Genomic DNA, 223,878 nt, shown 5'->3' with positions numbered 1-223,878 from the left:
CCCTGAGCGGCGAACAGCAGGTTCGGCACCGACAGGAGCGCGGCGACCGCGGTCTTCCCGAGGTCGTCGGCGATGAGCGGCGGCATGAGCGCGAGGGCGGCGAGCGTCGTCACGAGTCCGACCGTGACGGCCGCGGGGAGGATGCGGCGGACGCGGCGCGCCCAGAAGGCCGCGAGGTCGATCCTGCCTCGGCGGTCGAGTTCCCGGATCAGGTGCCCCGTGATGAGGAACCCCGAGATCACGAAGAAGACGTCCACTCCGATGTAGCCGCCGGAGACCCCCAGGTGGGCGTGCTCGAGGAGGACGAGCAGCACGGCGACCGCGCGCAAGCCTTGGATGTCTCGGCGGAACCCGCCGGTGGCGGCTGTCCTCGGTGTGGTGTGCATCGGTCTCCTCGTCGTCGTGAACATAATACTACAATGTGATATGTTTTAGCGACGGGCATGCAGCGATGTCCTCGACCTGGGAGACGACGTGGAACCGACCGACCTGATCAAGACCCTCCGCAAGGCATGGGCGTTCGTGCTCTTCGGCATGCTCCTCGGCGGGAGCGCCGGGTTCGGGGCCGCGTCCATCGCCACACCCGAGTACAAGGCGACGACGAAGCTCTTCGTCGCCGTGCAGACGGCGGGAGCCACGTCGGCCACCGACGTCTCCCAGGGCAGCGCGGCGGCGCAGCAGAAGGTGCGCTCCTACGCCGACATCGTCACGACGGGCAGCATCCTCGACCCGGTCATCGACGAACTCCACCTGCGCACCACCACGTCGGCACTGGCACGCCGGGTGCAGGCATCGATCAACTCCAACACCGTGGTCGTGGCGATCGAGGTGACCGCCGAGTCCGGGCAGCAGGCCGCGGCGATCGCGAACGCCATCGGTCGGAGCTTCGTCCGGGTCGTCGAGTCGCTCGAGAAGCCGACCGCGGACACCGCCAGCCTCGTGCGTGCCGCGACCGTGCAGGAAGCCATCGCGCCGACCGCTCCGTCCTCGCCGAACACCACGCTGAACATCGCCGTCGGCCTCGCCCTGGGGGCGTTCCTCGGGTTCGGGGCCGCCCTGCTCCGCAGCGTCCTCGACACCCGGATCCACACCGCCCGCGAGGTCGCAGACGTCACGCCGACCCCGGTCCTCGCGACGCTCGGGTACGACCCCGACGTGAAGAAGCAGCCGCTCATCGTCTCCGGCGATCCGCGCAACCCGCTCGCCGAGGCGTACCGCACGCTGCGCAGCAACCTGCAGTTCGTCAACCTGGCGTCCGGCAACGGCAGCTTCGTCGTCACGTCCGCGATGCCGAGCGAGGGCAAGACCACCTCGACCGCGAACCTGGCCATCGCGCTCGCTGAGACCGGGGCGCGCGTCGCACTCGTCGACGCCGATCTCCGCCGCCCGCGGGTCGCGGACATCATGGGCCTCGAGAACGCCGCCGGACTGACCGACCTCCTGATCGGTCGGGCCGAGATGGACGACGTCGTGCACCGGTGGGGCCGGTTGCAGCTCGACGTGCTGCCGGCTGGTCAGGTCCCCCCGAACCCGAGCGAGCTCCTGGGTTCGGCGGCGATGCGCACGCTCCTCGACCTCCTCAGCGAGCAGTACGACTACGTCCTGCTCGATGCGCCGCCGCTCCTGCCGGTGACCGACGCCGCCGTCCTCGCGACGATGGCGGCAGGGGCCGTGGTGGTCACCGCCGCGAAGCGCAGCCGGACGACGCAGCTCCGAGTCGCGCTCGAGCGGCTCGACCGCGTCGGCGCGTCGGTCCTCGGCATCGTCGTGAACATGGCGCCGTTCCGCTCACGGGGCGGGTACGGCGGCGTCTACGAAGGCTCGTACGGCTCGTACTACGGGCGGGTGGAACCCGTCGAGCTCAGCACGACCACGACCACGACCACGACCACGACCAAGCGCGGGCGACGCCTCCGCGACACCGGTACGAGGTCGGACGACCTCGCTCCCGCCTCCGGCAAGGAGGACCCCCGCTGACGTCGGAGGGGCCACGCACGAGCCGCACGGGACGACCGACGACGTCGGCGCCCCGTGCGGCTTCGTCTCGCCCGGCTCAGGCGATCGTGCGGAACGTGGACGACCGCTCCAGTCCGGTCCGCTCGGACCACGCGGCTGCGTCGCCGATCCGGTCCGCCGTCTGCCACTGCAACCGGGTCTCCTGCGTCAGTTCGATGACGTTGCGGTCGGACCGGAGCCGTTCCGGGATCGCCCGGTTCGCGTAGAGGTAGCTGTCCGAGGCACCGCTGAAGGTGTTCCCCTCGATGCGCACCTCGATCACCGCGGAGTCGCCGTAGAAGAGCAGGTGGCTCCCCTTGCCCGCGCGATCGGGCCGGATGGTCCGACTCCAGCTCGAGCCCGCCGCCGAACTCCGGTTGCCCCGGAAGGTGCAGGCCGTTCCCGGAGCACCGGAGCGCGCACCGGTCGACCAGTACTCGAACCCCTGCATGTTGCGGTCGAGGTCGTTGCCCTCGAACACCACGTTCCGCCACCCGACGTCGCCGAGCTGCACGGGGCCCTGGATCGTCGTCGCGGTGTCCCAGCAATCGGTGATCGTGGTGGACTGCACGAGGACGTCCTCGGCACCGGACCAGACCTGGACGCCGTTGCCGAAGCGCGAGACGCCGTCGCTGGCGAAGCCCCCGCCCGCCTCACCCACCGTGCAGTCCCGGAGCTCGAAGCCACGCGTAGGGACGGCGGACGAGGTCTGCACCGCATTGCGACCGGTCCCGCGGAGGACGAGATCGGTGACGACGACGCCGGACCGTCCTTCGAGGATCGGCTCGGCGACCGCCAGCCAGACCCTCCTCCCACCGCGACTCGGGTTCTCCGGGTTCCGGACGGTGACCGTGGCACCCGAGGAGACGAACTGCCACGCAGCGTGCAGGCTGGAGACCGAGCCCTTGCGGTCGCCGTGGATCGTGCCGTCGACCTTGATGAAGCCGACCTCCGTCGACCAGGCGCTCACGTGGCCGTGGTGCGTCCGGCCGTGGGCAGCGCCTCTGATGTCGACCGCCCACAGGTCGTCGCCGACCCGGACCCAGCACGCTTCACTCTGGACGTACTTGTAGGCGGTGACCTCCGGCGACTCGGGCTCGTCACCCCAGGATCCGATGGTCAGTCCCCCGACGGCGCCCGGGCGGAGGACCCCGAAGTGTCGACGACCGCGGCGGAGCAGGAGGGTGTCCCCCGTCCCGATCTCCCCCGCCGCGAGTGCGGCGTTCGCCCGGGCCGTCGACGCCCAGCTCCGCCACGAGGGCGTTCCCGCCGCCGCGTCATCGCCGCCCTTCGGGTCGACGTAGAAGGTCCTGGGGGTCGCGGCACGGGCGCTCCTGGCGCCCCACAGCGGCCCACCGGCGAGCGCGGCAGTGAGGCCGATCGCGACGCCGCCGACCAGTACGGCGCGTCGTGTCGGCCCGTCGGAGGGTTCGGAGCCGTGCTTCCGCGTGCGGTCGACGGCAGTGTTCTGGGGCATGCGTCCTCGTTCCTGCCCCGCGGCGACTCCGCGGAGGTGTGAGGAACGCTAGGACTCGTGAGCGACGAGAAGGGAATCCCGTGGATGTCGTATGCAGTCAGGCACCACGGGCTCGTCGACGCACGACCACGGCGCGGAGGACGTGGAGGTCCGCGCTGCGCAGTCCGTAGAAGGACCACGGGCGGATCCCGTGCTTCTGCCAGACCTGGAGGACGTTGGCCGAGCTCGAGATCCAACACCCGACGAGCGTGCCCAACGCTGCGCCGACGGCGCCGAGATCCGGCACGAGCAGCACGAGCAGGGCCGTGTTCACGACCGCCGCGCCGGCCAGGGAGAGGCTCCGCCGACCGGGCGCGCCCCGCGCACTCAGCGTCACACCGGCGAGCGCACCCTGCCCGCCGACGGCGGTGGCCGCCAACAGGACGAGGCACGCGGGGAGCGCCGCGGCGAACGCCGTACCGAAGACGACCGGCAACCACCACCAGGCGGTCGCTGCGAGCACGGCACACAGCACCAGCGTCGTCGCGGACGACAGCCGGGAAGCGGTCAGCATGCGACCGTCGTCCGCGTCGGCGGCGTCCGCCGCGAAGGAGACGTCCCGCACGGCGTTGCTGATCACGAGCGGGATCTCCGCCACGGTCACCGCGACGACGTACAGTCCGAGTTCGGCGGCCCCGGACAGCGGACTCATCAGCGCCTGGTCGAGCCGCGTCAGGAGCACGCCCGAGACGGACCCGAACCAGACGCGGGACCCGAAGGCCACGAGGGTGCGGGTCCGGGGCGGGTCCTGGGTCTGCGCGGAGCCGGCGGCACCGGACGTCCGACGGAGCACCCGGAGGTACGCGAGCGCGCCGATGCACGGCGAGACGGCGAGGATGACGACGGCTCCGCGGACGTCGAGGAGGCCCGTCCCGGCGCAGACGCCCAGGGCGGCGAGCCGGAAGGCGGCGGTCAGCGCACGCTCGACGGCGACCGCCCGCCATCGGTGCAGCCCCGCCGCGGTCGCCTGCAGGACCGAGACGAGGAGCGTCGGGACCACCGCGAGCGCGGCGAGGGCGATCAGGGCGGCCAGAGGACCGTCGTCGGCCGCGAAGTACGGAGCGGACAGCACGACGGCAGCAGCGGACAGTGCACCGGTCACCAGCGCGAGGAGCGCACCGCGACGGGTGGTGCTCGGCGCGAGGACGGGGTACCTGGCGACGGCCCAGGTCACCGCCGCGGGGATCCCGAAGGCACCGAGTGCGGTCGCGAGGAGCAGCGGGGCGAGCACCGCGGCGGTCTCGCCCCGGCCGTCGACCCCGAGCGAGTGCGCCAGGATCGGTGCGGTCGCGATCGACGCCAACGGCGCGAACCCGTTCCCGACGAGCGCGATCAGGATGTTCGTCCCGCGCCGGCCGCCGCTCATGCAAGGACCCCGTGCGCGGACGGCCGGGTGCCCGGTGACGGCTCGGGACGCCCTGCGGCGGGCCGGGGCGCTCCGGCGAGCGCGAGCAAGAGGAACACGACGAGGCCGATCGGGGTGTTCGTACTGAGCGAGTTGAAGCCGAGGATGGACACGAGCACCAGCACGGCGCCGAGCCGCGCCCCGGCGACCGTCGTCTCGCGGCTCGTCCGCACGAGGATCCCGACGAGGGCGCCGAAGAACAGCATCGTGGCGACGACGCCGAAGTCGATCGAGAACATCACGACCGGGTTCTCGAACGTCGTCGAGATGAGGGCGTTGCGGGTGACCTGTTCGCTGGCTCCGAACCCACGCCCGAACACGATCGTCTCGGACCAGACGTCGGCGGCGAGCCGCAGGGACTGCAGTCGCGCCGAGCTCGACCCTCCGTCGTCCGCGAAGCGCTCGTTCACCAGATCGGCGGCGGACGACTGCAGGAACCAGGCCGTGGCGGTGGTGAGGAGGATGACCACGGTGGCCTTGGTCATCGCGTGGACCCTCGAGCGCAGGAGGACCACGACGGCGGCGACCCCCGCCACGACGAGCGCGAGACGTGAACCGGTGAGGGCGATCGCGAAGAGCAGCGTCAGGACGACGGACACGCGGACCCACGCTGAGCGGAGGTCGCAGGCGAGCGGCACCGCTGCCGACAGCCAGAGCGACGCCACGAGCGGGTGGTCGAACGTGCCGGTCATGCGGTCCGGCTCGACGCTCCACCACCGGGATGACTCGACCTCGGACTGCCACGGTTGCGTGACGATCCCGGCCCAGACGGCGATCAGGATCAGCGCCGCGCCGACGCAGACCGCGACGAAGGTCCGCGCGACCGTGCCAGGCCGGAGGAGCCCCTCGGCGGTCGCCGTCGACACCACGACGAAGACGGCCACCGGCGCGACGATCTGCATGACGAGGGTCCCCAGGTCGCCCGCTCGGCCGGTCGACCACGACGTGACGACCGCGACCACGAGGAACGTCACCAGCGCGGCGGTGACGAGCGGCCTGGCCGCCAGGACCGTGCCGACTGCGCGGGGGTTCCGGAGCGCACAGACCAGCACCATGGCGAGGGCGATCGTGACCGCCGGGTGCCAGGTGGTGCCGAGCACCAGCTGTGCCGCGCCGAACGGCAGCCCGGCTGCGACGGCGAGGACGACGGCGAGCCCCACCGCAGGGCGACGGGCGGTGACGACGGCCAGCACGACCGACGCGAGCACTTGGGAGAGGAAGAGCACGGATCACCTCCACGACGACGCTTCCATCCTAAATGCTGATATGTGTTATTGCAATACGTCTCGTTCGTCCGGCCAGGCGCCCGCGACCACGAGCCGCTCGTCCTCGGCGGACCAGAGCGCTCCCCGGACACGGTCGTTCCGACCGGCGTCGACGTTCTGCTCGAGGAGCGCCGGACTCCGCCGCACGCCACGGAGCGGGACGATCACGGGCCGCGCTGCCGGCGGAACCGGGAGGACGGACACCTGCGCCCGGAGCGAGCAGTGGTGCAGCCAGGTGTCCGACGATCCCGGAGCGACAGCGGTGAAACCCGCACCGGCCCGACGCAGCACCTCGAGGAAGTGGGGCGGGTAGAGGATCCCCTTGACTCCCACCGCGTAGTTCCGCGGAGTGTCGAGGTCGTCTACGGCGCGTCCCCAGCGCACGTAGGGCAGGACGACACCGTCCTCGACGGTGATGCGGTTCACCCGGTGGGCCACGATGGCATCGGGGCGGACGCGATGCGCGTCGATGAGTGCGGCGAGCCAGTGCCGCGCGTACAGGACGTCGTCGTCCGCGGTGACCATGGGCCGGTCGTGCGCGTCGACCGAGTGCACGTACGGGTGGTACTTCTTGTGCGGGCCGAGATCGTCACACACTCGGATCTCGAGGCCGCGCCGCCGCAGCCGACGCAGGGGTGCCGGCGGGTGCGCGACGAGCTCCGGGTCGTCGAGCCAGAGGACGATGCGAGCAGGACGGACGTCGCCGTGCCCGATCGACGCGATCGCGAGGTGGACGGAGCTGACCCGTGCCCCGAAGCTCGTGAGGGACACGACCGGCCCGTCGGTCGAGACGATCGAGGAGCGACCGAACCGGGCGCGTCCGGCGGTGATCGCCATGCGGAGCCGGGCGGACAGGAACGCGACGGGGTCGCGCGGAAGAGGACGCATGGCACCATGGTAGGGCGTTGCGCACCGATGTACCAGTCGTCTGCACTTCATATACCGCATCGGCATGCGCGCCTGCAGTAGTGTCGACCCGTGCGATGGAGTCGAGTGGGCTGGCCTGCGATCGGGTACGTCTCCCTCGAGGACGTCGAGGGCTACCCCGAGCACCTCGCGCGACTGGTGACCGACGCCCCGCCCTCCGTGGCCGCGCTCGCGTCCGTCACCTGGAACGAAGCGCGCATCCACACCTGGCGGGTCGAGGAGTCGGGACGTCGCGCCGGCGCCGGGGTCGACTCCACCCCGACGCACACCGTGCACGCGGTCGTCGTCATCCGGAACGACGAGGTGCTGGACACCCCGGACGGGCTGTGGCGCCGCTGGAACCACGCGCGGGTGACGCTCCGGTTCGACCGCGCCGTGCTCGAGCCGGAGGACACCGCACCGCTCGACCTGCTCGCCGGTGACGTGCACGTCTCCCGCGGCGAGCTCGCGCACGTGGACGCCGACGTCTGGGAGCTGCGCCTGCTGCTCTCCCCCACCGGCGAGCTCGCGGTGCACTTCCGCGACGTGGTGATCGAGGTCCGCCCCGTCGACGAGGACGAGTGGACCGGGCTCGAGGCGCGTCCGGTGCACGGCTGGCACGGCCCGGTGCCGGACGGCTGGGTGGAGTGGGCGACTCCGGCGGTGCGCGCCGCTGCGCACGGGGACGTCGGTGGGCTGTCGCTCGAACTCGACGGGTTCGGCGTGGACCCCGCTGGCATCGACGAGCTCGACCCGCGCTGGGGCTTCGCCCCGCTGCACGCGGCCGCCTGGTTCGACCGGCTGGGCACCATCGAGGCGCTGCTCGAACGGGGTGCGGACGTCAGCGTGCAGGACGCCGAGGGCCGCACGGCGCTGGACCTCGCTCGCGAGCGCGGATCACGGCGGGTCGAGGACGCGCTCATCGCGTGGTTCGACGGCACCGCGGTGACCGACACGACGGAGACCACCGGGGCCTGACGGCCCGGTGGTCGGTGGTGACCGCCCGCAGACGCGACCGCCCGGTGGTCGGTGGTGACCGCCCTGGAGGCGCGACCCGCCTGGACGGGTGCGTCGCGCCTCCAGGGCGGTCGGGTCGGGGACGCTGCCGCTCAGTCCTGACCGGTCTGCAGCGCGTTCGCCGTCGCGACCCCGCCGTACCAGCGCGCCGACGGCTTCGGCGTGCGCTCGAACGTCACCGGGTCCCACGACACGAGACCGAAGGTCGGCCGGAAGCCGGAGGCCCACTCGTAGTTGTCGAGGAGGGACCAGTGCTGGTAGCCGAGGACCTCGATGCCGTCCTCGATGCAGCGGTGGATCCCCTCGAGGGCGCCCTCGGTGTAGGCACGGCGGCGGGTGTCGTCCGCGGTGGCGATGCCGTTCTCGGTGATCATGAGGGGCACGTGGCGGGACAGCTCCCACGCGCTGCGGAGCCCGTCGGCCGAGGCCTCGGGGTAGAACTCCCACCCGGTCAGGGTCGTCTCGACGTCGTCGCGGACGGGCAGCGGACCGTCCGGCCCGATGAACGTCCGCGTGTACGCCTGCACGCCGAGGAAGTCGTCGCCCGCGGCCTGCTCGAGGTACCAGTCGTCGCGCGGGTACCCGTACTCACGGAGCATCGTGTCGGACCCGGGCCGCCCGTCCGAGACGAACGCCTGGGTCGCGATCGTCCAGCCGGACTTGATGCCGTCGACCTGCGAGAGCACCTCGCGGGACCGCTTGTGCGAGGCGAGCAGGGCGTCGGCGACGCCGAGGTCCGGGTTCGGCAGGCCGTACGCGACCAGGTTCGACGCGTCCTCGCCGCCCGCGAGCATCGCCGCGATGTTCGGCTCGTTGATCGTGCACACGTAGCGGACGCCGTCCTGCACGACGGGGAGCGCGGCCTCGGTGTACCGGGCGAAGAGGTCGGCGGCGTCGGGCGCGCGCCAGAACCCGTCGCGCTCGAACCAGCGCGGCACGGTGAAGTGCATGAGCGTGACGATCGGCTCGATGCCGAACTCGTGGCAGGCGTCGACCATGCGGCGGTAGTGGTCGACCTCGGCGCGGCTCACGAACCCGCGCTCCGGCTCGATGCGCGCCCACTCGATGCTGAACCGGTACGAGTTCAGGCCGAGTTCGGCGGCGATCCGGATGTCCTCGCGGTACCGGTGGTAACTGTCCGCCGCATCGCCCGAGGGTTCGACGATCGTGGTGTCCGGCTCGTGCTCGTGCACCCACCAGTTGCTGTTGACGTTGTTGCCCTCGATCTGGTGGGCGGCCGTGGCGGCGCCCCAGAGGAAGCCGTCGGGGAACTGCAGCGTGGAGATGATGATGCCTTTCGGTGCTGAGGTCAGTGGGCGAACAGGAACCGGTCGAACACGGCGACCGTCCCGAGCGGGTTCTCGACCTGGGGGCCGTGGTAGCTCGCCGGGATCACCTCGTAGGAGGCCCCGGTGCGCTCGGCCATCGCCCGCTGCCACGGGATCGGCCAAGCCCCGTCCCACTCCCCGTGCGCGACGAGGACCGGCAGGCCGGTGGCGCGCAGTTCGTCCGAGGCGTCGGTGTGGTCCTCGAGGATGTGCCCGCCGGCGACGACGCTGAGCGGGCTCGTCGCGTCGAACCGGTCGCGCACCATCCGGACGTCATCGGGGAGCTCGTCGTCGGGGCGACCGGCCCAGAGCGGGTTCGTCGCGTCGAACAGCACGCGGTTGTTCCCGCCGGTGTCGTGCATGATCGTCAGCTCGGTGACCTTGCGGTACGGCCAGCCGTACGGGCCGGAGCAGAACTGCACGACGTCGCGGAACGACGACGGGGAGGCGATCGCGGCCGCGCGGACGATGACCCCGCCGAGCGAGTGCCCGATGAGGTGGACGGGCGCGCCGTCGTCGAGCAGGGCGGCGACCCGGACGACGTCGGCCGCTTCTTCGTGCAGGGAGTAGTCGCGGGGCTCCGTGGGCGCTGCGGAGTCGGCCTGACCGCGCCGACTGATCGCCACCGCGGTCCAGCCGGCGTCGCGGAGCACCGGCAGGAAGGTCCGCCAGTCCTCCTTCGAGCCGGTGTACCCGGGGACGATCAGGACGGTCCCCTTCGAGGGACCCTCCGGGACGACGCGGTAGGCGGTGAGCCGACCGACGGGCAGGTCGATCCCGACGACGTCGACGCCCTCGGGGGTCGGCAGGTGCCCGAAGGCCGGGACCGTCGGGAAGTCGTGGAGCGTGGTCACAGTCGTCCTTCCGCCAGGGCACGACGCGGGTTCGGGACGGCGTCGAGCAGGGCGATCGTGTACGGGTCCTGCGGGTGCTGCAGGACCTCGGCGGTGTTCCCCCGCTCGACCACGGCGCCCTCGTGCAGCACCATGATGTCGTCGGTGATGAGGCGTGCGCTCAGCAGGTCGTGCGTGATGTAGAGGAGCGAGACGCCCCACTGCTCACGCAGGTCCTCGAGCAGTGCGAGCACGCCGGCACGGAGCGTCACGTCGAGCATCGACACCGGCTCGTCGGCGATGATCACCTGCGGGTCCGACGCGAGCGCCCTGGCGATGACGACACGCTGCCGCTGCCCGCCGGACAGCTGGTGCGGGAGCTTCTGCGCGAACTGCTCCACCGGGGTCAGCCCCACGGTCTCGAGCAGTTCGAGCACCCGGCGTCGTGCGTCCCGGCCGCGGAGCCCGGTGTAGTTCACGACCGGACGGGTCAGCGTGTACTCGACCGTGTGCAGCGGGTTGAGCGCCGCGTACGGGTCCTGGAACACCATCTGCACCTCGGACCGCAGGTCGCGGAGTCCGCGGCGGCCGAGGCGCGCGACGTCGAGGTCACCGAAGCGGACCGTGCCCGAGGTCGGCTTCTCGACGCCGGTGAGCATCTTCGCGATGGTCGACTTGCCCGACCCGGACTGGCCGACGAGGGCGAGCGACTGCCCGGGCTCGAGCGTGAACGACACGTCGCGCACCGCACGGACCGGGTCCTCACCGCGGCGCGGCGGGGCGTACGTCTTCACCAGGTCGGACACCACGATCGGGTTCTTCGCCGCCGAACGCTCACGGGAGCCGACGGTGCTGAACGACGAGGTGGTCTCCTGGCGCTTCTCCCCCGACTCGGCGCGGAGCGAGCGGTCCGGGAAGCCGGGCAGCGACACGATCGAGGCGCGCGGGTCGGCGTAGTGCGACAGCAGCATCTTCGTGTACTCGTCCTGCGGGTCGCGCAGGATCTCCTTCGAGCCGCCGTCCTCGACGATGCGGCCCTCGTGCATGACGAGGACGCGTTCGGTCGCCTCGAGGACGATGCCGAGGTCGTGGCTGATCAGGATCGCCGTGAAGCCCTCGGTGCGCTGCAGCTCGATGATGGTGTCCATCACGGCGTGCTGCACGAGGACGTCGAGCGCCGTCGTCGGCTCGTCGAACACCATGAGGCGCGGCTCGAGCGAGAGTGCCAGGGCGATCGACACACGCTGCCGCATCCCGCCGGAGAGCTCCCCCGGGTAGCGCGCCAGCATCGAGACGGGCAGCTTCACCTTCTCGATGAGCTCCTTCATCCGGGCGTCCCACCGTTCGCGCGGCACGTGGCCGTGCGCCTTGAAGACGTCGATGAAGTGGTTGCGGATCGTGCGGACCGGGTTGAGCGCGTTCATGCCCGACTGCAGCACCATCGCGAAGCCGCCCTGGCGCTGCTGGCGGAGCTGCTCGTCGTCGAGGTCACGGATGTCGTGCCCGCCGAAGACGATGCTGCCGCCGTTGGTGCGCGCCGGCGGCTTCTGCAGCCGGGTCAGCGCGTAGCCGAGGGTCGACTTGCCCGAGCCGGACTCGCCGACCAGGCCGACGAACTCGCCCTTCCGGAGCCGGAACGAGACGTGGTCGACCGCCTGGACGGCCTCCTGGCCGGCGGACTCGTAGACGACCGACAGGTCGCGCACGTCGAGCAGGACGTCACCACCGTCGGACTGGAGGCGCGTGGCGGCGCCGTCCCGCGCCTCCAGGCCGTCTGCTGCCTGCGATCGCGAGCCGCTCATGCGGTTGCCTCCTTCTTGCGGCGCGCGCCCTCGCGCAGCCGTGGGTTGGACACGGCGTCGACGCCGAAGTTGATGAGGGTGAGGCTCATCGCGAGGAGTGCGATGCAGAGACCCGGGGCGAAGAGCAGGATCCACTGGCCGGTCAGCAGGGCGTTGGAGTTCTGCGCCCAGTAGAGGATCGTGCCCCAGCTGACGATCGACGAGTCGCCGAGTCCGAGGAACTCGAGGCCCGCCTCGGCGAGGATCGCGCTCGTGGCCGCACCGAAGAACGAGCCCACGATGAGCGAGGTCATGTTCGGCAGGATCTCGCGGAAGACGATGCGGGTCGCACCCTCACCGGAGAACTGGGCCGCCGTGACGAAGTCGCGACCGCGGAGGGACTGCGTCTGGCTCCGCAGGACGCGCGCCCCCCACGCCCAGCCGGTGACGACGATCACCGCGATGATCACCGCGATGCCGCCGTTCTGCAGGTACGCCGCGATCACGATCATGAGCGGGAGGCCCGGGATCACGAGGAAGAGGTTCACGATGAACCCGATGACCTCGGCGATCCAGCCGCGGACGTAGCCCCAGCTGAGGCCGATCGCGACCGCGACCAGCGTCGAGAGGAGGCCCGCCACGGCACCCACGAGCACGGAGATCCGGGCGCCGTAGATGATCTGGGAGAGGACGTCCTCGCCGGCGGCGGTGGTGCCCATCCAGTGCGCACCGGTGGCGTCGGCGGACCGGGCGAAGCCGTTCTGCGACGCACCGTAGGGGGCGAGGAGCGGGGCGAAGATCGCGACCAGGACGAACACGGCGAGGATGATGATGCCGATCCGGGCCTTCGTGTTCGACCAGACGACGCCGAACTGGCGGCCTGCGGCTCGCCACCTGGACGGGGCGGCCTGGTCTTCCGTGTCGTGGGTCCGTACTGCGACGGTTGCGTTGTTCGTCATCGACGCGTCCTCGGGTCCAGGACGCCGTAGAGGACGTCCACGATGAAGTTGGCGATGAGCACCGACACGGTGATCATCAGGAAGAGTGCCTGCATGAGCGGGTAGTCCTGGCCGATGACGGCGTTGAACAGCAGGTAGCCGATGCCCGGGTAGCCGAACACCTGCTCGACGAGCACCGACCCGCCGACCACGCCGCCGAGCGCCAGCCCGAAGCCGGTCAGGTTCGGCAGGATCGCGTTGCGGGCCGCGTACCGGATCGCGACCGTGCGACCGCGGAGACCGTTCGCCTCGGCGAAGGTCACGTAGTCGTCACCGAGGGTGTTGATCATCGCGTTGCGCATGCCGATGATCCAGCCGCCGAGGCTCGTCACCAGGATCGTGACCGCCGGCAGGACCGCGTGCTGCAGGGCGTCGCCGATGAACGCTCCGGAGAGGCCCGGTGTCGTCGTCGCCGAGTAGGCACCCGTGGTCGGGAACCAGTGCAGCACGTAGCCGAGGAAGAACAGCAGCAGGAGCGCCGTCCAGAAGTACGGGAACGTCGACATGAACGACCCCGACAGGGTGGGCAGCGAGTCCAGCCAGGTGCCGCGCTTCCACGCCGCCCCGACACCGATCAGGGTGCCGAGCACGAACGCGAGGATTGTCACGACCCCGACGAGGATGAGCGTGTACGGCAGCGCCCGGGCGACGAGGTCACCGACCGGCTGCGGGTAGAACGTGTAGCTCGTGCCGAAGTCGAGCGTGACGACCTGGTGCAGGTAGCTGACGTACTGGTCCCACAGGTTGCCGGTCGGGACGCCGAGTTGGGCCTCGATGGCCTTCTTCGTGGCGTCGGTGACCGGGCCGTTCTGGCTGAGCTTCGCCAGGGCTGCGTCCGTCGGGCTGCCCGGCATGAGGCGCGGGAGCACGAAGTTCAGCGTGACCGCGGCCCAGAGGGTGAGGACGAAGAGGACGAGTTTCTGGAGGATGTACTTCACTTCTGGTCCTCCTGCTGCTTCGCGTCCTTCTGCTCCTGCAGGATCTTCTGGCCGGCGGCGCTGTCACGCAGTCGCAGCTTGGAGAAGATGAGCAGCGGAGCCGAGTCGTAGTTCTGCGGTGCCATGTACGGGTCCTCCGCGCTCGGCCAGCCGACGAACTTGCTGGTGTTGAAGAGGCCCCAGAGTCCGCCGTAGTACATCCCGATCACCGGCAGGTCGTTGTACACGATCTCCTGCAACTGGTCGAGGATCTCCTGCTGCTTCGCGGTGTCCGTCGTCGCCTTGTACCCGTCGAGCAGCTTCTGGGTGTCGGCGTTCTTGTAGCGCTCGTAGTTGTTCACCGTCGACTTGCCGACCGGCTGGTAGAAGTCGCTCGACAGCAGGGAGTTGAACGCCTGGTACACGTCGCCGTTGCCCATGCCACCCATCGCCATGTCGAACGTGCCGTTGTTGATCGCCTGCTGGTAGCCGGCGGGCTGCGGGGCGCTGATGGTGACCTTCACGCCGATCGCGGTGAGGTCACGACGGACCTCCTGCGCGGCGCGGAGCCAGTCGGAGTAGCCGTTCGCGGTCGTGATCGTGATGGAGAGCTGCTTGCCGTCCTTGACGATCTTCCCGTCCTGCACCGTGTAGCCGGACTTCTCGAAGGAGGCGATCGCCGCCTTCGTGTCCTGCGTCACGACGCCGCTGTTCGGGATGTCCTCGTTCACGTACTGCTGCTGGTTCGGCAGGATCAGCCCGGTCTGCGCTGCGGCCGTGAGGTTGCCCTCGGTCGCGGTCTCGGCGATGTCGTCGCGGTCGAGTGCGAGCGAGATCCCCCGGCGCACGTTGACGTCGTTGTAGGGCGCCTTCGTCAGGTTCGGGATGAGCCCGATCACACCGCCCGGCGGGAACCAGTACGTGTTCGTCTTCGACGCGGCACCCCAGGTGCCCTTCACGTCGGAGATGAACGAGTACGCCCAGTCGTAGCCGCGCGTGACGGTGTCGAGCTGCGTGTTCGTCGCCGGGAGGATGAGGTGCTTGATGGCGATCTTGTCGGCCTGCCAGTACCGCTTGTTCTTGTCCATCGAGTACTGCTGGTCGGTGTAGTTGCCGAGGACGAACGGACCGGTGCCGACGGGGTTCGGGTCCCGCCAGGTCGTCGGGTCCTTCACCTTGCCCCAGTGCTGCTCGCCGAGGATGTACGTCTGCCCGATGATCGTCAGGCTCGGCACGTCCTCCGACTTCAGGTGGAAGACCACGTGCTGGCCCCGCTGCTCGATCGTGTCGATGTGCTGCCAGGCGCCCTTGACGTCCATCGCGGGGAACTTCTTCAGCAGGTCGAACGTGAAGACCACGTCCTTCGCGCTGAACGCGTCACCGTTGGACCACTCGACGCCGCTGCGGATCGTCATGTCGATCGTCTTCGCGTCCGGCTGCGACCACGAGCTCGCGAGCCACGGGTTGCGCTTGCCGTCGAGGGGGTTCACCTCGATGAGCGGCTCGTACATCCACTTCGACGCCGTGCGGGCGTTCGCGATGTACGGGTTGAAGTTGCGGTCGAACAGCGGGTTGCCGTGGTCCGCGTTGATGAGCATCGTGTCCTCGCCGATGCTCGGGTCCGGCTGGGAGCGGACCTGGATGCTGCAGCCGGTGGCCGCGAGGGCCATGACCGCGACGCCGGCGATGGCCGCGATGAGGCGGCCTCGGCGGCGGGCGCGCGGGGCGCGCGGGCTGCCCGGTGTGCGCGGCTCGTGTTGCCCGCGCGTGCGCTGTGGGGGAAGCGTCATTGCTCGGTCGACCTCCGTGTCGAGTGGGTACGCACACAATGTATGCGCTTACATCGCGTTCCGCAACCGAGGCGTTGTTTCCCGGGGCGATGCGGAACCGGAGTACTGGCGGCACGTCCGCGCCGAGTGGCGACGACGTGCCGCTCACGTTCGCCGAGAGGTCACGACCTGTCGCCCACCGCCGCCGAGCGTGACGAATTGGGCCCGCTCGGCGAGGGCGGGCCAGCGCCACGTCCGCGCCGAGTGGTCACAACAGCACGCCGGCTACAGGGTGGGCGGGCAGCTCTCGCGCAGCAGCACCTCGACGGGCAACCGGGTGGCGCGGGGCGGCCCCTCGAGTCGTTCGAGCCGGTCCACGATCGCCCGGACCGCAGCCCGGCCGAGCTCGCCCATCGGCTGGTGCACGGTGGTGAGCGGCGGCACCGAGAACCGCCCGGCGTCGATGCCGTCGAAGCCGGTGACCACCAGGTCTTCCGGCACCCGGACACCCCGGGCCACGGCCGCGTCGAGCACCCCGAGCGCGGACTGGTCGTTCGAGCAGACGATCGCTCGCGGCACCTCGGCGGCGTCGAGCAGCTGCGCCGCGAGCTCCCGCGCGCGGACACGGCCGAAGTCACCGTGCACGACGCGGATCGACGAGGCCGGGACGCCGTGGTCGTCGAGCGCCTGCCGGAAGCCCGCCGACCGCTCCATGTCGTCCGGGGAGTCGATCGGGCCGGCGAGGTAGGCGAGGGACCGGATACCGAGACGCCCGATGACGTGCGAGCCGAGCGTCCGCATGCCCGCGGCGTTGTCGACGCTGACGGAGTCGAAGCCGTGCGAGCGCCGATCGTCGGCCAGCACGACGACCGGGATGCGCCGGGCAACGTGCTCGAGCAGGTCGTCGGGGACGGTCTGGGCGAGCACCGCGAGCCCGTCCACCCGGCCGGCGACGTCGTTCACGATCACGTCGCGCGAAGACCCCCGTCCGGCGGCGACCATGAGCGCCAGGCCGCGCTGCCACGCCTCGGTCTCGGCGCCGCGGAGGACCTCGTCGAAGTACAGGTTCGACGAGAACGGCTGGGTCACGTGCTGCCGGTCGTCGACGATCCGGACGCCGCCGTCGGTCACGAGGTCGGGGCGTTCGTCGGGCACGACGTCGAACCCGGGCAGCAGCAGCCCGACCACGCCGGTGCGCTTGCCGGCGAGGGCCCGCGCGTTGCCGGACGGGACGTACCCGAGCGTCCGGATCGCCGCCTGGACGCGGTCGCGCGTGCCCTCGCGGACGGCGTCTGGCGTCCGGAGCACGCGGGACACGGTGGCGATGGAGACGCCTGCGGCAGAGGCCACGTCGTAGACCGTGGGAGGTGCCGTGCGCTGCTCGGCCAAGCCGTGCCTCCCGTCGGACGTCCGTTGCTCGCGTGCCGCGAGCCGGCGGCCGCACCATCCTAGGCACGGAGCGAGCAGGGACTTCTCCACGGGTGCCGGAAACCCCTTGCGTTCTGCGGACAATGAGCGCCACACTGTCTCAACCTCAGTACGTCCCGTGAGGAAGCGCATTGGCGGGCCGGGTGCCCGCACCTGACAACGATGCCCACACACAGGGGAAGGACGACCACATGTCACAGTCGACTCGTTCCGGCAGCAAGTTGGCTCAGCGGCTCACCACCGATGAGCAAGAGGTCAAGGACGCACTGCTCGACCACTCGGACGGCAGCACGGCGTGGATCTTCGATCAGCTCGACGCGGCTGAGGACCGCGCGGCGAGACCGTAGGTCGCGTCCGGCTCACCACTCCCGGCCCGGAGGCGCGGTGCGGGTCCGTCCGTACCGCGCCTCGACGGCTGGTCGCGTTCCAGAGCCGTCGTCGCACATCGGCGCCGTCGACGCACATCGGCGCCGTCGGCACGCAAGCGCGCGTCAGCGCTCGGTGCTGCCGACGATCGCCATGCCCGCTCCGCGGAGCCGACGCCGCTCCTGCGCGATCCACGCGAGCAGCCGGTCGTTGGTCCCGGCGACGTGCGCCGCGAGCAGGTCGGCCGCCCCGTCGGCGTCGCCCGCGCGGACGGCGTCGATGATGGCGCTGTGCTCGTCCCACGCAGCGTCGCGGGCTTCGGGCGTTCGCACCTCGATCCAGCGTGTCCGCTCCAGGCGGGTGAGTGCATCGGCGATCGCGTCGGTGATGAACCGGTTGCCACCGAGCGCGGCAAGGTCGAGGTGGAACGTCGACCCCATCCGGATGCCGGCCTGCCGGTCGGGCGTCGGTCGCAGCGCGTCGAGGTGCGCACGGACCGCGTCGAGCTGCTCCTCGGACGCACGGGCGACGGCGAGCCGGGCGGCGGCGGGTTCGAGCACGCCGCGGAGCTCGGCGAGCGACGCGATCTCGTCGAGGTCGATCGGGGTGACCGTCCACGAGCGGCCCTCGTGCAGGATCAGCCCTTCGCGCTCGAGCCGCGACAGGGCGGCTCGGACGGGAGTCCGCGACGCGTGGAACCGCGCCTCGAGACCGCGCTCCGAGATGCGCTCCCCGGGGGCGATCTCGAGCGTCAGGATCGCGGAGCGGAGGTTGTCGTAGAGCTGGCTCGTCTGCGACACCGGCGCTGCATCGGTCGTCTCGGTCACGGCCATCAAGCCTAGTAGCGCGGGACACGGGATGGTATACCGTTTTGGTATACCAACCAGTTCCGCGATGAAACGGTGCCCGTGACCGCCACTGCCCCAGCTCCGACGATCCCCACGCGCGCCTGGACGATGCTCGCGCTCGGCGTCGCCGCGCAAGCCGCGGGCACCCTCGTGGTGTCCGCCCCGGCGCTGCTCATCCCGTACCTGCACGCGCAGGGGACCTCACTCACCCTCGCCGGGCTGCTCGCCGCCGCGCCGACGTTCGGCATGGTCCTGACGCTCATCGCCTGGGGCGCGGTCACCGACCGCTTCGGCGAGCGCGTCGTCATCGCCGGCGGGCTCGTGCTCACCACGCTCGCGGTCGTCGCCGCTTGGGCTGCGGCCGGGAACCCGGTCCTGCTCGGGCTGGCGTTCCTCGCCGCGGGGATGACCAGTGCCTCGACCAACGCGGCGAGCGGCCGGGTCGTCGTCGGGTGGTTCCCGAAGGAGCGGCGGGGGCTGGCGATGGGCATCCGGCAGATGTCCCAGCCGCTCGGGGTGACGCTCGCCGCGGTCACGGTCCCACAGCTCGCCGAGGTCTCCGGCATCCGTGCAGCCCTCGTGCTGCCGGTCGTGCTGTGCGCCGTGCTCGCCGTGCTGTGCGCGATCGGCATCGTCAACCCGCCCCGTCCGGCTCGCGCGGAGGCTCCGGTCGAGCACGTCGCGAACCCGTACCGGTCGACCGGGTTCCTGTGGCGCATCCACGCGGTGTCGATCCTGCTCGTGGTGCCGCAGTTCACGCTCTCGACGTACGGGTTGGTCTGGCTGGTGGGCCTCGGTTGGTCGACGCCCGCGGCCGGCCTGCTCGTCGGGGCGTCGCAGTTCGTCGGGGCGATCGGCCGGATCCTCGTCGGCGCGTGGAGCGACCGTGCCGGTTCGCGGGTGGGACCGCTGCGCATCGTGGCCCTCAGCGCCGCGGTGGTGATGGGGCTGCTCGCGCTCGTGGACGCGACGCACCTCGCCGCCGCCGCGGTCTTCCTCGTCGTCGCGACGAGCGTCACCGTCGCGGACAACGGCCTGGCGTACACCTCGGTGGCCGAGGCAGCGGGTCCGTTCTGGTCGGGGCGGGCGCTCGGGGCCCAGAACACCGGGCAGTTCATCGCGGCGAGCGCCGTCGGGCCCGGTGTCGGCGCGTTGGTCAGTGCCGTCGGTTTCGCGGCGTCGTTCGGGGTCGTCGCGGTCCTGCCCCTGCTGGCGCTCCCGCTCGTGCCGCGGCGGGACCGCTCGCACGACTGACACGGCGACCGGCGACCGGCGACCAGCGACCGGCGCGGACGGGAGGCGCGTGGCGGTGTCGCCACGTGCCTCCCGTCCGTCAGCGGGTCACCGCACCCAAGCCGGTCACCGCACTCAGGCGGGCACCGCCGGTCCCACCGGCCACCGGAGGAGCGCCGACGCGGCCGCACCGCTCGGCAGCGACGCCGCGTTCACGAGCACCAACTCGGCGTCCGTCAGGATGATCGCCCGGACGAGCGCACACACCGCCGGGACCTGTGCCAGCACCCCGGCGCCGGCCGCCTGCTCGGGCGCGGTCGCCACCCACGGCGCTGCGTCGAGCGCGTAGAGCTTCCGGTCACCGAGCGCGCCGGCGTCGAGCGCGACCACCGCCGCCTGCGCCTGCTGCAGCGCGCTGACGACCGGGCCGATGCCGCTCACGCTCTCGTTGTCCCCGCGCCCCTCGTGCGTGCGGAGCAGGTCCTGCACGTCGTGCCGTCGCGAGGCGAGGACCCGGGCGAGCGCGAGGTTCACGTGCTGCACGAGCGCCTTCTCGGACGCGTCGTCGGCGCGCGGGTCGACGGGCACCTCGGTGACGAGGGCGCGGGTCGACGCGGAGAGCTCGCCCCGGAGGAGTTCGCGCGCTCGGATGTCCCCGGCGACGACGATGAGCCGGGGGGACGTGGCCTTGACGGTCTCCTCGATCGCCGCGGCGACCTCACCCGCGGTCTGCTTCCAGATCTCCTCGGTGTGCTGCTGCCAGTGCGACTGCTTCCACCCGTCGCCGGACTTGGTCTTGTGCAGCGTGTCGGTGCGGCCCTGGATGCGCTGCTCGTCCTCGGGTGCACCGGACGGCGCGTGGCCGAGTCGGTAGCCGCGGAACCCGCCACCGGCACGCCCCACCTGGACGACGAGGAACGGCAGGTCGAACGGGCGGTGTGCCAGCAGCGGGAGCAGGTCGGGGACCGCTCCGGTCCCGATGGACTCCGCGCCGCGGAGGCGCCCGGGCAGGACCTCGCTCAGGACCAGCTCGTCGTCGCGGACGAGCACGTACCGGGCCACCGGCGCCGGGACGCCGGGCTGCTCGACGAGCGCTTCCTCGATGATCTCGACCGCGCGGGCGGAGCCACCCTGCTCCGTGAGGGCGTCGGACACGGTGCGACGCTGGAGGGCAGCGATGCGGCGGGGGTCCTCGCGGTTCCCCGAGGCGTCGACGTAGGCCCAGGTCCAGGTGCCGGGCGACTGCAGCGCCTCGACGAGCCCGGACGCCAGCGCGGTCTTCTCACGCGTCGTCTGCGCCATGGTCCACCACCTTCCCCTCGGAGACCTGGTCGGTCTCGGTCGTGTACACCGGCGTGCCGGCGCCGGCGGCGTCGTCCTCGGCGACGGTGTTCGTCGTGTCGTCCTGCAGCTCGCCCTCGAGTTCGCCGTCGTACCCGGACGCATGCAGCGTCTCCGCGTCGTCGGTGTCGTCGGGGACCGCCTCGGACTGTCGGAACTCCTCGACGTGGCTGTTGCTGCCGTGCCCCTGGACGATGCTCTGCGCCTCGTGCGCGAGCTGCTCGTCGAGTTCGGGCTTGTGGGTGGTGTTCCCGCGATCGGTCATCGCTTCTCCTCCCGTTCGTGCCGGAGGTGGCGCTGGTCGCCGTTCCGGCTGCCGTCGGACAGCCGGTGCGGCTGCCGCGCGACAACCGTCGTCGGCTGTCGTGCGACCCACCGTCCGCGCATTCGGCTGGAGCGGTTCCAAGGTCGCAGCGAACGCCCAGCGATGGCGCCCCAGCTGGGCACTACCACCACGAAAGTGCAAGCACACTCGGTTTTGTGGTTGGCTGAACCGCAACCCCGATCGACGACGAACCGAGGTGCTGGCAATGACGCCGACGACTCCACGACGACCATTCACACGACGACAGCTGTTCGGCTTCGGTATCGGAGCGGCGGCCACCGGCCTCCTCGCCGGGTGCGCGGTGCCGGGCTCGACGAACGTGAACAAGGCAGCGGTCATCCCCGCCGCCGCGAGCGGACAGAAGGTCACGCTCACCTACTGGGCGTGGCTCAAGGACCTGCAGAAGGTCTGCGACGTCTGGAACGCGTCCCACCCGGACATCCAGGTCAACGCCAACTGGATCCCCGGCGGCAACAGCGGCGGGTACCAGAAGATGTACTCGGCGCTCGCGGCCGGCGGTGGCCCGGACATCGGCCAGGTCGAGCTCCGGCAGATCCCCGAGTTCATGCTCGCGAACGGCCTGGTCGACCTCGCCCGGTACGGCGCGAAGGACCACCAGGCGAAGTACGACGACGCGGCGTGGGCCCAGGTGTCGTTCGTGGACGGGGTCTTCGGCATCCCGCAGGACACCGGCCCGATGGGCTTCTACTACCAGACGGCGCTCCTCGAGCAGGCCGGCGGCGAACCCCCGAAGACGTGGGACGAGTGGCGCGACCTGGCCGAGAAGGTCCGGAAGACCGGCCCGCAGAACTACCTCGAGGTGTTCCCGGTCGCCGATGCGTCCCCCTTCGCGGCGTACGCGCAGCAGGCCGGGGCGCGGTGGTTCAAGGTCGACGGCGACGAGTGGGTCGTCGACATGACCGACGACAAGACCCTGATGGTCGCGGAGTTCTTCGACGGCGTCATCGACGACAAGCTCGTCGACACCAGTGCCGGCGCCTACTCCCCCGGCTGGTACGCCTCGGCCGCGAGCGGCAAGATCGCCGCGGTCACGAGCGCGAGCTGGGGCGACGCCCTCATCGAGTCCGTGCAGGGCGGCGAGGGCAAGTGGAAGGTCGCCCCGATGCAGACCTGGGGCGACTCCGGCTTCGGGTCGAGCGCGATCGGCGGCTCGACGGCCGCCGTCCTGGCGAACTCGCAGCACCCGAAGGAGGCGCTCGAGTTCATCACCTGGATGACCACCTCGAAGGCGGGCATCGACGCGATGATCAAGCACTGCGGCATCGGCTGGTCGCCCGCGAAGGACTACATCGGCAAGCAGCGTGAACAGCCGTCGAAGTGGTTCTCCGGGCAGAACTACAACGAGGAGGTGTTCGTCCCCGCCGCGAAGGAGCAGAACGTCGACTGGTCGTGGTCGCCCGTGACGCAGTCCGCGTTCACGTCCCTGCAGAACCAGTTCCGCCGCAAGCTCACAAGCGGCCTGAAGCTCACCGACGCGGTGGAGCTCGCACAGCGGGAGATCGTCCAGTCCTTCAAGGACAAGGGACTGAGCGTGAGGACGGCACGATGACCACGACGCAGCCGAAGAACGGCTTCCGCACGAGCACGAAGGCCACGAGCGCGCAGAAGCGCGCTCCGTGGATCCTCCTCGCACCCTTCCTCGCCCTGTTCCTGCTGACGTTCGTCATCCCGATCATCAGCGCGCTGTTCCAGTCGTTCACCACGGTCGACCGTCAGGGTCTGTTCGGCGAGGACGGCGTCACCGGCCGCTTCGCCGGCTTCGACAACTACGTCACCGCGCTGAACGACACCGGCTTCGTCGCGTCGATCGGCCGCATGCTCCTGTTCGGCGTCGTCCAGGTCCCGGTGATGATCATCGCCTGCACGATCCTGGCGCTGCTGCTCGAGTCGGCGAGCGCCCGCTGGCCGGGCTTCTTCCGCGCGGTCTACTTCATGCCGTACGGCGTCCCCGGCGTCATCGCCACGATCCTGTGGTCGTTCCTGTACGTGCCCGGCCTGTCACCGATCGTGTCCCTGCTGCAGTCGATCGGGTTGCAGCCGGACTTCCTCGGAGCGAACAGCGTGCTCTGGTCCATCGCGAACATCGTCACGTGGACGTACACCGGCTACAACATGCTCATCATCGTGGCGCAGCTGAAGTCCATCCCCGGCGAGGTGTACGAGGCCGCGAAGGTGGACGGTGCGAACGCGTTCCAGGTCGCGTGGCGGATCCAGATCCCGCTCATCGCGCCGGCCCTGGTGCTCACGACGGTGTTCTCGATCATCGGCACGCTGCAGCTCTTCGCGGAGCCGCAGATCCTGTCGACGGTCGCCCCGGCGATCGACACCGAGTACACGCCGAACTACGCCGCCTACACGAACGCGTTCGCGTTCAACGAGTACGGCGTCGCGAGTGCGCAGGCGGTCATCATCGCGTTGGCCGCCTTCATCCTGTCGTTCGCGTTCCTCGCGCTGACGAACCGGCCACCGAAGGACGAGCGCGATCGACGGAAGCGGAACCGGCAGGACGGCCTGGAGGCGCGGCGTGCGCTCCAGACGCGCGCATCCGCCCGACCGGTGGTCACCACCCAAGCCGACACGGGCCTCCAGGCCGGTCGCGTCGCGACCACGGAAGGGACTGGACGATGACCAGCGAAGCCATCGAAGCGCCGGCCACGGCGAAGACCGCCGTCCCCGTCGACACCACCTCGATCAGCGCGCACCAGCGCCGCAGGCTCGACCGCTCGGGGAAGTCCCAGATCGTCGTGACCGGGATCCTGGTCGTCGTCGCGCTGTACTTCCTCGTCCCGCTGTACTGGGTCGTCATCGCCGCCACGAAGACCACCGGAGCGCTGTTCTCGACGAACGGCTTCTGGTTCGGTGGCGACTTCGCCCTGTTCAGCAACATCCAGCAGGTGTTCACGTACGACGGCGGGATCTTCGTCCGCTGGATCGCGAACAGCATCCTGTACTCGGGCGTCGGCGCGGTCCTGGCGACCTACTTCGCCGCGGCCGGCGGCTACGCGCTCGCGAAGTACGAGTTCCGGGGGCGCCAGCTCGTGTTCGGCTCGATCCTCGGCGGCGTGCTCGTGCCGGGGACCGCGACGGCACTGCCGCTGTTCCTGCTGTTCTCGACGCTCGGCCTGACCGACACGTACTGGAGCGTGCTCATCCCGAGCCTCGTCTCACCGTTCGGCCTGTTCCTCTGCCGGGTGTACGCGGCGGCCTCGGTCGAGACGACGCTCCTCGAGCAGGCACGCATCGACGGCGCCGGGGAACTGCGGATCTTCCACACGATCGTGCTCCGGCAGATGACGCCGGCGCTCGTGACGGTGTTCCTGTTCCAGGTCGTCGGCATCTGGAACAACTTCTTCCTGCCGCTCATCATGCTGGCAGACCAGAAGCTGTACCCGATCACACTGGGACTCAACAACTGGCGGTCCCAGGTGGACCGACTGCCGGAGTTCTACCAGCTCACCACCGGCGGGGTGCTCGTCTCGGTCATCCCGCTCGTCATCGCCATCATCGTCCTGCAGCGCTTCTGGCGCGGGGGCCTCACGGAAGGATCGGTCAAGGGTTGACCAACGCCGCCATCGACGACCTGCACACCACCACGCCGGGTTCGGCGTCCCGACTGGCACCTCGTGCCTGGTTGCACACGGACGCTCCCGCCCTGTCACTGAACGGGGAGTGGGACTTCCGGTGGTCGCCGGTGGCGGACGCCCCGCCGTTCGACGACGCCGACGGGTGGGGGTCGCTGCCGGTGCCGGCGCACTGGGTCCTGCACGGACACGGGGCGCCGAGCTACACGAACCTGCAGTACCCCTTCCCGATCGATCCGCCGCACCCGCCGGAGGAGAACCCGACCGGCGACTACCGACGGACCTTCACGCTGCCGTCGTCGTTCGACGCCGCGGCCCGGGTGCTGCTCCGGTTCGACGGCGTCGAGTCGCACTTCCGGGTGTGGCTGAACGACGCGCTCGTCGGGTGGAGTACCGGGTCGCGCCTGGCGACCGAGTTCGACGTGACCGGACTGCTGCGCCCCGGGACGAACGAGGTCCGGGTCCGGGTGCACCAGTGGTCGGCGGCCTCGTACCTGGAGGACCAGGACCAGTGGTGGCTGCCCGGCATCTTCCGTGACGTGACCCTGCTCGCCCGGCCGACGGCGCCGATCGACGACGTGTTCGTCCGCGCCGGGTGGACCGCGGTGCTCGGGGACGCCGCCACTGCCGGGACGGCCGCGTCGGGTCGGCCGGCCACCGGCACGGGGACGATCACGTTCCCGACGCTCGACGCCGTGTTCCCGGTGCGGTTCGCCGTGCCGTCGCTCGGCGTCGACGTGGTGTGGGCCGAAGCCGACGACGTGCAGCCGATCGAGGTCGACGGGGTCGAGCCGTGGAGCGCCGAGCTGCCGAGGCTGTACGACGCGACGCTCGTCTCGGGGACGGACGCCGGTGGCAGCTCGGGCGGGGAAGCCGTGTCGCTCCGGCTCGGATTCCGCACCGTGGCGATCGAGGGTGACCGGTTCCTGGTCAACGGCGAACGCGTGGTCTTCCACGGCGTGAACCGGCACGAGACCCACCCGGAACGCGGACGCGTCTTCGACGAGGAGCACGCCCGCGCCGACATGGCGCTCATGAAGCGGCACAACGTCAACGCGATCCGGACGTCGCACTACCCGCCGCACCCGCGGGTGCTCGACCTCGCCGACGAACTCGGCTTCTGGGTGATCCTCGAGTGCGACCTCGAGACGCACGGGTTCGTCTTCACCGACTGGGTCGGCAACCCCTCCGACGACCCCGCCTGGCGGGACGCCTACCTCGACCGCATCGCCCGGACGCTCGAGCGGGACAAGAACCACGCGTCCATCGTGATGTGGTCGCTCGGCAACGAGTCCGGCACCGGGCGGAACCTCGCGGCGATGTCGCAGTGGGTGCACGACCGCGACGCCGAACGCCCCGTGCACTACGAGGGCGACTACACGGGCGAGTACACCGACGTCTACTCGCGGATGTACCCGTCGCTGCAGGAGACCGAGTCCATCGGCGGCGGCCCCGCCACACCCCTGCTCGGCTGCGGCCCGGCGGCAGCGGCGCGGCAGCGGTCGAAGCCGTTCATCCACTGCGAGTACGTGCACGCGATGGGGAACGGCCCGGGACAGATCGCCGAGTACGAGGCGCTCGTCGACCGGTACCCCCGCCTGCACGGCGGCTTCGTGTGGGAGTGGCGCGACCACGGTCTCCTCGCCCACACGGCGACGGGTGAGCCGTACTACGCGTACGGCGGTGACTTCCACGAGGTCGTGCACGACGGCAACTTCGTGATGGACGGGCTCGTGCTGCCCGACGACACCCCGACCCCGGGGCTGGCCGAGTTCGCGGCCGTCGTCGCGCCCGTGCGCCTGTCCGCGTCGGTCGCGGGCGGGCGCGGCACCGTGCTCGTCGAGAACCGCTACCACTCCGCCTCGACCGCGGGGCTCCGGTTCCGGTGGACCCTGACGCGGAACGGCGTCGTCGAGCACGAGGGCCGCTTCGCCCCGGGCGTCGTCGCCGCACGGCAGTCGGCGACCGTGCCGGTCCCACCCGAGGTCCTCGACGCCGCCACCGCCGAACTCGCCCCGGGTGACGAACTGTGGTTCGACGTCGTCGCGGAGCTCGCCGGACCGACGGCCTGGGCGGACACCGGCCACGTCGTCGCACGCGGCCAGACGCTCGTCGCGAGCCGACCGGCCGAGGCCCCGCGCGCCTCCGGTACCGGGTGGGACGGCGACCGGCTCGGCGACGGGACGTTCAGTGCCCGCGGCGACCTGGTGTCGTGGAAGGGCCACGAGGTCGCCGGGCCCCGGCTCGAGCTCTGGCGCGGCCCCACCGACAACGACCGCGGTGCCTCGCAGGGCGGCTATGAGACGGCCGACCCGGTGCTCACGCAGGGCGTCGGCGACCCGGACGCTCCCTCGTCCGCCTCGAAGTGGACGGCCCGCGGGCTCGACCGGCTCACCCACCGGCTCGTCTCCGTGGCACGGACCGACCACGGGCTCGAGCAGCACGTCCGCGTCGCGGCGGCGAACAGCGGGTGGGGCGTCGACGTCACCCACCGCTGGACCCTGACGGCCGACGGGCTGGTGCTGCAGACCGACGCCGTGCCGTTCGGCGACTGGGACGTCACGTGGCCGCGGATCGGCGTACGGTTCGACCTGCCGCCCGGACTCGCCGACCAGGAGGCGACGTGGTTCGGCACCGGACCGCACGAGTCGTACGCGGACTCGTCGCACGCCGCTCGCGTCGGTCGGTTCACCGCGCCGGTTCGGTCGCTCGGTGCCGCCTACTCGATGCCGCAGGAGACCGGGCACCGACCGGCGCTGCGTTCGCTGTCCGTCGGGCCGTTCACGGTCACGACCGTGGGGTCGCACCGTGCCGGGTTCACCCTGTCGCCGTGGACCGCGCAGCAGATCGGCCGTGCGGGGCACCCGTACGAGCTGCCGGCGTCGGAGCACCTGTACCTGTACCTCGACGCGGCGCAGCACGGGCTGGGGTCGCGGGCGTGCGGGCTCGACGTGCTGCCGGAGCACCAGCTGTGGCCGCAGGCGTTCAGTTGGAGCGTGCTGCTGGCGTAGGGCCTGCGGCTCGGACAACCAAAGTCACCTCGAACCGCGTCGACGCGTGGTTCGAGGTGACTTTGGTTGTGCGGAGCGCGTGCGCGCCCGGGATCTACTCGGAGAGCGCGGGGATCGCGGCCGGGTCGCTCGCGTTGAGGAAGTCCGTCAGGCGCTCGGGCTCGCCCGCCTCGTCGATCGCGGACGCTGCACGGCGCAGCGCGAACAGTGCCCGGAGCACGCCACGGTTCGGCTCGTGCGACCACGGCACCGGACCGGCACCGCGCCACCCGGCCTTCCGCAGTGCGTCGAGGCCACGGTGGTACCCGACCCGCGCGTAGGCGTAGGACTCGAGGGTCGCGCCGCGCAGCCAGGCTTCGTCGGCGAGCAGCGCCCACGCCAGGCTCGACGACGGGTGCGACACGACGACACTCGCGATCGGGGCGTCGGCGGCGAGCGCGGCGGTCACCTCCGGTTCGGCGGGGAGCAGGGTCTCGGGGTTCGCGGTCGGGTTCGGCAGCAGGTTCTCCGGCATGCCCCCAGCCTGTCACCTCTTGCGCTCGGGCGGGGCCAGCCCTAGCGTGGGAGACCACCCCGTCGTCATCGCGGGGCCCCGGTGCGGGACGACCGACCGGCGGCACGGATGGCGGCCACGGGGCATCCCCGACGGAAGCGGACGAATTGCTGTCGATCACCGGTTCAGCTCAGCCCTCGCGCTGACACCGTGATCGTCGCGCCCCGTCGGGCGCACCCGGTGTCGAGCGCGCAGCTTCGATCACCGGGGAGGCACCTCCATGCCCATCAGTCCGTCCGTCGTCCTGCACGACGTCAGCTTCACCTGGCCCGACGGCACCGTCGCGCTCAGTCACCTCACCACCGCCTTCGGCCGGGGCCGCACCGGCCTGGTCGGGAGGAACGGGGCCGGCAAGTCCACGCTCGTCCGGCTGGTCACCGGTCAGCTCCACCCCACGTCGGGGACCGTCACGACGTCGGGTCCCGTCGACCACCTGCCCCAGCGCCTGCAGACGGCGGCGGACGACCGGGTCGCCGACCTGCTCGGCATCCGACCGACGCTCACGGCGCTCCGAGCCGTGCTCGGCGGCGACGCCGCACCGGAGCACTTCGAGGCGGTCGGCGACGACTGGGACCTCGAGGAGCGCGCCGCCGCCGCGCTCGACGGCATCGGGATCGGCCCGGCGCTCGGGAGCGCTGCCGGGCGCGCCGGGAGTGCCGACGCTGCCGTCGACGTGCTCGAGCGTCCGGCGTCGACGCTCTCCGGCGGTCAGGTCGTCCTCGCCGCGGTGGCCGGCATCCGGCTGCGCGGGCTGCCGATCGCGTTCCTCGACGAACCGACGAACAACCTCGACCGTCGTGCCCGTCAGCTGCTGCTCGACATGGTGGACGACTGGCGCGGCACCCTCGTCGTCGTCAGCCACGACCGGGAGCTGCTGGAGCACGTCGACGAGACGTGCGAGCTCCGCGACGGCGGCATGACCGTGTTCGGCGGGACCTTCAGCGCATTCGAGGAGCACGTCGCCGTGCAGCAGGCGGCCGTCGAGCGCGAGGTCCGCGTCGCCGAGCAGCGGCACCGCGCCGAGAAACGGCAGCGGATCGAGGCGGAGACGAAGATCGCGCGTCGGGCGAAGGCGGGCGAGAAGGCCGGCCGGTCGATGCCGAAGATCCTGGCGAACGAGCAGCGGAAGAAGGCGCAGGAGACCGCCGGTCGGCTCCGGGTGGCGCACGGCTCGGCCGAGCAGGAGGCCCTGGCGACCGCACGCGAGGCCGAGCTCCGGCTCCGCGTCGACGAGTCCATCCACGTCACGTTGCCCGACCCGGAGGTCCCGGCGTCACGCCAGATCGCGACGATCACCGTGCGGGGACGGAACACCGTCGTGCAGGGGCCGGAGCGGATCGCGGTCGCCGGGGACAACGGTGTCGGCAAGACCACGCTGCTCGAACAGCTCGTCGGGGTCCCCGGCGCCCGGGAGCACCCGCTGCCGGACACGGGGGCCGCCGCGCACGTCGACCGGATCGGCTACCTGCCGCAGCGGAAGGACTCGCTCGACGACGGCCGGACCGTGCTCGAGAACGTCGGTCGCGACGCACCCCACGTGCCGGTGGCCGAGGTGCGGAACCGGCTCGCCCGCTTCCTCGTCCGCGGGGACACCGTCGACCGGCCGGCCGGGGCGCTGTCCGGCGGGGAGCGGTTCCGGGTGGCACTGGCGAGCCTCGTGCTGGCCGACCCGCCACCCCAGCTGCTGGTGCTCGACGAGCCGACGAACGACCTCGACCTGACGAGCGTCGACCAGCTCGTCGACGCCCTGCGGGCCTACCGGGGCGCCCTGGTCGTGGTGAGCCACGACGAGACGTTCCTCGACCGGCTCGACCTCACCACGAGGATCGAGCTCGGGTAGCGGGCGCCGGCCCCGTCAGCGCCGCTTCGTCGGCCGGATCGCGAGCGACTCGATCGTGCCCCGCTCCGGCAGGTCGACGACGGTGCGGACGGCGGCGGCGACGTCCTCCGGGGCGAGGTAGTACGCGGTGTCGTAGTCCTCGCCGAGCTTCTCGGTGAGGGCGCGCTGCATGTCCGAGTCCGTCCGGCCCGGGTGCACGCTCGACACCCGGACGCCGTTCGCCCGCTCCTCCTCGCGGAGGGCGTCGGCGAAGGCCCGCAGCGCGAACTTCGACGCCGCGTACACGCCACCGCCCGGACCGGAGTGGAAGCCGGAGCCGCTGTTGATCGGCACGACGGTGCCGCGGGCCGCCCGCAGTGCGGGGAGCGCCAGGCGGGTGAGCTCGGCGACGGCGAAGAGGTTCGTGGCGAAGACCTGCTCCCACACGGTGCGCGGGGTGTCCGCGACGGTGGTGCCCTGTTCGACGCCGGCGGAGTGCACGAGCACGTCGAGCCGCTCCGGCAGCGCCGGGACCTCGCCGGCGCCGAGGTCACCGACGAACGGGGCCGCGCTCGGCAGCGCGGCGACGAGTTCGTCGACCGCTCCGGCGGACCGGCCACCGACGAGCACGTGGTGCGTCCGGCCGAGGTCGAGCGCGATCGCCCGGCCGATCCCACGGGTCGCGCCCGTCACGAGTGCGGTCGGACGGACGGGAGGCGCGGTGTCGGTCATGCCCACCAGCCTACGGATGCGTCGGGGCGGGACCGCACCGTGCCTCCAGGCGGTCAGCGTCCCGCGGACAGCAGCCGGCGTCGACGACGCGCCGTCCACACGACGACGGCCAGCGCAGCCAGCAGCAGGACCAGCGCGACGATCCCCCACGGCGATCCCGCGACCGCCTGGACGCCCGCCCAGAACAGTGCGATGCCGACCGTGGCGTAGACGAACGCCCACGCGGCGCACCCGGGCACCATGGCCGCGGTGTACCGCCACCACGGAACGCGAGCGACGCCGGCAGACGCGTTCATGACCGTCTGGAGGCCCACCGTCAGGAAGCTCACCGTGACGACCGGCAGCCCCCAGCGGTCGAGCAACGCCGATCCGCGCCGCACCGCCGCCGAGTCGAGCCAGCGTCCCCACCGGGAGCGGGATGCTCCGGCGACCGCCGCGCGCGCCAGCCAGTACGTGGCCTGCGCACGGCAGAACACGACGACGAACAGCGCGAGGACGAGCCACCAGAACGGGAGCCCCTCGAGGAAGGACGGCACGGGGCGAACCGTAGCGGCACGCCCCGGGAAACCGCCGTCAGCGCCGCTCGGCGTCCTCGCGGATCCTGATGCCGTCGAGGACGTCCTGCGCGCGCTTCTCGTCCTGCTTCTCGATCTGCCGGGTGTCGCGCTCCGGCAGCTGGATGTCGTCCTCGGCGCGGATGCCGGCCTGCAGCTCGCGGCCACGTTCGATCTCGGCGTCGAACTCGGCACCGAAGAGCAGCGCGTTGTTCGTGATCCAGATCCACAGCAGGAAGACGATCACGCCACCGAGGGAGCCGTAGGTGGCGTTGTAGTTCGAGAAGTTCCCGACGTAGAAGCCGAACCCGACGCTCGCGATGATCCAGATGAGGAGCGCGAGGATCGAGCCGCCGCTGACCCAGGTGAACTTCGGCTGGCGCACGTTCGGCGACCAGTAGTAGAGCACCGCCACCACGATGATCGCGATGACGAGCAGGATCGGCCACTGCACGATGGACAGCACCGTCACCGCGACGTCGCCGAGGCCGATGACGTCGCCGAAGCTCCGCGCCAACGGACCGCTGACGAGCACGAGCAGGCCGAGCACGAGCAGGATCACCGTGAAGAGGGTCACGCCGAGCATCGTCGGGCGGAGCTTCCAGATCGGACGACCCTCGCGGACGTTGTAGATCCGGTTCATCGCACGGCCGAAGGCCCCGACGTACCCGGAGGCCGACCAGATCGCGCCGACGACACCGACGATGAACGTCACGGGTGCGGCCGGCGACCGGACGAGGCCCTCGACGGGACTGCGGATGAGGTCCACGACCTGCTGGGACCCGACGTTGCCGACGACCCGGAGCAGGGTGTCGATCGTCGTGTTCGGGTCCGAGACCAGACCGAGGATCGACACCACGGCCAGCAGGCCCGGGAAGAGCGCCAGCACCGAGTAGTACGTCAGGCTCGCGGCGAGGTCGGTGCACTGGTCGCTGGAGAACTCGCGGAGCGTCTTCTTGAGCGTGTAGACGACCGTGGGCTTCTTGAGGTCGGTCGGGCTGTCCGGCTTCCGCGCATCGTCGGGAGCCGGCTTGTCCTGGTTCGTCGTCATGGGTCTACCCCCTCGCCTTCACGGCCTGCTTCGACCGCTTCACCGCTTGCTTCCGGTTCTTGTCGGCGCGCCGCTGCACCGCGGCGATACCGGCCTGCTGCTTCACCCGGGCCTTGTGCGCCGGGTCACGATCGAGTGCCTCCTCCGCAGCCTTCCTCCCGGCCTTCCGAGCCTTGCGGCCCTTGCGGCCGGGCTGCGCCTGTTCCTCCGCCGACGGACCGTTGCCGCGCGCACCGAACGGCAGGAGCGCGGTGAATGCCGAGGACGCAGCGGACGGCGTCGGATCGGCCAGGTGTCCGGCCGGACTGTTGCGGATCGCGAACCCGGTCACGATCGCCGCCACACCGGCGGCCGCGGTGATGCCCATCGCCACCAGCGGTGTCGGGTCGCGGTGCCAGCGCTGCTTCGCCTTCGCGACGGCGAGACGTGTCCGCGCGGGGACGTCGGCCCGACGACGGATCTCGGTCACCGTGTCGGTGATGTGCTCGCGCGTCCGCACGTTGGCGAGTTCGAGCTCGGGAAGACTGTCCTTGGCCATTCACCATTTCCTACACGTCGACCCCGGAGCGGCGCCCAGTGTGACCGGCCTACCGTGCGCGTCATGCTCTTCCGAGACGTCGCCGAGGGGATCCACCGCCTCGAGATCGCACACACCAACACGTACCTCGTCGAGACCGGCGACCAGCTGCTCGTGGTCGACGCGGGACTGCCCGCCGCGTGGCCGCACCTGCAGCTCGCCGTCCGCGACCTCGGGTACTCGCCCGACCGGGTCGAGGGGCTCCTCCTCACCCACGGGCACTTCGACCACGTCGGCACCGCCGCGCGGATGCACCGCGACTGGGGGACGCCCGTCTTCGTGCACCCGGGCGACCGGTACCTCGCCGCGCACCCGTACTCGTACCGCCCCCAGACGAACCGGTTCGGGTTCGTGGCGCTGCACCCGGGCGGGCTCCGACCACTCGGCGAGATGCTGCTCGCCGGTGCCGTGACGGTCGACGGCATCGCGGACACGGAGCCGCTCGAGTCTCGGGCGGACGTGCCGGGGACGCCGTGGATCATCGAGACGCCCGGGCACACCGACGGACACGTGGCGCTGCACTTCGCCGACCGTGACGCGGTGATCGCCGGCGACGCACTGGTCACGTTCGACCCGTACACCGGCGGGATCGGGCCGCGGATCGTGGCGCCGGCGGCCACCTCGGACGTGGACACCGCGGTCGCGTCGCTCGACCGGCTCGTGGACACCGAGGCGAAGCACGTGCTGCCCGGTCACGGGCCCGGCTGGTCGCTCGGCGTGCGTGCGGCGGTCGCGCAGGCGCGGCGCGCCGCCGGCGCCGCCTGACGCGCGCCGGCGCGCGCCGGCGCTCGGCCCGCCGCGAGTCTCGCGGTCAGCGACACTTCTCGGGTGCGTGGACGCAAGGAGTGTCGCTCAGCCCGAGACTCGGCCTCCGGCGCGCGGCGCGGCGGGGCCAACCCGGCGCGACCAGACCGACGGCCTGGAGGCGCGCGTCGGGACCGCCACGCGCCTCCAGGCCGTCAGACGGTCACCGTCAGGACGGGACGACCACGTCCTCGGGCAGTCCGGAGGCCGCGGAGCGGGCCGCCGCCTCCATGAGTGCGAGGCTCCGCAGGTTGTCGCGGCCGCTCGTCGCCGGAGCCGGACCACCCGTGACCGAGCGCGCGAAGGCCTGCAGCCCGCCCTGGCGGTCGGTGTGCTCCATCGCGGGCAGCTCGACCGGCACGGCGTCGTCGTCCTGGGTGCGGCGCACGGTCACCCGGTCGCCCTCCACCGCGTTCGGCTCGCCGTCACGGCTCGTGAACCAGAGTTCGCCGTCCTCGCCCTCGATGCTCCACTCGCCGGCCCACGCGGTACGCGGACCACGACTGAGCCAGCTGCCGCGGTAGCTGACCACGAGCCCGCCGTCGAGTTCGATGATCATCGACGCGACCGCTTCGTCCTGGTACTTGCTGTACGACGGGAAGGACGCCTTCGCGTAGACGCGCACTGCCTCGCGACCGGTGACCATCCGGATGAGGTCGAAGTGGTGGATGGCCATGTCGTTGATCATCGCGTGCGGGAACGCGTAGTGCGGGTACTCCCCGACCGGCTGGTCGTTGTCCCACTGGCGGAAGTCGATGTTGATGGCCGAGAGCTCGCCGACGGTGTCCTTCGCGAGGAGGTCCTGCACGACCCGGGGCGCCGGGTACCAGCGGTAGTTCTGGCTGACCTGCAGCACGAGGCCGAGCTCCTCGGCCCGGCGCACTGCGGTGACGGCCTCGTCCGTGGTGTTCGCGAACGGCTTCTCGACGAGGACGTGCTTGCCGGCCTCGAGCGCCTCGAGGGCGAGCGGCACGTGCGTGACGGCCGGGGCGGTGATGACGACTGCGTCCGCCTCGACCCCGGCGAGCGCCTCGGTGAGGGACGCGAACGCGGCGGAGGCGGGCAGCCCGAGGTCCTGCTGCACGGCGGCGAGGGTCGCGGGCACCGGGTCGACGATCCCGACCACCTCCACTTCGGTGACCTGCGGGATGGCGGTGCGGGCCCAGTTGCCGCCCCACCCTCCGAGACCGACGTGGATGATCCGGACGCTCATGCGTGCACTCCTTCGTGGCTGGTGACGCACCACGGACGCCGCGGTGCGTCCGTCCAGTCTGTCAGGGCTGCGATCAGTGCGTGAACGCGTACGCGATGAGTGCCATCGTCACGATGAACCCGGCGAGGTAGTTGATCCAGAGGAACCGCTTCCACCCCGCGTTCGCCGACTCGGCGTCGGCGTCGGTGACGTTCCACCACGGCAGCACGTTGCAGGCGTACGGGATCACGACGACCGCGGCGATCGGTCCCGGGAACGCCGAGAACAGCAGCGCGACACCGGCCACCAGGTACGCCACGAACGCCAGGCGCACGGTCGCCCGCGCACCGATCACGGTCGCCACGGAGCCGATGCCGCCCGCGCGGTCGGCCAGCACGTCCTGCACCGCGCCGAACGCGTGCGACGCCACACCCCACAGGAAGAACGCGATGCAGACCGCGACGAGCTGCCCGGTCCAGTGCGGTCCGGCGAGCGCCAGGCCGTAGACCGCCGGGGACACGAAGTGCGTCGACGAGGTGAGCGAGTCGAGGAACGGCTTCTCCTTGAAGCGCAGCCCCGGTGCCGAGTAGGCGAGGACCGCGAACACGCTGATCGCGAGGACGAGCCACGACCACGGGCCGTTGCCGCTCGCCGCCCCGAGGAGCACCAGCGCGACCAGGAACGGCACGTTCGTGACGACGACCGCCCACAGCGTCGTGCGGTGCACGCTCTTGTCGAGCAGTGCCCCCTCGACCCCGCCCTTCCGCGGGTTCCGCAGGTCGGACTCGTAGTCGAAGACGTCGTTGATGCCGTACATCGCCAGGTTGTAGGGCACCAGGAAGTACACGACGCCGACGATGAACGCGGCGAGCGAGAACCCGCCGCCGCCCTCGACGCCGACGCCGCTGCCGAGCAGGTAGGCGGCGCCGAACGGGTAGGCGGTGTTCACCCAGCTGATCGGCCGCGACGACACGAACAGTGCCCGCATGGTCGACGGCCGGGAGGCGGTGCTGGCGTTCATCGCGTGGGTTCTTCTTCCTGGGACGGTCGGGTCTCGGGCGGCGGTCCGGTTCCGGACGTCTGCCCGGTCGTGCGGTCGAACAGGACCCAGAGGCTCGGCAGCAGCACGATCGCGGCCATCGCGTACGCCAGGTCCTCGACCGGGATCGCCCCGATCTTCGCACCACTGATGAGCGCCGGGTCGTACGCCACGATGCGCAGCGTGACGATCACGTTGTCGAACACGATCGTCATGACGAGCAGCACGACCCCGGCGACCAGCCCCGTGACCAGCGCGGTCCGCCGCCCCGTCGAGGCCGGCCGTCCCGCTGCCCGCGCTCGACGTGCGGCCACGACCCCGGCGACGACCGCCACCACGGCGACCACGGCGAAGAACGGCAGCGCGAGGAGCGCGTACGCACCCGACCCGGTCACGAGCGGCTCCGTTCGGCGTCCCGGAGTCGACGGGCGACGACCGGCCCGACGAACCCGGTGAGGTTCATCGTCGTGTAGCAGAGCAGCAGCAGGAAGAAGAGCTCCTCGAGCGGGACGTCGGGCGCGAGCAGCACCCCGGTCAGCAGACGCTGCGGACCGATGAAGAAGATGCCGGCCGCGACGCCGAGCGCGTCCCACACCAGGAAGAACGCGACCCCGACGAACATCACGGCCGCAGCACGCCACGGCGCCCGCCAGAAGAACAGCCGGAACCGAGCGTCGAGCACGGTCATGCCGACGAGCGACACGACGAGCCCGGCGAGGTACAGCCCGGGCATCAGACCGTCGCTGCCCGCTCCTGCGGAACGGTCCGCTCGGCTCCGAGCGGCGTCGGCAGGGGCTCGGTGCTGGTGTCGCCGTGGATGCGCTTGATGAGGACCTCGGCGCTGATGAGGCACATCGGCAACCCGATGCCCGGGATCGTCGAGGCGCCGGCGTAGTACAGGCCCTCGACCTTCCGGGACGCGTTCTTCTCACGGAAGAACGCGCTCTGCTTGAGGGTGTGCGCCGGGCCGAGCATCGAGCCGTTCCAGGCGTTGTAGTCGTCGGCGAAGTCGCGCGGCCCGATCGTCCGGCGGACCCGGATGCGGTCGCGCAGGTCCGGGACCCCGGCGCGTTCGGCGACGACGTCGATCGCGCGGTCCGCGATCCGCTCGACCTCGTAGTCGCCGGCGCCGTCGATGCCGCCCTTCCCGATCGACAGGTCCGCGGGGAGCGGCACCAGGATGAAGAGGTTGCTCGACCCGGGCGGAGCGACCGTCGAGTCGGTCTCGGACGGGGCGCAGACGTAGATCGACGCGGGGTCCGGGACGTGCCGGTCGGCGCCGAAGATCGCGCCGAAGTTCGCCTTCCAGTCCTCGGTGAACACGAGGGTGTGGTGGAGGAGGCCGGGCGTCGGCCCGTCGATGCCGAGGTACACGAGGACGGCGCTCGGCCCCGGGTCGCGCTTCTGCCAGTGCGCCGCCGGGTACGTGCGGTGCTCCTTGTCGAGCAGCTGGAGCTCGGTGTGCCGGAGGTCGGCCGCGCTCACCACGAGGTCGGCGGGGGCGGTGTGCTGCACGCCCCGACGGTCGCGGTGGACGACACCGGTGACGTGTCCGTCCTCGACGACGATCCGCTCGACCTTCGCACCGGCGATGATCGAGGCGCCCTCGCGTCGGGCGACCCGCTCGACCGCGGAGATGACCTCGGTGATGCCGCCCTTCGGGTAGAGCACCCCGTCGGCCAGGTCGAGGTGGCTCATCAGGTGGTACATGCTCGGCGCGGCGTACGGGCTCGTGCCGAGGAACACCGCGGGGTAGCCGAGGACCTGCCAGAGCCGACGGTCCTTCACGGCGGACTCGGCGAACGTCGACAGGGGCTCGATGAGCAGGCGGGCGAGCTTCGGCAGGCGGCGGAGGACGTCCGGGGCGGCCAGCTTCCGGAGGTCCTGGAACGACGTGTAGAGGAACCGGCGGATCGCCATCGCGTAGGTGTCCTCGGCCGAGGCGAGGTACTTCCGGATCTTCGCGCCCGCACCCGGCTCGACCGACTCGAACAGGGCGATGTTCGCCTCGCGGTCGGCACGGAGGTCGATGGGCTCGTCGTGGCCCTCGCTGTAGACGCGGTACCCGGGGTCGAGCTTCACCAGGTCGAGCTCGGCGTCGGCCGAGGTGCCGAGCAGCTGGAAGAAGTGGTCGAAGACCTCGGGCATGAGGTACCACGACGGACCCGTGTCGAACCGGAAGCCGTCCTGCTCCCACGAACCGGCACGGCCGCCGAGCGCCTTCCGCTGCTCGAGCACCGTCACCGAGAAGCCGTCGCGGGCCAGCAGGGCGGCGGACGCGAGCCCGCTGATGCCACCCCCGATGACGACTGCGCGCCGGGCGGGCACCTTCCGCTTGGAAGCCGCCTTCTTCGGACTGGAGGCGCGGGGCGGGGTCATGACGTGCCTCCAGGGCGGTTCGTGGCGCCACGTGACCGCAGAGGTGCGCGTCGGGTGAGCACCTGCGCGGCGAGCCGCGCCTTCACGGGGTTCGGCACGCGGACGCGCGTCGTGATGAGGAGGTTCGCCGGCGTCGCCGCGATCCGGTCGTTCAGCTCCTGGAAGAGCGCGTGCGCCAGCGCGACCGCGTTGCGGGCGTCCGCCGGCAGGAGCGGGACCGTACGCGCCGCCCGGTCGAGGTCGGACTGGACGTCGGCGACGAGCCGGTCCTTCGTGGCCTCGTCGAACGTGCGGACCTCGACGCCCGGGAAGTACGACCGCCCCAGGACCTCGAAGTCGGCGTGCAGGTCGCGCAGGAAGTTCACCTTCTGGAACGCCGCACCGAGGGCCCGGGCGCCGTCGACGAGCACGGCGTCGTCGAACGTCGGCCGACCGGCGCGGTACACGAACGCGCGGAGGCACATCAGCCCCACGACCTCGGCCGAGCCGTACACGTAGGTGGCGAACGAGGCGTCGTCGTGCTCGGTGCGCTCGAGGTCCATCCGCATCGAGGCGAAGAACGGCCTCGTGAGCTCGGGACCGAAGCCGGTGACCCGGGCAGTGCGGGCGAACGCGTGCACGACGGGGTTCACCGAGAAGCCGAGCGCGATGGCCCGTTCGGTGTCGGTCTCGAGCTCGTCGAGCACCGTGCGCGCCAGGTCGTGGTCGAGCCCGGCCTCGGTCGCGGGACCGTCGACGACCTCGTCGGCGACGCGGACGAGGGCGTACACGTTCCGGATGTGCTCGCGCGTGTCCTTGGCGAGCAGACGGCTGGCGAGTCCGAACGACGTCGAGTACCGGTCGATGACGACCCCGGAGGCTGCCTCGGCCGTCGCGTCGTAGAGGGCCAGACGCGGAGTGGTGCTGTGACTCACCGTGCGCGCTCCACGAGTTCGGTCACGAGGCCCTCCAGGCGGTCGGCGAGGTCGTACGGCAGTCCGGCGAGTTCGGCACGGGCGAGGGCGGCGTGCTCGGCGACGCGGGACTCCGCCGCCGCGCGGGCACCGCAGGACACCAGGGTCGCACGGACCTCGTCCGCGCGCTCCTCGGTCAGGTCGGGATCGCCGAGGTACGGCTCGAGCTGGGGCCAGCAGTCGGTCGTCGCCGCGTGGGCGATGAGCATCGTGCGCTTGCCCTCGCGGAGGTCGCCGAGGACGCTCTTGCCCGTCATCGTCTCGTCGCCGAACACCCCGAGCAGGTCGTCCACGATCTGGTACGCGATGCCGATCTCGCGGCCGAAGGCGCCGAGCGCGGTGACCGTCTCCTCGCTCGCGCCGGCGAGCACCGCACCGGACTGCAGCGGCGCCTCGAACGAGTACACGCTCGTCTTCGCACGCTCCATCGCGAGGACCTCGTCGACGGTCGGCATCACCCCGAGCGCGAGATCGACGTCGGTCATCTCACCCGCGGCGCTCGCGAACACGGCTTCGTCCAGCAGTTCGAGCAGCCGGGCGCGTCGGTCCCCGGTGACGCCCGACGCCTCGATGAAGCGCGGGGCTGCGGCGAGCGCGAGGTCCCCGGCGATCACCGCGGCGCTCATGCCGCGGTGCTCGGCGGTCGGCAGCGGCAGGCCGCCCGTCGTGCCGGTGTCACGGAACGACCCGGCGACGTTCGGCTGCCCCCGGCGGGACCAGTCGCGGTCGATGACGTCGTCGTGCACGACCAGCGCGGTGTGCAGCAGTTCGTAGGCGGCGGCGACGTTCGCGGCGGCGTGCGCGTCGTCGCCGCGCAACCCGCTGTACGCGGTGAGGACCATGCGCGGACGGAAGCGCTTCCCGCCCATGCTCGCCTTGCGGAGCACTCGCCAGAGTTCTTCCGATGGTCGTCCGTACCGCTCGGCGCGGGCCGACGACACAGCGAAGAAGCGCTCGAGGCAGTCGTCGACGAGCGCGAGGTCGATGTGCGCCACGGTGGCCGCTTCCTCGCTCATTGGCCTAACCTATCGGTGCAGATGAGCACTTTCCCTGAAACCGTGGTGCTTCTGGCCGAGGATCGTACCCCGATCGGCACGGCCGACAAGTTCACGGTGCACACAGACCACACGCCCCTCCACCTGGCGTTCTCCTGCCATGTGCGGAACACCGACGGCGAGGTCCTCGTGACCCGCCGAGCGCTGTCGAAGAAGACGTGGCCGGGGGTGTGGACGAACACGTTCTGCGGGCACCCCGGGCCGGACGAGTCGTTCGAGGACGCCATCGCCCGCCGAGCTTCGCGCGAACTCGGGATCGCCGTGCGCGACGTCGAACTCGTGCTGCCGGACTTCCGGTACCGGGCGGTCGACGCCTCGGGCATCGTCGAGAACGAGGTCTGCCCGGTGTACCGCGCGGTCACCGACGACGTCCCGGCACCCGCGGACGACGAGGTCGCCGAGTACGCCTGGGTCTCCGAGGAGTCGCTGTTCGCCTCGGTCGACGGTGCGCCGTTCGCCTGGAGCCCCTGGCTCGGCTGGCAGCTCACCGAGCTGTCGTCGGCCGGGCTGCACCTGACGCGCTGATCCCGCTCGATCGGGCAGCCCGTTTCCAGGGCCGGCCGTCGACAATGGTGGGCATGACCACCACGGAGCGCGACGTCGCGCGCAGCACCTCCGCCGCGGACGCCGTGCTCGAAGCGCTCCGTGACGACCCGGTGATCGCCAGCGTCAAGGACGCCTCGGCCCTCGGGCAGGTACTCGCCTCCGACCGGGGCGTGGTGTTCGTCCTGTACGGCAGCGTCCTCGACATCGTGGAGATCGTCGACCGCGCGAAGGCCGCTGGCAAGACGGTCTTCGTGGACGTCGACCTGCTCGACGGGTTCGCCGCGCGCGAGGTCGTGGTGACCTGGCTCGCGGAGCACACCCGCGCAGACGGGGTGCTGTCGACGAAGTCGAACCTGGTGCGGGCGGCGAAGCGCGCGGGCCTCGTGGCGGTGCAGCGTTTCTTCCTCGTCGACTCGTTCTCGTACCACCAGCTCCCCCGCGTCGTCGAGCAGGCGAAGCCCGACGCGATCGAGATCCTGCCCGGGTGCATGCCGCGCGTGATCACCTGGCTCCGCGACGACATCGACGTGCCGATCATCGCCGGTGGCCTGGTGTGCGACAAGGCCGATGTGGTGGCGGCCCTCGGCGCGGGTGCGGTCGCGGTGGCGTCGTCCGACCGCGACGTCTGGGGCATGTGAACGCACCGATCCGAGCCGAGGCATCGAGCGCGACGAGGCTGAACGCCCGCTCACTTGGCGCGCTCCGACGACCGGAGTAGGGTCGGTCGTCGGCCACGGAGGTGGCCCAGCGCGCCACGGACCGTGGCCGCGACGGACCAGAAGGGCAGGTGAGGCGCGATGTCGGGTGACCATCCTCGATCGGGCCGGCCGCCCCTGACGGTCGTCGCCGTGCCCGTTCGCTGAACCACGCCCTGCCCCGGGTCCGCCCGGAGTGCATCGCGCCTGCCTGCTCCCGAGAGGAGCACCGCATGGCACTGATCGACAACGGGATCTACGTCCGAGGACGTCGGGTCGAGTCGCCGTCGACCCTGTCGCCCGACACGCGGGGAGACCTCGCGTGGATCGGGCTGCTCCGACCCGATCCATCGGAGCTGCAGGCCGTCGCGACCGAGTTCGACCTGCACGAGCAGGCCGTCGAGGACGCTCGGAAGGGCCACCAGCGCGCCAAGCTCGAGCGGTACGGCGACACCCTCTTCCTCGTGCTCCGGCCCGCGTGGTTCGACGCCCGGAACGAGTCCGTCACGTTCGGCGAGGTCCACCTGTTCGTCGGCGACCGCTTCGTCGTGAGCGTCCGGCACGCCGAGCGCCCCGACCTCGCGGCGCTCCGCACGCGGGTCGAGGCCGATCCGGAGTTCCTCGCGAAGGGCTCCGAGGCCGTCACCGCCGCGGTGCTCGACGAGGTCGTGGACGGCTACGCCCCGGTGGTCGAGATCCTGCAGGACCAGATCGACGCGATCGAGGACCAGCTGTTCGCCGGGCAGGTCGACCCGGGCGTCTCGAAGCGGATCTACCAGCTGCTCAGCGAGGTGCTCGGGTTCCAGCGGGCGACGAAGCCGGTGCCCGCGATGGTGAAGGGCCTGCTCCGCGGCTCGGACAAGTACGGCGTCGACGACGAGGTGCAGCACCGGCTCCGGAACGTCCTCGACCACGCGCTCCGGGTCACCGAGCGGGTGGACTCGTTCCGGGCGCTGCTCGAGAACGCCCTGACCCTGCACGCGACCCTGGTATCGCAGGAGCAGAACGAGGCGATGCGGCGGATGACGAGCGCGAGCCTCGCCCAGGGCGAGGAGAGCCGACAGCTCGCCCGTGCGGCCCACCGCCAGGGCGAGGAGGTGAAGAAGATCTCGTCGTGGGCGGCGATCCTCTTCGCACCCGGGCTCATCGCCGGCGTCTACGGGATGAACTTCGACCACATGCCGGAGCTGCACTGGCGGTACGGCTACCCCGTCGCGATCGTCGGGATGCTCGTCCTGATGGGCGTCCTCTGGGCGGTCTTCCGCAAGCGCAACTGGCTGTAGACGCCGTCGCGTCGACGGCCTGGAGGCGCGGTGTCCGCTGGCACCGTGCCTCCGGGCCGTCGTCCGCTCGCGTCAACCGACGATCGCCGCGGTCTGTCGGTACAGGTCATCGGTGTGCGCGGTGACGTCGGCGTGCACCGCGCGCAGCGCGTCGTAGACGGCCGCCGTCGACGGGTCCGGCGCGAAGCGGTCCCGCTCCACGACCATCGCCTCCGCCGCCGCTGCGAACGACGGGTGCACCCCGGTCGCGACTGCGGCGCAGACCGCCGCCCCGCGTGCGGCCGCGCTGTCCCCGACGATCCGGATCGTCGGCAGCTGGAAGACGTCGGCCATCACGCGCATCATCAGGTCGGAGGACGACCCACCGCCGGAGACGACGACCCGCTCGTACGGTGTGCCGAGCTCGGCGGCCATCGCGTCGACGCGCTCCCGCATCGTCATCGCGATGCCCTCGAGGATGGACCGGTAGACGTGCGCCCGGCCGTGCCGCCGGTCGAACCCGAGGATCGAGCCCTTCCGGAAGCCCGCGTCCGCGGGAGCGAGCCAGTCGAGCACGGTCAGCAGGCCGTCGGAGCCCGCCGGGACGGACTCGGCCTCGCGGTTGAGCCGTTCCTCGACGCGCTCCCCCGTTGCCTCGGCGGCAGCGGCCGCGTCCGGTCCGAGCAGGTCGCGGAACCAGCTGACCGTCCACATGCCCCGGCGGATGCCTCCGGACTCGTAGAGGTAGCGCCCCGGCTCTGATCCGAAGTTCGTCCAGAAGTCGGTCGCACCGGAGATGTCGCGGTCCCCGACGGACATGCCCGCGATGTAGGTGCCGAGGGAGACGAGGAGCGTCGTCGGGTCGAGCAGCCCGCAGCCGAGCGCTTCCACCGCCTTGTCGTTCGCCGTGGCGATCACCGGCAGGCCGACCGGGAGGCCCGTGGCGGCGGCCGCAGCGGCCGTCACGCTGCCGAGCTGGTCTCCGGGGTCGACGAGCTCGAAGAGCTGCTGTCGCTGCATGCCGGTGGCGGCATACGACGCCGCATCGGTGCTCCACCGCCACGTCTCGGTGTCGATGGGCCACGCGCCCTGGTAGTTCGCCGCCGTGTCCCGGAACGTGCCGGTGAGCCGGTGCGTGACGTACCCGGAGGACGTGGTGACGTACGCGACGTCGTCGCGCTCGGGCACGAACGGGCCATCCACGCGGGCGTCCATCCAGCTCATCACCGGCTGTGCAAGCGACCCGTCGGCCCGCAGCACCGCCCGGCAGAAGCGGATGGTGCAGAGCCCGACGCCGACGATCTCGGAGGGGTCACCGGGGAACTCCGCCATCGCGATCCGGCAGGCGGCCGCGATCGAGTCCCAGAGGTCGTCGTCCGGGTGCTCGACGACACCAGGTGCCGGCGTGTGGTTCGGCCGCAGCGGGACGCGCCCCTCGGCGACGACCCCGCCCCGCTCGTCGAAGACGGTGACCTTCGACGACTGCGAACCGTTGTCGATGCCGACGAGGTACCTGGTCATGCGCGGAAGGTCGTTTCCGGGTGCTCGGCGGCCGGCTGGATCGCGCCCGCGGCCGGGAAGACCGTGCCCTTGTTCATGATGCCCTTCGGGTCGAACTGCGCCTTGAGCCCCTGCATGATCGCGAACGCGGAACCGTGTTCCTCTTCCACCCACGGGGTGCGGTACTTGCCGACGCCGTGATGGTGGACCATCGAGCCGCCGTGGCGCAGCGCCTCTTCGACGATGATCGCGTTGAGGGGGATGTGGTACTTCTCGATCTCCTCCTCCGGGGAGCAGTCGATCCGGTAGTCGTACACGAAGTACATGTTCGTGCCGGTCTGGTAGCTGTGCGACGAGTGGCCGCCGAGCATCGTGAGGTCGCCGGCGTGCGGGTACTCGTTCCGGATGCGTTCGATGACCGCGTCGTACACGTCGCCGACGGCGGACCAGTCGGCCGAGATCTCGGTCGTGTAGCCGAGCTGGCGGTCGGTGAGCATGACGGCCTTCTCGGCGTCGATCTTGTCCTGACCCCAGTTGAGGCCCGCGAACCACTCCTCGATGCGCGCCGGGTCGACCTTCTCGTGCGGGTGCTGGTCGAGGACGCGCTGGATCTCCTCACTGGTGGCCTGGACGATGCCGGCGGGGCCCTCGGCCACGAAGACGACGACGCACTTGTCCTTCGAGAAGTGCGAGAAGTGCTGGTTCGCGTCCTCCGGCGAGTACAGGCGGACGACCGAGGGGTGGAAGCCGTTCGTGATGACCTCGCGGAGGATCGCGATGCCGGTGCGCATGTCGTCGACGAGCGCGCCGTGGAACTCGTTGTTCTCCGGCTGGTACCGGAAGACCTTGACCGTGACCTCGGTGATGACGCAGAGCGCACCCTCGTTGCCGATGACGACGTGGCGGATGTCCGGTCCGGCCGATCGGCGCGGGACGGCCTTGATGCGACGGACCGCGCCGCCGGGGAACACGGCCTCGAGCCCGACGACCATGTCCTCGATCGCGCCGTAGAGCGTCGAGAACTGGCCGATCGAGCGCGTCGCGACGAGGCCGCCGTACTGCGCGAGCGGCTTCGACTGCGGCGAGTGCCCCGTGGTGAGGCCCTGCAGGCGGAGCTCGTCCTCGAGGCGCTGGAGCGGCACGCCGGCCTGCACCGTGACCTGCATGTTCTCGGGGTCGATGCGCAGGACGGCGTCCATCCGCGAGCAGTCGAGGACGATCGTGTCGACGACGCTCGTCTCGAGGCCACCCTCGGTGCCCGTGCGACCGGTGCGGGGGACGATGTTCACGAGGGTGTCGTTCGCGAACGCGAGGATCGCGGCGACGTCCTCGGTGGACTCGGCGTTGACGATGGCGACGGGTGTCGGAGCGTCGTAGATGCCGTGCACCGACTGGTACTTCTTGAAGCGGTCGACCGAGGCGTCCTTGAGCTGCTGCTCGTCCGTGTCGATCTGGTCGGGGCGGACGATGGCGGCGAGACGCGTGAGGATCTCGGCCCGGTCGAGTGTGGCGATCGAGTCGATCATGGTGGTGAGCCTTTCGTTGGTGTGTTCCGTTGGGCTGGTCGGGAGGGCGGCGTCAGCGCACGAGGTACCCGCCGTCGACCGTCAGCGTGTGGCCGTTGACGTAGTCGGACGCACGTGAAGCGAGGAAGACGGTCGCGCCCATCAGGTCGGCGACGTCGCCCCAGCGGCCGGCGGGGATGTGGTCGAGGACGCGCTGGTTCGTTTCCGGGTCCGCCCGGGTCTGCTCGGTGATCTTCGTCGCGAAGTACCCGGGGGCGATCGCGTTCACCTGCACGTTGTGCCGCGCGAGCTCGTCGCAGTACGCCTTCGTGAACCCGACGATGCCGTGCTTCGTGGCCGCGTACGCCGGGGACCACTGGCCGCCGAGGAACGCGAACAGCGACGCGATGTTGATGATCTTGCCGGAGCCCTGCCGGGCGAAGTGCTTCGCGACCACGTGCCCGAGGGCGAACGGCGCGGTGAGGTTCACGGCGATCATCGGGTCCCACCGGGCACGGTCGAAGGACTCGACCTCGTCGAGCAGGCAGATGCCCGCGGAGTTCACGAGCACGTCGACACCGCCGAGCCGATCGACGCAGGTGTCGACGATCTGCGCCGGGGCGTCGTCGGCGGTGAGGTCGATCTGCAGGAACTCGTACCGGCGGCCCTCGGCCTCGATGAGTGCACGCGTCGTGCCGTCGTCGTCGACGACGCTCGGGACGAAGACGTCGGCACCGGCCTTCGCGAGGGCGAGCGAGAACGCCTGTCCGAGGCCCGAGTTGCCGCCGGTCACGATGACCCGCTTGCCGGCGAGCGAGAACAGGTCCATCGAGAAGTCGCGGATGTCCATGGGGTGGGGTCCTTTCGTGGGGGTGCTGGCGGTCCGCCGGGTCACGCGGCGACGGCGACGTCGGGCACGCTGCGGCGGGCGAGCTCGCGAGCGCGGACGCGCATGGTGAGGGTGGTGAGGAGGACGCCGAGGACGGCTGCGCCGATCAGCACGGCGAACAGCGTCGTGTAGCCGCCGCCCTGGGACGCGACGCCGTTGGACGGGTCGCCGACCCACCAGGCGCCGAGGGCGGGGAGGAAGGCGTCCGGCAGGTAGGCGATGCCCGAGGCCAGGCCGATCACGCCGCCGCGCTGGGCGAGCGGGACCTCGACCTCGCCGACCTGCGCCCAGTAGACGCCGCGCGAGGTGAACAGCGCGAGGCACATCACGATCATGAGCACCACGGCGATCCAGACGAGCGCGGGGTCGTGCGGCAGGACGAGGAACCCGAACGCGCTGACCGCCGCGACGACGAAGGCCCAGCGGAGGAACGCCGGGGACGACTTGGTCCAGCGGTCGACGAGCAGACCGCCGACCGGCCCGCCGACGATCTGGAACACGTAGGTCCGGACGACACCGATCGCCCCGAGCAGGACGACGGGCACCGCGAACCCGTCTTGGAGCAGCGGCGTGAGGTACCCGAGCAGCGTGTAGAAGCAGTACATCAGCATGATCGAGGAGCCGATCAGCCAGGTGTACTTGTTGCGGGCGGCGGCGCCGAGCTCCCGGAGCGTGACCGTCTGCCGACCGACCTGGCCGACTGCATCGCGGTCGGCGCGGACCACGAGGAGCACGAGCACCGCGAACACGAGGCAGAGCACGCCGTAGATCCGCATCACCCAGAGCACCCCGTCGGCGTCGGCGATCGCGGCCGCGACGATCCCGGCACCGATGAACCCGATGACCGTCGAGGTGATGCCACGGACGCCCTCGAGCCAGCCGAAGAGCCTGCCTTGCTCGTCGGCCGAACCGAGCATCGAGACGAGCTTGACGAGCGAGGACCAGTAGAGCCCCATCCCGAGCACGGCCATCAGGACGTGGGCGACGACGATGCCGGTCTCCCCCGGCACGGTCGCGAGCCAGAGGTCGACCACGCCCATGCCCGCGAGGGCGACGACGATGAGGGCCTTCGGCGAGAAGCGGTCGGCGAACCACCCGCCGCAGAAGTACATGACCACGGCGACGGCACCGAAGACCGAGGTGATCTCGCCGTAGCGCTGGACGGAGATGCCGAGCGCGTGGGCCGTGTCCGCGAGGAACACGAACCGGATGTACGCGACCTGGAAGATCACGCCGCCGGTCATGGACAGGACGATGAAGCTCGTCAGTCTGCGGGACTTGGTCAAGACCACTCCTTCGTGGTGGGTGGGTGCTGGGGTGCGTGGGGTGCTGGGGTGCGTGGGGTGCTGGGGGCGTCCGGGCACAAAAAAACAGCGACACCCCAGCGCTGGTGCGCTGCGGGTGCCGCTGTTCTCTGAGGTCTGGAGCGACTGCCGTCCCTCGGGTGGGACGGCCGATCTGCAGTTGTGCGCTCCGGTGGTGATATGCCGGATACGACGTCAACGCTAACCCATGGACCTTCGAACCACAACTCAGCTGGCGTGGATGCTCAGGGCGTGCATAATGATCTGGCTCGGTATGTGAACGTGCACATCGCGGTGCCACGACACCGAGCAGGAAACGAGTAGCAATGGCGTCGACGCGGACACAGCAACCGCGGTCGCCGAGCATCCGCGACGTGGCGCGGATCGCAGGCGTGTCGCACCAGACCGTGTCACGAGTGCTCAACAACTCGGACGCGATCCGGGCGGAGACCCGTGACAAGGTCCTCGCCGCGATGGAGCAGCTGCAGTACCGACCCAACCGGGCGGCGCGGGCGCTGGTCACCAGTCGCACCCGCACCATCGGCGTGCTCACCGCGCAGCGCTCGCACTACGGGCCGGCGGTGACGATGCAGGCCATCGAGGACGCCGCCGTCAGCCGGGGCTACTCGGTGACGACGGCGAACATCGCGGAGCCCACGGACACCGCGGTGCGCGACGGCCTCGGACACCTGCTCGACCAGGACGTCGAGGGCATCGTGGTCATCGCGCCCCAGCAGCGGGTGTTCGACCTCATCGAGGAACTCGGCATCCGGACCCCCTACGTGACGATGCGCTCGAGCGTCGGTGAGGACCCGACGGCGCTCTGGGTCGACCAGATGGAGGGCGCCCGGCTGGCGACCGCGCACCTGCTCGACCTCGGGCACGAGTACGTCCGGCACATCGCGGGGCCGCAGGACTGGATCGAGGCGGACGCCCGGATGCAGGGCTTCCTCCGCGAGATGTCCGACCGGGACATGCCCGTGGTGCCGCCGATCCTGGGTGACTGGAGCGCCGACTTCGGCTACCACGCCGGCCGCGAACTGCTGCGTTGGCGGGACTGCACCGCGGTGTTCTGCTCGAACGACGCGATGGCGCTCGGTGTGATGCACGCCGCGCGCTCGTACGGGCTGGACGTGCCGGGCGACCTGTCCGTGGTCGGGTACGACGACATCCCCGAGGCGAAGCACTTCTGGCCGCCCCTCACGACGGTGCAGGTCGACTTCGCCGAACTCGGTCGACGCTGCGTGGACCTGCTCCTGCCCGGCGACGACGAACTGCTCCGGCCGATCGACATCGTGCCCCAGCTCGTCGTGCGCGGCTCGACGAGCGCGCCCCGCAAGCGCTGACGCGACCACAGGGCGGCCTGGAGGCGCGTGGCGGGTCCGCCACGTGCCTCCAGGCCGATGTGGACGCACGCTCGACGACCGCTGCCGCACTCGCGCACCCGGGTGCGGAACACCGCACGATCACCCCAACGCGGGGGACGCGCGGCCCCTGGTTCCGCCACATCACGCGGGCCGTTACGAAAACGCGACCAATCCGAATTGACAGCCGCGCCGATCCCGTGCGTAGTATTACCTCCGTTCCGCCGATGTGAACGGTCACATGACCGTCACGAGCTCGTCAGAAACGACAGCGCGGCAGGACACCGGACACGACAACGAGGTCCACACAGACTCCCTGTGCCCTTTCGTTGCCGCAGCAGAACCACCCGAAGAAACTGCCGCATCGCAGCGGCAGAAGGAGATGCACCGTGGCGTCAACCCCGATCGACACCGGACTCGAGACCCGGTCGATCACCGCACCCGAGACGATCCTCGAGATGCGTTCGATCACCAAGGAGTTCCCTGGTGTGAAGGCGCTCTCCGACGTCTCGCTCAGCGTCCGAGCCGGCGAGATCCACGCGATCTGCGGCGAGAACGGCGCCGGCAAGTCGACCCTGATGAAGGTCCTGTCGGGCGTCTACCCCTACGGCACCTACGAGGGCGAGATCGTCTTCGAGGGCGACGAGGTCCGCTTCAAGGACATCAAGCAGTCCGAGCAGGCCGGCATCGTCATCATCCACCAGGAGCTCGCGCTCATCCCGGAGCTCTCGATCACCGAGAACCTGTTCCTCGGCAACGAGCCCGGCAAGTTCGGCGTCATCGACTGGACCGCCGCGCAGCTGCGCGCCCAGGACCTGCTCGCCCGCGTCGGCCTCAGCGACGACCCGGACACGCAGATCAAGAGCATCGGCGTCGGCAAGCAGCAGCTCGTCGAGATCGCCAAGGCCCTGCACAAGGACGTCAAGCTCCTCATCCTCGACGAGCCGACCGCCGCGCTCAACGAGAACGACTCGCAGCACCTGCTCGACCTCATCGTCGGGCTGAAGGCCAAGGGCATCTCGAGCATCATCATCAGCCACAAGCTGAACGAGATCGAGCAGATCGCCGACGAGATCACGATCATCCGCGACGGCAAGACCATCGAGACGCTGAACGTCAAGGGCGACGGCGTCAACGAGGACCGCATCATCCGCGGCATGGTCGGCCGGTCGCTCGAGTCCCGCTTCCCGGACCGCACCCCGAAGATCGGCGAGACCTTCTTCGAGGTCCGCGACTGGACCGTGCAGCACCCGCTCGACGCGTCGCGCCTGGTCTGCAAGGGCTCGAACTTCCACGTGAAGCGCGGCGAGATCGTCGGCTTCGCGGGCCTGATGGGCGCCGGCCGCACCGAGCTGGCGATGAGCCTGTTCGGACGCTCGTACGGCACCTGGCTCGGCGGTCAGATCATCAAGGACGGCCACGAGATCAAGGTCACCAACGTCCAGCAGGCGATCGAGAACGGCATGGGCTACGTCTCCGAGGACCGCAAGGCCCTGGGGCTGAACCTGCTCGACACGGTCAAGCGCTCCACGGTCTCGGCCGACCTGCAGAAGATCTCGAAGGCCGGTGTCGTCGACTCCCTGGAGGAGTACGACGTCGCCGAGAAGTACCGGAAGCTGCTCCGCACCAAGGTGCCGACGGTCGAGGAGAACGTCGGGAAGCTCTCCGGCGGGAACCAGCAGAAGGTCGTCCTGTCCAAGTGGATGTTCACCGACCCGGACATCCTCATCCTCGACGAACCGACCCGCGGCATCGACGTGGGCGCGAAGTTCGAGATCTACGGCATCATCCAGCAGCTCGCAGCACAGGGGAAGGGCATCATCCTCATCTCCTCCGAGCTCCCCGAACTCCTCGGCCTCTCCGACCGGATCTACACGATCTTCGAGGGCCAGATCACGGCTGACGTCCCCGCGGACCAGGCCGATCCAGAAACGCTCATGCGCAGCATGACCTCCGCGCGGAAGGGCGCTCCCGTCTCATGAAGAACCTGAAACTGCTCTTCGGCAAGGGCAACTCCATCGGCCAGTACGGCATGATCATCGCGTTGATCGCGATCCTGATCATCTTCTCGATCGCCACGAACGGGCTCATCCTCGAGCCCACGAACATCATCAACGTGTTCCTGCAGTACTCCTACATCCTCATCCTCGCGCTGGGGATGGTGATGGTGATCATCGCCGGCCACATCGACCTGTCGGTCGGTTCGGTCGCGGCGTTCACGGGCATCATCGTGGCGCAGTCCATGTCGCAGTGGAACTTCCCGGCCTGGCTCGCCATCATCCTCGGCCTCGCCGTGGGTGCCGCGGTCGGCGCGTGGCAGGGCTTCTGGGTCGCGTTCGTGAAGGTCCCGGCCTTCATCGTGACGCTCGCCGGTCAGCTGATCTTCCGCGGTGCGAACCAGATCATCGGCAACTCGACGTCCGTGCCCGTCCCCGACGACTACACGACGATCGGCGCGGGCTTCCTGCCCGACTTCGGTCCGGACTTCGGGTTCTCCAACGGCACGCTGATCCTCGGCATCGTCACCTGCCTCGTGCTGATCTTCATGGAGGCCCGTGGCCGCCAGCGTCGCAAGAAGATGCAGGCCGAGCTCCTCCCGCTCTGGGTCTCGATCGTCCGCACCGGCGTCCTCGTCCTGGTGACCCTCGTCGCCACCTACCTGTTCGCCGCCGGCCCGGTCGGCACGTCGATCCCGATCGTCGCGATCATCCTCGGCGTCCTGACCATCGTCTACGGCTTCATCACCAAGAACACGATCTTCGGCCGCCAGGTCTACGCCGTCGGTGGCAACGCGAACGCCGCGATCCTGTCCGGCGTCAGCGCCCGCAAGGTCAACTTCTTCGTCATGATGAACATGTCGGTCCTCGCCGCGATCGCCGGCATGGTGTTCGTCGGCTACTCGGGTGCTTCGGGCCCGGCTGACGGCACCGGCTGGGAGCTCGACGCGATCGCCGCCGTGTTCGTCGGTGGCGCCGCGGTCGCCGGTGGCATCGGCACCATCTCCGGTTCCATCATCGGTGGTCTCGTGATGGCGCTCCTCTCGAACGGTCTGTCGCTGATCGGCCTCGAGTCGAACCGCGTACAGATCATCCGCGGTCTGGTCCTGCTCGTGGCCGTCGCCTTCGACGTCTACTCCAAGTCGCAGGGTCGTCCTTCGCTCATCGGCGGCATGATGCGGCAGTTCCAGCGGAAGGACACGGAACAGAACACCGTGGCCTCGCAGCAGCCGCGGTCCATCGAGGACCAGCCGGAGAAGGTCAACACCCAGTAAAGACGTGGCGGTCGGCCGCTCCGGTGGCCGACCGCACGAACCCCTCACCACAGCAATCCCTCCTCAACGAAGAGAAAGCAATCTCATGCGCAAGAAGCTCATCGCCGGCATCGGCCTGGCACTCGTCGCGGGCCTCGCCCTCAGCGGCTGCTCGGCTCGCGGCACCGACTCGGGCTCCGACTCGGGCATCAAGAAGGGCGACCTCATCGGTGTCGCCCTCCCGGCGAAGACCTCGCAGAACTGGGTGCTCGCGGGCGCCGCGTTCAAGAAGTCGATCGAGGACGCCGGCTTCAAGGCCGACATCCAGTACGCGAACGCCGGCAACCCGGTCCCCGACCAGCAGGGTCAGATCCAGTCGATGGTGACCAAGGGCGCGAAGGCGATCATCGTCGGTGCGGCCGACGGCTCGCAGCTCGGCACGCAGGTCTCCGCGGCGAAGAAGTCCGGCGCGACGGTCATCGCCTGGGACCGCAACATCCTGAACACCAAGAACGTCGACTACTACGTCGCCTTCAACAACTTCAAGGTCGGTCAGCTGCAGGCGCAGGCTCTCCTCGACGGCATGAAGGCCAAGAAGTCGAGCGGCCCGTACAACGTCGAGCTCTTCGCCGGTTCGCCGGACGACGCCAACGCCTCCGTGTTCTTCAACGGTGCGATGGACGTCCTCCAGCCGAAGATCGACGACGGCACGATCAAGGTCGTCTCGGGTCAGACCTCGTTCTCGAAGGTCACCACGCAGGGCTGGCTCGCGCAGAACGCCCAGTCGCGCATGACCGACATCCTGACGAAGTCGTACACGAGCACCGAGCTCGACGGCGTCCTGTCGCCGAACGACACGCTCGCCCGTGCGATCCTCACCGCGACGAAGGCGGCCGGCAAGCCGAACCCCATCGTCACCGGTCAGGACTCCGAGACCGCGTCGATCCCGCTCATCATGAACGGCACGCAGTACTCGACGATCTACAAGAACACGACGGAAGAGGCCCAGGCGGCCATCGACCTGGTGTCCGACCTCGCTGACGGCAAGACGCCGAAGACGACCAAGGACAAGAACAACGACAACGGTGCCAAGGTGGTCCCGGCGGTCGAGCTGACCCCGATCCTCGTCACCAAGGAGAACGCGGTCGAGGCCTACAAGGGCAACGACACCCTCGAGGCGCTCGCCAAGAAGGGCTGATCTCCTCAGCACACACGGACGGCCCCGTCTCGCTTCGGCGAGGCGGGGCCGTCCTGCGTCGGGCGGGCGACGTGCGGTGCACGCACGGGGCGTCGGACTGGCGACGTGCGGTGCACGCACGGGGCGTCGGACTGGAGGCCCGTGGCGGCGCCGCCACGGGCCTCCAGTCCGACGGCGGTCACGACGAGCAGTGCGCGGCGCGCAAGCGGCGGACCGCGTCGCACAGCGACGGCACGTCCACCCTGGCCGTCCCGAAGACCACTGCCGGCGTCGTGTCGAAGTACCGACGGGTGAGCCGCTCCCCCAGCAGCGACACCCGCGACCACGGGATGCCCGGTTCGGTCGAGGTGACCGAACTCGGGAGCATCCGGACCGCCTCACCGATCTCGACGAGACGCATCCGGACCGCGTCGTACACGAGCTCCTCCGGCAACGACCCGTCGTCGACGTACCGGCGGATCACCGCACACGCCGTGAGGACGTCGTCGAGGCGGTCCCCGACCTGCCGGCTCACAGCGGCACCGCGTCCTGCACCGCGTCGTTTCCCATGCCCGCCGCGTCCACGACGTCGACGCGCACGCCGAGGAGCTGCTCCGCGCCGTCCTGGATCCGCATCAGCGCGAAGATGCCGAGCCCGGGATCGAGGTCCACCATCAGGTCGACGTCGCTCGACGGACCGTCCTCCCCGCGGGCCACGCTGCCGAACAGCCGGGGGTTCCGGCCGCCGAAGCGCTCGACGATCGCGGTGAGTTCCCGACGGACGGCCGACACCCGGTCGCGGAGCGGTGGTGGGTCCTCCACCGGGCAGAGGTCGATCGTCGTCGTGAACCCGGCGGCGAGCAGGAGCCGCTGCAAGGCGGCGAGCGACGGTTCGCGGCGGCCGTTCTCGTACGTGCTGATGACGCTCTGGGTGACTCCGGCTCGGACCGCGAGCTGTACCTGGGTCAGCTCCGCGCGGAGCCGGGCGTCGCGGATGAGCGCGGCGGCGGACACCGGTGTCGCCTGCCGGGTGAGGACTGCGGTCATGCTGCAACGATACACAGAATGCAGAATTTCGCGCGTCCCCACGCTCCGGCGACAACCGGCCGCGACCCGTCGGAGCGGCGGCCGCTCGTCTCAGGAGCGCCCGGAGACGTCCGTCCGCAGGAAGTTCTGCGCCGAGCGTGAGGCCGTCGGGCCGCGCTGCCCCTGGTAGCGCGACTGGTACTCGGCCGACCCGTAGGGCTTCTCGGCGGGGCTCGACAGCTGGAAGAAGCAGAGCTGCCCGATCTTCATGCCCGGCCAGAGCTTGATCGGCAGGGTCGCGACGTTCGAGAGCTCGAGCGTGACGTGCCCGGAGAAGCCCGGGTCGATGAAGCCCGCCGTCGAGTGGGTCAGCAGGCCGAGGCGCCCGAGCGAGCTCTTGCCCTCGAGTCGCGCCGCGATGTCGTCGGGGAGCGTCACGACCTCGTACGTCGAGCCCAGGACGAACTCCCCCGGGTGCAGCACGAACGCCTCGTCCGGGTCGGTCTCCACCAGACGGGTGAGGTCGGGCTGGTCGACCGCGGGGTCGATGTGCGGGTACTTGTGGTTGTCGAACAGCCGGAAGAACTTGTCGAGCCGGACGTCGATGCTCGAGGGCTGGACGAGCGAGGCGTCGTACGGGTCGAGGCCGATCCGGCCCTCGGCGAGCTGGGCGGTGATGTCGCGGTCGGAGAGCAGCACGGTGGAAGCCTAGCGGCAGCGGGTCCACGTCGATAAGCTGCTCGGCTGCCCTGCACCGTGCGGGACGGCGGAGGGACCGACCGTGTACCACGTCACCGAACTCGACGTCCCCGCCACGATGACCGACGACCCCGCCCGGGTCGCCGCCTTCCGCGAGTGGGTAGCGGTGCAGAACGCCGCCGAGGTGTCCGTGACGGGTCTGCCGGAGATCCTCTGGACGCCCGAGGAACAGCTCCCCTATCTCCTCGACCCGGAGGCGCCGAGCCGGCTCGTCGCCGTCCACTCGTCGGACGGCACCGTCGTCGCAGCGGGGGTGTACGACACGAAGCAGGCGCCCGGCACGCCGAACTGCTGGATCTGGCTCGGCGTCGCTCCGGACCACCGCCGGCGCGGGGTGGGGACCCTGCTGGCCGATCACCTCGAGGCGCTCGCCCGAGCCGACGGTCGCACGCAGTGGAAGACCTCCGCGATGTCCCGGCAGGTCGGACCGGCATCGGGCCCGGGGTACCGACCGGCACCGACCGGGTTCGGGGCGGTGCCGGAGGACGAGGCCGCCGTCCGGTTCCTGACCGCTCGCGGCTGGCGGTTCGGTCAGGTCAACCGGATCAGCCGCCTCGCGCTCCCGGCCGACCCGTCCGTGGTCCGCGAACTCCACGCCCGCGCCGAGACGGCCGCCGGGCCCGGCTACCGGGTGCACACCTGGACCGGCCGCACCCCCGAGCAGTGGCTCGACGGCATCGCCCTGCTCGAGACACGGATGAGCACGGACGCTCCGGAGGGCGACATGGAGGAACCCGAAGACGTGTGGACGGCAGACCGGCTGCGCGAGCACGAGGCGCTGCTCGAACGGTCTCCGCGGACGGCGGTCACGGTGGCCGTCGAACACGTCGAGAGCACCACCCTGGCAGGTTTCACGCAGCTGGCGGTGCCGGACAACGTCGACCAGCCGGTGATGCAGGGGGACACCCTCGTCCTCCGCGAGCACCGCGGGCACCGGCTCGGGTGGCTCCTCAAGGTGGTCGGGATCGAGCGCGTCGAGCAGGACCACCGCGGTCACCCGTCGATCATCACGTTCAACGCCGAGGAGAACCGACCGATGCTCGACGTCAACGAGGCGGTCGGGTTCGTCGGCGTCGGCAGCGAGGGCGTCTGGGAGCGACGGATCGCCACCCCGGCGGGGTAGGGTCCACCGCATGACACGGTCACGGGGGTTGGACACGCTCATCACCGACGGGGTGTTCCTCGCGCACGAGGCACAGCTGCAGCTGGCCGACCGGTTCCCGGAGCACGACTGGGCCGTCGACCTGGGCGCCGGCGAGTTCCGTTTCACGGGGCCGGAGACGGTGACGCTGCCCGTCCAGCTGCTCGGCTCGGCCGCGCCCGGGCCGCGCAGCTGGCTGTGGGGATGGGCGAACCCGGGGCAGTTCCCGGCGCAGGTCGTCGGCGCCGCGAACGCGACCCGGGCCTTCGGCGAGCGGTACGACGTCCCGGAGCTCGTCTCCGGTGAGGTCCCGTTCTGGCCGGGCGACGAGGACGACGACCGCGGGGCCGGCTACGAGCTGTCCTGGGCGCTGTCGATCGCCGCACGACTGGCGACCGGGTCGTGGTTCGGGTACAGCGGCGCCGTCGGCGGGGGAACCCGGGTGTGGATGCTCCTCGACGGGATCCTGTTCGACCAGCCGAGCGCACCGCGCGTGCTCCGTGTGCTGACCGAGGGGCTGCAGTCGATCGAGGTGTCCGACCACCGGCGGGCGGTCGGGAGCTACGCATCCCTCCGCGGTGTCCCGTGGGACGGCACCACGATGACGCTGCCCGACGGGGCACTGACGCTGCGCTTCGACGAGGCCGGCCGGATCGCGCAGCTGCAGGGGTCGACGCCGCGACCCTGAGGCGGGCCGCAGCCGGCGTGCGCGACGCACGCCGCGCCTCCAGTCAGAACACCTACCATTGGACGGTCATGACCGTCACGCCCACAGCAACCCAGCCCGGAGGCACGGCACCGGACTCCGCGCCCGTCACCGCGCGCACGTCCACCGTCGCGACGGTCCTCGTCATCGCGATCCCGCTCGCCGTCGCGTGCTCGATCCTCGGCATGACGCTCACCGGCGCGTTCACCGCGAACCAGCAGCTGGTCTCCGCCGGTGACCTCGTCGAGTACGGCCTGCCGGTCGCACGGGTGGTGCACGACACGATGGCCGCCCTGACGATCGGGCTGCTCGTCGTGGCGGCGTTCGCGCTGCCGGCGCAGAAGAAGGACCACGGCGCGATGTCGAGCGTCCAGCACCGGGCCGCGCGCTGGGCCGCCGTCACCGGTGCGGTCTGGTTCCTCGCCGCGGTCGTCAGCATCGTCTTCACGGGGGCGAACACCCTCGGCGTGCCGCTCACCAGCCCGGTGTTCGCGCGCAACTTCATGCTCTTCGCGTTCCAGGTCGAGATCGGCCAGGCGCTCGTGGTCTCCGCCGCGGCGATCCTCATCAGCACGGTCGTCGCGGCGTTCGCGACCCGGGTGACGACCCTCGCCGTGTCGACCGTGGCAGGCCTCTTCGCCCTCCTCCCCCTCGCGCTCTCCGGTCACGCGGCCGGGTCGCTCGAGCACGCGAACGCGGTGAACTCGCTCGCGGTGCACCTCGTCGCGGTCTGCGTCTGGGCCGGCGGACTCGTCGCCGTCGTGCTCCTCCGCACCCGGATGAAGGGGGCCACCGGCCGGGTGGTCTCGCGGTACTCGACGCTCGCGGGGTGGGCGTTCGCCGCGGTGGCGTTCTCCGGCATCGTGAACGCCTCGCTCCGGCTCACCGGGCCGCTCGACCTCGTCACGACGACGTACGGGTGGCTCATCACGGTCAAGGCCGTGATCCTCGTCCTGCTCGGGCTCGCCGGCGTGGTGCAGCGCCGCCGTCTGGTGCCGGGCCTGCTGCGCGCGCCGCTCGACCGGAAGCTCTTCGTGCGGTTCGCCCTCGCCGAGATCGTGTTCATGGCGGTCGCGATCGGCGTCTCGGTCGCCGTGTCCCGCTCGCAGCCGCCGATCCCGCAGACCCCGGCGACCGGCGAGGACACCCGCTCCGGGCTCATCGGGTTCCCCTACCCGCCGGCCCAGACCGTGCAGACCTACTTCACCCAGTGGCACATCGACTGGGTGTGGCTCGCGCTGGCCGTCGTCGGCGCCGGCTGGTACCTGCTCGCGGTGCGCAAGCTCCGGCAGCGCGGCGACAAGTGGCCCGTCGGCCGCACGATCGCGTGGTTGCTCGGGTGCGCGCTGTTCATCTGGACGACCTCGGCGGGTCCCGCGGTCTACGGCATGATCCACTTCTCGTCGCACATGCTCCAGCACATGCTGCTGATGATGTTCGTGCCGCTGCCGCTCGTGCTGGGCGGCCCCGTCCTCCTCGCCCTCCGCACCCTGCCCGTGCGGAACGACGGATCGCGCGGTGCCCGCGAGTGGCTGATGCTCTTCACGCACTCGCGCTACATGCAGTTCCTCGCGAAGCCGGCCGTCGCGGGCGTGATCTTCGCCGGGTCCCTCGTCGTGTTCTACTTCACGCCGGCGTACCAGTACGCGATGCAGTCGCACGAGTGGCACGTCGCGATGGTCGTGCACTTCGTGTTCAGCGGCTACCTGTTCTTCTGGGTGTTCGTCGGGGTCGACCCGGGTCCGAAGCGGCCCCAGTACCCGATCCTCATCATCGCCCTGCTCGCGACCCTGGCGTTCCACGCGTTCTTCGGCGTCGCGGTGATGACGTCGCAGTCGGTGTTCGCGCTCGACTGGTTCCATGCGCTCGGGCAGACCAACGACGCCGCGCTCCTCGACGACCAGCACACCGGCGGCGGGATCGCCTGGGGTGCGTCCGAGCTCCCGATGGTGTTCGTCGCGCTGCTCGTGGTGCGGAACTGGATGCGGTCCGACGTCCGTGACGCGAAGCGCCTCGACCGCAAGGCCGAGCGCGACGGCGACGCGGACCTCAAGGCGTACAACGACCAGCTCGCCGCGATGAACCGGCGCGACTGACGCGACCGGCGCGGCCGGCGCGACTGACGCGACCGGCGCGGCCGGCGCGACTGACGCGACCGGCGCGTGATGTCCTCAGTCGCCGTGCACGATGCACACGGCGTCGAGGTCCATCGCCGCCTCGAGCGCCGCGGAGATCCCGGACTCGCCGTCCGGCCCAGCGGGCGTCACGGTGTCCACCCACCACAGCGGCGTCGACAGCGTCGGGGCGTCCGGCAGGATGCGCTCCACCTCGTCGAGCGAGTCCACGCGCCGGACCCCGAGGACGGTGATCACCGGGTGCGTGGCGTCCCGGCAGACCTGGATCATCGGGCCGTCGTCGAGTGCGCGGACACCCCAGGCCTCGTCGTGGAGCAGCAGCGCCTCGGCGACGTCGCGGGTCTCGACGGGCTCGCGGCAGAGCAGGGTCACGTCACGGGGCACCGTGACCGCCGAACGCGTGCGAACCGCCACCGCCGACGTGGTCCCCACGGTGCGAGGCGCCGCCGACGTGGCCGTCGAGCGTTCCCTCGTCGTGGGCGGGGTCGAGCGGGGCGCCCCCGACCAGCTGCAGGAAGCGGTCCTCGTCGATGCGGTCGAGGAAGGACTCGAGTGCCACCCAGCCGTCGTCGAACCGCACGACCAGTCCGCCGCCGCCGAACACCGACGTGGTGGTGCGCTCGGGCGGCCACACACCGTCACGGTCGAGGAACTCGGACGCCTCGGGGCCGACGACGACCGCCAGCGGCGAGGGTTCACCGTGCGACACCGCGCGGACGAGGTGGTCGGCATCGCCGCGTCGCTGCATCACCACACCGAACACCGGTTCGACGTCGTCGGCCACGCGGTGCACGGCGTCGAGGAGCCTGGACGCGAGCGCCGGGTCGGCACCGTCCTCGGGGATGGTCAGCACGGCCGACATCGTCTCGACGACGACCCCGTCGACGAGGTGCGCGGTCATCGTCGCCGAGAAGCCCTCGCCCACGGCGTACGAGGTCGAGACGCCCGGCGCCTCGTGCTTGGCGTACTGCGTGACGACCCAGCGGTCCCACGGCACGGTGAGTGGCTCAGCGGTGCCCCAGCGGGTGGGACAGGTGCCGACGGTCTCGCACAGCGCCTCGATCGCGGAGCCGATGTCGATCGCCCGCCCCGCGTGGTGCCGCAGGGTCAGGTCGATGCTGATCTGGCGGACGGAGTCGGTGGAGACGGGGTGTTCCGGGGACGGCGTGCCGAGGAGTTCCGGCCCGCGGTGCACGAAGTCCTCGATGCCGGAGGCCGCGACCCCGGTTCGACCGTCCCGCAGCGTGCCGTCGTAGTCGGCCACGGCCCACGCCGCGTTGTAGGCGCCGAGGGCGTGCCGCAGCGCTGGGGTGAGCGCCGACTGGCGTCCGGTGCGGAGGACGACGGTGCGTTCGGAGTCCGCAGCACGACGGAGCAGGGAGGCGAGCGGCTCGGTCAGCCACACCACCGGCGAGGAGGACTCGACCACGATGGCGGGGCCGACCACGTCGTCGATGAGGGGATGTCTGACCATCCGGGTCCTCCTCGGGTTCGGGGTCGCTCGATCCCCCTGGACGGTACACACGGGCACGACACCTGTCCGTCAGACGGGCGGGCTCACAGCGGGTACTCGGCTCCCACGGACGACTCGGCGGGTGGGGGCCTGGAGGCGCGGATCACTTCCCGCGCGCCACCTGCGGCAGGCGCACGGTCGGCGCTCGGCTGGCATCCAGCGGAGAATCCGCTAGGCTTGCGTCGTCCCGCTGAGCGGGATGCGCGAGTGTAGTTCAATGGTAGAACTCCAGCTTCCCAAGCTGGTAGCGCGGGTTCGATTCCCGTCACTCGCTCCAATCTCAGGCCGCGGTGCGTCGCCCTCTGTCTGTTGCTTCTGTCGCCGCGGTCGTTGAGACTCCGGCAGGCATCGGCCAGCGACCTCAGTGGGCACTGGGGCTCGGGTTCGCCAGCCGCCGTGCTCGGCCAACGGATTCTCCTCTCGAGGGGTGAGGATCCCGCCGCCCCGCTCGAGCGCGCGCTGCGATTGCGTCCACCGGTCGACACCGGATCGTGTCGTCGCGTCGCAGATCCTGTCGCTTTCGATCCCGACGACAGACGGTCTGACAGCTCGAGGTCAATCACCCTGGACGACACCCGTTTTCCGTGCTGCAGCAGCCCCTGGGACGGGACCAGCGAACGGCAGTGGCAGACCAACGGAGTCTGCAGGTGATCGGCCCGGACGACCTACGTACGACGGCAGCGGTCTCGCCGCGGGCAGTGGGACACATGGTGGCCTGCTGATCAGCCCGCGGTTCAGGGGGACGACCCCCATGTGGGACGCCCTGGTCATCGGACCGGGCATCCCACATGGGCGCATTCGAGTGCACGACGGTGCGGGGTGAGTGGTCAAAGACCGAGCGCTGACAAGAACGCGAGCTTCTTCTCGTTGTAGGCGTCGGTCCATGGGCCCGGCATCGCCATGTACCCGTGCCCCAGGATCGCCGAGCTCGCGGGCGGGACGTCGACGGCGTTCGTCACTCCGAGCTGGTCGAGGCGCTTGTGCAGGCCCTCGGCCTGATCCGGGAACGTGCCGGTGTTCCCGTCCGCGACGAACGTGGCCGGGAAGTCTGCGGTCACGTGGTTCGTGACGGACGCCTCCTTGTTCAGGGCTGGGGAGGTGCCGACGTAGCTGCGTGCAGACAGTCCGAAGATGAGGTCCTTCACCGCTTGCGGCGACTGCGTCTCGCCTGTCTTCTCCAGCTCGAGCGCAGGACTGTCGAGCACGACCGCTCGCAGAGCGTCACCGATGACCGGTTTCACTCCGATCTGCGCCGCGTAAGTCGGGTTGGTCTGGATGTTCGCGAACTGGCCGGCGAGCTGTCCGCCGGCGCTTCCTCCTGCGATGACGACGTCGGACATGTCGAGGCCGTACTGCTTGGCATTCCGCTGGAGGAAGGAGACTGCCTGCGTGACTTGTCTCACCTGCGTGGGGTACTTGACGGTCGGGGCGAGGCCGTAGTCGAGGCTGACGAAGTTGAATCCACCGTCCAGGACGGGGTCGGTGGTGACGGCGAAACCGCCGCCGGGTGCGTTGGGATCGCCATCGGATTTGGTCCCGCCGATCCAGCCTCCACCGTGGATGTAGACGTAGGTGGGCCGGGTGACCGATGCGTCGTCATCGGCGATGTAGATGTCGAGATAGCTGTTGGGGTACTTGTCCCCGTATCGGACGTCGCTCGTGAGCCGGTCTCCGTTCGCTGTCACTTTGACAGCACCCTCCGGTCCTCGGGGCTGGAATGACGGTGTCTGACCGGCGGCGGCTTGGATCGGTATTGCCACTGCCGCGGGGACCGCGGCGACCAGGAGCACGACAGCAGAGGTCGCCACGGCGATGACGACGAGGAGGCCGTTCGCGACGCTCCGCAGGATGCTGAGAAGGGGCGGCCGGCCAGACGGAATCACACGCTCCTGCCTGAGGGCGCGGCGACGCGTCCTGCTCAGCTTCCAGAAACCGGCGAAGCAGGAGAAGGCAACCACCAGTGCAAACCCCAGGGCCAGCGCCCACGCGGGGTACCAGGCGGTCACGAGCCACGCGAGCTGGGCGCCGGCGCTGATGATCGCCGAGAGGATCGTCACCCATGCCGCCTTGCTGCCCCGCGGGCTGCGCCAGGCCACACCTGCGGCGAGCAGGCCGACGAGCAGGAAAGATCCCGCCGCGGGGTAGCGCACGAAGAACGGCTCGGCCCAGGCAACGAGGAGCACGTAGAGACCGACGACGAGCAGCGCCCAGCGAGTCCATCGTGGGCGTTCGATTCGGGTGGGGGTCGGGTCGACCATGAGTCCTCCAAAGTTGCGGTTGACTGCAACAATACACTGAAGCGCAGACATGCAGAAGAGGTAAGGTTGCTGTATGGCAGCGACTTCGCTTCGAGAGCGCTCAAAGGAGCGCCGGTACCGAGCTGTTCTCCTGGCTGGCATGCGGCTGTTCGCCGAACAGGGCTATGACGTGACGACGGTGGCGCAGATCGCTGAGGAGGCGGAGGTGTCGACCCGCTCCGTCTCGGCGTACTTCCCGACGAAACTCCACATCGCCACGGCGTCCTCGTCCGCTGCGGCCGATCGCCTGATCCTCGCGTTGCGCGCACGCGACGAGGGTGAGTCGGTCGTCGATCGGATCGTTCAGTGGCTCCGCGAAGAACCGGCTTTCGTTCCCGAGGAGGAGTGGCGACTGAGAGCTGCGATGCTCGAGCGGAATCCGGTGCTGCAGGGGTCCGGACCGGAGGATTCCCCTCCCCTCCTCGCCATCGCGGCGGACGCGATCGCGGAGGACCTCGACATCCCGCCGGATCACCCGGGGGTGCAGATCGCGCTGGGCATCGTCGCGGGGATCGTCGTGCGCGTCGAACTGCTGTTCGGATCACACCGCGAGGACGAAGAGACCCTGGCACTCATTCACGATGCCCTTTCGGGCGCTGTCGACGCGGTCAGGCGAAGCAGCCGTTCATCGGACTGATCGCAGTTCGCGCCGCCCTCGGAGCGATCGTGTTCTCAGGCGCGCAGGAATTCCAGGAATCCATCGAGGTGCGCGGCGACGTCGACCGTGGGGTCGTAGAGCCACTGCATCTGGAGCCCTCGCGCCATGGCGGTGAGTTGACGCGCGGTGAGGTCGAGGTCCAGGTCTGCGCGCAGCCGACCCTTTTCCTGCTCGCGCTCGAGCTCCCGACGGACGTCGGCATTGAACAGATCGATCCGGCGGTGGGTGAACTCGTGCCCCGGATGGTCCTTGCGAATTGCCTCCGCCTGCATCGTGGCGTCGAGTTGGACCAGCCCCGGGAACACCTCGTTCTGACGGACAAGCTCCGGGAGTGCCGCCAGCAACCCCCGCTCGGAGAGCGACTGCTCCAGGAGGGGGCGATCCTGCTCCGCCTGGCGATCGAAGACGGCCTGCAAGAGATCCTCCTTCGAGGGGAAGTGGTAGCTGAGGGCGGCGTGGCTGACCCCGAGCTCCTCCGCGATCTTCCGCAACGACAGGCGCTGGAAGCCGTGTGTCGCGAAGATCTCGAACGCGCGGTCGATGAATTCGTCTCTCCGCTGCTGACCGTTCGCGTACCGGCCACGCCGCTTCGCCGACGCATGCTGCTCCGTCGTCTCCACCGCCATCGGCTCCCCTTCGATCTGCGGGCCCCCGCGCCCGACACCCCATCCTCGCACGAACTTTTGCCAATCCGAATGTTTTCTCCGCGAATACTTGCCAAGGTGGACAAGTTTGACCTACTGTCAGCCGCAGCCGGGTCCCCGGCACCCACGACGAGGCCGGGCCTCGACGTCTTCGAAGGAGAAGGTCATGACAGAAGCGAATCCGGCGCCCCCTCGCACGGTGAACGCCTGGTGGGTGGGGACCGTGGCCGGCATGGCGTCCTTCGTGGATGGAGCAGCCCTGAACGGTGTCGGTTTCGCGTTGGTGATTTTCCAGCAGACGATCGGGCTCACCCCCGGCCAGATCGGGGTGCTCACCAGCGCGCTCACCTTCGGGGTGGCGGTCGGCGCTCTGGTCGGCGGTCGCCTCGGCGACCGGTTCGGGCGACGGCGGGTGTTCGTGGTCACGATGATCTTCATCGCCCTCGGCGCATCGGTCTCGATCTTCGCCACCGCGTTCCTGCTGCTGCTGCTCGGTCTGGGTGTGCTCGGTGTGGCGATCGGGGCCGACATTCCCGTCTCCCTCGCGACCATCTCTGAAGCGGCGACCGATCAGAACCGCGGCAAGATCCTCGTGATGTCCAACCTCCTCGCCGGAGTCGGCATCGGCGCAGTCGTCCTCGTCGCCACCCTCACCGGCGGAACCGGGATCTTCGCCGCGCAGGCCATCTTCGGCCTCATCGCCGGCGTCGCGGTCATCGTGCTCGCGCTGCGGCTCACGATCCCCGAGTCCACGAGCTGGCGCGCTGCCCGCCTGGAACAGACACAGGGTGTGCACACCGTGCGCGCGGACCGCTCGAAGCTGCGAGACCTGATCACGCCTCCGCTGCGCTTCCCGTTCCTCATCCTCGTCGGGTTCTTCACCCTGGTGAGCATCCCGATCACGGTGTTCGGCTCCTACGCGGCCTACATCGGAGCGAACTTCACCGGCACGCCCGTGTCCAAGTTCTCGGTGTTCGTGCTGTTCCTCGTGCCGCTCGCGATCATCGTGCAGGTCATCTTCATGCGGGCGGTCGACACCCGCTTCCGCCTCACCTTCTTCATCCTCGGCGGGATCCTGTACGTCGCCGCGTACCTCGTTCCGGTCGTCTTCGGGATGAACCTGACCACACTCGTCACCACGGTGCTCGTATCCGGCATGGGCACCGTCTTCTGCGGAGAGCCCATCTTCCGCGTCTGGGTGAACGAAGCGTTCCCGACCATGCTCCGCTCCACCGGCCAAGGCGTCATCTTCGCCATCGCCCGCCTGGTGCCTGCACTGCTCCTGGCCCCGGTGCCGGTCCTTCTCGCGAACTCGATCAACGGCTTCCTGATCGCGCTCTCCGTCCTCGCCGCCGCCGGGATCGCCGTCGGCTGGTGGGGGGTCCGCAGCGGACGCCTCATCAACGAGTTCCACCACGAGACCGAAGGCATCGACATCACCGCCACCACCGCGTCCTCAGCATCGTGACCGCTTCCACCCAGAAAGCCTCCACACCAGCCATGAGCTCTCTCGCCCCCACCATCGACGGACACGTCGCGCCTGGATTCCAACGCGTCGCCGACGCGTTCACGCAGAACTTCACCGAACGCGGCGACACCGGGGCCGCATGCACCGTCTACCTCCACGGCGTCCCCGTCGTCGACCTCCACGGCGGCGCCTTCCGCCACGGCTCGTGGACGGCACACACCCGCAGCATCCTCTTCTCGGTCAGCAAGGGTGTCACCACCATCTGCCTGCTCATGGCCGTCGAAGCCGGCCATCTCGCCCTCGACGAGCCCGTCGCCACCTACTGGCCGGCGTTCGCCGACCGCGGCAAGAGCGCACTGACCGTCCGTCAGCTCCTTGCGCATCGCGGCGGACTCATCGCTCCCGACGAGCCGCTCACCGTCGAGGACCTGCGCGCTTGGCATCCCGTCACCGAAGCCCTCGCCTCGCAGAGCCCGCTCTGGGAACCTGGGACCGCGCACTCGTACCATGCGCTCACTTTCGGCTGGCTCGCTGGCGAGGTCCTCCGCCGCGCCACCGGACTGCGCCCCGCGGACTGGCTCCACCAGCACATAGCCGGCCCGCTCGGCCTCGGACTCACCTTCGGTACCGACCTCGACACCGACTCGAACTTCGCGCTGCAGGAGCAGCCGCTCCCGGACACCGCCGCACCGCCGTGGAACAGCCCGGACCTGGAGATGCTGGCACGCGTGATGGGGATGAACGGAGCCATCGACGGCCTCAACCTGTTCGCCTCCGCGAACACAACCGACCTCCTCGGCTTCGAGATTCCCGCCGCGAACATCGTCGGCACCGCCCACGACATCGCCCGCCTCTACGCCGCGACCATCGGCGAGGTCGACGGGATCCGCTTGCTCCAGCCCGCCACCACCCGAGACGCCCGCCTCCCTCAATCGGTCGGCGCACCGTTCTTCGGCCCCGACGCGGGTCTGCGCTGGGGCACGGGATTCATGCTCGACTCCATCCCCCGACGCATGGCCGGCCCCGGCAGCTTCGGCCACGACGGAGCCGGCGGCCAGCTCGGATTCGCGCACCCCGAATCCGGTGTCTCCTTCGGATACGCCACCATCCGCCCCGGCGGCTACCCCGACGACCGCGCCGAAGCGCTCTGCCGCGCACTGCGCGACAGCCTTTGACACCTCACCTTTTCTTCGAAGGAGAAGACCCGATGCCGCTCGACCCGTTCCTCGTTCCCCTGCTCGAGACCCTGCCGACCGTCCCCGCCGAGATCGAGGACATCGCCCTCTTCCGCGCACAGGAGAACGCAGGCGCCGCCGCCCTCACCGAGCAGCTGCTCGAGCCGGCCCCACCCGTCCGCAGCAAGCGAACCGTGACCATCCCCGTCCACGACGGGGACATCACCCTCAACGTCTTCCACCCCGACAGCGACGGCCCCCACCCCGTGCACCTCTACTTCCACGGCGGCGGATGGATCGGTGGCACCATCCACTCGGCCCTCATCGACGTCCTGTGCCAGGAACGCGCCGCCGGAGCCGACTGCATCGTCGTCGCCGTCGAGTACCGCAAAGCTCCCGAACACCCTTTCCCCGCCGCCCTCGACGACGGCTACGCCGCGCTCCTCTGGGTCGCCGAGAACGTTCAGGCGCTCGGCGCCCGCGCCGACGTGATCACCGTCGGCGGAGGATCGGCGGGCGCCAATCTCGCCGCCGCTCTCTGCTTGAAAACCCGAGACGACAACGGCCCCGCCATCGCCTTCCAGCTGCTGGAAGTCCCCGCGCTCGACTTCACCTTCAGCAGTCCATCCATCCGCTCGAAGGGCACCGGTTACGGACTCACCGAGCAGACCCTGCACTTGTGCCGACGCCTGTACCTCACGTCAGAAGCGGATGCGACGAATCCCTACGCATCACCGCTGCTCGCCGAGAACCTCAGCGACTTGCCGCCCGCGCACATCATGTCCGCGGAATACGACCCCATCGCCGACGACGGCGCGCGCTACGCCGAACGCCTCACCAGTGCCGGAGTGCCCGCCACCTTCTCCCTGCAACTCGGGCACATCCACGGTTCCAGCGCCTTCACGAAAGTCATGGCCTCCGCCAGAGCCTGGCGAGAAGAGGGACTCCAAGCCCTCCGAACGGTCCACGATCGAAACTCACCAGTGAGCTGAACCGCGCCCGGGTGACCATCGGCTACCGGATGGGCAGCGTTGTCGTGACCGCGTGAGCACCTTGCTGTCCGTGGCGGACATGATGCGGCTCCTCGACCCCATGTTCAACTCCATGCTCACTCCCCATGAGCGGAAAAGGCTCACGGTAGGGGTCGAGCAGATCGCCGACGGGCACGAGTTCGTCGACTCCGACATCATCGAGAGCGGCTCGACCTGGCTTCGGTGAGCGGTGTTTGGCGAGGACGGGGCATCGTCCTCGGAGTGGTGTCTGCCGCCGGTGGCGTTCTCTACGGTTTGTCCCCCTCCGAGTCGGGAGCCCGGCCGATCCAGCAGATCGTCATCGCGGTCATCCTCTTCGGGGTCCCGGAGTGGGGTCGAACGGGATGGACTGGCGGTGAGACCATCGAGGCCGAGAACGGAGGCTGATCGTGAACAGGCGACTACGGCAGTCGAGCCGCGGGGTTCGGATGGAGAAGCGACAGCGACGCCCCTTGGTCGCCCCCTCCGTCGCAGTGCTGGCGGCTGTCACCGTCCTGTCGGTCACCGGCTGCAGCGCCGGTCCGGCGGACCCCGCGCCGAGCTCGACGGCAGCGATCCCGACGACGTCCCCGACGCCCACGCCGAGCGTCGACGCCAGCGGTGTCGCCGCGGCACTCGCCCGCCTCGAGCAGCAGTACGACGCCACGATCGGGGTCGTCGCCACGGACACCCGCACCGGCGAGTCCGTCACGTACAACGGCGACCGGCGCTTCGGGTACGCGTCGACAATGAAGGTCTTCGCCGCGGCCGAGTTCCTCCGGTCCGTGCACGGCGCCGCCCGCGACGAGGTCGCACACTGGACGGCGGCGGACACAACCGCCGCCGGACACTCCCCCGTGACGGAGCAGCACCTCGCCGACGGGCTGACGTACGCGCGGCTCGCCGAGGCTGCCGTCCGCGACAGCGACAACACGGCGCTGAACCTCGTCCTCGAACGGATCGGGGGGCCGAGCGCGCTCGACGCCGCCCTCGCGGACCTCGGTGACGACACGACCCGGGTCGTGCACGACGAACCGGCGCTCAACACGATCGAGCCGGGCAGCACCGAGGACACCACGACGCCGGCCGCGTTCACGGCGGACCTGACGAAGGTGCTGGACGGCTCCACGCTCGGCACCGCCGACACCGCACTGCTCGTGGACTGGATGAGCGGGAACGCCACGGGCGACACCCTCGTCCGTGCCGGTGCCCCCGCCGGCTGGGTCGTCGTCGACAAGTCCGGCGGTGCGGGCGGCATCCGGAACGACGTCGCCCGGGTCACCCCTCCGGACGGCGACCCGATCGTGCTCTCGGTCCTCACCGCGCGGAACGACCCGGGGGCCGCCTACGACGACGCCCTCGTCGCGAAGACGGCGTCGGTGGTCCTCGGCGCGTTCGACCGCTGAACTACGATCGCGACATGCCCTCCCCCGAACCCGACCGGCACGTCGTCATCGGCGGCGGTGTGGTCGGCGCCGCGACCGCGTACGCCCTCGCCACCCGCGGCGAGCGCGTTCTCCTCGTCGAGCAGCACGAGCGCGGGCACCACCGGGGCTCCTCGCACGGCGCGACGCGGATCTTCCGGCAGGGCTACGCCGACGCCGAGTACGTCGCCCTGACCACCGAGGCGCTGCGGCTCTGGGAAGCGCTGGAGACCGCCGCCGACGAGCAGCTCATCGTCCGCACCGGCGCCGTCGACCACGGTCGGCAGGAGGTCGTCGACGCGATCCGTACGGCACTCGTGGACGCCGGCATCCCGCACGAGACCCTCACCACGGACCAGGCAGCGGCGCGCTGGCCCGGGATCGCGTTCGAGGGTCGGGTGCTGGCGCACGCGACGGCGGGGCGCATCCTGTCCGCGCGCGCGATCGAGGTGTTCCTCACCCTGGCGGAGCGCACCGGGCTCGCGGAACTCCGGTTCGGCACCCGCGTGACCGGGCTCGCGGACCACGGCGACACGGTCGACGTCGCGCTCTCGGACGGCACCTCGGAGCGCACGACGAGTCTCGTCGCAGCCGTCGGTTCCTGGGCCCCCACGCTGGTGGGTGCCCTGCTCACGGAACGCGGGGCGCGCCTCCCGGCCATCCGCGTCACCCAGGAGCAGCCCGCCCACTTCCCCAGCCACCTGCCGGACGAGGCGTGGCCGAGCTTCGTGCACTGGGCCGACGGCGACGACGTGTACGGCCTGCTCACCCCCGGCGAAGGTGTGAAGGTCGGCTTCCACGGCACCGGGCCGCTCGTCGACCCGGACCAGCGCGACTTCGCCCCCGTGCCCGCCGAGGCCGAACGGCTGCAGGCGTACGTGCGACGCTTCGTGCCGGGGGTCGACGCGAGCGAGCCGACCTTCATCAGCTGCCTCTACGACAACTCGCCCGACGAGGACTTCGTGCTCGACCGCCGCGGGCCGGTGACCGTCGCGACCGGGTTCTCCGGCCACGGGTTCAAGTTCGCACCGCTCCTCGGGGAGATGCTCGCCGACCTCGCCACCGGCGGCACACCGCACCCGAGGTTCGCGCTGACGGACTGAGCCGCCGCCCGTCCCGCTACGGTGGTCGGGTGCGAATCGTCGTGGCTCCGGACTCCTTCAAGGGCACCGCGACGGCGGCTGCCGTCGCCGGCGCGATCCGGGACGGCTGGCTGACCGAACGCCCGACTGACGACGTCGTGCTCGTGCCGATGGCCGACGGCGGCGAGGGGACCCTCGACGCGTTCGAGACCGCTGTCCCCGGCGCCGTCCGGGTGCCCGTCATGGTCACCGGACCCGCGGGAACGCCCGTGCAGGCGTCCTGGCTGCGACTACCGGACGGTCGCGCCGTGGTGGAGCTCGCGGCGACGAGCGGGCTCCCCCTCCTCGACGAGCTGCTGCCGGAGACGGCGACCTCGCGCGGGTTCGGCGAGGCGATCGCCGCGGCACTCGACGCCGGCGCGACCGGCCTGGTCCTCGGCATCGGCGGGAGTGCGTCGACGGACGGCGGAGCGCCGGTGCTCGAAGCGCTCGGTCTGCAGTCGGACGGCTCCGGACTCCGCGCGCTCCCGCCACTCGGGGTCACCGTCCTGACGGACGTCACGTCACCGCTCCTCGGACCGGACGGTGCTGCCGCCGTGTTCGGACCGCAGAAGGGCATCACCCCGGACCGGGTCGCGACGGTCGACGAGCGGCTCGCAGCCTGGGCCGCACGGTTCCCGCACGTCGACCCCACGACCCCGGGCGCGGGTGCCGCCGGCGGCGTCGGGTTCGGGCTGCTCGTGTGGGGCGCGACGCTGGCCCGGGGTGCGGACGGCGTCGCCGAGGTGCTCGGGCTCCCGGGGCTCCTGCGCGGTGCCGACGTGGTGATCACAGGCGAGGGCCGCTTCGACGGCCAGAGCGCCGCGGGGAAGGTGCCGTCCGTCGTGCGGGCGCTGGCGGCGGCGGTCGCGCCCGACGCCCGGCCGATGCTCGTCGCCGGGGCGATCGAGGCGCCGCTCGACGACTACGCGGCTGCGGCATCGCTCACCGTGCTGGCGACGCAGACCACCGGGGAGCCCGACGACGCACTCGCCGACCCGCTGCGGTTCGCGACGATCGCCGGGGTCCGGCTCGCGCGGATGGCGGGCTGACGGCGGGCACCCCGCCGTCGGACGCTACTGGCGGAAGCGGTCGACGAAGTTCGCGACCGTGACCTCGAGGAGCGCGCGGGTCACGGTCACCGCTCGGTGCACGTCCCCGGCGACGGCGGCGTCCCGCAGGTGCTCGAGCGGCCGGACCAGTCCGGTCGGTTCGATGAGGGACCCGCCCGGGCGGAGCATGTTCGAGAGCTCGTAGGACTGTGCGGCCATCTGCTCCTCGAGCACCGAGTTGCCGAGGGCGTGGGTGAACACCTCGAAGATCCGCCGCAGCGCGAACCCCTTCGCCGCGAGGTCGTCACCGTGCGCCGTGGCGACGTACTCCGCGGTCGCGGCAGTGAGCTCGTCGAGTGACTCGGCGGACAGCGACCCGACCGTGCGCTCGACGGTGAAGAGGTTCCACGTGAGCGACAGGAGCAGCATCCGGTTGGCGCGACCCGGGTCGAGCGGCGCCACCCGCGGCTGCCGGTTCGGCACCATCTCGATGAGGCCGTACTCGCTCAACCGGACCAGCGCGTGACGGACGGGCTGCCGGGACATGTCGAGCCAGCGGTGCAGGGCTCCGTCGTTCAGTTCTTCGCCCGGCACGAGCGTGCCGTCGAGGATCGCCCCGTAGACCGTGTCGAACGCGTGCTTGCGGAGGAGTGCGGGCTCCGGGAGCTGCACGGCCGGCGGTGCGACCGCGACGGACTCGGTGGCCGGCCGGTCGACGGCGTGCGGCGCGAACCACGCTCGGACGACCTCGGCGGCAGCGTCACCGTCCCCCGCCCGGACCGCCGTGGTGAACGCCTCGGCAGCGGCAGGCGAGAGGCCGGCCGGGACGGTGTCCGGATCGAGGTTCCACGTCCGGGTGACGTGCGGCAGGAGCTCGAGCCAGGCGCGACGGAGCCGGTCGTTCCGGAGGAGGGTCGTCGCGAGGTCGAACGGGCCGGGCTCCGCGAACAGCGCGGGGGCGTCGTCCGCGCTCCGCAGGGCCGTCGCGAGCGCACGCCGATCGCGGTCGGGTCCGAGCCGCACGACCAGCCGCACGGCTTCCTCGACGACGGGCCCCAGCGCCTCCAGGGTGTCGGCGTACCGCTGCCGGTCCACCGGCGCGACCAGTGTCCCGCGCCGGGGGAACACCTCGACGAGGTGGATCCGGGCCAGGCGGTCCAACGCCTCGCGGACCGGGGTGCGGGACACCCCGGCCCACGCGGCGACGGACACGTCGCTGAGCTTCTCGCCCGGTTCCATCTCGCCGGTCACGATGGCTGCGAGCAGCCGGTCGAACAGGACGTCAGCGAGGATGGGTCGGCTCACGGCGACGGTCTCGGACGGGATCGGCATGGTCCCGAGGATATCTGCTGAATGTCAGGACTCCATCGGTCACTGCGCACGAGGGTCAGCAACCCGAGCGGTCTTTCCGTCGAACTGAACGCAACCGTCTCTGGCTAGGTGCTCCAGTGCGCATCGGGTCGGTCCCGGCGCCGCGCCGAGCCAGCGGGCCACGTCGTCGAGCGGGAGGCGCTCTCCGACGTGCAACGTGCCGTCGGTGACGCTCCGCTTGACCATTGCGCGGACGTGTCGTTCCTCGACCTCGTCGCGGAACTCACGTGGGTCGATCGTCGGCAGCGGCACGGCGGTCAGGCCCCCGCGGCGCGGCGGCGGTACAACGCGATCCCAGCGAGGGCGACGGCGAGGACACCCGCGCCGCCGGCGACCGCAGGAGCGATGATCGGAGTCGGGACGGGCGGGGTGACCATGACGCTCGACGCCGAGGAGCTGTACCCGGTTCCGTCGCCCTGGTTCAGGACGACGAGTCCGCGGATACCCGCCGGGAGCTCGACCGAGAAGGTCCCGTCCGCACCGATCGTGACCGTCGTGACCGGAGTCGAGTAGTTCCGGACGTCGACGGTGTTCCCGGGGACACCGGTGCCGGTGATCGTGGCCGTCCCCTCGGCGTCATAGGCCACACCGGTGACGACCGGGGGAGCGGGGACGAATCGGATGGAGAAGTCGGTGCTCGCAGTGACTGCCCCCGCGCCGTCCGTCACGGCGATGGTGGCGTTCCGGATTCCGTACTGCGCTTTGTCCGAGGCCGTCGCGACCGCGAAGAGATAGTCGGTTGCGTTCTGGACGGTCGTCGATGTTCCGCAGGTGATCGCGGTGCGGTCCGCGGTGAACGCGCCGCAGCCGGCCGTCGCGTCGGCGCCGCCACTCGACACGATGCGGTCGATCGTCATGCCGGACGGGACGGTGAACCTCGTGGCGCCCTGGACGTCGTCCGTGTAGCTCGGTTTGATGGAGATGGCCACCCCGGGTTTGGCATCGATGGGCGCGGCGGTGGCGGCGGAGGCGGGCACGGCGAACGCGAGCACTGCGGCGCAGCCGACCGTGGTTCCGGCCAGGAGCGTGATGACGTGTTTCATTGGGGAGTTTCCTTTGCTGTGCTGGGGAGGGACGGAGGAGGGAAGAAGGGACGCGCCGTGGCGCGGGGTGCGTCAGACCGTGCGCTTGCGGACTGCGACGCCGAGGAGGACCGCCAGTCCGGCGACGAACCCGACGATGCCGATGACCGAACCGACGAACGCGTGCCCGATCTGGTAGCCGGGGTCGATGCCCCAGTGCAGGGTGGTGAAGCCGATGACGGCGAGCCGGAACTCGTTCACGAGCGTCACGACCGCCCACATCGCGGCGACCGCGGCGAGGATCCGCCAGCACGCGGCACGGGTGGTCAGCACCAACGCCGCCGCGAGCAGGACCAGTGGGACGAGCAGGACGAGCGCGGTGCACTCGGGGGTGATCTGGAACCCGACTGCCGAACCGTGCCGCAGGGTCGTGAAGACCGTGCCGGACCAGGCGGTCGCGACGTCGGGCACGAGCCGCAGCGCGAGGCCCGCTCCGGCCGCTTCGAACCCGCGGTAGCCCTCGTTGCCGAGGACCGCGGCGATCGCCGCCACGACGAGGACGAGCGCGGTGACGCAACGCGCGACGCTGAACCGCGCGCGGGCGCCGAGGGGCAGCGTGCGGGAGACGGTGGTCACTCGGACCCCGATCGACCGGGACGGTCCGTGCCGGCGACGGACGCTGCGACGGCAGGCGGAGCACCGTCCGCGATCGCCAGGGCGATGGCCGCGATGCGTTCGGAGGCTCGGCCGTCGCCGTACGGTGACGGCCGGTCGGACAGTCGGCTCGGGTCGGCGAGCTCGGCGTTCGCGAGCGCGGCGAGGTCGAGGTCGGGGGTCACGAGCCGCGCGTGGCCGGACGCGAGCGACTCCGGGCGCTCGGTCGATCGGCGGACCACCAGCAGCGGGGTCTGCAGGACGGTGCACTCCTCCTGCGCCCCACCCGAGTCGGAGACCAGCAGCGCCGCGTCACGGGCGAGTGCGAGGAACTCTGCGTGCCCCGGCGACGGGAGCACCTCGACGCCCGCGAGCGACTCCTGCAGACCGAACCGCTCGACGGCTGCTCGGGTGCGGGGGTGCATCAGGAAGAGCACGGGCGCGTCGATCGCTCGGAGGCCGTCGAGGACGCGGACGAGCGCCTCGCGGGTGTCGGTGTTCTCGGGGCGGTGGATCGTGGCGACGACGTACGGGCCGTTCGGCACCGCGCGGGCCGGAGCAGCGAACCCGTCCGCGGTGCGGAGCGATGCCCGGGTGGCCTCGACTATCGTGTTGCCGGTCACGACGATGCGGTCCGCCGGCACCCCTTCGCGCACGAGGTTCTCCGCGTTCGTGACGGTCGCTGCGCAGTGGACGTCCGCGAGGGCACCGGTCACGATGCGGTTGAGCTCCTCGGGCATCGAGCGGTCGTACGACCGCAGCCCGGCTTCGACGTGGACCACGGGGATCCCGAGGTAGTTGGCCGCCTGCGCTCCTGCGGACACGGCGTTCGTGTCGCCCTGCACGATCACGACGGCGGGTCGGTCGCGTTCGAACGACTCGGTGAGTGCCTGCAGCGCGGTCGCGATCTGCTGCCCGCGGGCGGCACCGCCGACGCCTTCGAGGACCTCGTCCGGCTCGGGCATCCCGAGGGCGGCGAGGAACTGTCCGGAGAGCTCCCGGTCGTAGTGCTGACCCGTGTGGACCAGGCGGGCGCGGTCGCCGAGGGCAGCGACGACCGGGGCGAGCTTGATGATCTCCGGACGGGTGCCGAGCACCACTGCAACGTCCCGGACGGACTGTGGTCGGTTCTCCATGTCGCTCCTGTCGGTGACATTGAATGTCAGATGTTTACCTCTTGTAAGCAGTACTCTAAGCATGTGACACTGTGAATATCAACTCGTGGCGCAACGACGACTCGGAAGGGAGAAGCGGCATGTACGGAGCCAACAGCGGCATCGGGCCGATGGTCGGCGGAGGTGGCAGTGCGGTCCTCGCGTACACCGGGACGGGCTCGCTCGTCCTCCCCCTGGTCATCACCGCAGGGGCCCTGGCACTCGGCATCCTGCTCGCGATTCGGGCGCGCGTCCTCCGGGAACGCGAGTGACCGCCGCGCTGCTCGAGCGTCCGGCGCGACTGCGGCTGCCGGCCGGGCTGCAGCGGTCGGCAGGTCGTGGCGGGACGTCGCTCGCCGGCGCCACAGACGGTTCACCGACCGTTCCGAGCGCACTCGTCCGCGACCTCGCCGCGACCGACATGCGCGTCATCGCGTCAGCGCTCGTGGTCGAGGCCGCATGCGTCGAGCGGATCCGTCGGGCCGCATCCCCGATGGTCGGATCCGCCCCGGTGGAGGGTGACCCCGTCACGGCGCTGCTCGACGCCTGCGCAGCGGTCATCGGCGACGACCCGACGGCCAGCGCGGCACTCGCGCGGCTCCGTGTCCTCACCAGCCCCCGCCTGGTAGCAGCGCGGCGGGTGCACCTGACGACGGACCGCCTCGCCCGGACCGTCACCGCGATGGCCCGCGCCGACCAGCGTGGCGCGACGGCAGCCTTCGAGACCCTCCTCCGGCGCGGGCTGCACCTCCTCGTGCAGCCGCTCGTCACCGACTGACCGAGACGGAACGACGATGCTTCCCCTGCTCAACGCGCTCTCGACGCTGCTGGCCGTGCTCTTCATCGCCTACGTCGTCTTCATCCTGATCCCGTTCATCCGCCACAAGCCCACGCAGCCGGGTGTCGTGGAGGACTTCGCGTGGCACTACTTCATCCCGTGCCGCGACGAGGAAGTGGTCATCGCAGAGACAATCTCCCGTGCCCGCACCGACTTCCCCCACGCCCATGTCTGGGTGATCGACGACGACAGCGACGACGACACCTCGTCCATCGCGAACCGGTTCGCTGACACCGACGACCACGTGCACGTCGTCCAACGCCGCCGCCCACAGGCCCGCACCGGCAAGGGCGACGCCCTCAACGCCGCCTACGCCCAGCTGAACGCCTGGCTCCCGACGGACGCCGACCGCTCCCGCATCATCGTCGGGGTCGTCGACGCCGACGGGGAGATGGCACCGAACGCCCTCGAGATCGTCTCCTCCGCGACCGTCTTCGGCGACCCCCGGGTCGGCGCCGCGCAGACCGCCGTGTGGATGAAGAACCGCGGCGACAAGACCCCCTACCCCGGCCGAGGCCGGATGGTGAACCGGTTCGGGTCGTACCTGCTGCGCATGCAGGACCTCGAGTTCCGCACCGTCATCGCGGCGATGCAGTCCCTCCGCACCAAGACCGGCACCGTCGGCCTCGGCGGCAACGGCCAGTTCACCCGCCTGTCCGTCCTCGACGCGATCGCGCAGCAGTACGGCGAGCCCTGGCACGGCGCCCTGCTCGAGGACTACGAGCTCGGCCTGCACGTCCTGCTCGCCGGGTACGAGAACCGCCACGTCTACGAAACCCACGTCTCGCAGGAAGCGCTCCCGGACATCCGCCGCCTCATCACCCAACGCACCCGATGGGCCCAGGGCAACATCCAGTGCGTCAAGTACATCGGGGACATCGTTCGCTCCCCGAACTTCGACGCCGCGGGGCTCATCGAGATCTGCTACTACCTCGTGCTCCCGTTCCTGCAGGTCATCGGTGCCGCGTCGGTCGTCGGGCTCGCCGCGTTCCGGATCGTCTCGGGCGTCTCGGACCCTGCGACCCTGATCGGCGAACCGGCCGCGTTCGCCGGCCTGCTCGCCCTGGTCGTCACGTTCTCGATCGCACCGTTCGCGATGTGGGGTCCGATCTACCGGAAGCGATGCGAACCATCCGCACCGTTCTGGACCGGCGTCGCCTGGGGCTTCGGCTCGTGGTTGTACGTCTACTACATGTACATCTGCATATTCCGCGCCTTCTGGCGCATCCTGACCGGGAAGACCGGGTGGGCGAAGACCCGACGCAACGCCGAGGCACACGTCGCCGGCGCCACCGCCGTCGAGGTGTGAGCATGCAGCGGACCCGAACGGGCACGCGCACCGCGATGCGCACGGCCACGGGCGCCTGCGTCGGGCTGGCAGTCGCCGCACTCGACCTCGTCACCTCGACGTCCGTGGCCGGCATCCTGTGGGTCACCGGTCGCACGAGCGTCATCGACCCGCCCCTCGTCGCCCTCCTCGCCGCCGTCGTGGTCGGGGGGGGGTTCCTCGTCGCGCTCCGACTGCTCGTGCTCCGGTGGTTCCTGCTCCGCACCGGCGCCGGCGGCCCCCTCCTGGTCGAACGCACCACGATCGCCGCCTGGGTGGTCCTGCTCGCCGGCGGAGCGGTGTGGTGGCGCGTGTCGGGCGTGTACGAGCTCGGCTGGGGTACCGCGTTCGCGGCGGTCGCCGCGCTCGTCGGGAGCACCCTGCTCCTCCTGTGCGACGTCCTGACCGGCTCGCGCCGTCGCGGCACGGTGCCGGGGACGACCGGTTCAGTGTCCGCACGGTGGACCGGCTCCGTCGAGCTGCTGCACATCGGTGCTGCCGCGGCCGGTGTCGTCGGCATCGTCGTCACCGCGCCGATCCACGAGTGGCGCGGTGACGTCCTCAACGGCAGCATCCTCGTCGTCGGCGCGGTCGTCGCCACCGGGCGTGCAGCCCTCGCCCTGCCGAGGTCACGACGTCCTGATCCGGCGAGCAGCAGCAGCAGCGTAGGAACGGCACATGCGGTACCGACCCTGGCTCCCCCTGACGGCGGCTGCGATCGTCGGCCTGGCGCTGACGGGCTGCAGTGCCGGTGGCAGCGCTCGCGCGGGCGCTGAGGACACCGCCGCGCGGTTCCTCCAGGCCGTCGCCGACGGGGACGGATCACGCGCGTGCGCACTGCTCGTCCGGGATGCCCGGGACGCGGTCGAGACGGCGACCCGCACGAGCTGCGAGCGGGGTGTCCTCCGGCTCGGCCTGACCGACGAGCGCGCCAGCACCGGAGGCGACGCCGACGCCGATGCTGGCAACGGCCACGGCCACGGCACCGGCACCGGCAGCGCGCGGGTCTACGGCCGCGCCGCGATCATCGAGGACGGTCCGGACACGGTGTTCCTCGCCCGCTCCGGCGACACCTGGCTCGTCCGCGCCGCCGGCTGCTCGCCGAGGACGGATGCACCGTTCACCTGCGCACTGGACGGGAGCTGACGATGCGGAAGGTCTTCATCGGCTACCTCGTGCTCATCGCCGCCGGCCTCGCGTACTTCTTCACCCTCGGCTTCCTGGGGCGGTGAGCGAGGTGCGCATGTTCGTCCGGCAGAACTCCCTCAGTCTCTTCTTCGGCGCGATCTTCCTCGCTGCACTCGTCGGGCAGTCCTTCGCCGGCTGGGCCTCGTTCAACGACACCCAGGTCTCCGAAGGGCTCGCGACGATCGGGTACGGCGAGTACGTGACGAGCTCGAGCTTCGCGGCCGACGTCGCGGAGAACTGGCAGTCCGAGTACCTGCAGTTCCTGCTCTACATCTGGGCGACGGTGTGGTTCGTGCAGCGGGGCTCTCCGGAATCGAAGGAGTCCGGCCAGGTCGGCACGGAGTCGGACCGCGACCAGGAGGTCGGCGGCTTCGCCGGCCCAGGCGCGCCGTCCTGGGCGCGTGCACGGGGTCCCCGCCGTGCCGTCTTCTCGCACTCGCTCCTCATCGTGATGGGCACGATCTTCCTGCTGTCGTGGCTGGCGCAATCGGTCGCCGGCGTGGTGGCGTTCAACGAGGAGCAGCTGGCATCGCTCGAGGCCCCGCTCACCTGGGGCCAGTACCTGTTCGGGTCGGACTTCTGGAACCGGACCCTGCAGAACTGGCAGTCGGAGTTCCTGGCGGTCGGGAGCATGGCGGTGCTGTCGGTGTACCTCCGGGAGCGCGGCTCCCCCGAGTCGAAACCGGTCGGTGCCCGGCACGACGACACCGGCGCGGAGGGCTGACGCGCGAGGACCCTGAATGTCCCGCCTCCGCGCGACGGTTCACTGGTGGTCGAGAGGAGACCGACGTGAAGCACATCCAGTACGACGGTTCGACGATCCTGACGAGCGACGACGTCGCCGACGCGGTGATCGAGTACGCGGCGGCGCTCGCGGGTGGGGACCGCGCGGACACCGTCGCCGTGCCGGCCGTTGCCGAGGACGGCACGATGACGACCACCAAGATCCTGATCGGCCCGTCGAGCGAGATCGTGGTCGAGGACACCGACGAGGACGACCTCGAGGTGGAGCAGGAGGAGTTCGTCGCACGGCTCCGCGCCGCCGCGAAGACCTTCGGTCACGCCGAGCCGATCCACGCCGACACCCGGTCCGACCTGACGGACGCCGCCGGCTCCGAACGCGCGTAGCCGAAGCCCCGCGCCCCGCCGCGGCGCGCCCCGCCGTGCCGTGCCGCGCCGCGCCGCGCCGCAGCCGCCGCCCAGCGCTCCCGCACCCGCGCGATTCCCGGACAGGGGTACCCCAACGGAACCTCCCACCGGGTGGCGCGCTCCACCACACTGGAGCACGGGCCGTGTCCGGCCCACCGTCAACCCCATGAGGAGACCATTGCGCACCGTCAACGCGTACGCCGCACCGTCGGCGACCGAGCCGCTCGTCAAGACCACCATCACGCGTCGTGACCTCGGCCCGAACGACGTCGAGATCGACATCGCCTACGCCGGCATCTGCCACTCCGACATCCACACCGTCCGCGGCGAGTGGGGCGAGATCCAGTACCCGCAGGTCGTCGGGCACGAGATCGTCGGCCACGTCTCGGCCGTCGGCGACGCCGTCACCAAGCACCGGGTGGGCGACCGTGTCGGCGTCGGCTGCATGGTGAACTCCTGCGGTGAGTGCGAGCAGTGCCTCGCCGGCCAGGAGCAGTACTGCCTGAAGGGCAACACCGGCACCTACGCGAGCGTCGACCCCGCCGACGGCTCGATCACGCAGGGCGGCTACTCGCAGGCTGTCGTCGTCGACGAGGACTTCGTCCTCCGCGTGCCGGAGTCGCTCGACATCGAGAAGGTCGCCCCGCTCCTGTGCGCCGGCATCACGACCTACTCGCCGCTCCACCACTGGAAGGCCGGCCCCGGCACGAAGGTCGCGGTCGTCGGCATGGGCGGCCTCGGCCACATGGCCGTCAAGATCGCGGTCGCACTCGGTGCGGACGTCACCGTCCTGTCGCAGACCACCTCGAAGCAGGAGGACTCGCTCCGGTACGGCGCGACGGCCCACCACGCGACGAAGGACCCGGAGACGTTCGAGAAGCTGGCGAACTCCTTCGACCTGATCATCAACACCGTCTCGGCGAAGATCCCGATGGGCGCCTACCTGAACCTGCTCAAGGTCGACGGCACGCTCGTCAACGTCGGTGCACCGTCCGAGCCGCTCGAGGTCCCGGCCTTCGCACTCATCCCCGGCCGCCGCAGCTGGGCTGGATCGGCCATCGGCGGCATCCGCGAGACCCAGGAGATGCTCGACTTCTGCGCGGAGCACGGCATCCTGCCGGAGACCGAGCTCATCAGCGCCGACCGCATCAACGAGGCCTACGAGCGCGTCCTCTCCTCGGACGTCCGGTACCGCTTCGTGATCGACGCGGCGACCCTGGCGTAAGGGCTCGCGTCCTCGACGCGACCAGCAACGGACTGGAGGCGCGGCGTCAGCTGGCACCGCGCCTCCAGTCCGTCCACCCACCGACCAGAGCCTGTCCCCAAAACGCGACGCCGTCGTCCGGGACGCGCAGCGGTCGGACACATCCGGCACGGACGCGCGAGGCTTGGTGCATGAGCAACACGGCTGCCGAGGGACCCCGGTCCCTCGTTTCCGTGTCCGGCACCGACACCAGCAAGGCCATCGAGGACCTCGCCGGCATGTACGCGGGCCGCGCCTGGCACTCGGGCCGCGTCGACGAGGAGTACTGGTACCGCTACGTCGGCATCGGTGACGAGCAGATGAGCATCCGACGCTCCCAGATGCACGGCTCGCTCAGGGGCGACGTCGCCGTCGAGGGCGAGGTCGTCGTCCAGTGGATCGACTCCGGGAGCGCCAGCATCGACGTCGGCCGGGACGAGGTGCGCATGCAGCCCGGCGTCCCGACGCTGTTCCCCATCGAGCAGCGCTTCGAGATGGAGTACCGCGACTGGGACCAGCGGCTCGTGCACCTCGACCGCGACCTCGTGCTCGACGTCGCCGCCGAGCAGTACCTCGTCGACGGCGCGGTCGCCTTCGACCGGTTCACGCCACCGACCCAGGCGTCCGTCGAGCGGTGGCGCAGCGCCGTCGCCGGTTCCGTCCGGGCGCTCCGCTCCGAGGGCGAGGACTCGCTCGCCTGGCACGAGTCGCAGCGTGAGGTCACCCGCGCCCTGCTCGGCATGTACCGCTTCCGCGCCGAACAGGCCCCGCTCGGCTGGGGCGAGCACCGGAACGCCCGCGTCCGGGCCGCGGTGGAGCACATCCACGCGCACGCACACGAGCCGCTGACCGTGTCGGACGTCGCCCGGGCGGCGGACCTCAGCGTCCGCGGGCTGCAGGAGGCGTTCCAGCGCACCCTCGACCGGTCGCCGATGCAGTACCTCCGCGAGGTCCGGCTGCGCCGCGCCCACGAGGACCTCCGCCGTGGTGAGCCCGGGTCGGTCTCGGTCGCCGAGGTCGCGTCTCGGTGGGGCTTCACCCACATGGGACGGTTCTCGGGCGAGTACCTGCACCGGTTCGGCGAGTACCCGAAGCAGACGCTGCGGCGCTAACCGACCGGCTCGGTCGGGGCCTCCGACGGGGCAGCCACGCCGTCGTCGACCCGGTCGTCCTGCACGTCGATGCCAGCCACGGCGCTCGGGAAACCGCGGTGTCCTCGCGTCGTCCACATCCCGATCAGACCGGCCACCGCCAGGAAGGCCGCGAGGAGACCCGCCAGCGGGAACGTCACCGCAGTCGCCACTCCCCAGCCACCGGAGCCGAGTGCCCAGCGCACGAGCCGTCGTCCGGCACCGGGCCGACCGACCGGAGCGATCCGCACGACGTGGTCCCCGAGCGTCCGGCCGGTGACCAGCACGATCACGAGCTGCGCTGCGGGGGCGACGAACAGGACGGCGGTCGCCGCGTCCACCACACCGCCGTCGTCAGGAACGTCGCCACCGCTGACCAGCGCTGCCACCAGGGTGACCCCGACGGAGAGCGCTCCCGAGGTGAGCGAGATCGCCAGGACGTCGGACACCATCCCGAGGAAGCGGCGGCCGGCGGTCACCGGCCGTGGCACTCCGGCGCGCGCAGCGTCGTCTGACCGCACGAACAGGGTGACGAGCGGCGCCGCTGCGAGCCCGAGCACCGCTCCGCCGGTGTTCGCGATGAGGTCGTCGACGTCGAACAACCGGTACGCGCACGGGTAGAGGAACCAGTCTCCGGTGAGCTGGGTGCACTCGATCGCGAGCGACACGAGGAACCCGGACACGACACCCGCCGCGATCGCAGCCCCGACCCCTCGGCGGGCGAACCGGTGGCCGACCAGGGCTCCGAGCGGGACGAAGAGCAGGACGTTGAACACCACCTGCGCGACGGCCGGGTTGGTGAGCAGCGAGCGGACGCCGGTGATCCCGCCTTCCTTCGCGATGTCCTCGAGGAAACGGAACGGGACCGTCTGGGGCCCAGCAGCCGTCAGGCACATCCGCGCGGTGTCGTCGGGGAGCGGCAGCAGCGTGTAGGAGAGCAGCGCCAGGGCGTACACGACGGTGCCGAACCCCAGCAGTCCGCGGCGGAACCCGATCCGGCCGTAGCGGCGGTACTCGCGGGCGAGCCACGGCACGAAGGCGGCGACGGCGAGCACGGTGCCGAACGCGAAGGCGATGATGCCGGGCAGGAGGGTTCCCATGCGGCCTGTCTACCCGACCTCGTCGCCCGAGGGCAGCGCACCGCACCAGTCGACCGACCCGGCGGCGATGCTCGCCTGGAGCGCCCCGGAGGACGCGTCGACGATGCTCACGAGTCCGCCCGACGCCGACTTCGTCGCCACGGCCACGAACTGGCCGTTCGGCGACGGGCAGACCGCCGTCACGCTCGCGTCGTCGGGGAGGGACACCGGCAGCCTGGAGGCGCGGCTCCCCTCGACCCGCACGATCCGTGCCGAGATGGTCCCGTCCGACCGCACGTCCCCCACCACGCGCAGGTAGGTGCTGTCCGTCAGCTGTGCGATCCGCCCGAGGTAGGCGGCGTCGGTGCTGCCGGCGGGTGCCTGCAGCGCGGTGCGCTTCCCGTCCGTCAGGTCGAGCCGCACGATGCCGGTGCCCGTCTCGACCACCGCGGTGGTGCCGGTGCCGACGAAGCCGTGCAGGTACGTGGCGCTGCCGAGGCGGACGGCGGGGGTCCGGCCGCTCATGTCGACGAGCACGAGGTCGTCGCTGCCGGTCCGGACGAGGGCGCTCTCGGTGCGGGGGACGTACGCCCACTGGCCGACGCTCATGGGCTCGGCCCCGACGACGGCCTTCCCGCTCGCGTCGATCGCGGTCGGCAGGTGGGTGCCGGTCATGTCGACGACGTACAGCCCGACGTTCCGGGCCTGCCCGGTCGACGTGTCGGCGTACTCGAACCCGAACGAGGCACCGTCGTCCGCCACGTGCAACGCGGTCACCCGGCCGCGGGACGTCGGCAGGGTGAGGTGCTCGACCGGGGCGTCCGGGTCCTGCACGCCGCCGGCGAGCGGCACGATGTCGACCGACGATCCGGCGTCGGTGCCGCTCACGACGACCAGCGACCGACCGAGGCGGGCGTACTCCGACACCCCGCTCGCCTGGTACACGGTCTCGGCACCCTCGGCGTCGAGCGAGCGCCTGACGACGCGGTCCTTCCCACCGTCGGACCCGGGGACGAGGGCGAGCACGTCGGTGCTGCCGGTCCGGATCGAGGCGGTGAGCTCCGACGTCGCGCGCTGCCCCGGCGCGCGGACCCCCGAGACGGACACGGTGTAGTCGCGGTCGTACGCCAGCGGGCCGGCGAACTCGACCGCGATGGTGTTGCCGCTCGAGGTCACGGTGTGCGCCGCTGCCGGCGTGACCCTGACGTCGGCGGCGTCCACCTTCTGGAGCGCCTGGTTCGCGGTGAGGATGACGCGCTGGGCAGGGCGGGAGACCAGGCCGCTGGCGTCGTAGGAGACGTCGCGCAGCCGAGGTCCCTGCTGGGAACCGACGACAGCGGCGAGCGCCCCGACGACCACGAACACGGTGATCGTCGCGACGAGCCGTCGCCGGAACCGGTCGCGGGGGCGTGGCCGCAGCTCAGTACTCATACGGATCCGACGGCTGGGCGATCTTCCGGACCGTGGCGGCCCGGATCACGATGCGGGCATCGGCGGACTCGTCGGGGTTCGCGGCGAGCTTGCCGGTGACGGTGACCCACTGGTCCTCGTCCGGGACGGTGCCGTCGGTGACGACGCCGAGTCCGACCGGCTGCGCGTCGACGGCGCAGCAGCTGATCACGAACCGCGTCAGGGTGAACGAGCCGTCCTCCCCCGGCACGACGAAGCCGGAGAGCCGCACCTCCTTGCCCACGAGGGACGTCGTGTCGGTGGTCTGCCGGATGAGTGCGGCCCAGTCCTTCACGCCGTACTGCGACGTGTCGACCGACGTCGCACCGAGGAGCGACACCCCGGCGCCGGAGCCCGTGGCGTCCGACAGGGTCGTCGAGTCGACGCTCCGCTGCTGCGCGGTGCGGGCCGACAGCGTCGCCGGTGGCAGGACGAGCATGGCCACGGTGATCCCGATCGTGACGAGGGCTGCCGCGCCGCCGAGCGCGGCCCCGGTGCGGCGAGCCGCGCCTCCCGTCCGCCGCCCGTGCTCGCGCTCGCGACGCACCTCGTCGTCGGCAGCGTCGGCGTCGGCGTCGGCGTCGGCGTCGGCGTCGGCGTCGGCGGGACCGCGCCCCTCCCCGTCGTGTGCGTGCCCGTGGCCGAGACCGACGACCACCAGGCCGGCGATCGACGCGGGCACCGCCACGGCCGCGAGCACGATCGTGAAGACCGAGTACCGCGGGTTGATGTAGAGGTCCAGGTGCCCGGCGAGGGCGAGCCACAGCGTGCACAGCGCCACCGCGAGCACCGAGCCGAGCCCCAGGTACGACCGTCCCTTCTCAGACCAGGACATTCATCACCAACCCGACGGTTCCGGCGAACAGGACGCAGACGACCGCGAGGAGCACCAGGAAGCGTGCGCGGAAGGTCGTGCGGAGGAGCGCGATCATCTTCACGTCGATGATCGGCCCGATGATGAGGAACGCCGTGATCGACCCCGGGAGGAACGTCGACGCGAAGGACAGCGCGAAGAAGGCGTCGACGTTCGAGCAGAGCGACACCGTCATCGCGAGGAGCATCATCGCGGCGACCGAGAGCACCGGGTTCGCGCCGATCGCCACGAGCGTGGAGCGGGGCACGGCGACCTGGATCGCGGCGGCGAGTCCGGCACCGACGAACAGGGCAGGCATCATCGTGGCGGTCTCCCCGCCGAACTGTGCAGCGCTCTCCCGCCAGCGGTTCCGGGCCCGCGGGGCGCCGACCGCCGCACGGCACCGGGCCTCGAACGCGGGCAGGAGCAGCTCGGCCGGGCGTCGGTGCGCCGCCACGATCCAGCCGACGAGGTTCGCGATGACGAACCCGCCGACGATGCGGACGGGCAGGATCCAGCCGGACCAGCCGAACGCCTGCGCTGTGCTGATGATCACGAGGGGGTTGAGGATCGGCGCGGCGACGAGGAACGTGACCGCCTCGGCCGGGGTGAACCCGCGCATCATGAGGCCGCGGGCGAGCGGCACGTTCCCGCACTCGCACACCGGGAAGAGCATGCCGATCAGCGAGATGACGGCGCGACGCGGCACCGGCCGCTCGGGCAGCACCCGCTCGAGCGCGCCGACCGGCACCCACACCTCGACGACGATCGAGAGCACGATGCCGAGGACCACGAACGGCAGGGACTCGACGACCACGCTGATCGCGAGCGTCAGGAAGTCCTGCACGACGTTCGGCAGGCCCGCTGCTCCCACGCTCGGGGACAGCAGACGAACGCCGAGCAGCACGACGACCGCGGCCAGCACGAGGCCGGGGCCGGTGCCGGCACGTGTTCGCTGCGGCGGCGTGGTCGTCGTCACCGGGCAAGGATAGGCGACGGACGTCGCCGGCTCGGCCGCACGCCCGGCGGTGTCGGGAACACGGGCACGCCCGGCGGTGACGGGCCCACGGGTCGGTCAGGCCCGCGCGATCTCGTCGAGGTGGCGGTCGAGCACGTCGATCGCCCAGTCGCCGGACTCCCCCGGCGCCAGCCGCACGATCTGCATCGCGAGGCCGTCGATGAGCGCGTGCAGCCGGCGCGCCTCGTACTCGCGGTCGTCCTCGGGGACGCCGAGCAGCTGCAGGATCCCTTCGCTCCACTCGCGCATCTCGTCGACGACCCGGTCGAGGGCCGGCCGGAGTTCCGCGTCGGTGAGCGCGGCGTTCCCGAGCGCGAGGTAGACGTCGAGCTCGATGACGCGCTCCTCGTCGAGCGGCAGGAGCTCGAGCACGAGGCGGTGCACCCGCTCCCGCGGCGGCAGGTCCGCGGGGAGCGCGTCGATGCGCGCCCGCGTCCGCGCGAACACCGCGGTGATGGTGTGCTCGCGCATGCTCGCCTGCGTCGGGAACACGTAGCGCACGGTGCTCGGCGGCAGCCCGGCCGCGGCGGCGACGTTCCGCACGCTCAACGCGCCGAGACCGTCCTGGGCGAGGACCCGCGCCGCTGCCGCCGACACCGTGCGGCGGCGTTCCTCGAGGTCGATGCTCCTGGCCACGCGCTCATACTCGCACAGTCGTACGAGTTCGTGCTACCGTCGTTGTTGTCGCACAGTCGTACGACAACCGCAACGGAAGGACATCGTCATGGCGTGGGGCATCCTCGTCCTGTCCGGCGTGCTCGAAGCGGTGTGGGCCACCGCACTGGGCGCGTCGAACGGTTTCAAGAAGATCGTCCCGACGATCGTGTTCGTCGTGGGCATGGCGCTCAGCATGGTCGGGCTCGCGCTCGCCATGCGGGAGATCCCGGTCGGCACGGCGTACGCGGTGTGGGTCGGCATCGGTGCATCGCTGACGGTCGTCGTCGCGGTCCTCCGGAAGCAGGAGGCGGCCTCGTTCGCCCGGCTCGCCCTGGTCTTCGGCCTCGTCGCCTGCGTCGTCGGCCTCAAGGTGGTGAGCTGACGTGGCGTGGATCGTCCTGTTCGTCAGCGCCACGCTCGAGACCGTCTGGGCCACCGCCCTCGGCGAGAGTGACGGCTTCACCGAGCTCCGACCGACGATCGTCTTCGCGATCACCATCGCCGTGAGCCTCGGCGCGTTCGGCTACGTCCTGAAGCACATCCCGATCAGCACGGCGTACGCGGTGTGGACCGGTACCGGTGCGGCGCTCACGGTGCTCTGGGGCATGGCGACGGGGGCCGAACCGGTGACGGCACTGCGTGTGCTCTTCATCGCCGGGATCGTCGGCTGCGTGGTCGGCCTCAAGCTCGCGCCGGCCCGCCCCGCCGACACGCTTCGGCGCCGCTCGAGACTCGGCCTGGGCGACACTCCTCGCGCCGCAACGCGCGAGATCGGTCGCTGAACCCGAGACTCGGGCACGTCCGTCGCAGGGCGGGCCCGAGAACGCACGCCGAGACGGCCGGGAGGCGCGGTGCCAGCTGGCACCGCGCCTCCCGGCCGTCAGGTGGTGACGTGCGCGATCAGACGGACGCGCCCGTCCACTCGTCCTCGGCGGCGACGTGGTCGCTGCCCACCGTGCCGGCGGCCATCGCCGCGGCCAGGCGCGAGGCGTGCGACGGCGGGTCGGACGGCACGTCGGCCGGACGTCCCTCGTCGTTGATCTTCCGGAGCTCCGGCACGATGTCCTCAGCGAGGATGTCGATCTGCTCGAGCACCGTCTTGAGCGGCAGCCCCGCGTGGTCGATGAGGAACAGCTGGCGCTGGTAGTGCCCGACGTGGTCCTTCATCGCGGCGTACCGGTCGATGACCTGCTGGGGCGACCCGACCGTGAGCGGGGTCTGCTCCGTGAAGTCCTCCATCGACGGCCCGTGGCCGTAGACCGGGGCGTTGTCGAAGTACGGACGGAACTCGTCGATCGCGTCCTGCGAGTTCTTCCGCGCGAAGAACTGTCCGCCGAGGCCGACGATCGCCTGGTTCGCCGCACCGTGGCCGTAGTGCTCGAACCGCTGGCGGTACAGCCCGACCATCTGCTCGGTGTGCTGGATCGGCCAGAAGATGTTGTTGTGGAAGAAGCCGTCACCGTAGTACGCGGCCTGCTCGGCGATCTCCGGCGTGCGGATCGAGCCGTGCCACACGAAGGGCGGCACGCCGTCGAGCGGACGCGGGGTCGAGGTGAAGCCCTGCAGCGGCGTGCGGAACTTGCCCTGCCAGTTCACGACGTCGTTCTCCCAGAGCTGGCGGACGAGCGCGTAGTTCTCGATCGCGAGGTTGACGCCCTGGCGGATGTCCTGCCCGAACCACGGGTAGACCGGGCCGGTGTTGCCGCGGCCCATCATGAGGTCCATCCGGCCGTCGGAGATCACCTGGAGCATCGCGTACTCCTCGGCGATGCGCACCGGGTCGTTCGTGGTGATGAGGGTCGTCGACGTGGACAGCGTGATGTCCTTCGTCTTCGCGGCGAGGTACGCGAGCATCGTCGTCGGGCTGGACGCGACGAACGGCGGGTTGTGGTGCTCGCCGGTGGCGAAGACGTCGAGGCCGGCCTGGTCGGCGTGCTCGGCGATCGTCAGGATGTCCCGGACACGTGTGGTGTCGTCCGGCGAGGTGCCGGTCGTGGGGTCCGTCGTGACGTCGCTGACGGTGAAGATACCGAACTGCATGGTGCCCGCCTCCTGGCTAGCTGTGTTGTCGAGCATTTCGATGCGTTTGCATCGACTTGCTGGGTACAACGTAGCGCAGGCGCAGGCATTCCCGCCAGTGCGGGGCCGCGGCGGCGGCCCGGTCGCCTCAGGCGTCGTCCTCGAGCACCCGGTTCCGCAGCACGCCCGACTCGCGCCAGAGCAGGTACGCGCCCGTCCACACGAACATGATCGCCACGAGCGCCAGACAGGGGAACAGGAACACGAAGTCGAGCGTCGTGCCGATCGGCGGGGCACCCGGCATCGCGGACCGCAGTGCCGGGAACGACAGCAGGGTCGCGCTCAACCAGATGACGTTCGCGAACTCGAGCTTCCGGCGGAGGATCGCACTGCCGATCGTGACGACCGCCATCAGGGTCGTGAACAGGATCGCGAGGATGTAGAACGACACGATCACGACGCTGAGACCGTCGCGGTGCCCGTCGATCTGCATCGGCACCAGGGTCCGGCCGTCCTGCTGCTCCCCCGCGCTCCGCACCGCGTTCATGACCCACGGCCGTGCCGAGTTCGTCATGTCGACCTCGAACGGCACGGCGTCGCCGGAGTCGTCGTTCTGCACGCTCAACTGGAAGTTCGCGAACGGCTGGTCGAACGGGTACGAGGTGTCGCCACGGTCGAGGGTCAACGTCAACGAGGTCGCGTCCACGACGGACTGGCCGGGGAACGTGACGACGCTCGTGGTCACGCCGCCGCTCGAGACCTCGATGCGGAGCGGCTTCGAGATCTCACCGGCCTTCGCACCCTCGAACGACCCGTGCGGGATCGGCAGGACGTTGGCCTGCAGCACCCGGTTCGACAGGTCGACGTCCTGCACGCTCATCCGGAGGGTCATGAAGTTGCCGGTCGCACTGTTCGACCCGCTCACCGGGACCGCCGTGGTGGTCTTCAGCGCCCCGGAGAGTCCGATCACCACGTAGTACACGGCCAGCAGCACGACGGCCACGAGCAGGATGATCGGGGCCGGGTTCCGGCGGGTGCGCTTCTGGGCGGGCACGTCGGTGGTCTGCGTCATCGGTTGCTCCCGGACGGTGGGTCGGTTGTCGGACTGGAGGCACGGCCCGGCCCCGGCGCGCCGGAACCGGTGGGCGAGGTGGTCGCGTCGGCGGCGGGGCCGCCCCCGGAGCGGCGACCCGCGACGGTCGCGGCGAGCGCGAAGAGGAGCATCGCCAGGAGCGGCACCATCGCACCGGGGAACTCGGTGACGGAGAAGGTCGTGATCTGGTCCGCGAGCTGCGACGCCTCGGTCGCCCCCTTCGCGGCCGCCGTCGTCACGGTCATCGCGTTCGCCTGCGAGGACCGGTTCGAGTCGAGGGAGATCTGCTGCACGGCGGTGTCCGGCGCGTTCAGCGGGTCGGCGTAGACCCGCACGTCGACGTCGGCCTGCTGCCCGGGGTCGAGCGGGATCATGCACGAGAACGTGGTCGTCGCGACCGTGCAGGCGAGCCGCTCACCGTCCACGACGACGGCGACGTCGCGGTAGACCATGCCGGTCGACATCCGGGCCTGGAAGGTGATGACGACCGTCGCGCCCGAGGTGTTCGGGCCGAGCGTGCCGCGCATGTCCGCGGCCGTGCCGGGCACGATGCGCTGGGCGCCGAAGCGGAACGCCATCGGGAGGGGGCCGTCGTTCGCGGCGCCGGATGCGGTTCCGGATCCACCGGAACCGCTCCCGCCGGAACCGCTCCCGTCGGAACCGCTCCCGTCGGGTCCGCGTCCACCGGACCCGGCGGACGGTGCCGCCGGCGCCTCCGAGCGGGACGGTCGCTGCGGCGCCGGGCCGGAACCCGTGGAGGGAGCACCGCCTGCGACTGCTCCGCTCCCCGGCGCCGAGCCACCGGTGGCCCCGCTGCCCGATCCGGGGGCACCCCCCGCGCCGGCGCCACCGCCCGTGGCGCCACCGTTGCCGGGCGCGGGGGCCGTGCCTCCGGGCGGTCGCACCGTCGGCGCGGTGACGGTGAACGTGGTCGTGGCGCGTGCCGACTCGACTCCGCCGTACGTCTGGGACGCCGTGAGCGTGACCGGTCCGACTGCCAGCGCCCGGGCCGGCGTGCAGGCGAACGACGTCGCCCGCGTCGCGGTCGTGGTGCAGAGGACCCGCTCCCCCTGGCGGACGGTGACGACGGCGTTCGGGAGCACCCCCCGGCCACGCACCTCGGGGGTGCGATCAGTCGTCGAGGAGCGGTTGCCGGGTGTCGTGATGACCGGGGCTCCCGGCGCGGTGGTCGTGACCGTGCTGCTCGAGTCCACCGGCGACACCGACGCGGTCGACGACGACGCCTGCGCAGCGATCGTGAACGATGTCCCCGGTGCCGTGCCCGCCCGCGCCGCGATCGTCAGGCGGACGACCCGTTCCGAACCCGGCGCGATCGTGCCGAGGTCCACGCCGGTGCCGAGCGAGCCGCAGGCGATCGGCGAGCCGTCCAGCTGGCAGACCGGTACCTGCAGGCCGCCCGGGTCCGCGGTGACGACGACTCCCCGCGCCTCGCCCGCACCTCGGTTCGCGATCGTCACGGTGCGCACGGACGGGAACCCGGCGTAGAGCTGCGCGCCACCGGCCTGGGTGATCTCGAGGCCTGCGGGAGCGAGGACCGTGAACGTGCTGGTCACCGGAGGCGAGGTCTGCCCGAACCGGTCCGTCTGCGTCGCGCGCACCGTGTGGAGGCCGACGGCGAGCGGGGCTGACGGCGTGCACGACCAGGCGGTGTCCGTGCCCGCGGGGACGGCGCACAGCGGGTCGCCGTCGATCGTCGCGCTGAGGGTCGTGCCGGTCGTGGTCGCAGCGCCGGCCGTCTTCGTGCCGGAGATCGTCGGCTGCGTCGCGATGGACTCGTCCCCGGCGGGCGGGGTCGTGATGGTCGGGGCGACCGGCGCGGGCGGCGGCACGATGTCCACGACGTAGTCGCCGGATTCGACCCCGGAGATGGTGGACGTCCCCGTGGCGGTCTGGGGTGCCGCCGCCGTGGGGTCGATCGTCAGGCTGATCGCGACCTGGTTCCCCGGGCCCCACGTGCTGAAGCCACAGGCCGCCTGCTGGCCGCCGTTCACCGGGGTGCACGTGAACTGGCCGAGCCCCGGAGCCGGGACCGACTGCCCTGCGGTGATCGCCGTGCCGGGCGGGGCGGTGATGGTCCACGTGCCGGTGCCGCCGCCCTGGTTCTGCACGACGGCCTGGACGGAGCTGCCGGGCGTCCCGCTCGGCACCGCACCCACCTGGGTCATCGCGGACGCCGAGGACGCGGGCACCAGGACGGCTGCGGCGACCAGCAGCAGCCCGAGCCCGGCGGCCACCAGCCGACGCGGTGCTCGCTCCGCCCCCGGGGCCCGCTGCGCCGTCATGTGTTCCTGTCCGCGGCGACCCCCTCGGTCGCCGACGTCCACGACGGTAGTCGGATAACGCGGATCGCGTCCGGCATCGTTGCCGGTCCGTGACCGCGCGACCGGCGCTCAGGCGGCGGGGATCGCCTCGGTGTCGGTCCGCGGCGCCCGGTGCAGGTCGTCGGCGAGCCACACCATCGTCACCGCTGCCAGCACGCTCGCGCTCGACGCCATCCGGCCCGCGACCAGGATCGCCGCGTGGTCGTGCGCACCGCCCGCGATCCCGTAGACGAGCGCGGCCACGCCGACCAGGAACGTCACCCCGGTGGCGACGAGCAGGACACCGCTCACCACCCGGCGCGGACCCCGACGGCCGTCGCGGTCACCCCGTTGCGCACGGTCGACCTGCGGCCCGACGGCACGGACGAGGCCGAGCCAGAACAGGGCGATGCCGCACGCACCGATGATGTCGCTGACCCGGTGCCATCCGTAGACCACCGTCTGGTTCGCCACGAAGACCGCGTACGCGGCACCGAGGAGCGTCACGATCGGGCGGAACCGGCGCGGGGTGACCATGAGCACGCCGAACAACGCGGCGAGGGCGATCGTCGCGTGTCCGGAGGGGAACGAGTTCGGCGTCGTCGACTGAGCGATCTCCGGGCGCTCGGCGATACGCTTGACGAGCGTCGAGGTGGCGGCCGACGCGAGCACCACCACACCCGCCCCGAGCCCCACCGCGAGCCGACGTCGGGCGAACGCGACGGCGGCGATCACGACCACGAGCAACAGGATCACCGGCACCGAGATGACGTTGAGTGCAGTGTCCGACCCGAACAGGTCGGACTCCCGGACCCCGCCGAGCGCGGCGTCCTCGACCCGCTGCCCCATCGGCGTCAGCACCGCTGCCGCGTAGACGGAAGGCACGATCACGAACCCCAGAGCAGCCAACAGTCCCCACCGCACCCGTCGCGAGACACTCGGTCCACGCGACTCGGGCGCGTTGCGTTCGGGCGTTCGGGTCACCGGGCTGATCCTCCTCGGGGCGCTGGTCGCCGGTCTCGTCACACGACTGGTCACGCGCGTGCGATTCGGACGGTCGGGGTCCGACACGATACCGTTGGACCGCCGGTCGGAGGCTGGGAACCGCGGGTCGACGACCCACGGATCCGGCAGCCAGCCGAACGGCCGCGCGCCGGTGAACGCACCCGCGCGCGTCGCCGGGACGCAGGTCGCCGGCACGCACACCGCCGGACCGACGCACGCCGCGTCGGCTGCGTACGAGGAGGAAACCGAAGTGGCAGTCAAGGAACCGAGCATCACCGCTTCCCCGAACCGTGGGCTCGCGCTGACCGTGGGCGCGGTCCTCTTCGTGTGGGGCATCCTCGGCTTCTTCTTCGCGGCCGACGGCGACCCGGGCTTCTTCAGCCGCCAGGGCGGGATGCTCTGGAACGCGTTCGGAGTGAACCCGCCGCTCGCGCTCATCTGGGTGATGCTCGCCGCGGTCCTGCTGATCACGGGCCTCGGCACCACGATCGGCTCCCGGAACGGCAACACCCTGGTCGGAGTCGTCCTGGTGGTCCTCGCCCTGTACGGATTCGTGTTCGGCAACACCTCGGCGAACATCTTCGCGCTCAACACCACGGACAACGTGTTCCACGCGATCGTCGGTGTGATCCTGCTCCTCACCGCGTTCGGCGCCGACAAGGAGAACATCCGCGCGCTCCGTGCCGAGCACGCCCGGGTCTGACCCGCGCTGCACGTCCCGACGCCCCGTCTGCCCTCGTGGCCGGCGGGGCGTCGTCGTCTTCGCGCCGCGGGGGCGCACCGTGCGAGCTTCGCGGGACGGGCGAGCATCACGCACCGTGCGAGCTTCGCGCTTGGTGCGAGGATGACGGTCCGGTGCGAGACTGCAGCGTCGCACCGGACGACGAACGCTGCACCACGTGTCGAACCTCGCACCGTGCGCTCGGCGTCGGCACCCGCTCGGCGTCGGCGACCGCTCAGGCGTCCGCGTCGTCAGGCGTCGTCGTCGGCAGCCGAGGGGGCCGGCGCAGCCTCGAGCTCGGTCGCCACGACCCGGGGCGCCTCGGACATGAAGCGCCGGACGTCGAGGTCCACGATGATGTCCTGCGGGCGCAGCGGCCGGGTCAGGTAGAGCCCCTCGAGCGAGGTCAGCCGAGACAACGCGACGTACGTCTGCCCGGCGCTGAACACCCGGTTGCCGAGGTCCACCACGGCACGGTCGTAGGTGCTGCCCTGCGACTTGTGGATCGTCACGGCCCAGGCCAGGCGGAGCGGGAACTGCTGGAACTCCCCGACGGTGTCCTTCTTGAGTTCCTTCTTGTCCGGGTCGTAGGAGTACTTGAACTTCTCCCACACGGACGGCTGGACCTCGAAGGTCTCCCCGTCGACGTCCACCCACACGGTGTCGCGGATGCTCGTCACCTTGCCGAGCGTGCCGTTGACCCAGCGCTGGTCGGGGTCGTTCCGCAGGAACATCACCTGCGCACCGGGCTTGAGTTCGAGGGCCTCGTCCGCGGGGAAGTTCCGTCCGCCGAAGTCGCCGTTCACATCGGCGCGCGCGGTCTTCAGCTTGCCGGGCAGCCGTTCCAGCGCCGCCTTGTTGATCCGCGCCACCGTGTCGTTCCGGGTCGCGAGCGTGATGGCGTCGTCGGGGGCCGGCCGGGCTCCGGCGGCGTTCAGCTGTCCCGCGACGTCAGCGGTCACCCGCCCGTGCCGCACAGCCGTGAGCATGGCGGCGAACGCGTCGTCGCGCTGCCGGTGGACGGTGGCGAGCTCGATGATGTTGAGTTCCGCCTCGAGCCAGACCTTCGCGTCGAAGAACCACATCGACCGGTAGTGGTCGGTGAAGTAGGCGCGCTCGTCGCCGTCGCCCGGCACCGGCGGCAGCTGGTACGGGTCGCCGAACATCACGACCTGCACGCCGCCGAACGCCTCGAACTGCCGCCCGCGGGCCTTCCGCAGCGACCGGTCCATCGCGTCGAGGAGGTCGGCGTTCACCATCGAGACCTCGTCGATCACGAGGGTGTCGATCGTGTTGAGGAGCTTGCGGGTCTCCGGCCCCTGTCGGAGCTCGGCGTCCGCGATGAGCCCGATCGGCAGCCGGAACAGCGAGTGGATCGTCTGCCCGCCGACGTTGAGCGCGGCGACACCGGTCGGCGCGCAGATGACGACCTGCTTCTCGGTGTTCCACGACAGGTGGTTCAGGAGGGTCGACTTACCGGTGCCCGCACGCCCCGTGATGAAGACGTGGTCGCGCGTGTGCTCGATGTACTCGAAGACCGCGCGCTGTTCGGCGCTGAGCTCGACGCTCATCGTGTGCCTGCTCCCACGGTCGGTTCGCCGGTCGCTTCCCCGGTCACGACCGCGGCGGATGCCCGGTCACGCCGCAGGCGCAGCAGCACCACGACGACGACGGCCACCAGGACCACGACACCGGACACCACGAGCACGACCCCGGCGTGCGCCTGGTCGACGAGGGGATCCGGCCCCCACGTGCGTCCCATCGCCCCGAACCACGAGGCCTGCAGGAGGCCGAGCGGCCCGCGCATCGCGATGCCGAGCGACACGAGTCCGGCGGCGACGACCACCCCGCCGACGATCCGGACGAGCGCGGCGGACAGCGACGCACGACGGGCACCGGCGGCGACCGGTGTCAGCAGCGTCGGCACGGCGAGCAACCCGACGAGCAGGAACACGGCGTCGAACACCGTGCGCCCGGTCGAGTCGCTCACGGACCAGTGCACCGCGTCGGTCGCGAAGAACGCCCACCAGAGGGCGGCGAGGAACACGATCGCCGGGAACGGCTGGACCAGGTACCGCACGGCCGCGTTGTCGAGCAGGACGCCGGTCCACTCGCGCACACCGGTGCTGTCGTCGTCACGCGGGTGCACCGCCGCGCGGATGAGCTGCACGGGCGCCGCTGCCCAGACGAGCGCCGGCACGACGAGCCCGAGCAGCAGGTGCGCTCCGACGTTCGCGGAGACGAGGAAGCGGTCGTAGGTGTGGAGCGAGCCCGAGGTCGCGACGACCAGCGACACGAGGGCGATCCCGGCGGCGACCGTCCGACCCACCGGCCACCGCACGCCGCCGCGCCGCAGCCGGACGACACCGGCGACGTACGCCGCGGCGAGCAGCACCGCCGCCATCAGCCAGAACAGGTCGATGTTCCACGCCGTCAGCCAGCCCCAGGTGCCGGGCGCGTGCGGCAGGGTGTCGTCCGTGAGGATCTCGGCCGGGGACGGGTCGGTCGTCTTGCTCAGGGCGATCTGGTCCACCGGCGTCGCCGTCCGGCCGAGCGCTGCCGCGAACCCGCTGGCCACGCCCATCACGGCGAGCTCCACCACGATGAGGGTCCAGAACGGGCGTCGCCGCGCGGGCGCCTCGGTGAGTGATCGGATCGCGCGTCGGCGCTGCAAGACGCCGAGGACCCCGAGCGCGACGATCGCGGCGGTCTTCACGAGGACGAGCACCCCGTACTCCGTGAACAGGTTCGAGAACGCGCCGACGCGGATCTGCGCCGATGCCACCCCGGAGACCGCGACGAGGACGAAGCAGCCGAGCGCGATGCTCGAGTACCGGCCGACGACGAGTGCCAGCCGATCCCCGGCGATGACGGGCCGGAGCAGCACGAGGAGCACGAGCCCCCCGACCCAGAGCGCCGCCCCCACGAGGTGCAGCCCGAGCGCGATGACCGCGGCGTCGTGACTGGCCGTGCCCGCAGCGTGTCCCTGCTGCGCGAGCGGGAGGAGGCCGATCAGCGAGATCCCGGCGGTCAGCGCGACCATGCCGCGGGACCGCACGGCGAAGCACAGCACCGTGACGACCGCCGCGACGAGGACGGTGACCAACCAGGCGAGCCCGAGGTCCGTCCCGGTGAGGAACACCCCCATCGACTGCCCGAACTGGTCGTCGAGGCTGACCTTCGACCCGGCGACGCTGAGGAAGGTGAAGAACGTCGTGACCGCCGAGGCAACCGTCCACACACCGGCGGCACCGGCAGCGACGTCGATCGCGCGGTTCCACTCGGGCGCTGTGCGGGAGAGACCGACGGTCGCGAGGGCCAACCCACCGATCGCCGCCGCGGCGGACAGATCGACGACGAGCCGGGCGATCGGGAGTCCGAAGCGGACGAGTGCACCGGGGTCGGCGATGAGCGCGGCGTTCGCCCCACCCCCGATGACGAGTGCGACGAGGAGTGACACGAACCCGACGAGCAGCAGCACGGCGGGGCCGGCGATGCGCGCGATCCGATTCACCCGTCAAGCCTAGGCGCTGCCCCACCCGGCCACGGAATCCGCCGGACCGACCTGTGGAACAGGAGTCGCGCCTCCAGGCTGTGGAGAACCGGCCCCGGGAACGACGAAAGGGACGACCGAAGCCGTCCCTCTCGTGCGCGGAAGCAGTCTTACTTGACGGCAGCCTTGAGCTTCGAGCCGGCGCTGACCTTGACCGAGTCGCTCGCGGCGATCTCGATGGCGTCACCCGTCTGCGGGTTGCGGCCGGTACGAGCGGCGCGGTGGGTCTTCTCGAAGGCGATCCAACCCGGGATCGTGACCTTGGTGCCGTCGGCAACCGAGCTCGAGACGACGGAGAAGAGCGCGTCGACGACGCCGTTGACGGTGGCCTGGCTCTGGCCGGACTCAGCGGCGACGGCAGCGACGAGCTCGGTGCGGTTCAGGGACTTGTCAGCCATGGATGTCCTCCTCGGACTTCGTGCAGTATCGGTCGGACGACGTGTCGTCCGGCGCCCGGAGCGGGTGCCCCGTGCCTCGGTCCCAGCGGACGTGAAGCCCTGCGGAACCGGAGACGAACGTACCAGCCACCAGGGACGAAACCTGCCGACTCGCCCGGATTTCCGGGGTTGTCGGGGTATCAGCGGGACAGAAGTGACCGATGTGACGAAGATGTCCCCCGAACTGGCGAGGAGCGACGACACAACGGCGAACGCCCCGCCACCACTGGGGTGACGGGGCGTTCGCGGGAGTGCGTGCTTACCAGGAGCTCTTCGTGATGCCCGGCAGCTCGCCACGGTGGGCCATGTCGCGGAAGCGGACACGGCTGATGCCGAACTCACCGAGGTGGCCACGGGGGCGACCGTCGATGGCGTCGCGGTTGCGGTAGCGGACCGGCGACGCGTCGCGCGGGAGCTTCTGCAGACCGACACGGGCGGCCTCACGCGACTCGTCGGTGCCGTTCGGGTCCACGAGGGCCTTCTTCAGCTCGAGACGACGCTCGGCGTAGCGCGCGATGATCACTGCGCGCTGGTTGTTCTTCGCGATCTTGCTCTTCTTCGCCATGCTTAGCGCTCCTCACGGAAGTCGACGTGCTTGCGGATCACCGGGTCGTACTTCTTGAGCACGAGACGGTCCGGGTTGTTGCGACGGTTCTTCTTGGTCACGTAGGTGAACCCGGTGCCCGCCGTGGAGCGGAGCTTGATGATCGGACGAACGTCCTGACCCTTCTTGGCCATCAGATCTTCTCCCCACGGGCGAGGAGATCCTTGACGACGGACTCGATGCCGCGTGCGTCGATCACCTTGATGCCCTTTGCGCTGAGCGTGAGCGTGACGTTACGACGAAGCGAGGGCACGTAGTACGTCTTCTTCTGCACGTTCGGGTCGAAGCGACGCTTCGTCCGGCGGTGCGAGTGCGAGATGTTGTGTCCGAAGCCGGGGGTGGCTCCGGTCACCTGGCACACTGCTGCCATGGTTTCCTCCTGAGGTACCGTGCGACCGATCGGCCGCACCCAAGTTCACTTGCCTGGCACGCACGCGCACGACCACGGATGGTGGTGCGAGGGGGTTGTGCGCGCCGCCCAGACCCGCGACCCCTGTCGAAGGAGACGTGAGCACCGCGCGACCGCGGCGTTCGCGACGGTCGGAGGGCTTGGAACAACGGGTCCCACGCGCGAACGCAGAGGACCAGGGACCTACGTTACGCGACGACCGGGCGTGTCGCAAGCCGGGCCCGTCAGCCTGGAGGCTCGGGTCGGCGCCGTCGCGCGGCCGACGTTCCGCAGGTGGTCCCGCTCACCCCCGCCGCTCCGCAGGTGGTCCCGCTCACCCCCGCCGTTCCGGCAGCGCCACCGGCGACAGCAGCAGGGACACTTCGTGCCGGATCCAGTACAGCCCCGTCTCGCGGCGCTCGGCCCGGGTCGCGAACCGGTAGCGGAACACCCGCGCCCGCACCCACCGCGGCCGTTCGCCGTCGAACGGGTCGTGCGCCAGCAGCCGCAGCGTCGGCCGATCCGCTTCGAGCAGCCGCAGCACGAAGACGCGGAACCACCGGTCGTCCACACCGAGTGCGAGGAACCACATCAGCCAGTCGAGCCGCAGGTGGTAGGGGGCGAACTGCGCCGGACGGCGACGCGGGTCGCCGGGCTTGCCGCGGAACTCGTACGGCCGCCAGTCCTCCTCGAACGGGACCTCGGCCGTCGTCCCCTCGACGATGACCTCGTCCCGCTGCTGCGTCACGCTGCCGAACGCCCCGTACGCGTTCGCCAGGTGCCACCGGTTGAACGACGCGTTCATGAGCTGTCGCCGGGACACCAGGTTCTTCGCGGCCGGCCACGACAGCCACGCGAGCAGCAGACCGACCGCCACCGTCACCGCGACGAACGACACCGGGGTCGCCGTCGGGCCGTCCGTGACCACAGGCTCCAGCCACGGCAGCACCGTCGCCACCGAACGATCGTCGACCGCGGCGAAGGTCAGCACGAGCGTGATCCAGTTCAGCCACGCGAAGTTGCCCGACACCACGAGCCACAGCTGCGTCAGCAGGACGAGGCCCGCCGCGACCGAGGCCACCGGCTGCGGGGCGAACAGGAAGAACGGCACGACGAGTTGGACGAAGTGGCTGCCGAGCGTCTCGAACCGGTGCACCGGCCGGGGCAGCAGGTGCGCCGTCCGCGAGACCGGGTTCGGCATCGGCTGCGTCTCGTGGTGGTAGTACAGCGCGGTGAGGTCCCGCCAGCTCCGGTCCCCGCGCATCTTGATCATCCCGGCGCCGAACTCCAGGCGGAACACGAGCCACCGGAGCGCGACGAACACCACGATCGGCGGGGCGACGTCGTCCGATCCGAGGAACGCCACCGTGCAGAGCGCCTCGACGAGGAGGGACTCCCACCCGAACGCCCAGAAGGTCTGTCCGACGTCGGAGATCGACAGGTACGCGAGCCACAGCGCCAGGAAGCAGAGCATCGGCACCCACCACGGCGCACGCTGCGGCAAGCCGACGACGAGCGTGAACGAGACCACCGCTCCCCCGCCGGCCAGCACCCGGAGCCGCCGGTCCGTGTACCGCCACCAGCGCCAGACCACCGGCAGCCGCTGCGCGTACGGACGCTGCATGAAGCGCGGGACCGGCAGGAGCCCGTGCTCCCCCACGAGTGCTGGGAACTGCGCGATGGCGGAGAGGAACGCCAGGCAGGCGATCGCCGCGACGCCGCGCTGCAGGACGAACCGGGCGACGTCGTACTCGGACGCGCCGGCCCACTGGGTCCAGGCTGCGAGGTCCACGGGGCGGAGGCTACCCCGGCGATGCCGGGACCCTACGGCGCTTCGGTCGGCTTCGGCGTGAGCGCCTGCACCATCAGCTCGCCGAGCTGCTCCGGCGCCGTGAACATCGGCCAGTGCCCGGTGTCGAGCCCGACGATCGAGAGGTCCTCGGTCGCCACGAGTTCGGCCGCCCAGGTCTGGTGGTCGGCGACCATCGTCGCGAGGTCCGTCGCGGGGATCTCGCACGTGATGATCGTCGCCGGGATCGTGTGCCGCGCGGCGTCGGAGTAGTGGAACCGGTCGGACGGCACCGAGGCCGGCTCCGGGATTGCTCGGTGCTCGAACGCCTCGCGCAGTTCCGGCGTCATGCCGCGGAGGGTCGCCGGCTCCCAGACGTCCCACGAGGGCAGCGGGACCGTGCCGTCGACGACCGGCAGCTCGTCGTTGACGCACCCGCCCTCGGGACCGGGGAACGTGTCGACGTACAGCAGGTGCGCGACGAGCGAGGGGCGCTGGTCGGCCGCCATGTAGGCGATCGGTCCGGCCCCGGAGTGGCCGGCGAGGACCACCGGTTCCTCGGGGGTGGCGACGTCGTCGAGCTTCTCGACGAGGGCTGCGACCTGCTCGTCGAGGGTGTCGCCGTCACGGGTGACTGCCTCGACCGAGTGACCCGCTGCGCGGAGCACGGGGGCGACGTCGTCCCACGCGCTCGCATCGAGCCAGAAGCCGGGCACCAGGATCACGTGCATGCGCCGGACGCTACTCGCTGCCGCCGACACCCGCGCGGGCCGCCGTGCACGCGGCGCACTCGCCGAAGATGTCGACGACGTGACTGGCGTTCGAGAACCCGTTCGCCGCCGCGACCTCCTGCGCCCACCGCTCCACCGGATCCGCCTCGATCTCGACGGTCCGGCCGCAGTTCCGGCAGATCAGGTGGTGGTGGTGCTTGTCGGTCGTGCAGGCCCGGTAGAGCGACTCGCCGTCCTGCTGGAGCGAGTCGGCGTCTCCCTCGGTCGCCAGGTCGGAGAGCGCCCGGTACACCGTCGCGAGCCCGATGGTGGAGCCGTCGTCGCGGAGGTGCTGGTGGAGTGCCTGGGCGCTGACGAATCCCTCGGTGCTCGTCAGGGCGGTGCGCACCGCTTCGCGCTGCCAGGTGTTCCGCTTCGGTTTCTGCACGGCGTTCACGCGGTGGCTCCTTCCTTGCGGCCGGCGTCCTTGCGGCCAGCGTCCTTGCGGCCGGCGTCCGACCCCTGGTCGTCGGTGGCCTGGAGGCGCGGTGCACCCCCGTCGTGCTGGTCGCGGTCCGCCACCCGGTCGCGCCCACGTCGGTCCTTCCGTCCGCCGACGACGCGGCAGACGACCCAGATCGCGAACGAGATCGTCGTCACGTAGGGGCTGATCGGCAGACCGCCGCCGAGGGCGAGCAGGATGCCGCCGACCACCGAGGTGACGGCGAACACGGTCGACAGGATCGGCACGACGACCGGGTGCGAGCTGAGTCGGAGCGCCGCAGCCGCCGGCGTGACGAGCAGCGAGAGGACGAGCAGTGCGCCGACGATCTGCACCGACACCGCGGTGGCGAGTCCGAGGGCGAGCATGAACACGAGCGCGAGGGTCCGCACCGGCACCCCTGCGGCAGCCGCCACGTCGGGGTCCACCGACGAGAACATCAGCGGGCGCCAGATCACCAGGAGCGTGGCGACGACGATCGCGGCGATGACGATGAGGAACGCCAGCTGGGGGTTGTCCACCGAGACGATCTGCCCGGTCAGCAGCCCGAACTTGTTCGCCGCGCGCCCCCTGTACAGCGCGAGGCAGAGGATGCCGAGCCCGAGGCCGAACGGCATGAGCACCGCGATGATCGAGTTGCGGTCACGCGCCTTCGAGCCGAGCAGCCCGATGAGGAGCGCCGCGATCACGGACCCGACGAGCGAGCCGGTGACGACGTTCACGCCGAGGAGCAGCGACGCCGAGGCCCCGGCGAACGAGAGCTCCGAGATGCCGTGGACCGCGAAGGGCATGTTCCGGGCGACCACGAACGGGCCGATCAACCCACCGACGATGCCGAGCACCGCGCCGGCCCAGATCGAGTTCTGCACGAGCACGACGAGCTCGCCGTAGTCCTGGAAGGAGAAGATCGTCGACCAGACGTCCATCAGATCCGCCCTTCGTCGGGTGCCGGCGCGTGCGGGTCCGGGTCGCAGTGGTGGTCGTGCGCGGCTTCGTTCGCCCCGACGATGACGATCCGGCCCATGGTCCGGACGACGTCCACGGGGGTGCCGTACAGGTCGGAGAGCACGTCGGCACGCAGGACCTCGTCGGGCGAGCCGATCCGGAACCGACCGCCAGCGATGTAGAGGACCCGGTCGACGACGTCGAGGATCGGGTTGACGTCGTGGGTGACGAACAGCACCGCGGCGTCACGCTGGCGGCGCTGCCGGTCGATGAGCTCGGTCACCCCGCGCTGGTGCCGCAGGTCGAGCGAGATGAGGGGCTCGTCGCAGAGCAGCAGGGCCGGGTCGGCGGCGATCGCCTGCCCGACGCGGGTGCGCTGCTGCTCGCCGCCGGAGAGCTCGGCGACGGGTGCGTCGGCGAACGCCGTGGCGCCGACCTCGTCGAGGATGCGGTCGATCCGGGCACGCTCGGCGCGGCTGGCGGGCACGATCCCCCACCGCGCGCCGGTCACGCCCTGCGCGATCATGTCCCGCGCCCGCAGCGGAGTGCCCGCGTCCATCAGCCGCTGCTGCGGGATGTACCCGATCCTCCGGTGGCCGCGACGGACGGGCTGGCCGAGGAACGACATCGTGCCGCTCGTCAGCCGCTGCTGCCCGAGGACGGTGCGGAGGAGCGACGTCTTGCCGGCGCCGTTCGGACCGAGCACCGCGACGAACTCGCCCGGCGCGAGGTCGAGGTCGAGGTGCGACCAGAGCCGGCGCGCACCGTACGAGAGCTCGGCGTCACGGAGCGCGAGCACGGCGGAACCGCCACTGCCCGGAGCAGTGGCGGTTCGCCGGGGAGTCTGGACCGCGGTCACTTCGTCAGCGCCGCCTGGACCGCGTCGATGTTCGCCTGCTGCCACGAGACGTAATCCTCCCCCTTCGGGAGCGTCTCCGTGACACTGACCACCGGGGTGCCGTTCTGCTGGGCCGCCTTCTTGACCTGTTCGGTCTCCGGGCTGGAGGTCTGGTCGTTGTACGCGAGCAGCTTCACGGTCGTGTTCGTGAAGAGCTTGAGGGTGTCGTTGAGTGCCGCCGGCGGGACGTCGTCGCCCTCCTCGATCGCCTCGGAGAACGCCTCCGGGGTGACGTTGTCGAGCCCGATCGCGTCGAACAGGTAGCCCGGCACCGGCTCGGTGTACGCCACCTCCTCGCCGTCGTACGTCTTCTTGAGCTCGGCGGTCTTCGCTTCGAGCCCCTCGAGCTTCGTGGTGAGGGTGTCCGCGTTCTTCGTGAACGTGCCCTTGTCGTCGCCGTCCAGCTCGCCGAGGCGCTTCGACACGTCCGCGACGAGCTTCACCATCGTCGGGTAGCTGTAGAAGACGTGCTCGTTGAACTCGGAGTCGCCACCCTTGTCGAGCCCGGAGAGCTTCACGACGTTGATCGTGTCGGCCTTGGTGCTCGACGCGTCGGCGAGGGTCGTCATGAAGTCGTCGTAGCCGCCCCCGTTCTCGATGAGCAGGTCCGCCTTCGACACCGCGAGCTGCGTCTTCGCGCTCGACTCGAACGAGTGCGGGTCCTGCGACGGGTCGTCGAGGATGCTCGTGACCGAGACGTGGTCGCCGCCGATCGCCTCGACGATCGAGCCGTACACGTTCGTGGAGGCGACGACCCGGATGGTGCCGTCGGCAGAGGCGTCACCGGACGCGGACGAGGTCGCGCACCCGGTCAGCGCGAGGGCAGCGGCGCCGGCGACGAGCGGCAGGGCGAGGAGGCGGTTGTGCATGGCTCCGAGCGTAGAGCTAGATGATAACGATTGTCAAAACCACGTAGGTTGGGGTCCAGAGACGACGGACGGGAGGCACGGTGCCAGCTGGCACCGTGCCTCCCGTCCGTCGGGGATGCGCGATCTAGGCCTTCGTGGCCGCCTGGATCGTGTTCTCCGCGATCGTGTCCTCCTCGCGCCCGGGGGTGCGGAGGTTCCACTTCTTGATCACGAAACTGAACAGGAAGTAGTAGACGACCGCGTACCCGAGCCCGATCGGGATGAGCCAGATCGCCCCGTCCGCCTTGCCGAAGTTCAGGACGTAGTCGATCGCGCCGGCCGAGAACGAGAAGCCGTCGTGGATCCCGAGCGCGTTCACCAGGGCGAGCGAGGTGCCGGTGAGCACCGCGTGGATGACGTACAGCGGGAACGCCACGAACATGAACGAGTACTCGAGCGGCTCGGTGATGCCGGTCACGAACGAGGTGAGCGCGGCCGAGATCATGATGCCGCCGACGAGCTTGCGGTTCTGCGGCTTGGCGTTGCGCCAGATCGCCAGGGCACCGGCCGGCAGGGCGAACATCATGATCGGGAAGAAGCCGGTCTGGAAGATGCCCGCGGTCGGGTCGCCCGCGAGGAAGCGCGGGATGTCGCCGTGGACCACGGTTCCGGCTGCGTTGGTGAAGCTGCCGAGCTGGAACCACGGGAAGAAGTTGAGCAGCTGGTGCAGCCCGACGGGGATGAGCATGCGGTTCGCGAACCCGAAGATGCCGCCACCGATGACGGCGTTGTCAGCCACGGCCGTGCCGGCAGCGGTGAGGGCGATGTCGAAGTACCGGTAGACGAAGGACATCAGGACCGCGATGATCAGGCCGGCCGCAGCGGTCAGGATCGGGACGAGACGCCGACCAGAGAAGAACCCGAGGAAGTCGGGCATCTTCGTGCGGTGGAACTTCTCCCACATGACCGCCGAGACGAGGCCCATCACGATGCCGCCGAGGACACCGAAGTTGATCGTGGCCTGGTCGCCGTTCGCGTCCTTCACACCGGCCAGGACCACGGGCGACATGACTGCGAACACCTGGTACATGACCATGTAGCCGACGACCGCGGCGAGCGCCGTGGTGCCGTCCGACTTCTTCGCCCAGCCGATCGCGATGCCGACGGCGAAGAGCAGCGGCAGCCACGTGAAGATCGCCTGGCCGGCGGCCGAGATCACTCCGGCGCCGGTCTCGAAGCCGGGGATCGCTCCGAGGAGGTCCGGCTGCCCGATGCGGTTGAGGATGCCGGCGGCCGGCATGACCGCGATCGGCAGGAGCAGGCTCCGGCCGAGGCGCTGGGCGTTGGCGAAGAAGCGGGACTGCTTCTTCGGAGACTTCTTCTCCGGCACATCCGTGGCAGTCGCAGTGCTCATCGGAGTTCCTCTCGTCATTGGGTGGAGCTTGTCGGGGTGAGTTGAGTCGTGCAGCCGGCGCAGGTAACCTCGGCGGTGTTCACCAGGTCCGGTCCTGTCCGGTCATGACCAGTTCCGTAGTCTGTTCCGAGACTGCGCGCATGTCAACCTGGTACGTGAACCCTTAACGAGGAGGAAACGATGGCCGACATCAAGGCAGCCGACATCATCGCCGCGCTCGGTGGCGCCGACAACATCGAAGAGGTCGAGGGCTGCATCACGCGCCTCCGCGTCGAGGTGGAGGACGGCGACCTCGTCGACAAGGCCGCGCTGCAGGCTGCGGGCGCTCAGGCCGTCGTCGGTGGCGGCACCGGCTGGCAGGTCATCGTCGGCACCGTCGCGGACAACCTCGCCCAGGACATCCAGGACGAGCTGTGACGGCGGTCCGGACACCGTTCGCAGGCCCGGTCGTCGCGCTGGCCGACGTGCCGGACCCGGTGTTCGCCGGTCAGCTCGTCGGTGCGGGCGTCGCGGTCGACCCGACCGGCATCGAGGGCGCCGTCACCGCGGTGGCCCCGGTCGACGGCTCGATCGTGAAGCTGCACCCGCACGCGTTCGCGCTGCAGGGCGCCGCGGGCACCGACGTCCTGGTGCACGTCGGCATCGACACCGTGAAGCTCTCCGGCGAGGGCTTCGAGCTCCTGGCTGCCGAGGGTGACACGGTCAGCGCGGGCGACCCGATCGTCCGGTTCACCCCCTCGGTGATCTCGGCCGCCGGCTACTCGCCGATCTGCCCTGTCGTGGTGCTCGGCTCCGCGCCGGACTCGGTCGCCCAGGACACGGTCGGGACGACCGTCCGCGACGGCGACACCCTCTTCACCGCGTAGTCGCCCGCCGGGCGCACCACGCGCCTCCAGGCCCCCCGCGAAAGCGACAGTCTGCTGCCGGAACCCGGCGGCACACTGTCGCTTTCGCGTACCCAGCCCCCGGCCGGCCCCGCCGTCCCCAGCCCGGCGTGCCCGCTGGGGCTAGGCGACCGCCTGTGAGGCGGTGACCTCCATCTGCACCCGGTACCGGTCCGACCGGTACCACGAGCGGGTGTGCTCGACGGGACGGTCGCCGGCGTAGGACACCCGGTCGAACTCGAGGACCGGAGCGCCGGTCTTCGTGCCGAGCAGCGTCGCGACGTCGTCCGCCGCCGGGTTCGCAGCCACCGTCTGCTGCGCCCGGTCGATCGGGGTGCCGTACTCCGACGCGATGATCGAGTACACCGACCCGGACAGGTCGTGGTCGAGGAGCCCCGGGAACGCGTCCGCCACGAGCCAGGCGTCGTCGATCGACACCGGAGCGCCGTCCGCCATCCGGAGCCGCTTCACGTGGAAGGCCGACACTTCGGGGTCGAGCCGCAGTGCCGCGGCGGTGTCCGACGGCGGCACCTTCTCCTCGCGGACGAGCACGACCGTCGTCGGCACGTGCCCCATCGCCCGCATCTCCTCGGTGAAGGACGCGAGGTGGAGGGTCGACTGCACGGGACGGTGCGCCACGAAGGTCCCCTTGCCGCGCACCCGCTCGAGGTAGCCCTCGTTGACGAGCTGCCCGAGCGCCTCGCGCACCGTGATCCGGGACACCCCGTACTCGGCGATGAGCTGCCGTTCGGAGGGGATCGCCGCACCGGGGGCGAGCCGCGCGGTCGCGAGGTCGAGGAGGATCTTCCGCAGCTGCTGGTGCTTCGGTTCGGCACCCTCGGTGATGCGCGTCATGGGTCCCTCGTGCTCCGTCGCTGGTCGTGCGGGTGGTCATGCGCGGACATGACCAGTGCACCTCACAGTAGCGAGTCACCTTCGGAACGCCAACGTGCATGACAAGATGACGGCCGTGACAACCGTGGTGATCGTCGACGACGAGACGCTCGTCCGGTACGGCTTCGAACTCATCCTCGGCGCCGCGCCGGACATCGACGTCGTCGCGACCACCGGGGACGTCGACGCCGTGCAGGTGATCCGGGAGCACGCCCCGGACGTGGTGCTGCTCGACGTGCGGATGCCGCGGGTGAACGGGCTCGAAGTGCTCCGCGAGCTGCGGACCCTCCCCGAGCCGCCCGCGGTCGCGATGCTGACCACCTTCGACACGGACGAGTACGTCGGGCAGGCGATGGAGCTCGGCGCAGCCGGCTTCCTGCTGAAGGACACCGACCCCGAGGGCCTCGCCGAGTACGTCCGCGTGCTCGCCCGGGGCGGGGTCGTCCTCGCACCCGGCGTCGACCGGACGCGGCTGTTCGCCGCGCGGCCACCGCTGGAGGTCCCGCCGATCAGCGACCGGGAGCACGCGGTGCTCCGACTCGTGGCGGACGGCGCGAGCAACCCCGACATCGGCCAGCGGCTCGGCGTCAGCACCGGCACGGTCAAGGAGGACGTCCGAGCGCTGCTCGCCGCCTTCGGCGTCCCGACCCGCGTCCAGCTCGCGCTCCGCGCCGCCGAAGCGGGACTGCTGGATGGCTGAGCGGGTGACGGCCGCCCGGCTGGGGCGGGTGCTCCGTGCGACCGACGGGAGGCTCGACCGCCTCGTCGACGCCGGCCTGCGCTGGGTGCGCACCCACCGGGCACCCTGGTGGCTGGTCGACGTGCTCTTCATCGCGGCCGCCGTCGCGGACGCCGTGCTCGACATCTCCGGAGCGACGACGCTCGAGACGTGGCTGTCCCTGGTCGCCGCCGCAGCACTCCTCCTGCGCCGCCGGTTCCCGGTGCTCGCGTTCGCGTTGACGATGCCCGGGCTGTTCGTCGGGTCCGCCGTGGTGGCCGCCAGCGTGGCGCTGTTCACCCTCGGGGAGCGCACCGACCGTCGCTGGCTGATGCTCCTCGCGGCGCTGGTGCAGTTCATCGGGTTCAGCGGGTTCGTCGGACCGCCGCAGACCCTCGACGAGATCGTCGTCAGCGTCGTCTACGCCCTCATCTTCGCCCTCGGACCGCTCGCCGTCGGGCTGCTCGTGCAGACCCGCGCCCGGCTGACCGAACAGCTCGTGGAGTCCCGCCGCGCCCGCGAGGACGAGCGCCGACAGGCCGCCGCCGTGGCCCTGTCCCGCGAGCGGGCGCTCCTCGCCCGCGAGATGCACGACGTCGTCTCGCACCAGGTGACCCTCATCGCCGTGCAGGCCGGGGCGATGCAGATGGCCGGACGCGACGAAGCCGAGCGCGGGTTCGCCCGGACGATCCGGCAGCTGTGCGTCGTGACGCTGCAGGAGCTGCGCGAGATGGTGCAGGTGCTCCGGGCGTCCGGTGGCACCGACCGCGAGATCGCCCCGCAGCCGGTGCTCGCCGACCTGCCGCGGCTCATCGCCGAGAGCGGTCTCGAGACGAGCACCACCGTGGACCTGCCGGACACCCTCGCGCAGCCGCTCCAGCGCGCCGTGTACCGGTTCGTGCAGGAGGGCCTGACGAACGTCCGGAAGCACGCCCCCGACGCGACCGTCCGGGTGAGCGGGCGGATCCACGGCGAGCACGTGCTCGTCGACGTGGTGAACGGTCCGTCCCGCTCCGACCGGCTCGAACTGCCCGGGTCCGGGCTCGGTCTGATCGGGCTCGGAGAGCGGGCGTCGCTGCTCGGCGGGAGCATGGAGTCCGGCCCGCAGCCGGACGACGGGTTCGCCCTGCACCTGCGGCTTCCGGTCGAGCACGTCCCCGCACCGCCGCCCGTCTGACTCCGTCGCCGACACCGGGTCATCCTGCGGGCCAGTCGCGATGGCCGATCGGCCATCCGGGTTCACGCCGCGGGTCGATGACGGCGAGCCCGCACTCCGCTGGAATCGGGAGCGTGGCACCAGCATCGCTCGTCGGACGTCTCCGTCGCTTCCCGGTCTCCGTCGTCGTGACCCTGGCGGCGGTCGTCCTCGTCGTCACCGCACGCATGGCGCACGCCGAACCCGACTTCCCGCACCACCCGCCCGTCGCCTGCCTCGCACTCGCCGCCGTGGTTCTGACGACCATGCTCGCCGAACGGTCCCTCGGGTCCGTCCGGACGCTCGTCATCGGGGTCGCCGCGCCCACCCTCGCCGTCCTCGGGACGCTCCTCACCGTCACGATCGGGTCCGCCCTCGGCGAGGCCCACGCCGAGTTCGCCGTCGGGCAGCCGCTCTTCGCACCGTCGACGGTCGCGGCGGCCCTGCTCGGCGCCGCGTCGGCGGCCATGCCCGCGCAGCACCGCTGGCGCACCCGCGCCGCGCTCTGGACCGTCGTGCTGACGCTCGTGCTCTTCGCCGGTCACGGATCGGACCTGGCTCGTGCCCTGGCGACCCTGCTCGGGACCGCAGCCGGCGCGTTCGTGGTGCGCCGCGCCTCCCGTCCGGACCCCCGCACCACGCGCGACACGGTCAGCGCACGGACGGCCGTGGTCGCGACCCTCATCGCGCTCGGCGCGGGCACCCTGGTGACCCTCGTCGTGCCGGACCCGGACGGCGTGCTCTCGCTCTTCGCCGACGCCATGAGCGACCGCGCCGTCGTCGTGGTCGGGCTCCTGCTGCTCTGCTCGGCGTGGCTCGTCCAGCGTGGGCGACGCTCCGGGATCGTCCTGGCCGTCGGCGTGCTCCTGACGCTCACCGCGGTGCTCGCCGACGTGTTCCTCATCGAGCCGATGACGGACGACTCGGTGCAGTGGCAGGGCCTCGGGCTCGACGCGATCGAGTGGCAGGTCACCCTGCTCGGCGCCTGGCTCGTCCCCGCCGCCGTCCTGCTCGTCGTCGTCGCACTGCGCGGCACGCTCGTGCATGCCCGCTTCCGCGCCGCCGGGACCAGCCGCGCCGACCTCGTCGAGATGCTCCGCGACGGCGACGCCGGCACCCTCGGACACATGGGCACCTGGCGCGGCAACGCGACCTGGACGCACCCGGGCGGACTCGGCGCCGTCGCCTACCGGGTCCACGGCGAGGTCGCGCTCACCGTGTCCGACCCGGTGTGCGCCGCAGCCGACCGAGCCGAGGTCGTCGCCGACTTCACCGCCTCCTGCGAGCGGAACGGCTGGATCCCGGCCTTCACGAGCGTGCACGAGCCGATCCGCGAGATCCTCGCGGCCGAGGGCTGGACCGCGGTGCCCGTCGGCGTCGAGTTCGTGCTCGACGTCTCGGCGTTCGACCTGCGCGGCAAGAAGCGCCAGGACCTCCGGACCGCGTCGAACCGCGCCGACCGGGAGGGCACCCGCGACGAGTGGACCACCCTCGACGCCCTCGACCCCGACCGCCGTGCCGAGGTCGAGGCGATCTGCACCCGCTGGGCCGCCGACCGTCGCCTGCCGGAGATGGGCTTCACGCTGGGTGGGTTCCGCGAACTCGACGACCCCGACGTGCGGCTCATGCTCGCGGTCGCCGCAGACGGCCACGTCACCGCGGTGACGAGCTGGCTCCCCGTGTACGAGCACGGCGCGCTGACCGGCTGGACGCTCGACGTGATGCGCCGTGGTGAGGACGGGATGCCCGGGGTGATGGAGTTCCTCATCGCCCGCACCGCGCTCCGAGCCCGCGACGCCGGACTCACCACCATCAGCCTGTCCGGCACGCCGCTCGCCGCCCACCCCGGCGCGCGGTCCCTGGTCGCGCGGGGCTCGATGCTGATCGCCCGGGTGCTCGAGCCCGTGTACGGGTTCCGGTCGCTGCAGCGCTTCAAGGAGAAGTTCGGCGCGCGACACGAACCGCTCTGGATCGTCGTCCCCACCCCGCTGCACGTGCCGCGGGTCGCCCGGGCACTGGCCAACGCGTACGTCCCCGGGCTGCGGCCGAAGCACCTGTGGGCGCTCCGGCAGGCGCACCGGGCGGCAGCGACCGGACCGGTGTCGGTGCGCGCATGAGCCCGACCGAGTGGCTGCTGGCGACGCAACTGCAGGCGCCGTCGAAGCTCGTGCCGACCGACGTGGCGTTCGCGGTGCTCGGTGTCGCGGTGCTCCTTCCGGCACTGCGACGCCTCCGCGACCGGTCCGCCTGGCGCTCCGTGGGCGTCCGGGCCGCGATCGCCGGCGGAGCCGCCGTCGTCGTCCTCGTCGTGTGCTGGTTCGTCAGCGACGTGCTCGACGTCTTCGGCGTCGCCCTCAGCCCGGTCACCCGGATGTGGAGCGCCGTCGCGGCCGCTGCCCTGGCGCTCGCGGTCACCGGCATCGTGCAGGGCGGTCGCGGTCGCCGGGTGCTCGCCGCCGTCCTCGTGCCCGCCGCGCTCCTCGTCCCCGCCCTCGGCATCAACGTCGAGTTCGCCAAGTACCCCACCCTCGGCACCGTCGTGCAGAGCGACCCCTACCCGGCACTCGACCTCGACGCCGCCCCCGCGACGACGATGCCCACCGTCGGCGAGGTCCGCACCGTCGACATCCCGGGCGCCCGGTCCGGGTTCCCGGCCCGGCCCGCCGTCGTGTACCTGCCGCCCGCAGCCCTCGTCCGCGACCCCGCGCCGCTGCCCGTCGTCCTCGCGTTCTCCGGGCAGCCCGGCGCCCCCAGCGACATGTTCACCGCCGGGCAGATGGGCACCGTCCTCGACGCCTACGCCGCCGCACACCACGGCCGCGCGCCGATCGTCGTGTCCGTCGACCAGCTCTCCGCCCCAGGGAGGAACACGATGTGCGTCGACTCGACCCTCGGGAAGGCGGCGACCTACGTCACCCGGGACGTCCCCGACTGGCTCAGACGGCACCTGCCCGTGACACCCGACCGCCGCGCCTGGGGACTCGCCGGGTTCTCGCAGGGGGCGACCTGCGCGATGCAGTTCGTCTCCGCTCACCCGGAGTCCTTCGGGGCCGCGCTGGCGATCTCGAGCGAACGGCAGCCGATCGACCAGAACCCGCAGCACAGCGCCGACCAGGCGTTCGGTGGGTCCGTCGCCGCCTGGAAGGACGCCGCACCGATCGCCCAGATGCGGGCGAACGGGCTCGACGGGCACGCACTCTGGCTCACCGCGGGGTCGTCGGACCGGCAGTTCAGCGAGAACGCCCGGGTGCTCGGGGCCGCGGCACGCAAGGCGGGGGCCCGGACGGACATCGCGTTCGCGCCGAAGAGCGGCCACGACTGGAACACGGTGCAGTGGTCGCTCCGCACCGACCTGCCGCTCGAGTCCGACGCACTGTTCGGGGCGCTCTGGTGAGGCTCGTGGTGCTGGCGATCGTCGTCCTGGTGGCGATGCTGCTGCTGAGCGTCGGGCCGGCGACGGTGGCGCCCGTCGCGGTGGTCGTGCTCGTGCTGGCCGTGGTCGCGGTGGGGCTGTGGGGAGCAGCCGGGCCAGGAGCGGCAGGCCGGGGCGGAAGGGGCCAGTCCGGGCATGAACGGTCCCGGCGTGAACGGTCCTGACTCGATCGGGTCGATCGCCGGTGGCCCGGGCTCGCGTGGACATAGCGCCGGTGGTCCAATGCCCGGCCGGTTGGACTGAGCGCGCCCGACGCCCTCAGGCGTTCGCGACGAGCCAGGCCCGCTGCGTCCGTGACAGCGCACGGTCGGCCCAGACCTGCCGCTCGACCCCCGCCGGCAGCGCGGCGGACGTGGAGCCCTGCCAGACGAGCGAGAGCCCCGCGCGTTCGAGCACAGCGGCAGACGCCGGGTTGTTCGTCAGCACCCGACCGGTGATCGGCACGACCGGCGCGATCTCGTGCGCCGCGGACACCGCCGCCCGGGCGATCTCGGTCGCGTAGCCGTTGCCCCAGGATTCTGGGCGGAGGCGGTAGCCGAGGTTCCAGACGCCCGCGGCCGTCATGTCGACGCCACCGACACCGAGGAACACGTGGTCCGCGGCCGACCGCACGGCCCACGAGCCGAGGCCGTGCCGGGCACGTCCGCCGATCTTGCGCTGGACGAGGTCGACGCTGGCGTCCTTCACTGTGTGGCGTCCGGTCGGCAGGTGGGTCCACGTGCGCGCGTCGGAGAAGACCCCGTGCACGTCGTCGATGTCCGCCGGGGTGAGCGGAGTGAGCAGGAGGCGATCCGTTCGGATCTCCTGCGCAGGCATCAGGAGCTGGTGGACCATGGGTCGATCATCCCGCTGCCCACCGACATCCGGGTGAACGGCGCGCGACGATGCAGTACTCCGGCGGAAGTCCGCAACGTGCAGGGATCAGTCGAGCAGCAGCGCCGGCTCCTCGAGCACCGAGGCGACGTCGTGCACGAAGCGCGACGCCACGTCACCGTCGACGACCCGGTGGTCGAACGACGCACCGATGGTCGTCACCATGCGCGAGCGCACCTCGCCGTCGACGACCCACGGCTTCGGCTTGATCGTGCCCATGGCGACGATCGCGACCTCGCCGGGGTTGAGGATCGGGGTGCCCGTGTCCATGCCGAACACGCCGATGTTCGTGATCGACACGGTCCCGTTCGCCATCTGCTTCGGCGTGGTCTTGCCGTCGCGGGCGGTCAGGGTCAGCTCCTCGAGGGCCTGCGCCAGCTCGAGCAGCGACATGTCCTGCGCGTCCTTGATGTTCGGCACGATGAGCCCGCGCGGGGTCGCCGCGGCGATGCCGAGGTTCACGAAGTGGTGGACGATGATCTCGCGGTCGGTCCAGGTCGAGTTAACCGAGCGGTTCCGGCGGACGGCCCAGATGACGGCCTTCGCGACGATGAGCAGCGGCGAGACCTTCACGCCGGCGAACGTCGGCGAGGCCTTCAGACGCTTGACGAACTCCATCGTGTGGGTCGCGTCGACGTCGACGAACAGCGACACGTGCGGCGCGGTGAACGCCGAGGTCGTCATCGCGGTCGCGATGGCCTTGCGGACGCCCTTGACCGGGATCGTCTCGCTGCGCACCTCGCCCCACTCGGGCGTCTCGATGTTGCGGAAGACGCTGGCCTGCTTGGCGTGGCGGATGACGTCGTCGCGGGTGACCTCGCCCGCGAGTCCGGTCGCCACGATCTCGGTCAGCTCGACGCCGAGGTCCTTCGCGAGCTTCCGGATCGGCGGCTTCGCGAGGACGTTCGTCGCGACGCTCTGCTTGTGCGCGGGAGCGGAGCCCTGGGCGGTGATCGCCTGGGCGGTGCTGTCCTCACCGGGGTCGACGGCGGCTTCGGCTGCAGCTGCGGCGTCCACACTGGAGGCGCGGCTCGCCTCGGCCGCGAGCGCTGCGGCCCGGCGGGCGCCCGGCTTGCGGCGGGAGGGCGACGACGTCGCCGAGCCGTAGCCGACGAGGACGGCGCCGGAGGACTCGTCGGTTCCCTGAACGGTCGCGTCGACGGCGACCGGCTGGACCGGCGCCGCCGGCGCGGCGGCAGGGGCAGGCGTTGCCGGTGCGGGGGCAGCGGCGCGTGCCGGCACCGCCGCGGGAGCGGGCGGGGTCTGCGCGACCGGGGCCGACGGGGCTGCAGGGGCCGGCGGGGTGGACGCGACCACGGGCGAGACGGGTGCGGTCTGGGCGACGGGCGCCGCGCCTCCAGGCTGCTCGACAGGCTGTTCCGCAGGCGGCGTGAGGGCCGCACCGGAGGCGACCGACGCGTCGGAGTCCACGCGGATGATCGGCTTGCCGACCTCGACGGTGTCGCCCTCGGACACGAGCAGCCCGGTGACGGTGCCGGCGAACGGCGACGGCAGCTCGACCAGCGACTTCGCCGTCTCGATCTCGACGAGGACCTGGTCGACGGCGATCTCGTCCCCGATCGCGACGCGCCACTGCACGATCTCGGCCTCGGTGAGACCTTCGCCCACGTCGGGCAGGGGGAATTCGGCGGCGGCCACTACGGCTCCTTCGCGGATCTGGTCGTGCTCGGTCGGACGGGTCAGTAGGCGAGGGCGCGGTCGACGGCCTCGAGGACGCGGTCGGCGTCCGGCAAGTGCAGGTGTTCGAGCTTCGAGACCGGGAACGGCACGTCGAACCCGGAGACCCGCAGCGGCGGTGCCTGCATCGTGTAGAACGCCTTTTCAGCGACCGTCGCGGCGATCTCGCTGCCGACGCTGACGAAGCCGGAGGCCTCTTGCGCGATGACGAGCCGACCGGTCTTCCGGACCGATGCGAGCACGGGCTCCCAGTCGATCGGCGAGATCGAGCGGAGATCGATGACCTCGCAGCTGGTGCCCTCGGACTCGGCGATGTCAGCGGCCTGCATCAGCGTCGCGACCATCGCGCCGTGCCCGACGAGGGTGACCTCGGTGCCGGTGCGGGCGACCCGGGCCGTGTGCATCGGCACGTGACCGTCGACCAGGTCGACCTGACCCTTCGGCCAGTAGCGGGACTTCGGCTCGAGGAAGACGACCGGGTCCTTCGAGGCGATCGCTTCCTGGATCATCCAGTAGGCGTCGTTCGGGGTGCTCGGGCTGACGACGCGGAGACCCGGAGTGTGGGCGAAGTACGCCTCGGGGGACTCCTGGTGGTGCTCGACGGCACCGATGTGGCCGCCGTAGGGGATCCGGATCACCACGGGCAGCGACATGTGCGCCGGCAGCCGGTTCGCCATCTTCGCGAGCTGCGACGTGATCTGGTCGAAGCCCGGCCAGACGAACCCGTCGAACTGGATCTCGACGACCGGACGGTAACCGCGCAGGGCCAGGCCGATCGCGGTGCCGATGATGCCGGCCTCGGCGAGCGGAGTGTCCCGCACGCGCTCGGGGCCGAAGCGGTCCTGCAGGCCCTCGGTGATGCGGAAGACGCCGCCCAGCTGGCCGATGTCCTCACCCATCAGCAGGACCTTGTCGTCCGCCTGCATCGCAGCGGCGAGCCCGGCGTTCAGGGCCTTCGCCATCGGCAGGGTCGGGGTGGGGTCGCTCGGGACCTCGCCGGCGCCCGGGTGGGAGCGCAGCGTGTAGTCGAAGAGCTGCTCGGTGGTGCTCATGCGTGGGCGCCCCCTTCGAAGCCGGCCTCGTACTGTTCGAGCCAGGCCTTCTGCTCGGCGATCAGCGGGTGCGGCTCGCGGTAGACGTTGTCGAACATGACATCGACGGACGGCGGCGTCAGGGCCACCGTGCGACGGCGGACGTCGGCGGCGATGTCCTCGCCCTCCTCGTCGAACGCGGCGAACTGCTCGTCCGTCGCGCCCTTGGAACGCAGGTACGCCTCGGACCGGACGATCGGGTCGCGGCGCACCCACTCCTCGAGCTCGCCGTCGGCCCGGTACCGGCTCGGATCGTCCGAGCTGGTGTGGGCGCCGATGCGGTAGGTGTCCGCCTCGATGAAGGCCGGGCCCTGGCCGCTGCGGGCGTGGTCGGTGGCGACGACGGACGCCGTGTAGGACGCCAGGACGTCGTTGCCGTCGATGAGGACACTGGGGATGCCGAAGCCGCGCGGGCGGTCGACGAGCGGAGTGGGCGACTGCACGGACACCGGGACCGAGATCGCCCAGTGGTTGTTCTGCAGGAAGAAGACGACCGGGGCCTTCGTCGACGCCGAGAACACGAACGCCTCGTTCACGTCGCCCTGGCTGGTGGCGCCGTCACCGAAGTAGACGATGGAGCAGGCGTCGCGGTCGGGATCGCCCGTGCCGACGTCGCCGTCGAGCTTCTGCCCGAGCGCGTAACCGGTGGCGTGCAGGGTCTGCGAGCCGATGACGAGCGTGGAGATGTGCGTGTTGCCGCGCTGGTCCGGGTCCCAGCCGCCGTGCGTCTGGCCGCGGTACATCGCGATGATCTCCATCGGCTCGACGCCGCGGTGCATCGTGACGGCGTGCTCGCGGTACGACGGGAAGACGTGGTCCTGGGCGCGGAGCGCGAACACCGAACCGACCTGGGCCGCTTCCTGCCCGTGGCTCGGCACCCAGAGGCCGAGCTGGCCGGTGCGCTGGAGGTTGTGACCGGCGTGGTCGAACCGACGGGTGAGGACCATGCGGCGGTGCATCGCCAGCAGGGTCTCGTCCGGGATCGTACGCGCAGCGGCGGCGAACTCGGCGTTCTCGTCGGTCTCCACGAACCGGCCCTCGGGGTCGAGGAGCCGGATGGTGGTCGTCGCGGGGGCCGCGGCGCGGAATGACATGCGGGCCAGCGTAGCGGCAGCGACTACTCCGCTGCCTGGAGGTCCCCCACAAGTGCACGGGCCGTTTCGAGGAGCGTTTCCACAGCCTCGTGCTCACCGATCGAGATGCGGATGCCCTCGGGCGCGAAGGCCCGGACGATGATGCCGGCGCGCTCGAACGCCTCGGCCGCGACCGCCGTGCCCTCGCCCGTCGGCAGCCAGACGAAGTTGCCCTGCGCATCGGGGACGGCCCACCCCTGGGCCCGGAGCGCCCGGACGACGCGGTCGCGGCGGGCGGCGAGCTCGGCGACGCGCTCGAGGAGTTCGCTCTCGCGCTCGAGACTGGCGAGAGCCGCAGCCTGCCCCTGCGCCGTCACCGACAGCGGGATGGCGCAGGCACGTACGGCGTCGAGCACGTACGCCGGGCCGAGGGCGTAGCCGACGCGGAGTCCGGCGAGCCCGTACGCCTTCGAGAAGGTGCGGAGGACGACGAGGTTCGGGTAGCGCTCGAGCAGCGCGGCGCCGCGGACCGCGGTCACGTCGGTGACGAACTCGGCGTACGCCTCGTCCAGCACGACGAGCACCGTTGAGGGCACGGCGGCCATGAACGCCTCGAACTCAGCGCCGGTGACGATCGGCCCGGTCGGGTTGTTCGGCGTGCAGACGATCACCATGCGGGTCCGGTCGGTCACCGCGGCGGCCATCGCGTCGAGGTCGTGGCCGCCGTCGGCACGGTTCGGCACCTGCACGCTCGTGGCACCCGCCACGGTGACGACGCCGGGGTACGCCTCGAAGGAGCGCCAGGCGTACACGATCTCGTCGCCGGGGCCGGACGTGGCCTTCGCGAGCTCGTGCAGGACCGCCACGCTGCCCGGGGCCACGTGGACCTCGTCGACCGTGAGGCCGAAGCGGTTCGCGAGCACGGCACGGACGGCCAGGGCGGTGGCGTCGGGGTAGCGGTTGAACGCCGTCTGCGCCTGCACCGCCTCGACCACACCGGGCAGTGGCGGGAACGGGTTCTCGTTGCTGGACAGCTTGAAGGCGTCGGCCGCGGCCTGGCGTCCCTGCTTGTAGGCCGGGAGCACCGCGATCTCGGGCCGGATGTGCACGCGCTCGTCACTCACCCGCTCAGGCTACCGGGCGGGGAGCACCGCGATGCCGGGCCCATCCAAGCGCCGGATGTGCACGCGCTCGCCACTCACCCGCTCAGGCTACCGGCAGCCGTCCGACGCACGTCCGGCACCCATCCGGCACGCCCTCGGGGGCAGGAGGGCATCATGGGTCCATGCGATTCCTCGTCCGCCTCGTCGTCAACGCCGTCGCGCTCTGGCTCACCACGCTCATCGTGAGCGGCGTCTCCGTCACCCCTTTCGGCGACGGCGGCACCACCGCCACCGTGCTGACGTTCCTGCTGGTGGCGTTCGTGTTCGGTCTCGTGAACGCGGTGATCGGCACGCTGATCCGGATCGTGGCCTTCCCGATCTACATCCTGACGCTCGGACTCATCTCGTTCGTGGTGAACGCGATCCTGCTGCTCATCGTCGCGGGGATCTCGGACGCGTTCGGGTTCGGGCTGCACGTCGACTCGTTCGGCTGGGGCATCGTGGGCGCCTTCGTGCTCGCCGTGTTCGCCTGGCTGATCGGGCTGTTCGCCCGCCCGGTGCTCAACCGCCCGCGCGCGTGACGGGAGCCGACGACGCGCCACCTGCGCGCCTGACGCGAGCCGACGACGCACCACCAGCGCACCTGCCGGAGGCGGACGAGACGACAGCCGTCGCGCACGAGTCCCCGCTGCGCCATGATGTCCCCATGACCACGGACGCCGACGCCCCGTTCCGTGTCTCGTTCGTCTGCAGCGGCAACATCTGCCGCTCCCCCATGGCCGGCATCGTCTTCGCCCAGCTCGCCGCCGACGCCGGGCTCACCGACCGGTTCCAGGTCGAGTCCGCCGGCACCGGCGACTGGCACGTCGGCGAACCCGCCGACGAGCGCACGATCGCAGCACTCGCAGCACGCGGATACGATGGCAGCAGGCATCGCGCCCGTCAGTTCGACCCGGACCGGTTCCCGGACCTCGACCTGGTGGTCGCACTCGACCGCTCCCACGAACGCATCCTGCGCTCGTGGGCACCGACCATGGACGACGCCGCGAAGGTGACGCTCCTGTTGCGGTACGACGACGCCTGGCCCCAGCAGACCGACGTACCGGATCCGTACTACGCGGACCGGCACGAGTTCGACCGAGTGCTCTCGACCGTCGAACGGGCCTGCCGGGCGCTCTTCCGCCAACTCGAGCCGGCAGTCCGTCAGGGAGCCCCATGACCCCCCTTCCCCCGCAGCCGATCAGCCCGCTCGACGGGCGCTACTACCCGATCGTGCACACGGTGGGCGAGCACCTCTCCGAGGCCGGCCTCAACCGCGCACGCATCGTGGTCGAGGTCGAGTGGCTCATCTTCCTGACCGACCACGCGATGTTCACCACGTCGCCGCTCAGTGTCGACGACAAGGCCGCGCTCCGCCGGGTCGTGGAGACGTTCGGCCAGGACCAGATCGCCGAACTCGCCGAGATCGAGGCGACGACCCGCCACGACGTCAAGGCGGTCGAGTACTTCGTCCGTCGGCGTCTGGCCGAGCTCGGGCTCGACGCGATCGCCGAGCTGACGCACTTCGCGGCCACGAGCGAGGACGTCAACAACCTCTCGTACGCCCTCACCGTGCGCGACACCGTCGAGCAGGTGTGGCTGCCCGCGTTCCGCGCCGTCCTGGCCGTGCTCCGCGCGATGGCCGACGAGCTGAAGAGCGTCCCGATGCTCTCTCACACCCACGGGCAGCCGGCCACCCCGACGACGCTCGGCAAGGAGCTCGCGGTGGTCGTGTACCGCCTCGAGCGTGTCCTCGCCCAGATCGAGGGCGGCGAGTACCTCGGGAAGTTCTCCGGCGCGACGGGCACGTTCTCGGCCCACCTCGCGGCCGACCCTGAGGCCGACTGGCCCGCGCTGTCGCGCGAGTTCGTCGAGGGCCTCGGCCTCACCTGGAACCCGCTGACGACGCAGATCGAGTCGCACGACTGGCAGGCGGAGCTCTACGACCGGGTCCGCCACGCGAACCGCATCCTGCACAACCTGGCGACCGACGTGTGGACCTACATCTCGATGGGGTACTTCACGCAGATCCCGGTCGCCGGCGCCACGGGATCGTCGACGATGCCGCACAAGATCAACCCGATCCGGTTCGAGAACGCCGAGGCGAACCTCGAGATCTCGTCGGCGCTGTTCTCCACGCTCTCCGAGACGCTGGTGACGAGCCGGCTGCAGCGGGACCTGACCGACTCCACCACGCAGCGGAACATCGGGGTCGCGTTCGGACACTCGCTGCTCGCGCTCGACAACCTGCGGCGCGGCCTGGGCGAGATCGCCGTGAACGAGGGCCGGCTCGCCGAGGACCTCGACCACAACTGGGAGGTGCTCGCCGAGGCCATCCAGACGGTCATCCGTGCCGAGGTCACCGCCGGGCAGTCGAACATCGAGGACCCGTACGCGATGCTCAAGGAACTCACGCGCGGCAAGCGCATCGGACAGCAGGACCTGATCGCGTTCGTGAACGGGCTGGACATCTCCTCGGGTGCGAAGGCGCGCCTGACCAACCTGACGCCGGCGACCTACACGGGCCTGGCCGACGAGCTGGTCGACCACCTGGACGTGTAGGGCCCGCTCTTCCCGGAACAGGCGGCCTGGAGGCGCGGGGCGGCCCCGCCGCACACGTCACCGTCTCAGGTGGTGACGTCCACTGCTTCGGCGACCAGCGCCTCCAGGACGGTGCGGACCACGGGACGGACCGCACGGTCCGGGCGCACCAGCGCTTCGATCCGGCGGCCGGCGCGGACGTCGGCGAGCTCGGCCAGGTGGAAGCGTCCTGGCGCCCGCGTGCCCGACGTGTACCGCGGCACCAGCGCGACGCCGTGCCCCGCGGCGACGAGGTTCTCGATGACCGGCAGGTGGATCGTCCGGAACCCGACGCTCGGCGGGGTGTCCGTCGCGGCCGCCATCGCGGTGAGCACCCGGTCGATCGGGTAGCCCTCCGGCACGCCGATCCACGACTCCCCGACGACGTCGTCGATGCCGACGCGCGCACGTGACGCCAGGCGGTGCCCGAGCGGCAGCGCGACGTCGAGGGGTTCCCGCAGGAGCGACACCGTCTCGAGCGCGCCACGCCCCGCCGGCGGCGCTCCGTCCGGCCGGTGCCCGATCACGACGTCGTGGTCGGCGGCGAGCGGGCCGAACTCGTCCTCGCTGACGTCCACGTCGACCAGGACGAGCTCGATGCCGGGGTGGTCCTGCATCCGGGTGAGGAGCCCGGGGAGCAGCAGCTCCGCGGCGGACGGGAACACGGCGAGGTCGACCCGTCCGGACGCGCCACCGAGGTGCTCGCTCCACGCGGCGTCCACCGTGGCGATCGCCGTGGCCACTCCGGCAGCCAGTCCCGCGAGCACCCGGCCGTCCTCGGTGAGCCGGACGCCGCGCCCGATCCGCTCGACCAGGACGGCACCGACCTGACGCTGCAGGGTCTGCAACTGCTGGGACACCGCACTCGGCGTGCGGTGCGTGGCCTCGGCGACGGCGGTGACGCTGCCCCGTTCGGCGAGTTCGCGGAGGACGGCGAGGAGCTGCACGTCGAAGTCGACCATGCAGGGAGGCTACAACGACGCTTGCGGAACATTCGCTGGTGCTACATCCGCAAGGGCTCCAGGCTGGATCCCGTGCTCCCCCGTGATCGTCTCCTCGCCGTGGTCGTCGCCGTCGTCTGGGGCCTCAACTTCCCCGCGACGGCGCTCGCACTCGAGCACTTCCCGCCGTTCCTGCTCGCCGCGATCCGGTTCACCCTGCTGGCGGTGCCGACCGTGCTGCTGGTGCCGCGACCCCGGATCCCGTTCGGACGCCTGCTGCTCGTCGGTCTGGGGCTCGGGGTGCTGCAGTTCGCGTTCCTGTACCTCGGGATGGCCGCGGGGCTCCCGTCGGGGCTCGCCTCGCTCGTCCTGCAGGCCTCGGCGCCGTTCACCGTCGTGCTCGCCGGGGTGTTCCTGCGTGAGCGGCTGACCGGACGGCAGGTCATCGGTGTGACCATCGCGGTGGGGGCCCTCGCCGCGATCGCGGTGCACCGGGCGCAGGCGGCGGCCCTGCTGCCGGTCGTGCTCGCCCTCTGCGGCGCCCTCGGGTGGGCGATCGGCAACGTCGCGACGCGGCGGGCCGGAGCGTCGAACCCGCTGCACCTGACCCTCTGGTGGTCGATCGTGCCGCCGGTCCCGATGGCCGTGCTGTCGTTCGTCGTCGAGGGGCCGGACCGGATCGGCCGCGCGGTCGGGACCGCGTTCACGGCCGAGGCGCTGCCCGCCGACCTCGGGCTGCTCTACATCGTGCTGGTCGCCACGCTCGTCGGGTACGGCATCTGGTCGCGGCTGATGGCGGCGTACCCGTCGAGCACGGTCGCGCCGTTCTCGATGCTCGTCCCGGTGGTCGGGGTGCTCGCCTCGTGGCTGGCGTTCGGCGAGGTGCCGGACGTCGTCGAGGTCGTCGCCGGCGCCGTGGTGGTGGCCGCGGTGCTGTGGTCGTCACGGCCGGCACGTCGCCCGGAGGTGACGTTGGTCCCCGTGCCGACCGGCAGCGTCCCGGTCGACGCCCCCGCACCGGCGGTCAGCCCCGGTGCTGGCGACGCTCGGCGATGATCCCCGCGAGCGCACCGCGCAGGTGCGGGTACCGGAACTCGTAGCCGGCCTCGACCAGGCGCGTCGGCACCACCCACCGGCTCTTCAGGACCAGCTCGGTCTCGGTGCGGATCGCGAAGGACCCGATCTCGAGCATCCACCGCCACGTCGGCAGCCCGAACCGGCGGCCGACGGCGTCCCGGATCGTCGCCATCACGGTGCGGTTGTCCGACGGGTTCGGGCTCGACACGTTCACCGGGCCGTCGATGGCGTCGTGGTCGCGGACGAAGCGGATCGCCCCGAGGACGTCGGCGATGTGCACCCAGCTGAACCTCTGCCGGCCCCGGGTGTGCCGGTCGTGGTGGTACGTCCCCGCCCGCAGCCGAGAACGGGTCGGGAACCAGGGGCCGTCGTACTGCGGTCCACCGAGTCCGGCCTGCGCCAGGCGGAGGAGCGGCACGAGGGCGCTGCCGTCGCCGAACACGATCGCCATCCGCAGGGCGACGCGGCGGGTGCCGGGCAGGTCGGCAGCGAACAGGGCGTCCTCCCACGCCTTCGCCACGGACACCGAGAACCCCTCGCCGAGCTCGCCGGTCGCCTCGTCCTGCGGCCGGTCGTCGGCATGCCGGTAGATCGTCGCCGTCGACGCGTTCACCCACAGCGGCGGCGGGTGCTCGCTCGTGCGGATCGCCTCGGCGAGCTCGAGGGTGGTGTCCACACGGGAACGGATGATCTCCGCCCGGTTCCGCCGCCCGTACCGGCAGTTCACGCTCTTCCCGGCCATGTTCACGACGAGTTCGGCACCGTCGACGAGCTCGCGGACGCGGAGGGTGTTGCCCCACACCGCGTCGCCGCTGCGGCCGATGGTGACGACCTCGTAGCCCTCGTCGCGGAACGCGTCCTGCAGGTACTTCCCGACGAACCCGCTCGCGCCGGCGATCACCGCTCGGCCCCTGGTCGTCCCGACGCTCTCGTCGCTCATCGTCATCCCCCGTCTCGGTCCGGCGCGATCTCGTACCGGAACGCCCCCTCGTACCGGTACAGCGTGCCGACGAGCGGCGCCCGGAGCACCAGGGACACGCGCTGCACGTCGGCTTCGTCATCGAATCGTTCCACGAGCGTCACACGCGGGGCGATCGGGGCCGGAAGGCGCACCTCGCGTCCCAGCGCGCGGAACGACACCCGCGTGGAGACCAGGCGCAGGGCACCCGCGTCCGATCCCGCCGCGTCGACCTCCGTCCGCAGGAGCGCGCTGACACGCCCGTGGCGACCGAGGTGGTCGACCAGACCGTCCGGTTCGGCGGTGATGGCGTCCACCATCGTGCGGTCCCCGGAGCGGAAGCGGAAGGTGCGGTGGGCGCGGACGGCGATCCGTTCCTCCAGGCCGTGCGCACCACGACGGACGCGAGCCGGCCGGTTCTCGACCGTGAAGGGGACGTCCCGTTCCCAGACCGGGAACATGACGGCGTCACGGGCGAACCACGCGAGGACGGGCCAGAGCCACCGGCGCGGCGTCCCCACCACGGTGAAGACCCCCTCGCCACGGCCGACGTGCCCGGGCGGGATCGGTCCGAAGTACGTCCGCAGCCGGGGGTGCAGCCGGGCGAGGACGTCCGGCGTCGCGCTCAGCTCGTAGGGCGACCGGGTCACGCTCCCGATCCTGGCATGTCCACGGTGCGGAAACCTACGATGGGGGCATGGGCCACGACCACGGAGCAGCGCACACGCACGGACACGCGTCCGAGCGTGCGCTGCTCATCGCGTTCTGCATCTCCGCGGGCATCCTGCTCGCCGAGGTCGTCGGCGCCGTGGTCACCGGCTCCCTGGCACTGCTCGTCGACGCCGGGCACATGGTCGTCGACACCGGTGGCCTCGGCATCGGGCTCGTCGCCACCCGACTCGCCCGCCGCAGCCCGACCGCGCAGCGCACCTGGGGCTTCCAGCGGGCCGAGGTGCTCGGGGCCACGGCGCAGGCGGCGATCCTGCTCGCGGTCGGCGTCTACGTCATCATCTCGGCGGTGCAGCGGCTGGTCGTCCCCGCCGAGATCCACTCCGGACCGCTGCTCGTGTTCGGGATCATCGGGCTCGTCGGCAACCTCGTCGCGTACGGGGTGCTGCTGCGGGCATCGGGTGAGGGCTTCACCTCGCGGGCCGCGCGGCTCGAGGTCCTGAACGACACCCTCGGGTCCGTCGCCGTCATCGCGGCCGCGATCGTGCTGATGGTCACCGGCTGGGAACGGGCCGACTCGGTCGCCGCCATCCTGATCGGGCTGCTCATCCTGCCGCGGGCGATCCGACTGCTGCGCGAGACCGCGAACGTGCTGCTCGAGTCGACGCCGCCGGGGCTCGACCTCGACGCGGTGCGCGGGCACATCCTCGAGCTCGACCACGTCATCGCCGTGCACGACCTGCACGCGACGCTCGTGGCGACCGGCGTGCCGAACCTCACCGCGCACGTGGTGGTGGACGACGAGTGCTTCTCGACCGCACACGCGCCCCGGATCCTCGACGCGCTGCAGCAGTGCGTGGCGGAGCACTTCGACGTCCCCGTGGAGCACTCGACGTTCCAGCTCGAGCCGGCCGCGCACCGGCGGCACGAGCACGAGGTGCACGCCTAGGGCGGTGCGCTCGGATGCGGCGGCGCGGGCGTCGGCGCGGCCTCGGCGCGGCGTCGATGCGGAACGACATCGTCGCGGTCGTACGACATCGGCATCGTCGTTCGTTGCAACCGCGGCGAACCGGCGCGTGCACGGGACGACATCGTCGCAGTCGCACGACATCGGCATCGTCGTTCGGGGTCGACCTTCCGACCTCGATCGAACCGACATCGACCCGTCAATCGACCCGGCGGGGTGCGGTCAGCAGCCGTCGTCGCGCGTCGGGTACGCCGTGATGACCCGCTCGGTGGTGGCGGAGACGATCACCTTGACGAACGGCTCCGCATCGGGGCGGGATCCGTCGTCGAACTGCACGGGGGCGACGTAGCAGACCTTGCCGTCGCCGGCGTCCTGCGGGTACCCCGTGCGCGGTGTCTCGAGTGTGGTCTGCACGGCGGTGAGCATCGCGTCGTCCCAGTCGCGGGAGCCGTGCCCCGTCACGACGTCGTCCCAGTCCTGCGTGTGGCGGACGCGGATGTGCTCGTAGCCCTGGCTCGAGTTGCCGCACTGCATGACGACCGAGCCAAGCGCAGCGGTGTCGTACCGGGCGACGGTCTGCCGGGTGTCCGAGGCGCAGCGGTCGAGGACGGTGCTGCCGGGGAGGTCCGGGCCGGTCAGGGTGATCGTGACCGTACCGTCGGCCGCGGTGCCGTCCCCGGCGGTCGCGCTCGGGGTCACCGTCGCCGCGGCACCGCCGAGGACCGGGTCGTCGGCCCCGCGCTGGACGGTCAGTGCGAACGCCCCGGCGACGAGGCCGGCGGCCACGACGGCCGCGACCCCCGTCACGACCGAACGGCTGCGCTTCTGGGTCACGCGCCCAGTATGCCGGACGGGTGCCACGCCTCCGGGCCCGGGCGGGGCGCGAGCCGAAGCGCCCTACGCCTTCGCGGCCAGACGCCGACCGGCGACGACGGCCAGAACCGCGACGAACACGACGTAGGCGAGCAGGACCGGGAGCGTCGGCAGCACGAGCAGCGCGGCACCCACGGCCACGACGGGGACGGTGAGCCCGGCATAGGCGATGAGGAACGTGGCGGCGAGGACCCCGCCGCGACGCTCCGGGCCGACGAGGGCTCCGGCGCTGGAGATCGACGCCTTGAAGAGCAGCCCCACGCCGGCGCCGGCGATCACGCCGCCGCCGATGAACCCGGCGACCTGCAGCACCACCGCGGCGACCGCCAGGATGACGAGCCCGCCGACGAGCAGCACCATGCCGAGCCGGATCTGCGTGCGCTGCGCCAGCCGTGCGAACACGATCTGCGACAGCGCACTCGCGGCGAACACGCCGAACGTCGTGGCTCCGGCGGCGAGCCGGTCGGTCACGTGGAAGGTCGTCCCGAGGAACGTCGGCGCGACCGACGTGAAGAGCCCCTGCACGGCGAGCGCCGCGAACGCCGCGGTCCCGGCGGCCCAGAACGCGCCGGACTTGCCCTCGGGCGCCTGCAGCCGCTGCGGGCGGTAGGCGACGGGCGTCTCCGGGCGGTCGACGGTCTCCGGGACGGCGAGGACCAGGACGAACGCGACCGCCAGCGCCACGAGGAACACCACGTACGGCACCATCAGCGGCTGCCCGACGAACTCGGCCAGGGCTCCGCCGACGAGGGCGCCGAGCGACAGACCGCCGAGGTTCACCGCGCCGGCTGCGACTCCGGCACCGGCCGCCGAGCGCTGCGAACCGGTCGCACGGACCCGCAGCTCACCGAGGTGCGCCGTCGCGGTCGCCGTCAGGAGTCCGACGCCGAGGCCGGTCACGAGCCGCGCGACGATGAGGCCGGAGACGTCGTTCCAGAGCAGGAAGAGCACCGCGGCGACGAGTTCGAGCGCGATCGACACGAGGATGAGCGGCCGCCGGCCGTGCACGTCGCTGAGGTGCCCGGCGAGGAAGAGTGCGCCGACGACGCCGACCCCGTACGCCGCGAACACCACGGTCGTCGTGAATGTCGGGAACCCGTCGCGCGCCTGGTAGATCACGTAGAGCGGAGCGGGGACGGTCGCGAAGGCCATCACCGACAGGAACGCGAAGGCCACGGCCCAGAAGCCGAACCCGTGACGGCGCCGGGTGTGCGAGCGGCGGCCTCGGGGAGCGACGACGCGGTCGCCCGCGGAGGCGGACGCGGACACCGGCGAAACGGTGCCGGAGGCGGTGGCGGGGAGTGCGCCGGTCGGGGTGTCGGTGGCGGTTGACATGCTCCGATGATCCCGCCGCCGGTTCATCGAGTCCAACGGACGCTCTTGATGTGGACCATCGATCTGATCGATACTCGCTGGATGGAGACCCGGCTGCTCGAACAGTTCGTCACCGTCGCGGCGGAGGGCAGCGTCACCCGTGCGGCCGAACGGCTCTGGGCAGCGCAGTCCACGGTGTCCGCCGGCGTCGCCTCGCTCGAGCGGACCTTCGGCGTGCGGCTCTTCGACCGGACCGGTCGGCACCTCGTCCTCACCACCGCCGGCGAGGAACTGCTCCCGCACGCCCGAGCCGTCCTCGAGTCGCTCGACCGGATGCGGGACCTCGCCACGGCGTCGGACGCCGACCTCCGCGGGCGGGTCCGCCTCGGCATCTTCACGAGCATGGACATCGTCGACCTCACCGGGGTCCTGCGGCGCTTCCGGCAGCGCCACCCCCTCGTCGCCGTGGAGCTGATGACCTCACCCTCGGGGACGACCGGGCTCGTGCAGGACCTCGTCGCCGGGCGACTCGACCTCGCGTACACCGGGCTGCCCGGCATCCCGGCGGGAGTGGTCGTCGAACCGCTCCGGGAGATGCCGTTCCGGGCGTTCACCGCGCCGGACCACCCGCTCGCAGGACGGACGTCGGTGTCCCTCGCGGAGCTCGCCGACGAACCGTTCATCGACACCGCGCACGGGTTCGGCAACCGGATCATCCTCGACGCGGCACTCGAGCGGCTCGGGATCCGGCGGCGGATCGTCGCGGAGATGAACGACATGCCGGCGGTGATCCGGTTCGCGTCCGCCGGCCTCGGTGTCGGTGTCGTCCCCGACTCCGGCGTGCGGCACGACGGTGCGGTGCTCGAACTCGAGGACGAGGTCGAACCGCTGCGCATCGGGCTCGCGATGCGGACGAGTCCGGAGCCGAACCGTGCGGTGCGCACGCTGGCGCGCGACATCGTGGCAGCGCGCGTCGCCTGAGACGGCTCGCGTCGCTCGGGCGGCGCACGTCGGATGGTTCCCCACCGACGGACTGGAGGCGCGGGTCGTCCCCGCCACGCGCCTCCAGGCCGTCAGTCCCCCCAGATCTCCCCGACGATCGCGGGCAGGAGCCCGTCCGTCGGGAAGTCGGTCTGGTCGATCTGGATCGTGACACCGTCGCGCTGGAGCGTCGTCACGGTGAGTGGCAGGACGCGCTCCGCCGAGGTCGTGAACTGGCACATGCGACCACCGAAGCGGTCCGCGCAGCTTCCGCTTTGCTCCGCGTACTGCTCGGGGGTGTCCGGCCCGATGTCCGCCGTGTGGCTGACCCGGATCGTGATGTTGGCCTCGACGCCGTAGTTCTGCCAGGTGCAGTACAACGACTCGCGCGGGTCGCTGAGGTGTCCCCGGATGCGGTCGTTGCCGTCGGGTTCGCGGGCGGTCCCCGAGCCGAAGACCGTCGAGGTGTGGGCAGCGGCGCCGAAGAACCGGTCGTAGTCGGCGTCCGGCACCAGCTGGTAGCAGTCACCGGGGATGAGCACGGTCGAGGCCGGTTCCGGCGTCGGCGTCAGCGTCGGCGTCGGACGCGGCGTCGGGCGCTGGGTGATCGGCGCGGACGTCGGCGTCGTCGCGCTCGGGGCCGGCTCGGGCTGCTGGGTCTGCACCGGGGCGGCCGTCGGTTGGTCCTGCTGCGACAACGACAGCGCGACGGCACCGGTCGCGGTGCCGATGGCCAGCAACCCGACGACCCCGAGCGCGATGCCCGGGCGGAACCGACGCCGCTTCGGACGCGGGGTGGCACGTTCGAGGACGTTCTGCTTCATCGAGACGAGCATGCGCTGCAGGTCGTCTCCCTGAGGGGGTTCAGTGTTCATCGTGCATCACCACCTTCTTGAGTCGGCGTCGGGAGCGGGAGACCCGCTGGGTGACCGCACCGACGCTGAGGCCCAGCATCTCGGCGGCCTCGGCGTAGGAGTGCCCCTCGAGGAGGCAGAGTTCGCAGATGCGTCGGTCGGTCTCGGGGAGCGCGGCGATCTCGTCGCGGACCCACCGGAGGCGCTCACGGGCCTCGGCGTGGTCCTCGGGTGCGGCGAGCTGCTCGGGGAGTTCGTCGGCGCGGCGGCGGGCCTGCTTCCGGCCGGTGTTGAACGCGTGGTTCCGGCAGACGACGAGCAGCCACGGGAGCATCGTGTCCGCCGGGAGCTCGAGGGTCTCGGCACGCTGCCAGAGCGTCAGGAAGGCGTCCTGCACGATCTCCTCGACGTCCTGACGGTCGTCGACGAGTGCCCAGGCGTAGCGGGTGAGGGTCGCGGCGTACCGGTCGAACGCCCGGGCGAGCGCGCTCTTGTCGCCCCGTGCCATCGCACGGACGATCGCCTCGTCCGTGTCGGTGCCGGTCGTCACGTCCACATCCCACCCCCTTCACACAGAGGTGTCGGACGGACGCGCGATCCTGACAGGACCGTGCCGAAAACGTGATGCTCGGGCGTGTCGTGGAGACGGACGGCGCGCCTACGCGTCGAGCAGGTGTGCGATGCCGGCGACCGAGCGATTCGCCGCGGCCGAGGTCGACACGAACCCGACGACGAGGATTCCCGCGCCGATGCCGACGACGATCCACCACATCGCGTGCGTGGCCACGGCGAACCCGGCGCCGACGGTCGCGACCGCACTCGCGCCGGTCACGGTGCCGGCGAGTGCGACCCCGAGCGACACCCCGGTCTGCCGGCTCGTGGACGCGACGGCTGCAGCGGACCCGGACTGCGCGCGGGGCATGCCCGAGACGGCCGTGTTCGTGATCGGGGCGTTCACCATGCCGAACCCGAAGCCGAACAGCACGAAGGCGACGACGAGCACCCACATCGGGGTGTGCGCGTCGATCGTGGTGAGGATCACCCCGGCCCCACCGACGCCGATCCCGGCGAGGACGAGCGGGATGCGGGTACCGACCGACCCGACGAGCCGCCCGGACACCGGCGACACCACCATCGTCGCGACGGCCGCCGGCAGGGTCCAGAGGCCGGCCTCGAACGGGGACATGCCCCGGACCTCTTGGAGGTAGAGGGCGTTGAGGAAGAGGAACGCGCCGTTTGCTCCGAACGCGGCGATCGCGGTGACGACGGCTGATGAGAACGGGATGCTCCGGAAGAACCGGACGTCGATCAGCGGCTCCGCCCGACGGCGTTCGACGGCGACGAGGAGGACGAGCGACGCGGCGGCGACCACGAAGAGCCCGAGTGCCGCCGGGGACGTCCACCCGAGCCGGGGGCCCTCGATGAGGCCGCCGACGAGGGTCGCCAGGAGCAGGATCACGAGCACCTGCCCGACCGGGTCGAGCCGACGGGGCTTCGGCGACTTCGACTCCGGGACGAACAGGAAGGTCAGGACGATCGCGGCGATCCCGATCGGCACGTTGATCCAGAAGATCGCGCGCCAGCCGACGGTGTCGGTGAGGGCACCGCCCACGAGCGGGCCGAGTCCCATCGACACCCCGACGACCGCGCCCCAGATGCCCACGGCACGGGCGCGTTCCTTCGCGTCGTCGAACGTCGCGGTGATGATCGACATCGCGACCGGGTTCATCATCGACCCGCCGACCGCCTGCACCATGCGGAAGACCACGAGCCAACCGACGGTCGGCGCCATCGAGCAGAGCAGCGAACCGATGGTGAAGAGCGCGAGGCCGATCTGGAACGTCCGGCGGCGGCCGATCCGGTCGGCGGTGGACCCGGAGAGCAGGAGCAGGCTCGCGAGGACGAGCGTGTAGGCATCGATCGTCCACTGGAGGCCGGAGATGGTGCTGTGGAGTTCGCGGCCGATCGACGGGAGGGCCACGTTCACCACGGTCGCGTCGAGGGACACGATGAACAGGCTCATGCAGCACACCGCGAGGATCAGGTACCGGTGGCGGTACCTCCCCGGGAGGTCCGGATCGCCCTGGAACGGCCGACGCGCGGGTAGTGTGCGGGCGACGCCCGGGTCAGTGGAAGTCGTCGCCGTCTCCTTCGCCCGGGGTCTTGTGCCCGCCGAGCATGTCGTTGTCGTCCTGGTCGCTGGTCGACGCCAGCTGCAGCATCGCGAGGACCACCACGACGACGATGAAGGCGACGCCGAGGAAGATCAGTGCGAGTTGGAGTTCACGCGTCGCGAAGAGCACGACGAGCCCGGTGAAGACCGCGACGATCGCGGAGATCCCGAGGAGCTCGACCGGACGCAGGCGGTCGCGACGGCTGGGGGTGGTCATGCGTGTGGTGCTCCGTCCGGGGCGGCGGCCGGAGCGGCCGTTCCCCACTTGTGCGAGAGGCCGGCGATCACGTGGAAGACCGCCGTGATGGCGAGGTACGCGCCGAGCAGGCCGACGAGGACGATCGAGGCGTCCAGGGTGCCGGTGACGCGTTCGACGCCACCGAGCTGCTGCGAGTAGTCCGGGGGTGTCACCAGGAAGGCGACGGCGAGCAGCAGGGTGAGGCCGCCGATGGTGGACCAGTCACGGGCGAACGGCGATCGACGGCGGGCGCGGAGGCCCTGCGTCAGCTCGAGCGCCCCGGTGAGGACGGCCCACGCGGCGATGACCGCGATGTAGGCGGGCAGCCCGAGGCCGTTGGTGGCGAAGGCCGTGCCGGCTGCGAGGAGGGTGACGACCGCCTGCACGAGGGTGGTCCGACGCGACCGTTCGTCGGCCGGCAGGCGCGTGGCACCCGCCAGCAGGAGGACGAGTCCGTCGACGGCCGCGAAGCCGCCGAACAGCAGCAGACCGTAGCCCGCCGCGTGGTTGGACGAGAAGGTGATGACGAGCGCGACGACCGCGGCTGGGATCGCCCGGAGGACGGGGATCGGCCAGTACCGCGCGCGCTGGCCGGAGTCGTCCACGGAGTCGGACACGAGACCTCTTTCGGGCATGCGGATCGTGGTTCGATCCTACCGCCGGACCGCCGAGCACCCGACCGGATGGCGGTCCGGGCCGCTGAGGATGCTCGAACACGCCGGTCTGGACGCCGCCGACGTGCGGGGACCGGGCGGTGGGACGGGCTGGCCGCCCGCCCCACCGTGTGGTCGGCCCGGCGCCCTCAGTCGTCCGTCATCGCACCGCTCCGGCGAGCCCGTCGTCGAGCGAGCCACCAGCACGTCCCGCCCGCGGCGACCGCCACGCCACTGATCGCGACGAGGAGCCCGAGGTCCTCGGCGCCGGTGTAGGCGAGCCTGCCGGCCCGACCGGGACTCCGGTCGGTCGCGGCACCGCCGGTGTCGACCACGCCGACGCCCCCGTCGTCGCCAGCACCGTCCCCGTGCCCGTCGTCGGGCCCGCCGTCGCCGGGTCCCCCGTCACCGGGCCCGCCGTCGCCGGGTCCTCCGTCACCGGGCACCACGACGCCGATGTCCACGCCCGGCGACGGATCTCCGCCGTCCGGGTCGGTGGGCGAGGTCGCCGTCGCCACGTTCACCACGTCGGAGCCGTCCCCCCGGTAGTCGGGGTCGAGCACCGCCCGGATCCGGAACGACGTCGACTCCCCCGCGGCGAGCGCCGTCCCCGACGAGCACGTCACGAGTTGCCCGTCGGCGGTGCACCCGTCGTCGGATCCCACGAAGCGCACGGCCGCGGGCAGGTCGTCCACCGCCCCGACGTCCTGTGCGACCCCGGGACCGCGGTTCCGCGCGGTGACGGTGTACTCGACCTCGTCGCCCGGTTCGACCTCCGTCGACGGGGACACCGACTTGTCCGTCTCGACGTGTGCCCCGGGGTCGGCCGCTGCGTCGACCGCCGCACTGGCCCGTGAGGTGTTGTCGGTCTCGTTCGAGTCGCCGAGCGCGGGCTCGGGGGTGATCGTGGCGACGCTCTCGAGTGGTCCGGCGGCGTCGACGGCGACCGTCCCGGCGATCGCGACGGTAGCCGCTGCCCCTCTCGGGAGCGCGACCTGCGCGGCGACGTCCCCGGTGCCGGACGGGGTCTCGCACGCTGTGCCGTCCTCGGCAGTACAGGTCCAGGTGACGTCGTGCAGCTCGTCGGGGACGTCAACCGCGAGGGTGCTCGGGTCCGACGCGTTCGGCCCGACGTTCCGCGCCGTCACCGTGTACTCGGCGCCCGCGCCGGCCTGCACGGTCGCGGCGAGGTCCTGCTCCACCGACAGGTCCGCGGGCTTCCACACGCGGAGCGCGTCGACCTCGTGCACGTTCACCGTCTTGCCGGTGGAGCCCGCGAACCCCAGTCGCAGGGTCGGCGGCAACGGGGTCTGGCCGTCGGCGTGCAGGGGCACCCCGTCGAACACGGTCCGCATCACGCCGTCGGTCTCGAGCCGGACCGTCATCGACAGTTCGCCCTCGTCGCCGGGCAGCAGGGTGACCCGCACCGTGCGGGGCGTCCGTCCCTCGGTCATGGTGCCGCCGGGCGCCCGGACGCCGTCGACGTAGCGGTACCCGGCGAGTCCGTCGCCGGAGCCGCGGATCACGACGGAGTCGGTGCGGTTGCCCGGCCCGGACTCGTTGAGGGGCAGCGAGAAGTTGCCGTAGCGGTCGAGTGCGACGGCCGCGACGCCACCGGGGAGCCCGGGGAGGTCGCACGGTGCGCCGTGGCCCTGGGTCGCCTCGACCCGGCACGAGTACCCGAGCGCGGCCCCGAACGCCCCGACTCCCTGCGGTGCGGAGCCGTCTGCGAGGAAGAGCAGCAGCCCGTCCGCCCCGATGTCGTCGATGGTGTTGTACATCGCGTAGGTGAACTCGACCTCGAGCCCGACGTCGGACGGGAACGTGTCGTCGGTCGACCACGCCCCGGCCTGGTCGACGCGCTGGTCGGTGAGCCGGAGTCGCCCGTCGACGATCGCGGCGTCCCCGGACAGGGAGCCGCCCTCGGCGGAGGAGAACTGGTTGACGTAGGGGAAGTCGAGCGCGCCGGCGGTGGAGGCGGACGGGACGAGTGCGGGTGCGGCGAGGACGCCGAGCGCGGTGACGACGCTCGCGGCCACCGCCGCGCGACGGATCAGGCGTGGGCGGGCGGCCGGGCGGCCACCCGCCGGGGTGTTGGGATCTCTCATGCCCCGATCGTCGCGATCGGGACGCCCCGGTCAGGCGGGCGTGGGCCGATCTGTGGATCGCATGCACGTGCCTCCAGGCTGTGGAGGAAGAAGCCGCACCAGCGCGCTGGCCGGCCGCACCAGCGCGTTGACCGGCCGCAGCCGTGCGCTCAGGCCAGCCACACCGTCGTCTCCCCCGGGAGCACCCCGTCGTCCACCGGACCGGACGCCGCCACGACCGTCCCGTCGGGCAGCGGCACCGGCTCGGTGCCGAAGTTCGTGACGGACCGCCAACCGTCGTGCCGGGCGAAGGCCACGACCTGGTCGTCGGCCGGGATCCAGGTGAGTTCCTCGCCCCGCTGCAGGCGGTGGCGTGCAGCGATGGCCTCGCGGTAGAGGGTCAGGGTCGACGCGGGGTCGCGCTCTTCCGCCTCGACCGAGGAAGTCCCGAAGTCCGCGGGCTGGGGCAGGTGCGGCGCCACGGAACCGAAGCCGAACGACGGCCCGGACTCCGTCCAGGGGATCGGCACGCGGCAGCCGTCCCGTCCCTTCACGGTGTGCCCGGTCCGGATCCACTTCGGGTCCTGCAGTGCATCGCGGGGGATCGCGGCGGCCTCGTGCAGCCCGAGCTCCTCGCCCTGGTAGACGTACGACGACCCGGGGAGCGCCAGCATCAGCAGTGTCGCGGCACGGGCACGGCGGAGCCCCCGCTCGCGGTCGAGCACCGGCGTCGTCCCGTCGGTCATGAGCCACGCGTCGGTGTCGGTCCCCTCGGGCAGCCCGTAGCGGGTCGCGTGCCGGACGACGTCGTGGTTGGACAGCACCCAGGTGCTCGACGCCCCGGACCGCGCCGACATGGCGAGGTTCTGCGCGATGAGCGTGCGGAACGACTCCGGGTCGAACGGCGCCTCGAGCAGGTCGAAGTTGAAGGCCTGTCCGAGCTCGGTCGGTCGGGCGTAGAGGACGCGTCGGGGTGCGGGCGCCCAGGCCTCGGCGACGGCGGCACGGGGCGGGTCGTACTCGTCCAGCACCCGGCGCCAGGTGCTGAAGATCTCGTGCACCTCGTCGCGGTCGTACAGGGGGTCGGAGCCGTCGAGCGGCAGCGCCTTCTCGTCCGAGGGGCGGTACGGCGTCGTCAGGTCCTTCGCCAGGCCGTGCGCGACGTCGACGCGGAAGCCGTCCACGCCGCGGTCCGACCAGAAGCGCAGGGTCTCCTCGAAGTCGGCACGGACCTCGGGGTTCTCCCAGTCGAGGTCCGGCTGCTCGGGCGCGAAGAGGTGCAGGTACCACTGACCGTCCGGCACCCGGGTCCAGGCGCTGCCGCCGAAGTTCGACACCCAGTCGCTCGGCGGGAGCTCGCCGGACTCCCCCGTGCCGTCACGGAACACGTAGCGGGCGCGTTCCGGAGAACCGGGTGCTGCGGCGAGCGCGGCGCGGAACCACGCGTGCTCGTCCGAGGTGTGGTTCGGCACGATGTCGACGATCACCCGGATGTCGTGCTCGTGCGCCGCCCGTACCAGGGCGTCGAAGTCGTCGAGCGTGCCCAGCTTCGGGTCGACGTCGCGGTAGTCCGCGACGTCGTAGCCGCCGTCGGCCAGCGGGGACGGGAAGAACGGGGACAGCCAGATCGCGTCGACGCCGAGCGACGCCAGGTAGGGCACGCGGCTCGTGATGCCCGTGACGTCGCCGAGGCCGTCGCCGTTCGTGTCCGCGAAGCTCCGCGGGTACACCTGGTAGACGACGGCGTGCCGCCACCAGTCCGGGTCGGTCGTGCGGGGCGTGCTGGCGGGCGTCCGTGGCGTGCTCACGTCGTCAACCTACCGACGGCGCGCCGGGTCGGGAATACCGTCCTTGCCGATCGCATTGGTTGTCGCTGACACCTTTCCGCACCAGAACGAAGGATCACCATGACCAACGTCCTCGCCCTCGTCGGCAGCCTCCGCGCCGAGTCCATCAACCGCAAGCTCGCCGAGGCAGCCGCGCACCACGCCCCGGAGGGCATCGAGCTCACGACGTTCGACGGCATCGTCGACCTGCCGTTCTACAACGAGGACATCGACGGCGACACCCCGCCGGCATCGGCCGTCGCGTTCCGCGCGGCCATCGACGCCGCCGACGCCGTGCTGCTCATCACGCCCGAGTACAACGGCACCATCCCGGCCGTGCTGAAGAACGCGCTCGACTGGGCGTCACGTCCGTTCGGCGCCTCCCCCATCTCGGGCAAGCCGCTCGCCGTCATCGGGTCCGCCTTCGGTCAGTACGGCGGCGTCTGGGCGCACGACGACGCCCGCAAGGCCGCCGGCATCGCCGGAGCGAAGGTCCTCGAGGACGTCAAGGTCGCGATCCCGCAGTCGATCGTCCGCTTCGCCGAGACGCACCCGCGCGAGGACGCCGAGGTCACCCAGCTGGTGCAGGGTGCGCTGACGGCGCTCGCCGAGGCCGCGGCCGAGGAGCAGGTCGCCGCGTAACGGCAGGTCGCCGCGGAACGGCAGGTCGCCGCGGAACGGCAGGTCGCCGCGGAACGGCGGGTCGCCGACGCGACGGTCGGAGCCTGGAGGCGCGGTGCCGGTCGGCGCCGCGCCTCCGGTCCGTCTCCAGCCCCGACCACGGCGGCTTCCCGCATCCCGGGAGTTCGCTCGACGCCCGAGCGGCGAGTCGGGCTACCCTGTCGAGCATGTCCACGCAGGAGATCGCGGAAGCGTCCGGGTACTGGTTCCCCGATGACGACGCGACCCAGCGGGGGGTCAGCGTGCTGAACGCCCTCCGCCGCTACCGCGCTGCCGAGACGGCGATGCGCCGCCGCACCCGCGACTCGATGGGCATGGGCGAGACCGACCTGCTCGCCGTCCGGTTCCTGCTGCAGTCCCAGCGCTCCGGTCGCACGGTGAGCCCGAAGGACCTCGCGGCCTACCTCAAGATCTCGTCCGCATCGACCACGATCCTCATCGACCGGCTCGTGAAGTCGAACCACGTCCGCCGTGACCCGCACCCCACGGACCGCCGCGCACTCGTGATCACGCCGACGACCGAGACCGACGACGAGGTCCGCGCCACGCTCGGTGTGATGCACCGCCGCATGATGTCCATCGCCGAGGGCCTGTCGCCCGACGACGCCCGGGTCGTGGCCGTCTTCCTCGAGCGCATGCGCACCGCCGTCGACCAGGTCGATCCCGCCGCCGCGAACTGACACCGGCAGCAGACCGAGCACCCCGGGGGACGCTCCTCTGAGCGGACGTCCTGCAACACCGCGTAGACCGGATTTGTCAACGGTCACCAACGCGGAAGGAACCGATCATGCACGCATCGGACAAGCTCGCCAAGAACCTCCAGTCGGTCCTCGTGGACCTCATCGACCTGCACCTCCAGGGCAAGCAGGCGCACTGGAACATCCTCGGGACCAACTTCCGGGACCTCCACCTCCAGCTCGACGAGATCGTCGACGCCGCACGTGAGTTCGCCGACGACACCGCCGAGCGGATGCGTGCGCTGTACGCCGTGCCGGACGGCCGCTCGAGCACGGTCGCCGCGCAGAGCCACCTCGACCAGTTCCCGGACGGCGAGGTCACCACGCACGACGCCATCGACCTCGTGACGCTCCGCCTCTACCAGGCGACCGGCACCATGCGCGACGTCCACGACGAGGTCGACGAAGAGGACCCGACGACGGCGGACCTGCTCCACGGTTTCATCGAGCGCCTCGAGCAGCTCGCCTGGATGGTCTCCGCCGAGAACCGTGCCCCGAGCACGCCGCTCGCGTCGGCCACCACCCCGGCCGTCGCGGACGCTTCGGCGCACGCGTAGGGCGGACTGCGTGGACCTCGGGATCCAGGGCAAGACCGCGCTCGTCTTCGGCGGCGACTCCGGCATCGGCTGGAACACCGCCCGCATCCTCCTCGCCGAGGGGGCGACGGTCGTCGTGTCCGACATCGACCAGGCGCGGCTCGACAACAGTGCCGACCAGCTCGAGGCGCCGAACGGCAGGCTGCGCGCGTTCGCGGCGGACGTCCGGAGCGCCGAGAGCCTGGCGGCGCTCCACGAGGAGGTCCGCGATGCGGTCGGCGAGATCGACATCCTCGTGCAGTCCTCCGGCGTCACCGGCGCCCAGGGCATGTTCCACGAGATCGACGAGGCCGGTTGGCTGGAGACGATCGACGTCGACCTGATGGGCCCGGTCCGCATCACCCGTGAGTTCATCGGGGACCTGCGGCAGGGCGGCTGGGGTCGCATCGTCTACCTGGTCTCCGAGGACGCCTCGCAGCCGTACGACGACGAACTCCCCTACTGCGCCGCCAAGGCCGGGGTGCTCTCGTTCGCCAAGGGCCTCTCGCGCTCGTACGCGTCGGAGGGGCTGCTCGTGAACACGGTCAGCCCGGCGTTCATCCACACGCCGATGACCGACGCGATGATGACGAAACGCGCCGAGCAGAACGGGACGAGCTTCCAGGAGGCGATCGACAGCTTCCTCGAGGAGGAGCGCCCGTACATGGAGCTCGGCCGCCGCGGTGAACCCGAAGAGGTCGCGAACGTCGTCGCCTTCCTGTGCTCCGAGCTCGCCAGCTTCGTCAACGGCGCGAACTACCGGGTCGACTCCGGCTCGGTCGCGACGATCTGACCTCACCCGCACACCTCGCCCGCACACCGTCACCGCACACCACCCCCAGGAGGCACCATGACCGACTTCCGCTACCTCGTCGTCGGCGGCGGGATGGTCGCCGACGCGGCCGCCCGCGGTGTCCGCGAACTCGACCCGGACGGATCGATCGGCATCATCAGCGAGGACGTCGACCGCCCCTACGCGCGGCCGGCGCTCTCGAAGAAGCTGTGGACCGACCCGGACTTCAGCTGGGACGAGAAGGTCGACCTGCACACCGAGGAGACCGGCGCGACGTTCCTCCTGGGCACCTCGGTGACGGCGATCGACCGGGCAGCGAAGACGGTCACGACGACCGACGGGGCGACCCACGGGTACGAGCGGCTGCTGCTGGCTACCGGCGGCAAACCCCGCGAACTCCCGGGGCTCGCCCCGTCGGACCGCGTCCTCGACTACCGCAGTGCGACGGACTACCGCCGCCTGCGGGAACTCGCCGACGCCGGAGCGCACGTCGCGGTCGTCGGTGGCAGCTACATCGGAACCGAGATCGCCGCGGGCATCGTCCAGAACGGCGCACGCGTCACGCTGGTCGACCCGGACGAGGTCGTCGGTGGACGGATGTTCCCGGAGGACCTCGCGCATGCGTTCCAGCGGCGGTTCACCGACCACGGCGTCGAGCTCCGCACCGGGCGACGCGTTGAGGCCGGCACGGAGACGGCGGACGGCGTCACGCTGACGCTCGACGACGGCTCCACCGTGCAGGCCGACGCGGTCGTCGCCGGGCTCGGCATCGAACCCGCCACGCAGCTCGCCGCCGACGCCGGACTCACCGTCCGCGACGGCATCGTGGTCACCTCGACGCTCCTCACCGACGACGACTCGATCTTCGCCGCCGGTGACGTCGCCGAGTACCCGGACCGGATCCTCGGCACGCGCCGGGTCGAGCACGTCGACAACGCACAGCAGCAAGGTCGCCAGGCCGGCCGGAACCTCGCGGACGCCGACGAGACGTACGACCACACGCCGATGTTCTACTCCGACGTCTTCGACATGGGGTACGAGGCAGTGGGCCAGGTCACGACGAACCTCCGCACGCTCGAGGACTGGCAGGAACCGACGGTCACCGGCGTCGTCTACTACCTCGACGACGACGAACTGGTGCGCGGCGTGCTGCTCTGGAACGTGTGGGACAAGACGGACGAGGCCCGCAAGGTCCTCGCCGACGCGCACGCGCTCACGCCCGACATGCTGCCGGGCCGCATCACGCCCTGATCAGTCGGCCCGCGTCCTGGACGTGACGGCCTGGAGGCCCGTGGCCGGTTCTCGGAACCGGCCACGGGCCTCCAGGCCGTTGCGACCGGTGCACGCGTGGTGCGGTGCGTGGTCAGTTCGCGTCTCGGGTCTCCGGGGCGACCGCGTCGACGACCGCACGGCGATCCGCCGGGTCGACCGGCAGGTCGTCGCCGTCCGCCATCGCGACCGCGTGCGCGGACTTGGCCGCCTCGAGTGTCTCGTCGTCGTTCCGTGCCATGCCGACCAGCTCGACGACCCGTGACTTCACGAGCAGCCACGCGTCCCGCGGACTCAGGCGCGCCAGGTCCGAGGCGGTCGAGTCGTCGCGCACCCGCTGCAGCGACGACACACCGCGGTCCGGCAGCTGCCGGTCGACGTGCGCCACCGCGAGCTGGGCGACGGCGTCAGCCTGCGCGTGCATGACCGAGTGGGCACCGTCGACGACCTCGCGGAGGACCGCGTACGGGAACACCCGCGCCAGGCGACGCACCCAGTCCCGCGGCACCATCGCGTCGTGCTCCCCACGGACGATGAGCGTGCGCGCCTGCACGTGCGCGGCACGCTCCTCGATCGGGAACGCGATCATCCGGGGCAGCACCTTCGAGAACCAGTGCCACCCGCACAGCGCGTAGGCGGTGATGCCGTGCCAACGGACCGCCGCCGGCTCGTGCAGGGTCGACCGCAGGAACCGGAACGCCGACTGCCGGACCGTGCGGGCCTTCGAGTCGACGACCGGGCTGATCAGGACGAGGTCCGACAGCTCCGGGCGACGTGCCGCGACCTCGGTCACGACCTGGGTGCCCATCGAGTGCCCGACCAGCACCGGGTCGACGAGCCCGAGTTCGTCGAGGACGTGTTCGACCGCGTCGGCGTACCGCTCGATCGACACCGCTCCCCGGAAGCGCGGGACCCCGGCGAACCCCGGGAGGTCGAGCGCGTGGACCGGGCCGTTCTCGTTGAGGTGCGGGGCGAGCCGCTCGTAGTACGTGGCGGCGATGCCGAGGCCCGCGACCAGGACGAAGGCCCGCTCACCGGGCTCGCCGATCGAGCTGACGCGGACGTAGGTGCCGTCCACGCGGACCCGGTCGACCTCGACGGTGACGTCCGCGTCCCCTGCCCGGGCGAGGGCGCTCGCCGGGTCCGGGGTGGCTGCCGGGTGCTCGTCGTTCACTTCGGTCTCCTCGGGTCGGGCGGTCGCCCAGGATACCCGCCGCCGCAGCCGGGGACCTGCCCGGAGGGCTGTCAGCCGACTCAGCCGACCCGGCTGGTCAGCCGGCGAACGTGTTCGCGGGGAAGCCGTGCACCCTCGTCGGCACCGCGAACACCGCGCCAGCGTGCGGGTGCTGCTCGAGGTCCTCCTCGGAGGCGTTCTCGCGCGCCGTCCCGACGAAGAGCGTCGACATGTCCGGCCCACCGAACGCCACCGACGTGACGTTCGGCGCGGGCAGCTCCACCGTCTCGAGGTGCGACCCGTCCGGACCGTACCGCTCGACCCGGCCGCCGCCGTAGATCGCGCTCCAGGAGCAGCCCTCGTCGTCGCGGACGAGGCCGTCGTGCGCGGCGCCGACGATGAACGGTTCGAGTTCGCCGAGTTCACCGTCCGGGCCGTAGGACCCCCGGTAGATCGTCGACGTGCTCGTGTCCGTGACGTACATCACACTGCCGTCCTCAGACCACTCGATGCCGTTCGTCACGCCGAAGCCGCCGCGGAGGACCCGGATCGCGCCGTCCGGTTCCACCGAGTAGAGCGCCGCGTCGGGCTCCCCCGTGGTGACGTTCATGCTGCCGACGAGGAACCGGCCGAACGGGTCGCACTTCCCCTCGTTGAACCGGTTCCCCTCGGTGGTGTGCGCCACCCGGGCGATCTCCCGCTCGATCGTGCCGCGGGCATCGGTGACCACGACGGAGTCGCCGAGGGCCGCGACCCAGCCGCCGCCCGCACGGGGCTGGAAGCTCGCGAGCGGTGGAGGCAGCGGGACGCTCGACTCGACGTGCCCGGCCGCGTTCGACGTGGTGAGCGTCCCCAGGGTGATGTCGGTCCACAGCAGGTGCTCGGCGGCGGGATCCCAGACGATGCTCTCGACGAGGACGGCTCCGGCGTCGGAGAAGACGGTGGCTGGTCCGGTGGTGGCGCGCTCGGTCATGTCCCGTTCCTACCGCGGGCGAGGTCCGCGCCCCCACAGCCCGCGGGATGCAGCGGCCCCGCGGTCCCTGTCCCGGCCCCGGTCCCGGTCCCGGTCCCGGATCAGAGGCGGGCGTACCGGGCGCGGAAGAAGCTGTAGACGCCGAACGCCAGGAACCCGATGCCGATCGCCACCAGGACGAACACCCCACCGGGCATGCTCCGGAGCGCATCGAACGCCCCGTCCAGCCCGGTCGCCTGGTCCGGGTCGCTCCGGAACCCGGCGACGGCGATGAGGACGCCGACGATCACGACCGCGAGGCCCTTCAGGACGTACCCGACCACGCCGAGCACGGTGACGACCCGCTCGAGCGGCTGCCGCGGACGGACGAGCTGCTTCCAGAAGGTCCGCCGGCACCCGATCACGACGAGGCCGATGCCGATCGCGATCGCGACGGCGGCGACGAGGAGCAGCAGGAACACCCCGCCCGGCGTGGCCAGGGCCTTCGCCGCCGCACTCCGGCTCGACCCGCTGGAGCTCTTGCCGGCACCGACCGCGTACGACGCCGCGGAGTACGCGATGATCCCGTAGACCACGGCCTTGCCGATGTTCTTCAGGCGGTTGCCCCAGGCGCGGGCGCTGTCGGTCCGCCCACCCACGACGGCCTCGACCACCAGGCGGATCGTGAGCGCAGCGGTGGCGACGGCGACGAGCCAGAGCAGGACGACCCCGCCCGGCACCGCTGCGATCTGCTGCAGGGCGCCGGACTGGTCGGTCTCACCGCCGGACGAACCGCTGCCGGCCCCGAGCAGGATCGCCAGGTACCCGATCAGCAGGTGCACGATGCCGCTCCCGACGAACCCGGCGCGCGCCGTCACCTCGAACCACCGGCTGTCCGCCACCCGCTTCGCTTCGCGTCCCGTCTTCCGGGCCGCCTGTTCCGCCTGCTCACTCACGCCATCGAGCGTGCCCGACGGCTGGCGCCCTGTCCGGCAGGGGACGTCAGTCCCAGCCGTCTGCCGGGCTGGAGGCACGGGGCGGGTGTGCCCCGTGCCTCCGGGTCCGGTCGTGGACTCGGCTCAGTCACCCTTCACGTTGACGACCTGCCGCAGCGTGTGCCGGATCGACACGAGGTCGGCGGCGTCCGCCATCACCTGGTCGATCGGCTTGTACGCCGCCGGGATCTCGTCGAGGAACGCGTCGGTGTCGCGGTACTCGATGCCGACCATGGCCGCCCGGAGCTCGTCGTGCGTGAACGTCCGCCGTGCCGCCGACCGCGAGTACAGCCGCCCGGCACCGTGCGGCGACGACTCGAGCGACGGCTTGTTGCCGAGGCCCTCGACGACGTACGACGCGGTGCCCATCGACCCGGGGATCAGGCCGGGCTGCCCCGCCTTCGCCTGGATCGCACCCTTCCGGGACACCCACACGGACTTCCCCCAGTGCGTCTCGCGCTGCGTGAAGTTGTGGTGGCAGTTGATCCGCTCGAGCTCCTCGACGGGGGAGTCCATGACCTCGCGCAGCTGCCGGACGACCCGGTCCATCATCTCCTCGCGGTTGAGGAGCGCGAAGTGCTGCGCCCACCGCAGCTCGGCGATGTACCGGTCGAACTCGGGCGTGCCCTCGACGAGGTACGCCAGGTCGGGGTCCGGCAGCTCGATCCACCACCGCTCCATCGCCTTCTTCGCGACCCTGATGTGCCGCTGGGCGATCTTGTTCCCGACGCCGCGTGACCCGGAGTGCAGGAACAGCCAGACCCGGTCCTGCTCGTCGAGGGAGACCTCGATGAAGTGGTTGCCGGACCCGAGCGTCCCGAGCTGGTTCCGCCACCCGCCGTGCGCGCCCGCGGGGTCGAAGCCGGCAGCCTCCGCCATCGTCTCGAGCTCCGCGATGCGGGGCTCGGCGGTGGCGACGATCTTCCGGTTCGACGCGCCCGCGGACAGCGGGATGGCCCGCTCGATCTGCTCGCGCAGCCCCTGCAGGTCGGTGGGCAGGTCGCCCTTCGTGAACTGGGTCCGGACCGCGATCATGCCGCAGCCGATGTCCACGCCGACGGCCGCCGGCATGATCGCGCCGAGGGTCGGGATGACCGAGCCCACGGTGGCGCCGAGGCCGAGGTGGGCGTCCGGCATGAGGGCCAGGTGCGGGAACACGAACGGCATGCGAGCGGTCGTGCGGGCCTGCTGCTCCGTGTTCTCCTCGAGCATCGAGGCCCAGCTCAGCAGCCGGCCGGTGATCTTCTCCATGGTGTCGTCTCGCTTTCGTTCGTGACGGTCTTCGATGACGGTCCGAGGCGGCTGCCGGCTGTCCTCCCAGGCCACCGCGGTGGCGGGGCTCCGCGCGACTGGCGGGCTCCGCCGGTGTGGCGGGGCTCCGCGCGACTGGCGGGGCACCGCCGGTGTGGCGGACGAGGAGGGACAGCGAGACGAACGCCCCGGGCCGGGTGGGCACGGGGCGTCTGGTGACGTCGCGTGCCTACGCGGGGTTCCGGAGGGACTGCTGCTCACTGCGCTGTTCGGGCAGCACGGCGAGCACGGCGAGCTGGAGCTCGACGCGGTGTTCGCGATACTGCGCGGTGCGCATGGCGGTCCTTCCGAAGGTGCCCGGGGCGGGCGGTCTGCCGGTGGGCAGGAGGTCGACAGTAGTGGGACACGCCCGGGGTGCACAAGTCACGTCGGGCGTGTCGCCGGTTGTCCACACCCTGGAGGCTCGTGGTGCGTCCTCCACAGCGGGGTACGTCCGCCTGATGGCTCGGAGCAGGTCCGGGGCAGTCTGGGTGCATGACGGAGCGCACCCGAGACACCCCCGACGCGGTCGACAACGAGGAGCGCACCGACGGCTACGTGCCGCTGCGTTCCTACGGCGCGATCGGTGACGGGCGGACGGTCGCGCTCATCGCCCTCGACGGCCGGATCGACTGGCTGCCGATCCCGTCGATGGACGCGCCCCCGGTCTTCGCGAGCATCCTCGACGCCGAGCACGGTGGGCACATCGCGCTCCGACCGGTCGACGGCGAGGCCGAGGTCTCACGCGAGTACCTCCCGGGAACGAACGTGCTCGTGACGACGTGGACCACCCCGACCGGGACGGCGACCGTGACGGACGCGATGGTCACCGGTGTCGCGGGTCGCCTGCCGTGGGCCGAGATCGGACGGTGCGTCGAAGGTGTCGACGGGACGGTCGAGATGGAGTGGGCGGTGGTCCCCGGCACGATCCTGAACACGGCGGAACCCCGTCGCCTCGACACCGGGAACGGCACCGTGATCGGCGTCGACGGCGTCACCATCGCGATCGTCCAGCAGGGCTTCGACCCCGTGCACGACGACGGGCCCCGCTTCTCCGGACGCTTCTCGACGGACGCCGGGTCGAAGTCGATCCTGACGGTCGTCGGCACCTACGACGAACCGATCTTCCTGCCCGACCCGGAGCGCAGCCTCGAGGGGGTCGACCGCACGATCGCGAACTGGTCGAAGTGGTCGGAGGAGTTCCAGTACGACGGGCCCTGGTCCGACGCCGTCCAGCGCAGCGCCCTCGCGCTGAAGCTGCTCATCTTCTCCCCCACCGGTGCGATCGCCGCCGCACCGACGACGAGCCTGCCGGAGAACCGGCACGGTGGGAAGAACTGGGACTACCGGTTCGCGTGGGTCCGCGACCTCGCCTACACGGTGCACGCGCTCACCCGCTTCGGCCTGCGCGAGGAGACCCACGCCGCGGTGTCGTGGGTGATGCGCACCATCGCCGAACACGACGAGACGATGCCGATCTTCTACGGCCTCGACGGCTCGAAGACCGAGGGCGTCGAGGAACGTGACGTGCCGGGCTGGAACGGCATCGGCCCCGTCACCATCGGCAACCGCGCCGGCGACCAGCTCCAGCTCGGCGTCTGGGGCGACGTCTTCGCGATCATGCGGCAGTACGTCAGCGCCGGCAACATCCTCGACCGGAAGACGGCGAAGGTGCTGCAGGACCTGGCGGACGACGCCTGCCACCGCTGGGTCGAGCCGGACTCCGGCATGTGGGAGCTCGAGGAAGCGCACCACTACACGACGAGCAAGATCGGGTGCTGGCAGGCGCTCGACGCCGCGGTCGAGCTGCACGACGCCGGCATGATCGACGGCCCGCGCGACAAGTGGGTGGAGAACCGCGAACTCATCGAGCAGTGGGTCGCCGAGCACGGCTGGAACGAGGAACTCGGCCACTACGTCATGCACCCGGACACCGACGCGCTCGACACCTCGATCCTGCTGCACGCGATGTCGTCCTTCGACCGGGGACCGCGGATGGCCTCGACGATCGAGGCGATCCAGCGCGAACTCCAGCACGGGCCGCTCGTCTACCGGTACTCCGGCATCGAGGACGAGGAGTCCCCGTTCGTGGCGTGCTCGTTCTGGCTCGCCGCCGCGATGGCCTGCGTCGGGCGGGTGGACGACGCCCGCTCGCTGATGGACGACGCGGTCGACCAGGGGAACGACGTCGGACTGCTCAGCGAGATGATCAGCGAGGACGGCACCTTCATGGGGAACCTCCCGCAGGGTCTGTCCCACCTCGCGCTCATCCAGGCTGCGCTGACGATCGAGGAGATGGCTGGCGAGGCCGACCCCGGCGAGTGATCATGGAAGGGTCATGAACGACGTCGATGCACGCATGGACCGGCTGCGACGGGCCGCCCGCTACCGGTACCAGCAACTCGTGGACAGCGAGATCGAACGCGGCTCCCTCGACCCCGACGAGGTGCGCGAGGAACGGCGGCTGCTCAAGGCCGCGGACGTCGCCGCGCACGCGCGGGCGCAGGTCGAGGAGGCCGAGCGCCGCGGGGTGTTCGAGGGGAACCCGTACCACGGCAAGCCCCTGCCCGGGATCGACGGGCAGCACGACCCGGACTGGTGGATCAAGGCGAAGATCGAGCGCGAGGAGATCACCGGGATCGCGCCGCCCGCCCTGGCCCTCCGGAAAGAGGACACCGACCTCGACGAGCACCTCGACGCCCTCTCCAGCGAGGCGGACGTGCGCGACGTGCTCGAGGACTTCAACGCCCGCGTGAAGGAGGCCCGCCGGCAGCTGCTCGGCGGACCGCCCGTGGTGACGCCGCTGCGGGACGTCGACGACGAGGTGGCCCGGTGGTGGGAGCGCCGGCAGGAGCGGCGCGAGGCGGACGAACGCGCCGCGGCCCAACGGGCAGCGGCGTCCGGGGACCGGCCACGTCGGTGGTGGCGCCGCACTCGGTGAGGCGATCCGCGCCTCCAGGCCTGCCGATCCGCGACGCAGAAGAGGAACAGCACCACGCGTCCGCGTGGTGCTGTTCCCGTCCCTGGCGTTGGTCTTACTTGATCTTCGCGGTGATGGTCGCGGTGCCCACGAGGAGCCCGCCCTTGACCGCGTCGGTCTTGAAGGTGCTGTTGAGGAGCTTCGCGGCGTCAGCCGAGACGTGCACCGTGGTGCCGGTCAGGATGGCGTTGTCACCCTCGAGCTGGAGCGGCTTGAGCGTGCCACCGTGCAGCGAGAAGAGGTAGGCGTTGGCGACCGCGACCTTGCCGTTGACGAGGACGTCACCGTAGAGCTTCGAGGAGCCCGGGTTCACGACGAAGTTCTCGAGCGTGACGGTGGTGTCGCCGGCGCTGAGCGTCAGGCCGGAGTCGTCGTGGTTGAGGAGGCCCTGGACGTACGGGCGGTACTTGCCGTCCGGCGACCAGTAGGTGACCGAACCCGAGGTGATCGGGAAGGAGACCGAGCCGTCGGCGAGCTTCGCGTTGCCGGAGACGCCCGGGGTCAGCTTCAGCGAGGTGAGGGCGTCGGTGAAGCCCTTGTCGAGGGCGACTGCCGTGTCGCCGCCGAGGACCTCGGGGACCGAGGCGACGGGGCCGGGGATCTTGGTCGAGCTGGAGGACACGGTGTGGACGGAGCCATCGGCCTGCGCGGCCGAGACACCGAACGCTGCGCCGCCGAGGACGAGCGCGCCGGTCGTGGCGAGAGTGATCGTGGTCTTGGTGAACTTGCGCATTGGTCTTCAGTCCTTTGCTGTGACGGGCGTTCCGGCCGGTGGCCTGAATACGCTCTGTGCGTACGCTGATTACCGGCCGACTTCGACCGGAGAGCGCCCTGGGCGTTTGCCCTTGTGCATCTCATTCGGCACCCCCTCCCAAACGGTTTGGAACTCCGCGAGAAGTTTTTTCCGGCGGTGGCCGACCGTGTTCCTGGGTTCCCCCGGGCCGGTGCTCCGTAGCGTGGGGGCATGTCCCCCGCACACGTCTCGAGCACCGACCGGATCCGCGCGATCGACGCCTGGTGGCGCGCCGCGAACTACCTCACCGTCGGGCAGATCTACCTGCTCGACAACCCGCTGCTCGAGCGCCCCATCAGCCCCGACGACGTGAAGCCCCGGCTGCTCGGGCACTGGGGCACCTCGCCGGCGCTCAACCTCGTCTACGCGCACTGCAACGCGCTCATCGCCGAGACGGACCGCCAGCTGCTCTACATCTGCGGTCCCGGACACGGCGGTCCCGCGATGAACGCGAACGCCTGGCTCGAGGGCACCTGGGGCGAGCTCTACCCCGAGATCACCCCGGACCCGGCAGGGCTGCAGGCCTTCTTCCGCCAGTTCTCGTTCCCCGGCGGCATCCCCTCGCACGCGGCGCCGGAGACCCCCGGGTCCATCAACGAGGGCGGCGAGCTCGGCTACTCCCTCGCGCACGCGTACGGGGCGGCGCTCGACAACCCCGACCTGGTCGTCGCGTGCGTCGTCGGTGACGGCGAGGCCGAGACCGGGCCGCTCGCGGCGTCGTGGCAGGCGCACACGTTCCTCGACCCGGTGTCGGACGGCGCCGTCCTGCCGATCCTCAACCTCAACGGGTGGAAGATCGCGAACCCGACGATCCTCGCCCGGATCCCGGACGAGGACCTCACCGCGTACTTCCGCGGCCTCGGCTACGAGCCGATCGTCGTCGACTCCGCCCGGGTGGACCACGACCCGTTCGCCGTGCACGCCCTGTTCGACGGGGCACTCCGCCGGGCGATGGCGACCATCGACGACATCCAAGCCGCCGCGCGTGCGCAGGCGCAGCGCGCCGCCGCCGGACAGCCCGCGGGCGCCGCCGACCTCCGCCCCCGCTGGCCGATGATCGTCCTCCGCACCCCGAAGGGCTGGACCGGCCCGAAGGTGGTCGACGGCGAACAGGTCGAGGGCACCTTCCGTGCACACCAGGTCCCGCTGCCCGCGGTCCGCGAGAACGACGAGCACCGACGGCAGCTCGAGGAGTGGATGCGCTCCTACCGTCCGGAGGAGCTCTTCGACGAGGACGGGCGGCCGATCGGTCTGCTCACCTCGATCCGGCCGTCCGGAGAACTCCGGATGAGCGCGACGCCCCACGCGAACGGTGGTCGGATCCGGACCGCCCTCGACCGGCCCGCGCTCGAGGACTTCGCCGCCCCCGTGGGTGAGACCGCCAGCGCCACCGGGACCCTCGGGCCGTGGCTCGCAGCCCTCATCGAACGGAACCGGTCCACGTTCCGGCTGTTCGGCCCGGACGAGACCGTGTCGAACAAGCTCGACGCGGTGTTCGACGTCACCTCCCGCGTGTGGCGCGCGCAGCGCGGCCCCGGCGACGAACACCTCGGTGCCCGGGGCCGGGTGACCGAGGTCCTGTCCGAGCACCTGCTCGAGGGGATGCTCGAGGGCTACGTGCTGAGCGGCCGGCACGGGGTGCTCAACACCTACGAGGCGTTCGCGCACATCATCGACTCGATGGTCGGGCAGTACGCCAAGTGGCTGGAGTCCTCGACGGACATCGACTGGCGAGCCCCGGTGTCGAACCTGTCGATCCTGCTGTCCTCGCACGTGTGGCGGCAGGACCACAACGGCTTCTCGCACCAGGACCCCGGTTTCCTCGACGTCGTCGCCTCGAAGCAGCAGGACCTCGTCCGCATCAAGCTCCCGGCGGACGCGAACACGCTGCTCGCGGTCGCGGCGCACGCCATGGAGACGACGGACCGGATCGAGGTGATCGTCGCCGGCAAGCACCCCGAGCCGGTGTTCCTCTCGCTGGAGGACGCCGTCGCGCACGCCGACGCGGGTGCCGGGGTCTGGGGCTGGGCCGGCACCGAGGAGTCCGTCGGCCGGACCGACGTCGTCCTCGTCTGCGCCGGCGACGTCCCGACCGTCGAGACCGTCGCCGCAGCGGACATCATCCGGAAGCACGCCCCCGGGGTCGGCGTCCGGGTCGTGAACGTGGTCGACCTGCTCGCACTCGGCGACCCCCGGAAGCACGAGCACCCGATCCCCGACGAGCGCTACGACGAGCTCTTCCTGCCCGGCACCCCGGCGGTGTTCGCCTTCCACGGGTACCCGTCGCTCGTGCACCAGCTCACCTACCGCCGGCACGGCCACGACGACCTGCACGTGCACGGCTTCCTCGAGCAGGGCACGACGACGTCGCCGTTCGACATGCTGATGCGGAACGACATGGACCGGTTCGCGCTGGCACACGACGCGCTGACACGGGTCGACGCCGGTGCACACGAGGAGCTGCTCGGGAAGCTGACCGACGCCCGGGATGCGGCTCGGACGTTCGCGTACACGAAGGGTGAGGACCACCCGTCGCTCGGTGGGTGGGAGTTCGCGGGCTGGCCGCAGGACGAGCCGGCATCGAGCGGCACCGGTGGGGACCCGGGTGCGGGCGAGACCGAGGGTGCTGCGCCCGGCAACTGACGTCGCGCAGGCTTCCTCCGCCTTCTTCCTCACCAGGCCTGGAGGCACGGATCGCCCTCCACAGGACCGGTCACGCCCGCAGCGTGGCCGGTCCTGTCGCGTCAGGGTGTCGAACATGGACATCGGGATCGTCAGCGCACTCGTGTCCGTGGCCGGCGCGTTCGTCGCGGTCGCGGCGCTCGTCGTCAGCGTCGCGGACGGGCGGGCGGGGCGGCGGAATACAGAGTTCTTGGCGCATCGGGACCAGTGGTGGAACCGTTGGTCGTGGGTCGCCGAGCGGGCGACCTCGCAGGACGAGGACCAACAGGACGCCGCGATGATCATGGCCAGCGCGCTCACGACGCGTCGCTGGACGACCGACGACGACACATGGGTCCTCCACGCGCTGGAGGAACACGACACGCGGCGAGCGGCCGCGGACCACCGGCCGGACGAAGGGAACCGAGATGATCTCCGACATGAGTGACCGCACCTTCAAGCGACGGCTCGATCGGCGGGAGCTGACGACGCCCGCGCTGCTCGCGAGCGAGCACTACGGGCCGATCCTCCGCGCCCAGGGTGCGCAGGCAGAGCTCGAGCAGATGCGGATCGAGTGGCGGGAACGGCAGGAGCGCGCCCGGGCACGGAAGCTCCGGTACGAGGCGTCGTTCGCGGACTGACTACCGGGCTCCGTCGCCGACTGACGGGTCCGGGTCGTGCCACGCTGGACGGGTGAGCGACCTCGTGATCCCCGCCCCGAGCACCCCGACCGTCCCGACCACGAGTGCGGGCGGCGGGCGGTTCCCCGTCCGCCGGGTGTTCTGCGTCGGCCGGAACTACGCGGCGCACGCGCGTGAGATGGGCCACGACCCGGACCGCGAGCCGCCGTTCTTCTTCACGAAGCCGGCCGACGCGGTCGTCGTGGACGATGCGGACACCCCGTACCCGTCGATGACGGAGCGACTCGAACACGAGGTCGAACTCGTCGTGGCGATCGGCACCGGTGGAGCCGACATCCACCCCGACGACGCCCTCGCGCACGTGTGGGGCTACGCCGTGGGGATCGACCTGACGCGGCGCGACCTCCAGGCCGAGGCGAAGCGGCTGGGCCGACCGTGGGACACGGCAAAGGGCTTCGACGCCTCGGCCCCGGTCGGCGCGATCGTCCCCGCCGCAGGCGTCGACCCGACCTCGGGCGCGATCGACCTGCGTGTGAACGGCGAGCTCCGGCAGTCGGGTGACCTGGGGGACCAGATCTGGTCGGTGGCGGAGACGATCGCAGAACTGTCCCGCTTCGTGGCCCTCGCGCCGGGTGACCTCCTGATGACCGGTACACCGGACGGCGTCGGCGTGCTCGAGCGCGGCGACGTCCTCGACGGCTCGATCGCGGGAGTGGGGTCGGTGCGCACCCGGGTCGTCTGACCCGGAGGGCGTTTCACCAGTGTGTCCGCGGCCTGGGAGGGCTCGCAGCCGCCGCGAGTAGCAATGTGTCGACGCTGCGGAGGGGTCTGCAGCGTCTCCACACACGGGACACGCGGATCGCGACGGGGCGGTCGGCCGTGTCCGGACAACGGAGGTGACGCCGTGCAGGAACACGACCTGCTCGCGACGTCCTGGACGTGGGCCGGGAGCGACCCCATCGACGCGCGCATCCGTGCCGTCGGGGCCGCCGGCTTCGCAGGACTCTCGCTCACGCTCGGGGACCTCCACGAGGTCCGGGCGACCATCGGCTTCGCCGAACTCCGCCGCGTGCTCGACGGCGCCGGCATCGTCTGGGTCCAGCTCGGGCCGCTCGAACGCTGGTGGACGTGCTCCGCGCGCACCGAGGAGCAGGAGGCCGACCGCGGCGTCGTGCTCGAGGCGGGCGTCATGCTCGGCGCGTGGCAGGTCGTCGTCCGCGCGGACACCACGCTTCCGGGGATCTCGCCCGCCGCGATGGTCGACGACTGGATCGACCTCGCCGGTCAGGCCGCGAAGGTCGGCGCACAGCTCGTCCTCGAGCCGGAACCGTGGTCGAACCTGCCGACGGTCGAACGAGCCTCGCGGTTCGTGGCCGCGGCCGGGCATCCGAACGGCGGCCTGCTCCTCGACGCGATGCACGCACTCCGCGGGGGCTCGACACTCGCCTCGATCCGGGAGGGCGTCGCACCGATGACGCTCGCCGCGGTGGAGTTGAGCGACGGCGTGCTGCACACACCCGCGGGCATGACGCTGGCCGAGGAGTCCCGCGAGGCCCGCCACCTCCCGGGCGCCGGCGCCTGGGACCTCCCCGGGCTCATCCGCACCGTGCGGGACCTCGGGTACGACGAGCCGTGGGGTGTCGAGGTCCGGACGGCTGCGCACCGGGCGATGCCGCTCGGGGACGCACTCCGCACCGCGGCGGCCGCGACCCGAGCCGTGCTGGACGCTGCCGACGCCTTCGGGACGCCCGCTGCCCCGGCGATGCCGACCACTCCGGCGCCGACCTCCGCCGTCGACTTCGAACCACACACGCCCCTGCCGCGCCGGGACGCCGACACAGGGACGCCCGCGTAGCCTCGGCGCCATGACCGACCAGCCAGCACACGACGACGACCTCCTCCGCCGTTCCCAGGAGTCCATCGACGAGGCGAAGGCCGCAGCGGCCGACGTGGTCGAGCCGGAAGAGGACGAGCTCATCGACGAGGACCTCCCGGTCGCCGGCGACTCCGAGCCGGCCGACGGCCCGGCGCCCGCCCCCTGACCCGAGCCGAAGGCGCCGGTACCGGCACCGGCACCGGCGTCAGTCGATCTCGACGACCCGGACGGTGACGTCCACCGGCGCCTGCCCGAGCAGCGCGCTCGCTGCCGTGACGACCGCGTCGCGCACCGCTCGGACGACCGCGATCGTCGGGAACCCCCGGTCGGTCGTCACGACCACACGGACCCGTGCCCCGTCGGGACGCTCCTGCACGAGCACCGCCCCGCCGTCCCGCGGCAGGTCGAGCACCGAGCGGACGTCCCGCACGAGCGTGGCGAGCCCCGGCCCGGGGGGCAGCACCGTCCGGACGCCCGGCACGGCGAGCACCACCTCGGTCAGCTCGCGCGAGACCCTCCGGGTGTCCGGGATCATGCCGGGCCTCCTTCGATGACGTCGGCGACGCGGACGGTGATCGACCGGGTCGTGAACGGCGCATGAGCCAGGAACGCGGTCGCGAGGAGTGCCTGGAGCGCCTCCGCCCGGTCGTGCACGGACCCGTCCGCCGCCACCGCGACCGAGACCTCGACGTCCACCGGCCCGCCGGGCACCGCGACGTCACCGGTGAACCGGGTCCGCCGGACGACGAGCCCGGGGACCTCGTCACCGAGTGCCCGCACGAGTCCGCGCAGCGCACCCTCGGTCACGACCAGGGTCGACGCGGGGTCGTCGTCCGGCACCGGGATGTCGCGGCCCGCGTGCGCGGTGGTCCGGATCGACGTGAGGACGCCGGTGATCCACGATCCGTCGGCGCCGGCGGCTTCGGCCTCGGCGTCGAACAGGTCGAGCGATGCGGTGCGCAGCGCACCGAGTCGCTCGAGCGCCGCCATCGCCTCGGGGTCGCCCTCGATGTCCGGTCTGACCGGTGTGCGTCCGTCGTCGAGGTAGTCGGAGAGCTCCTCGAGGGTGAAGGCGCCGAACCGTTCGTCGTCGTCGGTCATCGCCACCCCTCCATCTGCTCGAGGACACGACGCCGTGCCCGTGCGAGGACCCCTCGGACCGTCGCCTGTGGCATCCCCGTCGCCTCGGCGATCTCGGCGTAGGACGCACCACCGATCTCCCGCATCACCCACACCGCACGCGGCGCGTCCGGGAGTGCCTGCACGATACGCGCGAGTTCCTGGACCTGCAGCCGAGCGGTGACCACCTCGTCAGGGTCGCTCAGGGTCGGCTCCTCGGGGAATCTCGGGTGCGGGCGTGACGAACCGTGCGCTCGGTACGTCTTCTGATCGGACCCACCAGTCACGTCCGCCGCGGCTGGTGCTCAACGCGTCGCGGCCGGTCATCCCTGAACGACCGGTCGCGGCGCCTCGACGGCGGCCCGTGCGTTCCCTGATCCGGCGCACGGGTCGTCTTCGCTCGGTCCTAGTCGTCGACCTCGTCACCGAGGAAGTCCGCGTAGGTGGCCTCGGGCTCCGCGACCCCGGAGGCCGCGGCGATGGGGGCCCAGACTGGTCGGTCCCCCGAGACCGAGACTCGTTCCTCCGCGGTGAACGGGGGCAGGTACTTGCTCACGCTCATGGTCGCGCCCTTTCGTCCCGGCGAACGTAACAGCGCGTGCGGCGATCACACAGGACCGACGCTCAAACGTCCCCCGGTGGCAGGCCGAACGGGGGACGGAAGTTCGCCCCGGGCTGACCCCATGCGGACGCATGCTCACGTCTCACGGACGACGTCGCCCGAGTCCTTGTCCACCCGCCAGCCCCGCCAGGACGGCTGCCGGAGCCGTCCGTCGGAGGTCCACTCGGCGAACTCGACCTCGCCCACCCGCTTCGGCGTCACCCAGTGCGCGTCGCGGGCGTCGGCGCGTGGGACGTCGACGAACGGTGACGTCTTCCGCTCGAGCGCAGCGAGCACCGACCCGATCTCGTCGAGGTCGCGGTCGCGGAAGCCGGTGCCGACCTTGCCGATGTACTCGAGCCCGTCGGGCCCCGGGACTCCGAGCAGGAGGGAACCGACCCCGCCTGCTCGCCGCCCGCTGCCGGGCTTCCAGCCGCCGATCACGACCTCTTGCGTGGCGTGGTGCTTGAGCTTCAACCAGGCTTCGGAGCGTCGGCCCTCGGCGTACTTCGACGACCGCTTCTTCGCGACGACCCCCTCGAGGCCCTGCGCAGCGGAGTCCGCCACGGCACGGGCCAGGTCACCCTGGTACGCGGACGGGACGTCGATCGCACCGCCGGGATCGATGACGGTCTCGAGCGCCTGTCGCCGGGCGTCGTAGCCGAGGCGGGTCAGCTCGTGCCCGTCCGCCTCGAGCACGTCGAAGAGCAGGAAGCGGACGGGCGTCGTTGCCCGAGCGGCCTCGACCTCGCGCTTCTTCGTCAGTCCCATCCGGTTCTGCAGCAGCTGGAACGAGGGCCGACCGCGATCGTCGAGCGCCACGATCTCACCGTCGAACACTCCGTCGACGCCGGCTCGCTCGCCGAGGTCCTGCAGCTCCGGGTACTGGTCGGTCAGGTCGTTGTCGTTGCGGCTGCGCAGGGTCACCGTGCCGTCGCGCACGGTCGCCAGGGCACGGATGCCGTCCCACTTCATCTCGAACGCCCAGGTCGCGGGGTCCAGCGCGGGCTCGCCCTTCGCGAGCGACGCCTGCATGGTCCGACGGTCCGCGGGGGCTGTGTCCGCCGCAGCGGCACCGTCGATGCGGTGCTGCCCGTCGTCCTGCTTCCGGTCACGGTGCGGAGCGTCGTGTCGTGTGGTCGACGGACGGGAGGCACGGCTCGCCCCCGCCCCGTCGCCGCCGTCCGCCAGGCGGTCCGGCTGGTCCTTGGTGCGGTGGATGAGCCAGTTCTTCTCGTCACCCTCGCGGCCACGGCCACGACCGCGGGTGTGCAGGAGCGCGAGTCGGCGAGCGCCGCCCGTCCGACCGTGCAGGGTGACGATGACCTCTTCGCCGTCGCGCCACTTCTCGAGCTCGTAGGTTCCGTCGTCCCAGATCGTCACCGTGCCGCCGCCGTACTCGTCCTTCGGGATGCCGCCCTCGAACGCGCCGTACTCGAGCGGGTGGTCCTCGGTCTGGACCGCCAGGTGGTTCTTGCCCGGGTCCGTCGGTTCGCCCTTCGGCAGCGCCCAGCTCACCAGCACACCCTCGTGCTCGAGCCGGAAGTCGTAGTGGTCGCGGGTGGCGTGGTGCTCCTGGATGACGAACGTCGGGGTGCGGTCCTTCCGGACCGTCGGCGCTTCCGCGGGGACGGGCTCCGGCGTCTTCGACGGATCGCGCTTGGCGCGGTACGCGGCGAGACGGTCGCGACCCGGCTGCTCGGCGTCGTTCGCCCGCTGGGTCCGGTCACTGTCCCAGTGACCGTGGTCGTCGCGCCCCACCGAGAGCGAGGCGGACGCGACCGGGTGCAGGAAGTCCCCACGGGCCTCCAGGCGTTCGAGCACCTCGTCCAACGTGAGCTGGGCGAGCCCACGCTCGTCGAGCTCCTTCCAGGTGCGCGGCGCCGCCACCGTCGGCCGCTCACGACCGCGCAGCGAGTACGGGGCGATCGTCGTCTTGTTGCCGTTGTTCTGCGACCAGTCGACGAAGACCTTCCCCGTCCGCTCGGCACGGCTCATCGACGAGAGCACGAGGTCGGGCATGTCCGCCTCGAGCGCCTTCGCCAGTTCGTGCGCCACGTCGGACACCTGCGCCGTCGTCGCCCGCCCGTCGAGCGCCGCGTACAGGTGGATGCCCTTCGAGCCGGACGTCACCGGGTAGGGGTCGAGCCCCATCCCGTGCAGGACCTCGCGCGCGGCGAGCGCCACCTCGACGCACTCCGGCAAGCCCACGCCCTCGCCGGGGTCGAGGTCGAGCACGAGCCGGTCCGGTTTCTGCTGCGCGCCACGCGGACCGAACCGCCACTGCGGCACGTGCAACTCGAGCGCGGCCTGCTGCGCCATCCACACCAGCGTCGGCAGGTCGTCGACGATGGGGTACTCACTGTCGTGGTCCGAGTGGTGGATCGTGTGGTGCCGCACCCAGTCGGGGGCGGAGTCCGGCAGGTTCTTCTCGAAGAAGACCTTGCCCTCGACGCCGTTCGCCCAGCGCTTCCGGGTCACCGGACGGTCCTTCACGTGCGGGATCATCCACGGCGCGACACGCTCGTAGTACTCGATCACGCGACCCTTGGTCGTGCCGGTCTCGGGGTAGAGGACCTTGTCCGTGTTCGTCAGCGCCAAGCGCCGGTCGCCCACCAGGACGACCGTCTTGCGGGACGCGGGACTCACAGCGCGACCCCGGTCGCTCCCGCCACCGTCAGCGTCGTGCCCGACGTGTAGGACGACTCCGGCCCGGCCAGGTAGACGTAGGCGCCGCCGAGCTCGACGGGTTGCGCCGGCCGGCCGAACGGGGTGTCCTGCCCGTAGGCGGCGATCTCGTCGCCGGTGTAGCTGATCGGCTGGAGCGGCGTCCACACCGGACCCGGGACGACCGTGTTGGCGCGGATGCCCTTCGACGCCAGCTGGCGGGCGAGGCCGTTCGTGTAGGTGATGATCGCCGCCTTCGTCGCCGCGTAGTCGATCATCCGGTCCTGCGGTTGGTACGCGGACACCGAGCTCGTCGTCACGATCGCGCTGCCCGGGGCCATGTGCGGCACCGCGGCCCGGACCGTCCAGAACAGCGAGTACAGGTTCACCTTCATCGTGCGGTCGAAGTCCTCCGTCGACTGCTGGGTGACGTCCTCGTGCACCTGCTGGTGCCCGGCGACCAGGACCAGTGCGTCGAGCCCGCCCAGCTCGCTGACGGCATCGCGCACCAGGACGTCGCAGAACGCCTCGTCCGTGAGGTCGCCGGGGAGCAGGACCGCCTTGCGCCCGAGGTCGCCGATGACGTCACGGACCTGTTCGAGGTCCTCGCGTTCTTCGGGCAGGGCGTTCAGGGCGACGTCCGCGCCTTCCTTCGCCATCGCGATCGCCGCCGCGCGACCGATGCCCGAGTCCGCCCCGGTGACGAGCACCCGGTACCCGGGCATCCGACCCGTGCCGAGGTAGCTGGTCTCACCGTGGTCGGGCTGCGGGTCCATCGCTCCGGCCAGCCCGGACCCCTGCTGCGTCTGCGCGGGGAACGGCGGCCGCGGGAACTGGTCACGCGGATCCTGCTTGTCGAGCTGGCTCATGGGACCATCGTGCTCGTCCCGCCCGCGGGCCGGTCCAGCGAAGCCGGATCTGTGGAGAACCCGCGACTGCGCGCGCTCCTGTGCACGGACGGGCATCATGAGCGCATGAGGTCGATCTGGAAGGGCTCCATCGCGTTCGGGCTCGTCAACGTCCCGATCAAGGTCTACGCGGCCACCGAGACGCACGACGTGTCGCTGCACCAGGTCCACGACGAGGACAAGGGACGCATCCGCTACAAGCGCGTGTGCGAGTTCGGCCACGAGGTCGAGTACGCCGACATCCAGCGCGCCTACGACGACGGCGACAAGACGGTCGTCCTCACCGCCGACGACTTCAAGCAGCTCCCCGAGGAGCAGTCGCACGAGATCGAGGTGCTCGAGTTCGTCCCGGTCGAGCAGGTCGACCCGATGATGTTCGAGAAGTCGTACTACCTCGAGCCCGACTCCCGCTCCCCCAAGGCGTACGTGCTGCTGCGCGAGACCCTGGCGAAGACCGATCGACTCGCGATCGTGCAGTTCACGCTGCGGCAGAAGACCCGGCTCGGGGTGCTCCGCGTGAACGACGACGTGATCCTGCTGCAGGGGCTGCTGTGGGGCGACGAGGTGCGGGCGGCCGACTTCGCGTCGCTCGATGCCTCCGTGAAGGTCAGCGCCACCGAGCTGAAGATGTCGTCCTCGCTCGTCGACAGCATGTCCACCGACTTCGATCCCGATCGCTACACCGACTCCTACCAGGAGGAACTGCAGCAGCTCATCGACGCGAAGCTCGAGGCCGGCGACGACATCGACACCGAGAAGACCTTCGGCGAGCGCGCCGACGACGAGGACGAGGGCGACGGCGGTGACGTCATCGACCTGATGGCCGCGCTGCGGGCGTCGGTGGACAAGAAGCGGTCACGGTCCTCCGGCTCGCGTGGCTCGAGCAGCGGGCGGGAGGACGACGAGGAGCCGGCGCCGAAGAAGGCTCCGGCGAAGAAGGCGCCGGCGAAGAAGGCGCCGGCGAAGAAGGCCCCGGCGAAGACGGCGCCGGCCAAGAAGCCCGCTGCGAAGAAGCGGGCCAGCTAGCCGTCCCGACGACTGCGGCGGAGCGCGAGCGGGATCGACACCCACAGCAGCGCCGTCCCGACGAACACGACCAGCCCGCCGACGAGCCCGCCGACATCGCCGATCACCACGTCGAACACGAGCAGCACGGTGCCCGAGAACAGCAGCGCACTCGCGATCAGGGCGGCCAGCAGGATGACGTTGCCCGCGCGCACCAGGTCGTGCTTCTGCCGCTGCCGGAAGACGAGCCGGTGCGTGGCCACCGCGGAGAGGGCGACGATGGTCACCGCGGCGGCGAGCACCACCAGGGCGAGGTAGAGCGCCCGTTCGAGCGGGGTCAGGATCGTGAACCGCTGCTGGAACGGCAGCGTCAGCAGGAACCCGCCGAGGATCTGCGTCCCCGTCTGGACGATGCGCAGCTCCTGCTGGATGTCGGACCAGTTCCGGTCCCAGCGTTCGGTCGGGGTCTCGTGCCGACCGCGTTCCGTCTCGCTCATGGAGCCGAACGTACCCACCGCCCTCCGGGCGCGTGGCGAGGTCCGGCACCGCCGCGCCCGCGGCGCCGGGCGCGCGGCGAGGTCCGGCACCGCCGCGCCGGGCGCGCGGCGAGGTCCAGCACCGGCGGCAGGCAGGCGCGCGGGCACCGTGGGCCTCGTCACCAGCCGGAAACACGCGTCGGGGACACTGGACGCATGACTCCAGAAGAGCCTGGGGCCCTGTCGTCGCCACCCGCGACCGATGGCCCACCCGTCACCGTCTCCATCACCCGCCTCGTCGAACCCGAGCGCATCCCCGACGTCACCCGGTGGGTACAGTCCGGGGTGAACCTGGCCAACCGGTACCCCGGCTTCCTCGGCTCCGGGTGGGTCCGCTCGCACGCGACGAGCCGCGAGTGGCACATGCTGTACCGGTTCGCCGACCACGACTCCCTCGCGACGTGGGAGAACTCCGACGACCGGCTCCGGTGGCTCGACCTCGGCCGTGACCTCGTCGTGGAGTCCCGGGTCGAGCGGCGCACCGGCATCGAGGGCTGGTTCGACGTGCCGCAGGACGCTCCCGCCTCGAGCGCGCCGCCCCGGTGGAAGCAGGCGGTGAGCATCTGGCTCGGGTTCTTCCCGGTCAACCTGGTGTTCACGTACCTCGTCAGCTGGCTGGTGCCGGCGTTCGGAGCGCTGCCGGTCCTGCCGCGGGTGCTGCTGACGACGCTGGTGCTCACGCCGATCATGACGTTCTGGGTGCTGCCGTTCGTGACGAAGCTGATCCGCCCGTGGCTGCTGGCGCCGCCCCGCGGGGCACGCACGTCGAGCGCGACCGCCGGCTAGGGCGTCCCGAGCACGGACAGCTGGTCGAGCCGCTCGAGGATCACGCCCTCGCGGAGGGCCCACGGGCAGATCTCGAGCGACGGCAGGTCGAAGATGTCGAGGCACGCTTCGGCGACGAGCGCCCCGGGGACGACCTGGTGCGCCCGGCTCGCGGACACCCCGGGCAGCTCGGCGAGCTCGGCGACCGACATCCGCAGCAGCGACGGCAGCCGCCGGCGCAGCTCGGCCCCGTCGAGCGACCGAGGCACGAGCGGTCCGGCGCCGGACGGTGCGGCTCCGCAGATCCGGGCGATCGACCGGAACGTCTTCGACGTCGCGACCGCACGGTCCGGGCGTCCGGCCCGCAGGAGGAGTCCGGCGTCACGGGCGATCTCGACACGGATCTCGTGGCGGATCCGGCGGACGTCGTCCTCGCTCGGGGTGCCCGACGCGAAGTAGCTGCGGGCGAGTCGTGCGGCGCCGATCGGCATCGACCAAGCGACGTCGGGCGCTTCGTCGCCACCGCCGGCGATCTCGAGGGAGCCGCCGCCGATGTCGAACACCGCGAGCCGTCCGGCGGACCACCCGAACCAGCGCCGGACGGCCAGGAACGTCAGCCGGGCTTCGTCAGAGCCGGACAGGACGGCGAGCTCGACGCCGGTGGACGACTCGACGTGCGCCAGCACCGCCTCGGAGTTCACCGCGTCGCGGACCGCCGAGGTCGCGAAGGCGAGCATGTCCTCGCACCCGCGTTCCTCGGCGACGCGGACGGCGTCGGCGACGAACGTGGTGAGGGCGTCGACGCCGGCGTCGGTCACCGCGCCGTCGTCGTCGAGGTGCTCGGCGAGTCGGAGCGGCTGCTTGAACGACGACGCCGGCAGCGGCGCGGCGCCGCCGTGGGCGTCGACCACCAGCAGGTGGCCGGTGTTGGACCCGATGTCGAGGACTCCCACGCGCATGGCCCCAACGCTAGCGGCCTGGAGGCGCGGGTCAGCCCCGCAGGAACGCCTCCAGCTCGGCGGTGGTCGGGTACGAAGCCTGCGCGCCGGCCTTGGTCGCGGCGTACGCCCCGACACCCACGGCGAACCGGGCCGCGTCGACGAGGGACTCCCCCGCTGCGAGCCGGAGCGCCACGGCCCCCATGAACGCGTCCCCGCAGCCCGTGGTGTCGACGGGGTCCACGCGCACGGGGTCGATCGACACCGCGTCGGCGTCCCCGTCGTGCACCGTGCAGCCCGCGCCGCCCCGGGTCACGATCGACCGCGCGACGCCGTGCTGCCCGAGCTCGGCGGCCTCGTGCTCGTTCACGAGCAGGACGTCGGTCAGTTCGAGGAGCTCGGCCGGCACGGCGCCGAACGGGGACAGGTTCGTCAACACGGTGAGCCCCGCGGCACGTCCGGCCCGGGCGGCGGCGAGCACGACGTCCATCGACACCTCGAGGCAGAGCCCGAGCACCCCGGCGCCCGCGAAGGCTCCGGCGGGGACGTCGTCCGGCGTCAGGGTGGCGTTCGCGCCGCCGGAGATCACGATCGTGTTCTCGCCCGCGCCGTCGACGGTGATGACGGCGGTGCCGGTGGCCACGCCCTCCCGGACGGCGACGTGCGTCGTGTCGACACCGGCCGCCGCGACGGAGTCGCGGAGCAGTGCACCGTTCCCGTCGTCGCCGACCGCACCGATCATGCGGACCGTGCCCCCGAGCCTCCCGGCAGCCACCGCCTGGTTGGCGGACTTCCCGCCGGGGAGGATCGCGAGGTCCGACCCCTGCAGGGTCTCACCGGGCTTCGGGAAGCGCTCGGTGCGGACCACCAGGTCCGCGTTGAGCGAGCCGACGACGACGATCGTGTTCAACGGACGGTCTCCTTCTGCGGGACGGCGGCGGTCGTCTCGGCGTCCGCCGGACGTGGGATGAGGAACGACATCGCGAGGGCGCCGACGGTGATCGCGGCACCGAGCAGCATGCCACCGGAGTAGCCGGCGGTGCCCGAGGACCCGCCGACGCCGAGCGCGATCTGCAGCGCCGGCAGGACTGCGAAGCTGACGCCGGCACCGAGGTTGAACGCGCCGGCGTTCAGGCCGGGCAGGAACCCGGGGTTCGACGCGGGCGACAGGACGATGCCGAGGCCGTTCAGGATGATGTTCGCGATGCCGGCGTAGGTGATGCCGATGAGCACCGTGGCGACCACGAGCACGGGCAGCGAGTGCACGCCGACGAACGCCATCAGGAGTGTCGCGACGATGCTGCCGATCAGGCCGACGCGGAGGACGGCGCGGTAGCCGATGGTCGGGGCGAGGCGGCCGGCGAACGGTCCGACGATCCAGCCGACCAGCGCGTACGGGGTGAGGAACACGAGCGAGGCGAGGTCCGCCTCCATCCCGAAGCCCGCGTCGTGGTTCTGCGCCAGGGACGTGACGAGGCCGTTCACGACCGCGAACACACCGGTCATCGTGAGGAACGTCGTCGCGAGGAGCGCCCACGTGCCGCGACGCTTCAGGAACCGGGTCTCCACCAGGGGCTCCTTCACGCGGGACTCGACGGCCCAGAACACGGCGAACGCGGCGAGTGCGACGACGATGCCACCGATCACCAGCACCGGGTTCGCAGCGCCGAGCTTGCCGGCCTCGTTGAACGCGGTGAGGAGCGCCCCGACGCTGATGACGAGCGGGACGACGCCGATCCAGTCCATCCGGGTGCCCGCCGACGGCTTCGACTCGACGCCCCACACGGCGACGAGCGCCAGCGCGACGACGGTCACGACCGCGATCACCCAGAAGATCCCGCGGAAGCCGAAGTTCGTGGCGATCCAGCCACCCGCGAGCGCGTCGACCCCGGCGATGCCGCCGTTCACCGCGGTGAGGAGACCGAGGGCGGCGCCGTACCGCTTCGGGTCGCTGATCTCGTTGCGGAGCACCAGCAGGCAGATCGGCACGACCGGGCCGGTGACGCCCTGGATGATGCGGCCGGCGAAGAGCATCGGCACGTTCACGGCGAGCGCGGCGACGATGCTGCCGACGAGCATCACGGCGAGCATGCCGACGAGGACGCGCTTCCGCCCGACGATGTCGGACAGCCGGGGCAGGAACAGCGAGAACAGCGCCGCGAGGGTGAAGTAGAGCGTCTGCGACAGACCGATCGTCGCGTCGTCGGTGTTGAGCTCGCGCGCCATCGTGACGAGAGCGGGGCTGAGCATGCTCGCGTTCAGCTGGAACGCGATGCAGGCGGCGAGGAGCGCGGCGGTCAGGGCGCCGATCGACTTCTTCGTCGATGTGGTGGTCATGGTGTTCAGATCTCCGTGGACGTGGACGTGGCGGTGGTCGTGGTGGTGCTGGGCGCCGTGGCGACGCCGGCCTCGACCGCGGTGGCGGCGGCGCGGGGCGTCCACCCGGTGTCGGCGGTCTCGCCGATGCGCTCGAGGGCGTCGACGACGAGGTCCCAGAAGCGGCCGTGGTCGAGCTCCATCGCGGCGCTCGTCCGGCAGTCCTCGGGCGCGGGTGCGCGGAAGTCGGCGACGGTCATGCCGAGGGTCAGGGTGCCCTGCGTCTCGATGTGGATCGGGACCTTCACGGCGCGGACGATCGTCGGGTCGATGACGTACGCGACGGCGCAGGGGTCGTGGACCGGCGGGGCGTCGAAGCCCTGCGCGTCCCTGTACGTCTGGCCGAAGAAGTCGAGCAGCTCGCCGACGAACGCGGCGGGTGCGGTGCCGACGGCGGCGATGCGGGCGGCGACCTCCGGGGTGGCGAGGGCCTGGTGGGTGAGGTCGAGCCCGACCATCACGACGTCCCAGCCGGCGTCGAACACGATCGACGCGGCCTCGGGGTCGATGACGATGTTGAACTCGGCGACCGGGCTCCAGTTGCCGACGTGGACGCCGCCGCCCATCAGCACGACCTGCTTGACGCGCTCGACGATGCGGGGTTCCTTGCGGGCCGCGAGGGCGATGTTCGTCAGGCCGCCGGTCGGCACGAGGGTGACGGTGCCCGGCTCGTGCGCCATCACGGTCTCGATGATGAGGTCGACGGCGTGCCGGCGGTCGAGCTCGAAGGACGGTTCGGGGAGCATCGGGCCGTCGAGGCCGCTCTCGCCGTGGATGTCCGGCGCGACCTCGATCTCGCGCAGCAGCGGCCGGTCGGCGCCGGCGGCGAACGGGACTCCGGTGATCCCGGCGATGCGGCCGACGGCGAGGGCGTTGCGGGTGACCTTCGGCAGGGTCTGGTTCCCGACGACCGTGGTGACGGCGAGGAGCTCGATGTCCGGGTTGCCGTGGGCCAGCAGGATGGCGACGGCGTCGTCGTGGCCGGGGTCGCAGTCGAGGATGATCTTCGCTGGCTGGTTCGCTTCGGACACGCGAGGTGCTCCACTTCGTCGGGGATGAGGTCTGGGCTCGACGAGGTGGGGTCCACCCAGCAGGAGGATCAGTCCCGGGCGGCACGTCAAGCGTTTGACATGGAAACACGTCAAGCGTTTGACGTCAAGTTCTCCGGTGCGACGCGGACGAGCGACGCGCCGGGATCGGTAGCATCGGCTCGTGCCATCCTCCGCCGCCCCCGGCCGCCGTGTGACCGCTGCGATGGTGGCTGAACGAGCGGGCACGAGCATCGCCACGGTGTCCCTCGTCGTGAACGGCAAGGACCGGGGCCGGGTCTCGGTGCCGATCGCCACGCGGGTGCGCGACGCGGTCGAGGAACTCGGGTACGTCGTCGACCACGCGGCGAGCTCCCTGGCGCGCGGCAGCGGCGACCTCGTCGTCCTCATCGCACCGGACCTGTCGAACCCGTTCTTCGCCGAGGTCATCCGTGGTGTCCGGGACACCGTGGGCGACCGGTTCCAGCTCGTCCTCTCCGTCACCGAGCGCGGTGCGCAGCCCGTCGCCGCCGACGTCCGGCGCTTCGAACGCCTCCGCCCGGCAGGCATCCTCGTCGACGCCCCGGCCGCGGGCGAGTCGATGACGGCCTCCGTGCCGGTGGTGCTCCTCGACGCGCCGGGTGGCGACGCCGCGGTGAACTACGACCTCTCCCCCGGCGTGCACGACCTGGTGGCGCACCTGCACGAACGCGGGCACCGGCACGCCGGGTACCTCGACGGGACCTCGCGCGCGACGACGTTCGGCGTCCGCCGCCAGCTCTTCGAACAGGCGTGCGCCGACGCCGGGATCACCGTGTCCGAGGTGACCGCGCGGGCGGACCTCACGGTCGACGCCGCCGCATCGGCCACGGAGCACGTCATCGAGGCCTGGCGCGACGATGACGTCACGGCCGTCGTCGCAGCGGCCGACACCCTGGCGTACGGGGTGCTCCGGACCGCGGGCCGGCTCGGCATCGCCGTCCCGGGGGACCTGGCCGTCGCCGGCTTCGACGACCTGCCGTCGTCGTCCGTCACGGCGCCTGCCCTGACGAGCGTCGCCCTGCCCGGAGCCGACCTCGGCCGGGCCGCCGCGCTCCGCCTCCTCGCGACGCTGGACGGCACCGAGCCGGAGTCCGCGTCGCTCCCGACGCGGCTGGTGCGGCGGGCGAGCACCGGCGCGTAGCGACCCGAGTCTCGGGCTGAGCGACACACCTCGCGGTCCGGAGCCCGAGGAGTGTCGCTGTGACCGAGTCTCGGGACCGGGTCACGGCCGTGGGCGCGACCACGGCCGGACTGGAGGCGCGTGGCGAGCCCGCACCGCGCCTCCAGGCCGACACCGGTGGCGACCACTCCGCCAACGCGACACTGCTCGGTGTCCTGACCCGGTTCATCCCGCGAAAGCGACAGTCCTGCGCCGAAGTTCCGCGCAGGACTGTCGCTTTCGTGAGGAGAGGAGGGAACGAGGAGGGGAGGGGCGAGCCGCGCGCTCCTACTCGCGCGGATCCGGTGCAGCCGCAGCCGGCGCCGCCGCAGCCGCGCGGCCCGCACGCTGCGCGCGCTCGAGCTCGTCCGCCTCGGCACCGCCGACGGCCTCGCCGCGGGCGACCATGCCGGCCGTGTCCGACAGCGTGATCTGCGGCAGGAACAGCGCGAGCAGGAACGCCACCGCGATGAACGGCAGCAGGTACCAGAACACCGGCGCCAGCGAGTCGGCGTACGCGTTCACGATGCCGTCCTGCACCGCCTCGGGCAGCTTGGCCACCGTCGCCGGGTCGATGCTCCCCGCCGAGGACGCCGCGTCGGTCGCCGAGCCTCCGGCGCCGCGGAACACGTCCGTCAGCGACGAGGTGAGCCGCGCCGTGAAGAGCGCGCCGAACACCGCGGTGCCGAGGGAGGCACCGACCTCACGGAAGTAGTTGTTCGTCGACGTCGCCGTCCCGACCTGCTCGGCGGGCACGGCGTTCTGCGCGACGAGGACGACGACCTGCATGATCAGGCCGAGGCCGGCGCCGAAGACGAACAGGTAGACGCAGATGAGCCAGATCGGGGTGTCCGCGGCGAGCCGGGTCATCGCGAGCATGGCGATGGCGACCAGGATCGTGCCGATGATCGGGAACATCCGGTAGCGGCCGGTCTTGGTGATCAGGATGCCGGACGCGATGGAGGTGCCGATCAGACCGGCCATCATCGGCAGCATCAGCAGACCCGAGACGGCGGCCGACGTGCCGGACGCCATCTGCAGGAACGTCGGGACGAAGCCGATCGCGGCGAACATGCCGATGCCGAGCACGAGACCGATGCCGGTCGCGAGCAGGAACGTGCGGTTCCGGAAGAACGACAGCGGGAGGACCGGGTCCTGCGCCCGCGACTCGACGAGGACGAAGAGAGCTGCGGCGACGACGAGACCGGCGAACCACGCCCACGTCTCGGTGGCGTCCCAGCCGTGGTCGCGGCTGCCGCCGAACTCCGAGAAGAACACGAGGCAGGTGGTCGCGGCGGACATCAGGAGCACACCGAGCACGTCGATGCGCTTCGTCGCCTTCTTGGTCGGCAGGGTGAGCGCGAACCACGCCACGAAGAACGCCGCGATGCCGACCGGGATGTTGATGTAGAACGCCCAGTTCCAGGTGAGGTGGTCGACGAAGAAGCCACCGAGGAGCGGGCCGCCGATCGCCGACAGGCCGAAGATCGCGCCGAGCGGGCCGAGGTACTTGCCGCGCTGGGACGCCGGGACGATGTCCGCGATGATCGCCTGCGACAGGATCATCAGGCCACCGCCGCCGAGGCCCTGCATGGCACGGAACACGATCAGCTGCGTGAAGTCCCCCGCGAACGCGCACCCGGCCGAGGCGATGGTGAACAGCGCGATCGCGATGAGGAAGAGGTTGCGGCGCCCCAGGACGTCGCCGAACTTGCCGTAGACGGGCATCACGATGGTCGAGGCGAGCAGGTACCCGGTCGTCAGCCACGCCTGGTGGGCGACACCGCCGAGCTCGCCGACGATGGTGGGCATCGCCGTCGAGACGATGGTCTGGTCGAGGCTGGAGAGCAGCATCCCCGCGATGAGCGCGGAGAAGATGATCCAGATGCGGCGCTGCGTGAGGAGCAGCGGCCCGTCGGTGCCTGGGCGGGCCCGCTTGGTGGTGCCCGGCGCGGTGGCGCTCATTCGGTGCCTTCTTCGTGGTCGGCGGACGGGTGTGGTCCGGGAGTGATGGCCGCCCGCAGCAGGCGGAGGTTCTCGGTGAGCAGTGCGTCGAACGCGGGTGCGGTCGCCTCGTCGTACGCGTCGTCGAAGTACGCCGACGCGGTGACCTTGAGGAGCGCCGCGGCGGCCTCGGCCACGAGCTGCGCGCGCCGGTCGTCGTCGTCCCAGCCGAACCGCTGCCGCACCGCCCGGGTGAGGGCGGCGAGCTGGACGTCGGTGGCGGACAGGAACTTCGCGACCATCACCGGTTCGCGGTCGAAGACCTGGCGGACCAGTGCCTCGTCCGCGCGGTCGATCCCGACGAGGTGCATCTGCTCGATGGCGAGGGCGACGATCGAGCCGAGGGGGTCGAGGTCCGTCGGCACGGCGTCACCCTGGGCGTAGGCGCGCAGCATCTCGTCGTTCGCGTCGAGTTCGATGCCGAGCACGGCGTCGTCCTTCGAGGCGAAGTGGTTGAAGAACGTGCGCCGCGACACCCCGACGGTCTCGCAGAGCTGCTCGATCGTGAAGCCGTGCAGTCCGTGCTCGACCGTCGCACGGCGTGCCTCGACGACCATGCGTCGACGCAGCGCGCGGGTGCGTTCGGTGGTGTTCACCGCACAAGAATTGCACTCTCAAACCGAAAGTGCAAGAACAGGCTGCCTAGAGCGCCTTCTCGAAGCAGAACGACCACGGCATCGTCGCCGCGTACGGCTCGTACACCGGGATCGGGGTCCACCCGGTCTTCTCGTACAGCGCGACCGCTTCGGGCTGCTTGTCACCGGTCTGCAGGATCAGCCGGGCCGCACCCGCCTCGCGGCCGACGCGCTCGCTCTCGTCGAGGAGCGCGGTCGCCGCGCCCATGCCGCGCGCGGCCGCGAGCACGATGAGGCGCTTCAGCTCGACGTCGTCACCGAGTCGGCGGACGGCGATGTGCCCGAGCGCCTCGCCCGCGTCGTCGACGGCGAGCAGCGAGGTGATGACGGTCGACGGGTCGACGGCGAGTGCGCGGTTCCGCTCAGCCGTGACGGCCGGGTCCTCGTCGCCGTTCGACGAGCCGTACCGCTCGTGCATCTCCTCGTCCATGCGGGCGCGGAGGGCGACTCCGCGCGGGTCCTCCCACGCGACGCGTTCGATCGTGATCACGATCGTCGATCCTGGCACGGATGCGGACCTCGTCGCAGCACCGGGCCACCTCGACGACCCGCCCGCCCGTTCACGCCAACGCGGCGATCGGGCCCTTCCCGTCACGCAGGTCGGCGAGCACCGCGGCGGCGTCGTCGTACACCGCGGCAGCACCGGCACCCCGGAGCTCGTCCCCGCCGATGCCCCCGGTCATCACGGCCACGCACGGCACCTCGACCTTGCCGGCGGCCTCGACGTCCCACATCGCGTCGCCGACCATGACGGCCCGGTCCGCGGACACCCCGGCCTTGTCGAGGGCGACCTGCACGATCCCGGGGTCCGGCTTCGCCTGCTCGACGTCCTCGGAGCTCGTCACCGCGGTGATCCACTGCTCGGCGTCGAGCAGCTCACGCAGTCGCACGAGTTCGTTCTCCGGGGCACTCGTCGCGAGGACGACCGCGTGCCCGGCGCCCGCGACCGCTTCGAGCAGGTCACGGGCGCCGGGCAGCAGTCGCAGCCGGGGCATCTGCTCGGCGTAGTACGCCGAGTGGAACTGCTTCGCGGTGTTCCGGGTCTCGTCGGAGGCGTCCGGCAGCAGCGTCTCGAGCAGCTTCGCGGAGTCCATGCCGATGGCGCGGTGGATCCGCCACGCGTCGACCGACTCACCGGCGGCGAGACAGGCGCGCCACCAGGCGTCGATGTGGGCGTAGTTCGAGTCGACGAGTGTCCCGTCGATGTCGAAGAGGACAGCGGTTCCGGTCGCGTCGGGCATGCCCCCATGGTGGCCCTGGAGGCACGGATCACCTCCCAGAGAGCGTCAGACGGTGGTCGTCTCGCCGACGGGCAGGATGAGCACGGGCACCGGCCCGAGGCCGTCGGACCCGAGGAAGCGGGCGGTCGACTGCTGGCCGAGTTCGCTGAGCATCGCCTCGTGGATCTGGACCGCACGCTCCGGCGCGACGGCACGGACGTAGTCGACCGCCTCGGCCGTGCTGGTCCACGGGCCGCTCGTCGGCAGGAGCAGGGTGCCCACGGGGACACCCGGCTGCAGGTAGGCGTCGCCCGGGTGGAAGACGGTCCCGTTGACCAGGTAGCCGACGTTCGCGATGGTGGGGACGTCGCGGTGGATCACGGCGTGCTCCTCGCCGAAGACCTGCACCGAGAACGGCCCGACCTCGAACGCGTCGCCGGCGCGCACCGCGGCGACCCGGCCGTCGTGTGCGCCGAGCTGCTCGACGATCGCCTCGGGGCCGCGCACCACGAGGGCGTCGTTCGCGGCGAGCCCGGCACGGACGGCCTCGACGTCGAAGTGGTCGAAGTGCTCGTGGGTGATGAGCACGGCGGCTGCGGTGCGGGCGAGGTCGGCGGCCTCGGGCGTGAAGGTGCCCGGGTCGATGACGAGGGTGACGCCGTCCTGCTCGAGGACGACGGTGGCGTGGGTGTACTTCGTCAGCTCCATGCCGACGACTCTACAACGGTGTTGTACATATCCGGGTCGATCCGGGTGAGGGATCGCTCAGTCGGCACGACGGGCTACACGCTCCAGCAGCTCCGGCAGCCGGACGAGCAACGCGCGCTCCTCGTCGTCGAGCTCCTCGCGGATGGCCGCGGCGAGCCAGTCGGTCCGGGCGTCCTGGTCCCGCTGCAGCGCATCGCGGCCGGACGGCGAGATGCGGATGACGGACACCCGGCGGTCAACGTCGGACACCGTCCGCTCGACGAAGCCCAGCTCGGCGAGCTCCCCCACCGTGCGGGACTGCCCCTGGTGCTTCACCCCGCGTCGACGAGCGAGGTCCGCGATGGTCATCGGTCCCTCGCGGTGCAGGAAACCGAGCGTCGTCGCGTGCGTGTTCGGCAGCGTGTCCGCCTCGCGACGGGCGGCCCGGACGACCCGCCCGATGGACTGCCGCAGCGCTGCCGCGAGCTCGTCGATCGGGTCCATGCCCGGAACGCTACCGCCTGACGGACCGGAGGCGCGGTGCCAGCCGGCACCGCGCCTCCAGTCCGATCACTGCTCGCGTCAGCTGCTGCGCACGTCGTCCGCAGCGCCCTGCGCGTGGTCGCGCACGTCGGACGCGGCGCCCTGCGCCTCGCCCTGCACCGTCTGGGCCGCGTCCTGCGCGGTCTCCTTCAGGTCCTGCGCGTGCTCCTTCGCGACGTCCCCGAGCTGCGAACCGACGTCCTTCGCCTGCTCCTTGACGTCCTCGACGAGGGGTGCCGCCTTGTCCTTCAGCTCACCGGCCAGCTCCTCCTCCTTGTCCGTCGTCGGCAGGAGCGAGGACACCAGCCAGCCGGCACCGAAGGCGATCAGGCCGACGGCGAGCGGGTTGCCCTTGGCCTTCTCGACACCGCGCTGTGCGACGTCCTTGGCCTGCCCGGCCGCACTCGACGCCGAACCGGAGGCACTCGAGCGGGCGGAGTCTGCTGCGCCCATCACGGACTCGCGGACGCCCTGGAAGCGGCTCTTCACCTTCTCGGTCTGACGGTGTGCGATGGCGGACGGGCTCACCTTGTCGGCGAGGGCGTCGACGTCGGAGCCGAGCTCGCCACGGGTGCGTTCGATGTCGGCGCGGATCTCGTCTGGGGTGCTCATGGCTTCCTCCCGGTGTTGGGCTTCAGTGCTTCGGGGACTTCCTTGGCGGTGGCGACGGTCTGCGGAGCGCCCTGGATCTCCTTGACCTCCTTGCGCCCACGCACCGCGAGGATCGCGGCGACGATCGCGTAGACGACGGCGATGACCAGCGCGGACCACGCGTTGCCGATGAGGTAGCCGAGACCCCACCAGGCGGCGATCGACAGGAAGAGCAGGGCGAACAGCGCGGTCAGTCCGGCGCCGCCGAACATCCCGCCCGCCTTGCCGGCCTTCTTCGCGGAGTCGGTGAGCTCGGCCTTCGCGAGTGCCACCTCCTGCCGGAACAGGCTGGACAGGTCCTTCGAGACCTCGGACAGCAGTTCGCCGAGCGGGGTCGTGGCGGCGCGTTCCTCGGGGCTCGGCTGGCCCGTCGGCACGCTGCCGGGGACGGACTGGCTCATACGACGCTCCCGGTGCCGGTGCCGGTCGTGCCGGTCGTGCCGGTCGTGTCGTGGCCGAGGGCGTCGGCTTCCTTCTCGTGCTTGACCTCGGTGGCGAGCGCCTTCGTCAGGCGGCCGGCGAGGAGGCCCGCGCCGGCGGCGATCGCGATGAACGTGCCCGGACGCTTGGCGGCGAAGGACTTCACCTCGCTGACGAGCGAACCGGGGTCGCGGCCCTCGAGGTACCCGGCGACGGAGGTCGCGCGGTTCGACAGGTCGCGCACGACCTTCGACGCCACACCCTGCTCGTCGTCGTTCTCCGCCATCCGGCCGAGTTGCTCGCCGATGCTGCGGAGGCCGCTCGCGGCGCGCTGCTGCTGGTCACCGGCCTGTTCCTTCAGGGTGTCCGATGCCTGGCCGAACAGCTGCTTGGCGTGGTCGGTCACCTCGGAGGCGACGTTCGACGCCTGCTCCTTCGCGGTGCCCGCCACGTTCGCGGCCTTCTCCTTGGCGTCGCCGGCGACGTCCTGGGCTGCGCCCTTCGCGGCGTCGGCCTTGCCGCCGGAGCCGGCGGACCCGGCGGACCCGGCGGAGCCACTGTCCGAGCCGGTGCTGCCGGCGCCGGTGCTTCCGAAGCCGGTGCTGCCGGTCCCGACGGGCGACCCCGTGGTCGGAGCCGGCGGGAGCTGCTCGTCAGCGGGGATCGCGTCGAGCGGGGCGTCGAACGGGACCTCGGTCGAGACCTGGGTCGCGTCGTCGCCGTACGGCTCGTACGGCTGCGCGACGTCTGGGTCGGTCGGACGCCCCGCGGGTGTGGCGTTCGCGTACGACGGCACGGTGACGCCGGGACGGATCTCGTGCCCCTCGGACGCGGCGGTGCGGTCGTGGATGGGCGTCCCGGAGTCGTTCCCGGGTGGGTTCGTGGTCATGGTCGGCCTTCCGGTAGTCGTCGCTCCCGGCAGTGCACCGGGAGCGTTGCGCCACCGAAGTTGCGCGCTCCGTTCTGCGCCCGGACCCAGGAACTCCGAGAAGCGCGGGCGGCGTGTGCGCTCAGCGCGGTTCCGGTTGGATCGGAGGATGCCCACCGTCTCCGTCGTCGTGCCCGTGCGCGACGACGCCGCCCACCTCCGGCGCTGCCTGCAGGCCCTCGCCGCCCAGTCGGCACCCGCCGACGAGGTCATCGTGGTCGACAACGGCAGCACCGACGACAGTGCCCGCGTCGCGCAGGACGCCGGGGCGATCGTCCTCGCCGAACGGGTGCGCGGCATCGCCCGCGCCTCCGCACGCGGGTACGACCGAGCCACCGGGGACGTCATCGTCCGGCTCGACGCCGACTCCGTCCCGCCGCCCGGGTGGATCGCCGATGCACTCTGGCTCCTCGCCGACCCCGACGTGGTCGCGGTGACCGGTCCCGGGCGTCCGCACGACGGCGGGCAGCTGCTCCGCCGGGTCTGGGACGCGGTCTACATGCGGCCGTACTTCGTCCTGATGTGGGCAGCACTCGGTCGGCCGCCGCTGTTCGGGTCGGCCATGGCGATGCGGCGGGACACGTGGCTCGCGATCCGGTCCCGCGCCCACCGCGACGACCCCGAGGTGCACGACGACGTCGACCTGAGCATGCAGCTCGACCCGGGTTGGCGGGTGCTGGCCGACCCCCTGCTCACCGTGCAGGTGTCCGCGCGACCGTTGTCGGGCCTCCCGTCCGCCGCGCAGCGGACGCGACGCGCGTTCCACACGTTCCGCGTGAACGGGCGGCGGGCGAACCCGGTGCGGCGGTGGGCCAGGCGGTGGCGTGCCGAGACGCGGGAGCGGGCCGCGGTCGGGTGGTCACGGCGCTGACCCGCCCGTCGTGCTCATCGCGCCGGCAGCCGTCGTGCTCATCGCGCCGGCAGGAGGAGGCAGGATCGGGCGTACCTAGTCGAGAGCCACCGGGTGCGCCCGCAACGACCAGGCACGCCCCACTCACCCCCGGAGTGCCACCCACACCGGGAACGCCGCCGCCGCGCTCCACGCCTGCGGACGGCACGCTGCCGGGTACGGCGCCGGCCGTGACACCTCGGTGGCGTCGTCGCCGGCGTGCAGCTCCGGCATCCGGAAGTCGAACGCGACCGCGGCGGCGAGGAGCTGTCCGGCGAGCGTCCGGGCCTCGGCGGTGAAGCCGGACCGGGTGAGCCCGGCGATCACCACGGCGGTGTCGTGCGCCCAGACCGAGCCGCCGTGGTAGCTGAGCGGCCAGTAGCCGGCGGCGGTCGTCGAGAGCGTGCGGAGTCCGAAGCCGCTCGCCATGTCGGGTGCGACCACGCGCGCGGCGACGACGGCCTCCTCGTCCGGGGTGAGCAGGCCGGTGCCGAGCAGGTGCCCGATGTTGCTCGTGGCAGAGTCCACCGCGCGCTTGTCCGCGTCGAGGGCGATCGCCGGGTACGGCCCGATGTCGTCGGAGACCCAGAAGGACGCACGGAAGCGTTCGGCGAGGTGCGATGCCCAGGCGCGCCAGTCGTCGCCTCCGGGCCGGTGGAACGCGTCGAGCAGGTCGGCTCCGTGGACGGCGGCCTCGTGGGCGTACCCCTGCACCTCGCACAGTGCGATGGGGCCGTCGGCAAGGGTGCCGTCGCGCCACTGCACGCTGTCGCCGGAGTCCTTCCAGCCCTGGTTCGCCAGGCCACGGCCGGATTCGTCGACGTACTCGAGCAGCCCGTCGCCGTCGGCGTCGCCGTGGTCGCGCATCCACGCCAGGGCTCGTTCGAGCGCCGGCAGCAGGGCTTCGACCTCGGCGTCTGGCAGTCCGGCGCGCCAGGCGTCGTGGAGCAGGCAGACCCAGAGCGCGGTGGCGTCGACGGTGCCGTAGTAGAGCGGCGGCAGGGAGATCTCGTCGTTGTCGATCGGCAGGGACGCCTGGCGGAGCTCGTGCATGACCTTGCCGGGCTGCTCGGCGGTGTCCGGGTCGGACGTGGTGCCCTGCAGCGCCGCGAGGACACGGAGCGTGCTGCCGGCGATCGTGGTGTCGACGGGCAGCAGGAAGCGGGCGGCCCAGATCGAGTCGCGGCCGAACAGGGTGAAGAACCACGGTGCACCGGCGGCGAGGAACTCCCCCTCGGGGCGCGCGAGCCGGAGGGCGTCGAGGTCGTCGGTGGCGCGGGCGAGCCAGCGACGGAGTCGGTCGTCCCGCACGTCGTCGGGGGCGTGGAACGGACGCGGGGTCGAGACGCCGGTCACGACGGCGTCGGGGGTCTCGGCGGTGCAGTCCCAGCCGACCTCGACGGACCGGGTGCGCTCGGTGGTCCACCGCAGGACGAGCTCGTCCCCGTCGACGTCGATCGTCGCGCCGGGGGCGTCGAGCCGGACCGCGACGGTCCCGGCGGTCCACGACGCCGCCGTGCCGTCGACCTCGGCGCGCACGGGCGACGAGCCGTGCCCGGCCTTGACCGCGTCCATGCCGCTCGCGTCGGGGCGGAGCCGGACCACCACGACGAGCGGTCCGGTCGCGTGCTCGCCGCCGGTGCGGTCGGTGATGCGGAGGCGCTCCGCGACCCCGTCGATCCGCACGGTGCGCCGGTGGTCGAGTCGCACGTCGGGGTCGGCCCCGGGCTCGTCGAGTCCGCGGAGGAGCCCGGTGAACACGACCTCGCGGGCGCTGACCGGTGCGACGGCGACGGGCTCCGTGTCGGTGCCCGCGACGCGGACGTGCACGGCGGACACGAAGCGCTGGTCACCGATCCAGTAGCCGTGCACGGCGTTCGCACCGAGCGAGCCGTCGCGGTCGGACCACGCCTGCGTCGGGGCGGCGAGCACCGCGACCTCGTCGTGGAGGAGCGGCTGCAGCGGCGGGGCGGGCTGCGTCGGGGCGGGCTGCGTCGGGGCGGGCTGCGTCGGGACGGCCGAGGCTGGAACGCCGGCGGCTGCGGTGGTGGTGGGGATGGAGGTCATGCGGCTTCCTCGTCGACGAGTTGCAGGGACGGGGTGGGGAGCGGGTCGATGGTGTTCGGGGCGGTGCTCATTCCTTCACGGCTCCGTCGCTCGAGTTCATGATCCGTTTCTGGAACACGAAGAACGCGACCGCGACGGGGATGGTCATGACGAACGCCGCCGCGAGCTTCACCGGGAACTGGTTCCCGGCGCTGAGTGCTCCGGACGCGAGTGACGCGACACCCTTGGTGAGCGTGGTGAGCCCGGGCGAGGACGCCGACACGATGAACTGGGGCAGCTCGTTCCAGGACCCCTGGAACGACAGGATCGTGATCGTCACGACGGCCGGCCGTGCCATCGGCAGCACGATCGACCAGAAGGTCCGGAAGGTGCCGGCGCCGTCGATCTTCGCCTGCTCCTCGACGCTGGCCGGGATCGACTCGAAGAAGTTCTTCATGATGAACACCCCGGCGGCGTCCACCAGCAGCGGCACGATCATGCCGGAGTACGAGTCGTACATGCCGAGCTGGTTGATGACGAGGAACTTCGGGATGAGCAGCACCACGCCGGGCACCGCCATCACGGCGATGATCAGGGCGAACACCGTCTGCCGACCGCGGAACCGCAGGCGGGCCAGCGCGTACCCGGCGAGGGAGTCGAAGAAGATCCGACCGAGCGTGACGACGACCGCGACGATCACCGAGTTCATCGTCCAGATCCCGAAGTCCGAGTTCTGGAACAGCGTCCGGAACGCCGCGGCCGTCCAGGTGGCCGGCAGGGCGAGCGGGTGCAGCGAGGCGTCCTGGTCGGTCTTGAACGAGTTCACGATCGCGACGTAGAACGGCAGCAGGTAGACCGCCGCGATCACGATCCCGACGACCAGCAGGGCGATGCCACGCGGCGTGAGCCGGCGTGGCCGCCGGCCCGGACCGGGCGCCTGCGTGACGGTGGCGGCGCGGAGGTCCGGTACCGCGCCTCCCGGCTGATCCGGCCTGGAGGCGCGGGCCCCGCCGGTCCCGCCGCCTGCGGTCGCCGAGGTGGGTGCGCTCGTCATCGTGTGGTTCCCTTCTCGATCCAGCGCATCCGTCGACGGGAGACGGGGCGCTCGCGGAGCGCCCAGCGCTGCAGCAGCGTGAAGACGACGATGATGGCGAACAGGATGAACGCGATCGCCGCGCCCGCACCCCACTGCTGGTTGGGCCCGAAGGCGGTCTGGTACGACAGGAACGCCGGCGTCAGCGTGGTGTTCGCCGGTGCGCCCTTCGTGCCCGTGTAGATCTGGTCGAACACCTGCCACGTCCCGATCAGACCGAGGGTCAGCACCGTGAAGAGCGTCGGGCGGAGCTGCGGCAGGGTCACCTGCCAGAAGCGCGTCCACGAGCCGGCGCCGTCGATCATCGCGGCCTCGTCGACGTCGGGCGACAGGTTCTGCAGCGCCGCCAGGAACAGCAGCATGAACGTGCCGCTCGTCGTGAACACCGCCAGCAGGATGAACGCGGTCATCGCGACCGACGGCCCGGCGGTCCAGTCCCACCACGAGATCCCGAGCATGGTGTGGTCGGCGAGGACGGCCGGCGGGTTCCCGGCTCCCAGGTGGAAGAGACCGGTCGGTTCGTTGAACCAGTTCGGCCCGTTGATGCCGACCCAGCTGATGATCTTGTTCACCGCGCCGGTCGACGAGAACAGGAACAGCCAGAGGACGGTGATCGCGACCGAGCTGGTGACCGACGGGAAGTAGAACGCGGTCCGGAAGAACCCGCGCCCGCGCAGGGCCCGCCCGTTCACGAGGAGGGCGAGGCCGAGCGCGACGGCGGTCTGCAGCGGCACGACGAACACGACGTACCAGAGGTTGTTCCGCAGCGCGGTGCCGAAGTTCTGCTCGTCGAGACCACCGCCGGCGAGGATCTTCGCGTAGTTCTGCCCGCCGACGAACGAGACGTCGGAGGAGAACGGGCTGCCGACCCCGTGCCAGTCGGAGACGCTCACCCAGAGGGCCATGAGCACCGGGACGGCGAGGAACAGGCCGAGCACGATGATCGTCGGCGCGGTGAACAGCCAGCCGGAGACGGCCTCGGCGCGGTTCTTCCGGGACACGGTCTCAGCCCTTCAGCGCGGCGGCCATGTTCTTCTGGACGCCCTCGAGCAGGGTCTTCGTGTCGGTCGACTGCAGACTGCCGAGCTTCGAGTCGAAGTCCGCGATGACATCGGCGGTCCCGGCCTTGTTCGGGACGCCCTGCGCGTCCGGTGCCTGGTCGAGGAACGCGGCGTACTGCGGGTACTCCTGCTTCCACTTGCCCGCGGCGGACTCGACGGACGGCATCACACCGAAGTCCTTCGCGAACGCCAGCTGCTGCGTCGTGCTCGTCATCTTCTCGACGAAGGACAACGCCGCCTTCTGGTTCGGCGAGTCCTTGGCGATGCCCCAGCAGTTCGTGAACTGCAGCGTGCCCGCACCCTTCGGCCCCTTCGGCAGCTCGACCACCTTGTAGTCGACGCTCGGGTAGCTCGACGACATCGCGCCGGTGAGCCAGTTGCCCTCGACCGTCATCGCCGCCTTGTCCTTGCCGAACGCGTCGCCGCCCCAGCTCTCACCGAGGTCGCTGGAGAACCGCATCGAGCCGTCGTCGAGCAGGCCCTTCACGTAGTCGAGCGCCCGCACGTTGGCCGCGGAGTCGACGGTCGCCTTCGTCTGGTCGGCGTTGGTGAGCGAGCCGCCCGCCTGCGCCATGAACGCCCCGAGCCGTTCGTACTGCGGGCTCATCGCGAGGCCCACCCGGCCGTTCTCGGTGAGCTTCTTCGACACGCTGGCGAGCTGGTCCCAGGTCGTCGGGACGTCGCTGTCCGTGAGGCCGGCGGCCTTCCAGTCCTTCGTGTTGATGAACAGCGCCAGGGTGGAGAAGTCCTTCGGGGCGCAGTACAGCTGGTCGTCGACGGTGAACGACTTCGTCAGCGTCGGGTAGAAGTCCTGCTTGTTGGTCAGGTCGTCCCCGTACGCCAGGAGGGAGCCGTTCGAGGCGTACCCGGTGAGGGACGAGGTGCTGACGTAGAAGACGTCGGCGGGCTTGCCGGAGGCGAAGCCCTGCGCGAGCTGCTGGTCGAGGTTGTTCGCCGCCTGGACGGACACGCCGGTGCCGGAGCGCTTCGACCACGCGGCCGCCGCGCTCTTCACGGCGGCGGTCTCGGCGTCGCCGGACGACCCGATGAGCACGGTGAGGTCCTTGTCGCTCGAGGTGAGCTTGCCGGTCCCGCCGCTCGCGGAGTCACCGGCGCCGGACCCGGTGAAGCCGGAGCCGCAGGCGGAGAGGGTGAGGGCTGCGGTGAGCGCCATCGCTCCCGCGGTCAGCATGCGTGCTGTGCGTCGTTGCATCGGTGGACTCCTCGTCGAGTTCGGGCTGGTGCTGGTGCTGGTCGTTCGAGCCGCGGTCGGTTGCCGTGGGCATTTGATCGTTCAATTTGATCGATCAAACGAGATGACCATACACCTCGGAGGCGCTACGGTGAACCCCATGTCGCACCCCGCCACCGTCGCCGACGTCGCGCTCGCCGCGGGCGTCTCCCGGCAGACCGTGTCGAACGTGCTGAACCGACCCGAGGTCGTCCGCCCGGACACGCTCGCACGCGTCACGGCCGCGATCCAGGACCTCGGGTACCGCCCGCACGCCTCCGCTCGGCGGCTCCGCACCCAGCAGAGCTCGACGCTCGGCGTGCGGCTCGAACCGGTGCACGGCATCTCCGGCGCTGTGCTCGACCGCTTCCTGCACGCCCTGGTCGAGAGCGCCGACGAGCGCGGGATGCGGATCCTGCTCTTCACCGCCACGGACATCGACGACGAGCTCGACCACATGGAGCGACTCGTCGAGGGGTCCGACGTCGACGGCTTCGTGCTCAGCTCGACCTTCCACGGCGACCCCCGCGCCGCCTGGCTCGGCTCGCGGGGCATCCCGTTCGTCACCTTCGGCAGGCCCTGGGGTCTCCCGGACATGGACGCCGCCCCGCACCCGTGGGTGGACGTCGACGGACGCGCCGGCCTGCACGACGCCACCGCGCACCTCGTCGAGCGGGGCCTCGACCGGGTCGGGTTCCTCGGCTGGCCGAGCCCGTCCGGGCAGGGTGACGAGCGGCGTCGCGGCTGGCAGGCGGCGATGGGGGCGAGGGGCTCCGCCGACCTCGTCCTCACCTGTCACGACGACGTCACCGCGGCGACCCGGACCGTGGCGACGGCGATCGAGGCCGGCACACACTTCGATGCACTCGTCTGCGCGTCGGACACCCTGGCGCTCGGAGCCCGGTTCGCGCTCGGCCCGGACGTCCCGGTGGTCGGCTACGACGACACGCCGGTCGCCGAAGCGCTCGGGATCTCGAGCGTTGAGCAGCCCCTCGTGGCCGTCGCGTCCGCAGCGGTCGAGCTGCTGATGGGCGCCGGTCGGACGGTCCTGCCGGCGTCGACCGGGCACCGGCTGCTCGCCCCCGAGGTGGTGTGGCGCGCCTAGCGGGACGGCCGGGACCGCACGTGCGCCCGCTCCCCCTGCGGCCCGTACAGGCACAGCACCTCGGTCACCTCGTCCGTCACGTTGCCGATCCAGTGCGGCGTGTGGGTGTCGAACTCGGCGACCTCGCCCGGCCCGAGGTCGAGGTCGTGCTCGCCGAGCAGCAGTCGGAGCCGTCCGGACAGGACGTAGAGCCACTCGTACCCCTCGTGGGTCCGCAGCGAGGGCTCACCACCGGGCGAGTGCGGTGGGAACAGCTGCTTGAACGACCGCACGCCCCCGGTCCGCCGGGTGAGCGGCACGACCACCCGACCGCCGTGCATCTCCGGCTTGAGGTGCACTCGCGGGTCTCCGGTCTGCGGCGCCCCGACCAGGTCGTCGAGCGGCACCTGGTAGGCCCGTGCAAGCGGGAGCAGCAGTTCGAGGGTCGGCCTCCGCTGGCCCGACTCGAGCCGTGAGAGCGTCGAGACCGAGATCCCGGTCTCCGCGGCGAGCGACGCGAGCGTCACGTCCCGGTGCGCGCGGAGCGCCCGGAGTCGCGGGCCGACCCCGTCGACGACCTGCGCGGTCGTACGCGGGGTGATCCGTTCCTCCCGGCTGTGCACCATGGCGACCATGTTGCCAGGGCAGCAACGGAGTTTGCCAACCTTGACGCTCGATCCGCAGGATGACCGCATGCGTGATCACTACGACGTCATCGTCATCGGCGGCTCGGCCGCCGGGCTGTCAGCAGCCCTCATCCTCGGGCGGTCCCGCCGTTCCGTCCTCGTCGTCGACGCCGGCGAACCCCGGAACGCTCCCGCGGAAGGCGTGCACAACTACCTGGGGCGCGAGGGTGCGGCGCCGTCGGCGCTGTACCGGATCGGGCGCGACGAGGTCGCCGCCTACGGCGTCGAGGTGACGGCCGGGAGGATCGTGGCCACGTCCGCCACGAACGGTGACGGCGTCGACCCGATCGGCTTCTCGGTCACCACTGACTCCGGTGCGGTCGTCACGGCGCGCAGGCTGGTCGTCGCCTCCGGTGCCGTGGACGTCCTGCCGGAGGTCCCGGGCCTCGCCGCACAGTGGGGACGCGGTGTCGTGCACTGCCCGTTCTGCCACGGGTGGGAGATCCGCGACCGCCGGATCGGCATCCTGGTGACCACGCCGTTCGGTGCCCACCACGCCCTGATGTTCCGGGCGCTCAGCCACGACGTCACCGCGTTCGTCACCGACCCGACGCTCGTCGACGACACCACCCGAGCCGGTTTGCTCGCCCGTGGGATCACCGTCCGCGACGGATCCGTGACCCGCGTCCTGTCGTCGGACGACGTGCTCACCGGGGTCGAACTCGGCACCGGTGAGGTCGTCGCACTCGACGCGTTGGCGGCGGCGAGCACCGCGGAGGCGCGAGCGTCCTTCCTCGACGGCATCGGACTCGTCGCCGAGGACCAGCTCATGGGTGACTTCCGCCTCGGGAGCGCGCTGACCGTCGACGCCGCCGGCCGCACCACCGTGCCCGGCGTGTACGCGGCCGGCAACGTGGCATCGCCGATGGCGACCGTCATCGCATCGGCCGCTGCCGGGACCCAGGCGGGCGCCGCGGTGCACGGCGACCTGGTGCAGGCCGACCTGGCGGCGGCACTGGCGAGCGAGCCCGCTCAGTCCACCCGGTAGCCCGCCTGCGCCGCCAGGAGTGGAGCGAGCGTGTACAGCTGGTCGGCACCGATCGTCGCACCGCGCAAGCCCTCGAGCCGCTCCACGCGATCGAGGTCGGCGGAGCGCAGGTCCACGTGGTCGATGCGGGTGTTCGACCCCTCGGCGGCGCGGATCCGCGTGCCGTCGAACGACACCCGGAGCAGCCGCGCGTCGGCGATGTCGAGCTCGTCGATCACGCAGTCGCGGAACACCACGTCGGTCAGCGTCGACCCGCGCAGGTTCACGAACCCGAGCTTCATCCCGACGAACTCGACGCCGTTCAGTCCCGCGTCGTACAGCTCGGCGGAACCGACCCGACCACCGGCGATCCGGACCTCGCGCCACGAGCTGCTCGACGCCTTGAACACCGGGGCGTCGAGCGTCTCCACGATCGAGTCGCGGACCCGGAGCCCGCGCAGGTCCGCGGAGTCCGCCCGGAGCGTCCCGATGACGGACTCCTCGATCTCGAGGTCCGGCAGGCGCTCCCCCGACAGGTCGAACGTCTCGATGCGCTTCCCCTCGATCCGGTCACCGGTCAGGACGTCCCCGGGGCCGGGCGTCCAGTCCTCGAGGTCAGCGGGTTCGGTCAGGGTGATGCGCGGGGCATCGGTGCCCCCGGAGCTGCGTGCCATGCACTCAGTCTGGCGGGTGGGACCGACGTCGGAACTCGCTGACGAGCACGTAGTCCTTCGCGGGGCCCGTCGCCGCCCACCGCACCGTCCAGTGGTCGGCGTCGCCGCCGAGGGTTCCGCTGTAGTCGTCCGGGTCGCACCAGTGCGAGACCCCGGTCCCCCACGCCCACGGGTGGAAGACCCTGCCGTCCGAGAAGTGGACCGTCCAGCTGTCGTCCGGGCCACGACGCACGAACAGCGTCCGGGAGACCGGGGTCTCGCGACCGCTGAAGGACATCGTGCCCGACTCGTCCCAGCGGACCTCGTCGGTGCTCGTCCTCGTCAGCGTCGTCGTCCCTGTCACCGTGCCCGAGGCGCCCGCTCGCCGGTCGTCGACCGTGCGTCGGAGGTCCCACTCCCCGAGCAGGTCCGTCGGCAGCAGCATCCCGTCAGCCTACGTGCGGTTCAGCGCGGCCGACGTGGGGGCGGGTTGACGTCGTCCGACTGTCGGGCCTCGCGTCGCGCCAGCCTCCGGAACGCGGTGAACAGCGCTCCGCCCACGCACACCGCGGCGATGCCGACGACCGTTCCACCGGTCCACTGCAGGCCGTAGTTCGAGTACGGCGCACCGGCTGCCCACTGCACGAGCGGTCCGGGCACCAGGAGCACCCCGCCCGGGACCACGACCACGGCGACCCTCCAGCGATCGTTCCAGGCAGGACGCACCACGGCGACCACGCCTCCGAGCGCGAGCACCGCGAGACCGCCCCACGCCCACGACGAACCGGACATCCGCCACCCGTCGTGGGCCATCCAGTCCTGGACGCCCTGCACGGTCCGGGCCCAGGCGTGCCGCTCGCTGCTGCCGCGCCCCGACACGATCGGCAACGGCCACCCGATGATCGCGAGGACCCCGGTGACGAGACCGGCGATGCCGAGCAGTCGTGCCCAGAACCGGGGACCGACGGCAGGCTCGACGTCGAAGTCGGCGATCGTCACGAACGGAGCGTGTCCGTCCGGGCGGACCGGTGCTCGTCGTCGCTGATGATCCCCCGCTCGTGGAGGTCGTCGAGTTCGGCGAGCCGCTGCTCCAGCGACTACACGGGCGCGAGCGTCTGGCTCTGCATCGCCCGGTGCGCGATGTCCTCCTGCAGCGTGAGCGGGTTCTGCCCGCGGTTCGCCATCCGTGTGGCGCGGTAGATCGCCACGGCGATCGCGATCACGAAGCCGACACCGATGAGGACTGCCCCGATGGTCACCGCTGTCCCGATGGCCGCGAATCCGTCCGGGATCAGCGGGTTGTGGGTCTCCTCGAACGCCATCGCGGCCCCCTCGTGCTCGTGCGATGCCGTGAGCGTACCGCCCCGGAGCGTCCGAGGCTTCCCACGACGCCGGCATGACAGCGGAATCGGGCGTACCCGGTCGGAACGTCCGCCCTGGTACGCCTCGGCGCGCCGCCCGTCACCCGCGCAACGGCCCCGAGGCCGGCACCCTCGCACCGTCCGCGAACCCGGCCACGAGCTCCCGCAGCGCCTCCTCCGAGGTGTGCCGCGGCTCCCACCCGAGCTCCGAGCGAGCCTTGTCCGTCCGCATGATCGGGACGCGCGCCGCGATGTCCACCCAGCCGGCGTCGGTCGGCTGGATCCGCAGCCGCCAGGTGAGCGTGACGAGCCCGCGGATGAGCCACATCGGTACCCGGACCGCACCGAGCATCCCGAACGCGCGCGCCATCCGCGGTGGGTTGAGCACCGGCGAAGCGGCGATGTTGAACGCGCCTCCGGCCCGCCGGTCGATCGCGCGCCAGTAGGCGTCGGCGACGTCGTCGGCGTGCACGGCCTGGAACACGAACGGCAACGGCAGGGGCAGGACGGCCCACCGGATCCATCGGACGATCGACATCGGGACGAGGTGTCCGAGGAACAGCCCGCGGATCTCCGCCGCCGCAGCGCGTTGGAAGACCAGGCCGGGACGGAGCCGCGTGACGACCACGGACGGGTTCGCCGCCTCGAACCGGTCCATCGCGGCTTCGTTCGCGGCCTTGTGGATCGAGTACGTCGCCGTCGGGATGCCGGTGGCCGGCCACGACTCGTCCACCGGAGTCCGCTTGCCGTCGACGTCCACGCCGCGGTAGGTCCCGACGGAGGACGCGACGACGACCTGCGGCACTCCGGCGCGGGCCACGGCGGCGAGCACGTTCTCGGTGCCGGTGACGTTCGTGCGGTGCTGCGCGGGGATGTCGTGCGTCGGCTGCAGCGCCCACGCCAGGTGCACGACGGCGTCCGCTCCCTGGAACACCGCCGCGAGTCGGTCGATCGCGTCGGGCGCTCCGATGTCGACGGCGTGCCAGAGCGCGACGTCGTACGGCGCGACGTGGGCGTCCGGCAGGCGTCGCGCGACCCCGATGACGTCGAGGCCACCGGCATCACCACCGCCGCCTCCGCTCCCCGCCCGGCCGTCGCCGGCGAGCCGGGCCTCGGCCAGCCGCCGGAGCACGGCGGTGCCGACGTTCCCGGTGGCGCCGACGACGACGACCCGCATCAGGCGGCGGCCATCGCGGGGTCGAGGACGACCTTCACGCAGTCGTCCTCCTTCTTCTGGAACACCTCGTACATGTGCGGGGCGTCCTCGAGCGAGACCCGGTGCGTCGTCAGGTCGAGGGTGCCGAGCGGGTCGGACGGGTCGGAGACGAGCGGCATGATGTCGTCGATCCAGCGCTTCACGTTGCACTGGCCCTCGCGGATGGTGATCTGCTTGTCGAACAGCGTCATCATCGGCATCGGGTCGGCCATCCCGCCGTAGACCCCGCTGAGCGAGACCGTGCCGCCGCGGCGGACCAGGTCGATGGCGGTGTGCACGGCGGCGAGCCGGTCGACGCCCGCCGTCTCGATCGCCTTCTGCGCGAGCTTGTCCGGCAGCAGGCCGGCAGCGCGCTGCGCGAAGGCGGCGGCCGGGTTGCCGTGTGCCTCCATGCCGACGGCGTCCACGACCCCGTCGGGTCCGCGGCCGTCGGTGCGGTCGACGAGCTCGGACACGAGGTCCTTCGACAGGTCGAACACCTCGGCCCCGTGCTTCGCCCCGAGGTCGCGGCGGACCTCCTCGGGGTCGACGGCGAGGACGCGGTAGCCGAGGTGCTTGCCGATGCGGGCCGCGAACTGGCCGACCGGGCCGAGGCCGAGCACCGCCAGGGTGCCGCCCTCGGGCACGTTCGCGTACTGCACGCCCTGCCACGCGGTGGGCAGGATGTCGCTGAGGAAGAGCCAGCGGTCGTCCGGGGTGCCGTCGGACGGCACGACGATGGGGCCGTAGTCGGCGTGCGGCACGCGCAGGTACTCGGCCTGACCGCCGGGGACCTGGCCGTACATCTTCGTGTAGCCGAACAGGGACGCGCCGGTGCCGTACTCGGTCACCTGGGTGGTCTCGCACTGCGACTGCAGTCCGTGGCGGCACATCCAGCAGTGGCCGCAGGAGATGTTGAAGGGGATGACGACGCGGTCGCCGACCTTGAGGTTCGTGACGCCGCTGCCGACCTCCTCGACGATGCCCATCGGTTCGTGCCCGAGGACGTCACCCTTGTCGATGTACGGGCCGAGCACCCGGTACAGGTGCAGGTCGGAGCCGCAGATCGCGGTGGACGTGATCCGGACGATCGCGTCGGTGGGTTCCTGGATCGTGGGGTCGGGGACGGTCTCGACGGACACCTTCTCGGTGCCCTGCCAGGTCAGTGCGCGCACGTCGCGTTCCTCTCGTCGTCGCTTCGAGCCGGCCTGGAGGCGCGACCCGCGTTCCCCTCGTCGCTACGCCTCCGCCGCGTGGCGCGTTCACAGCCCCGGGTCCCGCTGTCCGGTCGCCGTCGGTCGAGCACGTCAGCCGAGGACGGCTGCCAGCACCCGTTCGTGCTCGGCGCGGTCGCCCGGTCCGGCGCTGCCGGCGAGCATGATGAGCGACTTCCAGAGCGCCCAGCCGCGGGCGCGTGCCCAGGCAGCGTCGTCGAGCCCCGCTGCCTCGTGGAACGCCGGCCGCGAAGCCGGGTCGAGGAACGTCCACGCGAGCACCAGGTCGCACGCCGGGTCGCCGACGCCGCACGTGCCGAAGTCGATGAGCGCCGACAGTCGGCCGTGGTCGTCGACGAGCAGGTTCCCGGGTGCGACGTCGCCGTGGAACCAGACGCCGGGGTGCTCCCAGGTCGTGGCGAGGGCTTCGTCCCACACCCGTTCGCAGGCGGTCCGGTCGACGGCGGTGTCGAGAGCGTCGAGCGCCCGGAGGACCTCATCGGCGTAGTACGACGGGTGCGCTCCGCGGTGGAACGAGTGCGCTCCCGCGACCGGTCCGCCCGCGGCGGGGATCGACCGGAGCTGCCGCAGCACGGCGCCGACGTCCTCCGCGAGCTGCAGGCGGTCGAGGCCGACCGCATCGTCGACCACCGTCCCCCGGAGCCACCGCCGCACGGACCACGGGAACGGGTACCCCTCGCCGGGCTCGCCGAGCGCGACCGGCTCGGGGACTGCGACGTCCAGTCGTCCGGCAAGGGAGGGCAGCACGTCCTGTTCCTTCTCGACCGCCGGGACGTACCCGGCCGCGCTCGGCAGCCGGACGGACAGCTCGTCCCCGAGGCGGAACGTGCGGTTGTCCCACCCCTGGTGCGGGACCGACCGCACCGGCAGGTCGGACCACTCCGGGAACTGCGCGGCGACGAGCCGGCGGACCAGTGCGTCGTCGATCGGGGGCACCTCGGTGTGCATGGGCCCACCGTAGCCACGATCGGCCACCGGTCGGTGGCCGATCGGCCAGTGCGAGTCCGCCCCTGCGCCGATGTACGGAACCGGCCGGACGACCACGCTGGACCCGATGGACCACCGCACGACCCGCCGCGCCCTGTTCGCGGGCGCCACCGGCACGCTCGCCGCAGCGGTGCTCGCCGCCTGTGCCGTCGACGGCCACGTCCCCGCTTCGACACCGTCGCGGTCCGCCGTCCCCACGGCAGCCCCGACGGCGACGTCGAGTCCGACTCCAACTCCGACTCCGACTCCGACTCCGACTCCGACGATCGCGCCCGTCGCGCGGCCGGCGGGGACGATCACCGGGCTCCCGCACGGCACCCCCGGCATCGCGTGGACCGTCGACGACGGCGCGAGTGCCGACGTGGTCGCGGCATACGCCCGCTTCGCCGCCGCGACCGGCACGCGGATCACCTTCTTCGTGAACGGCGTCCGACCGAGCTGGACCGAGCACGCAGACCTCCTCCGGCCACTCGTCGCGTCCGGCCAGGTGCAGCTCGGCAACCACACCTGGGACCACCCGGCGCTGACGAAGCTCACGGACCAGGGCATCGAGGACGAACTCACCCGGAACCACGACTTCATCGAGCGGACCTTCGGCGTGGACGCCCGCCCCTACTTCCGACCACCCTTCGGCTACCACGACGCCCGCGTCGACGCGGCGGCCGCACGGGTCGGCTACACCACGCCCCTGCTCTGGTACGGCTCGCTCGCCGACTCCGGGGACATCACGTCCGACCAGATCGTCGGGTTCGCGGAGCAGTGGTTCCAGCCCGCCCACATCGTGATCGGCCACGCGAACTTCCCGGGCACGATCGGTGCGCTCCCCCGGCTCCGGCGACTCCTCGACGAGCGGCACCTCGCGACGTTCACGCTGGACGACGTCTTCGCGCGGTAGCCTCCGCGCATGACGACCGTCTCCGAGCTCCTCACCGCGAACCTCCACGACGTCTTCGGCAACCGGGACGCCGCGTCTCGCCGAGCTGCGATCGAGCGCACGTTCGCGTCCGACGTTGCCTTCACCGACCCGGAGGGCACCGTCACCGGGTGGGACGCCCTCGAGCAGAAGGCCGCCGCGCTCCTCGACGCGGTCCCCGGCGCGTTCCAGTTCGTCGAGGAGGGCCGCCGGTACGTCTCCGCGACCCACGGCGCACTCGCGTGGGGCTTCGGTCCGGTCGGCGCGCCGGAGGTCCGGGGCATCGACGTGATCGAGGTGCGGGACGGTGTCGTCGTCTCCCTGACCACGGTCCTCGCCGAGGCCGACCAAGCCGACTGAGCCGCGAGGACCGGCGCTCAGCCCCGCAGCCGGTCGCGCTCCGCCGGCGGCAGGTGCTCCGTCGCCGTCGACCGGGCGGCCGGCGTCAGGAAGCGTCCACTCCGCTCGAGGAACCCGATCAGGGCGTCCTCCGACGCGCGTTTCCCGGTCTCACGGAGCACCCACCCGAGCGCCGACTGCACCGTGTCGCTCCGCTCGCGGACGAGCCGCCCGGCGATCCCGAGCGGCACCTCGGCGTCGCCCTGCTTCGCGAACGCCAGCGTCGCCACCACCGCGATCCGCCGCACCATCGCCACGTCCGACTTCACGAGCGCGAACAGCGGCCCCGTCGAACCTCCGACGAGCGGGGCGCCGACGAGCTCCTCGGCCGCGAGGTCCACCAGCGCGGTGTCGTCGAACCGCTCGGCCTTCGCCGCCGACAGGTACTCGTCGGTCAGTGCCGCGTCCGGTCGTTCCCGCATCGCCTGCACGAGGAGCAGCACCGCGATCAGCCGCGCACCCGCGTCCTCGCTCCACAGCAGCGCGGACCGCTCACCCTCGTCGAGGCCGGCGAACTGCCGCGCGACCCTGCGGGCCGCCGGCACGTCACCGGCCGTGCGCGCGAACGCCGTCAGGACGGCTTCCGCGTCCGCCGGGTTGCGTCCGCCACTGGCCTGGAGGCGCGTCACGCGACCTCGCCGACGGTCGCCTCGTCCTCGGGTGCGGCCCGGCGACCGCGCACCAGGACGATCACCGCGACGACCACCAGGAACGCGGCGAAGAGCCAGGTGCCCACCTGCGGGTCGACGAGGCGGGCGATCCACGCGCCTCCAGGAGAACACACCGCCGCCGTGACGCCCACCGTCAGACCGATGCGCAGGTCAACCGCGCGCCGACGCAGGTTCGCGACCGTCCCGGACACCGACGTCGGCACCATCGTGAGGAGCGACGTGCCCTTCGCGAGCAGGTCACCCGCGCCCAGGACCACCTCGAGTCCGGGCACGATGACCACCCCGCCACCGACCCCCACCAACCCGGACAGGACACCCGACAGCAGACCGAGCACGAGCAGGACGAGCGCCTCCACGATCCCGAAGTGCACGTCGCCGCCGCGGGTGGGGACGCTCGTGAACAGGGACACCAGCACCACCGCGATGAACCCGACGAAGATCCACGGCAGGACCCGCAGCGGCAGCGCCCGGAGCAGCCGTGCGCCGATCGGGGCGCCGACCACGCTGCCGACCGCCAGGGTCAGGGCCGCGAGCCAGTGCACCTCGCCCTGCAGCGCGTAGGTGATCGCGCCGACCACGGCCGCGGGGGCGATCGCCACGAGGGACGTCGCGGAGGCCCGGCGTTGATCGAGGTGGAGGAACGCCATCAGAGCGGGCACGACGATTACCCCGCCACCGACCCCGAACAGGCCGGAGAGCACCCCGGCGACGATCCCGATCGCCACGAGGACGACCACCTGCCCACCGCGCTGCTCCATCCCCTCCAGCGTAGACGCGCGGTCGCCCCGGCCCTCCCGCACGACGAAAGTCACCCGGAACCGCGCGGTTGCGTGGTTCCGGGTGACTTCGGTTGTGCGGAGTGCCACCGCGGGCCGGGGAAGCGTGTCAGCGGAAGTGCAGCACCTTCAGCGGGTCGGTCAGCGTCCCGCCCTGCCGGACCTCGACGTGGACGTGCGGCCCGGTCGACTGCCCGGTGTTGCCGGACCTCGCGATCTCGGTGTTCTTCGACACGATCTGGCCCTGCTTGACCTCGATCTTGCTGAGGTGCGCGGTGAGGACGGTCGTCATGCCGTACGTCACGATCACGTAGTTGCCGTAGGAGGCGTTGTTCGCCACGGTGCTCGTCACGGTGCCGGTGGCCGAGGCGTAGACCGGCGTTCCGGTTCCGACCGCCGCGTCGGTGCCCTGGTGGTAGCGGGGCACGTGTCCGGCACCGCGATCGTCGTTGTACCTGCCGGAGATCTTGGTGCTGGCGACTGGCCAGAACAGCCCGGAGACCGGCCGGGTGGACCAGCTGCGGGTGTCGCTCTTGCCGTAGAGGACGACGTTGTTGTCGACCTGCACCATGAGCGAGCCGCCACCGGCTCGGCTGGTGTTCGATGCCCACAGGGGCTTCTTCGCCGCCGAGTACACGACGAGGTTGCCGTCCGTCTGCACGGCGGCGTAGGCACCGGTGTTGCCTGCGGTGCTGGTCGCCCAGACCACCTTGCCGCTGAGGCGCTGCTGGAGCACGCCGTTGCTGAGCATGCTGAAGGTACGGTCGTTGGAGCTGTCGGCTCGGAGCGTGGTGCCGGCGAGGAGGGTGCTGCCGGCGGGGACGCGACTCTGGAAGTTGTTCCAGTTCACGATCGCGGTCGTGCCGGACCAGAGGACCATCGTGCCGTCGCCGCGGAGCTCGAACTTGGTGGACTGCGGCTTGCCGGCCGATGCCCAGCGTGCGACACGGGTGGTGCCGCGCATGATGTCGAGCGCTCGGTTCCGGCCGATGACCGCGACGGCGCCGGGCTGGTTCGAGGTGTTCGACGCCCAGAGGACCGCGTTCCCGATGCCGTACTCGACGAGGTTGCCGTCGCCCTGCATGACGAGGCGGAACTGTCCGTTCGGCGACGTCACGGTGTCACCGGGGTAGATCGTCGTGCCGGCGGGGACGGATCCCTTGTAGACCACGGTGGCGGCGGAGGCGGGCTCCGCCAACCCGACGATCGCACCCGCCGCGACGGCGAGTGCCACGACGGCTGCCGCGATGCGTGGGAGTCGCCCTGCGCGCGCGACGGTCGACGGTGTGCTGCTCATGGAACCCCTGCCTCGGAACCGGACGCGCCCCTGCGCGACCGTTCGGCGACACGCCCGATACGCGCCGCCGAACGATGGTCACCTTTTCAGGAAGGCAGCACAACCCCCTCGACCGGGACGGGTGAACCCCAGTTCCGGGGCCACGGCGGCGTGTCACGGCATCTGGAAGAACTCCTTCGGGGCACCGAGCAGCGCCTCGAGCTTGTGGAAGGACTGGGTCCAGCCGGCGATGTTCATGTCGCGCATGACCTCGGGGAAGGGTCCCTGGGTGAGCGTGACGATCGTGCCGTCGCCGTCCTCGGCGAACTCGAGCGTGAGGGACAGCGGTGTGCCGTCCTCGATCCCGGGGATGCCGTTCGCGACCTGCGTGCCGACGATCACCCGGTTCTCCTCGATCTCCTGCAGCGTCGAGGTCACCGGCGACGCCCACTCGGGGTTGTCGTTGCTGACCATCGTGAGGTTCCACGCGCCGCCGACGCGGGCGTCGACCTCGACGGTCGCGACGGGGACGTGGAAGCCGAGCGGCCCGAACCACAGCGCGAGCAGCGCCGGGTCGACGAACGCCCGGTAGACGTCGGCGACCGGGTACGCGAACCGGTGCGTGGTGTGGGCGGTGAACTGTTCGGTCATGGCTGCTCCTGGTCGTCGTGGTGGTGCGACGCGGTGTCGCGGTGCTGCGACGCAGTGTCGTGGTGGTGCGTGGCGGGGGTGACGGACGCGCGGGCGGCGAGCACTGCCTCCAGGCTGTCGAACCGGCGGTCCCAGTCGGGCCGCAGCCCGCCCAGCCACGTGCCGAGTTCGGCGACGGCCTCCGGCCGGAGACGGCAGGTGCGCCACGTCCCGTGTCGTTCGCGGCTGATGAGGCCGGCCCGTTCGAGGACGCCGAGGTGCCGTGAGATCGCGGGACCGCTGACGTCGAAGGGCGCGGAGAGGTCGGTGACGGTGGCCTCGCCCTTCCCGAGCCGTTCGACGATGCGTCGGCGGATCGGGTCGGCGAGGGCGGACAGCACGGCGTCGAGCCGGTCGGTCTCCATGTCGCCTCCTTGCAGAACACAACGGTTAATTAACCGTTGCATTCAGTATGCGCGCCTTCTCGGGACCCCGCAAGATGCAAGATGGGTCCATGTCGACGCCGAACCCCGCCTTCGTCCCGCCCGCCACCCACACCACGCGTCCGGACCTCCGCGGCACGTTCGGGATGGCGGCGGCGACGCACTGGATCGCGACGGCCACGGCGCAGTCGGTCCTCGAGCGGGGTGGCAACGCGTTCGACGCAGCCGTCGCGGGCGCCTTCGTCCTGCACGTCGTCGAGCCGCACCTCAACGGTCCCGGCGGCGACATGGTCGCGGTGTTCGCCACGGCGACCAACCCGACTCCCGTCGTCATGTCCGGCCAGGGCCCGGCACCGGCCGGCGCGACCCCCGAGCACTACCGCGCCGAGGGACTCGACCTGGTCCCCGGATCCGGAGCCCTCGCCGCGGCCGTCCCCGGCGCGGTCGACGCCTGGCTCCTGCTGCTGCGCGACCACGGCACGTGGGAACTCGCGGACGTCCTCGCACCCGCCATCGGCTACGCGCGCGACGGGCACCCGGTCGCACCGGCGGTGGTCCGCACCATCACCGCCGTCCAGGACCTCTTCCAGCAGCACTGGCCCACCTCCGCAGCGCAGTGGCTGCCTGGAGGCGCGGTGCCGGCCCCCGGCGACCTGCTGCGCAACGAGGCGCTCGCCTCGGTCCTCGACCGGCTGGTCGCCGCCGGCGACGGCGCCGGCAGCCGGTCCGGCCGCATCGACGCGGCACGGACCGAGTGGGCCGAGGGCTTCGTCCCGGACGCGATCGAGCGCTTCCTGCAGGAGCCGCACCGACACTCGTCCGGCACCGACCACGCGGGCGTCGTCCGCGCGTCCGACCTCGCTGCGTTCCGGGCGTCCTACGAACCCGCCACGACCGCCGAGTTCCGCGGGTGCACCATCGCGAAGACCGGCGCGTGGGGGCAGGGACCCGCGCTCCTGCAGACGCTCCGACTGCTCGACCCGCTCGACGACGCGCTGCTCGACCCGTCGACCGAGGTCGGCGCGCACACGATCGCCGAGGCGCAGAAGCTCGCGCTGGCCGACCGCGAAGCGTTCTACGGCGACGGGGACGTCCCCCTCGACGTCCTGCTCTCGGACGCGTACTCCGACGAGCGCCGCGCCCTGATCGGCGACCGTGCGTCCGCGGAGCTCCGGCCCGGCACCGTCCCGGGTGTGGAGCACGCACTGCCCCCGGTCCGCACCGCCGAGGAAGCCGAGCGCGCCGGAGCGGTCGCCGGGCAGGGCGTCGGCGAGCCCACCGTGCGGGTCAGCCGCGACACCACGACCCCGCCGGCCGCGCCCGTCGAGGACCGCGGCGAGCCGTTCGTGGCCCCGGACGGCGAGACCCGCGGCGACACGTGCCACATCGACGTCGTCGACCGCTGGGGCAACATCGTCAGCGCGACCCCGTCCGGCGGGTGGCTGCAGTCGTCGCCCACGATCCCGGAGCTCGGTTTCTGCCTCGGCACCCGACTGCAGATGACCTGGCTCGAGGAGGGCACCGCGTCGACCCTGCGGCCGGGCGAGCGCCCGCGGACCACCCTGACCCCGACGCTGGTGTTCCGGGACGGCGCTCCAGTGGCGGCGCTCGGTTCCCCCGGCGGCGACCAGCAGGACCAGTGGCAGCTGCTGTTCCTGCTCCGGTGGATCGTCGGTGGGTACTCGCCGCAGCAGGCGATCGACGCGCCGGCGATGCACACGACGTCGTTCCCGGGGTCGTTCTGGCCGCGCACGTGGGAGCCCGCCGGCCTGGTGGTGGAGGACCGGCTCGGTGACGACGTGATCGCCGGACTCGAGGCCCGCGGTCACGTGGTCACCCGCGCCGGCGAGTGGTCACTCGGGCGCCTGTCGTGCGTGACGCGCGACCCGGACACCGGGGTGCTCGGCGCCGCCGCGAACTCCCGCGGCGCGCAGGGTTACGCGGCCGGTCGCTGACGGCGGCGCGTGGCCCGCACCCAGCGGACCACGTTGACGATCGGGTACGCGAGCGTCACGATCGCGAGGACCGCCATGCCGAGCGCGGCGACCCACAGGGGCTCGGGCTGCACCATGATCCGGACGATCTGCACGACCGCGTTGACGCCGAGCGCTGCGAGCACGAGCGACGCGACGATCCGCCACACGAGCCCGAGGGTCGTGAGCGATCCCGCGTCGGATGCACCGGCGCCCCGCTCCGGCGCGTCGTAGGGGATCCCCATCGTCACCGCGCTGTCGGCGCCACCCGCGTTCCGCGGTCGTGCGACGGCCTCGGTGTAGTCCGCGTTCCCGGCCATGGTCCCCTCCTGCCCGGTGCCCCGACGGGCCCGTTGCGTCACTGTACCGCCGAGGGACCCGGACGGGAAGCGACCGCTACCGAACCGATCTCAGGCGGTCGGGACCACCACTGCGCGTCCGGACAGTTCGCCGGCCTCGAGCTTCCGGTACGCCTCGAGCGCATCGTCGAGCGAGTACCGCTCGACGTCGGGGACGATCTGCCCCGCCCGGTACATGGCGACGACCTCGTGCAGGTCCTCGATCGTGCCCCAGTACGTGTTCGTGATCGTCGACTCGTACGGCGTCGAGAAGAAGTTCCACTCGGTGGTGCCGCCGGCGATCCCGACGACGGTGAAGCGGCCGCCGACAGCCATCGAGGCCTGGGCCGTCCTGATGGTGGGGGTCGCACCGACGAAGTCGAACGCCGCGTCCACGCCCTTGCCGCCGGTGATCTCGCGGATCGCCGCGACCTGGTCGGGGCCGCCGGGAACGGTGATCGCACCGCGGGCGGCAGCGCGGTCCATGGCGTCCTGCTTCATGTCCGTCGCGATGACGGTGGCACCGGTCAGCGCGGTGAGGATCTGGACGGCGATCTGCCCGAGACCGCCGAGGCCCACGACGAGGGCGTACTTGCCGCCCCCGGCCAGGTTCGGCAGGGAGTTCTTGATCGCGTGGTACGGCGTGAGCGCGGCGTCGCTGAGCGGCGCGGCGGCGACCGGGTCGGCGTCGCCGAGCGGCACGAGGTTGCGTGCGGGGACGGCGACGTACTCGGCCATGCCGCCGTCGCGTCCGAGACCGATGCCCATGTACGGGTTCGTGGCGGCGTTCTCGCAGTAGGTGTCCTGCCCCTTGGAGCAGTACGAGCAGTGGCCGCAGCCGACCGGGCCGTAGACGAGGTACGCGTCACCCTCGGTGAAGCCGTCGACACCCTCGCCGACCGCTTCCACCCAGCCGGAGTTCTCGTGGCCGAGCACGAACGGGGGTCGCTGCGCGCCAGGAGCTCCCTCGGTGAACTCGCGGTAGACGGCGACGTCGGAGTGGCACGCACCGGCACCGGCGACCTTGAGGAGCACCTCCCCCGGCCCGGGAGTGGGCTTCGGGACCTCCGTCAGGGAGGGGAAGGTCTGGAACTGTTCGAACACGACGGCGCGCATGGGTCTCTCCTTCGATCACCAGCACGCTACACCTGTTGCCTAGAGCAACACCTGTTGTTCTTCCGTCGGTCGCCCGCCTGTCGACTGCTCGGCCGGGACCCGCCGTCCAGTGCACGAGCACGCGCTCCCGGCACGCTCATCTGTCCCCCATGCGCCCGATCGTGGAGCAGACCTGCGTCTTCGCCGTGAGCGGGTTGCGAGAACGATCGTTCTCGACTTGACTCGGAGTCGTCTCCGCACGGAGACCATCCCCACACGAAAGGAGCGGCCATGCCCACGCGCACCGCACGCACCGCCTGGAACGGCGGCCTGGAGGACGGCACCGGCCAGGTCGAGCTCTCCAGCTCGAAGGTCGGCACCTACGACGTCTCGTTCCCGAAGCGCGCAGCCGACGACGCCGGCGGCACCACCAGCCCCGAGGAGCTCATCGCCGCAGCACACTCCGCCTGCTACGCCATGCAGTTCTCCGCGGTCCTCGGCGAAGCCGGCGGCACGGTCGAGGCCCTCGACGTCAAGGCGGACGTCTCGCTCGGCCCGGACAGCGCTGGCGGGTTCAAGCTCACCGGCATCGTCCTCACCGTCAACGGCGAGGTCGCCGGCATCGACGAGGCGACCTTCCTGAAGGCCGCCGAGGACGCGAAGGCGACCTGCCCCGTCAGCAAGGCACTGACCGGGGTCGACATCACGCTGCACGCGACGTTCGAGCAGTAGCGCACCGACAGCAGGAGCCGCCACCCGGTGGCGGCCTGGAGGCGCGGTGCCAGCTGGCACCGCGCCTCCCGTCCGTCATCCCCTCACCCTGGTGCCGTGGACGCCTTCATCGCGGGGTCGCGACCCTGGCAGCTGACCGTCGGACCGGTCCTCGTGCTGGTAGGCGCCGTGGCAGCGGCCTTCGCGCTCGGTCGGCTCAGCGTCCGGCGCCGCGACTGACGCGCCGGAAGCGCCCCGCACGGGAACCGCGGCGTCCAGCAGACGTCCGGACTCGCGCGTCCGCGACTGGCACCATGGCGGGATGGCCGAGCAGTTCGTCCCCGGCGCGCCTCGACCGGGGCGCCCTCCACGGCCCCGCGTCCGCAGCCTCGCGCAGCACGACATCCGCGATGCCCGCGCTCGGTTGCGCGGCACGATCTACGAGGACGTCTCGCCGGACACCCGTCCCCGCGAGCAGTACTCGCCCGTGCAGATCGTCGACTTCTGCCTCGACCTCGCCGAGGTGATGCTCGCCTCGGGTGCCGACACCCGCAGCGTGGAGACCGCCGTGGTCGCCGTCTCGACGAAGTGGAACCTCGCACCGCTCGACCTCGACTTCTCCGGCAGTTCGGTGACGATCCAGTACGCCCCTTCGGACACCCCGCCGCTCGTGAAGGTCCGGACCGTGCAGTCGGACGGCTCCGACCTCGACCGGCTGGCGCGCGCGAACCAGATCGTCGACGACCTCGTCCACGACGAGCGCGACATGACCTCGGCCGTCAGTGCCCTCGTCGCGGTGCTCCGGATGCCGCCGCGGTGGCCGACGTGGCTGGCGGACGTGGGCCTGTCGATCCTCGGCACCTCGATCTCGATGCAGGCCGGCGGTGGGTGGCGTGCCGGGCTCGGAGCGTTCGTCCTCATGCTCGGGATCATCCTGTCCGGCCGCTGGCTGACCGGCCGGGGCTTCCCGCAGTTCTTCGTGTCCGGGGCGCAGGCGGCCGTGGCCTCGGCGATCGGCAGTGTGGCGATCTGGGCGGGCGTGCTGCACCCGGGACAGGCGGCGACGATGGTGGCCGCGCTCGTCGTGCTCCTCCTGCCGCACCCGTCCCTCGTGACCTGGGCGCAGGACGCGATCTCCGGGTTCCGGGCGATGGCCGTCGCGCGGGCGTTCTACATCGGGCTGGTCATCGCCGCGATCGTCGTGGGGGTGCCCGCGGGCATCGCCGTGACGAAGTGGCTGCACATCGAGGTCGACCCGTCCGGCATCGTGACGCAGGTCCTGCCGCTGTGGGCGTCCCTGGCACTCACCGTGGTGTCGGCGGCGGCGAACTGCTTCGTGCAGCAGGCCAGTGCGCGGGTGATCCCGGTCGCGGTGGTGTTCTCCGTCGCCGCGGCCGCTGCGCTCCGATCCCTCCGCGAGCTCGGTCTGCCGCTCCTCGGCGCGACGTTCCTGGCGGCGGTGCTGCTCGGCGTGCTGTCCACGATCGCTGCCGCCCGGATGCGGACGGCGGTCGCGGCGATCGCGGTGCCGGCGTTCTGCGGTGCACTCCTGCCGGGTGTCGCCGTGTCGAACGCCCTGCTCAACTTCATGTCGGGATCGTCCAGCGCGGCACTCGACTTCGTCGCTGCGGTGTCCGTCGCGCTCGGGATCGGCGCGGGACTCGTCCTCGGCGGGCTCGTCGCGACGCCCGGCGCCCGGCGTGCACTGCGCCGGTCGCGGCGGGTCGTCGTGCACTCGGTGCACAACGACACCACCGCGATCCCGGTCATCCGCGACACCGGGTACGACCCGGGCAACGGCTCGGTGCCGAGGGGGCCCCGGCCGCGTTGACCCAGGCCGACGCCGGTACCGGTGCGCGCGGGGCGGTGCCCGTCAGCTCGCGTCGGCGACCGCGCTCGACACCGCCGTCGGGGCGTCGTACTCGCCGTCCGGGATGTTCTTCAGGGCCTCCAGGACGGCACCGTCGGCGCCCTCCTGCTCGGCGGTCGCGACGATGTCGTCCTTCGATGCCGGGTAGTCGATGCCGCTGAGGTACTTCTGGACCTGGATCGGGTTCGCTGATGCCATGTCGGCTCCTTCCGTCGGAGACCCACCGAGTACGCCGGGTCGCCTCCGAGCCGGTCCGGGCTCCGCGCTCCGCGGCTCAGATCTCCCAGCCGCCGTCGTTCCAGGTGGCGAGGCGACGGGCGGCCTGCGTCTCGTACCGCTCCATCCAGCCGCGCTCGAGGCGGGCGACGGCACGGTCGAACGCCGGCACGAGCTCGAGGTCGGAGCGGAGGAGGGCCTGCAGCTGCAACCCCTCGTACAGGGCGATGAGCTGCTCCGCACCACGGCGGGGATCCATCGTGTGCGGTGCACGGCCGACCGCGATGTCGTGCTCCAGGCCGCGCTTGATCTGCGCGTAGAACAGCTGGTAGCGCGAGCGGAGGTAGGTCGCCATCGGGTGCAGCGGGTTGCCGGCGACGGACAGCAGCGCGACGAGGAGCCGCATGAGCGCGGGGTCCTCGGCGTTCGACGCGACGATCGCACGGAGGAGCTGCACGGTCGAGCCGTCCCCGACCTCGCGCGTGACGTCGTCCATCCGGGTGCCGTTCCAGCGGTCGACGGCGGCGAGCACGAGCCCGTCCCACGAGGGGAAGTGCTGACGGAGTTCCTCGACCGGGATCCCGAGACGGTCGGCGACGAGGCCGGGGTGGGCCTCGTGGAAGGGGACGTCCCGGAGCACGTCGACGGTGGCACCGACGATCGTGATCCGCAGGTGCAGGGTCGCGGCCGCGGCGGCTGCCGCCTGCGTGTCCGCGCTGGTGTGTTCGAGCATCGTGCCCTCCGTCGATCCCGGACGTCCTGTCCGCGTCGCCCCACTCGGGGGCACGTCCATCCAAACCCATCTCGGGGGGCACCAGAATCCCCGTTCCGGGTGTCGGCACAAGGGGGGACACGGGAAGGCGCGGCGCAGTGACCGTGTTCGCAGCACTCTCGCGGCGATCCGTGTGACGATGCCGGGATGACCCCGAACGACCCGACCGCGCAGGGACTCGCGACCATGGCCTCGGCAGGTTTCGAGTTCGGCGGCGACCCCGACCAGGTCGCCCACGACGTCCGCACGATGTGGGAGCAGCTCGGCCGGCCGGTGGGGGCCTTCGACGCGGCAGCCCAGGCGATCGCGGTGCTGCCGCAGCGGCCCGAGGTCCCCGTCGCCGACCAGGCACGGCGTCGCGCGTTCGAGCGGGCCGTGGGGATCAACCCGGTCGAGGTGGAACTGGCCGCCGCGCTCTCCGCGCGTGAGCTCCTCGAGCGGATGGCCCGCAGCTGCAGCGCACCCTGCTGACCACCATCGAAATCTTGTATTTCGTATGCATTACTGACAGTATGGGAACCCTCGACCTGAGGAGACCTCCATGGCCGCCGCCCGCCGCTTCCTGACCGCCCTGTCGCCCCACCTCTCCGACTTCGGTCGTGACGCCCTCGTCGACGCGTGGCGGGCCCTCCTGCCTGCGCACTCGGTAGTCGCCGCGCCGTACGGGCTCCGCACGCGAATGCGCCTCGTCCGCACGGAGACCATCGTCCTGACCGGCGGGCACGCCGCCGCGCAGCCTGACGACCGCATCCCCGCCGACTCGCTCGTGACGCTCTGGAACCACGCGTACCGGGTAGCGCCGTCCGACGACGCCGATGCCCTCGCCGTGAGCACCGGCACTGGCGTCCCACTCGCTCCCGATGCACTCGCCGCCGCGGCCACGGCCGTCGCGGGCGAACTCGGTCTGTCGGCGGTCCGGGTCTTCCGCCTCGACCAGGACGACGTCGACGCCACCAGGGAACTGGTCCGGGCGTTCCGACGGCTCACCGACCTCCCCGTGACCGTGGTCGCCCACGCCGCGTCCGTCGCGGACACCGTCACCGCGCTGCGCGGATGCCGCCTCGTGGTCGGGCACGACGAAACGGCGACCGCGGTCGCAGCATCGATCGGCCTTGCGGTGGTCCGACTCGACTCCGTCACGGATGTGACCGAGGCCTACCTCGCGATCCGCGCCGGAGCAGCGGGCCCGATCACCGGAGCAGCGGGTCCGATCAGCGACGCCACCCCCTCCGACGGCGCCCGCACCCTCGCGTTCACGCTGGACGCCTGGGCCCGCGGTCGGCTGTCGACGGCGGACCTCCGCGCAGCACGCACCGACGTGACGCGGTCCTCGGACCTGATCGGGGCCTGAGACGCACGCACCCGCACGACGGGAGGCGCGGTGCCAGCCGGCACCGCGCCTCCCGTCCGCTGCGACGCAGCCGACCCACCGGCCGCGCTACGGCGTCGGCATGCCACCGTCCACGTGGAGCGTCTCACCGACGACGAACGACGACTCACCGCTCGCCAGGAAGACGTAGGCGGGCGCGAGCTCGGCCGGTTGCCCCCAGCGGCCGAGGTAGGTCTCCTCGCCCGCGGACGGCAGGGCCTCCGGCGGCTGACCACCGGCGGGCTGCAGCGGGGTCCAGATCGGCCCCGGTGCGACGGCGTTCACGCGGATGCCCTTCGGCGCGAGCTGCGCGGCGAGGCCCTTCGCCAGGTTGTTCACGGTCGACTTCGTGGCCGCGTAGTGCACCAGGTGCGGCGACGGTGCGTAGGCCTGGATCGAGGTCGTGTTGATGATCGCCGAACCGGGCTGCAGGTGCGGCACCGCGGCCTTGGTGATCCGGAACGTCGCGTAGACGTTCGTCTTGAAGGTCTCGTCGAACTCGTCGTCCGAGATGTCCACGATCGAGGAGACGTTCTGCTGCTTCCCGGCGTTGTTCACCAGGATGTCGAGCCCGCCGAGCTGCTCCACCGCGTCGGCGACGAGCTGCTCGCAGAACTCCCGCGAGGTGATGTCGCCCGGCAGCGCGACGGCCTTCCGGCCGGCGGCCTCGATGAGTCCGACGATGCGGTCGGCGTCCTCCTGCTCCTCCGGGAGGTACGAGATCGCGACGTCGGCGCCCTCGCGGGCGTACGCGATGGCGACGGCGGCGCCGATGCCGGAGTCGCCGCCCGTGATGAGGGCCTTCCGGCCCTCGAGTCGGCCGGAGCCGCGGTAGGTGTCTTCGCCGTGGTCGGCGGGGACGTTCGCCGCGAGCTCCTCGTCGGTGCCCGCACCTTCGAGGTACTGCTCGTCGGGCTGCTTGTCGGCGTACATCGTCGTCGGGTCCTGCATGGAGTACTGGTCCGTCATGTCGCAGACGGTACGCAGGCGCGCACGATCACCCGTCCAGGAGGCTGTCCCCCGGCACGCGGATCGGCTCGGCCTGGGCGATCGGCGGGTTCCAGTACCCGGCGCGGCACCCGGGACGGGGCTCCGGTGAATGTCACGGTCCGGTGACGACCAGGCTCCGATTCGGTAACACCCGTCGTCCATCCTGGGTCGACGTCGTACGGTCGAACGGTGACCCTCCGGACCGTGCTGGCGCTGAGCGCCGCCCTGCTCGCCTTCTCGGCGGGTTCGGTCGCCGTCGACGGCACCATCGGATCCGACGTGTCCCCGGCCGCTGCGGCCGAGGTGTCGTCCGGGCACGACGACGCCGTCCACGTGTCCAACGCGAAGCTGAAGCGCGTCGACTCGATCGAGCTCGATGCCGAATCGCTCGTGTTCCGCCGCGGCTCCAAGACCGTGGTCGAGACGTCGATGCGCGATTCCGTGACCACGGTGTCGCTGCTCAACCGGCTGCTCGGCACGCCGTCGCGCACGCAGACGGCCGAGGGTGACGGTGGCGCGTGCTTCCCGGCCGGCACCACGTACACCTGGGGTGGGGCGGTCCGCGTGGCCGCGCTCTCGACGGCGGCGAAGGCGGGCAACGCGGTGGAGATCCGGGTGCTGCGCGACGTCGTACGGTCCCGCTCCGGCAGCGACATCGAGCTCACCGGCCCCGACGGCGTGCAGGTCGGGGACGACATCCACGACGCGATCGCCGACGCCCCGAAGGCCGACAAGGTCTCGTACGGGTCAGACGACGCGAAGGCGTGGCAGCTCCTGCTCGCCGAGGGCTGGACGCCGGCGTCGAGCGAGGACGAGCGCGACACCGAGGCCGAGACCGAGGCCGATGTCGATGCCGGCCTCGGCACGAACGGCGTCTCCGCCCTGACCGACGACACGACGGTCACGGTGCTCGGCTCCCCGATGCCGGTGCACGCCCAGCGCAGCTGCTGACCTGGCCCGACCCGGCCCGCTGCGCTCAGATCCGCAGCGTCGCCACGACCGGGAAGTGGTCACTGGCGAACCAGGTCTCCGGCCCGTCGTGGTCGATGACGACACGGTCCACACCGGCGACGCCACGCGTGAACACCCAGTCGATGCGCTCCCCCGAGTCGACCGGCGGTTCCCAGTCGTTGAAGGTGGCCGTCCGGTCGTCCGGATCGCCCCCGAGCACCCAGGCGTCGTCGAAGCCGGCGTCCGCGAGCACCCGCGACGCCGTTCCCCGGCCCGCCGGCTCGTTGCAGTCCCCGGCGACGACCACGGGGCCGACCGAGGCGCTCAGGCGCTGGGCGATCAGCGCGGCGCTCTTCGCCCGGACCTCGTCGCCGTGCGGGCCCTCCTCGTGGTCGAGGTGGGTCGTCAGCAGCGTGAAGGCCTCGCCCTCGGCGTCGAGGAAGCGGACGTGGTTGGCGACACGGGGGAACAGGCTCCCCCAGGTGTTCGAGACCGGCTCGTCCGGGGTGTCGGACAGCCAGAACGTGCCGTCGTCGACCGGGCGAAGTCGGCTGCGACGGAAGAAGACGGCGGCGTGCTCGCCCGCGGTGCCGCCCTCGCGCCCCTGGCCGACGTCGCCGTGGTCGGGCAGCCCGGCACGGAGGTCGTCCATCTGGTGGTCGAAGGCCTCCTGCACGCAGAGCACGTCGGGGTCGTGCCGTCGCACGACGTCGAGGAGCACGGGGAGTCGGGCCGGCCAGTCGTGCGCGGGGTCCGGGTTCTTGATGTTGTACGTCATCAGGGTGATCGGACGCGCTGCGTTGCTCACCCGTCGAACCTACTGACCCGCGGGCTCAGGGGGCCATGACCCGCCGCAGCGCGACCACACCGTCGCGGGCCCGGGTCTTCGCGGTGCCCACCGGGACCCCGAGCGAGCCGGCGACCTCCGGTCCGGTCATGCCGACCAGGTACCGCAGCACCACCGCCTCGCGCTGCCGGTCGGGGAGCGCGCGCACCGCACGCCGGAGTTCCGCGCGGTCGAGGACGCTCTCCGCCCGCTCGGTGCTGGAGTGGTCGACGAGGTCGAGGTCCCGTGCGCCGATCCGCAGGTCCCGATCTCGGTCGGCGCAGCTCTTGCGGACCCGGTCGATCGCACGGCGCTGCGCGATCGTCCGGATCCAGGCGATCGCGGAGTGCTGCGGGTCGAACCGGTCGGCGATCCGCCAGATCTCGAGGAACACGTCCTGCACGACCTCCTCCGCCTGCCAGGGGTCGACGAGCTGGTGCCGGACGTAGTGCTCGACGAGTGACCGGAAGCGCGCGTACAGCCGGTCGAACGCGCGGGGATCACCCGCGGCGACGGCGAGGAGCATCGCGCGTTCTTCGTCGCGCCGAGCCAGGAGAGCATCGTCCATAGCTCGAATTTCACATACAAGAAATGTACTTGCAAGTACACTCTGAGGATGTCCCGCGAGAACCCCCCGAGAACCCTTCGACGCAGCACGCCGAAAGGACTGGCCACGCGCAGTCGGATCGTCGAGACGGCCGCCGGCCTCATGCTCACCCGGGGCATCGCCGGCACCACGCTCGACGACATCGGAGCCGCGGCGACCGTGGGCCGCTCGCAGATGTACCACTACTTCGCCGACAAGCGGGAGCTCGTCCGCGACGTCGTGCGACAGCAGACCGAGGCGATCATCGCCCACCAGGGGCCGGACTACGACGACCTGACCACGTGGGAGGCCTGGCAGCGCTGGCGTGACCGGACCGTGGCCGACGCGGACGCCGGTGGCTGCGTGGGTGGATGCCCCCTCGGGTCCCTCGGCACCGAGCTCGCCGAGCGGGACGTCGACGCCCGCGACCTGGTCGCCGCCGGCTTCGCACGCTGGGAGCAGGGCTTCCGCGCCGGCATCGCGACCATGCGGGACCGCGGGCTGCTCGGCGCCGAGGCCGACCCGGCGACGCTGGCCACCGCCGTGATGGTCGCGCTGCAGGGCGGCCTGCTGCTGGCCCAGGTGCAGCGGGACGTCCGTCCGCTCGCCATCGGGCTCGACACCGCGATCGACGCGATGCGCCGGTACGCGGTGCCGGGCGTCAGTTGATGCAGACGCCTTCCTTGCCGTAGGCCTTCACGTCGGTCGACGTCGGCTTCGGCTCGGAGGACGCCGACTTCGACGGCTTCGCCGCGGGGGCACTGGCCTCGCCGCCGGTCGCGGGGGTCGACGCCGCACCGCCGGCTGCGGGCACCGGGGTGACCGCCTTGCCGTCGGAGCCGAGCACGAGCGTGACGCCGGTGACGGCGCTCGTCCGGACGGCCACCGCCCCGGGGACCACGGCGGCGACGGCCTTGGCCTGCCCCTCCATGCCCGCCGGGTACTGCACCTGGGTGGCCTTCGTCAGCTCGGAGGAGCCGGGTGTGCCGACCGTGAACCCCCGGGCGGTGAGGACCGTGCCGGCCGCGGTGGCGGCTCCGGTCACCCCGCTGCCGTTCAGGACGGTCACCTTCGTGTTCCCCGGCTGCGCACGACCGACCTTCGCGTACTCCTCGGGCTCGCCGACGAGCCCCTGCACGAAGGCGGGCAGCCCGACCGTGTCGACCTGGACGATCGACAGCGCCGACCCGTTGACCGTGATGGTCGGAGTGCCGAGGGTCGGGATGGTCGCCGACTTGATGTTGCCGGGACGGAGGTTCCGCATCTGCGACGCCAGGTTCACGAGGTCGGTGTCGGTCTGGATCGACCCGCCGACCGCACGCAGGATGTTCCCCATCTTCACCGGGTTGAGGAGCGTCCCGGCGGACAGCACCTTGCGGGCCTCCTGGGAGAGGAAGTACTGCTGCCGGACGTTCCGGTCGAGGTCGCCGTTCGGCAGGCCGTGCCGCTGCCGGACGAACGAGAGCGCCTGCTTCGCGTCGAGCGTCGACTTGCCGGCGGGCAGATCGACACCGGAGTAGCGGTCCTTCGTCGCCTGGTTGAGGCAGACGTCGACCGGGCCGAGCTCCTTCACCACCTGGTAGAAGCCGAGCAGGGAGACACGCACGTAGTGGTCGATCGACAGCCCGCTGAGGTTCTGGATCGTCTGGATGAGCAGCTTCGCGCCGCCGGTGTCGCCCCCGCCGTTGAGGGTGCCGTAGTAGAACGCGCTGTTGAGCTTGCCCTTGCCGACACCGGGGATGTCCACGTACGAGTCGCGCGGGAACGAGATCATCGTCGCCTGACTGCCGTCCTCGTTGATGTGCAGGACGATCATCGTGTCGGTGTTCGTCGCGCCACCGTCGGACTGGGTGCTCAGCTCGGCCATCTGCTCGGGCGTCGCGTTGTCCGGCCGGTGGTCGTCCCCGACGAGCAGGATGTTCTGCGCCTGGCCGTCGACGTCGTCCTTCTTGTCGGTGCCGCCGGTGATCGCGTTGATCTTCGTCACGCCGTTCGACAGGCTGCCGTACGCGTACGCCGCGTAGCCCCCGCTCAGCAGCAGCCCCATCGTGAGCACGCCTGCGACAGCGGGCAGGACCACGCCTCCACGTCGCTTCTGGCGGCCGTGGCGCGGCGGCACGAAGCCGCGGCGGGCGCGGCGCGTCGTCTCCTCGGGTTCGATGCTCACCGGGAAACCATAACCGCAGCGCGTCGGGTGGACATCACAGCCCGGTGGCAGGTCGCCGGGATTCCGGTGTGACCACGGACGGCCTGGAGGCGCGGTGCCGGCTGGCACCGCGCCTCCAGGCCGTGGACGGTCGCGTCTACGACGCGAGCCGGCCCTTCGCCGTCTCGCGCGCCCGCAGGACGGTGATCCCGGTGATCGCGGCGGCTGCCATCACGTAGAAGGCCGGAGCGAACGTGTTGCCCGTCGCGGTGATGAGCCACGTCGCGAAGTACGGCGTGATCCCGCCGAAGACGGCGACGCTGACGTTGTACGCGATGCCCATCGACCCGTACCGGATGGCCGTCGGGAAGAGCTCGGCCATCGCCGCGCTGACCGCACCGTCGAAGGCCGCCATGAAGAGTCCGAGCAGCATCATCGCTCCGGCGGCCGCCCAGAAGTTGCCGGCGTCCATGAGCATCAGCGTCGGGTAGGTCAGGACCAGGAAGCCCGCGCATCCGGCGAGCATCACCGGTTTCCGGCCGATCCGGTCCGAGAGGAGCCCGAAGAACGGCACGAGGCACGCGATGACGATGAAGCCGATGACGACGACGCCGTACGACACCAGGGGCGAGTACCCGAGGTCGGCCTGCAGGTACGACGGCATGAACGTCTGCAGGATCCAGTGCCCGACCGCCTTGAGCACGACGAACCCGACACAGAAGAGCAGCGCCTTCCACCCGGTCCGGAGCGAGCGACGCAGCGGGTTCTTCGCGAGCTCCCCCTTGGCCTTCAGCGCACGGAACTCCGGGGTGTCCTCGAGCTTCGTCCGGAGGTACAGCCCGACCAGGCCGAGCGGCAGGGCGACGAGGAACAGGACCCGCCATCCCCAGGCTTCGAGGGCGTCGTCGCCGGCGAGCGCGGTGAAGAGGAACACGAGCCCGCCACCCACGATGAAGGCCGCGAAGCCGAAGACGTCGATGAAGCTCGTCACGAAGCCGCGTCGGTTCGAGGGTGCGAACTCGGCGAGCAGCGTCGTCGCCCCCGCTCCTTCGCCACCGGCCGCGAAGCCCTGCACGAGGCGGACCACGACGAGCAGGATCGGCGCGAGGAGCCCCACGCTCTGGTACGTGGGGAGGATCCCCATCACGGCCGTGGCGCCGCTCGTGATGAGGATGACGGTCGCGAGCGTGGTCTTCCGCCCGACGCGGTCGCCGAGCGAGCCCCAGAACAGACCGCCGAGCGGCCGCATCACGAAGCCGGCGCCGAACACGGCGAACGCGGAGAGCAGCGCCACCTGCGGGTCACCCTGCTTGAAGAAGTACAGGGAGATGACCGTGGCCAGGGTGCCGTACAGCCCGAAGTCGAACCACTCGACGAAGTGCCCGACGCCCGCGGCGACGATGACCTTCCGCATGCTCTGGCGGCGAGCGTCGTCGCCGAGCGCTGCCTGGACGTCGGGGGCTGCTGCGGCGTCGGCGCTGTCGCGCGTCCGGGTTCCGTCGCTCATGGGGTGACCTCACACTTCGTTGTCGAGAGTTCGTTGACGATAGCACTTGCCGGGCATACTTTGCCACACAGTGGGAAAGTAACGCCAGCCAGTGATACCTTCGTCGCCATGCAGTCCCGTGAACAGCACCACGACGTCGTGGTCGTCGGAGGCGGTCTCGCCGGTGTCAGTGCGGCCGTCGCGGCCGCCCGCCTCGGCTCGAGCGTCGCCCTCGTGACCAACCGCCCCGTCCTCGGCGGCAACTCCTCCAGCGAGGTCCGCGTCTGGGTCGTCGGCGCCACCGCACACGGCACCCAGCGGTTCGCCCGCGAGACCGGGATCATGGGCGAGCTGTTCCTCGAGAACCAGTACCGGAACCCGCAGGGGAACGCCGTGTACTGGGACCAGGTGGTGCTCGACCTCGTGCGCGCCGAACCGAACGTGCACCTGCACCTCAACACCGACGTGCGCACGGTGACGACCACGGACGGGGACGGCCCCACCCGGATCACGAGCGTCACCGGGTGGACGATGGGGTCCGAGATCGAGACGACGTTCACGGCCCCGGTGTTCCTCGACTGCACGGGCGACGGTCTCGTCGGCGCCCTCGCCGGCGCGTCGTACCGGATCGGCCGCGAGGGACGCGACGAGCACGGCGAGGAGTGGGCGCCGGCCGAACCCGACGACGAACTGCTCGGGAGCTCGATCTTCTTCTCCACGCACGACACCGGCCGTCCGGAGAAGTTCGTGCCGCCGTCCATCGCCATCGACCTGGCGACGACGCCGATCCTGGCGAACCGCGCGATCACGACCGGCGACAACGGCTGCAACTACTGGTGGATCGAGTGGGGCGGGGAACTCGACACCGTCAGCGACAACGAGCGCATCCGCGACGAACTCTGGGGTGTCGTGTACGGCATCTGGGACCACATCAAGAACTCCGGCGCGTTCGACGCCGACACCCTCACCCTCGACTGGGTCGGTGCGATCCCGGGCAAGCGCGAGTACCGGCGGTTCGTCGGCGACCACACGCTCACGCAGCAGGACCTCCTCGAGCAGCGGACGTTCCCGGACACCGTGGCGTTCGGCGGGTGGTCCATCGACCTGCACCCCGTCGAGGGTGTGTACGCCGAGACCGCCGGCGCGCAGCAGCGCTACACCGACGGCACCTACGACATCCCGTTCCGCTCCCTCTACTCCGCGGACGTCGCGAACCTGCTGTTCGCCGGCCGGAACATCTCCGCGTCCCACGTGGCGTTCGGCTCCACCCGGGTGATGGCGACGTGCAGTGCGCTGGGCCAAGCCGCCGGCACCGCCGCACACCTCGTCGCCCGGCACGGCACGACCCCGCGGGAGCTCGGAACCGCCCACGTGGCGATGCTCCAGCAGACGCTGCTGCGCGAGGACGCCCCGCTCATCGGGGTCCGGGCCGTCGACGGTGCGGACCTCGCCCGCCGTGCCCGGATCAGTGCGAGCAGCGAGCTCACCGCCCTCGACACCACCCCGTGGGCGACCGACGACGTCTTCGTGCTCGACCGCGACGTCGCCCTCGTGCTGCCGGTCGACCCCGCGCTCGGCGAGCTCCGGCTGCGGACGGTCGCCGACCACGCCACCGAGGTCACCGTCGAGCTCTGGACCACCGGCAAGCCGCAGAACGCCGTGCCGATCGACCGCGTCTCGACCCACCGCGCCGCCGTCCCCGCGGGGCTCGGCGAGGCCGTGGTCGACCTCGCGTTCCGCCCCGACGTCCCCGGCAACGCCGTCGTGGTCGTCCGCCGGACCGCCGGCGTCCGGCTCGTCCTCACCGACGGCCACCCCTACGGTGTGCTGGCGCTCCGAGCCCGCGCCGCCGACGACGCACAGTTCGACGACCACATCCCCGAGGAGGCCGACCAACCGGTCACCGACTGGGAGGCGCGCGCCCTGCGCGGACGCTCGTTCGCGTTCACCGCAGCCGGGTCGTCGGACGCGTGGCGTGCCTCCAGGGTCGTCGACGGGTACCAGCGCCCGTTCGGCGGTCCGCACATGTGGTCGTCGGAGGCCGGGGGCGGCTCCGCCGTCCTGCGCCTCGACTGGGCGGAGCCCGTCGACGTCCGGCAGGTGCGGATCGTGTGGAACGACGACGTCGACGCCGACCTCATCAACCTGCACCACCACCGCACGCACTGGGACGCCGTCCCGACGCTGACCCGTGACTACCGGCTCGAGGCGTGCGTGGACGGCGACTGGCGCGTCCTCGAGACCGTGACCGACAACCGGCACCGGCACCGCGTGCACGACGTCGCCCCGGTCCGGACGGCCTCGCTGCGCGTCGTCGTGACCGCCACGAACGGGTCGCCGTTCGTCACCGCGAGCGCGGTGAAGGTCTTCTGACCGGGGGCGAGGGTGTCCTGGCCGACGGAGCGGGCCAGAATGAACGGATGGTGACCACACCCCCGAACCAGAGCATCGAGCGGGCCGCGGCCGTCCTCGGCGCGCTCGGTGCCGCCGACGGTGCGATGCGCGCGTCCGACATCGCGCGGGCGATCGGCCTGGGCACCTCGACCACCGGACGGCTCCTGGCGACGCTGGAGTCGCTCGAGTACGTGCGCCGTGACCCCGAGTCCCAGGGGTACTCGGTCGGCCGGGCCGTGCTCGAGCTCGCGAGCCAGGGCCTCAACCACAACCCGGTGCACCGCGAGTCCCGCGCCGCCGCCCAGGAGCTCGCCCACCGGATCGGGCTGACCGCCAACGTCGGCGTGGCGGACGGCAGCTCCTGCATCTACCTCTGCCACTTCGAGGGGTCCCTGGCACCGAAGTCCCACACGATGATCGGCATGCGGCAGCCGATGCACGCCTCGGCCCTCGGGAAGGCGCTCATGCTCGACCTGTCGCAGGACGACCGCATCGCGCTCCTGGGCGACGAACTCGCGCGGTACACGGACCACACGATCACCTCGCACGAGGCGTTGACGACCGACCTGGCTGCGTCGGCGAAGCGCGGCTGGTGCGTCGAGAACCAGGAGCTCGCCCTCGGGCGGTTCTGCATCGCCGCACCGATCCGGAACGCGTCGGGGCGCATCGCGGCGGCCCTCTCGATCTCCGGTCGCGTGACGCAGCTGCGCGACCGCGACATGGACTCCCTCGCCGAGGACCTCATCGAGGTCGCGGACCGGATCAGTGTCGGCCTCGGGATGATCAGCGCCGTCGCACACTGACGACGCGGTGCGACGCGGTGCGACGCGGTGCGACGCGGTGCGACGCGGTGCGACGCGGACGCACGGGCGGCCTGGAGGCGCGGGGCGGGGCCGCCACGTGCCTCCAGGCCGTCAGGTGGGTGCGTCCGGTGCGCTAGTCGCGAGACGGGAGCAGGTGGATCGCCTCCATGGCGAGTTCCGCCGCGATCGGGTCCTTCGCGACGACGGCGTCCCTGAGCTTCGCGAGCTCCGGCAGGACCACGTCGGCCGGCACGAGCTCGGCGAGTTCCGGCACGCGCAGCTTGAAGGCCAGGCCGTCCGTGGTCGACTTGCAGAGCTGCTCGAGCGACGGGTTCCCGCAGTGGTCGGCCCACATCGCGTAGATGTCGGCACCGTTCTGCGCGACCTCGCCCTGGTGCTGCTGCTGGACCTGCGCGGTGACGTCGTCGAGCATCTTGACGACCTTCTTGCGCTGCCCGTCGGTGAAGCGGGGCGTTGCGAGCCGTGCGACCCCGCCGTAGATGACACCCAGCGTGCGGTACGCGTCGAGGAGTTCGTCCTTGGTGGGCGCCGCGACCCGGGTGTACCGGTTCGGTGCCATCTCGATCAGGCCGGCGCGGGCGAGCTCCGCCAGCGCCTCGCGGATCGGGGTCCGGGAGACGCCGAGCCAGGCGATCAGGTCGTCGTCGTTGAGACGCTCCCCGGGCTCGAGCGTGCCGTCCATGATCGCGTCCCGGATCTTGTCCTGCACGGTGTCACGGAGGAGCTTCCGCTCGGCTGCGGGCTGCGTCGAAGGAACTGGCATGCGCCCAGCGTGTCACATGTCGGCTGCCGAACGCGACAGGCGCGACGGCCACCACGCACGCCGGCCGAGGTCGTACGCCAGGGCGGGCACGAGCAGGGAACGGACGACGATCGTGTCGAGGAGCACACCGAACGCGACGATGAACGCGATCTGCGCCAGGAACAGGATCGGGATCACGCCGAGGGCCGCGAACGTCGCCGCGAGGACGACACCCGCCGAGGTGATCACGCCGCCCGTGACGCCGAGACCGCGGAGCACGCCCTCACGGGGACCGTGCCGGAGCGCCTCTTCCCGGACCCGGGTCATGAGGAAGATGTTGTAGTCCACCCCCAGCGCCACCAGGAACACGAACGAGTACAGGGGCACGGACGGGTCCGCTCCGGGGAAGTGGAACACGTGGTCGAACACCAGCGCGCCGACGCCGAGCGCAGCCGCGAACGACACGATCACGCTGCCGATGAGGACGAGCGGGGCGACGATGCTGCGGAGCAGGAGCATCAGGATGAGCAGGATCACGACGAGCACCACCGGGATGATCACCGACCGGTCACGGATGCCGGTGTCGTTCGTGTCGACCGCGGTGGCCGTCACCCCGCCCACGATCGCACCGGGGTCGACCCGTTCGACCGCGCTGCGGAGGTCGCGCACGGTCTGCTCGGCCGCGTCGGAGTCGGCGGCGTCGGTCAGCGTGGCCTCGAGCAGGACGTCGCCACGGGAGACCGTGGGGGTCGCCCCGGCGTCACCGCCCGACTGCCCGCGGGACGCGATCGGGACGGTCCCCGACGGAGAGTCCTTCGATGCGGCCACGACACCGTCGACGCCGTCCACCGCGGTGATCGCCTGCACCAGGTCGTCCGCCTTCGACGCTGACCCGATGACCTGCGCCGGACTGCCGGAGCCGCCCGGGAAGTGGTCGGCGAGCACGTCCTGGCCGTCCCGCGCCTGCGAGCTGCCGATGACGAGGTCGCTCTGCGGGACACCGTCGGCCTTCAGCCCGACGAGCCCCGTGCCCATCGCGAGGAGCGCCACCGTGCAGACGATCCAGACCGTCCGCGAGCGCCGCGCGACGAGCCGGCCGACCCGCGCCCAGACACCCCGGGCGTCGGGCCCGGTCAGGACGGGGTGCGCGCTGCCGAACGCCGGACGGAGCGGCCAGAACGCAGCGCGGCGGAACGCGAGGAGCAGCGCCGGCAGCAGCGTGAGTGCGGCGAGGAGGCTGAACGCGATGCCGATCGCCGCGACCGGGCCGAGCGCCTTGTTCGAGTTCAGGTCGGACAGCAGCAGGCAGAGCACGCCGACGATGACCGTCCCACCCGAAGCGAGGATCGGCTCGAGGCTGCCCCGGAGCGCGGCCCTCGTGGCCTCCCAGCCGGTGCGGTGGTCGCGCAGCGCCTCACGGAAGCGCGACGTGTAGAGGAGCGCGTAGTCGGTCGCCGCACCGATGACGAGGATCGACAGGATGCCCTGCACCTGCCCGTTCACCGTGACGATGTCGGCCTTGGCGAGCCACCACACCACGAGGATCGAGGCGCAGAGGGCGAAGGTCGCGGTGCCGAGCACGAGGATCGGCAGGAGCGGTGATCGGTAGACGATGATGAGGATGACGAACACCGCGGCGAGCGCCACTCCGAGCAGGATGCCGTCGATCCCGGCGAACGCCTCGGTGAGGTCGGCCGTGAAGCCCGCCGGCCCCGTGACGTACCCCTGCACACCGGAGGGCAGCGCACGGTCGACGTCCGCGCGGATCGCCTCGACGGCGCTCCCGGTGTCGGCGGCCTTCGTCAGCGTGGCCACGACCTCGACCGCGTCGCCGTCCTCGCTCGGGATCACCGGGCTGACGGCCTGGACGTCGTCCCGGTCGGACAGCGTCGCGGTGAGTGCCGTGGCGGCCGTCTGGTCGGATGCGGTCAGTCCGCCGTCGCGCTCGAGCACGATGATCGCCGGCGCCCCCGACTCCGCGCGGAACTCGGACGACCGTTCCTGCACCTTGGTCGCGTCGGCCGAAGCGGGCAGGAACGAGGTCTGGTCGTTGGTCGAGACCTCGGAGATCTTGCCGAAGAACGGACCGCCGACGGAGGCGATCGCGAGCCAGGCCACGATGACGAGCGCGGGGAGGACGATGCGGAGGAAGCGGGACACGACCGTGAGCGTACTCCAATCGTCAGCATGCTGATTACTAGACGATCGCGGAGATCTCTCGCCCGTAGACTCCGAGCATGAACGACGCCCCGGACGGATGGCCCCTCGGCCGACTCCTCTCGGCGGCGGCGCGGGCGGTCGAACGCGACTGGGACGAGCGACTCCGGGCGATCGGCCTGCCGCACGCCGCGCTCATCGCGATCGACATCCTGATCCGGACCGGTCCCACCGGAGCCGACACCCTGGCCCGGACGGCTCGCGTCCAGCCGCAGACCATGTCCCGCACGCTCGAGCGGATGGAGCGTGACGGCCTCGTCGAGCGCTCGCCGCACCCCGAGGACCGTCGCCGCCGCATCGTGACGGTGACCGAGCACGGCCGGCAGGCGTGGGAGACGGCTCGGCACATCGAGCGCGACGTCCTGCCGGACGACCCGGCGCTGCGCGATGCCCTGACCGCCCTGCTGACCCGAGGCACCAGTCGGAGTCCTGGCATCTGATATACAAATACGGTATGGTGGGACAGTCGGTATCAGGACCGACCTGACCGCCAGGAGCCCCGATGTCCGAGCGCCGTGCCGCCCGTCTCGCCCACCTCGCCGATCTCGCTGCCGAGGGCGCCCCGGCACCGGTTCGGAAGCGGCGACGGAAGCGGCCGTTCCTCGTGGCACTGCTCGCGACGCTCGGCTCGCTCGTCGGCGTCGCCGCGGTGATCGCGATCGTCGCCAGTGTCTTCGTCGGCGGCCTCGCCCGGAGCTACGACGCCGGCAAGGACGTCATCGCGGATCCGTTCCCCAGCGGATCACGGCCCGCGGCGTCGACCGGTGCCGAGAACATCCTGCTCATCGGCTCGGACTCCCGTGCCCAGGACGACCCCGACGGCGACCGGGTCGGGGGCGGTCGCTCCGACACCCTCATGCTCGCGCACGTCCCGGCGGACAAGCGGGGCGTGTACCTCATGTCGATCATGCGCGACTCGTGGGTCGACATCCCCGGACACGGCACGGCGAAGATCAACGCCGCGTACTCGTGGGGTGGCGTGCCGCTGACGGTGCAGACGGTCGAGCAGCTCCTCGACGTCCGGATCGACCACGTCGCCGAGATCGACTTCCGGGGGTTCAAGGGCATGACGGATGCGCTCGGCGGCGTCAGCGTCCGGTCGACGGAGGCGTTCACCGCGCGGGGCGGCGAGCAGTTCACCCGGGGCGCCAACCAGCTCGACGGCGACCGGGCACTCGCCTTCGTCCGCGAGCGCTCCGCGTTCGCCGACGCCGACCACACGCGCGTCCGGAACCAGCAGGCGTTCATGCGCGGCATCGTGGAGGGCGCCCTCTCGCGGGACACCCTGACGAGCCCCGGTCGCATCCAGGACTTCGTGGCCGCCGTCAGCGAGCACCTCTCGGTCGACGCCGGGCTGGACTTCCGGACGCTCGTCGGCCTCGGGTGGTCGCTCCGGGACATCCGCGCGTCCGACCTCCACACCTTCACGCTGCCGACGGCGGGCGGCGGGACGTCGACGGACGGACAGTCCTACGTCGCGCTGAACACCCTCGAGGTGCAGTCGCTCTCGCAGTCCCTCCGCAGCGACGACGTCGCCCGGTGGCTCGCCGACAACCCCCGGTGAGTCGCACGCACAGCAGGACCCCCGGGACCGTTCGGTCGCGGGGGTCCTGCTGTCGGATCAGCGTGGGCGATCAGGCCGGGAGCTGCAGCACCTGACCGGCGTACACGAGGTTCGCGTCGTCGATGCTCGAGGTGTTCGCGGCCCAGAGCTTGTTCCAGCCGCCGTCGATGTGGAGCTTCGTCGCGATGCTGTCGAGCGTCTCGCCCGACACGATCGTGTAGGTCTTGCCGCTCGTCTTCACCGGCGCCGGCTTGCTCGGCACGGCCGGCTTCGGTGCGGCCTGGGTCGTGCTCGGCGCCGGCGTGGCAGCTGCCGGTGCCGACTGCTGCGGGGCGGCCTGCTGGGGAGCAGCGGCCTGCGGAGCAGCGGGTGCCGGGGCGGCCGGGGCGGCCGCCTGGGGAGCGGCGCCGGCGGTCCCGCTCAGGCCGAGCTTCGCGGAGCAGGCCGGCCAGGCGCCCCAACCCTGCGAGGCGAGGACACGCTCGGCGACGGCGATCTGCGCCGAACGGCTGGCCGCGGCCGGGTTGCCCGAGCCGCCGTTTGCCTGCCAGGTGCCGAGGGTGAACTGCAGACCGCCGTAGTAGCCGTTGCCGGTGTTGATGGCCCAGTTGCCGCCGGACTCGCACTGCGCGAGGGCGTCCCAGGTCGAGCCGGATGCTGCGTTGGCGGGCGCTGCCGCGAGGCCGACACCGGTCGCGGCGATGCCTGCGAACGCGAGGCCACCGACGATGGTGCGAGTACGAGAAAGCTTCTTCATGGTTGATTGCTCCACCGGGATCACGGGCCCCGTGTCGGTACGACACCGGGTCGCCACTGCCCACCCCGACCGATCGCGGTCATGTTGTGGGGTGCGCCACCGGGGGCAGTGGACTCGTGCCGGCGGCGCCTCGGTCGGCCACCATAGGAAACTCTTGACCGTTATCAAACCGAGACAAACGGTTCTACCCAGCGGTGCTACGTCCCCCGCAGAGAAACCTGTACGTGTCGATCCCCACGGGCATGCGGATGGTGCCGTCCCCCGGAACGGCACCTTGACAGTTCCCTGGCAATGGCGGACGGGAGGCGCGTGGCGACGCCGCCTCGCGCCTCCCGGACACCGTGTCGCTCAGTTCCGGGACAGGAGGGTCACGGCTTCGAGGTGCCCCGTCTGCGGGAACATGTCGAGCACGCGAGCGCGCCGCAGACGCAGCGACGGCATCCGCGCGAGGTCCTTCGCCAGGGTCACCGGGTTGCAGCTCGAGTAGACGACGTGCTGCACGTCGGACTGCTCGAGCCAGGTCGACAGCTGCTCGCCGATCCCCCGCCGGGGCGGGTTGACGAGGACCAGTTCGGGGACGCCACCGGGACGGGTGCGGAGTGCGTGCTCGGTCGCGTCGTCCGCGGCGAACCGCAGGCCCTCGAGTCCGGCCTCACGCGCGGACTGCTTCGCCGAGCGGATGGCCTCGCGGCTCGTCTCGATGCCCGTGACCGAGCGCCCCGGGCGAGCGGCGTGCAGGGCGAATCCGCCGACGCCGCAGTACAGGTCCCACATCGACGCCGGCGACACCTCGTCGATCCACGCCGAGGCCTGCGCGTACAGCTCGGTGGCCACGTGCGTGTTCGTCTGGAAGAAGCTCTGCGGGCGGAGGTGCGTCGTGACCGGGCCGAGCCGCATCGGCAGGGTCTCCTGCTCGGTGAGCACGACCTCGCGCTCCCCCTCGGTGACCGCCTTGTGCTCGGGCAGCAGGTTGGCGGTGACGACGACGGCGTTCGGCAGGACACTCCGCAGTGCGTCGAGGTGCTGCCGGAGTCGTGGGAGCTGCCCCTCCGACCGCAGGACGAAGCGCACCATCAGGTCGCCGTCGGGTGACTCCGTGACGAGCACGTACTTCAGTTCCCCCAGGCGGGCCGAGACGTCGTAGGGGATGAGCCCCGCATCCGCGATGAACTGCGCGAGGATCGGCAGCGCGCGCTGGATGCCGGGCGTGCAGATGCCGCAGTGCCGGAGGTCCACACCGCGCTGCCGGTGGTCCAGGATGCCGACCGTCGGGTCTTGCACGGTCCCGCCGACGACCATCTTCGCCTTGTTGCGGTAGCCCGACTCCGGACTGGTGATCGCAGGCAGCCACTCGACCGAACCCGGCCCCCCGGCGGCGTCGACGGCGGCGTGCAGGAGCTCCCGCGTCCGGAGCTCCTTGTCGAGGACCTGGTCGGCGTACGGCTGCCCCATGAGCGTGCACGAGCGGCACACCCCGCGGTCGAAGTAGTCGCACTGCATGGCTGGGTCAGGATACGGCAGCGACCCGCTCGGCACGTCCGCTCCGCAGGGGTCGACGAGCACCGACGGCCTCTCCGAGCGCCCGTTCGTAGGCAGCGCAGACCCCGACCCACGTGTAGGACGCCCGTGCACGCGCCGTGACGGCGGTCCGGAGCTCGTCCTGCCGCGCCGTGTCGCCGAGCAGCGCGAGGACCGCGTCGGCGATGGCGTCCGGGTGCGGTGCGACGAAGGTCGTCCCGGTGTCGGCCAGGACCTCCCGGTTGTAGACGGTGTCCCGGGCGATCGTCGGTGCGCCGCAGTGCATCGCCTGCACGAGGGCGGGGTTCGTCCCTCCGACGCTGTGCCCGTGGAAGTAGGCGCCGGCGTGCTGCCACAGCGCGAAGAGTCGCCCGTCGTCGGCCACGTGACCGAGCCAGTGGACGTCGCGGTTCTGCGCCGACAGGTCGCGTGCCCGGTCGTCGAGTTCGCCGCCGTAGCCGCTCGATCCCACGATGACCACCGGGTACTGCTCGGCGATCCGCTCGGCGGCGGCGAGGAACTCCGGCACGGTGTTCTCCGGGACGAACCGGGCGACGACGAGCGCGAACGGCCGGCCCGTGAGGTGCTGGTCGTCGTCGTGCAGCGCCGAGGCGGGGGCCTCGGTCCCGCCGTACGGGATCACCACTCCGCGTTTGCCGAAGACCCGCGCCCAGTAGTGCCCGATGGCGTCGGCGTCGAAGACGAGCCGGTCGGCGAACCGCGCGGTGAACCGGGCTCCGGTCCGGAACGCCGACTTCGCGAACCGACCCCACTTCGCCCGTTCCCACTCGATGCCGTCCACGTTGACCACGGTGGGGATGCCCGCCAGACGCAGCAGCGGCAACCAGAACCCGTTCGCGCAGTTCATCACGAGCGCCACGTCGGGGCGCCGTCGGATGGTGTCGAGCACCGCGGACAGTCCGTACGTCAACGTGGAGAGCGACTTCGACTCCAACCCGCGGGTGGATCGTCGGGTGATGCGGGTGTCGATCGCCGGGTCGCCGGGACGCTCGTGCCCCGGACGGCCGTAGACGGTCACGTCCCAGCCTTCGTCGGCGAGGTGCGGCGCGATGTGCCGCACTGCCGTCTCGAAGCCGCCGTAGTACGACGGGTAACCCCGCGTCCCGATGATCGCCACTTGTCCGGGCATGGCCACTCCTCCGTCGTCCTGATCACTGCAATGAAATACTACATTGGAGTGTGCAGTTCCGGAAGAGGGCGGGTCAGTGTGCCGCGGCGTCCGTCGTGGTCGTGGCGATGCGGAAGACCGAGGTGGTCGCAGCGAGGAACAGCGTCGTGCCGTCCTCCCCGCCGAAGCAGAGGTTCGCGACCGTCTCCGGCACGGGGATCTCACCCGACCGCGCGCCGGACGCGTCGAACACGACCACGCCGCGGCGCGAGGACGACCAGACGTTCCCGTCCACGTCGACGCGGATGCCGTCGGGCACCCCCTCGTCGGGTCCGAGCCGGGCGAACACGCGGCCGTTCTTCAGCCGGGCGCCGTCCCGGTCGTAGGCGCGGATGACGGGCTCCTCGGCGGACGAGCTCGCGACGTAGAGCACCCGCTCGGACGGGTCGAACGCCAGGCCGTTGGGCTCGTCGAGGTCGACCGCCACCGGCCGGAGCCCTTCGCCGTCCGGACCGCACCGGAAGACCCAGTGGTCGCCGTACTCGCGCTCGCCCGGGTGTCCTTCGCGCGGCTGCGTGATGCCGTACGCGGGGTCGGTGAACCAGACGCTCCCGTCGCGTGCCACGACGACGTCGTTCGGTGAGTTCAGCCGCACCCCGTCCCACGTGTCGACGACGGGTGTGACGACGCCGTCCCGGTCGCGCTCGACCCGCCGCTGGCCGTGCGAGCACTGCACGACGCTGCCGTCCCGGTCGAGGGTGCGGCCGTTCGTGAACTCCACGCCCTCGGCGTACGCGTCGACGCCACCCGTGTCGGCGTGCCACTGCAGGATCCGGTCGCCCGGGATGTCGGACCAGCGGAGCGTGCGGGTCGTGGGGATCCAGCACGGCCCCTCAGCCCAGGTGCTGCCGGACGCGATGCGCTCGAGCGCTGACGGATCCGGGACGAGGTCGGTGAACGGCATGTGCTCTCCATGGCGGCGTTGTCGGCGGTCGGCTGCGGCTCGCACCTTACTCGTCGGCCTCGGGCACGCCGGAGTCCGACGACGAGCCACTCGCGGGCTCGTGCAACCAGGCGTCCGCCACGAGTCGGCCGTCGCGGGTCGGGAGAGCGGCGCGCACCGCGTCGCGATCGAGCGGGTCGCGGAGCGCTCGGACGAGCGCCGTTGCGAGCCGCTCCGGGAGCCCGGACGGATCCGCGTCCACGACCTCGTGCCCGTGCGCGTCGAGCCAGGGCGCCAGACCGGTCTGGTCCGTGGTGACGACCGTCAGCCCGGCGGCGAGGGCTTCCTTGATGGGGAGACCGATCTGCTCGATCCACCGGCCGTCGGGCACGGACGGGGCCACCAGCACGGCGCCCGACGCGAGCACCGTGC

The 223,878-nt window shown here is 71.4% G+C and carries 226 protein-coding genes and 1 tRNA gene (2 of these 227 running past the window's edge); 87 read left to right on the top strand and 140 right to left on the bottom strand.

Annotated elements, in window-relative coordinates; all coding sequences use genetic code 11:
* Positions 1–386, bottom strand: partial view of an acyltransferase family protein gene (locus BLT36_RS05515; RefSeq protein ID WP_175529504.1) — the 5' portion only. It extends 1,639 nt beyond the left edge of the window; only the first 386 of its 2,025 coding nucleotides appear in the window; it begins with the start codon at positions 384–386; the stop codon falls past the left edge of the window.
* 88 nt (positions 387–474) lie between these two features.
* On the opposite strand from BLT36_RS05515, the gene BLT36_RS05510 reads away from it, so the two are divergent.
* Positions 475–1,977 carry a tyrosine-protein kinase domain-containing protein gene (locus tag BLT36_RS05510; RefSeq protein ID WP_092092628.1) on the top strand — a complete coding sequence of 501 codons (1,503 nt, stop codon included), beginning with the start codon at positions 475–477 and terminating at the stop codon, positions 1,975–1,977.
* A 76-nt stretch (positions 1,978–2,053) separates the two neighbouring features.
* On the opposite strand, the gene BLT36_RS05505 is transcribed toward BLT36_RS05510, so the two are convergent.
* The 4 genes from BLT36_RS05505 to BLT36_RS05490 all read right to left on the bottom strand — a co-directional run bounded on the left by BLT36_RS05505 (position 2,054) and on the right by BLT36_RS05490 (position 7,069).
* On the bottom strand, positions 2,054–3,472 hold the full coding sequence (locus BLT36_RS05505; protein WP_092092626.1) for a hypothetical protein: 1,419 nt from the start codon (positions 3,470–3,472) through the stop codon (positions 2,054–2,056).
* A 97-nt stretch (positions 3,473–3,569) separates the two neighbouring features.
* The gene (locus BLT36_RS05500; RefSeq protein WP_092092624.1) at positions 3,570–4,877 is read right to left on the bottom strand and encodes an oligosaccharide flippase family protein; all 1,308 of its coding nucleotides are present in this window, start codon (positions 4,875–4,877) and stop codon (positions 3,570–3,572) included.
* Positions 4,874–6,142 carry an O-antigen ligase family protein gene (locus BLT36_RS05495; RefSeq protein WP_092092621.1) on the bottom strand — a complete coding sequence of 423 codons (1,269 nt, stop codon included), beginning with the start codon at positions 6,140–6,142 and terminating at the stop codon, positions 4,874–4,876. The genes BLT36_RS05500 and BLT36_RS05495 overlap by 4 nt, the downstream gene beginning before the upstream one ends.
* A 45-nt stretch (positions 6,143–6,187) precedes the next feature.
* The gene (locus BLT36_RS05490) at positions 6,188–7,069 is read right to left on the bottom strand and encodes a hypothetical protein (RefSeq protein WP_092092618.1); all 882 of its coding nucleotides are present in this window, start codon (positions 7,067–7,069) and stop codon (positions 6,188–6,190) included.
* A gap of 90 nt (positions 7,070–7,159) precedes the next feature.
* Between BLT36_RS05490 and BLT36_RS05485 the strand changes: the two genes are divergently transcribed.
* Positions 7,160–8,065 carry an ankyrin repeat domain-containing protein gene (locus BLT36_RS05485; protein WP_139166378.1) on the top strand — a complete coding sequence of 302 codons (906 nt, stop codon included), beginning with the start codon at positions 7,160–7,162 and terminating at the stop codon, positions 8,063–8,065.
* 131 nt (positions 8,066–8,196) lie between these two features.
* Here BLT36_RS05485 and BLT36_RS05480 read toward each other — a convergent pair whose 3' ends face one another.
* The 7 genes from BLT36_RS05480 to BLT36_RS05450 all read right to left on the bottom strand — a co-directional run bounded on the left by BLT36_RS05480 (position 8,197) and on the right by BLT36_RS05450 (position 17,080).
* Positions 8,197–9,381, bottom strand: coding sequence for a glycoside hydrolase family 1 protein (locus BLT36_RS05480; protein WP_217638282.1), 1,185 nt, complete (start codon positions 9,379–9,381; stop codon positions 8,197–8,199).
* Between the two features lie 32 nt (positions 9,382–9,413).
* A complete protein-coding gene (locus BLT36_RS05475) occupies positions 9,414–10,286 on the bottom strand; it encodes an alpha/beta fold hydrolase (RefSeq protein WP_092094359.1) in 873 nt (290 codons plus the stop codon).
* Positions 10,283–12,067: an ABC transporter ATP-binding protein gene (locus BLT36_RS05470; protein WP_254787348.1), complete on the bottom strand. Its 1,785-nt coding sequence runs from the start codon at positions 12,065–12,067 to the stop codon at positions 10,283–10,285. Before BLT36_RS05470 ends, BLT36_RS05475 begins: the two co-directional genes overlap by 4 nt.
* On the bottom strand, positions 12,064–13,005 hold the full coding sequence (locus tag BLT36_RS05465) for an ABC transporter permease (protein ID WP_092092613.1): 942 nt from the start codon (positions 13,003–13,005) through the stop codon (positions 12,064–12,066). Before BLT36_RS05465 ends, BLT36_RS05470 begins: the two co-directional genes overlap by 4 nt.
* A complete protein-coding gene (locus tag BLT36_RS05460; protein WP_092092610.1) occupies positions 13,002–13,982 on the bottom strand; it encodes an ABC transporter permease in 981 nt (326 codons plus the stop codon). Before BLT36_RS05460 ends, BLT36_RS05465 begins: the two co-directional genes overlap by 4 nt.
* The gene (locus tag BLT36_RS05455) at positions 13,979–15,751 is read right to left on the bottom strand and encodes an ABC transporter substrate-binding protein (RefSeq protein ID WP_254787346.1); all 1,773 of its coding nucleotides are present in this window, start codon (positions 15,749–15,751) and stop codon (positions 13,979–13,981) included. The genes BLT36_RS05460 and BLT36_RS05455 overlap by 4 nt, the downstream gene beginning before the upstream one ends.
* A gap of 264 nt (positions 15,752–16,015) precedes the next feature.
* The gene (locus BLT36_RS05450; RefSeq protein ID WP_254787344.1) at positions 16,016–17,080 is read right to left on the bottom strand and encodes a LacI family DNA-binding transcriptional regulator; all 1,065 of its coding nucleotides are present in this window, start codon (positions 17,078–17,080) and stop codon (positions 16,016–16,018) included.
* Between the two features lie 269 nt (positions 17,081–17,349).
* On the opposite strand from BLT36_RS05450, the gene BLT36_RS18635 reads away from it, so the two are divergent.
* Positions 17,350–17,505: a hypothetical protein gene (locus BLT36_RS18635; RefSeq protein ID WP_175529502.1), complete on the top strand. Its 156-nt coding sequence runs from the start codon at positions 17,350–17,352 to the stop codon at positions 17,503–17,505.
* A gap of 144 nt (positions 17,506–17,649) precedes the next feature.
* Here BLT36_RS18635 and BLT36_RS05445 read toward each other — a convergent pair whose 3' ends face one another.
* Positions 17,650–18,357, bottom strand: coding sequence for a GntR family transcriptional regulator (locus tag BLT36_RS05445; protein ID WP_254787342.1), 708 nt, complete (start codon positions 18,355–18,357; stop codon positions 17,650–17,652).
* Positions 18,358–18,480: 123 nt separating this feature from the next.
* Between BLT36_RS05445 and BLT36_RS05440 the strand changes: the two genes are divergently transcribed.
* Positions 18,481–19,626, top strand: coding sequence for an MFS transporter (locus BLT36_RS05440; RefSeq protein ID WP_092092603.1), 1,146 nt, complete (start codon positions 18,481–18,483; stop codon positions 19,624–19,626).
* A gap of 114 nt (positions 19,627–19,740) precedes the next feature.
* On the opposite strand, the gene BLT36_RS18630 is transcribed toward BLT36_RS05440, so the two are convergent.
* Both BLT36_RS18630 and BLT36_RS05430 read right to left on the bottom strand, forming a co-directional pair.
* Positions 19,741–20,907 carry a baeRF2 domain-containing protein gene (locus tag BLT36_RS18630; protein ID WP_092092600.1) on the bottom strand — a complete coding sequence of 389 codons (1,167 nt, stop codon included), beginning with the start codon at positions 20,905–20,907 and terminating at the stop codon, positions 19,741–19,743.
* Entirely contained in the window at positions 20,888–21,211 is a 324-nt protein-coding gene (locus BLT36_RS05430; protein WP_092092597.1) for a hypothetical protein, read from the bottom strand. The genes BLT36_RS18630 and BLT36_RS05430 overlap by 20 nt, the downstream gene beginning before the upstream one ends.
* Positions 21,212–21,476: 265 nt before the next feature.
* On the opposite strand from BLT36_RS05430, the gene BLT36_RS05425 reads away from it, so the two are divergent.
* The 4 genes from BLT36_RS05425 to BLT36_RS05410 are packed head-to-tail and all read left to right on the top strand — an operon-like array spanning position 21,477 to position 27,884.
* Complete coding sequence (locus tag BLT36_RS05425) at positions 21,477–22,841, top strand: ABC transporter substrate-binding protein (protein ID WP_092092595.1); 1,365 nt, start codon at positions 21,477–21,479, stop codon at positions 22,839–22,841.
* Complete coding sequence (locus tag BLT36_RS05420) at positions 22,838–23,920, top strand: carbohydrate ABC transporter permease (protein ID WP_092092592.1); 1,083 nt, start codon at positions 22,838–22,840, stop codon at positions 23,918–23,920. The genes BLT36_RS05425 and BLT36_RS05420 overlap by 4 nt, the downstream gene beginning before the upstream one ends.
* Positions 23,917–24,852, top strand: coding sequence for a carbohydrate ABC transporter permease (locus BLT36_RS05415; protein ID WP_254787340.1), 936 nt, complete (start codon positions 23,917–23,919; stop codon positions 24,850–24,852). The genes BLT36_RS05420 and BLT36_RS05415 overlap by 4 nt, the downstream gene beginning before the upstream one ends.
* Complete coding sequence (locus BLT36_RS05410) at positions 24,849–27,884, top strand: glycoside hydrolase family 2 TIM barrel-domain containing protein (RefSeq protein ID WP_092092590.1); 3,036 nt, start codon at positions 24,849–24,851, stop codon at positions 27,882–27,884. The genes BLT36_RS05415 and BLT36_RS05410 overlap by 4 nt, the downstream gene beginning before the upstream one ends.
* Before the next feature lie 94 nt (positions 27,885–27,978).
* Here BLT36_RS05410 and BLT36_RS05405 read toward each other — a convergent pair whose 3' ends face one another.
* Entirely contained in the window at positions 27,979–28,398 is a 420-nt protein-coding gene (locus BLT36_RS05405) for a DUF3151 domain-containing protein (protein ID WP_092092587.1), read from the bottom strand.
* A 259-nt stretch (positions 28,399–28,657) separates the two neighbouring features.
* On the opposite strand from BLT36_RS05405, the gene BLT36_RS05400 reads away from it, so the two are divergent.
* Complete coding sequence (locus BLT36_RS05400) at positions 28,658–30,277, top strand: ABC-F family ATP-binding cassette domain-containing protein (RefSeq protein ID WP_092092585.1); 1,620 nt, start codon at positions 28,658–28,660, stop codon at positions 30,275–30,277.
* A 15-nt stretch (positions 30,278–30,292) separates the two neighbouring features.
* Here BLT36_RS05400 and BLT36_RS05395 read toward each other — a convergent pair whose 3' ends face one another.
* The 4 genes from BLT36_RS05395 to BLT36_RS05380 are packed head-to-tail and all read right to left on the bottom strand — an operon-like array spanning position 30,293 to position 33,131.
* On the bottom strand, positions 30,293–30,988 hold the full coding sequence (locus BLT36_RS05395) for an SDR family oxidoreductase (RefSeq protein ID WP_092092583.1): 696 nt from the start codon (positions 30,986–30,988) through the stop codon (positions 30,293–30,295).
* Positions 30,989–31,041: 53 nt separating this feature from the next.
* On the bottom strand, positions 31,042–31,524 hold the full coding sequence (locus tag BLT36_RS05390) for a DedA family protein (protein WP_092092581.1): 483 nt from the start codon (positions 31,522–31,524) through the stop codon (positions 31,042–31,044).
* Positions 31,525–31,561: 37 nt separating this feature from the next.
* Positions 31,562–32,593: a YihY/virulence factor BrkB family protein gene (locus tag BLT36_RS05385; protein ID WP_092092579.1), complete on the bottom strand. Its 1,032-nt coding sequence runs from the start codon at positions 32,591–32,593 to the stop codon at positions 31,562–31,564.
* Between the two features lie 4 nt (positions 32,594–32,597).
* A complete protein-coding gene (locus tag BLT36_RS05380) occupies positions 32,598–33,131 on the bottom strand; it encodes a hypothetical protein (RefSeq protein WP_092092577.1) in 534 nt (177 codons plus the stop codon).
* A 63-nt stretch (positions 33,132–33,194) separates the two neighbouring features.
* On the opposite strand from BLT36_RS05380, the gene BLT36_RS05375 reads away from it, so the two are divergent.
* The gene (locus tag BLT36_RS05375) at positions 33,195–33,935 is read left to right on the top strand and encodes an MBL fold metallo-hydrolase (RefSeq protein WP_092094351.1); all 741 of its coding nucleotides are present in this window, start codon (positions 33,195–33,197) and stop codon (positions 33,933–33,935) included.
* Positions 33,936–34,143: 208 nt separating this feature from the next.
* On the opposite strand, the gene BLT36_RS05370 is transcribed toward BLT36_RS05375, so the two are convergent.
* From BLT36_RS05370 to BLT36_RS05340, 7 genes are all read right to left on the bottom strand, one after another.
* Positions 34,144–35,187, bottom strand: coding sequence for a Gfo/Idh/MocA family protein (locus tag BLT36_RS05370; RefSeq protein ID WP_092092575.1), 1,044 nt, complete (start codon positions 35,185–35,187; stop codon positions 34,144–34,146).
* Between the two features lie 73 nt (positions 35,188–35,260).
* Positions 35,261–36,187 (bottom strand): prenyltransferase, encoded by a 927-nt coding sequence (locus BLT36_RS05365; RefSeq protein ID WP_092092573.1) that lies wholly within the window; start codon positions 36,185–36,187, stop codon positions 35,261–35,263.
* The gene (locus BLT36_RS05360; protein ID WP_175529501.1) at positions 36,184–36,600 is read right to left on the bottom strand and encodes a lycopene cyclase domain-containing protein; all 417 of its coding nucleotides are present in this window, start codon (positions 36,598–36,600) and stop codon (positions 36,184–36,186) included. Before BLT36_RS05360 ends, BLT36_RS05365 begins: the two co-directional genes overlap by 4 nt.
* Positions 36,597–36,938: a lycopene cyclase domain-containing protein gene (locus BLT36_RS05355; protein ID WP_092092569.1), complete on the bottom strand. Its 342-nt coding sequence runs from the start codon at positions 36,936–36,938 to the stop codon at positions 36,597–36,599. Before BLT36_RS05355 ends, BLT36_RS05360 begins: the two co-directional genes overlap by 4 nt.
* On the bottom strand, positions 36,938–38,584 hold the full coding sequence (crtI, locus tag BLT36_RS05350) for a phytoene desaturase family protein (protein ID WP_092092567.1): 1,647 nt from the start codon (positions 38,582–38,584) through the stop codon (positions 36,938–36,940). The genes BLT36_RS05355 and crtI overlap by 1 nt, the downstream gene beginning before the upstream one ends.
* Positions 38,581–39,498, bottom strand: coding sequence for a phytoene/squalene synthase family protein (locus BLT36_RS05345; protein WP_092092565.1), 918 nt, complete (start codon positions 39,496–39,498; stop codon positions 38,581–38,583). Before BLT36_RS05345 ends, crtI begins: the two co-directional genes overlap by 4 nt.
* Positions 39,495–40,553 (bottom strand): polyprenyl synthetase family protein, encoded by a 1,059-nt coding sequence (locus BLT36_RS05340; protein WP_092092563.1) that lies wholly within the window; start codon positions 40,551–40,553, stop codon positions 39,495–39,497. The genes BLT36_RS05345 and BLT36_RS05340 overlap by 4 nt, the downstream gene beginning before the upstream one ends.
* A gap of 21 nt (positions 40,554–40,574) precedes the next feature.
* Here BLT36_RS05340 and idi point away from each other — a divergent pair, with 21 nt between their 5' ends.
* The 3 genes from idi (at position 40,575) to BLT36_RS05325 (ending at position 43,116) form a co-directional block, all read left to right on the top strand.
* Positions 40,575–41,117 carry an isopentenyl-diphosphate Delta-isomerase gene (gene idi, locus BLT36_RS05335; protein ID WP_092094349.1) on the top strand — a complete coding sequence of 181 codons (543 nt, stop codon included), beginning with the start codon at positions 40,575–40,577 and terminating at the stop codon, positions 41,115–41,117.
* 53 nt (positions 41,118–41,170) lie between these two features.
* A complete protein-coding gene (locus tag BLT36_RS05330) occupies positions 41,171–41,776 on the top strand; it encodes a glycerol-3-phosphate responsive antiterminator (protein WP_092094347.1) in 606 nt (201 codons plus the stop codon).
* 290 nt (positions 41,777–42,066) lie between these two features.
* Positions 42,067–43,116, top strand: a complete 1,050-nt coding sequence (locus BLT36_RS05325; RefSeq protein ID WP_092092561.1) for a magnesium and cobalt transport protein CorA — start codon at positions 42,067–42,069, stop codon at positions 43,114–43,116.
* 72 nt (positions 43,117–43,188) lie between these two features.
* On the opposite strand, the gene BLT36_RS05320 is transcribed toward BLT36_RS05325, so the two are convergent.
* The 4 genes from BLT36_RS05320 to BLT36_RS05305 are packed head-to-tail and all read right to left on the bottom strand — an operon-like array spanning position 43,189 to position 48,275.
* On the bottom strand, positions 43,189–44,616 hold the full coding sequence (locus BLT36_RS05320) for an FGGY-family carbohydrate kinase (RefSeq protein WP_092092559.1): 1,428 nt from the start codon (positions 44,614–44,616) through the stop codon (positions 43,189–43,191).
* Positions 44,613–46,121 carry an FAD-binding oxidoreductase gene (locus BLT36_RS05315; RefSeq protein ID WP_092092557.1) on the bottom strand — a complete coding sequence of 503 codons (1,509 nt, stop codon included), beginning with the start codon at positions 46,119–46,121 and terminating at the stop codon, positions 44,613–44,615. Before BLT36_RS05315 ends, BLT36_RS05320 begins: the two co-directional genes overlap by 4 nt.
* A 52-nt stretch (positions 46,122–46,173) precedes the next feature.
* Positions 46,174–46,950, bottom strand: coding sequence for an SDR family NAD(P)-dependent oxidoreductase (locus tag BLT36_RS05310; RefSeq protein WP_092092555.1), 777 nt, complete (start codon positions 46,948–46,950; stop codon positions 46,174–46,176).
* Positions 46,951–46,991: 41 nt separating this feature from the next.
* Positions 46,992–48,275 (bottom strand): MFS transporter, encoded by a 1,284-nt coding sequence (locus BLT36_RS05305; protein ID WP_139166377.1) that lies wholly within the window; start codon positions 48,273–48,275, stop codon positions 46,992–46,994.
* Positions 48,276–48,619: 344 nt separating this feature from the next.
* Between BLT36_RS05305 and BLT36_RS05300 the strand changes: the two genes are divergently transcribed.
* The 4 genes from BLT36_RS05300 (at position 48,620) to BLT36_RS05285 (ending at position 54,105) form a co-directional block, all read left to right on the top strand.
* Positions 48,620–49,639 (top strand): LacI family DNA-binding transcriptional regulator, encoded by a 1,020-nt coding sequence (locus BLT36_RS05300; protein ID WP_092092551.1) that lies wholly within the window; start codon positions 48,620–48,622, stop codon positions 49,637–49,639.
* Between the two features lie 476 nt (positions 49,640–50,115).
* Positions 50,116–51,639: a multiple monosaccharide ABC transporter ATP-binding protein gene (gene mmsA / locus BLT36_RS05295; protein ID WP_175529571.1), complete on the top strand. Its 1,524-nt coding sequence runs from the start codon at positions 50,116–50,118 to the stop codon at positions 51,637–51,639.
* Positions 51,636–52,928, top strand: a complete 1,293-nt coding sequence (gene mmsB / locus BLT36_RS05290) for a multiple monosaccharide ABC transporter permease (RefSeq protein WP_092092549.1) — start codon at positions 51,636–51,638, stop codon at positions 52,926–52,928. Before mmsA ends, mmsB begins: the two co-directional genes overlap by 4 nt.
* Positions 52,929–53,013: 85 nt before the next feature.
* Positions 53,014–54,105, top strand: a complete 1,092-nt coding sequence (locus tag BLT36_RS05285) for a substrate-binding domain-containing protein (protein WP_092092547.1) — start codon at positions 53,014–53,016, stop codon at positions 54,103–54,105.
* A gap of 178 nt (positions 54,106–54,283) precedes the next feature.
* Here the strand turns inward: BLT36_RS05285 and BLT36_RS05280 are convergent, their stop codons facing one another.
* The 3 genes from BLT36_RS05280 to dcd all read right to left on the bottom strand — a co-directional run bounded on the left by BLT36_RS05280 (position 54,284) and on the right by dcd (position 55,809).
* On the bottom strand, positions 54,284–54,619 hold the full coding sequence (locus BLT36_RS05280) for a HepT-like ribonuclease domain-containing protein (RefSeq protein WP_092092545.1): 336 nt from the start codon (positions 54,617–54,619) through the stop codon (positions 54,284–54,286).
* Positions 54,616–55,131 carry a helix-turn-helix domain-containing protein gene (locus BLT36_RS05275; RefSeq protein ID WP_092092543.1) on the bottom strand — a complete coding sequence of 172 codons (516 nt, stop codon included), beginning with the start codon at positions 55,129–55,131 and terminating at the stop codon, positions 54,616–54,618. The genes BLT36_RS05280 and BLT36_RS05275 overlap by 4 nt, the downstream gene beginning before the upstream one ends.
* A gap of 90 nt (positions 55,132–55,221) precedes the next feature.
* On the bottom strand, positions 55,222–55,809 hold the full coding sequence (gene dcd / locus BLT36_RS05270; protein ID WP_092092541.1) for a dCTP deaminase: 588 nt from the start codon (positions 55,807–55,809) through the stop codon (positions 55,222–55,224).
* Positions 55,810–55,891: 82 nt separating this feature from the next.
* On the opposite strand from dcd, the gene BLT36_RS05265 reads away from it, so the two are divergent.
* The 3 genes from BLT36_RS05265 to BLT36_RS05255 all read left to right on the top strand — a co-directional run bounded on the left by BLT36_RS05265 (position 55,892) and on the right by BLT36_RS05255 (position 59,812).
* Positions 55,892–56,992: a GNAT family N-acetyltransferase gene (locus tag BLT36_RS05265; RefSeq protein WP_092092539.1), complete on the top strand. Its 1,101-nt coding sequence runs from the start codon at positions 55,892–55,894 to the stop codon at positions 56,990–56,992.
* Positions 56,993–57,002: 10 nt separating this feature from the next.
* Positions 57,003–57,698: a DUF6882 domain-containing protein gene (locus BLT36_RS05260; protein WP_139166376.1), complete on the top strand. Its 696-nt coding sequence runs from the start codon at positions 57,003–57,005 to the stop codon at positions 57,696–57,698.
* A gap of 68 nt (positions 57,699–57,766) precedes the next feature.
* Positions 57,767–59,812 carry a bifunctional copper resistance protein CopD/cytochrome c oxidase assembly protein gene (locus BLT36_RS05255; protein ID WP_092092535.1) on the top strand — a complete coding sequence of 682 codons (2,046 nt, stop codon included), beginning with the start codon at positions 57,767–57,769 and terminating at the stop codon, positions 59,810–59,812.
* Positions 59,813–59,887: 75 nt separating this feature from the next.
* Here the strand turns inward: BLT36_RS05255 and BLT36_RS05250 are convergent, their stop codons facing one another.
* Positions 59,888–60,223: a hypothetical protein gene (locus BLT36_RS05250; RefSeq protein WP_175529500.1), complete on the bottom strand. Its 336-nt coding sequence runs from the start codon at positions 60,221–60,223 to the stop codon at positions 59,888–59,890.
* Between the two features lies 1 nt (position 60,224).
* A complete protein-coding gene (locus BLT36_RS05245; protein ID WP_092092531.1) occupies positions 60,225–61,325 on the bottom strand; it encodes a DUF6177 family protein in 1,101 nt (366 codons plus the stop codon).
* Between the two features lie 242 nt (positions 61,326–61,567).
* Between BLT36_RS05245 and BLT36_RS05240 the strand changes: the two genes are divergently transcribed.
* A tRNA-Gly gene (locus tag BLT36_RS05240) sits at positions 61,568–61,641 on the top strand.
* 550 nt (positions 61,642–62,191) lie between these two features.
* Here the strand turns inward: BLT36_RS05240 and BLT36_RS05235 are convergent.
* Positions 62,192–63,622 (bottom strand): alpha/beta hydrolase, encoded by a 1,431-nt coding sequence (locus BLT36_RS05235; RefSeq protein ID WP_175529499.1) that lies wholly within the window; start codon positions 63,620–63,622, stop codon positions 62,192–62,194.
* 139 nt (positions 63,623–63,761) lie between these two features.
* Here BLT36_RS05235 and BLT36_RS05230 point away from each other — a divergent pair, with 139 nt between their 5' ends.
* A complete protein-coding gene (locus BLT36_RS05230) occupies positions 63,762–64,298 on the top strand; it encodes a TetR/AcrR family transcriptional regulator (protein WP_092092527.1) in 537 nt (178 codons plus the stop codon).
* Positions 64,299–64,333: 35 nt separating this feature from the next.
* Here BLT36_RS05230 and BLT36_RS05225 read toward each other — a convergent pair whose 3' ends face one another.
* A complete protein-coding gene (locus BLT36_RS05225) occupies positions 64,334–64,945 on the bottom strand; it encodes a TetR/AcrR family transcriptional regulator (RefSeq protein WP_092092525.1) in 612 nt (203 codons plus the stop codon).
* Between the two features lie 184 nt (positions 64,946–65,129).
* Between BLT36_RS05225 and BLT36_RS05220 the strand changes: the two genes are divergently transcribed.
* The 7 genes from BLT36_RS05220 to BLT36_RS05195 all read left to right on the top strand — a co-directional run bounded on the left by BLT36_RS05220 (position 65,130) and on the right by BLT36_RS05195 (position 72,213).
* Positions 65,130–66,431: an MFS transporter gene (locus BLT36_RS05220; protein WP_092092523.1), complete on the top strand. Its 1,302-nt coding sequence runs from the start codon at positions 65,130–65,132 to the stop codon at positions 66,429–66,431.
* Between the two features lie 32 nt (positions 66,432–66,463).
* A complete protein-coding gene (locus BLT36_RS05215) occupies positions 66,464–67,606 on the top strand; it encodes a serine hydrolase domain-containing protein (RefSeq protein ID WP_092092521.1) in 1,143 nt (380 codons plus the stop codon).
* A 32-nt stretch (positions 67,607–67,638) separates the two neighbouring features.
* Complete coding sequence (locus tag BLT36_RS05210) at positions 67,639–68,598, top strand: alpha/beta hydrolase (RefSeq protein WP_092092519.1); 960 nt, start codon at positions 67,639–67,641, stop codon at positions 68,596–68,598.
* Positions 68,599–68,650: 52 nt separating this feature from the next.
* Positions 68,651–68,824 (top strand): hypothetical protein, encoded by a 174-nt coding sequence (locus BLT36_RS18625; RefSeq protein WP_175529498.1) that lies wholly within the window; start codon positions 68,651–68,653, stop codon positions 68,822–68,824.
* Positions 68,825–69,089: 265 nt separating this feature from the next.
* Entirely contained in the window at positions 69,090–70,022 is a 933-nt protein-coding gene (bla, locus tag BLT36_RS05205; protein ID WP_175529497.1) for a class A beta-lactamase, read from the top strand.
* Between the two features lie 14 nt (positions 70,023–70,036).
* Positions 70,037–71,143, top strand: a complete 1,107-nt coding sequence (locus tag BLT36_RS05200; RefSeq protein WP_092092517.1) for an FAD-dependent oxidoreductase — start codon at positions 70,037–70,039, stop codon at positions 71,141–71,143.
* A 29-nt stretch (positions 71,144–71,172) separates the two neighbouring features.
* Complete coding sequence (locus tag BLT36_RS05195) at positions 71,173–72,213, top strand: glycerate kinase (RefSeq protein WP_092092516.1); 1,041 nt, start codon at positions 71,173–71,175, stop codon at positions 72,211–72,213.
* A 24-nt stretch (positions 72,214–72,237) separates the two neighbouring features.
* Here the strand turns inward: BLT36_RS05195 and BLT36_RS05190 are convergent, their stop codons facing one another.
* The 4 genes from BLT36_RS05190 to wecB form a co-directional block, all read right to left on the bottom strand.
* Entirely contained in the window at positions 72,238–73,545 is a 1,308-nt protein-coding gene (locus BLT36_RS05190; protein WP_092092515.1) for a GntR family transcriptional regulator, read from the bottom strand.
* A gap of 296 nt (positions 73,546–73,841) precedes the next feature.
* Complete coding sequence (locus BLT36_RS05185; RefSeq protein ID WP_092092514.1) at positions 73,842–74,627, bottom strand: Ig-like domain-containing protein; 786 nt, start codon at positions 74,625–74,627, stop codon at positions 73,842–73,844.
* A gap of 72 nt (positions 74,628–74,699) precedes the next feature.
* Positions 74,700–75,242 carry an archaeosortase/exosortase family protein gene (locus tag BLT36_RS05180; RefSeq protein WP_175529496.1) on the bottom strand — a complete coding sequence of 181 codons (543 nt, stop codon included), beginning with the start codon at positions 75,240–75,242 and terminating at the stop codon, positions 74,700–74,702.
* A complete protein-coding gene (gene wecB / locus BLT36_RS05175) occupies positions 75,239–76,396 on the bottom strand; it encodes a non-hydrolyzing UDP-N-acetylglucosamine 2-epimerase (RefSeq protein WP_092092513.1) in 1,158 nt (385 codons plus the stop codon). Before wecB ends, BLT36_RS05180 begins: the two co-directional genes overlap by 4 nt.
* Positions 76,397–76,515: 119 nt before the next feature.
* Between wecB and BLT36_RS18620 the strand changes: the two genes are divergently transcribed.
* From BLT36_RS18620 to BLT36_RS05135, 9 genes are all read left to right on the top strand, one after another.
* Positions 76,516–76,686, top strand: coding sequence for a hypothetical protein (locus BLT36_RS18620; protein WP_175529495.1), 171 nt, complete (start codon positions 76,516–76,518; stop codon positions 76,684–76,686).
* Positions 76,683–77,192, top strand: a complete 510-nt coding sequence (locus tag BLT36_RS05170) for a hypothetical protein (protein ID WP_092092512.1) — start codon at positions 76,683–76,685, stop codon at positions 77,190–77,192. The genes BLT36_RS18620 and BLT36_RS05170 overlap by 4 nt, the downstream gene beginning before the upstream one ends.
* Positions 77,193–77,208: 16 nt before the next feature.
* Positions 77,209–78,561 (top strand): glycosyltransferase family 2 protein, encoded by a 1,353-nt coding sequence (locus BLT36_RS05165; RefSeq protein WP_092092511.1) that lies wholly within the window; start codon positions 77,209–77,211, stop codon positions 78,559–78,561.
* A 2-nt stretch (positions 78,562–78,563) separates the two neighbouring features.
* Positions 78,564–79,355 (top strand): hypothetical protein, encoded by a 792-nt coding sequence (locus BLT36_RS05160; protein ID WP_092092510.1) that lies wholly within the window; start codon positions 78,564–78,566, stop codon positions 79,353–79,355.
* Positions 79,258–79,725: a hypothetical protein gene (locus BLT36_RS05155; RefSeq protein WP_092092509.1), complete on the top strand. Its 468-nt coding sequence runs from the start codon at positions 79,258–79,260 to the stop codon at positions 79,723–79,725. The genes BLT36_RS05160 and BLT36_RS05155 overlap by 98 nt, the downstream gene beginning before the upstream one ends.
* A gap of 91 nt (positions 79,726–79,816) precedes the next feature.
* Positions 79,817–80,491: a DUF6766 family protein gene (locus BLT36_RS05150; protein WP_175529570.1), complete on the top strand. Its 675-nt coding sequence runs from the start codon at positions 79,817–79,819 to the stop codon at positions 80,489–80,491.
* A gap of 65 nt (positions 80,492–80,556) precedes the next feature.
* Positions 80,557–80,895, top strand: a complete 339-nt coding sequence (locus tag BLT36_RS05145) for a hypothetical protein (protein WP_092092506.1) — start codon at positions 80,557–80,559, stop codon at positions 80,893–80,895.
* A gap of 199 nt (positions 80,896–81,094) precedes the next feature.
* Positions 81,095–82,141, top strand: a complete 1,047-nt coding sequence (locus BLT36_RS05140) for an NAD(P)-dependent alcohol dehydrogenase (RefSeq protein WP_092092504.1) — start codon at positions 81,095–81,097, stop codon at positions 82,139–82,141.
* A 170-nt stretch (positions 82,142–82,311) separates the two neighbouring features.
* Positions 82,312–83,271 (top strand): helix-turn-helix transcriptional regulator, encoded by a 960-nt coding sequence (locus BLT36_RS05135; RefSeq protein ID WP_092092502.1) that lies wholly within the window; start codon positions 82,312–82,314, stop codon positions 83,269–83,271.
* On the opposite strand, the gene BLT36_RS05130 is transcribed toward BLT36_RS05135, so the two are convergent.
* The 5 genes from BLT36_RS05130 to BLT36_RS05110 form a co-directional block, all read right to left on the bottom strand.
* The gene (locus tag BLT36_RS05130) at positions 83,268–84,389 is read right to left on the bottom strand and encodes a VanZ family protein (protein WP_092092500.1); all 1,122 of its coding nucleotides are present in this window, start codon (positions 84,387–84,389) and stop codon (positions 83,268–83,270) included. The two genes, BLT36_RS05135 and BLT36_RS05130, sit on opposite strands and share 4 nt — an antisense overlap.
* A gap of 9 nt (positions 84,390–84,398) precedes the next feature.
* Positions 84,399–85,799, bottom strand: a complete 1,401-nt coding sequence (locus tag BLT36_RS05125; RefSeq protein WP_092092499.1) for a lactonase family protein — start codon at positions 85,797–85,799, stop codon at positions 84,399–84,401.
* The gene (locus BLT36_RS05120; RefSeq protein WP_092092497.1) at positions 85,789–86,652 is read right to left on the bottom strand and encodes a TIGR03943 family putative permease subunit; all 864 of its coding nucleotides are present in this window, start codon (positions 86,650–86,652) and stop codon (positions 85,789–85,791) included. Before BLT36_RS05120 ends, BLT36_RS05125 begins: the two co-directional genes overlap by 11 nt.
* Positions 86,639–87,649, bottom strand: coding sequence for a permease (locus BLT36_RS05115; protein WP_092092496.1), 1,011 nt, complete (start codon positions 87,647–87,649; stop codon positions 86,639–86,641). Before BLT36_RS05115 ends, BLT36_RS05120 begins: the two co-directional genes overlap by 14 nt.
* 96 nt (positions 87,650–87,745) lie before the next feature.
* Positions 87,746–88,324, bottom strand: coding sequence for a TetR/AcrR family transcriptional regulator (locus BLT36_RS05110; protein WP_254787337.1), 579 nt, complete (start codon positions 88,322–88,324; stop codon positions 87,746–87,748).
* 88 nt (positions 88,325–88,412) lie between these two features.
* Here BLT36_RS05110 and BLT36_RS05105 point away from each other — a divergent pair, with 88 nt between their 5' ends.
* Positions 88,413–88,727, top strand: a complete 315-nt coding sequence (locus BLT36_RS05105) for a DMT family transporter (RefSeq protein WP_092092494.1) — start codon at positions 88,413–88,415, stop codon at positions 88,725–88,727.
* Position 88,728: 1 nt separating this feature from the next.
* The gene (locus BLT36_RS05100) at positions 88,729–89,127 is read left to right on the top strand and encodes a DMT family transporter (protein WP_092092493.1); all 399 of its coding nucleotides are present in this window, start codon (positions 88,729–88,731) and stop codon (positions 89,125–89,127) included.
* 118 nt (positions 89,128–89,245) lie between these two features.
* Here BLT36_RS05100 and BLT36_RS05095 read toward each other — a convergent pair whose 3' ends face one another.
* The 4 genes from BLT36_RS05095 to BLT36_RS05080 all read right to left on the bottom strand — a co-directional run bounded on the left by BLT36_RS05095 (position 89,246) and on the right by BLT36_RS05080 (position 94,762).
* On the bottom strand, positions 89,246–90,385 hold the full coding sequence (locus BLT36_RS05095; protein ID WP_092094339.1) for an LLM class flavin-dependent oxidoreductase: 1,140 nt from the start codon (positions 90,383–90,385) through the stop codon (positions 89,246–89,248).
* 127 nt (positions 90,386–90,512) lie between these two features.
* Entirely contained in the window at positions 90,513–91,436 is a 924-nt protein-coding gene (locus BLT36_RS05090; RefSeq protein ID WP_092092491.1) for a DUF4436 family protein, read from the bottom strand.
* Entirely contained in the window at positions 91,433–93,760 is a 2,328-nt protein-coding gene (locus BLT36_RS05085; RefSeq protein WP_139166372.1) for a hypothetical protein, read from the bottom strand. The genes BLT36_RS05090 and BLT36_RS05085 overlap by 4 nt, the downstream gene beginning before the upstream one ends.
* Before the next feature lie 108 nt (positions 93,761–93,868).
* Positions 93,869–94,762: a phosphatase PAP2 family protein gene (locus tag BLT36_RS05080; RefSeq protein ID WP_175529494.1), complete on the bottom strand. Its 894-nt coding sequence runs from the start codon at positions 94,760–94,762 to the stop codon at positions 93,869–93,871.
* A gap of 271 nt (positions 94,763–95,033) precedes the next feature.
* Here BLT36_RS05080 and BLT36_RS18615 point away from each other — a divergent pair, with 271 nt between their 5' ends.
* Positions 95,034–95,486, top strand: coding sequence for a DUF4383 domain-containing protein (locus BLT36_RS18615; RefSeq protein ID WP_175529493.1), 453 nt, complete (start codon positions 95,034–95,036; stop codon positions 95,484–95,486).
* Positions 95,487–95,755: 269 nt separating this feature from the next.
* On the opposite strand, the gene BLT36_RS05075 is transcribed toward BLT36_RS18615, so the two are convergent.
* The 13 genes from BLT36_RS05075 to BLT36_RS05015 form a co-directional block, all read right to left on the bottom strand.
* Complete coding sequence (locus BLT36_RS05075) at positions 95,756–97,075, bottom strand: ATP-dependent DNA helicase (protein WP_092092486.1); 1,320 nt, start codon at positions 97,073–97,075, stop codon at positions 95,756–95,758.
* Positions 97,072–99,018, bottom strand: a complete 1,947-nt coding sequence (locus tag BLT36_RS05070; protein WP_092092484.1) for a bifunctional copper resistance protein CopD/cytochrome c oxidase assembly protein — start codon at positions 99,016–99,018, stop codon at positions 97,072–97,074. The genes BLT36_RS05075 and BLT36_RS05070 overlap by 4 nt, the downstream gene beginning before the upstream one ends.
* Positions 99,019–99,167: 149 nt before the next feature.
* Positions 99,168–99,455, bottom strand: a complete 288-nt coding sequence (locus BLT36_RS05065) for an HU family DNA-binding protein (RefSeq protein ID WP_017886454.1) — start codon at positions 99,453–99,455, stop codon at positions 99,168–99,170.
* Positions 99,456–99,753: 298 nt separating this feature from the next.
* Complete coding sequence (gene rpsN, locus BLT36_RS05060) at positions 99,754–100,059, bottom strand: 30S ribosomal protein S14 (protein ID WP_071293225.1); 306 nt, start codon at positions 100,057–100,059, stop codon at positions 99,754–99,756.
* A 2-nt stretch (positions 100,060–100,061) separates the two neighbouring features.
* The gene (gene rpmG / locus BLT36_RS05055) at positions 100,062–100,232 is read right to left on the bottom strand and encodes a 50S ribosomal protein L33 (protein WP_022908193.1); all 171 of its coding nucleotides are present in this window, start codon (positions 100,230–100,232) and stop codon (positions 100,062–100,064) included.
* Positions 100,232–100,468 (bottom strand): 50S ribosomal protein L28, encoded by a 237-nt coding sequence (gene rpmB / locus BLT36_RS05050; RefSeq protein WP_022903747.1) that lies wholly within the window; start codon positions 100,466–100,468, stop codon positions 100,232–100,234. The genes rpmG and rpmB overlap by 1 nt, the downstream gene beginning before the upstream one ends.
* A gap of 352 nt (positions 100,469–100,820) precedes the next feature.
* Complete coding sequence (locus BLT36_RS05045) at positions 100,821–102,278, bottom strand: lipase maturation factor family protein (RefSeq protein WP_092092482.1); 1,458 nt, start codon at positions 102,276–102,278, stop codon at positions 100,821–100,823.
* A gap of 32 nt (positions 102,279–102,310) precedes the next feature.
* Entirely contained in the window at positions 102,311–103,006 is a 696-nt protein-coding gene (locus tag BLT36_RS05040) for an alpha/beta fold hydrolase (protein ID WP_092092480.1), read from the bottom strand.
* Positions 103,007–103,016: 10 nt separating this feature from the next.
* Positions 103,017–103,442: a Fur family transcriptional regulator gene (locus tag BLT36_RS05035; RefSeq protein WP_092092478.1), complete on the bottom strand. Its 426-nt coding sequence runs from the start codon at positions 103,440–103,442 to the stop codon at positions 103,017–103,019.
* The gene (locus tag BLT36_RS05030; RefSeq protein WP_254787335.1) at positions 103,439–104,413 is read right to left on the bottom strand and encodes a metal ABC transporter permease; all 975 of its coding nucleotides are present in this window, start codon (positions 104,411–104,413) and stop codon (positions 103,439–103,441) included. The genes BLT36_RS05035 and BLT36_RS05030 overlap by 4 nt, the downstream gene beginning before the upstream one ends.
* Positions 104,413–105,231 carry a metal ABC transporter ATP-binding protein gene (locus BLT36_RS05025; RefSeq protein WP_217638261.1) on the bottom strand — a complete coding sequence of 273 codons (819 nt, stop codon included), beginning with the start codon at positions 105,229–105,231 and terminating at the stop codon, positions 104,413–104,415. The genes BLT36_RS05030 and BLT36_RS05025 overlap by 1 nt, the downstream gene beginning before the upstream one ends.
* Positions 105,232–105,287: 56 nt before the next feature.
* Positions 105,288–106,199 (bottom strand): metal ABC transporter solute-binding protein, Zn/Mn family, encoded by a 912-nt coding sequence (locus BLT36_RS05020; RefSeq protein ID WP_092092473.1) that lies wholly within the window; start codon positions 106,197–106,199, stop codon positions 105,288–105,290.
* Positions 106,200–106,323: 124 nt separating this feature from the next.
* Entirely contained in the window at positions 106,324–107,592 is a 1,269-nt protein-coding gene (locus tag BLT36_RS05015) for a PTS transporter subunit EIIC (protein WP_092092471.1), read from the bottom strand.
* A 180-nt stretch (positions 107,593–107,772) separates the two neighbouring features.
* Between BLT36_RS05015 and BLT36_RS05010 the strand changes: the two genes are divergently transcribed.
* Together BLT36_RS05010 and BLT36_RS05005 are read left to right on the top strand one after the other, a co-directional pair.
* Positions 107,773–108,009 carry a PTS sugar transporter subunit IIB gene (locus BLT36_RS05010; RefSeq protein WP_071253138.1) on the top strand — a complete coding sequence of 79 codons (237 nt, stop codon included), beginning with the start codon at positions 107,773–107,775 and terminating at the stop codon, positions 108,007–108,009.
* Positions 108,006–108,458, top strand: a complete 453-nt coding sequence (locus BLT36_RS05005; protein WP_092092469.1) for a PTS sugar transporter subunit IIA — start codon at positions 108,006–108,008, stop codon at positions 108,456–108,458. Before BLT36_RS05010 ends, BLT36_RS05005 begins: the two co-directional genes overlap by 4 nt.
* Before the next feature lie 141 nt (positions 108,459–108,599).
* Here the strand turns inward: BLT36_RS05005 and BLT36_RS05000 are convergent, their stop codons facing one another.
* Positions 108,600–109,331: a GntR family transcriptional regulator gene (locus tag BLT36_RS05000; protein ID WP_092092467.1), complete on the bottom strand. Its 732-nt coding sequence runs from the start codon at positions 109,329–109,331 to the stop codon at positions 108,600–108,602.
* Between the two features lie 106 nt (positions 109,332–109,437).
* On the opposite strand from BLT36_RS05000, the gene BLT36_RS04995 reads away from it, so the two are divergent.
* From BLT36_RS04995 to BLT36_RS04975, 5 genes are all read left to right on the top strand, one after another.
* Complete coding sequence (locus tag BLT36_RS04995) at positions 109,438–110,070, top strand: response regulator transcription factor (RefSeq protein WP_092092465.1); 633 nt, start codon at positions 109,438–109,440, stop codon at positions 110,068–110,070.
* Entirely contained in the window at positions 110,063–111,265 is a 1,203-nt protein-coding gene (locus BLT36_RS04990; protein ID WP_092092463.1) for a sensor histidine kinase, read from the top strand. The genes BLT36_RS04995 and BLT36_RS04990 overlap by 8 nt, the downstream gene beginning before the upstream one ends.
* 113 nt (positions 111,266–111,378) lie before the next feature.
* Positions 111,379–113,400 (top strand): bifunctional lysylphosphatidylglycerol flippase/synthetase MprF, encoded by a 2,022-nt coding sequence (locus BLT36_RS04985; protein ID WP_175529492.1) that lies wholly within the window; start codon positions 111,379–111,381, stop codon positions 113,398–113,400.
* Complete coding sequence (locus BLT36_RS04980; protein ID WP_139166369.1) at positions 113,397–114,677, top strand: alpha/beta hydrolase; 1,281 nt, start codon at positions 113,397–113,399, stop codon at positions 114,675–114,677. Before BLT36_RS04985 ends, BLT36_RS04980 begins: the two co-directional genes overlap by 4 nt.
* A 5-nt stretch (positions 114,678–114,682) precedes the next feature.
* Positions 114,683–114,880 (top strand): hypothetical protein, encoded by a 198-nt coding sequence (locus tag BLT36_RS04975; protein ID WP_139166368.1) that lies wholly within the window; start codon positions 114,683–114,685, stop codon positions 114,878–114,880.
* 94 nt (positions 114,881–114,974) lie between these two features.
* On the opposite strand, the gene BLT36_RS04970 is transcribed toward BLT36_RS04975, so the two are convergent.
* The 5 genes from BLT36_RS04970 to BLT36_RS04950 form a co-directional block, all read right to left on the bottom strand.
* Positions 114,975–115,550 (bottom strand): GNAT family N-acetyltransferase, encoded by a 576-nt coding sequence (locus BLT36_RS04970; RefSeq protein WP_092092456.1) that lies wholly within the window; start codon positions 115,548–115,550, stop codon positions 114,975–114,977.
* An 87-nt stretch (positions 115,551–115,637) separates the two neighbouring features.
* Positions 115,638–117,248, bottom strand: coding sequence for a dihydrolipoamide acetyltransferase family protein (locus BLT36_RS04965; RefSeq protein WP_092092454.1), 1,611 nt, complete (start codon positions 117,246–117,248; stop codon positions 115,638–115,640).
* Between the two features lie 41 nt (positions 117,249–117,289).
* The gene (locus BLT36_RS04960; protein ID WP_092094337.1) at positions 117,290–118,249 is read right to left on the bottom strand and encodes an alpha-ketoacid dehydrogenase subunit beta; all 960 of its coding nucleotides are present in this window, start codon (positions 118,247–118,249) and stop codon (positions 117,290–117,292) included.
* 86 nt (positions 118,250–118,335) lie between these two features.
* Positions 118,336–119,472 carry a thiamine pyrophosphate-dependent dehydrogenase E1 component subunit alpha gene (locus BLT36_RS04955; RefSeq protein ID WP_092092452.1) on the bottom strand — a complete coding sequence of 379 codons (1,137 nt, stop codon included), beginning with the start codon at positions 119,470–119,472 and terminating at the stop codon, positions 118,336–118,338.
* Between the two features lie 23 nt (positions 119,473–119,495).
* Positions 119,496–120,575: a histidinol-phosphate transaminase gene (locus BLT36_RS04950; RefSeq protein ID WP_092092450.1), complete on the bottom strand. Its 1,080-nt coding sequence runs from the start codon at positions 120,573–120,575 to the stop codon at positions 119,496–119,498.
* A gap of 161 nt (positions 120,576–120,736) precedes the next feature.
* Between BLT36_RS04950 and BLT36_RS04945 the strand changes: the two genes are divergently transcribed.
* From BLT36_RS04945 to purB, 3 genes are all read left to right on the top strand, one after another.
* Positions 120,737–121,135, top strand: a complete 399-nt coding sequence (locus tag BLT36_RS04945) for a phage holin family protein (protein ID WP_092092448.1) — start codon at positions 120,737–120,739, stop codon at positions 121,133–121,135.
* Between the two features lie 125 nt (positions 121,136–121,260).
* Positions 121,261–121,773: a low molecular weight protein-tyrosine-phosphatase gene (locus BLT36_RS04940; protein ID WP_092092447.1), complete on the top strand. Its 513-nt coding sequence runs from the start codon at positions 121,261–121,263 to the stop codon at positions 121,771–121,773.
* The gene (gene purB, locus BLT36_RS04935; RefSeq protein WP_092092445.1) at positions 121,770–123,155 is read left to right on the top strand and encodes an adenylosuccinate lyase; all 1,386 of its coding nucleotides are present in this window, start codon (positions 121,770–121,772) and stop codon (positions 123,153–123,155) included. Before BLT36_RS04940 ends, purB begins: the two co-directional genes overlap by 4 nt.
* Positions 123,156–123,220: 65 nt before the next feature.
* Here purB and BLT36_RS04930 read toward each other — a convergent pair whose 3' ends face one another.
* Complete coding sequence (locus BLT36_RS04930) at positions 123,221–124,135, bottom strand: LysR family transcriptional regulator (RefSeq protein ID WP_092092443.1); 915 nt, start codon at positions 124,133–124,135, stop codon at positions 123,221–123,223.
* A 72-nt stretch (positions 124,136–124,207) separates the two neighbouring features.
* On the opposite strand from BLT36_RS04930, the gene BLT36_RS04925 reads away from it, so the two are divergent.
* The gene (locus tag BLT36_RS04925; RefSeq protein WP_092092441.1) at positions 124,208–125,170 is read left to right on the top strand and encodes an EamA family transporter; all 963 of its coding nucleotides are present in this window, start codon (positions 124,208–124,210) and stop codon (positions 125,168–125,170) included.
* On the opposite strand, the gene BLT36_RS04920 is transcribed toward BLT36_RS04925, so the two are convergent.
* Together BLT36_RS04920 and BLT36_RS04915 are read right to left on the bottom strand one after the other, a co-directional pair.
* On the bottom strand, positions 125,139–126,131 hold the full coding sequence (locus tag BLT36_RS04920) for an epimerase (protein WP_092094335.1): 993 nt from the start codon (positions 126,129–126,131) through the stop codon (positions 125,139–125,141). The genes BLT36_RS04925 and BLT36_RS04920 overlap by 32 nt on opposite strands.
* Before the next feature lie 2 nt (positions 126,132–126,133).
* A complete protein-coding gene (locus BLT36_RS04915; protein ID WP_092092439.1) occupies positions 126,134–126,799 on the bottom strand; it encodes a DUF4166 domain-containing protein in 666 nt (221 codons plus the stop codon).
* Between the two features lie 47 nt (positions 126,800–126,846).
* On the opposite strand from BLT36_RS04915, the gene BLT36_RS04910 reads away from it, so the two are divergent.
* Complete coding sequence (locus BLT36_RS04910) at positions 126,847–127,767, top strand: cation diffusion facilitator family transporter (protein ID WP_092092437.1); 921 nt, start codon at positions 126,847–126,849, stop codon at positions 127,765–127,767.
* A gap of 240 nt (positions 127,768–128,007) precedes the next feature.
* Here the strand turns inward: BLT36_RS04910 and BLT36_RS04905 are convergent, their stop codons facing one another.
* Positions 128,008–128,619, bottom strand: coding sequence for a hypothetical protein (locus BLT36_RS04905; protein WP_092092435.1), 612 nt, complete (start codon positions 128,617–128,619; stop codon positions 128,008–128,010).
* A 63-nt stretch (positions 128,620–128,682) separates the two neighbouring features.
* On the bottom strand, positions 128,683–129,993 hold the full coding sequence (locus BLT36_RS04900; protein WP_092092433.1) for an MFS transporter: 1,311 nt from the start codon (positions 129,991–129,993) through the stop codon (positions 128,683–128,685).
* A gap of 81 nt (positions 129,994–130,074) precedes the next feature.
* On the opposite strand from BLT36_RS04900, the gene BLT36_RS04895 reads away from it, so the two are divergent.
* Positions 130,075–130,953 carry a LysR family transcriptional regulator gene (locus tag BLT36_RS04895; protein ID WP_175529491.1) on the top strand — a complete coding sequence of 293 codons (879 nt, stop codon included), beginning with the start codon at positions 130,075–130,077 and terminating at the stop codon, positions 130,951–130,953.
* A gap of 92 nt (positions 130,954–131,045) precedes the next feature.
* On the opposite strand, the gene BLT36_RS18610 is transcribed toward BLT36_RS04895, so the two are convergent.
* From BLT36_RS18610 to BLT36_RS04860, 7 genes are all read right to left on the bottom strand, one after another.
* Positions 131,046–131,777 (bottom strand): hypothetical protein, encoded by a 732-nt coding sequence (locus tag BLT36_RS18610; RefSeq protein ID WP_175529490.1) that lies wholly within the window; start codon positions 131,775–131,777, stop codon positions 131,046–131,048.
* Between the two features lie 40 nt (positions 131,778–131,817).
* The gene (locus BLT36_RS04885; RefSeq protein ID WP_083403343.1) at positions 131,818–132,357 is read right to left on the bottom strand and encodes an RNA polymerase sigma factor; all 540 of its coding nucleotides are present in this window, start codon (positions 132,355–132,357) and stop codon (positions 131,818–131,820) included.
* A gap of 108 nt (positions 132,358–132,465) precedes the next feature.
* Positions 132,466–133,839, bottom strand: coding sequence for a DHA2 family efflux MFS transporter permease subunit (locus BLT36_RS04880; RefSeq protein ID WP_302847105.1), 1,374 nt, complete (start codon positions 133,837–133,839; stop codon positions 132,466–132,468).
* A gap of 94 nt (positions 133,840–133,933) precedes the next feature.
* Positions 133,934–134,197 (bottom strand): hypothetical protein, encoded by a 264-nt coding sequence (locus BLT36_RS04875; RefSeq protein ID WP_092092425.1) that lies wholly within the window; start codon positions 134,195–134,197, stop codon positions 133,934–133,936.
* On the bottom strand, positions 134,194–134,835 hold the full coding sequence (locus BLT36_RS04870) for a DUF308 domain-containing protein (RefSeq protein ID WP_092092423.1): 642 nt from the start codon (positions 134,833–134,835) through the stop codon (positions 134,194–134,196). Before BLT36_RS04870 ends, BLT36_RS04875 begins: the two co-directional genes overlap by 4 nt.
* 185 nt (positions 134,836–135,020) lie before the next feature.
* Positions 135,021–136,979 (bottom strand): DUF11 domain-containing protein, encoded by a 1,959-nt coding sequence (locus tag BLT36_RS04865; RefSeq protein ID WP_139166365.1) that lies wholly within the window; start codon positions 136,977–136,979, stop codon positions 135,021–135,023.
* Positions 136,980–137,128: 149 nt separating this feature from the next.
* Positions 137,129–138,766 carry a glycoside hydrolase family 13 protein gene (locus BLT36_RS04860; protein ID WP_092092418.1) on the bottom strand — a complete coding sequence of 546 codons (1,638 nt, stop codon included), beginning with the start codon at positions 138,764–138,766 and terminating at the stop codon, positions 137,129–137,131.
* Positions 138,767–138,865: 99 nt separating this feature from the next.
* Between BLT36_RS04860 and BLT36_RS04855 the strand changes: the two genes are divergently transcribed.
* The 5 genes from BLT36_RS04855 to BLT36_RS04835 all read left to right on the top strand — a co-directional run bounded on the left by BLT36_RS04855 (position 138,866) and on the right by BLT36_RS04835 (position 142,821).
* Positions 138,866–139,426 (top strand): NADPH-dependent FMN reductase, encoded by a 561-nt coding sequence (locus BLT36_RS04855; RefSeq protein WP_092092416.1) that lies wholly within the window; start codon positions 138,866–138,868, stop codon positions 139,424–139,426.
* Between the two features lie 206 nt (positions 139,427–139,632).
* Entirely contained in the window at positions 139,633–140,145 is a 513-nt protein-coding gene (locus BLT36_RS04850; protein ID WP_092092414.1) for a MarR family winged helix-turn-helix transcriptional regulator, read from the top strand.
* Positions 140,146–140,252: 107 nt separating this feature from the next.
* Positions 140,253–140,759 carry a Dps family protein gene (locus BLT36_RS04845; protein WP_092092412.1) on the top strand — a complete coding sequence of 169 codons (507 nt, stop codon included), beginning with the start codon at positions 140,253–140,255 and terminating at the stop codon, positions 140,757–140,759.
* A 10-nt stretch (positions 140,760–140,769) separates the two neighbouring features.
* A complete protein-coding gene (locus BLT36_RS04840; RefSeq protein ID WP_092092410.1) occupies positions 140,770–141,570 on the top strand; it encodes an SDR family NAD(P)-dependent oxidoreductase in 801 nt (266 codons plus the stop codon).
* 57 nt (positions 141,571–141,627) lie between these two features.
* The gene (locus BLT36_RS04835) at positions 141,628–142,821 is read left to right on the top strand and encodes an NAD(P)/FAD-dependent oxidoreductase (RefSeq protein ID WP_092092408.1); all 1,194 of its coding nucleotides are present in this window, start codon (positions 141,628–141,630) and stop codon (positions 142,819–142,821) included.
* 112 nt (positions 142,822–142,933) lie between these two features.
* Here the strand turns inward: BLT36_RS04835 and BLT36_RS04830 are convergent, their stop codons facing one another.
* The 4 genes from BLT36_RS04830 to BLT36_RS04815 all read right to left on the bottom strand — a co-directional run bounded on the left by BLT36_RS04830 (position 142,934) and on the right by BLT36_RS04815 (position 147,211).
* Positions 142,934–144,013: an alpha/beta fold hydrolase gene (locus BLT36_RS04830; RefSeq protein ID WP_092092406.1), complete on the bottom strand. Its 1,080-nt coding sequence runs from the start codon at positions 144,011–144,013 to the stop codon at positions 142,934–142,936.
* Positions 144,014–144,110: 97 nt separating this feature from the next.
* Positions 144,111–144,986, bottom strand: coding sequence for an SMP-30/gluconolactonase/LRE family protein (locus tag BLT36_RS04825; RefSeq protein ID WP_092092404.1), 876 nt, complete (start codon positions 144,984–144,986; stop codon positions 144,111–144,113).
* A gap of 101 nt (positions 144,987–145,087) precedes the next feature.
* Positions 145,088–145,921 (bottom strand): DUF1206 domain-containing protein, encoded by an 834-nt coding sequence (locus BLT36_RS04820; protein WP_175529489.1) that lies wholly within the window; start codon positions 145,919–145,921, stop codon positions 145,088–145,090.
* 123 nt (positions 145,922–146,044) lie between these two features.
* A complete protein-coding gene (locus BLT36_RS04815) occupies positions 146,045–147,211 on the bottom strand; it encodes an RtcB family protein (protein ID WP_092092400.1) in 1,167 nt (388 codons plus the stop codon).
* 534 nt (positions 147,212–147,745) lie between these two features.
* Here BLT36_RS04815 and BLT36_RS04810 point away from each other — a divergent pair.
* A complete protein-coding gene (locus BLT36_RS04810; RefSeq protein ID WP_092092398.1) occupies positions 147,746–149,575 on the top strand; it encodes a glycoside hydrolase family 15 protein in 1,830 nt (609 codons plus the stop codon).
* Between the two features lie 13 nt (positions 149,576–149,588).
* The gene (locus BLT36_RS04805) at positions 149,589–150,191 is read left to right on the top strand and encodes a DnaJ family domain-containing protein (protein WP_092092396.1); all 603 of its coding nucleotides are present in this window, start codon (positions 149,589–149,591) and stop codon (positions 150,189–150,191) included.
* A gap of 94 nt (positions 150,192–150,285) precedes the next feature.
* Here BLT36_RS04805 and BLT36_RS04800 read toward each other — a convergent pair whose 3' ends face one another.
* Complete coding sequence (locus BLT36_RS04800; protein ID WP_092092394.1) at positions 150,286–150,963, bottom strand: hypothetical protein; 678 nt, start codon at positions 150,961–150,963, stop codon at positions 150,286–150,288.
* 231 nt (positions 150,964–151,194) lie between these two features.
* Between BLT36_RS04800 and BLT36_RS04795 the strand changes: the two genes are divergently transcribed.
* The 6 genes from BLT36_RS04795 (at position 151,195) to BLT36_RS18605 (ending at position 156,367) form a co-directional block, all read left to right on the top strand.
* Positions 151,195–153,666, top strand: coding sequence for a phosphoketolase family protein (locus tag BLT36_RS04795; protein WP_092092392.1), 2,472 nt, complete (start codon positions 151,195–151,197; stop codon positions 153,664–153,666).
* 148 nt (positions 153,667–153,814) lie between these two features.
* On the top strand, positions 153,815–154,132 hold the full coding sequence (locus tag BLT36_RS04790; protein WP_217638260.1) for a hypothetical protein: 318 nt from the start codon (positions 153,815–153,817) through the stop codon (positions 154,130–154,132).
* Entirely contained in the window at positions 154,125–154,325 is a 201-nt protein-coding gene (locus BLT36_RS04785; RefSeq protein ID WP_139166364.1) for a hypothetical protein, read from the top strand. The genes BLT36_RS04790 and BLT36_RS04785 overlap by 8 nt, the downstream gene beginning before the upstream one ends.
* A gap of 52 nt (positions 154,326–154,377) precedes the next feature.
* Positions 154,378–155,067 (top strand): fumarylacetoacetate hydrolase family protein, encoded by a 690-nt coding sequence (locus BLT36_RS04780; RefSeq protein WP_092092385.1) that lies wholly within the window; start codon positions 154,378–154,380, stop codon positions 155,065–155,067.
* Between the two features lie 162 nt (positions 155,068–155,229).
* Positions 155,230–156,180 (top strand): sugar phosphate isomerase/epimerase family protein, encoded by a 951-nt coding sequence (locus BLT36_RS04775; RefSeq protein WP_175529488.1) that lies wholly within the window; start codon positions 155,230–155,232, stop codon positions 156,178–156,180.
* A gap of 10 nt (positions 156,181–156,190) precedes the next feature.
* On the top strand, positions 156,191–156,367 hold the full coding sequence (locus BLT36_RS18605) for a hypothetical protein (protein WP_175529487.1): 177 nt from the start codon (positions 156,191–156,193) through the stop codon (positions 156,365–156,367).
* Positions 156,368–156,406: 39 nt separating this feature from the next.
* Here the strand turns inward: BLT36_RS18605 and BLT36_RS04770 are convergent, their stop codons facing one another.
* From BLT36_RS04770 to BLT36_RS04750, 6 genes are all read right to left on the bottom strand, one after another.
* Complete coding sequence (locus BLT36_RS04770; RefSeq protein ID WP_092092381.1) at positions 156,407–156,736, bottom strand: hypothetical protein; 330 nt, start codon at positions 156,734–156,736, stop codon at positions 156,407–156,409.
* On the bottom strand, positions 156,733–157,302 hold the full coding sequence (locus tag BLT36_RS04765) for a hypothetical protein (RefSeq protein WP_139166363.1): 570 nt from the start codon (positions 157,300–157,302) through the stop codon (positions 156,733–156,735). The genes BLT36_RS04770 and BLT36_RS04765 overlap by 4 nt, the downstream gene beginning before the upstream one ends.
* Positions 157,299–157,508, bottom strand: a complete 210-nt coding sequence (locus tag BLT36_RS04760) for a sigma factor-like helix-turn-helix DNA-binding protein (protein WP_175529486.1) — start codon at positions 157,506–157,508, stop codon at positions 157,299–157,301. Before BLT36_RS04760 ends, BLT36_RS04765 begins: the two co-directional genes overlap by 4 nt.
* Positions 157,509–157,726: 218 nt before the next feature.
* A complete protein-coding gene (locus BLT36_RS18600) occupies positions 157,727–157,882 on the bottom strand; it encodes a hypothetical protein (RefSeq protein WP_175529485.1) in 156 nt (51 codons plus the stop codon).
* Positions 157,883–158,017: 135 nt separating this feature from the next.
* Positions 158,018–160,570, bottom strand: a complete 2,553-nt coding sequence (locus BLT36_RS04755; RefSeq protein WP_092092375.1) for an ATP-dependent DNA ligase — start codon at positions 160,568–160,570, stop codon at positions 158,018–158,020.
* Complete coding sequence (locus tag BLT36_RS04750; protein ID WP_092092373.1) at positions 160,567–161,457, bottom strand: SDR family oxidoreductase; 891 nt, start codon at positions 161,455–161,457, stop codon at positions 160,567–160,569. The genes BLT36_RS04755 and BLT36_RS04750 overlap by 4 nt, the downstream gene beginning before the upstream one ends.
* Positions 161,458–161,562: 105 nt before the next feature.
* Between BLT36_RS04750 and BLT36_RS04745 the strand changes: the two genes are divergently transcribed.
* Complete coding sequence (locus tag BLT36_RS04745) at positions 161,563–162,522, top strand: non-homologous end joining protein Ku (protein WP_092092372.1); 960 nt, start codon at positions 161,563–161,565, stop codon at positions 162,520–162,522.
* On the opposite strand, the gene BLT36_RS04740 is transcribed toward BLT36_RS04745, so the two are convergent.
* Positions 162,519–162,998 (bottom strand): DUF6328 family protein, encoded by a 480-nt coding sequence (locus tag BLT36_RS04740; protein ID WP_092094333.1) that lies wholly within the window; start codon positions 162,996–162,998, stop codon positions 162,519–162,521. The two genes, BLT36_RS04745 and BLT36_RS04740, sit on opposite strands and share 4 nt — an antisense overlap.
* 195 nt (positions 162,999–163,193) lie before the next feature.
* Here BLT36_RS04740 and BLT36_RS04735 point away from each other — a divergent pair, with 195 nt between their 5' ends.
* Complete coding sequence (locus BLT36_RS04735; RefSeq protein ID WP_092092370.1) at positions 163,194–163,823, top strand: antibiotic biosynthesis monooxygenase; 630 nt, start codon at positions 163,194–163,196, stop codon at positions 163,821–163,823.
* Here BLT36_RS04735 and BLT36_RS04730 read toward each other — a convergent pair.
* From BLT36_RS04730 to BLT36_RS04715, 4 genes are read right to left on the bottom strand one after another with little or no spacing between them, the layout of a single operon-like run.
* Positions 163,820–164,761, bottom strand: a complete 942-nt coding sequence (locus BLT36_RS04730) for a Ppx/GppA family phosphatase (RefSeq protein ID WP_092092369.1) — start codon at positions 164,759–164,761, stop codon at positions 163,820–163,822. The genes BLT36_RS04735 and BLT36_RS04730 overlap by 4 nt on opposite strands.
* 31 nt (positions 164,762–164,792) lie before the next feature.
* A complete protein-coding gene (locus tag BLT36_RS04725; protein WP_092092367.1) occupies positions 164,793–165,650 on the bottom strand; it encodes a ribokinase in 858 nt (285 codons plus the stop codon).
* Positions 165,647–167,077, bottom strand: a complete 1,431-nt coding sequence (locus BLT36_RS04720) for a uridine transporter UriT (RefSeq protein WP_175529484.1) — start codon at positions 167,075–167,077, stop codon at positions 165,647–165,649. The genes BLT36_RS04725 and BLT36_RS04720 overlap by 4 nt, the downstream gene beginning before the upstream one ends.
* 5 nt (positions 167,078–167,082) lie before the next feature.
* Positions 167,083–168,147, bottom strand: coding sequence for a uridine-preferring nucleoside hydrolase UriH (locus BLT36_RS04715; RefSeq protein WP_092092366.1), 1,065 nt, complete (start codon positions 168,145–168,147; stop codon positions 167,083–167,085).
* A gap of 181 nt (positions 168,148–168,328) precedes the next feature.
* Here BLT36_RS04715 and BLT36_RS04710 point away from each other — a divergent pair, with 181 nt between their 5' ends.
* On the top strand, positions 168,329–169,327 hold the full coding sequence (locus tag BLT36_RS04710; RefSeq protein ID WP_254787333.1) for a LacI family DNA-binding transcriptional regulator: 999 nt from the start codon (positions 168,329–168,331) through the stop codon (positions 169,325–169,327).
* Between the two features lie 306 nt (positions 169,328–169,633).
* Here BLT36_RS04710 and BLT36_RS04705 read toward each other — a convergent pair whose 3' ends face one another.
* From BLT36_RS04705 to BLT36_RS04665, 9 genes are all read right to left on the bottom strand, one after another.
* Positions 169,634–171,310 carry an MDR family MFS transporter gene (locus tag BLT36_RS04705; protein ID WP_092092364.1) on the bottom strand — a complete coding sequence of 559 codons (1,677 nt, stop codon included), beginning with the start codon at positions 171,308–171,310 and terminating at the stop codon, positions 169,634–169,636.
* Positions 171,307–171,945 carry a TetR/AcrR family transcriptional regulator gene (locus BLT36_RS04700; RefSeq protein WP_254787332.1) on the bottom strand — a complete coding sequence of 213 codons (639 nt, stop codon included), beginning with the start codon at positions 171,943–171,945 and terminating at the stop codon, positions 171,307–171,309. The genes BLT36_RS04705 and BLT36_RS04700 overlap by 4 nt, the downstream gene beginning before the upstream one ends.
* 46 nt (positions 171,946–171,991) lie before the next feature.
* Positions 171,992–172,474, bottom strand: coding sequence for a GNAT family N-acetyltransferase (locus BLT36_RS04695; RefSeq protein WP_254787330.1), 483 nt, complete (start codon positions 172,472–172,474; stop codon positions 171,992–171,994).
* 70 nt (positions 172,475–172,544) lie between these two features.
* On the bottom strand, positions 172,545–173,225 hold the full coding sequence (locus tag BLT36_RS04690) for an HAD family hydrolase (protein ID WP_092092362.1): 681 nt from the start codon (positions 173,223–173,225) through the stop codon (positions 172,545–172,547).
* A gap of 45 nt (positions 173,226–173,270) precedes the next feature.
* The gene (locus BLT36_RS04685) at positions 173,271–173,912 is read right to left on the bottom strand and encodes an MBL fold metallo-hydrolase (RefSeq protein ID WP_092092361.1); all 642 of its coding nucleotides are present in this window, start codon (positions 173,910–173,912) and stop codon (positions 173,271–173,273) included.
* Between the two features lie 57 nt (positions 173,913–173,969).
* Positions 173,970–174,395: a MarR family winged helix-turn-helix transcriptional regulator gene (locus BLT36_RS04680; RefSeq protein WP_092092359.1), complete on the bottom strand. Its 426-nt coding sequence runs from the start codon at positions 174,393–174,395 to the stop codon at positions 173,970–173,972.
* Between the two features lie 78 nt (positions 174,396–174,473).
* Positions 174,474–175,046, bottom strand: coding sequence for a DUF3618 domain-containing protein (locus tag BLT36_RS04675; RefSeq protein WP_092092357.1), 573 nt, complete (start codon positions 175,044–175,046; stop codon positions 174,474–174,476).
* Positions 175,043–175,486, bottom strand: a complete 444-nt coding sequence (locus tag BLT36_RS04670) for a phage holin family protein (RefSeq protein ID WP_092092356.1) — start codon at positions 175,484–175,486, stop codon at positions 175,043–175,045. The genes BLT36_RS04675 and BLT36_RS04670 overlap by 4 nt, the downstream gene beginning before the upstream one ends.
* Complete coding sequence (locus tag BLT36_RS04665) at positions 175,483–176,394, bottom strand: hypothetical protein (protein ID WP_092092354.1); 912 nt, start codon at positions 176,392–176,394, stop codon at positions 175,483–175,485. Before BLT36_RS04665 ends, BLT36_RS04670 begins: the two co-directional genes overlap by 4 nt.
* 148 nt (positions 176,395–176,542) lie before the next feature.
* Between BLT36_RS04665 and BLT36_RS04660 the strand changes: the two genes are divergently transcribed.
* Positions 176,543–177,304, top strand: coding sequence for a glycosyltransferase family 2 protein (locus tag BLT36_RS04660; protein WP_092092352.1), 762 nt, complete (start codon positions 176,543–176,545; stop codon positions 177,302–177,304).
* A gap of 123 nt (positions 177,305–177,427) precedes the next feature.
* Here the strand turns inward: BLT36_RS04660 and BLT36_RS04655 are convergent, their stop codons facing one another.
* From BLT36_RS04655 to BLT36_RS04640, 4 genes are all read right to left on the bottom strand, one after another.
* A complete protein-coding gene (locus tag BLT36_RS04655) occupies positions 177,428–179,389 on the bottom strand; it encodes an amylo-alpha-1,6-glucosidase (RefSeq protein ID WP_139166362.1) in 1,962 nt (653 codons plus the stop codon).
* A 67-nt stretch (positions 179,390–179,456) separates the two neighbouring features.
* Positions 179,457–180,422 (bottom strand): carbohydrate ABC transporter permease, encoded by a 966-nt coding sequence (locus BLT36_RS04650; protein WP_092092350.1) that lies wholly within the window; start codon positions 180,420–180,422, stop codon positions 179,457–179,459.
* Positions 180,419–181,462 (bottom strand): carbohydrate ABC transporter permease, encoded by a 1,044-nt coding sequence (locus BLT36_RS04645; protein ID WP_254787329.1) that lies wholly within the window; start codon positions 181,460–181,462, stop codon positions 180,419–180,421. Before BLT36_RS04645 ends, BLT36_RS04650 begins: the two co-directional genes overlap by 4 nt.
* Before the next feature lie 4 nt (positions 181,463–181,466).
* Positions 181,467–182,735 (bottom strand): sugar ABC transporter substrate-binding protein, encoded by a 1,269-nt coding sequence (locus tag BLT36_RS04640; RefSeq protein ID WP_092092348.1) that lies wholly within the window; start codon positions 182,733–182,735, stop codon positions 181,467–181,469.
* A 139-nt stretch (positions 182,736–182,874) separates the two neighbouring features.
* Between BLT36_RS04640 and BLT36_RS04635 the strand changes: the two genes are divergently transcribed.
* Positions 182,875–183,858, top strand: coding sequence for a LacI family DNA-binding transcriptional regulator (locus BLT36_RS04635; protein WP_092094319.1), 984 nt, complete (start codon positions 182,875–182,877; stop codon positions 183,856–183,858).
* Here the strand turns inward: BLT36_RS04635 and BLT36_RS04630 are convergent.
* Positions 183,855–184,463, bottom strand: coding sequence for a helix-turn-helix domain-containing protein (locus tag BLT36_RS04630; RefSeq protein WP_092094317.1), 609 nt, complete (start codon positions 184,461–184,463; stop codon positions 183,855–183,857). The genes BLT36_RS04635 and BLT36_RS04630 overlap by 4 nt on opposite strands.
* 67 nt (positions 184,464–184,530) lie before the next feature.
* Here BLT36_RS04630 and BLT36_RS04625 point away from each other — a divergent pair, with 67 nt between their 5' ends.
* Positions 184,531–185,511, top strand: coding sequence for an NAD(P)/FAD-dependent oxidoreductase (locus BLT36_RS04625; RefSeq protein WP_092092346.1), 981 nt, complete (start codon positions 184,531–184,533; stop codon positions 185,509–185,511).
* On the opposite strand, the gene BLT36_RS04620 is transcribed toward BLT36_RS04625, so the two are convergent.
* From BLT36_RS04620 to BLT36_RS04590, 7 genes are all read right to left on the bottom strand, one after another.
* Complete coding sequence (locus BLT36_RS04620) at positions 185,496–186,164, bottom strand: pentapeptide repeat-containing protein (RefSeq protein ID WP_092092344.1); 669 nt, start codon at positions 186,162–186,164, stop codon at positions 185,496–185,498. The two genes, BLT36_RS04625 and BLT36_RS04620, sit on opposite strands and share 16 nt — an antisense overlap.
* A gap of 4 nt (positions 186,165–186,168) precedes the next feature.
* Positions 186,169–186,588 (bottom strand): DUF6314 family protein, encoded by a 420-nt coding sequence (locus BLT36_RS04615; RefSeq protein WP_092092341.1) that lies wholly within the window; start codon positions 186,586–186,588, stop codon positions 186,169–186,171.
* 20 nt (positions 186,589–186,608) lie between these two features.
* Entirely contained in the window at positions 186,609–187,142 is a 534-nt protein-coding gene (locus BLT36_RS04610; RefSeq protein WP_092092339.1) for a hypothetical protein, read from the bottom strand.
* A gap of 98 nt (positions 187,143–187,240) precedes the next feature.
* The gene (locus BLT36_RS04605) at positions 187,241–187,465 is read right to left on the bottom strand and encodes a hypothetical protein (protein WP_092092337.1); all 225 of its coding nucleotides are present in this window, start codon (positions 187,463–187,465) and stop codon (positions 187,241–187,243) included.
* Positions 187,466–187,604: 139 nt separating this feature from the next.
* The gene (locus tag BLT36_RS04600; protein ID WP_092092335.1) at positions 187,605–188,681 is read right to left on the bottom strand and encodes an NAD-dependent epimerase/dehydratase family protein; all 1,077 of its coding nucleotides are present in this window, start codon (positions 188,679–188,681) and stop codon (positions 187,605–187,607) included.
* Positions 188,681–189,874, bottom strand: a complete 1,194-nt coding sequence (locus BLT36_RS04595; RefSeq protein ID WP_092092333.1) for a zinc-dependent alcohol dehydrogenase — start codon at positions 189,872–189,874, stop codon at positions 188,681–188,683. Before BLT36_RS04595 ends, BLT36_RS04600 begins: the two co-directional genes overlap by 1 nt.
* Before the next feature lie 132 nt (positions 189,875–190,006).
* Complete coding sequence (locus tag BLT36_RS04590; RefSeq protein ID WP_092094315.1) at positions 190,007–190,882, bottom strand: aminoglycoside phosphotransferase family protein; 876 nt, start codon at positions 190,880–190,882, stop codon at positions 190,007–190,009.
* 106 nt (positions 190,883–190,988) lie between these two features.
* Here BLT36_RS04590 and BLT36_RS04585 point away from each other — a divergent pair, with 106 nt between their 5' ends.
* Positions 190,989–191,816: a polysaccharide deacetylase family protein gene (locus BLT36_RS04585; protein WP_092092331.1), complete on the top strand. Its 828-nt coding sequence runs from the start codon at positions 190,989–190,991 to the stop codon at positions 191,814–191,816.
* Between the two features lie 9 nt (positions 191,817–191,825).
* Positions 191,826–192,194, top strand: coding sequence for a nuclear transport factor 2 family protein (locus tag BLT36_RS04580; RefSeq protein WP_092092329.1), 369 nt, complete (start codon positions 191,826–191,828; stop codon positions 192,192–192,194).
* Between the two features lie 17 nt (positions 192,195–192,211).
* Here the strand turns inward: BLT36_RS04580 and BLT36_RS04575 are convergent, their stop codons facing one another.
* From BLT36_RS04575 to BLT36_RS04555, 5 genes are all read right to left on the bottom strand, one after another.
* Entirely contained in the window at positions 192,212–192,862 is a 651-nt protein-coding gene (locus BLT36_RS04575; RefSeq protein ID WP_175529482.1) for a DNA alkylation repair protein, read from the bottom strand.
* Positions 192,859–193,662 (bottom strand): sulfite exporter TauE/SafE family protein, encoded by an 804-nt coding sequence (locus BLT36_RS04570; protein ID WP_092092325.1) that lies wholly within the window; start codon positions 193,660–193,662, stop codon positions 192,859–192,861. Before BLT36_RS04570 ends, BLT36_RS04575 begins: the two co-directional genes overlap by 4 nt.
* A 127-nt stretch (positions 193,663–193,789) precedes the next feature.
* Positions 193,790–194,977 (bottom strand): peptidoglycan DD-metalloendopeptidase family protein, encoded by a 1,188-nt coding sequence (locus tag BLT36_RS04565; protein WP_092092324.1) that lies wholly within the window; start codon positions 194,975–194,977, stop codon positions 193,790–193,792.
* Positions 194,978–195,130: 153 nt separating this feature from the next.
* Positions 195,131–195,607 carry an SRPBCC family protein gene (locus BLT36_RS04560; RefSeq protein ID WP_092092322.1) on the bottom strand — a complete coding sequence of 159 codons (477 nt, stop codon included), beginning with the start codon at positions 195,605–195,607 and terminating at the stop codon, positions 195,131–195,133.
* Positions 195,604–196,011, bottom strand: a complete 408-nt coding sequence (locus BLT36_RS04555) for an ArsR/SmtB family transcription factor (RefSeq protein WP_092092320.1) — start codon at positions 196,009–196,011, stop codon at positions 195,604–195,606. Before BLT36_RS04555 ends, BLT36_RS04560 begins: the two co-directional genes overlap by 4 nt.
* Before the next feature lie 89 nt (positions 196,012–196,100).
* On the opposite strand from BLT36_RS04555, the gene BLT36_RS04550 reads away from it, so the two are divergent.
* A complete protein-coding gene (locus tag BLT36_RS04550; RefSeq protein ID WP_092094313.1) occupies positions 196,101–197,984 on the top strand; it encodes a gamma-glutamyltransferase family protein in 1,884 nt (627 codons plus the stop codon).
* On the opposite strand, the gene BLT36_RS04545 is transcribed toward BLT36_RS04550, so the two are convergent.
* Together BLT36_RS04545 and BLT36_RS04540 are read right to left on the bottom strand one after the other, a co-directional pair.
* Positions 197,966–198,322 carry a hypothetical protein gene (locus BLT36_RS04545; RefSeq protein ID WP_092092318.1) on the bottom strand — a complete coding sequence of 119 codons (357 nt, stop codon included), beginning with the start codon at positions 198,320–198,322 and terminating at the stop codon, positions 197,966–197,968. The genes BLT36_RS04550 and BLT36_RS04545 overlap by 19 nt on opposite strands.
* A 90-nt stretch (positions 198,323–198,412) precedes the next feature.
* On the bottom strand, positions 198,413–199,456 hold the full coding sequence (locus tag BLT36_RS04540; RefSeq protein ID WP_092092316.1) for an NAD(P)-dependent alcohol dehydrogenase: 1,044 nt from the start codon (positions 199,454–199,456) through the stop codon (positions 198,413–198,415).
* 270 nt (positions 199,457–199,726) lie between these two features.
* On the opposite strand from BLT36_RS04540, the gene BLT36_RS04535 reads away from it, so the two are divergent.
* From BLT36_RS04535 to BLT36_RS04530, 3 genes are all read left to right on the top strand, one after another.
* The gene (locus BLT36_RS04535; RefSeq protein WP_092092314.1) at positions 199,727–200,167 is read left to right on the top strand and encodes an OsmC family peroxiredoxin; all 441 of its coding nucleotides are present in this window, start codon (positions 199,727–199,729) and stop codon (positions 200,165–200,167) included.
* A gap of 96 nt (positions 200,168–200,263) precedes the next feature.
* Complete coding sequence (locus BLT36_RS19115; protein WP_302847104.1) at positions 200,264–200,386, top strand: hypothetical protein; 123 nt, start codon at positions 200,264–200,266, stop codon at positions 200,384–200,386.
* Positions 200,387–200,468: 82 nt separating this feature from the next.
* The gene (locus tag BLT36_RS04530; RefSeq protein ID WP_092092312.1) at positions 200,469–201,977 is read left to right on the top strand and encodes a threonine/serine exporter family protein; all 1,509 of its coding nucleotides are present in this window, start codon (positions 200,469–200,471) and stop codon (positions 201,975–201,977) included.
* 42 nt (positions 201,978–202,019) lie between these two features.
* On the opposite strand, the gene BLT36_RS04525 is transcribed toward BLT36_RS04530, so the two are convergent.
* Positions 202,020–202,214, bottom strand: coding sequence for a DUF2795 domain-containing protein (locus BLT36_RS04525; protein ID WP_092092310.1), 195 nt, complete (start codon positions 202,212–202,214; stop codon positions 202,020–202,022).
* A 76-nt stretch (positions 202,215–202,290) separates the two neighbouring features.
* Positions 202,291–202,965, bottom strand: coding sequence for a TetR/AcrR family transcriptional regulator (locus BLT36_RS04520; protein WP_092092308.1), 675 nt, complete (start codon positions 202,963–202,965; stop codon positions 202,291–202,293).
* Between the two features lie 186 nt (positions 202,966–203,151).
* Between BLT36_RS04520 and BLT36_RS04515 the strand changes: the two genes are divergently transcribed.
* Both BLT36_RS04515 and BLT36_RS04510 read left to right on the top strand, forming a co-directional pair.
* Positions 203,152–203,475, top strand: coding sequence for a hypothetical protein (locus BLT36_RS04515; RefSeq protein WP_092092306.1), 324 nt, complete (start codon positions 203,152–203,154; stop codon positions 203,473–203,475).
* Positions 203,476–203,545: 70 nt separating this feature from the next.
* A complete protein-coding gene (locus BLT36_RS04510) occupies positions 203,546–204,355 on the top strand; it encodes a hypothetical protein (protein WP_092092304.1) in 810 nt (269 codons plus the stop codon).
* An 87-nt stretch (positions 204,356–204,442) separates the two neighbouring features.
* Here the strand turns inward: BLT36_RS04510 and BLT36_RS04505 are convergent, their stop codons facing one another.
* Positions 204,443–205,342 (bottom strand): SDR family oxidoreductase, encoded by a 900-nt coding sequence (locus tag BLT36_RS04505; RefSeq protein ID WP_092092302.1) that lies wholly within the window; start codon positions 205,340–205,342, stop codon positions 204,443–204,445.
* Between the two features lie 210 nt (positions 205,343–205,552).
* Here BLT36_RS04505 and BLT36_RS04500 point away from each other — a divergent pair, with 210 nt between their 5' ends.
* Complete coding sequence (locus BLT36_RS04500) at positions 205,553–206,314, top strand: hypothetical protein (protein ID WP_092092300.1); 762 nt, start codon at positions 205,553–205,555, stop codon at positions 206,312–206,314.
* A gap of 25 nt (positions 206,315–206,339) precedes the next feature.
* Here the strand turns inward: BLT36_RS04500 and BLT36_RS04495 are convergent, their stop codons facing one another.
* Complete coding sequence (locus tag BLT36_RS04495; RefSeq protein ID WP_092092298.1) at positions 206,340–207,122, bottom strand: endonuclease/exonuclease/phosphatase family protein; 783 nt, start codon at positions 207,120–207,122, stop codon at positions 206,340–206,342.
* A 25-nt stretch (positions 207,123–207,147) separates the two neighbouring features.
* Positions 207,148–207,708, bottom strand: coding sequence for a sigma-70 family RNA polymerase sigma factor (locus BLT36_RS04490; RefSeq protein ID WP_092092296.1), 561 nt, complete (start codon positions 207,706–207,708; stop codon positions 207,148–207,150).
* Positions 207,709–207,756: 48 nt separating this feature from the next.
* Here BLT36_RS04490 and BLT36_RS04485 point away from each other — a divergent pair, with 48 nt between their 5' ends.
* A complete protein-coding gene (locus BLT36_RS04485) occupies positions 207,757–208,395 on the top strand; it encodes a TetR/AcrR family transcriptional regulator (RefSeq protein ID WP_092092294.1) in 639 nt (212 codons plus the stop codon).
* Here the strand turns inward: BLT36_RS04485 and BLT36_RS04480 are convergent.
* On the bottom strand, positions 208,388–209,893 hold the full coding sequence (locus BLT36_RS04480) for an LCP family protein (protein ID WP_092092292.1): 1,506 nt from the start codon (positions 209,891–209,893) through the stop codon (positions 208,388–208,390). The two genes, BLT36_RS04485 and BLT36_RS04480, sit on opposite strands and share 8 nt — an antisense overlap.
* A gap of 136 nt (positions 209,894–210,029) precedes the next feature.
* Positions 210,030–211,379 carry an MFS transporter gene (locus tag BLT36_RS04475; RefSeq protein ID WP_092092290.1) on the bottom strand — a complete coding sequence of 450 codons (1,350 nt, stop codon included), beginning with the start codon at positions 211,377–211,379 and terminating at the stop codon, positions 210,030–210,032.
* A 108-nt stretch (positions 211,380–211,487) separates the two neighbouring features.
* Here BLT36_RS04475 and BLT36_RS04470 point away from each other — a divergent pair, with 108 nt between their 5' ends.
* Together BLT36_RS04470 and BLT36_RS04465 are read left to right on the top strand one after the other, a co-directional pair.
* Complete coding sequence (locus BLT36_RS04470; protein ID WP_092092288.1) at positions 211,488–213,731, top strand: FAD-dependent oxidoreductase; 2,244 nt, start codon at positions 211,488–211,490, stop codon at positions 213,729–213,731.
* Between the two features lie 47 nt (positions 213,732–213,778).
* Complete coding sequence (locus BLT36_RS04465; RefSeq protein WP_092092286.1) at positions 213,779–214,555, top strand: IclR family transcriptional regulator; 777 nt, start codon at positions 213,779–213,781, stop codon at positions 214,553–214,555.
* Positions 214,556–214,688: 133 nt separating this feature from the next.
* Here the strand turns inward: BLT36_RS04465 and BLT36_RS04460 are convergent, their stop codons facing one another.
* Together BLT36_RS04460 and BLT36_RS04455 are read right to left on the bottom strand one after the other, a co-directional pair.
* Positions 214,689–215,339: a GntR family transcriptional regulator gene (locus BLT36_RS04460; protein ID WP_092092284.1), complete on the bottom strand. Its 651-nt coding sequence runs from the start codon at positions 215,337–215,339 to the stop codon at positions 214,689–214,691.
* Positions 215,340–215,351: 12 nt separating this feature from the next.
* On the bottom strand, positions 215,352–217,478 hold the full coding sequence (locus tag BLT36_RS04455; protein ID WP_092092282.1) for an MMPL family transporter: 2,127 nt from the start codon (positions 217,476–217,478) through the stop codon (positions 215,352–215,354).
* 77 nt (positions 217,479–217,555) lie between these two features.
* Here BLT36_RS04455 and BLT36_RS04450 point away from each other — a divergent pair, with 77 nt between their 5' ends.
* Together BLT36_RS04450 and BLT36_RS04445 are read left to right on the top strand one after the other, a co-directional pair.
* Positions 217,556–217,975, top strand: coding sequence for a MarR family winged helix-turn-helix transcriptional regulator (locus tag BLT36_RS04450; protein ID WP_092092280.1), 420 nt, complete (start codon positions 217,556–217,558; stop codon positions 217,973–217,975).
* Between the two features lie 62 nt (positions 217,976–218,037).
* Positions 218,038–219,099, top strand: coding sequence for an LCP family protein (locus tag BLT36_RS04445; protein ID WP_092092278.1), 1,062 nt, complete (start codon positions 218,038–218,040; stop codon positions 219,097–219,099).
* A gap of 70 nt (positions 219,100–219,169) precedes the next feature.
* On the opposite strand, the gene BLT36_RS19110 is transcribed toward BLT36_RS04445, so the two are convergent.
* From BLT36_RS19110 to BLT36_RS04420, 5 genes are all read right to left on the bottom strand, one after another.
* Positions 219,170–219,856 (bottom strand): LysM peptidoglycan-binding domain-containing protein, encoded by a 687-nt coding sequence (locus tag BLT36_RS19110; protein WP_092092276.1) that lies wholly within the window; start codon positions 219,854–219,856, stop codon positions 219,170–219,172.
* A gap of 348 nt (positions 219,857–220,204) precedes the next feature.
* Positions 220,205–221,356 carry a 23S rRNA (uracil(747)-C(5))-methyltransferase RlmC gene (gene rlmC / locus BLT36_RS04435; RefSeq protein ID WP_092092274.1) on the bottom strand — a complete coding sequence of 384 codons (1,152 nt, stop codon included), beginning with the start codon at positions 221,354–221,356 and terminating at the stop codon, positions 220,205–220,207.
* A 7-nt stretch (positions 221,357–221,363) separates the two neighbouring features.
* A complete protein-coding gene (locus BLT36_RS04430) occupies positions 221,364–222,524 on the bottom strand; it encodes a glycosyltransferase (RefSeq protein ID WP_092094311.1) in 1,161 nt (386 codons plus the stop codon).
* 73 nt (positions 222,525–222,597) lie between these two features.
* Complete coding sequence (locus BLT36_RS04425; protein ID WP_092092272.1) at positions 222,598–223,467, bottom strand: SMP-30/gluconolactonase/LRE family protein; 870 nt, start codon at positions 223,465–223,467, stop codon at positions 222,598–222,600.
* Positions 223,468–223,513: 46 nt separating this feature from the next.
* Positions 223,514–223,878, bottom strand: partial view of a glycosyltransferase family 4 protein gene (locus tag BLT36_RS04420; RefSeq protein WP_139166361.1) — the 3' portion only. The gene runs 784 nt beyond the window's last position; 365 of the gene's 1,149 nt are visible here — the last part of the coding sequence; its start codon lies off the right edge, out of view; it ends in the stop codon at positions 223,514–223,516.

Source organism: Curtobacterium sp. UNCCL20, from assembly GCF_900101675.1.
Lineage (GTDB): Bacteria > Actinomycetota > Actinomycetes > Actinomycetales > Microbacteriaceae > Curtobacterium.
This window is presented reverse-complemented; position numbering and strand designations above follow the sequence as displayed.

What these genes read in the sequence shown, in the direction of transcription:
- BLT36_RS05505 (WP_092092626.1), bottom strand. Translation starts at nt 3,472, where the DNA reads ATGCCCCAGAACACTGCCGTCGACCGCACGCGGAAGCACGGCTCCGAA.
- BLT36_RS05500 (WP_092092624.1), bottom strand. Translation starts at nt 4,877, where the DNA reads ATGAGCGGCGGCCGGCGCGGGACGAACATCCTGATCGCGCTCGTCGGG.
- BLT36_RS05490 (WP_092092618.1), bottom strand. Translation starts at nt 7,069, where the DNA reads ATGCGTCCTCTTCCGCGCGACCCCGTCGCGTTCCTGTCCGCCCGGCTC.
- BLT36_RS05470 (WP_254787348.1), bottom strand. Translation starts at nt 12,067, where the DNA reads ATGAGCGGCTCGCGATCGCAGGCAGCAGACGGCCTGGAGGCGCGGGAC.
- BLT36_RS05465 (WP_092092613.1), bottom strand. Translation starts at nt 13,005, where the DNA reads ATGACGAACAACGCAACCGTCGCAGTACGGACCCACGACACGGAAGAC.
- BLT36_RS05455 (WP_254787346.1), bottom strand. Translation starts at nt 15,751, where the DNA reads ATGACGCTTCCCCCACAGCGCACGCGCGGGCAACACGAGCCGCGCACA.
- BLT36_RS18635 (WP_175529502.1), top strand. Translation starts at nt 17,350, where the DNA reads ATGTCACAGTCGACTCGTTCCGGCAGCAAGTTGGCTCAGCGGCTCACC.
- BLT36_RS05445 (WP_254787342.1), bottom strand. Translation starts at nt 18,357, where the DNA reads ATGGCCGTGACCGAGACGACCGATGCAGCGCCGGTGTCGCAGACGAGC.
- BLT36_RS05440 (WP_092092603.1), top strand. Translation starts at nt 18,481, where the DNA reads ATGCTCGCGCTCGGCGTCGCCGCGCAAGCCGCGGGCACCCTCGTGGTG.
- BLT36_RS18630 (WP_092092600.1), bottom strand. Translation starts at nt 20,907, where the DNA reads ATGGCGCAGACGACGCGTGAGAAGACCGCGCTGGCGTCCGGGCTCGTC.
- BLT36_RS05430 (WP_092092597.1), bottom strand. Translation starts at nt 21,211, where the DNA reads ATGACCGATCGCGGGAACACCACCCACAAGCCCGAACTCGACGAGCAG.
- BLT36_RS05425 (WP_092092595.1), top strand. Translation starts at nt 21,477, where the DNA reads ATGACGCCGACGACTCCACGACGACCATTCACACGACGACAGCTGTTC.
- BLT36_RS05420 (WP_092092592.1), top strand. Translation starts at nt 22,838, where the DNA reads ATGACCACGACGCAGCCGAAGAACGGCTTCCGCACGAGCACGAAGGCC.
- BLT36_RS05415 (WP_254787340.1), top strand. Translation starts at nt 23,917, where the DNA reads ATGACCAGCGAAGCCATCGAAGCGCCGGCCACGGCGAAGACCGCCGTC.
- BLT36_RS05405 (WP_092092587.1), bottom strand. Translation starts at nt 28,398, where the DNA reads ATGCCGGAGAACCTGCTGCCGAACCCGACCGCGAACCCCGAGACCCTG.
- BLT36_RS05400 (WP_092092585.1), top strand. Translation starts at nt 28,658, where the DNA reads ATGCCCATCAGTCCGTCCGTCGTCCTGCACGACGTCAGCTTCACCTGG.
- BLT36_RS05395 (WP_092092583.1), bottom strand. Translation starts at nt 30,988, where the DNA reads ATGACCGACACCGCGCCTCCCGTCCGTCCGACCGCACTCGTGACGGGC.
- BLT36_RS05385 (WP_092092579.1), bottom strand. Translation starts at nt 32,593, where the DNA reads ATGACGACGAACCAGGACAAGCCGGCTCCCGACGATGCGCGGAAGCCG.
- BLT36_RS05380 (WP_092092577.1), bottom strand. Translation starts at nt 33,131, where the DNA reads ATGGCCAAGGACAGTCTTCCCGAGCTCGAACTCGCCAACGTGCGGACG.
- BLT36_RS05375 (WP_092094351.1), top strand. Translation starts at nt 33,195, where the DNA reads ATGCTCTTCCGAGACGTCGCCGAGGGGATCCACCGCCTCGAGATCGCA.
- BLT36_RS05370 (WP_092092575.1), bottom strand. Translation starts at nt 35,187, where the DNA reads ATGAGCGTCCGGATCATCCACGTCGGTCTCGGAGGGTGGGGCGGCAAC.
- BLT36_RS05365 (WP_092092573.1), bottom strand. Translation starts at nt 36,187, where the DNA reads ATGAACGCCAGCACCGCCTCCCGGCCGTCGACCATGCGGGCACTGTTC.
- BLT36_RS05355 (WP_092092569.1), bottom strand. Translation starts at nt 36,938, where the DNA reads ATGCCCGGGCTGTACCTCGCCGGGCTCGTCGTGTCGCTCGTCGGCATG.
- crtI (WP_092092567.1), bottom strand. Translation starts at nt 38,584, where the DNA reads ATGACCCCGCCCCGCGCCTCCAGTCCGAAGAAGGCGGCTTCCAAGCGG.
- BLT36_RS05340 (WP_092092563.1), bottom strand. Translation starts at nt 40,553, where the DNA reads ATGAGCGAGGAAGCGGCCACCGTGGCGCACATCGACCTCGCGCTCGTC.
- idi (WP_092094349.1), top strand. Translation starts at nt 40,575, where the DNA reads ATGAGCACTTTCCCTGAAACCGTGGTGCTTCTGGCCGAGGATCGTACC.
- BLT36_RS05330 (WP_092094347.1), top strand. Translation starts at nt 41,171, where the DNA reads ATGACCACCACGGAGCGCGACGTCGCGCGCAGCACCTCCGCCGCGGAC.
- BLT36_RS05325 (WP_092092561.1), top strand. Translation starts at nt 42,067, where the DNA reads ATGGCACTGATCGACAACGGGATCTACGTCCGAGGACGTCGGGTCGAG.
- BLT36_RS05320 (WP_092092559.1), bottom strand. Translation starts at nt 44,616, where the DNA reads ATGACCAGGTACCTCGTCGGCATCGACAACGGTTCGCAGTCGTCGAAG.
- BLT36_RS05315 (WP_092092557.1), bottom strand. Translation starts at nt 46,121, where the DNA reads ATGATCGACTCGATCGCCACACTCGACCGGGCCGAGATCCTCACGCGT.
- BLT36_RS05310 (WP_092092555.1), bottom strand. Translation starts at nt 46,950, where the DNA reads ATGGACATCCGCGACTTCTCGATGGACCTGTTCTCGCTCGCCGGCAAG.
- BLT36_RS05300 (WP_092092551.1), top strand. Translation starts at nt 48,620, where the DNA reads ATGGCGTCGACGCGGACACAGCAACCGCGGTCGCCGAGCATCCGCGAC.
- mmsA (WP_175529571.1), top strand. Translation starts at nt 50,116, where the DNA reads ATGCGTTCGATCACCAAGGAGTTCCCTGGTGTGAAGGCGCTCTCCGAC.
- mmsB (WP_092092549.1), top strand. Translation starts at nt 51,636, where the DNA reads ATGAAGAACCTGAAACTGCTCTTCGGCAAGGGCAACTCCATCGGCCAG.
- BLT36_RS05285 (WP_092092547.1), top strand. Translation starts at nt 53,014, where the DNA reads ATGCGCAAGAAGCTCATCGCCGGCATCGGCCTGGCACTCGTCGCGGGC.
- BLT36_RS05275 (WP_092092543.1), bottom strand. Translation starts at nt 55,131, where the DNA reads ATGACCGCAGTCCTCACCCGGCAGGCGACACCGGTGTCCGCCGCCGCG.
- BLT36_RS05260 (WP_139166376.1), top strand. Translation starts at nt 57,003, where the DNA reads ATGACACGGTCACGGGGGTTGGACACGCTCATCACCGACGGGGTGTTC.
- BLT36_RS05255 (WP_092092535.1), top strand. Translation starts at nt 57,767, where the DNA reads ATGACCGTCACGCCCACAGCAACCCAGCCCGGAGGCACGGCACCGGAC.
- BLT36_RS05245 (WP_092092531.1), bottom strand. Translation starts at nt 61,325, where the DNA reads ATGGTCAGACATCCCCTCATCGACGACGTGGTCGGCCCCGCCATCGTG.
- BLT36_RS05235 (WP_175529499.1), bottom strand. Translation starts at nt 63,622, where the DNA reads ATGGTCGACCCGACCCCCACCCGAATCGAACGCCCACGATGGACTCGC.
- BLT36_RS05230 (WP_092092527.1), top strand. Translation starts at nt 63,762, where the DNA reads ATGCGGCTGTTCGCCGAACAGGGCTATGACGTGACGACGGTGGCGCAG.
- BLT36_RS05225 (WP_092092525.1), bottom strand. Translation starts at nt 64,945, where the DNA reads ATGGCGGTGGAGACGACGGAGCAGCATGCGTCGGCGAAGCGGCGTGGC.
- BLT36_RS05220 (WP_092092523.1), top strand. Translation starts at nt 65,130, where the DNA reads ATGACAGAAGCGAATCCGGCGCCCCCTCGCACGGTGAACGCCTGGTGG.
- BLT36_RS05215 (WP_092092521.1), top strand. Translation starts at nt 66,464, where the DNA reads ATGAGCTCTCTCGCCCCCACCATCGACGGACACGTCGCGCCTGGATTC.
- BLT36_RS05210 (WP_092092519.1), top strand. Translation starts at nt 67,639, where the DNA reads ATGCCGCTCGACCCGTTCCTCGTTCCCCTGCTCGAGACCCTGCCGACC.
- BLT36_RS05200 (WP_092092517.1), top strand. Translation starts at nt 70,037, where the DNA reads ATGCCCTCCCCCGAACCCGACCGGCACGTCGTCATCGGCGGCGGTGTG.
- BLT36_RS05190 (WP_092092515.1), bottom strand. Translation starts at nt 73,545, where the DNA reads ATGCCGATCCCGTCCGAGACCGTCGCCGTGAGCCGACCCATCCTCGCT.
- BLT36_RS05185 (WP_092092514.1), bottom strand. Translation starts at nt 74,627, where the DNA reads ATGAAACACGTCATCACGCTCCTGGCCGGAACCACGGTCGGCTGCGCC.
- wecB (WP_092092513.1), bottom strand. Translation starts at nt 76,396, where the DNA reads ATGGAGAACCGACCACAGTCCGTCCGGGACGTTGCAGTGGTGCTCGGC.
- BLT36_RS18620 (WP_175529495.1), top strand. Translation starts at nt 76,516, where the DNA reads ATGTACGGAGCCAACAGCGGCATCGGGCCGATGGTCGGCGGAGGTGGC.
- BLT36_RS05165 (WP_092092511.1), top strand. Translation starts at nt 77,209, where the DNA reads ATGCTTCCCCTGCTCAACGCGCTCTCGACGCTGCTGGCCGTGCTCTTC.
- BLT36_RS05160 (WP_092092510.1), top strand. Translation starts at nt 78,564, where the DNA reads ATGCAGCGGACCCGAACGGGCACGCGCACCGCGATGCGCACGGCCACG.
- BLT36_RS05155 (WP_092092509.1), top strand. Translation starts at nt 79,258, where the DNA reads ATGCGGTACCGACCCTGGCTCCCCCTGACGGCGGCTGCGATCGTCGGC.
- BLT36_RS05135 (WP_092092502.1), top strand. Translation starts at nt 82,312, where the DNA reads ATGAGCAACACGGCTGCCGAGGGACCCCGGTCCCTCGTTTCCGTGTCC.
- BLT36_RS05130 (WP_092092500.1), bottom strand. Translation starts at nt 84,389, where the DNA reads ATGGGAACCCTCCTGCCCGGCATCATCGCCTTCGCGTTCGGCACCGTG.
- BLT36_RS05125 (WP_092092499.1), bottom strand. Translation starts at nt 85,799, where the DNA reads ATGAGTACTGAGCTGCGGCCACGCCCCCGCGACCGGTTCCGGCGACGG.
- BLT36_RS05120 (WP_092092497.1), bottom strand. Translation starts at nt 86,652, where the DNA reads ATGTCCTGGTCTGAGAAGGGACGGTCGTACCTGGGGCTCGGCTCGGTG.
- BLT36_RS05105 (WP_092092494.1), top strand. Translation starts at nt 88,413, where the DNA reads ATGGCGTGGGGCATCCTCGTCCTGTCCGGCGTGCTCGAAGCGGTGTGG.
- BLT36_RS05095 (WP_092094339.1), bottom strand. Translation starts at nt 90,385, where the DNA reads ATGCAGTTCGGTATCTTCACCGTCAGCGACGTCACGACGGACCCCACG.
- BLT36_RS05090 (WP_092092491.1), bottom strand. Translation starts at nt 91,436, where the DNA reads ATGACGCAGACCACCGACGTGCCCGCCCAGAAGCGCACCCGCCGGAAC.
- BLT36_RS05085 (WP_139166372.1), bottom strand. Translation starts at nt 93,760, where the DNA reads ATGACGGCGCAGCGGGCCCCGGGGGCGGAGCGAGCACCGCGTCGGCTG.
- BLT36_RS05075 (WP_092092486.1), bottom strand. Translation starts at nt 97,075, where the DNA reads ATGAGCGTCGAGCTCAGCGCCGAACAGCGCGCGGTCTTCGAGTACATC.
- BLT36_RS05065 (WP_017886454.1), bottom strand. Translation starts at nt 99,455, where the DNA reads ATGGCTGACAAGTCCCTGAACCGCACCGAGCTCGTCGCTGCCGTCGCC.
- rpsN (WP_071293225.1), bottom strand. Translation starts at nt 100,059, where the DNA reads ATGGCGAAGAAGAGCAAGATCGCGAAGAACAACCAGCGCGCAGTGATC.
- rpmG (WP_022908193.1), bottom strand. Translation starts at nt 100,232, where the DNA reads ATGGCCAAGAAGGGTCAGGACGTTCGTCCGATCATCAAGCTCCGCTCC.
- rpmB (WP_022903747.1), bottom strand. Translation starts at nt 100,468, where the DNA reads ATGGCAGCAGTGTGCCAGGTGACCGGAGCCACCCCCGGCTTCGGACAC.
- BLT36_RS05040 (WP_092092480.1), bottom strand. Translation starts at nt 103,006, where the DNA reads ATGCACGTGATCCTGGTGCCCGGCTTCTGGCTCGATGCGAGCGCGTGG.
- BLT36_RS05030 (WP_254787335.1), bottom strand. Translation starts at nt 104,413, where the DNA reads ATGGACGTCTGGTCGACGATCTTCTCCTTCCAGGACTACGGCGAGCTC.
- BLT36_RS05020 (WP_092092473.1), bottom strand. Translation starts at nt 106,199, where the DNA reads ATGCACAACCGCCTCCTCGCCCTGCCGCTCGTCGCCGGCGCCGCTGCC.
- BLT36_RS05015 (WP_092092471.1), bottom strand. Translation starts at nt 107,592, where the DNA reads ATGAGCACTGCGACTGCCACGGATGTGCCGGAGAAGAAGTCTCCGAAG.
- BLT36_RS05010 (WP_071253138.1), top strand. Translation starts at nt 107,773, where the DNA reads ATGGCCGACATCAAGGCAGCCGACATCATCGCCGCGCTCGGTGGCGCC.
- BLT36_RS05000 (WP_092092467.1), bottom strand. Translation starts at nt 109,331, where the DNA reads ATGACGCGCATCACCGAGGGTGCCGAACCGAAGCACCAGCAGCTGCGG.
- BLT36_RS04995 (WP_092092465.1), top strand. Translation starts at nt 109,438, where the DNA reads ATGACGGCCGTGACAACCGTGGTGATCGTCGACGACGAGACGCTCGTC.
- BLT36_RS04990 (WP_092092463.1), top strand. Translation starts at nt 110,063, where the DNA reads ATGGCTGAGCGGGTGACGGCCGCCCGGCTGGGGCGGGTGCTCCGTGCG.
- BLT36_RS04980 (WP_139166369.1), top strand. Translation starts at nt 113,397, where the DNA reads ATGAGCCCGACCGAGTGGCTGCTGGCGACGCAACTGCAGGCGCCGTCG.
- BLT36_RS04970 (WP_092092456.1), bottom strand. Translation starts at nt 115,550, where the DNA reads ATGGTCCACCAGCTCCTGATGCCTGCGCAGGAGATCCGAACGGATCGC.
- BLT36_RS04960 (WP_092094337.1), bottom strand. Translation starts at nt 118,249, where the DNA reads ATGGCGAAGGCCCTGAACGCCGGGCTCGCCGCTGCGATGCAGGCGGAC.
- BLT36_RS04955 (WP_092092452.1), bottom strand. Translation starts at nt 119,472, where the DNA reads ATGTCATTCCGCGCCGCGGCCCCCGCGACGACCACCATCCGGCTCCTC.
- BLT36_RS04945 (WP_092092448.1), top strand. Translation starts at nt 120,737, where the DNA reads ATGCGATTCCTCGTCCGCCTCGTCGTCAACGCCGTCGCGCTCTGGCTC.
- BLT36_RS04940 (WP_092092447.1), top strand. Translation starts at nt 121,261, where the DNA reads ATGACCACGGACGCCGACGCCCCGTTCCGTGTCTCGTTCGTCTGCAGC.
- purB (WP_092092445.1), top strand. Translation starts at nt 121,770, where the DNA reads ATGACCCCCCTTCCCCCGCAGCCGATCAGCCCGCTCGACGGGCGCTAC.
- BLT36_RS04930 (WP_092092443.1), bottom strand. Translation starts at nt 124,135, where the DNA reads ATGGTCGACTTCGACGTGCAGCTCCTCGCCGTCCTCCGCGAACTCGCC.
- BLT36_RS04920 (WP_092094335.1), bottom strand. Translation starts at nt 126,131, where the DNA reads ATGAGCGACGAGAGCGTCGGGACGACCAGGGGCCGAGCGGTGATCGCC.
- BLT36_RS04910 (WP_092092437.1), top strand. Translation starts at nt 126,847, where the DNA reads ATGGGCCACGACCACGGAGCAGCGCACACGCACGGACACGCGTCCGAG.
- BLT36_RS04900 (WP_092092433.1), bottom strand. Translation starts at nt 129,993, where the DNA reads ATGTCAACCGCCACCGACACCCCGACCGGCGCACTCCCCGCCACCGCC.
- BLT36_RS04895 (WP_175529491.1), top strand. Translation starts at nt 130,075, where the DNA reads ATGGAGACCCGGCTGCTCGAACAGTTCGTCACCGTCGCGGCGGAGGGC.
- BLT36_RS18610 (WP_175529490.1), bottom strand. Translation starts at nt 131,777, where the DNA reads ATGAAGCAGAACGTCCTCGAACGTGCCACCCCGCGTCCGAAGCGGCGT.
- BLT36_RS04875 (WP_092092425.1), bottom strand. Translation starts at nt 134,197, where the DNA reads ATGACCACCCCCAGCCGTCGCGACCGCCTGCGTCCGGTCGAGCTCCTC.
- BLT36_RS04865 (WP_139166365.1), bottom strand. Translation starts at nt 136,979, where the DNA reads ATGAGAGATCCCAACACCCCGGCGGGTGGCCGCCCGGCCGCCCGCCCA.
- BLT36_RS04855 (WP_092092416.1), top strand. Translation starts at nt 138,866, where the DNA reads ATGACCAACGTCCTCGCCCTCGTCGGCAGCCTCCGCGCCGAGTCCATC.
- BLT36_RS04850 (WP_092092414.1), top strand. Translation starts at nt 139,633, where the DNA reads ATGTCCACGCAGGAGATCGCGGAAGCGTCCGGGTACTGGTTCCCCGAT.
- BLT36_RS04845 (WP_092092412.1), top strand. Translation starts at nt 140,253, where the DNA reads ATGCACGCATCGGACAAGCTCGCCAAGAACCTCCAGTCGGTCCTCGTG.
- BLT36_RS04835 (WP_092092408.1), top strand. Translation starts at nt 141,628, where the DNA reads ATGACCGACTTCCGCTACCTCGTCGTCGGCGGCGGGATGGTCGCCGAC.
- BLT36_RS04825 (WP_092092404.1), bottom strand. Translation starts at nt 144,986, where the DNA reads ATGACCGAGCGCGCCACCACCGGACCAGCCACCGTCTTCTCCGACGCC.
- BLT36_RS04815 (WP_092092400.1), bottom strand. Translation starts at nt 147,211, where the DNA reads ATGGAGAAGATCACCGGCCGGCTGCTGAGCTGGGCCTCGATGCTCGAG.
- BLT36_RS04810 (WP_092092398.1), top strand. Translation starts at nt 147,746, where the DNA reads ATGACGGAGCGCACCCGAGACACCCCCGACGCGGTCGACAACGAGGAG.
- BLT36_RS04805 (WP_092092396.1), top strand. Translation starts at nt 149,589, where the DNA reads ATGAACGACGTCGATGCACGCATGGACCGGCTGCGACGGGCCGCCCGC.
- BLT36_RS04800 (WP_092092394.1), bottom strand. Translation starts at nt 150,963, where the DNA reads ATGCGCAAGTTCACCAAGACCACGATCACTCTCGCCACGACCGGCGCG.
- BLT36_RS04795 (WP_092092392.1), top strand. Translation starts at nt 151,195, where the DNA reads ATGTCCCCCGCACACGTCTCGAGCACCGACCGGATCCGCGCGATCGAC.
- BLT36_RS04785 (WP_139166364.1), top strand. Translation starts at nt 154,125, where the DNA reads ATGAGTGACCGCACCTTCAAGCGACGGCTCGATCGGCGGGAGCTGACG.
- BLT36_RS18605 (WP_175529487.1), top strand. Translation starts at nt 156,191, where the DNA reads ATGACCGACCAGCCAGCACACGACGACGACCTCCTCCGCCGTTCCCAG.
- BLT36_RS04770 (WP_092092381.1), bottom strand. Translation starts at nt 156,736, where the DNA reads ATGATCCCGGACACCCGGAGGGTCTCGCGCGAGCTGACCGAGGTGGTG.
- BLT36_RS04765 (WP_139166363.1), bottom strand. Translation starts at nt 157,302, where the DNA reads ATGACCGACGACGACGAACGGTTCGGCGCCTTCACCCTCGAGGAGCTC.
- BLT36_RS18600 (WP_175529485.1), bottom strand. Translation starts at nt 157,882, where the DNA reads ATGAGCGTGAGCAAGTACCTGCCCCCGTTCACCGCGGAGGAACGAGTC.
- BLT36_RS04750 (WP_092092373.1), bottom strand. Translation starts at nt 161,457, where the DNA reads ATGAGCCAGCTCGACAAGCAGGATCCGCGTGACCAGTTCCCGCGGCCG.
- BLT36_RS04745 (WP_092092372.1), top strand. Translation starts at nt 161,563, where the DNA reads ATGAGGTCGATCTGGAAGGGCTCCATCGCGTTCGGGCTCGTCAACGTC.
- BLT36_RS04740 (WP_092094333.1), bottom strand. Translation starts at nt 162,998, where the DNA reads ATGAGCGAGACGGAACGCGGTCGGCACGAGACCCCGACCGAACGCTGG.
- BLT36_RS04735 (WP_092092370.1), top strand. Translation starts at nt 163,194, where the DNA reads ATGACTCCAGAAGAGCCTGGGGCCCTGTCGTCGCCACCCGCGACCGAT.
- BLT36_RS04730 (WP_092092369.1), bottom strand. Translation starts at nt 164,761, where the DNA reads ATGCGCGTGGGAGTCCTCGACATCGGGTCCAACACCGGCCACCTGCTG.
- BLT36_RS04720 (WP_175529484.1), bottom strand. Translation starts at nt 167,077, where the DNA reads ATGACCACCACATCGACGAAGAAGTCGATCGGCGCCCTGACCGCCGCG.
- BLT36_RS04705 (WP_092092364.1), bottom strand. Translation starts at nt 171,310, where the DNA reads ATGAGCGCCACCGCGCCGGGCACCACCAAGCGGGCCCGCCCAGGCACC.
- BLT36_RS04690 (WP_092092362.1), bottom strand. Translation starts at nt 173,225, where the DNA reads ATGCCCGACGCGACCGGAACCGCTGTCCTCTTCGACATCGACGGGACA.
- BLT36_RS04685 (WP_092092361.1), bottom strand. Translation starts at nt 173,912, where the DNA reads ATGGAGCTGACGAAGTACACCCACGCCACCGTCGTCCTCGAGCAGGAC.
- BLT36_RS04680 (WP_092092359.1), bottom strand. Translation starts at nt 174,395, where the DNA reads ATGGACCCGATCGACGAGCTCGCGGCAGCGCTGCGGCAGTCCATCGGG.
- BLT36_RS04675 (WP_092092357.1), bottom strand. Translation starts at nt 175,046, where the DNA reads ATGAGCACCCCAGACGAGATCCGCGCCGACATCGAACGCACCCGTGGC.
- BLT36_RS04670 (WP_092092356.1), bottom strand. Translation starts at nt 175,486, where the DNA reads ATGAGCCAGTCCGTCCCCGGCAGCGTGCCGACGGGCCAGCCGAGCCCC.
- BLT36_RS04665 (WP_092092354.1), bottom strand. Translation starts at nt 176,394, where the DNA reads ATGACCACGAACCCACCCGGGAACGACTCCGGGACGCCCATCCACGAC.
- BLT36_RS04660 (WP_092092352.1), top strand. Translation starts at nt 176,543, where the DNA reads ATGCCCACCGTCTCCGTCGTCGTGCCCGTGCGCGACGACGCCGCCCAC.
- BLT36_RS04655 (WP_139166362.1), bottom strand. Translation starts at nt 179,389, where the DNA reads ATGACCTCCATCCCCACCACCACCGCAGCCGCCGGCGTTCCAGCCTCG.
- BLT36_RS04650 (WP_092092350.1), bottom strand. Translation starts at nt 180,422, where the DNA reads ATGACGAGCGCACCCACCTCGGCGACCGCAGGCGGCGGGACCGGCGGG.
- BLT36_RS04640 (WP_092092348.1), bottom strand. Translation starts at nt 182,735, where the DNA reads ATGCAACGACGCACAGCACGCATGCTGACCGCGGGAGCGATGGCGCTC.
- BLT36_RS04635 (WP_092094319.1), top strand. Translation starts at nt 182,875, where the DNA reads ATGTCGCACCCCGCCACCGTCGCCGACGTCGCGCTCGCCGCGGGCGTC.
- BLT36_RS04630 (WP_092094317.1), bottom strand. Translation starts at nt 184,463, where the DNA reads ATGGTGCACAGCCGGGAGGAACGGATCACCCCGCGTACGACCGCGCAG.
- BLT36_RS04625 (WP_092092346.1), top strand. Translation starts at nt 184,531, where the DNA reads ATGCGTGATCACTACGACGTCATCGTCATCGGCGGCTCGGCCGCCGGG.
- BLT36_RS04620 (WP_092092344.1), bottom strand. Translation starts at nt 186,164, where the DNA reads ATGGCACGCAGCTCCGGGGGCACCGATGCCCCGCGCATCACCCTGACC.
- BLT36_RS04615 (WP_092092341.1), bottom strand. Translation starts at nt 186,588, where the DNA reads ATGCTGCTGCCGACGGACCTGCTCGGGGAGTGGGACCTCCGACGCACG.
- BLT36_RS04605 (WP_092092337.1), bottom strand. Translation starts at nt 187,465, where the DNA reads ATGGCGTTCGAGGAGACCCACAACCCGCTGATCCCGGACGGATTCGCG.
- BLT36_RS04600 (WP_092092335.1), bottom strand. Translation starts at nt 188,681, where the DNA reads ATGCGGGTCGTCGTCGTCGGCGCCACCGGGAACGTCGGCACCGCCGTG.
- BLT36_RS04590 (WP_092094315.1), bottom strand. Translation starts at nt 190,882, where the DNA reads ATGCACACCGAGGTGCCCCCGATCGACGACGCACTGGTCCGCCGGCTC.
- BLT36_RS04585 (WP_092092331.1), top strand. Translation starts at nt 190,989, where the DNA reads ATGGACCACCGCACGACCCGCCGCGCCCTGTTCGCGGGCGCCACCGGC.
- BLT36_RS04580 (WP_092092329.1), top strand. Translation starts at nt 191,826, where the DNA reads ATGACGACCGTCTCCGAGCTCCTCACCGCGAACCTCCACGACGTCTTC.
- BLT36_RS04570 (WP_092092325.1), bottom strand. Translation starts at nt 193,662, where the DNA reads ATGGAGCAGCGCGGTGGGCAGGTGGTCGTCCTCGTGGCGATCGGGATC.
- BLT36_RS04565 (WP_092092324.1), bottom strand. Translation starts at nt 194,977, where the DNA reads ATGAGCAGCACACCGTCGACCGTCGCGCGCGCAGGGCGACTCCCACGC.
- BLT36_RS04560 (WP_092092322.1), bottom strand. Translation starts at nt 195,607, where the DNA reads ATGACCGAACAGTTCACCGCCCACACCACGCACCGGTTCGCGTACCCG.
- BLT36_RS04555 (WP_092092320.1), bottom strand. Translation starts at nt 196,011, where the DNA reads ATGGAGACCGACCGGCTCGACGCCGTGCTGTCCGCCCTCGCCGACCCG.
- BLT36_RS04550 (WP_092094313.1), top strand. Translation starts at nt 196,101, where the DNA reads ATGTCGACGCCGAACCCCGCCTTCGTCCCGCCCGCCACCCACACCACG.
- BLT36_RS04545 (WP_092092318.1), bottom strand. Translation starts at nt 198,322, where the DNA reads ATGGCCGGGAACGCGGACTACACCGAGGCCGTCGCACGACCGCGGAAC.
- BLT36_RS04540 (WP_092092316.1), bottom strand. Translation starts at nt 199,456, where the DNA reads ATGCGCGCCGTCGTGTTCGAACAGTTCCAGACCTTCCCCTCCCTGACG.
- BLT36_RS04535 (WP_092092314.1), top strand. Translation starts at nt 199,727, where the DNA reads ATGCCCACGCGCACCGCACGCACCGCCTGGAACGGCGGCCTGGAGGAC.
- BLT36_RS04530 (WP_092092312.1), top strand. Translation starts at nt 200,469, where the DNA reads ATGGCCGAGCAGTTCGTCCCCGGCGCGCCTCGACCGGGGCGCCCTCCA.
- BLT36_RS04525 (WP_092092310.1), bottom strand. Translation starts at nt 202,214, where the DNA reads ATGGCATCAGCGAACCCGATCCAGGTCCAGAAGTACCTCAGCGGCATC.
- BLT36_RS04520 (WP_092092308.1), bottom strand. Translation starts at nt 202,965, where the DNA reads ATGCTCGAACACACCAGCGCGGACACGCAGGCGGCAGCCGCCGCGGCC.
- BLT36_RS04515 (WP_092092306.1), top strand. Translation starts at nt 203,152, where the DNA reads ATGACCCCGAACGACCCGACCGCGCAGGGACTCGCGACCATGGCCTCG.
- BLT36_RS04510 (WP_092092304.1), top strand. Translation starts at nt 203,546, where the DNA reads ATGGCCGCCGCCCGCCGCTTCCTGACCGCCCTGTCGCCCCACCTCTCC.
- BLT36_RS04505 (WP_092092302.1), bottom strand. Translation starts at nt 205,342, where the DNA reads ATGACGGACCAGTACTCCATGCAGGACCCGACGACGATGTACGCCGAC.
- BLT36_RS04490 (WP_092092296.1), bottom strand. Translation starts at nt 207,708, where the DNA reads ATGGACGATGCTCTCCTGGCTCGGCGCGACGAAGAACGCGCGATGCTC.
- BLT36_RS04485 (WP_092092294.1), top strand. Translation starts at nt 207,757, where the DNA reads ATGTCCCGCGAGAACCCCCCGAGAACCCTTCGACGCAGCACGCCGAAA.
- BLT36_RS04475 (WP_092092290.1), bottom strand. Translation starts at nt 211,379, where the DNA reads ATGAGCGACGGAACCCGGACGCGCGACAGCGCCGACGCCGCAGCAGCC.
- BLT36_RS04470 (WP_092092288.1), top strand. Translation starts at nt 211,488, where the DNA reads ATGCAGTCCCGTGAACAGCACCACGACGTCGTGGTCGTCGGAGGCGGT.
- BLT36_RS04465 (WP_092092286.1), top strand. Translation starts at nt 213,779, where the DNA reads ATGGTGACCACACCCCCGAACCAGAGCATCGAGCGGGCCGCGGCCGTC.
- BLT36_RS04460 (WP_092092284.1), bottom strand. Translation starts at nt 215,339, where the DNA reads ATGCCAGTTCCTTCGACGCAGCCCGCAGCCGAGCGGAAGCTCCTCCGT.
- BLT36_RS04450 (WP_092092280.1), top strand. Translation starts at nt 217,556, where the DNA reads ATGAACGACGCCCCGGACGGATGGCCCCTCGGCCGACTCCTCTCGGCG.
- BLT36_RS04445 (WP_092092278.1), top strand. Translation starts at nt 218,038, where the DNA reads ATGTCCGAGCGCCGTGCCGCCCGTCTCGCCCACCTCGCCGATCTCGCT.
- BLT36_RS19110 (WP_092092276.1), bottom strand. Translation starts at nt 219,856, where the DNA reads ATGAAGAAGCTTTCTCGTACTCGCACCATCGTCGGTGGCCTCGCGTTC.
- rlmC (WP_092092274.1), bottom strand. Translation starts at nt 221,356, where the DNA reads ATGCAGTGCGACTACTTCGACCGCGGGGTGTGCCGCTCGTGCACGCTC.
- BLT36_RS04430 (WP_092094311.1), bottom strand. Translation starts at nt 222,524, where the DNA reads ATGCCCGGACAAGTGGCGATCATCGGGACGCGGGGTTACCCGTCGTAC.
- BLT36_RS04425 (WP_092092272.1), bottom strand. Translation starts at nt 223,467, where the DNA reads ATGCCGTTCACCGACCTCGTCCCGGATCCGTCAGCGCTCGAGCGCATC.